Origin of the sequence: Paraliobacillus sp. X-1268, from assembly GCF_003426095.1 — a bacterium.
GTDB classification, from domain to species: domain Bacteria; phylum Bacillota; class Bacilli; order Bacillales; family Amphibacillaceae; genus Paraliobacillus_A; species Paraliobacillus_A zengyii.
On record NZ_QJSK01000003.1, the window covers coordinates 1 to 230,686 of the forward strand.

207 protein-coding genes, 1 tRNA gene, 1 rRNA gene, 3 pseudogenes and 4 riboswitches (1 of these 216 cut by a window edge) are annotated in these 230,686 nt (G+C 34.7%); of the genes and pseudogenes, 54 read left to right on the forward strand and 158 right to left on the reverse strand.

Features of this window, described 5'->3' with window-relative positions; genetic code table 11:
* The 7 genes from D2K62_RS06230 to D2K62_RS06260 form a co-directional block, all read right to left on the reverse strand.
* Positions 1-383 (reverse strand): 16S ribosomal RNA (locus D2K62_RS06230); the annotation flags it as partial.
* A gap of 361 nt (positions 384-744) precedes the next feature.
* Positions 745-1,617, reverse strand: a complete 873-nt coding sequence (locus D2K62_RS06235) for a nucleotidyltransferase-like protein (RefSeq protein ID WP_112179972.1) — start codon at positions 1,615-1,617, stop codon at positions 745-747.
* A gap of 156 nt (positions 1,618-1,773) precedes the next feature.
* Positions 1,774-2,205 (reverse strand): peroxide-responsive transcriptional repressor PerR, encoded by a 432-nt coding sequence (perR, locus tag D2K62_RS06240; RefSeq protein WP_369974634.1) that lies wholly within the window; start codon positions 2,203-2,205, stop codon positions 1,774-1,776.
* Between the two features lie 142 nt (positions 2,206-2,347).
* Positions 2,348-2,911 carry a cob(I)yrinic acid a,c-diamide adenosyltransferase gene (locus D2K62_RS06245; protein ID WP_112179970.1) on the reverse strand — a complete coding sequence of 188 codons (564 nt, stop codon included), beginning with the start codon at positions 2,909-2,911 and terminating at the stop codon, positions 2,348-2,350.
* A gap of 2 nt (positions 2,912-2,913) precedes the next feature.
* Positions 2,914-3,864 carry a D-2-hydroxyacid dehydrogenase gene (locus tag D2K62_RS06250; RefSeq protein ID WP_112179969.1) on the reverse strand — a complete coding sequence of 317 codons (951 nt, stop codon included), beginning with the start codon at positions 3,862-3,864 and terminating at the stop codon, positions 2,914-2,916.
* 240 nt (positions 3,865-4,104) lie between these two features.
* Positions 4,105-4,575, reverse strand: a complete 471-nt coding sequence (gene bcp / locus D2K62_RS06255; RefSeq protein ID WP_112179968.1) for a thioredoxin-dependent thiol peroxidase — start codon at positions 4,573-4,575, stop codon at positions 4,105-4,107.
* A gap of 53 nt (positions 4,576-4,628) precedes the next feature.
* Positions 4,629-5,078: a potassium channel family protein gene (locus tag D2K62_RS06260; protein ID WP_112179967.1), complete on the reverse strand. Its 450-nt coding sequence runs from the start codon at positions 5,076-5,078 to the stop codon at positions 4,629-4,631.
* Between the two features lie 154 nt (positions 5,079-5,232).
* Between D2K62_RS06260 and D2K62_RS06265 the strand changes: the two genes are divergently transcribed.
* Together D2K62_RS06265 and D2K62_RS06270 are read left to right on the forward strand one after the other, a co-directional pair.
* On the forward strand, positions 5,233-6,528 hold the full coding sequence (locus D2K62_RS06265; protein ID WP_117149081.1) for a glutamate-1-semialdehyde 2,1-aminomutase: 1,296 nt from the start codon (positions 5,233-5,235) through the stop codon (positions 6,526-6,528).
* Between the two features lie 319 nt (positions 6,529-6,847).
* Complete coding sequence (locus tag D2K62_RS06270) at positions 6,848-7,927, forward strand: FUSC family protein (protein ID WP_112179965.1); 1,080 nt, start codon at positions 6,848-6,850, stop codon at positions 7,925-7,927.
* Between the two features lie 42 nt (positions 7,928-7,969).
* Here the strand turns inward: D2K62_RS06270 and D2K62_RS06275 are convergent, their stop codons facing one another.
* The 4 genes from D2K62_RS06275 to mutY form a co-directional block, all read right to left on the reverse strand.
* Positions 7,970-9,739: an ABC transporter ATP-binding protein gene (locus tag D2K62_RS06275; protein WP_117149079.1), complete on the reverse strand. Its 1,770-nt coding sequence runs from the start codon at positions 9,737-9,739 to the stop codon at positions 7,970-7,972.
* A gap of 125 nt (positions 9,740-9,864) precedes the next feature.
* Positions 9,865-10,395 carry a nucleoside tri-diphosphate phosphatase gene (ntdP, locus tag D2K62_RS06280; protein ID WP_117161112.1) on the reverse strand — a complete coding sequence of 177 codons (531 nt, stop codon included), beginning with the start codon at positions 10,393-10,395 and terminating at the stop codon, positions 9,865-9,867.
* 334 nt (positions 10,396-10,729) lie between these two features.
* Positions 10,730-10,912, reverse strand: coding sequence for a gamma-type small acid-soluble spore protein (locus D2K62_RS06285; protein ID WP_112179962.1), 183 nt, complete (start codon positions 10,910-10,912; stop codon positions 10,730-10,732).
* 94 nt (positions 10,913-11,006) lie between these two features.
* Positions 11,007-12,098 (reverse strand): A/G-specific adenine glycosylase, encoded by a 1,092-nt coding sequence (mutY, locus tag D2K62_RS06290; protein WP_112179961.1) that lies wholly within the window; start codon positions 12,096-12,098, stop codon positions 11,007-11,009.
* Between the two features lie 181 nt (positions 12,099-12,279).
* On the opposite strand from mutY, the gene D2K62_RS06295 reads away from it, so the two are divergent.
* The 4 genes from D2K62_RS06295 (at position 12,280) to D2K62_RS06310 (ending at position 14,566) form a co-directional block, all read left to right on the forward strand.
* The gene (locus D2K62_RS06295) at positions 12,280-13,272 is read left to right on the forward strand and encodes a metal-dependent hydrolase (RefSeq protein ID WP_112179960.1); all 993 of its coding nucleotides are present in this window, start codon (positions 12,280-12,282) and stop codon (positions 13,270-13,272) included.
* Positions 13,273-13,384: 112 nt separating this feature from the next.
* The gene (gene sspK / locus D2K62_RS06300) at positions 13,385-13,537 is read left to right on the forward strand and encodes a small acid-soluble spore protein K (protein ID WP_112179959.1); all 153 of its coding nucleotides are present in this window, start codon (positions 13,385-13,387) and stop codon (positions 13,535-13,537) included.
* Positions 13,530-13,673 carry a YpzG family protein gene (locus D2K62_RS06305; protein ID WP_112179958.1) on the forward strand — a complete coding sequence of 48 codons (144 nt, stop codon included), beginning with the start codon at positions 13,530-13,532 and terminating at the stop codon, positions 13,671-13,673. The genes sspK and D2K62_RS06305 overlap by 8 nt, the downstream gene beginning before the upstream one ends.
* Before the next feature lie 101 nt (positions 13,674-13,774).
* Positions 13,775-14,566 carry an HAD family hydrolase gene (locus D2K62_RS06310; RefSeq protein WP_117161113.1) on the forward strand — a complete coding sequence of 264 codons (792 nt, stop codon included), beginning with the start codon at positions 13,775-13,777 and terminating at the stop codon, positions 14,564-14,566.
* A gap of 33 nt (positions 14,567-14,599) precedes the next feature.
* Here the strand turns inward: D2K62_RS06310 and recX are convergent, their stop codons facing one another.
* A complete protein-coding gene (recX, locus tag D2K62_RS06315) occupies positions 14,600-15,421 on the reverse strand; it encodes a recombination regulator RecX (RefSeq protein ID WP_117149075.1) in 822 nt (273 codons plus the stop codon).
* 58 nt (positions 15,422-15,479) lie between these two features.
* Between recX and D2K62_RS06320 the strand changes: the two genes are divergently transcribed.
* Positions 15,480-16,388, forward strand: coding sequence for a TIGR01777 family oxidoreductase (locus D2K62_RS06320; protein ID WP_112179955.1), 909 nt, complete (start codon positions 15,480-15,482; stop codon positions 16,386-16,388).
* Between the two features lie 219 nt (positions 16,389-16,607).
* Positions 16,608-17,144, forward strand: a complete 537-nt coding sequence (locus D2K62_RS06325; RefSeq protein WP_369974637.1) for a GNAT family N-acetyltransferase — start codon at positions 16,608-16,610, stop codon at positions 17,142-17,144.
* A gap of 87 nt (positions 17,145-17,231) precedes the next feature.
* On the opposite strand, the gene D2K62_RS06330 is transcribed toward D2K62_RS06325, so the two are convergent.
* A complete protein-coding gene (locus D2K62_RS06330; RefSeq protein WP_117161115.1) occupies positions 17,232-17,879 on the reverse strand; it encodes a helix-turn-helix transcriptional regulator in 648 nt (215 codons plus the stop codon).
* A 171-nt stretch (positions 17,880-18,050) separates the two neighbouring features.
* Here D2K62_RS06330 and D2K62_RS06335 point away from each other — a divergent pair, with 171 nt between their 5' ends.
* The 4 genes from D2K62_RS06335 to D2K62_RS06350 all read left to right on the forward strand — a co-directional run bounded on the left by D2K62_RS06335 (position 18,051) and on the right by D2K62_RS06350 (position 22,577).
* The gene (locus tag D2K62_RS06335) at positions 18,051-18,323 is read left to right on the forward strand and encodes a YuzB family protein (RefSeq protein ID WP_232824165.1); all 273 of its coding nucleotides are present in this window, start codon (positions 18,051-18,053) and stop codon (positions 18,321-18,323) included.
* Between the two features lie 366 nt (positions 18,324-18,689).
* Positions 18,690-20,978 (forward strand): ribonucleoside-diphosphate reductase subunit alpha, encoded by a 2,289-nt coding sequence (locus D2K62_RS06340; protein WP_117161116.1) that lies wholly within the window; start codon positions 18,690-18,692, stop codon positions 20,976-20,978.
* A gap of 93 nt (positions 20,979-21,071) precedes the next feature.
* Positions 21,072-22,121: a ribonucleotide-diphosphate reductase subunit beta gene (locus D2K62_RS06345; RefSeq protein WP_112179951.1), complete on the forward strand. Its 1,050-nt coding sequence runs from the start codon at positions 21,072-21,074 to the stop codon at positions 22,119-22,121.
* 15 nt (positions 22,122-22,136) lie between these two features.
* A complete protein-coding gene (locus D2K62_RS06350; protein ID WP_112179950.1) occupies positions 22,137-22,577 on the forward strand; it encodes a flavodoxin domain-containing protein in 441 nt (146 codons plus the stop codon).
* 83 nt (positions 22,578-22,660) lie between these two features.
* Here D2K62_RS06350 and D2K62_RS18695 read toward each other — a convergent pair whose 3' ends face one another.
* A complete protein-coding gene (locus D2K62_RS18695; RefSeq protein WP_157967845.1) occupies positions 22,661-22,831 on the reverse strand; it encodes an aspartyl-phosphate phosphatase Spo0E family protein in 171 nt (56 codons plus the stop codon).
* A 339-nt stretch (positions 22,832-23,170) separates the two neighbouring features.
* Here D2K62_RS18695 and D2K62_RS06360 point away from each other — a divergent pair, with 339 nt between their 5' ends.
* Both D2K62_RS06360 and D2K62_RS06365 read left to right on the forward strand, forming a co-directional pair.
* Entirely contained in the window at positions 23,171-23,932 is a 762-nt protein-coding gene (locus D2K62_RS06360; protein ID WP_112179948.1) for a helix-turn-helix domain-containing protein, read from the forward strand.
* 96 nt (positions 23,933-24,028) lie between these two features.
* Positions 24,029-26,380 carry a cell wall-binding repeat-containing protein gene (locus tag D2K62_RS06365; RefSeq protein ID WP_112179947.1) on the forward strand — a complete coding sequence of 784 codons (2,352 nt, stop codon included), beginning with the start codon at positions 24,029-24,031 and terminating at the stop codon, positions 26,378-26,380.
* Positions 26,381-26,446: 66 nt separating this feature from the next.
* On the opposite strand, the gene D2K62_RS06370 is transcribed toward D2K62_RS06365, so the two are convergent.
* Entirely contained in the window at positions 26,447-26,686 is a 240-nt protein-coding gene (locus D2K62_RS06370) for a hypothetical protein (protein ID WP_112179946.1), read from the reverse strand.
* Between the two features lie 199 nt (positions 26,687-26,885).
* Between D2K62_RS06370 and D2K62_RS06375 the strand changes: the two genes are divergently transcribed.
* Both D2K62_RS06375 and D2K62_RS06380 read left to right on the forward strand, forming a co-directional pair.
* Positions 26,886-27,500, forward strand: a complete 615-nt coding sequence (locus D2K62_RS06375) for a DUF421 domain-containing protein (protein ID WP_112179945.1) — start codon at positions 26,886-26,888, stop codon at positions 27,498-27,500.
* 13 nt (positions 27,501-27,513) lie between these two features.
* A complete protein-coding gene (locus tag D2K62_RS06380; RefSeq protein WP_232827973.1) occupies positions 27,514-28,839 on the forward strand; it encodes a chloride channel protein in 1,326 nt (441 codons plus the stop codon).
* Between the two features lie 38 nt (positions 28,840-28,877).
* Here the strand turns inward: D2K62_RS06380 and D2K62_RS06385 are convergent.
* Positions 28,878-28,950: transfer RNA gene (locus tag D2K62_RS06385), tRNA-Ala, on the reverse strand.
* A 117-nt stretch (positions 28,951-29,067) separates the two neighbouring features.
* Between D2K62_RS06385 and D2K62_RS06390 the strand changes: the two genes are divergently transcribed.
* Genes D2K62_RS06390 through D2K62_RS06400 form a run of 3 tightly spaced genes read left to right on the forward strand, consistent with a single transcriptional unit; the run spans position 29,068 to position 30,936 of the window.
* Positions 29,068-29,256 (forward strand): PLDc N-terminal domain-containing protein, encoded by a 189-nt coding sequence (locus D2K62_RS06390; protein WP_112179944.1) that lies wholly within the window; start codon positions 29,068-29,070, stop codon positions 29,254-29,256.
* A 4-nt stretch (positions 29,257-29,260) separates the two neighbouring features.
* Positions 29,261-30,163 (forward strand): ABC transporter ATP-binding protein, encoded by a 903-nt coding sequence (locus tag D2K62_RS06395; protein ID WP_112179943.1) that lies wholly within the window; start codon positions 29,261-29,263, stop codon positions 30,161-30,163.
* On the forward strand, positions 30,163-30,936 hold the full coding sequence (locus tag D2K62_RS06400; RefSeq protein ID WP_112179942.1) for an ABC transporter permease: 774 nt from the start codon (positions 30,163-30,165) through the stop codon (positions 30,934-30,936). The genes D2K62_RS06395 and D2K62_RS06400 overlap by 1 nt, the downstream gene beginning before the upstream one ends.
* Positions 30,937-30,983: 47 nt before the next feature.
* On the opposite strand, the gene D2K62_RS06405 is transcribed toward D2K62_RS06400, so the two are convergent.
* The 8 genes from D2K62_RS06405 to mbcS form a co-directional block, all read right to left on the reverse strand.
* Complete coding sequence (locus D2K62_RS06405; protein WP_112179941.1) at positions 30,984-31,697, reverse strand: hypothetical protein; 714 nt, start codon at positions 31,695-31,697, stop codon at positions 30,984-30,986.
* Positions 31,694-32,560, reverse strand: coding sequence for an ABC transporter ATP-binding protein (locus D2K62_RS06410; RefSeq protein WP_112179940.1), 867 nt, complete (start codon positions 32,558-32,560; stop codon positions 31,694-31,696). The genes D2K62_RS06405 and D2K62_RS06410 overlap by 4 nt, the downstream gene beginning before the upstream one ends.
* Positions 32,550-32,927 carry a GntR family transcriptional regulator gene (locus D2K62_RS06415; RefSeq protein ID WP_112179939.1) on the reverse strand — a complete coding sequence of 126 codons (378 nt, stop codon included), beginning with the start codon at positions 32,925-32,927 and terminating at the stop codon, positions 32,550-32,552. The genes D2K62_RS06410 and D2K62_RS06415 overlap by 11 nt, the downstream gene beginning before the upstream one ends.
* Positions 32,928-33,060: 133 nt before the next feature.
* Complete coding sequence (locus D2K62_RS06420) at positions 33,061-33,642, reverse strand: DUF421 domain-containing protein (RefSeq protein WP_112179938.1); 582 nt, start codon at positions 33,640-33,642, stop codon at positions 33,061-33,063.
* An 88-nt stretch (positions 33,643-33,730) separates the two neighbouring features.
* The gene (locus D2K62_RS06425; protein ID WP_112182643.1) at positions 33,731-34,573 is read right to left on the reverse strand and encodes a dimethylarginine dimethylaminohydrolase family protein; all 843 of its coding nucleotides are present in this window, start codon (positions 34,571-34,573) and stop codon (positions 33,731-33,733) included.
* A 54-nt stretch (positions 34,574-34,627) separates the two neighbouring features.
* Entirely contained in the window at positions 34,628-35,455 is an 828-nt protein-coding gene (locus D2K62_RS06430; protein ID WP_112179937.1) for a ComEC/Rec2 family competence protein, read from the reverse strand.
* Between the two features lie 149 nt (positions 35,456-35,604).
* Entirely contained in the window at positions 35,605-37,725 is a 2,121-nt protein-coding gene (locus tag D2K62_RS06435) for an ATP-dependent Clp protease ATP-binding subunit (protein WP_112179936.1), read from the reverse strand.
* A 186-nt stretch (positions 37,726-37,911) separates the two neighbouring features.
* Positions 37,912-39,489 (reverse strand): acyl-CoA synthetase MbcS, encoded by a 1,578-nt coding sequence (gene mbcS / locus D2K62_RS06440; RefSeq protein ID WP_117149068.1) that lies wholly within the window; start codon positions 39,487-39,489, stop codon positions 37,912-37,914.
* A 375-nt stretch (positions 39,490-39,864) separates the two neighbouring features.
* Here mbcS and D2K62_RS18890 point away from each other — a divergent pair, with 375 nt between their 5' ends.
* The 4 genes from D2K62_RS18890 to D2K62_RS06455 all read left to right on the forward strand — a co-directional run bounded on the left by D2K62_RS18890 (position 39,865) and on the right by D2K62_RS06455 (position 45,543).
* Positions 39,865-40,050: a hypothetical protein gene (locus D2K62_RS18890; protein WP_198671276.1), complete on the forward strand. Its 186-nt coding sequence runs from the start codon at positions 39,865-39,867 to the stop codon at positions 40,048-40,050.
* Between the two features lie 185 nt (positions 40,051-40,235).
* Positions 40,236-41,612 carry a hypothetical protein gene (locus D2K62_RS06445; protein WP_157967344.1) on the forward strand — a complete coding sequence of 459 codons (1,377 nt, stop codon included), beginning with the start codon at positions 40,236-40,238 and terminating at the stop codon, positions 41,610-41,612.
* A 162-nt stretch (positions 41,613-41,774) separates the two neighbouring features.
* Positions 41,775-43,301: a Ppx/GppA family phosphatase gene (locus D2K62_RS06450; protein WP_112179934.1), complete on the forward strand. Its 1,527-nt coding sequence runs from the start codon at positions 41,775-41,777 to the stop codon at positions 43,299-43,301.
* 130 nt (positions 43,302-43,431) lie between these two features.
* Entirely contained in the window at positions 43,432-45,543 is a 2,112-nt protein-coding gene (locus D2K62_RS06455; protein ID WP_112179933.1) for an RNA degradosome polyphosphate kinase, read from the forward strand.
* A gap of 83 nt (positions 45,544-45,626) precedes the next feature.
* On the opposite strand, the gene pdaA is transcribed toward D2K62_RS06455, so the two are convergent.
* The 3 genes from pdaA to D2K62_RS18895 all read right to left on the reverse strand — a co-directional run bounded on the left by pdaA (position 45,627) and on the right by D2K62_RS18895 (position 48,024).
* Positions 45,627-46,418 carry a delta-lactam-biosynthetic de-N-acetylase gene (gene pdaA / locus D2K62_RS06460; protein ID WP_117161117.1) on the reverse strand — a complete coding sequence of 264 codons (792 nt, stop codon included), beginning with the start codon at positions 46,416-46,418 and terminating at the stop codon, positions 45,627-45,629.
* A 58-nt stretch (positions 46,419-46,476) separates the two neighbouring features.
* A complete protein-coding gene (locus D2K62_RS06465; protein WP_117161118.1) occupies positions 46,477-47,778 on the reverse strand; it encodes a Na+/H+ antiporter family protein in 1,302 nt (433 codons plus the stop codon).
* 96 nt (positions 47,779-47,874) lie between these two features.
* The gene (locus D2K62_RS18895) at positions 47,875-48,024 is read right to left on the reverse strand and encodes an SE1561 family protein (RefSeq protein WP_198663142.1); all 150 of its coding nucleotides are present in this window, start codon (positions 48,022-48,024) and stop codon (positions 47,875-47,877) included.
* A gap of 109 nt (positions 48,025-48,133) precedes the next feature.
* Here D2K62_RS18895 and D2K62_RS06470 point away from each other — a divergent pair, with 109 nt between their 5' ends.
* Positions 48,134-48,988: a mechanosensitive ion channel family protein gene (locus tag D2K62_RS06470; protein WP_232824162.1), complete on the forward strand. Its 855-nt coding sequence runs from the start codon at positions 48,134-48,136 to the stop codon at positions 48,986-48,988.
* A 41-nt stretch (positions 48,989-49,029) separates the two neighbouring features.
* Here D2K62_RS06470 and D2K62_RS06475 read toward each other — a convergent pair whose 3' ends face one another.
* The 3 genes from D2K62_RS06475 to D2K62_RS06485 form a co-directional block, all read right to left on the reverse strand.
* Positions 49,030-49,824, reverse strand: a complete 795-nt coding sequence (locus D2K62_RS06475) for a YfkD famly protein (RefSeq protein WP_117149067.1) — start codon at positions 49,822-49,824, stop codon at positions 49,030-49,032.
* 62 nt (positions 49,825-49,886) lie between these two features.
* Positions 49,887-50,513, reverse strand: a complete 627-nt coding sequence (locus D2K62_RS06480) for a YczE/YyaS/YitT family protein (RefSeq protein ID WP_112179929.1) — start codon at positions 50,511-50,513, stop codon at positions 49,887-49,889.
* Positions 50,514-50,605: 92 nt separating this feature from the next.
* Positions 50,606-50,998: an OsmC family protein gene (locus D2K62_RS06485; protein WP_112179928.1), complete on the reverse strand. Its 393-nt coding sequence runs from the start codon at positions 50,996-50,998 to the stop codon at positions 50,606-50,608.
* A 170-nt stretch (positions 50,999-51,168) separates the two neighbouring features.
* Here D2K62_RS06485 and D2K62_RS06490 point away from each other — a divergent pair, with 170 nt between their 5' ends.
* Positions 51,169-52,344 carry an MFS transporter gene (locus D2K62_RS06490; RefSeq protein WP_117161119.1) on the forward strand — a complete coding sequence of 392 codons (1,176 nt, stop codon included), beginning with the start codon at positions 51,169-51,171 and terminating at the stop codon, positions 52,342-52,344.
* A gap of 19 nt (positions 52,345-52,363) precedes the next feature.
* Here D2K62_RS06490 and D2K62_RS06495 read toward each other — a convergent pair whose 3' ends face one another.
* The 6 genes from D2K62_RS06495 to D2K62_RS06520 all read right to left on the reverse strand — a co-directional run bounded on the left by D2K62_RS06495 (position 52,364) and on the right by D2K62_RS06520 (position 56,640).
* On the reverse strand, positions 52,364-53,278 hold the full coding sequence (locus D2K62_RS06495) for a ribokinase (RefSeq protein ID WP_117149066.1): 915 nt from the start codon (positions 53,276-53,278) through the stop codon (positions 52,364-52,366).
* Between the two features lie 29 nt (positions 53,279-53,307).
* The gene (locus D2K62_RS06500; protein ID WP_112179925.1) at positions 53,308-53,982 is read right to left on the reverse strand and encodes an amino acid ABC transporter permease; all 675 of its coding nucleotides are present in this window, start codon (positions 53,980-53,982) and stop codon (positions 53,308-53,310) included.
* A 12-nt stretch (positions 53,983-53,994) separates the two neighbouring features.
* Entirely contained in the window at positions 53,995-54,870 is an 876-nt protein-coding gene (locus tag D2K62_RS06505; RefSeq protein ID WP_112179924.1) for a transporter substrate-binding domain-containing protein, read from the reverse strand.
* Between the two features lie 163 nt (positions 54,871-55,033).
* Positions 55,034-55,858 (reverse strand): YihY/virulence factor BrkB family protein, encoded by an 825-nt coding sequence (locus D2K62_RS06510; protein WP_112179923.1) that lies wholly within the window; start codon positions 55,856-55,858, stop codon positions 55,034-55,036.
* Between the two features lie 14 nt (positions 55,859-55,872).
* Complete coding sequence (locus D2K62_RS06515; protein ID WP_112179922.1) at positions 55,873-56,157, reverse strand: hypothetical protein; 285 nt, start codon at positions 56,155-56,157, stop codon at positions 55,873-55,875.
* Positions 56,158-56,640: a low molecular weight protein-tyrosine-phosphatase gene (locus D2K62_RS06520; protein WP_112179921.1), complete on the reverse strand. Its 483-nt coding sequence runs from the start codon at positions 56,638-56,640 to the stop codon at positions 56,158-56,160.
* Positions 56,641-56,808: 168 nt separating this feature from the next.
* Here D2K62_RS06520 and D2K62_RS06525 point away from each other — a divergent pair, with 168 nt between their 5' ends.
* A complete protein-coding gene (locus tag D2K62_RS06525; protein ID WP_112179920.1) occupies positions 56,809-58,164 on the forward strand; it encodes an alanine/glycine:cation symporter family protein in 1,356 nt (451 codons plus the stop codon).
* A 90-nt stretch (positions 58,165-58,254) separates the two neighbouring features.
* Here the strand turns inward: D2K62_RS06525 and D2K62_RS06530 are convergent, their stop codons facing one another.
* Positions 58,255-60,426, reverse strand: a complete 2,172-nt coding sequence (locus tag D2K62_RS06530) for a sensor domain-containing protein (RefSeq protein WP_112179919.1) — start codon at positions 60,424-60,426, stop codon at positions 58,255-58,257.
* Positions 60,427-60,579: 153 nt separating this feature from the next.
* Positions 60,580-61,227 (reverse strand): MOSC domain-containing protein, encoded by a 648-nt coding sequence (locus D2K62_RS06535; protein WP_232827974.1) that lies wholly within the window; start codon positions 61,225-61,227, stop codon positions 60,580-60,582.
* 204 nt (positions 61,228-61,431) lie between these two features.
* On the opposite strand from D2K62_RS06535, the gene mreBH reads away from it, so the two are divergent.
* Entirely contained in the window at positions 61,432-62,439 is a 1,008-nt protein-coding gene (gene mreBH / locus D2K62_RS06540) for a rod-share determining protein MreBH (RefSeq protein WP_117161120.1), read from the forward strand.
* Between the two features lie 353 nt (positions 62,440-62,792).
* Here mreBH and D2K62_RS06545 read toward each other — a convergent pair whose 3' ends face one another.
* Positions 62,793-63,008: a YdbC family protein gene (locus D2K62_RS06545; protein ID WP_112179916.1), complete on the reverse strand. Its 216-nt coding sequence runs from the start codon at positions 63,006-63,008 to the stop codon at positions 62,793-62,795.
* A 33-nt stretch (positions 63,009-63,041) separates the two neighbouring features.
* A complete protein-coding gene (locus tag D2K62_RS06550) occupies positions 63,042-63,809 on the reverse strand; it encodes a TIGR01457 family HAD-type hydrolase (RefSeq protein ID WP_117161121.1) in 768 nt (255 codons plus the stop codon).
* Positions 63,810-64,081: 272 nt separating this feature from the next.
* Between D2K62_RS06550 and zwf the strand changes: the two genes are divergently transcribed.
* On the forward strand, positions 64,082-65,557 hold the full coding sequence (zwf, locus tag D2K62_RS06555) for a glucose-6-phosphate dehydrogenase (RefSeq protein WP_112179914.1): 1,476 nt from the start codon (positions 64,082-64,084) through the stop codon (positions 65,555-65,557).
* 64 nt (positions 65,558-65,621) lie between these two features.
* On the opposite strand, the gene gndA is transcribed toward zwf, so the two are convergent.
* Positions 65,622-67,040, reverse strand: coding sequence for an NADP-dependent phosphogluconate dehydrogenase (gndA, locus tag D2K62_RS06560; protein WP_112179913.1), 1,419 nt, complete (start codon positions 67,038-67,040; stop codon positions 65,622-65,624).
* A gap of 677 nt (positions 67,041-67,717) precedes the next feature.
* Positions 67,718-67,795, forward strand: a riboswitch (glycine riboswitch).
* Positions 67,796-67,902: 107 nt separating this feature from the next.
* On the opposite strand from gndA, the gene D2K62_RS06565 reads away from it, so the two are divergent.
* Entirely contained in the window at positions 67,903-68,175 is a 273-nt protein-coding gene (locus tag D2K62_RS06565) for an ACT domain-containing protein (RefSeq protein WP_112182640.1), read from the forward strand.
* A gap of 17 nt (positions 68,176-68,192) precedes the next feature.
* On the forward strand, positions 68,193-69,554 hold the full coding sequence (locus D2K62_RS06570; RefSeq protein WP_112179912.1) for a PFL family protein: 1,362 nt from the start codon (positions 68,193-68,195) through the stop codon (positions 69,552-69,554).
* A gap of 114 nt (positions 69,555-69,668) precedes the next feature.
* Here the strand turns inward: D2K62_RS06570 and D2K62_RS06575 are convergent, their stop codons facing one another.
* Entirely contained in the window at positions 69,669-70,481 is an 813-nt protein-coding gene (locus D2K62_RS06575; RefSeq protein WP_112179911.1) for an RDD family protein, read from the reverse strand.
* 106 nt (positions 70,482-70,587) lie between these two features.
* On the opposite strand from D2K62_RS06575, the gene D2K62_RS06580 reads away from it, so the two are divergent.
* Positions 70,588-71,550: a stage II sporulation protein M gene (locus D2K62_RS06580; RefSeq protein WP_117161122.1), complete on the forward strand. Its 963-nt coding sequence runs from the start codon at positions 70,588-70,590 to the stop codon at positions 71,548-71,550.
* Here D2K62_RS06580 and D2K62_RS06585 read toward each other — a convergent pair.
* Genes D2K62_RS06585 through D2K62_RS06605 form a run of 5 tightly spaced genes read right to left on the reverse strand, consistent with a single transcriptional unit; the run spans position 71,547 to position 76,547 of the window.
* Positions 71,547-72,899, reverse strand: a complete 1,353-nt coding sequence (locus D2K62_RS06585; RefSeq protein WP_112179909.1) for a DUF58 domain-containing protein — start codon at positions 72,897-72,899, stop codon at positions 71,547-71,549. The two genes, D2K62_RS06580 and D2K62_RS06585, sit on opposite strands and share 4 nt — an antisense overlap.
* Positions 72,853-73,782 carry an AAA family ATPase gene (locus tag D2K62_RS06590; protein ID WP_112179908.1) on the reverse strand — a complete coding sequence of 310 codons (930 nt, stop codon included), beginning with the start codon at positions 73,780-73,782 and terminating at the stop codon, positions 72,853-72,855. Before D2K62_RS06590 ends, D2K62_RS06585 begins: the two co-directional genes overlap by 47 nt.
* Positions 73,779-74,915: a DUF4350 domain-containing protein gene (locus tag D2K62_RS06595; RefSeq protein WP_112179907.1), complete on the reverse strand. Its 1,137-nt coding sequence runs from the start codon at positions 74,913-74,915 to the stop codon at positions 73,779-73,781. The genes D2K62_RS06590 and D2K62_RS06595 overlap by 4 nt, the downstream gene beginning before the upstream one ends.
* Before the next feature lie 7 nt (positions 74,916-74,922).
* The gene (locus tag D2K62_RS06600) at positions 74,923-75,582 is read right to left on the reverse strand and encodes a DUF4129 domain-containing protein (RefSeq protein WP_117161123.1); all 660 of its coding nucleotides are present in this window, start codon (positions 75,580-75,582) and stop codon (positions 74,923-74,925) included.
* Positions 75,583-75,611: 29 nt separating this feature from the next.
* The gene (locus tag D2K62_RS06605) at positions 75,612-76,547 is read right to left on the reverse strand and encodes a DUF7847 domain-containing protein (RefSeq protein WP_112179905.1); all 936 of its coding nucleotides are present in this window, start codon (positions 76,545-76,547) and stop codon (positions 75,612-75,614) included.
* Positions 76,548-76,749: 202 nt separating this feature from the next.
* Between D2K62_RS06605 and D2K62_RS06610 the strand changes: the two genes are divergently transcribed.
* The gene (locus D2K62_RS06610) at positions 76,750-77,427 is read left to right on the forward strand and encodes a CPBP family intramembrane glutamic endopeptidase (protein WP_112179904.1); all 678 of its coding nucleotides are present in this window, start codon (positions 76,750-76,752) and stop codon (positions 77,425-77,427) included.
* A 36-nt stretch (positions 77,428-77,463) separates the two neighbouring features.
* Here the strand turns inward: D2K62_RS06610 and D2K62_RS06615 are convergent, their stop codons facing one another.
* Positions 77,464-79,467, reverse strand: coding sequence for a carbohydrate-binding domain-containing protein (locus tag D2K62_RS06615; protein WP_112179903.1), 2,004 nt, complete (start codon positions 79,465-79,467; stop codon positions 77,464-77,466).
* A 232-nt stretch (positions 79,468-79,699) separates the two neighbouring features.
* Between D2K62_RS06615 and D2K62_RS06620 the strand changes: the two genes are divergently transcribed.
* On the forward strand, positions 79,700-80,611 hold the full coding sequence (locus D2K62_RS06620) for a DMT family transporter (RefSeq protein ID WP_112179902.1): 912 nt from the start codon (positions 79,700-79,702) through the stop codon (positions 80,609-80,611).
* Between the two features lie 146 nt (positions 80,612-80,757).
* On the opposite strand, the gene D2K62_RS06625 is transcribed toward D2K62_RS06620, so the two are convergent.
* From D2K62_RS06625 to D2K62_RS06675, 11 genes and pseudogenes are all read right to left on the reverse strand, one after another.
* Positions 80,758-81,729 (reverse strand): glycosyltransferase, encoded by a 972-nt coding sequence (locus tag D2K62_RS06625; RefSeq protein WP_112179901.1) that lies wholly within the window; start codon positions 81,727-81,729, stop codon positions 80,758-80,760.
* A gap of 120 nt (positions 81,730-81,849) precedes the next feature.
* Positions 81,850-82,044 carry a YwbE family protein gene (locus D2K62_RS06630; protein WP_112179900.1) on the reverse strand — a complete coding sequence of 65 codons (195 nt, stop codon included), beginning with the start codon at positions 82,042-82,044 and terminating at the stop codon, positions 81,850-81,852.
* Between the two features lie 193 nt (positions 82,045-82,237).
* Positions 82,238-83,362 (reverse strand): alanine dehydrogenase, encoded by a 1,125-nt coding sequence (ald, locus tag D2K62_RS06635; RefSeq protein WP_112179899.1) that lies wholly within the window; start codon positions 83,360-83,362, stop codon positions 82,238-82,240.
* A 29-nt stretch (positions 83,363-83,391) separates the two neighbouring features.
* A pseudogene (locus D2K62_RS06640) lies at positions 83,392-84,736 on the reverse strand (aminotransferase).
* A gap of 18 nt (positions 84,737-84,754) precedes the next feature.
* Positions 84,755-86,218 (reverse strand): CoA-acylating methylmalonate-semialdehyde dehydrogenase, encoded by a 1,464-nt coding sequence (locus D2K62_RS06645; protein ID WP_117161124.1) that lies wholly within the window; start codon positions 86,216-86,218, stop codon positions 84,755-84,757.
* A 169-nt stretch (positions 86,219-86,387) separates the two neighbouring features.
* Complete coding sequence (locus D2K62_RS06650) at positions 86,388-88,043, reverse strand: PucR family transcriptional regulator (protein WP_157967846.1); 1,656 nt, start codon at positions 88,041-88,043, stop codon at positions 86,388-86,390.
* Between the two features lie 191 nt (positions 88,044-88,234).
* Complete coding sequence (locus D2K62_RS06655; RefSeq protein WP_112179895.1) at positions 88,235-88,453, reverse strand: hypothetical protein; 219 nt, start codon at positions 88,451-88,453, stop codon at positions 88,235-88,237.
* A gap of 30 nt (positions 88,454-88,483) precedes the next feature.
* Positions 88,484-89,902 (reverse strand): dihydropyrimidinase, encoded by a 1,419-nt coding sequence (hydA, locus tag D2K62_RS06660; RefSeq protein ID WP_112179894.1) that lies wholly within the window; start codon positions 89,900-89,902, stop codon positions 88,484-88,486.
* A gap of 388 nt (positions 89,903-90,290) precedes the next feature.
* Positions 90,291-91,574, reverse strand: coding sequence for an NAD-dependent dihydropyrimidine dehydrogenase subunit PreA (preA, locus tag D2K62_RS06665; protein ID WP_112179893.1), 1,284 nt, complete (start codon positions 91,572-91,574; stop codon positions 90,291-90,293).
* 32 nt (positions 91,575-91,606) lie between these two features.
* Positions 91,607-92,965 (reverse strand): NAD(P)-dependent oxidoreductase, encoded by a 1,359-nt coding sequence (locus D2K62_RS06670; protein WP_117161126.1) that lies wholly within the window; start codon positions 92,963-92,965, stop codon positions 91,607-91,609.
* An 83-nt stretch (positions 92,966-93,048) separates the two neighbouring features.
* Complete coding sequence (locus D2K62_RS06675) at positions 93,049-93,939, reverse strand: nitrilase-related carbon-nitrogen hydrolase (protein ID WP_112179891.1); 891 nt, start codon at positions 93,937-93,939, stop codon at positions 93,049-93,051.
* Positions 93,940-94,429: 490 nt separating this feature from the next.
* Between D2K62_RS06675 and D2K62_RS06680 the strand changes: the two genes are divergently transcribed.
* From D2K62_RS06680 to D2K62_RS06710, 7 genes are all read left to right on the forward strand, one after another.
* Entirely contained in the window at positions 94,430-95,209 is a 780-nt protein-coding gene (locus tag D2K62_RS06680; protein WP_112179890.1) for an ABC transporter ATP-binding protein, read from the forward strand.
* A gap of 4 nt (positions 95,210-95,213) precedes the next feature.
* Positions 95,214-96,020, forward strand: coding sequence for an ABC transporter permease (locus D2K62_RS06685; RefSeq protein WP_332871740.1), 807 nt, complete (start codon positions 95,214-95,216; stop codon positions 96,018-96,020).
* Entirely contained in the window at positions 96,021-96,881 is an 861-nt protein-coding gene (locus tag D2K62_RS06690; RefSeq protein WP_232827975.1) for an ABC transporter permease, read from the forward strand.
* A gap of 109 nt (positions 96,882-96,990) precedes the next feature.
* The gene (locus D2K62_RS06695) at positions 96,991-98,034 is read left to right on the forward strand and encodes an ABC transporter substrate-binding protein (protein WP_112179889.1); all 1,044 of its coding nucleotides are present in this window, start codon (positions 96,991-96,993) and stop codon (positions 98,032-98,034) included.
* A gap of 165 nt (positions 98,035-98,199) precedes the next feature.
* Entirely contained in the window at positions 98,200-98,820 is a 621-nt protein-coding gene (locus D2K62_RS06700) for a hypothetical protein (RefSeq protein ID WP_112179888.1), read from the forward strand.
* Positions 98,821-99,531: 711 nt separating this feature from the next.
* Positions 99,532-100,203, forward strand: coding sequence for a DsbA family protein (locus tag D2K62_RS06705; RefSeq protein ID WP_117161127.1), 672 nt, complete (start codon positions 99,532-99,534; stop codon positions 100,201-100,203).
* Between the two features lie 3 nt (positions 100,204-100,206).
* Entirely contained in the window at positions 100,207-100,629 is a 423-nt protein-coding gene (locus D2K62_RS06710) for a disulfide oxidoreductase (RefSeq protein ID WP_112179886.1), read from the forward strand.
* Positions 100,630-100,740: 111 nt separating this feature from the next.
* Here D2K62_RS06710 and D2K62_RS18700 read toward each other — a convergent pair whose 3' ends face one another.
* From D2K62_RS18700 to D2K62_RS06780, 15 genes are all read right to left on the reverse strand, one after another.
* Positions 100,741-100,902 (reverse strand): hypothetical protein, encoded by a 162-nt coding sequence (locus D2K62_RS18700; RefSeq protein WP_157967342.1) that lies wholly within the window; start codon positions 100,900-100,902, stop codon positions 100,741-100,743.
* Between the two features lie 169 nt (positions 100,903-101,071).
* Positions 101,072-101,221 (reverse strand): aspartyl-phosphate phosphatase Spo0E family protein, encoded by a 150-nt coding sequence (locus tag D2K62_RS06715; protein WP_232824158.1) that lies wholly within the window; start codon positions 101,219-101,221, stop codon positions 101,072-101,074.
* Positions 101,222-101,344: 123 nt separating this feature from the next.
* On the reverse strand, positions 101,345-101,842 hold the full coding sequence (locus tag D2K62_RS06720; RefSeq protein WP_112179885.1) for a GNAT family N-acetyltransferase: 498 nt from the start codon (positions 101,840-101,842) through the stop codon (positions 101,345-101,347).
* 49 nt (positions 101,843-101,891) lie between these two features.
* Positions 101,892-102,290, reverse strand: a complete 399-nt coding sequence (locus D2K62_RS06725) for an HIT family protein (RefSeq protein WP_112179884.1) — start codon at positions 102,288-102,290, stop codon at positions 101,892-101,894.
* A gap of 263 nt (positions 102,291-102,553) precedes the next feature.
* Positions 102,554-102,952 (reverse strand): VOC family protein, encoded by a 399-nt coding sequence (locus D2K62_RS06730; protein WP_112179883.1) that lies wholly within the window; start codon positions 102,950-102,952, stop codon positions 102,554-102,556.
* Positions 102,953-102,989: 37 nt separating this feature from the next.
* Positions 102,990-103,754 carry a phosphosulfolactate synthase gene (locus D2K62_RS06735; protein ID WP_117161128.1) on the reverse strand — a complete coding sequence of 255 codons (765 nt, stop codon included), beginning with the start codon at positions 103,752-103,754 and terminating at the stop codon, positions 102,990-102,992.
* Positions 103,751-104,443 (reverse strand): 2-phosphosulfolactate phosphatase, encoded by a 693-nt coding sequence (locus D2K62_RS06740; RefSeq protein WP_117161129.1) that lies wholly within the window; start codon positions 104,441-104,443, stop codon positions 103,751-103,753. The genes D2K62_RS06735 and D2K62_RS06740 overlap by 4 nt, the downstream gene beginning before the upstream one ends.
* Positions 104,444-104,672: 229 nt before the next feature.
* Positions 104,673-105,047, reverse strand: a complete 375-nt coding sequence (locus tag D2K62_RS06745; protein ID WP_117149056.1) for a YbaN family protein — start codon at positions 105,045-105,047, stop codon at positions 104,673-104,675.
* Between the two features lie 237 nt (positions 105,048-105,284).
* On the reverse strand, positions 105,285-106,883 hold the full coding sequence (locus D2K62_RS06750; RefSeq protein ID WP_117161130.1) for a xylulokinase: 1,599 nt from the start codon (positions 106,881-106,883) through the stop codon (positions 105,285-105,287).
* Positions 106,884-107,105: 222 nt separating this feature from the next.
* The gene (locus D2K62_RS06755; RefSeq protein WP_112179878.1) at positions 107,106-109,550 is read right to left on the reverse strand and encodes a glycoside hydrolase family 3 C-terminal domain-containing protein; all 2,445 of its coding nucleotides are present in this window, start codon (positions 109,548-109,550) and stop codon (positions 107,106-107,108) included.
* A 297-nt stretch (positions 109,551-109,847) separates the two neighbouring features.
* Positions 109,848-110,864: a glycosyltransferase family 2 protein gene (locus D2K62_RS06760; protein ID WP_112179877.1), complete on the reverse strand. Its 1,017-nt coding sequence runs from the start codon at positions 110,862-110,864 to the stop codon at positions 109,848-109,850.
* Positions 110,865-110,877: 13 nt separating this feature from the next.
* Positions 110,878-111,513, reverse strand: coding sequence for a hypothetical protein (locus D2K62_RS06765; protein ID WP_112179876.1), 636 nt, complete (start codon positions 111,511-111,513; stop codon positions 110,878-110,880).
* A gap of 35 nt (positions 111,514-111,548) precedes the next feature.
* Positions 111,549-113,999 carry a beta-glucosidase family protein gene (locus D2K62_RS06770; RefSeq protein WP_117161131.1) on the reverse strand — a complete coding sequence of 817 codons (2,451 nt, stop codon included), beginning with the start codon at positions 113,997-113,999 and terminating at the stop codon, positions 111,549-111,551.
* A 106-nt stretch (positions 114,000-114,105) separates the two neighbouring features.
* Positions 114,106-116,988, reverse strand: coding sequence for a beta-glucosidase (locus D2K62_RS06775; RefSeq protein WP_117161132.1), 2,883 nt, complete (start codon positions 116,986-116,988; stop codon positions 114,106-114,108).
* A gap of 218 nt (positions 116,989-117,206) precedes the next feature.
* Positions 117,207-118,088, reverse strand: coding sequence for a LysR family transcriptional regulator (locus tag D2K62_RS06780; RefSeq protein WP_112179873.1), 882 nt, complete (start codon positions 118,086-118,088; stop codon positions 117,207-117,209).
* Between the two features lie 217 nt (positions 118,089-118,305).
* On the opposite strand from D2K62_RS06780, the gene glf reads away from it, so the two are divergent.
* The gene (glf, locus tag D2K62_RS06785) at positions 118,306-119,406 is read left to right on the forward strand and encodes a UDP-galactopyranose mutase (protein WP_112179872.1); all 1,101 of its coding nucleotides are present in this window, start codon (positions 118,306-118,308) and stop codon (positions 119,404-119,406) included.
* A gap of 187 nt (positions 119,407-119,593) precedes the next feature.
* Here the strand turns inward: glf and D2K62_RS06790 are convergent, their stop codons facing one another.
* The 7 genes and pseudogenes from D2K62_RS06790 to D2K62_RS06825 all read right to left on the reverse strand — a co-directional run bounded on the left by D2K62_RS06790 (position 119,594) and on the right by D2K62_RS06825 (position 130,223).
* Entirely contained in the window at positions 119,594-121,048 is a 1,455-nt protein-coding gene (locus tag D2K62_RS06790) for a family 43 glycosylhydrolase (RefSeq protein ID WP_117161133.1), read from the reverse strand.
* A 243-nt stretch (positions 121,049-121,291) separates the two neighbouring features.
* The gene (locus D2K62_RS06795) at positions 121,292-122,524 is read right to left on the reverse strand and encodes a helix-turn-helix transcriptional regulator (protein WP_112179870.1); all 1,233 of its coding nucleotides are present in this window, start codon (positions 122,522-122,524) and stop codon (positions 121,292-121,294) included.
* A gap of 311 nt (positions 122,525-122,835) precedes the next feature.
* Positions 122,836-123,030, reverse strand: coding sequence for an SUMF1/EgtB/PvdO family nonheme iron enzyme (locus D2K62_RS19410; RefSeq protein WP_369974638.1), 195 nt, complete (start codon positions 123,028-123,030; stop codon positions 122,836-122,838).
* Between the two features lie 361 nt (positions 123,031-123,391).
* The gene (locus D2K62_RS06805; protein WP_112179868.1) at positions 123,392-124,933 is read right to left on the reverse strand and encodes a sulfatase family protein; all 1,542 of its coding nucleotides are present in this window, start codon (positions 124,931-124,933) and stop codon (positions 123,392-123,394) included.
* Positions 124,934-125,236: 303 nt separating this feature from the next.
* A complete protein-coding gene (locus tag D2K62_RS06810; RefSeq protein WP_117149054.1) occupies positions 125,237-126,580 on the reverse strand; it encodes a glycoside-pentoside-hexuronide (GPH):cation symporter in 1,344 nt (447 codons plus the stop codon).
* Between the two features lie 314 nt (positions 126,581-126,894).
* Positions 126,895-127,316, reverse strand: a pseudogene (locus tag D2K62_RS18900) (group II intron reverse transcriptase/maturase); the annotation flags it as partial.
* 609 nt (positions 127,317-127,925) lie between these two features.
* A complete protein-coding gene (locus D2K62_RS06825; RefSeq protein ID WP_117161134.1) occupies positions 127,926-130,223 on the reverse strand; it encodes a beta-glucosidase in 2,298 nt (765 codons plus the stop codon).
* 305 nt (positions 130,224-130,528) lie between these two features.
* On the opposite strand from D2K62_RS06825, the gene D2K62_RS06830 reads away from it, so the two are divergent.
* The gene (locus D2K62_RS06830; protein ID WP_232827976.1) at positions 130,529-131,785 is read left to right on the forward strand and encodes an anaerobic sulfatase maturase; all 1,257 of its coding nucleotides are present in this window, start codon (positions 130,529-130,531) and stop codon (positions 131,783-131,785) included.
* A gap of 349 nt (positions 131,786-132,134) precedes the next feature.
* Here the strand turns inward: D2K62_RS06830 and D2K62_RS18705 are convergent, their stop codons facing one another.
* The 9 genes and pseudogenes from D2K62_RS18705 to D2K62_RS06870 form a co-directional block, all read right to left on the reverse strand.
* On the reverse strand, positions 132,135-132,281 hold the full coding sequence (locus tag D2K62_RS18705; RefSeq protein WP_157967847.1) for a hypothetical protein: 147 nt from the start codon (positions 132,279-132,281) through the stop codon (positions 132,135-132,137).
* A 46-nt stretch (positions 132,282-132,327) separates the two neighbouring features.
* Positions 132,328-132,573 carry a hypothetical protein gene (locus D2K62_RS19415; protein ID WP_369974635.1) on the reverse strand — a complete coding sequence of 82 codons (246 nt, stop codon included), beginning with the start codon at positions 132,571-132,573 and terminating at the stop codon, positions 132,328-132,330.
* Positions 132,574-132,592: 19 nt separating this feature from the next.
* Positions 132,593-132,729: pseudogene (locus tag D2K62_RS19420) on the reverse strand (family 43 glycosylhydrolase); the annotation flags it as partial.
* Positions 132,730-132,986: 257 nt separating this feature from the next.
* Positions 132,987-133,895, reverse strand: a complete 909-nt coding sequence (locus D2K62_RS06845; RefSeq protein WP_112179864.1) for a S66 peptidase family protein — start codon at positions 133,893-133,895, stop codon at positions 132,987-132,989.
* 34 nt (positions 133,896-133,929) lie between these two features.
* A complete protein-coding gene (locus D2K62_RS06850; protein WP_117149052.1) occupies positions 133,930-134,448 on the reverse strand; it encodes a GNAT family N-acetyltransferase in 519 nt (172 codons plus the stop codon).
* A gap of 30 nt (positions 134,449-134,478) precedes the next feature.
* Positions 134,479-135,051, reverse strand: coding sequence for an alpha-ribazole phosphatase (gene cobC / locus D2K62_RS06855; protein ID WP_112179862.1), 573 nt, complete (start codon positions 135,049-135,051; stop codon positions 134,479-134,481).
* Between the two features lie 54 nt (positions 135,052-135,105).
* Positions 135,106-135,609: a 5' nucleotidase, NT5C type gene (locus tag D2K62_RS06860; protein ID WP_162632687.1), complete on the reverse strand. Its 504-nt coding sequence runs from the start codon at positions 135,607-135,609 to the stop codon at positions 135,106-135,108.
* A gap of 127 nt (positions 135,610-135,736) precedes the next feature.
* A complete protein-coding gene (locus D2K62_RS06865) occupies positions 135,737-136,204 on the reverse strand; it encodes an NUDIX hydrolase (protein WP_112179860.1) in 468 nt (155 codons plus the stop codon).
* Positions 136,205-136,321: 117 nt separating this feature from the next.
* Positions 136,322-136,891, reverse strand: a complete 570-nt coding sequence (locus D2K62_RS06870; RefSeq protein WP_198663140.1) for a GNAT family N-acetyltransferase — start codon at positions 136,889-136,891, stop codon at positions 136,322-136,324.
* Positions 136,892-137,199: 308 nt separating this feature from the next.
* Here D2K62_RS06870 and D2K62_RS06875 point away from each other — a divergent pair, with 308 nt between their 5' ends.
* Both D2K62_RS06875 and D2K62_RS06880 read left to right on the forward strand, forming a co-directional pair.
* Positions 137,200-137,652: an HIT family protein gene (locus tag D2K62_RS06875; RefSeq protein WP_112179859.1), complete on the forward strand. Its 453-nt coding sequence runs from the start codon at positions 137,200-137,202 to the stop codon at positions 137,650-137,652.
* A 72-nt stretch (positions 137,653-137,724) separates the two neighbouring features.
* Positions 137,725-138,513 carry a sugar nucleotide-binding protein gene (locus D2K62_RS06880; RefSeq protein WP_157967848.1) on the forward strand — a complete coding sequence of 263 codons (789 nt, stop codon included), beginning with the start codon at positions 137,725-137,727 and terminating at the stop codon, positions 138,511-138,513.
* Between the two features lie 99 nt (positions 138,514-138,612).
* Here the strand turns inward: D2K62_RS06880 and D2K62_RS06885 are convergent, their stop codons facing one another.
* The 3 genes from D2K62_RS06885 to D2K62_RS06895 form a co-directional block, all read right to left on the reverse strand.
* Positions 138,613-138,852: a hypothetical protein gene (locus tag D2K62_RS06885; protein WP_117161136.1), complete on the reverse strand. Its 240-nt coding sequence runs from the start codon at positions 138,850-138,852 to the stop codon at positions 138,613-138,615.
* A 120-nt stretch (positions 138,853-138,972) separates the two neighbouring features.
* Positions 138,973-139,200: a hypothetical protein gene (locus tag D2K62_RS06890; protein ID WP_117161137.1), complete on the reverse strand. Its 228-nt coding sequence runs from the start codon at positions 139,198-139,200 to the stop codon at positions 138,973-138,975.
* A gap of 153 nt (positions 139,201-139,353) precedes the next feature.
* Complete coding sequence (locus D2K62_RS06895; RefSeq protein ID WP_117161138.1) at positions 139,354-139,731, reverse strand: hypothetical protein; 378 nt, start codon at positions 139,729-139,731, stop codon at positions 139,354-139,356.
* Between the two features lie 943 nt (positions 139,732-140,674).
* On the opposite strand from D2K62_RS06895, the gene D2K62_RS06900 reads away from it, so the two are divergent.
* On the forward strand, positions 140,675-141,010 hold the full coding sequence (locus D2K62_RS06900) for a hypothetical protein (RefSeq protein ID WP_117161139.1): 336 nt from the start codon (positions 140,675-140,677) through the stop codon (positions 141,008-141,010).
* 387 nt (positions 141,011-141,397) lie between these two features.
* Here the strand turns inward: D2K62_RS06900 and D2K62_RS18710 are convergent, their stop codons facing one another.
* From D2K62_RS18710 to modA, 22 genes are all read right to left on the reverse strand, one after another.
* Positions 141,398-141,568 carry a hypothetical protein gene (locus D2K62_RS18710; RefSeq protein WP_157967849.1) on the reverse strand — a complete coding sequence of 57 codons (171 nt, stop codon included), beginning with the start codon at positions 141,566-141,568 and terminating at the stop codon, positions 141,398-141,400.
* 209 nt (positions 141,569-141,777) lie between these two features.
* Positions 141,778-142,047 (reverse strand): hypothetical protein, encoded by a 270-nt coding sequence (locus tag D2K62_RS06905; RefSeq protein ID WP_117161140.1) that lies wholly within the window; start codon positions 142,045-142,047, stop codon positions 141,778-141,780.
* 56 nt (positions 142,048-142,103) lie between these two features.
* Entirely contained in the window at positions 142,104-142,223 is a 120-nt protein-coding gene (locus D2K62_RS19425) for a lipoprotein (RefSeq protein WP_369974639.1), read from the reverse strand.
* 93 nt (positions 142,224-142,316) lie between these two features.
* A complete protein-coding gene (locus D2K62_RS06910; RefSeq protein WP_117161141.1) occupies positions 142,317-142,580 on the reverse strand; it encodes a hypothetical protein in 264 nt (87 codons plus the stop codon).
* 1,684 nt (positions 142,581-144,264) lie between these two features.
* Entirely contained in the window at positions 144,265-144,954 is a 690-nt protein-coding gene (locus D2K62_RS06915) for a hypothetical protein (RefSeq protein WP_117161142.1), read from the reverse strand.
* 136 nt (positions 144,955-145,090) lie between these two features.
* Positions 145,091-146,518, reverse strand: a complete 1,428-nt coding sequence (locus tag D2K62_RS06920; protein ID WP_117161143.1) for an ATP-binding protein — start codon at positions 146,516-146,518, stop codon at positions 145,091-145,093.
* 140 nt (positions 146,519-146,658) lie between these two features.
* Complete coding sequence (locus tag D2K62_RS06925) at positions 146,659-147,306, reverse strand: hypothetical protein (protein WP_117161144.1); 648 nt, start codon at positions 147,304-147,306, stop codon at positions 146,659-146,661.
* A gap of 440 nt (positions 147,307-147,746) precedes the next feature.
* Complete coding sequence (locus tag D2K62_RS06930) at positions 147,747-150,011, reverse strand: ATP-binding protein (protein WP_117161145.1); 2,265 nt, start codon at positions 150,009-150,011, stop codon at positions 147,747-147,749.
* Between the two features lie 611 nt (positions 150,012-150,622).
* Entirely contained in the window at positions 150,623-152,026 is a 1,404-nt protein-coding gene (gene rlmD / locus D2K62_RS06935) for a 23S rRNA (uracil(1939)-C(5))-methyltransferase RlmD (protein ID WP_117161146.1), read from the reverse strand.
* Between the two features lie 184 nt (positions 152,027-152,210).
* Positions 152,211-153,116, reverse strand: coding sequence for a diacylglycerol kinase (locus D2K62_RS06940; RefSeq protein ID WP_112179853.1), 906 nt, complete (start codon positions 153,114-153,116; stop codon positions 152,211-152,213).
* A gap of 133 nt (positions 153,117-153,249) precedes the next feature.
* On the reverse strand, positions 153,250-154,680 hold the full coding sequence (gatB, locus tag D2K62_RS06945; RefSeq protein ID WP_112179852.1) for an Asp-tRNA(Asn)/Glu-tRNA(Gln) amidotransferase subunit GatB: 1,431 nt from the start codon (positions 154,678-154,680) through the stop codon (positions 153,250-153,252).
* Positions 154,680-156,149 carry an Asp-tRNA(Asn)/Glu-tRNA(Gln) amidotransferase subunit GatA gene (gatA, locus tag D2K62_RS06950; protein ID WP_112179851.1) on the reverse strand — a complete coding sequence of 490 codons (1,470 nt, stop codon included), beginning with the start codon at positions 156,147-156,149 and terminating at the stop codon, positions 154,680-154,682. Before gatA ends, gatB begins: the two co-directional genes overlap by 1 nt.
* 15 nt (positions 156,150-156,164) lie before the next feature.
* Entirely contained in the window at positions 156,165-156,455 is a 291-nt protein-coding gene (gene gatC, locus D2K62_RS06955; protein ID WP_112179850.1) for an Asp-tRNA(Asn)/Glu-tRNA(Gln) amidotransferase subunit GatC, read from the reverse strand.
* A gap of 124 nt (positions 156,456-156,579) precedes the next feature.
* On the reverse strand, positions 156,580-157,770 hold the full coding sequence (locus D2K62_RS06960; RefSeq protein ID WP_112179849.1) for a CamS family sex pheromone protein: 1,191 nt from the start codon (positions 157,768-157,770) through the stop codon (positions 156,580-156,582).
* Positions 157,771-157,801: 31 nt separating this feature from the next.
* Positions 157,802-159,808: an NAD-dependent DNA ligase LigA gene (ligA, locus tag D2K62_RS06965; protein WP_112179848.1), complete on the reverse strand. Its 2,007-nt coding sequence runs from the start codon at positions 159,806-159,808 to the stop codon at positions 157,802-157,804.
* A 17-nt stretch (positions 159,809-159,825) separates the two neighbouring features.
* Complete coding sequence (gene pcrA / locus D2K62_RS06970) at positions 159,826-162,063, reverse strand: DNA helicase PcrA (protein WP_117161147.1); 2,238 nt, start codon at positions 162,061-162,063, stop codon at positions 159,826-159,828.
* A gap of 13 nt (positions 162,064-162,076) precedes the next feature.
* Complete coding sequence (gene pcrB / locus D2K62_RS06975) at positions 162,077-162,763, reverse strand: heptaprenylglyceryl phosphate synthase (protein WP_117161148.1); 687 nt, start codon at positions 162,761-162,763, stop codon at positions 162,077-162,079.
* Between the two features lie 209 nt (positions 162,764-162,972).
* Complete coding sequence (locus D2K62_RS06980) at positions 162,973-163,959, reverse strand: Gfo/Idh/MocA family protein (protein ID WP_112179845.1); 987 nt, start codon at positions 163,957-163,959, stop codon at positions 162,973-162,975.
* Between the two features lie 28 nt (positions 163,960-163,987).
* Complete coding sequence (locus tag D2K62_RS06985) at positions 163,988-164,290, reverse strand: YerC/YecD family TrpR-related protein (RefSeq protein ID WP_112179844.1); 303 nt, start codon at positions 164,288-164,290, stop codon at positions 163,988-163,990.
* Positions 164,291-164,313: 23 nt separating this feature from the next.
* The gene (locus D2K62_RS06990; RefSeq protein WP_112179843.1) at positions 164,314-165,345 is read right to left on the reverse strand and encodes a DUF3048 domain-containing protein; all 1,032 of its coding nucleotides are present in this window, start codon (positions 165,343-165,345) and stop codon (positions 164,314-164,316) included.
* A 123-nt stretch (positions 165,346-165,468) separates the two neighbouring features.
* Positions 165,469-166,119: a molybdate ABC transporter permease subunit gene (modB, locus tag D2K62_RS06995; RefSeq protein ID WP_369974640.1), complete on the reverse strand. Its 651-nt coding sequence runs from the start codon at positions 166,117-166,119 to the stop codon at positions 165,469-165,471.
* Positions 166,120-166,121: 2 nt separating this feature from the next.
* The gene (gene modA, locus D2K62_RS07000) at positions 166,122-166,928 is read right to left on the reverse strand and encodes a molybdate ABC transporter substrate-binding protein (protein WP_117161150.1); all 807 of its coding nucleotides are present in this window, start codon (positions 166,926-166,928) and stop codon (positions 166,122-166,124) included.
* A 76-nt stretch (positions 166,929-167,004) separates the two neighbouring features.
* Between modA and moaC the strand changes: the two genes are divergently transcribed.
* Positions 167,005-167,487 carry a cyclic pyranopterin monophosphate synthase MoaC gene (moaC, locus tag D2K62_RS07005; RefSeq protein ID WP_112179840.1) on the forward strand — a complete coding sequence of 161 codons (483 nt, stop codon included), beginning with the start codon at positions 167,005-167,007 and terminating at the stop codon, positions 167,485-167,487.
* A gap of 6 nt (positions 167,488-167,493) precedes the next feature.
* Here moaC and D2K62_RS07010 read toward each other — a convergent pair whose 3' ends face one another.
* Positions 167,494-167,994, reverse strand: coding sequence for a MogA/MoaB family molybdenum cofactor biosynthesis protein (locus D2K62_RS07010; protein ID WP_112179839.1), 501 nt, complete (start codon positions 167,992-167,994; stop codon positions 167,494-167,496).
* Positions 167,995-168,891: 897 nt separating this feature from the next.
* On the opposite strand from D2K62_RS07010, the gene D2K62_RS07015 reads away from it, so the two are divergent.
* Positions 168,892-170,220 carry a 6-phospho-beta-glucosidase gene (locus tag D2K62_RS07015; RefSeq protein WP_117161151.1) on the forward strand — a complete coding sequence of 443 codons (1,329 nt, stop codon included), beginning with the start codon at positions 168,892-168,894 and terminating at the stop codon, positions 170,218-170,220.
* A gap of 165 nt (positions 170,221-170,385) precedes the next feature.
* The gene (locus tag D2K62_RS07020; RefSeq protein WP_112179837.1) at positions 170,386-171,636 is read left to right on the forward strand and encodes a methyl-accepting chemotaxis protein; all 1,251 of its coding nucleotides are present in this window, start codon (positions 170,386-170,388) and stop codon (positions 171,634-171,636) included.
* A 73-nt stretch (positions 171,637-171,709) separates the two neighbouring features.
* On the opposite strand, the gene D2K62_RS07025 is transcribed toward D2K62_RS07020, so the two are convergent.
* The 17 genes from D2K62_RS07025 to D2K62_RS07105 all read right to left on the reverse strand — a co-directional run bounded on the left by D2K62_RS07025 (position 171,710) and on the right by D2K62_RS07105 (position 189,397).
* A complete protein-coding gene (locus tag D2K62_RS07025; RefSeq protein ID WP_112179836.1) occupies positions 171,710-171,982 on the reverse strand; it encodes a hypothetical protein in 273 nt (90 codons plus the stop codon).
* Positions 171,983-172,624: 642 nt separating this feature from the next.
* Entirely contained in the window at positions 172,625-174,229 is a 1,605-nt protein-coding gene (locus tag D2K62_RS07030; RefSeq protein WP_117161152.1) for a hypothetical protein, read from the reverse strand.
* The gene (locus D2K62_RS07035) at positions 174,222-174,977 is read right to left on the reverse strand and encodes an ABC transporter ATP-binding protein (protein WP_112179834.1); all 756 of its coding nucleotides are present in this window, start codon (positions 174,975-174,977) and stop codon (positions 174,222-174,224) included. Before D2K62_RS07035 ends, D2K62_RS07030 begins: the two co-directional genes overlap by 8 nt.
* Positions 174,978-175,350: 373 nt before the next feature.
* Positions 175,351-176,604, reverse strand: coding sequence for a phosphoribosylamine--glycine ligase (purD, locus tag D2K62_RS07040; RefSeq protein ID WP_117161153.1), 1,254 nt, complete (start codon positions 176,602-176,604; stop codon positions 175,351-175,353).
* 26 nt (positions 176,605-176,630) lie between these two features.
* Positions 176,631-178,166: a bifunctional phosphoribosylaminoimidazolecarboxamide formyltransferase/IMP cyclohydrolase gene (gene purH, locus D2K62_RS07045; RefSeq protein ID WP_117149050.1), complete on the reverse strand. Its 1,536-nt coding sequence runs from the start codon at positions 178,164-178,166 to the stop codon at positions 176,631-176,633.
* A gap of 20 nt (positions 178,167-178,186) precedes the next feature.
* A complete protein-coding gene (gene purN, locus D2K62_RS07050; protein WP_117161154.1) occupies positions 178,187-178,765 on the reverse strand; it encodes a phosphoribosylglycinamide formyltransferase in 579 nt (192 codons plus the stop codon).
* Positions 178,758-179,786 carry a phosphoribosylformylglycinamidine cyclo-ligase gene (purM, locus tag D2K62_RS07055; protein WP_117149048.1) on the reverse strand — a complete coding sequence of 343 codons (1,029 nt, stop codon included), beginning with the start codon at positions 179,784-179,786 and terminating at the stop codon, positions 178,758-178,760. The genes purN and purM overlap by 8 nt, the downstream gene beginning before the upstream one ends.
* Positions 179,787-179,979: 193 nt before the next feature.
* Entirely contained in the window at positions 179,980-181,389 is a 1,410-nt protein-coding gene (gene purF, locus D2K62_RS07060) for an amidophosphoribosyltransferase (RefSeq protein WP_112179829.1), read from the reverse strand.
* Positions 181,365-183,593: a phosphoribosylformylglycinamidine synthase subunit PurL gene (gene purL, locus D2K62_RS07065; RefSeq protein WP_117149047.1), complete on the reverse strand. Its 2,229-nt coding sequence runs from the start codon at positions 183,591-183,593 to the stop codon at positions 181,365-181,367. Before purL ends, purF begins: the two co-directional genes overlap by 25 nt.
* Positions 183,577-184,260 (reverse strand): phosphoribosylformylglycinamidine synthase subunit PurQ, encoded by a 684-nt coding sequence (purQ, locus tag D2K62_RS07070; protein WP_117161155.1) that lies wholly within the window; start codon positions 184,258-184,260, stop codon positions 183,577-183,579. The genes purL and purQ overlap by 17 nt, the downstream gene beginning before the upstream one ends.
* Entirely contained in the window at positions 184,257-184,508 is a 252-nt protein-coding gene (gene purS / locus D2K62_RS07075; protein WP_117149045.1) for a phosphoribosylformylglycinamidine synthase subunit PurS, read from the reverse strand. Before purS ends, purQ begins: the two co-directional genes overlap by 4 nt.
* Positions 184,505-185,218, reverse strand: coding sequence for a phosphoribosylaminoimidazolesuccinocarboxamide synthase (gene purC / locus D2K62_RS07080; RefSeq protein ID WP_112179825.1), 714 nt, complete (start codon positions 185,216-185,218; stop codon positions 184,505-184,507). Before purC ends, purS begins: the two co-directional genes overlap by 4 nt.
* A 24-nt stretch (positions 185,219-185,242) precedes the next feature.
* Positions 185,243-186,538, reverse strand: coding sequence for an adenylosuccinate lyase (purB, locus tag D2K62_RS07085; protein ID WP_112179824.1), 1,296 nt, complete (start codon positions 186,536-186,538; stop codon positions 185,243-185,245).
* Positions 186,531-187,682, reverse strand: a complete 1,152-nt coding sequence (purK, locus tag D2K62_RS07090; protein ID WP_112179823.1) for a 5-(carboxyamino)imidazole ribonucleotide synthase — start codon at positions 187,680-187,682, stop codon at positions 186,531-186,533. Before purK ends, purB begins: the two co-directional genes overlap by 8 nt.
* On the reverse strand, positions 187,669-188,160 hold the full coding sequence (gene purE, locus D2K62_RS07095; RefSeq protein WP_112179822.1) for a 5-(carboxyamino)imidazole ribonucleotide mutase: 492 nt from the start codon (positions 188,158-188,160) through the stop codon (positions 187,669-187,671). Before purE ends, purK begins: the two co-directional genes overlap by 14 nt.
* Before the next feature lie 273 nt (positions 188,161-188,433).
* A riboswitch (purine riboswitch) is annotated at positions 188,434-188,533 on the reverse strand.
* Positions 188,534-188,613: 80 nt separating this feature from the next.
* The gene (locus tag D2K62_RS07100) at positions 188,614-188,856 is read right to left on the reverse strand and encodes an NETI motif-containing protein (protein ID WP_112179821.1); all 243 of its coding nucleotides are present in this window, start codon (positions 188,854-188,856) and stop codon (positions 188,614-188,616) included.
* On the reverse strand, positions 188,810-189,397 hold the full coding sequence (locus D2K62_RS07105; protein WP_112179820.1) for a DUF2179 domain-containing protein: 588 nt from the start codon (positions 189,395-189,397) through the stop codon (positions 188,810-188,812). The genes D2K62_RS07100 and D2K62_RS07105 overlap by 47 nt, the downstream gene beginning before the upstream one ends.
* Before the next feature lie 212 nt (positions 189,398-189,609).
* Here D2K62_RS07105 and D2K62_RS07110 point away from each other — a divergent pair, with 212 nt between their 5' ends.
* Positions 189,610-190,044 (forward strand): Hsp20/alpha crystallin family protein, encoded by a 435-nt coding sequence (locus D2K62_RS07110; protein ID WP_112179819.1) that lies wholly within the window; start codon positions 189,610-189,612, stop codon positions 190,042-190,044.
* A gap of 52 nt (positions 190,045-190,096) precedes the next feature.
* Here the strand turns inward: D2K62_RS07110 and D2K62_RS07115 are convergent, their stop codons facing one another.
* From D2K62_RS07115 to D2K62_RS07145, 7 genes are all read right to left on the reverse strand, one after another.
* Complete coding sequence (locus D2K62_RS07115; protein WP_112179818.1) at positions 190,097-191,401, reverse strand: NCS2 family permease; 1,305 nt, start codon at positions 191,399-191,401, stop codon at positions 190,097-190,099.
* A 93-nt stretch (positions 191,402-191,494) separates the two neighbouring features.
* A riboswitch (purine riboswitch) is annotated at positions 191,495-191,594 on the reverse strand.
* A gap of 115 nt (positions 191,595-191,709) precedes the next feature.
* Entirely contained in the window at positions 191,710-193,257 is a 1,548-nt protein-coding gene (guaA, locus tag D2K62_RS07120; RefSeq protein ID WP_112182634.1) for a glutamine-hydrolyzing GMP synthase, read from the reverse strand.
* An 86-nt stretch (positions 193,258-193,343) separates the two neighbouring features.
* Positions 193,344-193,445, reverse strand: a riboswitch (purine riboswitch).
* A 27-nt stretch (positions 193,446-193,472) separates the two neighbouring features.
* Positions 193,473-195,680, reverse strand: a complete 2,208-nt coding sequence (locus tag D2K62_RS07125; protein WP_112179817.1) for a DUF4129 domain-containing transglutaminase family protein — start codon at positions 195,678-195,680, stop codon at positions 193,473-193,475.
* Entirely contained in the window at positions 195,680-196,939 is a 1,260-nt protein-coding gene (locus tag D2K62_RS07130; RefSeq protein ID WP_112179816.1) for a DUF58 domain-containing protein, read from the reverse strand. The genes D2K62_RS07125 and D2K62_RS07130 overlap by 1 nt, the downstream gene beginning before the upstream one ends.
* Positions 196,939-197,901: an AAA family ATPase gene (locus D2K62_RS07135; protein WP_112179815.1), complete on the reverse strand. Its 963-nt coding sequence runs from the start codon at positions 197,899-197,901 to the stop codon at positions 196,939-196,941. The genes D2K62_RS07130 and D2K62_RS07135 overlap by 1 nt, the downstream gene beginning before the upstream one ends.
* A 181-nt stretch (positions 197,902-198,082) precedes the next feature.
* Complete coding sequence (locus D2K62_RS07140; RefSeq protein ID WP_112179814.1) at positions 198,083-199,450, reverse strand: TrkH family potassium uptake protein; 1,368 nt, start codon at positions 199,448-199,450, stop codon at positions 198,083-198,085.
* 189 nt (positions 199,451-199,639) lie between these two features.
* The gene (locus tag D2K62_RS07145; RefSeq protein ID WP_112179813.1) at positions 199,640-200,728 is read right to left on the reverse strand and encodes a hypothetical protein; all 1,089 of its coding nucleotides are present in this window, start codon (positions 200,726-200,728) and stop codon (positions 199,640-199,642) included.
* A gap of 134 nt (positions 200,729-200,862) precedes the next feature.
* Here D2K62_RS07145 and ytvA point away from each other — a divergent pair, with 134 nt between their 5' ends.
* Positions 200,863-201,645, forward strand: coding sequence for a YtvA family blue-light photoreceptor (gene ytvA, locus D2K62_RS07150; protein WP_369974641.1), 783 nt, complete (start codon positions 200,863-200,865; stop codon positions 201,643-201,645).
* Between the two features lie 43 nt (positions 201,646-201,688).
* Here ytvA and D2K62_RS07155 read toward each other — a convergent pair whose 3' ends face one another.
* Positions 201,689-202,366, reverse strand: a complete 678-nt coding sequence (locus D2K62_RS07155) for a uracil-DNA glycosylase (protein ID WP_112179811.1) — start codon at positions 202,364-202,366, stop codon at positions 201,689-201,691.
* Between the two features lie 147 nt (positions 202,367-202,513).
* Positions 202,514-203,158, reverse strand: a complete 645-nt coding sequence (locus D2K62_RS07160) for a bifunctional 4-hydroxy-2-oxoglutarate aldolase/2-dehydro-3-deoxy-phosphogluconate aldolase (protein ID WP_112182633.1) — start codon at positions 203,156-203,158, stop codon at positions 202,514-202,516.
* A gap of 233 nt (positions 203,159-203,391) precedes the next feature.
* On the opposite strand from D2K62_RS07160, the gene D2K62_RS07165 reads away from it, so the two are divergent.
* Positions 203,392-204,144 carry an IclR family transcriptional regulator gene (locus D2K62_RS07165; protein ID WP_112179810.1) on the forward strand — a complete coding sequence of 251 codons (753 nt, stop codon included), beginning with the start codon at positions 203,392-203,394 and terminating at the stop codon, positions 204,142-204,144.
* A gap of 93 nt (positions 204,145-204,237) precedes the next feature.
* Here the strand turns inward: D2K62_RS07165 and kdgT are convergent, their stop codons facing one another.
* Positions 204,238-205,230, reverse strand: a complete 993-nt coding sequence (gene kdgT, locus D2K62_RS07170) for a 2-keto-3-deoxygluconate transporter (RefSeq protein ID WP_112179809.1) — start codon at positions 205,228-205,230, stop codon at positions 204,238-204,240.
* Positions 205,231-205,798: 568 nt separating this feature from the next.
* Positions 205,799-206,926 (reverse strand): NADH-dependent flavin oxidoreductase, encoded by a 1,128-nt coding sequence (locus D2K62_RS07175; protein WP_112179808.1) that lies wholly within the window; start codon positions 206,924-206,926, stop codon positions 205,799-205,801.
* Positions 206,927-207,249: 323 nt separating this feature from the next.
* Here D2K62_RS07175 and D2K62_RS07180 point away from each other — a divergent pair, with 323 nt between their 5' ends.
* On the forward strand, positions 207,250-207,885 hold the full coding sequence (locus D2K62_RS07180; protein ID WP_117161156.1) for a pentapeptide repeat-containing protein: 636 nt from the start codon (positions 207,250-207,252) through the stop codon (positions 207,883-207,885).
* Positions 207,886-208,054: 169 nt separating this feature from the next.
* On the opposite strand, the gene D2K62_RS07185 is transcribed toward D2K62_RS07180, so the two are convergent.
* Positions 208,055-208,888 carry a CPBP family intramembrane glutamic endopeptidase gene (locus D2K62_RS07185; RefSeq protein WP_112179806.1) on the reverse strand — a complete coding sequence of 278 codons (834 nt, stop codon included), beginning with the start codon at positions 208,886-208,888 and terminating at the stop codon, positions 208,055-208,057.
* Positions 208,889-208,966: 78 nt separating this feature from the next.
* Between D2K62_RS07185 and D2K62_RS07190 the strand changes: the two genes are divergently transcribed.
* Positions 208,967-209,467, forward strand: coding sequence for a lactoylglutathione lyase family protein (locus D2K62_RS07190; protein WP_112179805.1), 501 nt, complete (start codon positions 208,967-208,969; stop codon positions 209,465-209,467).
* Positions 209,468-209,743: 276 nt separating this feature from the next.
* Positions 209,744-210,382, forward strand: coding sequence for an O-methyltransferase (locus D2K62_RS07195; protein ID WP_112179804.1), 639 nt, complete (start codon positions 209,744-209,746; stop codon positions 210,380-210,382).
* 193 nt (positions 210,383-210,575) lie between these two features.
* On the opposite strand, the gene D2K62_RS07200 is transcribed toward D2K62_RS07195, so the two are convergent.
* The 13 genes from D2K62_RS07200 to D2K62_RS07260 form a co-directional block, all read right to left on the reverse strand.
* Positions 210,576-211,751 carry a GGDEF domain-containing protein gene (locus D2K62_RS07200; protein ID WP_112179803.1) on the reverse strand — a complete coding sequence of 392 codons (1,176 nt, stop codon included), beginning with the start codon at positions 211,749-211,751 and terminating at the stop codon, positions 210,576-210,578.
* A 286-nt stretch (positions 211,752-212,037) separates the two neighbouring features.
* On the reverse strand, positions 212,038-213,735 hold the full coding sequence (locus D2K62_RS07205; protein WP_112179802.1) for a methyl-accepting chemotaxis protein: 1,698 nt from the start codon (positions 213,733-213,735) through the stop codon (positions 212,038-212,040).
* A gap of 363 nt (positions 213,736-214,098) precedes the next feature.
* Positions 214,099-214,929, reverse strand: coding sequence for a hypothetical protein (locus tag D2K62_RS07210; protein ID WP_112179801.1), 831 nt, complete (start codon positions 214,927-214,929; stop codon positions 214,099-214,101).
* Positions 214,930-215,128: 199 nt separating this feature from the next.
* On the reverse strand, positions 215,129-216,175 hold the full coding sequence (locus D2K62_RS07215; RefSeq protein WP_157967851.1) for a carboxylesterase family protein: 1,047 nt from the start codon (positions 216,173-216,175) through the stop codon (positions 215,129-215,131).
* A gap of 591 nt (positions 216,176-216,766) precedes the next feature.
* The gene (locus tag D2K62_RS07220; protein WP_112179799.1) at positions 216,767-217,780 is read right to left on the reverse strand and encodes a glycosyltransferase family 2 protein; all 1,014 of its coding nucleotides are present in this window, start codon (positions 217,778-217,780) and stop codon (positions 216,767-216,769) included.
* Between the two features lie 132 nt (positions 217,781-217,912).
* Complete coding sequence (locus D2K62_RS07225; RefSeq protein ID WP_117161157.1) at positions 217,913-220,858, reverse strand: beta-glucosidase; 2,946 nt, start codon at positions 220,856-220,858, stop codon at positions 217,913-217,915.
* Between the two features lie 62 nt (positions 220,859-220,920).
* Complete coding sequence (locus D2K62_RS07230; protein WP_198663139.1) at positions 220,921-221,382, reverse strand: hypothetical protein; 462 nt, start codon at positions 221,380-221,382, stop codon at positions 220,921-220,923.
* Positions 221,383-221,441: 59 nt separating this feature from the next.
* Positions 221,442-223,823, reverse strand: a complete 2,382-nt coding sequence (locus D2K62_RS07235; RefSeq protein WP_117161158.1) for a glycoside hydrolase family 3 C-terminal domain-containing protein — start codon at positions 223,821-223,823, stop codon at positions 221,442-221,444.
* Positions 223,824-223,889: 66 nt separating this feature from the next.
* Entirely contained in the window at positions 223,890-225,209 is a 1,320-nt protein-coding gene (locus D2K62_RS07240; RefSeq protein WP_112179796.1) for an ATP-binding protein, read from the reverse strand.
* Positions 225,206-225,919: a LytR/AlgR family response regulator transcription factor gene (locus tag D2K62_RS07245; protein WP_112179795.1), complete on the reverse strand. Its 714-nt coding sequence runs from the start codon at positions 225,917-225,919 to the stop codon at positions 225,206-225,208. The genes D2K62_RS07240 and D2K62_RS07245 overlap by 4 nt, the downstream gene beginning before the upstream one ends.
* Before the next feature lie 515 nt (positions 225,920-226,434).
* Positions 226,435-228,942 carry a glycoside hydrolase family 3 protein gene (locus D2K62_RS07250; protein WP_112179794.1) on the reverse strand — a complete coding sequence of 836 codons (2,508 nt, stop codon included), beginning with the start codon at positions 228,940-228,942 and terminating at the stop codon, positions 226,435-226,437.
* A gap of 448 nt (positions 228,943-229,390) precedes the next feature.
* Positions 229,391-229,966, reverse strand: a complete 576-nt coding sequence (locus D2K62_RS07255) for a hypothetical protein (protein WP_112179793.1) — start codon at positions 229,964-229,966, stop codon at positions 229,391-229,393.
* A 66-nt stretch (positions 229,967-230,032) separates the two neighbouring features.
* On the reverse strand, positions 230,033-230,686 hold the end of the coding sequence (locus D2K62_RS07260) for a primary-amine oxidase (RefSeq protein WP_112179792.1). Its footprint extends 1,296 nt past the window's final position; 654 of the gene's 1,950 nt are visible here — the last part of the coding sequence; its start codon lies off the right edge, out of view; it ends in the stop codon at positions 230,033-230,035.

The following is a 230,686-nucleotide window of genomic DNA, read 5'->3' on the forward strand; positions in this document are numbered from 1 at the left end:
AGTCTGGGCCGTGTCTCAGTCCCAGTGTGGCCGATCACCCTCTCAGGTCGGCTACGCATCGTCGCCTTGGTAGGCCATTACCCTACCAACTAGCTAATGCGCCGCGGGCCCATCTGTAAGTGACAGCCAGGGGTGAAAGTAAACTTTCACCCTAGCCGCCTTTCAACTTCCCTTTAGGTAAAGAAAAGTGTTATCCGGTATTAGCCCCGGTTTCCCGGAGTTATCCCAGTCTTACAGGCAGGTTGCCCACGTGTTACTCACCCGTCCGCCGCTCAATCCATAAGTTTCACCCCGAAGGGATTCACTTATTTCATGCGCTCGACTTGCATGTATTAGGCACGCCGCCAGCGTTCGTCCTGAGCCAAGATCAAACTCTCCATAAAATGCGAGCTTGCTGCTCAAATACTTAACTAGCTTGTTGTTTCTACTTACTTAACATACTGTGTGTTTCGTTCAGTTTTCAAAGATCAATTTGTTTCGCCGTTTATTTGCGACAGCTTTTGTATTATATAACTTCTAAGTTAATTAGTCAATAACTTTCTTAACGAAATTCTTTTTGTAAAAGTTTAACCGCTTAAAGCGACCTAATTAATATAGCATGCTTGCTGATGTAATGTCAATAACTAATTTTCGAATCACTCAAAGCGACGCATATTAATATATCATGTATTTATAACATACGTCAATACACTTCTTGCTTTTCTTTTTATAACCAAATACTGATACAAAAGACTACTTATATATTCAGTCTTCCCTGACCCTATAATTACGATGAAAGACCTTTTCACCTTTTGTTTGTACGAGTTCAACAGATAAAAGCCCTAATTTTAATAAGTAATCAATCATCGTACTTAAATCTAAAGCATAAGCACGAATAGCTGGATGGGTCTTCAAATCACCAAAACTCCACGCCTCTTTAGAGGTATGCATAATCTTAAATAGATGTGCAGCAGATATTTTAGCACGTGACCTCAATGAAAAATCAATTGCAATTATCATTAACTCAACTCGTTTAGTAACATTCTCATGACTATTAATTAACTCTTCATATAGCTTATATATTTGCGGATCAATTCGCTTAATCTGATTCCATACAACCACTTCTGGATGATAACCTTTCTCTATAATTGAAAGCCTACCGAGGCTATGTAACGAACTCAAAACTTTACTATACGCATCAAGATCGTTCTCAGAACTAAGTAAATCTTTCGCTTCAATGTAATTACGCGTAAGTTTCGCAAATTCGATAGTTAATTTCAGCTGTCTTTTTTCAATAGGAAAATTGTCTAACTCTGCTTTTAAATTCGAGATGTACTCATTTCGATCAAATAATATTTTTCCAGTTACGATCCATTCTACTGCTCGTCGATATGAACTTGTATCTATCCAACGATGTAATTGGTCTTCTTCAACAATATGCATTGCTGCTGTTTGCTCTTCAAACTGATAATGTTTAACATACCAAGATTGATCTGCTTGGGAGACAATTACTAATAATATCACATCAAAATTATCAGTTACTGGACTCACCCGTTTTTTCTTCTCTACCATTAATATACCCAATGTGTGCGGTTGGCTTGCTCTTTCTTGGTAAATTGGACGTAATAAATCTTCCATTGCTCCACCCTCCAAACAATTACTTCTTATTTATATAAATACTATTTCGACAAAAAAGACTAAAATCCTTTTTAAAATTATAAATTGCGTTTTTATTCTATAGACAATAAAAAATACCCCTTCTAACCTTATAAGGCATTTGAAAGGGTACATAACTTAGTGTTTTGTTTTACAAGATGAACATATTCCGTAAATCTCCATCCGATGATGACTTACATCAAAACCTGTTACTTGTTCAGCTAGAGACTCAACCTCATCCAAACTAGGATAGTGAAAGTCAACTATTTTCCCACAAGAGTCACAGATAATATGGTAATGCTTCGTTGTATTATAATCAAAACGACTGGAAGAATCGCCATAGGTTAATTCTCTAACGATACCTATTTCTCTAAAAACACGTAAATTATTATATACGGTGGCTACACTCATATTAGGAAATTTCCCTTCCAACGCCTTATAAATATCATCAGCGGTTGGATGGATCTCTGCACTTATTAAAAACTCTAGCACCGCATGACGTTGTGGTGTAATTCGCACGCCAGATTCCTTCAATCGATCAACAGCTTCTTGAATTCTAACCTCAGTCACCGTCATGCACCTCACTTTCAATAGAGATTAATTGTATGAATATTTCCTTCTACTACAATTATTATCTTATAATTCTTATAATTAGTGTAACCGCTAAAGAAACATTCTGTCAATATAAGTATGGTAATTGACTTGAAAATCTTTATTTTTGTATCTTTAAAATAGTTTCTTCATATGAACTGAATTTATTTACATAACGCGCTCCCACAAATAAATAATCTGATAACCTATTTAGATATGTGAGAACAGTTGGTGAGGTTTCCCCGTTTAAGCTAACTACTATACGTTCTGCACGTCTAACAATTGTTCTTGCATTATGCAAAGCTGCAGCAGTTGGATGTCCAGAGGGAAGAATGAATTGTTTAAGTGGCTCTAATTGGTTATCCCACTCATCAATTTTTGCCTCTAGATCTTTTATATGCTTTTCACTTATCTGCCATGCCACATTTTTTCCTTTTGGTGTTGCAAGTTCTGAACCAACATGGAACAACAAGTTTTGCACTATTTCAACACTCTCTTGAAATTCTTTACGTTCTTTAATTGACCATTTTAAATTATCATTTAGATGACTTAAAGCAAATCCAACCATTGCATTTGCTTCATCACATGTCCCGTAAGCCTCCACTCGAATGTCATTTTTAGCAACTCGTTCTCCGTATATAAGTGAAGTTGTACCATCATCACCTGATCGTGTATAGATTCGCAGTTTTAATACCCCCGATCTAGATCAATTAAATTTACCACTAGGCTTTGATCCTTTAAATAAGCTTTTAAGTTTTCCTCAAATATAGTAATAGATCTTGGGATATAATCTGGTGACTTTCCGGATACATGTGGAGTCATCGTTACTTTAGGATGATCCCATAGTGGATGTGTGTTCGGTAAAGGTTCTTGTTCATATACATCCAAAACTGCATGCGCAATTTGTTTTTGATCAAGTGCCATAATTAATGTTTCACTTTGTACTGCATTACCCCGACCCATATTTAGAAAAATCGCACTATCTTTCATTGATTTAAAATGGGCTTGTCTATAAAAGTAATACGTTTCCTCTGTACTTGGTAAGATTGATATGACAAAGTCTGCCTCTTTTAAAGCTTCATGAATATTATTTGTTTGAAACATTTCATCTATATATGGCTTATCTGTTCCACTATTTGATACCCCTATAGTTCTCATCCGGAATGCTTTAGCAAGTCTAGCCAACTCTTCACCAATTGCACCCGCGCCTACAATTGTCATTGTCTTAGATGAAATTTCTTGTATACCCACACCTCGATACCAATGGTGTGCAAATTGATTACGCCTAAATGTATCCGCTTGTCGATAAACATGTAATAACATGGAAATAGCGTATTCTGCCATTGGTATTTGATGAATACCCCGAGCATTTGTTACTTGAATACCCTTTTCTTTAATAACTTCTAACGGCATCTCATCCATCCCAGCTGAAATAACCATAATCCATTTTAATTGTTCCGCTTTTTCTATATGTGCTGCAGTTAGATCTTCTCCATAAGTCAATAAGATATCTGTTTTTGATAAAGCGGTCTCTGCTTGATCAATAGACTCAACAAATTCAAATTCAACAGATGGATAATTTTTAATTAATTGTTCTCTGATTTCTTTTGTTAACTTTGTAGTAGATAAAGCGTACATCTTAAAACCTCCTAAGATTCGTCTCATATTACCTATGATATCGCTTTTTTCCTCTATTGAAAATAAAAACGTTTAAGAATATACAAAAGTCCAAGAATATATTCTTGGACTTTTGTTTGAGATGGAAAGAGAAGGTTATTTGCTTTCTATTTACTTTATGCTGCGTGACTGATCTTGTATAGCAACATCACCTAGTTGACTAGAAGTAATTTAGTTTTTCAAAAGTTAACGGTTCACGTATTAGTTTAAATTTTCACGAATAAAGGCTAACGCTTCATTTGTATGTCCTTCTACTTGCACTTCACGAAATTCTTTTTGTACGACACCATTTTTATCAATGATAAAAGTCGAGCGTTCATTTCCAAAATACTCACGATCTGGTTTCTTCTTCAATTTCCACACACCAAAACTCTCTGCAAGCTTATGTTCATCGTCAACCAGTAGCGTGAACGGAAGCTCATGTTTTTCCTTAAACGCTTGATGACTTTCTTCTGAATCTGGACTAACACCCAGAATAACAGCATTTAAATCGGCAAAGCTTTCTTGATTATCTCTAAAAGAACATGCTTCTGACGTACAACCAGGTGTACTATCTTTTGGATAAAAATATAAAACAATATTTTTTCCAGCGTAATCTGTTAATTTCACCTTGTTTCCTTCACTTGTCTTTAGAACAAGATCAGGTACCTTTTCGCCAATTTTCATCGCCATATGTTCCGCCTCCTAATAACTATTTATCTTAGCGTAACCAAAATGAACCCAACTTACAAATTATTAAGCTTTTTTTGCTTTGCTTGTTTTTTGTTCGTACGTTCAAAATTCGCTTGTTGCCATACTTTTAGAAAAAAGGCTGCTGGAAGAATATAGCCAACCATAGCCTCTACCAAGGCAAGTAGTCTCGCCCAACCAATTGGAGTAATATCTCCATATCCAACCGTCATTAGTGTAACGCCACTAAAATAGAGGGAGTGCGCTAACGATTCAAGTATATCCACATTTTCCAATTTTCCGTGTTCCAATAACAAGGCGCCTTGAAAGGATAACAAAAAATAAATCATTCCAAAGCTAACCAATACTGTTAAGTAGACAGCTATTAAAGCATAAAAAATTTCATAAGAAAAATAACTACGTTTATATGTTTTTTCGAAGACAAAGGAGTATAAACTCGCTCCCATCAATATTAAAATAATAGTAATAGAAACAACCGCAAGCAAACTAATCCCCCCCCACCTAACTTGTCTTACTATTAGTTTACGAAACAAGAATAATCTAATGCCAAAAACAGCTAACTTTTAATAAAACTACAACGTTTTTAACTTCTTCAACAAGTGCTATAATAAGGCATATTACATTAATGGAGGGAAATACATGCAGTTCTCTAAATCAGAAGCATTACATAACGAAGCACAAAAACATATTCTCGGAGGCGTTAACTCACCATCTCGTGCCTATAAAGGGGTAGGTGGTGGAACGCCAGTTTATATGAAAAAAGGGGATGGCGCATACTTTTGGGATGTTGATGGAAACAAATATATTGATTACCTTGCTGCATACGGTCCTATCATCACTGGCCATGCACATCCACATATAACCGAGGCAATTACAAATGCGGCACAAGATGGTGTGCTATTTGGTACACCTACAGCTTTAGAAAACCAATTTGCCCAAATGTTACAGGAGGCAATCCCATCATTAGACAAGGTGCGTTTTGTGAATTCCGGAACCGAGGCAGTGATGACCACAATAAGAGTCGCTCGTGCATATACCAATAGAGAAAAAATCATCAAGTTTGCCGGTTGCTATCACGGACATTCTGATATTGTCTTGGTTCAAGCAGGATCTGGACCCTCCACATTAGGAAATCCTGATTCAGCCGGTGTGACAAAAGCGACCGCACAAGAAGTAATTACTGTTCCATTTAATGATATACAAGCATATAAAGATGCTCTAGAACTTTGGGGTGATCAAATTGCTGCTGTTTTAGTTGAACCTATTGTTGGTAATTTCGGTATTGTAGAACCAAAGCCCGGTTTCTTGCAACAAATAAATGATCTTACGCACGATGCAGGTGCATTAGTTATTTATGATGAAGTTATTACTGCTTTTCGTTTTACTTACGGAAGTGCACAACAACTTGTTGGTGTCGAACCTGATATGACGGCGCTAGGGAAAATTATTGGTGGAGGTTTGCCAATCGGTGCTTATGGTGGTAAACAAGAAATCATGGAACAAGTTGCACCACTTGGTCCAGCATATCAAGCTGGTACAATGGCTGGAAATCCAGCTTCCATGTCAGCTGGCATCGCATGTTTGGAAATATTAAAGCAACCTGGTACATATGAAAAACTTGATATGCTTGGGGGGAAATTAGAATCAGGCATCTTAGAACTAGCTGAAAAACATGGTATTACACTAACAATAAATCGATTAAAAGGTGCGTTAACTGTCTATTTCACAAATGAAAAGATAGAAAATTTTGCACAAGCTAACGCTACGGATGGAGAAATGTTCGGTAAGTTCTTTCATTTAATGTTACGTCAAGGCATTAACTTAGCTCCATCAAAATTCGAGGCATGGTTTTTAACTATTGCTCACACAGAAGAGGATATCGACCATACATTAGTGGCTGTTGATTCAACATTTAATACATTAGCAGGAAATTAAATAATTATGCAAAATTGTGAATAATTATTTAATTTTAAATTGATTCCACCCTAGTAATATGGTATGATTATTCTGAAAATTTATTTATTTTCAATTCATGCTTTTTATTGTCAATTTTGTATGACTTCCCTTCAAAGCATGAACACTTAGCCTCATGCATGTTAACTCATGCTGGGGTTCTTTTTTATACAAAAAACTACTATATTAATAATGTTCCATCTAAAGATAAATAGTTTGTTATAATTACTATAAGTAATACATGTTTCTCATATAACAGCATAGTTATAGGTTAACTAGGTAAACTAAAAGGATGTAGATTATGAAACTAGGAGCACGCATGTTAAAAACGGGACTAGCTATTGCAATAGCACTTTATGCTGCATCATTACTCGGGTTTCCTTCCGGGGTATTCGCAGGTATTGCCGCATTATTTGCTATTCAACCCTCAATCTATCAATCATTTCAAACGATTATTGAGCAGTTACAAGCAAACATTATTGGTGTAATTCTTGCAACAATAATGGTTTACGCTTTCGGAAATGATCCATTTGTTGTCGGTTTTACTGCATTAATTGTAATTGGTGCCTGTCGCTACTTTAAAATGGGGGAAAGTACTGTTTCTATCGCATTGATTGCGGTTATCGCAGTCATGGAGACAACTGATATGGAAGTATATCAATTTGCCTTAATGCGTTTCTCATCATTGATGTTAGGTATCTTTTCAGCATTTTTAGTGAATTTGTTTTTCCTCCCTCCAAAATACGAAACAAATTTATTTTTTCAAGTTGATCGAATCACTACTGATATATTGCAGTGGTTACGAATTACAACTAGACATTTATCAGATAACCCATCACTTAAAGGGGAGATTGGACGAATTCAAGAAGATATCCGTCGCATGGATCATACCTATTTATTATTTTCCGAAGAACGTACTTATTTAAAGAAGAATCGTTTTTCTAAAGCAAGGAAGATTATTGTATTTCGACAATTAATTGCAACTACACGGAAAAGCTTTGACGTATTAAAAGCATTTCATCATTTAGATGAAAGTATTAAATCCATACCATCTAATTTCCAAACAGCTTTAGTCAAAGAATTAGATATCGTCATTCATTCACATGAAAGATTATTACTGAGCTTTATGGGACGTATTAAACAGAAGAACAGAGAATCATTACAAGATATTTCAGAACCAGATATTCCGCATTTAGTTGAAACACTGATTGAACTTTATCAAGATACCGAGGAAGATCGCTTATTATTTTTACCATTAGCATCACAATTAATGGAGTATCATTATCACTTAACACATTTACAAACACTCTTACACAGTTATCAAAAGTATCATCAAGATGAAAAGTTGGAGTTTTTAACGAAGTCTTCCTATAGTAAATAAAGAAAGCAGACTTACCGTATTATTGAGTAAGTCTGCTTTTCTTTACTTTAAAGATCCGGTATTATCATCGTTTAGTTGTTGTACTTGGTACAAATTATAATAACCAGTTTGTTTTTTCATTAATTGTTCATGTGTTCCTTGTTCTGTAACTTGACCATTTTCTATTAAGACGATACGGTCTGCATGTGTAATCGTTGTTAATCGATGTGCCACAATAAACGTTGTACGATCCGATGCTAATTTCTCTAACGCTTCTTGAATAAGGTGTTCACTCTCTAAATCGAGCGCTGAAGTTGCTTCATCTAAAATTAGGATAGGTGGGTTTTTCAAGAATATACGTGCAATTGCTATACGTTGTTTCTGGCCACCAGATAATTTTACACCACGTTCTCCAACCAATGTTTCATAACCATTAGTTAAATTCGAAATAAATCCATGTGCATTTGCTTCTTTTGCGGCTTTGATTACTTGTTCATCTGTTGCATCTGGCTTTCCCATTCGAATGTTCATTGCAATTGATTCACTAAATAGAATATTATCTTGTAATACCATACCTATATTATCTCTTAGTGATCTTGCTTGAACATCTCTTATATCGACCCCATCAATTTTAATCGCACCTTTTGTAACATCATAAAAACGTGGAATTAAACTGATAATGGTTGATTTTCCACCACCACTCATACCAACTAGAGCAATAGTTTCTCCTTGTTTGACATCGAGTGAAATGTCTTTCAGAACTAACTCTTCTTCTTCTTCATATTGAAAAGTAACATGTTCAAAATTAATATCACCTCTAATATCAGTGATATCTTTTGCATGTGGTTTATCTTTCACATCATATTTCTCATCAATAAGTTCATATACACGATCGATAGAAGCAATTGATTGCACGAGAACCGTAGATGAACTTATTAAACGACGAAGTGGACTATACACACGATCCATATAACCAACAAAAGCAGCAATTGTACCAACAGTTAAACCACTCGTTATTGCAAAGTAACCTGCGAAACCAATAACGAGTAATGGTGCGAGGTCTGTAATGGTATTCATCACTGCAAATGTCTTCGCATTCCATGTCGTATGATCAATAGCTTTAACTAAAAAGTTCTTATTCCGATAACCGAATTGTTCTTTTTCATAATCTTCTAAGGCAAAACTTCTTGTAACAGGTATACCTTGCACTCTTTCATGTAGATGTCCTTGCACTTCTGCCAGTGCCTGTGAACGATCTTTTGTTAAGTTTCTCAATCTGCCATAAAAGAATCGCACAGCCAAACCATATAAAGGAAATAATGCAATGGATATTACAGTAAGCCACACATCCATCGTCAACATAATAACAATTGCAATTATAATTGTGACTAGGTCAAGCCAAATATTCATTAAACCGGTTAATACAAAATTTTTCGTTTGTTCAACATCATGAATAACACGAGAAATAATTTCACCAGTTTTGTTTTGGGAATAAAATTTTAAACTGAGCTTTTGGATATGATCAAATAAATTTTCACGAATATCAAATAAAATATTATTTCCTGTCCATTGCGCTAAATATTGTCTGTAATATTCTATAGGTGGACGTAACACAGCAAAAATTATAAAAGCACCACCAACAACTACAAGTAACTCATTTATTTTTTCTGTTTGGGTTAATTGCTCAGCTCCAATAATATCATCAATTACATATTTAACTATTAATGGCATTAATAGTGGTATGCCAAATTTAAAAACTCCTATAATTACGGTCAATATGATCCGCCATTTATATGGCTTAACGAACTCCATATAGCGTTTAATACTTCCCAAATCTTTCACCTCTTTGCTATCTTACTTTTATAACGGACATACAAAAACCCTGTCTTATAAGACAAGGGTATCTGTAAACACGATTATATAAACATTCTATTTACCATTTAAACTATACTAGTCTTTCATGAACGATAAGTCAAAAACAATTCATACCATTGTTCAATAGCTTCATGTGAAAATGGACCCTTTCTTTGTCTTATCCAATACAATAGAAAGTCTACATTACTTTTTAATATCCTATCTAATACACCAGGATAATTCATTTGTTGATAATGCAACTCATATTCATCTTCATCTAATAATGTATAGGTCATATCTGGAAATACTTTCACATCTAAATCGTAGTCAATATATTTTACCGCGTTGTCTTCAAATACATATGGAGAACTTATATTGCAATAATAATGAATACCATCATTACGTAGCATAGCAATAATATTAAACCAATACTTCGTATAAAAAAAGCATATTGCAGGCTCACGTGTAACCCACGAACGCCCATCGCTTTCTGTAACAAGTGTTTTGTCATTTGCTCCTATTATCATCGTACTAGTTGATTTTAGTATACTGGTTTGTTTCCATATGCGATGGAGCTGACCATTATGTTTATAACTATGTATTTGCATGGATGTACCTGGTTCTAGGCCAGCCATTGTATCTTCCTTTCTAGCTTTTCTTTTATTTTTATGTATCGTTATATGTATTATAACTTTTCTGTTACGTAAAAGAAAATAAAAAATCTGTCGTTTATTAATTACGCTATTTTCTCATCAAAAATAAGTGTTACTCGTTGGCCTTTTTTAAGTTAAAATATATCTGCTAGTTCTAACCCCTCAAAGTATTCTTTCAATACATTTACCAAATGTGTGTATTCACTCCAGTTACAGACGATCGCTTCCACGGACACGGCTTCAGCTAAATAAATTAAAAGGACGCTCACATTTAACAGTGAGCGCCCTTTTGTCTTGCTTCAATCGTTAGGTAATGTTATTTCTTTTGTTGAGACTTTTGATTTTGTTTTTTTACTTGTTGTGCATCAGTTTCAGAAGCAAATTCTGTTCCGTATTGACCTTGACCTTGTTTCGCTTGTTGATTTTGTTGCTTAACTTTTTGAACATTTGTTCCAGTAACAGTTTCGTTTGGCTGTTGATTGTTTTGTTTTTTAGCCATCTCATATCACCTCCGCAACTTTTAATTTAACCAATTTCAACTTTGTTATCCAAACAAATTTGAAAAATATAAAATTCATTGCAGAAGGTTGTTTTTACTTTCCATCAATAAGTTGCTCTATTAATTTTTGATGTGGTACAGGAATGGGATACTGTTCTATTTTATTTATATTTACAAATCGTGCATCTTTTAATTCAGCTTTATTTTCATTTACATGTAGATGTATAACATCTATTTCCCAAATCACATGGGAAAATACGTGTTTAATTGGTTTTAGTACTTCATCCAATGTTACAGACACGCCATATTTTTGTTCTAACCACGTCATGATATGCTCTTCATCAACCTCTTCTTTTAACACCATCGGAAATTGCCACATACTTGCTAATAAACCAGCTTCTGGCCGTTGCTCAATTATATATTCGCCATCTTCATTACTTATTGCAAACGTATAGTATGCTAATTTTTTTTGTTTTTTTGCCTTTGACTTGATAGGTAATTGCGTTTCCACTCCGTCACGAAACGCTTTACAATGAGGTTGAACAGGACAAAGCATACAAGATGGTGATTTAGGTGTACAAACTAAAGCACCTAATTCCATTAAACCTTGGTTAAAACTTGATGGATTATCTTGTGAAATAATCTCTACAACAATATTCTCAAAAATACGGCGACTTTTGGGTTTGGCAATGTCTTCTTCAATTCGTAGGATACGAGATAATACACGCATTACATTGCCGTCGACTGCAGGTTCTGGTATATCGTAAGCAATACTTAAAATTGCTCCTTTTGTATATGGACCTATTCCTTTTAAATCAGCAAGTTGTTTCGGGTTACTTGGAACTTTTCCATTATAAGTAGTTGCAACTTCCCGAACTGCTTGTTGTAAGTTCCGCGCCCTTGAGTAATATCCTAATCCTTCCCATGCTTTTAACACCTCTTGTTCTTGTGCTTCTGCTAAATATGAGATGGTGGGGAATTTATCCATAAAGTTCAAGAAATATGGGATAACCGTATCTACTTTTGTTTGCTGTAGCATAATCTCAGATACCCAAATCCTATAAGGGTCTTGATTCTCTCGCCATGGAAGCATTCTTTGTTCGTTTTGAAACCAATTAATTAAATCATTTTGAAACGCATTTATGTTAATTTCTTTTAATAATTCATCTAAATCGATATCTTTCACTTCTACTCATCCTTCATGTTACAATATTAATATAAGTTCACATAACGTCCCACAAAGTGAAACTTCAATCTCGGTTGCACTGGAATAAATCGTTAACTATCACATAAAAATTATGAAATTGGCTTAAAATATATAAATATAACGACGATTCGGAATAACACACCAAAGGAGGGTGCCAAAGATGGATACTGGAACCCACATTACTATGGGGATTGCGCTCGGAGGACTTGCAACGCTTGATCCCGCTGTCCAACAAGACCCAATGCTCTTTCAAGCAATCATGATCGGAACAATAGTAGGCTCCCATGCACCTGATTTTGATACGGTACTTAAATTAAGAAATAATGCTGTTTACTTACGGCATCACCGTGGCATCACACATTCCATTCCCGCCATGTTAGGATGGGGAATTTTAATTTCAGGTATTATATATGCATTTACACCATCAGTCGATTTCTTACACTTATGGTTATGGACATTTTTAGCAGTATTTCTACACGTGTTTGTTGATATATTTAATGCTTATGGTACACAGGCTTATAGACCATTCACAGATAGGTGGGTCGCCTATGGATTCATCAATACTTTCGATCCAATTATTTTCGGATTACATATTATAGGTATTTCTGCATGGTTATTCGGGGCAAATCCTGGTATCACATGGGTAATCATATACTTTGTTGTAATCTTATACTATATCAAACGTTACTTGCATAAAAAAGCATTGATTAAGAAAATTCATCGCTTTTATGGAAATGTAGAGAAAGTTGCTACTTCTCCAACGATTAAACAAAATATTTGGCGCTTAGCAATTACCACAGAAGATAGCTTTTATGTAGCTCGGGCTATTTCTGGTAATATTCAAATTGTTGATAAGTTTCAACGTATACCATTACCAAATAATAAGCTAATTGCTGCCGCAAAACAAGATAAAAACATTTCAGCATTTTTATCATTTTCTCCCGTTTATCGCTGGGAAATTAATGCATATGACGATTACACAGAGGTTCGCTTTGTCGATCTTCGTTACCGTTCAAAAGGGCATTACCCATTTGTAGCTGTTGTTCAAATGGACGATAATTTAAAAATTATCAGTTCGTATACGGGTTGGGTGTTTTCAGAGAAAAAATTACAAGATAAATTATGGACAGAAGATGGCCCAACACTATCTTAAAAAAGAAAAGCAAAGGCTTTTCTTTTTTTCTACATATTTTTAACCGTCACATCCCATACTAATAACGCACAGAAAATTGTGTACCTATTCAAAAATGGGAGGTTGTTTAATAATGCGTAATAAACAAAAAGACTTTCCTAATATCACGAATAAAAATCTCCATCCAAAAGCAAAAGCAGAAAACCATTCGCTAAGACCAAATGGAACAATTAATACACAGCCACAAGAACGTATGCGTCAATCTGAGGGGGATTATCATGAGTAATCATAGTAGAAATGACAAAAATCCATTTCAATCTCCACGTGCAAACCCGAAGCATGCCTCCCATCAAGTAAATGGAGAGACTCGAAAAAGTCAGGCTGAAATTATCACTGCAGTACAAATGAAGAAACGCACCTAATAAGTAAAGTAGCATCTAGTCAATGACTAGATGCTACTTTTTTGTCAATCATCAAGAAACATGTGTATAATTTAAATAAGAGAACAGAGGAGGGATTTCCAATGCTTAAATTATTTGCATCTGATTTAGATGGGACCTTATTACAAGAAAACAATCATATCTTAGCAGAAGATAAAAGGGCATTAAACGAATTAGCAGAACATCAAGTAGAACTTGCCATTGCAACAGGACGTGCAGATAATGAGATAAAAGAAATATATAAGCTAGTAAAACAAATAGGACACCGCATTAGCCAGAACGGAAGTTTTGTTTATAATAAACAAAATGAAATCATACATACTAGTGTATTCCCAAATGAAGTAAGTAAAATACTATATGAACTCATCGAAGAAGAACAAGTAGACTACTTAGTATCCACAGCTGATGATATCTTCATTAAAGAATTAACACCCTTTATGAAGAAATTTGAACATCTTTTCTTTATTCCATTAAAAATAGAGAATAATTTTTCTTTTGAGATTGGTCAAAGTATCCTTCCATCCAAATTTATGATCGTAGGCGAAACAGAAAAGATTGTTTTCGTACAAACCGCAATACATAAACGTTTAGATGTAGCTATTGATAGTTACTTATCCGATAAGCGCTGTGTTGATGTTGTGCCAAAAGGTATTAATAAAGGTATGGGCTTAACTAAATTAATCAAGACATTAGCTATTCAACCAGAGAAAATAGCTGTTATCGGAGACTCTTTTAACGATATCTCTATGTTACAAATGACACCACATAGTTACGCCATTTCTTCTGCCCATCCAGATGTCAAAAAACATGCGTCGAAAGTTGTTGACTATGTCCATGAAGCAATATCTGATTTAAAACGGCAAGAACTATATTAAGACAACCAAAAAGGAATCCAATATTCGGATTCCTTATTCCTCTGCTTGTTCAATATAACTTTCAATGAATTTTTCTATTTCATTCAGTGAGAAACCTTTTTGATAAAGCGCACCTTTCACTTTTTGTTTTAATTCTCTTTTCTCTAATTTACTTGCATGTCTTCGTAATAATTTTTCACCTTGAAATACTACTGCATCCCACTCCTGTTCCTGATCTTTCTCTTGTGTGGCTTGATTGAAAGCTTCTTGGATAATTGCTTGCGGAAATCCTTTTTGCATTAAGTTCTGTTTCAGTTTATTTTGTTGTTGAAAAAAGGATTGCTTTGCGCTCTTTCTAGCACTTTTCTCAATGAATTTTATTACTTTTTCTAATTGTGCTTCTGCAGGATAATGAACAAGTGCAGCTTCCGCCTTATCTACAGCCACTCGTTTTTCAAGTAACTCTTTTTTTATTATTAAAGGACCTTTACTCGTCGTTAAGACTTTCGTTCGAACATATGCTTCAGCAAATACAGCGTCATCTAACCATTTTTCATTGCTTAAACGTTTAATAATAATTGAAATATGTTCTTCATCTATTTCTTTCTTTTTTAAATACTGTTCCATTTCATTAACAGATCTCATTCGGTAGCTTAAAAAGTTCAATCCAAGGGAATACCCTTTATGTATAGTATCCTTTGCTAATAGGGAATCAATTGTTGTATCCTCTAATTCCATACCTTTTTGGAGCCGTTCAGCAATAAGTGTATCTTCTTGGACACTAAATCCATAGACTTCATTTTTATCTTTTTCTAAGAAGATATTATACCGATTTTTATTCTTTTTTTGTACGGTAATACGCGAAATTTTTTGCAAGTTGTCTCACCTCATTTATTATTTTAACACGAATATAAAAACAAATTGGAGGATTATTATGAAAATAGCTATTGCAGGCGGAACAGGATTTGTAGGAAAGCACGTAACAGATTTACTTGTCTCGAAAGGACACCAAGTATATATTTTAACACGTTCACCCGAAAAATATCTGGGAACAGAGAATATCCGATATGTCGGATGGTTAAGCGAAAGATATACTCCAGAGCAATCACTAACAGATTGTAACGCAATCATTAACCTTGCTGGTGAATCTTTATTTGGTTATTGGACTTCAGATAAAAAAGAGCGAATTGTATCAAGTAGGGTTAAAGCAACAGATAGTGTGATTAAATTAATTGATGGGATGGAGAAAAAGCCCGAAGTTCTTATTAATGCTTCTGCAGTTGGTTTTTATGGCACATCAACTACGGAAATGTTCTCTGAAGAAACAACAAAGAGTGGAGATGACTTTCTAGCTGAAGTAACTCAAAAATGGGAATCTGTGGCTTATCAAGCTACAGAAAGAGATGTCCGTGTTGTATGCGCGCGACTGGGGATTGTTCTTGGTAAGAAAGGTACACTTGAATTGATGGCATTACCTTATAAGTTCTTTGTTGGGGGTAAAATAGGATCAGGAGAACAATGGATTTCCTGGATACATGTTAAAGACGTTGCTGCATTATTTCTTCATGCTATTGAAGATAATTCGATTAATGGCCCATTAAATGCATCGGCTCCTCACCCTATTCAGCAAAAAGTGTTTAGTAAGCAATTAGCAAACAAACTTCATCGTCCAGATTGGATACCTATTCCAGCTTTCTTTTTACGTACGCTTTTAGGTGAAATGAGCATGTTAGTTGTCGATGGGCAAGCAGTCTTTCCAAAGAAAGCACAAGCACACCATTATTCATTTGAATATCCAGAAATTGAGCAAGCACTAGACGAAATTTATCACCAAATTAACTAAACAAAAACTTTACAAAAAAAAGATTTTATTTTGATTAAAAATAAGCTAAACTAATCTCATAATAATATATTAGGAAGGCAATTGGTGCGCCACCAGTGATCTAAGCACTGGTTCTAGTGGGTTCGATTCCCACCCAAGCTCGAGGGTGATGCACAAGAAATGGCTTCCTAATTCTTAGAGCAATCACCTTCCATGAATGGAGGGTTTTTTGTGTTAAAAATGAGAGAAATGCAAGATGTTCCACAGCTTTTTGACTTAGTAAAGGACCCAGCTGTCTTTCCTTATGTAAGAGAGAAAGCTGAAACACTCGATCAATATTACTTTTTAACAAAGCAGTCGATTGAAGCAGAACAAAATGGTGAAATCATATCACGAACAATTTTAAGTGATAACCATCAGCCAATAGGTATCATAAGTCTTTTTGATATACAAGCTAATGCTGGTTTTCTATCAACGTGGATTGGTGCGAAATATTTCGGGAAAGGATACAATCAACTTGCAAAAACATCCTTCTTTCAAGAATTATTTTTCACTACTTCAATTGATAAAGTATTTATGAAAATACGGCAGACAAATATCCGTTCACAAAAAGCGAACACAAAGTTACCTTATGTGGAAAGTGCTATGGCGTTGTACCCTCACATTTATACGGCTATAAATATGGACAGAACGAAAGAAGATAGTTATGACCTGTTTTTCATTACTAAAGACAGCTACTTTAGACACACTACATCTAGTCAAGAAATAATAAGTTAACACAATAACCCTTGAGGAATAGTTTATCTCTCAAGGGTTACTTTAGATATAAGTTTAAAAGTGCTCTTGATTGTTTTAGCTTCAGCATTATTCCGATTCAACGTTGCTTGTGTGTTTTACAATATACTGACAACTCTTCTCACCTTTAGCGATACACGTAACTCTTTTAATTTGGTCTGTTCCTAATACTTGCTTAAATAACTCTAGTTCACATTCACAAGGTTTATCGTAACGAGCTGCTATTGCAGCAATCGGGCAATTGTACTGCGAGAAACTTATTTCATCTTCACCAGCTTCAGTATATTCTGCCATATAGCCACTTTCGTTTTGCACATTAACTAACGCACTTACTCTTTCTTCTAGGGAATCGTCATCAAAAATTTGGCGAATGTATTTTTTACGCATTCGTTTTTCCCGATTTTCAAATAGCGTATCAATCGCATCTGTTCCCATACTTTCCTGTATATCTTGTAGAAGTTCAACAGCAATTGCATCATAGTTTGTTGGAAATATCTTATTTCCTTCTTCAGTTAATTTATAAAAAATTACAGGTCTTCCCATTGGTTGTCGAACCGTGCGCGAGGTAATCAAATACTCGCCCTCTAACTTAACCAAATGCTTTCTCACTGCCATTTCGGTAATATCTAAAAACTGTTTTAAGCCACTCACTGATAATTCTCGCTGCTTCTTAAGAAGTTCTAATATTGCTTGCCGAGTGGACATTTCTTTTACCATCTACACCACCTACCCTTATTTATATTTTACTTAAATAAGTTTGTGAAGTAAATAACAAACTTTGTTTTTTTAATTAAAAGTTGACAAAGTTGTGAATAAACGTTACTTTTATCACGCAGTTTATCATAGATACTGTTATACACTTTCACAAATTAGGTAATACACTATAGAATGAAAGCAATAAAAGAGGTGATTCTGATCGGAATCGTGATTGTAGAAATATGTGAGAGTAATTTGCTTCAAACAATAAATACAGAAAATTTATTTGAATCGGAATATCCAGAGGTAGCAGTGTTAGAAAGTGATTGCCTCAGCTTTTGTGGGTTATGCCGACTAAAACCATACGCGCTTGTTAATGGAAGAAGAATCCGAGGTAAAGATATTGACGATTGTATTGCTAAAATAAGAGTAGCTATTGAAGAAGAATTAGCTGTCTATCAATAATATAAATGTAAAAACGTGTGTGTCTTTCTCCTATAAAGGCACACACGTTTTTAAGCTGATTATGTCGAAATTACAACCATCTGCTCTTCCTAATCATTCTAATTTATTAGATATATAGTATCATTTACCTATACCGTTTTATCATAAACATTGCGATAATGATTATATACTTCTTGAACGAAAAACATAAAAAACTATCTTGCAAATTGATTGCTAAATTTATAGTTATAGGATATCATACAATATATAGTTATTTTATTAATAAAATAACTATATATTGTATTTTTTGTCTTTTAAATTACATACTTGTAAAACTAAATCGCTCAGTATTCGAGCGTTTTTTGTATCTATATAGGAGGTTTATTTATGACTACTAAAGCAAAAAGCATGACACAAACCGTGTTAGATGGACTAACCGAGGCTAACGCGAAATATGGGATGGATATTAACGATATTAAGCAACGAATTATTGATATTGCTAATTCCGAAAAAGACCCAAATCAAGAAGCGCTATTTTACGCCTTAAATCGAATATCTATGGATCAACCAAATTGGACATTCGTTGCTTCTCATTTTTATTTGGAACAAATTTATCAAGATGCAGCTGAGAATCGTTCATATGATGCAACAAAACAATATGGAAATTTTTATAATTTAATTACTACATTAACTGATGAAGGTATTTATTCATCAAGTCTATTAGAGGCTTATACCAAAGATGAAATTGACCAATTACAGGTAGAAATTCAGCCCGATCGTGATAAAATCTTCAATTATATTGGTTTATTTCTACTAGTTGATCGCTATTTAGCTCGTGATCATGAACGTAATCTTTATGAATTACCACAAGAACGATTTATGATAATCGCGATGACATTAATGCAAAATGAAGCACCCGAAAAACGTGTAGAATTGATTAAAGAGGCCTACTGGGCGCTTAGTAATCTATATATGACTGTTGCAACACCGACACTTTCTAATTCCGGAAAAAGTTACGGCCAACTTTCTTCTTGTTTCATCGATACAGTTGATGATTCACTAGATGGTATCTATTTAAACAACTGGGATATTGCTCGCTTAAGTAAAGATGGTGGCGGTATTGGAATCTATTATGGAAAAGTTCGAGCCCTTGGATCTGATATTAAGAAGTTTAAAGGGAATTCATCTGGTGTGGTACCTTGGATTCGCTTATTAAATGACACTGCCGTTAGTGTTGATCAACTTGGTCAACGACAAGGTGCCGTAGCAATCTACTTGGATGTCTTCCATAAAGATATTATGAATGGCTTTTTAGATTTGAAAACAAACAATGGTGATGAGCGTCGTAAAGCACATGATATCTTCACTGGTGTCTCTATTCCAGACTTATTTATGCAACAATTAAAAATCGTTGATGAATCTGGTAAAGGAATTGGACAATGGCATACCTTCTGTCCGCATCAAGTAAAACAAGTAATGGGTTGGAAAGATGCTGAAGGAAATCCGCTTGGCTTAGAAGATTTTTATGATGAGACTGATGATAAATACTTCACGGAAAAATACAATGAAGCAGTTAATCATCCATTATTACCAAGAAAAACATATCGCGCCATGGACATAATGGCACGCATCATGGTTGCACAATTAGAAACTGGAACACCATATATGTTTTACCGTGATGAAGTAAATCGTTCAAATCCAAATAAACATGGCCGTGGAATTGGTAGAACATCTATTTATTGTAGTAACTTATGCACAGAAATTGCTCAAAATATGTCACCTACTACCATTGTTCGTGAGTACCAAGATGAAGATGGGAATATTGTAATTGTTCGTAAACCAGGGGACTTTGTTGTTTGTAATCTGTCTTCTGTTAATTTACCAAATGCCGTACGTGGAGATGTTTTAGAACGATTGATTCGCGTTCAGGTTCGGATGTTAGATAACGTAATTGATTTAAACACAATCAGTGTTGGACAAGCGGAAGTTACAAATAAAAAATTCCGCGCAGTTGGTCTTGGAACTTTTGGCTGGCATCATCTACTCGCATTAGAAAATATCCACTGGGAGTCAGAAGAAGCTGTAGCATATGCTGATAAAGTTTATGAAGACATTGCATACTATACAATTAAAGCTTCAATGGAATTGGCAAAAGAGAAAGGCACCTATAGCCAATTTGCCGGTTCTGAGTGGGAAACGGGTCGCTATTTTGAACGTCGTAACTATGATAGCGAACGTTGGCAAGACCTAAAAGAAGATGTAGCAACAACAGGGATTAGAAACGGTTGGTTAATGGCTGTTGCACCAAACTCTTCTACAGCTAAAATTGGTGGTTCAACAGATGGAATTGACCCAATATATGCAGTTGAGTTTGCTGAAGAAAAGAAAAACTTTAAATTCAAAGTAACAGCACCAGACTTAGATCATAAAACATACAATTACTACCGTCGAGCTCGCCATGAATTAGACCAAACATGGAGCATTAAACAAAATGCTGCTAGACAGCGTCATGTTGATCAAGGTATCAGTTTTAATCTTTACGTACGCCATGATGTTAAAGCAAAGGAATTACTCAATATGCACTTAACTGCATGGGAAAGTGGCTTGAAAACAACGTATTATGTTAGAAGCACATCTCAAACACAGATTGAGGAATGTGAAGCTTGTCATAGCTAGAAACATCTTACTCTTAAGCTTAACTCATAGTCCCCTATCTCTCTAGCAAGAAATAGGGGACATACTACATATATTCATAAGGAGGGTAATCTGTTGACTCAAATCGATCAACCTTTATCAAAAATAAAACTTTTAAATCCAACATATCCAAATAAATCAACCGGATTAATTAATGGCCAATCATCTGGTCTATTAAACTGGAACGATATTGCCTATCCAAAAATGTATGATTTATATCAAACACTATTATCGAATTTTTGGAAAGCACAAGAAATTAATATGCAAGATGATATTAAACAATGGGATCACCTAACAGATACAGAACGAGATATATTTCTAAGAATCAACACGCAATTGGCGTCACTCGATAGCTTGCAAACACCTACGATGACAAACGTTATGGACTACGTAACAGATTCTAGTTTCAAAGCAATTTTTGCTGTAATCTCACAACAAGAAGCAGTTCACAATGAGTCCTATTCTTATATTTTAAGTTCAATTGTGCCACTAAGCGAACAGAACGATCGTTTCAATCAAGCCAAAGAGGATCCAGTTGTACAAAAAAGGAATCAACTTATATTAGACAGTTATGATGCTTTTAACGAGAACCCAACTCCACAACGTCTATTTGAATTAGCAATTAACTCGATTAACTTAGAAGGTATTTATTTTTACGCTGGTTTTGCCTTTTTCTATCATTTGGCTCGTCAACAAAAAATGTTAAAAACGAGTACGATGATCAGTTATATCCAACGCGATGAAATGCAACACGCCTATTTCGTCTCTCAATTTGTTCGAATTTTACTAACGGAAAATCCAGATTTAAATACAGATAAAAATATTCAATACGTCTATCAAACAATCGATAAAGCTGTTCAGTTAGAAAAAGAATGGGCAGATTATATTCTAAAAGATATTGATGGCATTGATCTAGATGAATTTCATGATTACGTTGAATATTTGGCTAACAAAAGGTTGCGTCAAATAGGCTTGGATAACTATTACCCAGACCGGGAAAACCCAATGGCGTGGATACATGTATTTAGTGATGAAATGTTAAACGAAACGAAATCAGATTTCTTTGAGCAAAAGTCCAGAACTTATACGAAAGTTTCTTCTTCAAACGAATTTGACGAATTATAAAGGGGATCATTTATTATGAAAGCAGCAATTATCTATACGTCTATCACTGGAAATACGGATGTGCTAGCAGAGCAAGTCTATAAAGAAATGTATGCATCTGGTATTTCAGCAGAACTGATAGCAATTGATGATTTTCATTATGATACGTTAACTAATTATGATATCGTCGCAGTTGGAACCTATACATGGGACAATGGAGAGATTCCGCTTGAGATGGAAGAACTATTTACAGCATTTGAAACACAGCAAGTTAAACATATTAGTACAGGAATATTTGGTACTGGTGACAGTTTCTATCCCTATTATTGTGGTGCCGTAGAGTTATTCCGGGATATGCTCTATGTTCACACAGATCTCGCAGTTACCTTAAAAGTAGAATTAATGCCACAAAGGGAAGACTACATTCGCGTAAAACAATTTTGTGATCGGCTTGTTAGACAACTGGTTACTATTTAAAACGTATAGATCAAAAAAATCGCGACTACGTATATAGTCGCGATCTTTTTATATATTGTAATTATGTCCAAAGCTAAGCTTCTTTATTTATCGGCAAGTTCCATTTTTTGCAATTCATATATATACATATCCAATTCTGTACTTATCAGAATTGTATCTTCGTGACTAACTCCTTTTGATAAACCAACTTTGGTTAATTCCTCTTGTTTCAACTGAATCTGTTTAATTAATTGCTCTTTTTTGCTATGAGCCAATTCTATCCGCTCCTTTTCTGTAGTTGAATATAAAATGTCGTCCATGAGTTGAAATGAAGTGGATAGGAAAATCAAGATATATAAGTACTTCAAGACAATTATACTCCATACTAATACTTGCTCAATAAAAATCAATGGATATATCTAAAGTGGTATATAAATGTGGCAACAAGCCACACTTCATAGATTCAATATTTGATAGAATTTATGCAGTATACCTAAACCAAACTATTAAAGATTTTGATGCATATATATTATTTTAATGCTCAGTTTAAGAATTAGATTCAATCTTAAACTGAGCATTCTATACATGGTAACTGGTTAGACTGGAGGAGATATATGAAAAGAGAATGGTTGATCAACTCTCGTAAATCGCAAGGCTTGAAACAAGCACAAGTTGCTTCAAGAGCTTTTATCGATAGAGCATATTATTCACAAATAGAAACAGGCAAACGCAACCCTAGTTTCAATGTAGCAATCAATATTGCTGCGGCACTGAATTTTGATCCAATAATTTTCTTTCGAAATAATCTCAGTAAGAATACACTTCAAAACGAGTTTATGCGGTATGAAATAGTAGAACATTTTAAACGTCTTGATAACGGAAAAATTTTGTATTTATATAATAGTTTGGACGATTATTATCATCATGTTATTACTTTCCTTATATCTGGTATAGAAAAAAATAGTTATTGCTTAATCATTGATAATTATCAGAACTATAATAAAATTCAACAAAATCTAGAAACCATCTTATCAAAAAGCGAATTAATAAATTCCGTTTGTTTTATTAATAAAGCAGATCTTGATCAGCATGGTCCAAAAGAAATTATTGATAAACTAAGTGTTATACAATCAGAGTTTGAAAATGCCAAAACTGTACGAATCTGGTTATCTGAAAAAAAATATTGCCAAGATGATTGGCTACATCTAGTAGAAAATCCACTTAAAAAGAATGGAACCAATAATATGCTACTTATACGTGCATACAAAGCGTCAATGATTTCAGCGGATTTACATATAGAGATGATGAAAACTTATCCTTACCTTATGACAGATTCTGAAATAGTAGGATCACCTTTTTATCATGCGAGTATTTAAATCATCAAACTAATTTCGTTCTATAATAATGCAAATACTTTTTCTCACTTAGGGAATCCTATGCCTAAAGATAGAAGCGGAAAGGATCATATTTGTATGTTCGAATTACAAAATCTTAGCTTTAATGAAAAGACAAACACATTAACAATAAGATTAGACCCTTTATTAAGTGAATTCTCACTTGAATTAAAAGGAGATAAATTAAGTAAAAAGCAAGCCGTGTCCCTTCATCAATTTATTAGAAGAACGATACAAGAAAAAATGAAAGGTGCTCATATTCGAACAGTTAAGGTAATGGTTGGGACAGTTGTTATTACAACATTATATCTTTATCCCACTGACGTAGAAGCTGCAACTGACTTTAATATGGGCTACTTGTACTATGGATCTCCTAACACACAAATTTCTTTTGTCGATCAAACTGAAAGTGTAATTAACCAAACTTCCCCAAGTTATTTTGATATATACGAAGACGGTAGCTTAGACACTTCAAATTTAAGTGAAATTTTCATCAGTGATATGAATCGTCGTGGTATTAAAGTTGTTCCATTCTTAAGTAATCATTGGGATAGAGAACTTGGTAGGGCTGCATTGGAGAACCGGGAAGTATTGGCTCAGCAAATTGCAGATTCAATTGCCAAATATAACCTTGATGGAGTCAATGTGGATATTGAAAATGTCACAGAAATAGATAGAGATAATTATACCGATTTAGTACGTTTATTAAGAGAAAAGCTACCAGAAGATAAAGAAGTTTCTGTAGCTGTGGCAGCAAATCCAAGTAATTGGACAAAAGGTTGGCATGGATCTTATGATTATAAAAAGTTAGCTGAATATGCAGATTACCTAATGATTATGGCTTATGACGAAAGTTGGTATGGCAGTGCCCCAGGTCCTGTTGCTAGTATTTCTTTTGTCGATAGATCTATTCAATACGCATTCGCAAACGGCGTACCCAATGAAAAGATCGTCTTAGGACTCCCACACTATGGTAGGTATTGGCTAGAAGGTCAAAGTATTGGTGGAACAGGTATTACCAATCAAAGAATTCAAGAAATGCTAACCAAATATCAAAGCTCGATAACTTTTGACGAAAAGAGTCAATCACCAAAAGCTACTGTAACAATTAAACAAGAAGATCCTGTTATGTATATCAATAATAAAGCTTTGGTACCTGGAACCTACACCATCTGGTATGAAAACGAACAATCAATAAAGGCAAAAGTTAATTTAATAAATAATTATGGTTTAAAAGGTACTGGGAACTGGGCTTTAGGACAAGAAAACCAATTGCTATGGCCAGCCTTTAAAACCTGGCTTCCACAAGAAGAACAGGTTACAGATAGTAAGATCGCTTTAACAACAACAACCGCTAACATGAGGACAAACTCTTCACTAAGTGGCCCTATATTAAAGACGATTTACAGTAGTAATATTATACAAATAATTGGTGAGATAATCAATCAAAATTGGTATCCAGTAAAACTTACCGATGGAACACGAGGTTATATGGAATCTGACTTATTGAAGCCCCTTCAAGTACGAGAAATCCAAGGGGAAACTAGATATGGTACGAGTGTGGCTGTATCTAATAGTGGTTGGGAAGAAACCAGCGATTATGTGGTATTAGGAAGAGGAGACAACCCGATTGATTCTCTTACAGGAAGTGTTCTAGCAAAAAAATATAATTCACCATTGTTATTAACAAAAACGGACTTTCTACCAAGTGAGATTAGTACTGAAATTAGCCGTCTCAATCCTAAGCATGTAATCGTTCTAGGTGGTGAGAGCGCAATTTCATCTGCTGTGGTCAAGGATTTAGAAAGTAGAGGGATAAATGTTAAAAGAATTAGTGGAGAAAATCGCTATGCCACGGCAACAAATATAGCAACTGAAGTCGGTACAACAAATGAAATATTCTTAACCACAGGAGATAACTCACCAGACCCATTATCCATAGCTCCATATGCCAGTATGAAGCAAATTCCAATATTATTAACAAAGACGGATAGCCTTACATCAGAAGTAAAAAAAATGATTCAAAATGGCAACATAGCAAAGGTTACCATTATTGGTGGAGAAAATGTTGTTTCTGCCAATATACAAGATCAGTTAAAAAGTATTGGTGTTTCACAAGTCAATCGAATCTCTGGTCCAGATCGCTATGCCACAAGTGTTGAGATTGCTAACAATTTTAAAGCGGAGTTCGACATATCTAATGTTTATTTTACGAGTGGGCAGAGCTATGTAGATGCACTATCCGGTTCTCCTTTAGCAGCAATACAAAAAGCACCTGTTATCTTGGTTGATAAAGATAAGCTTCCTTCTACAGTCTCTAATTGGATAGCAAATAACATGAGTTCAGACATAACGAAAGTGAACTTTTTAGGTGGTAGTGATGTAATTGGAGAAAATAATCGTTTAAATGTTTACAAACAAATGAAATAATTAAAGCAAAAAGCAACCGCATATGCGGTTGCTTTTTGCTTTGTAATCCAAGGAATTATTTATGTCTTAATCATTCGGGTTAAAAGACGTGATTAGCATCGTATCCTGCATAATTGTTACTCTTGATATTTGCACCATAGCTAATTTTCTTGAAGTGATGAATGATTGCACTTGGCTTTTCAGACTCTTATATACTATTGGCTCAGTTCCTAATTCACTTGAAAACTCGGTATTAGTATCTATATAAAGGATTAATTCGCATCCGGTATCTGTCAGAACAACCCTATATTGCGAAAAATTAGTCATCGAATTTTCACTCCTCGTTTTAATTTCCCTTTTAGTCTTGATAGAACGAACTACTTTTAAACTTCTTTGCAGCTGGTAAGAATTAGCTATACCGTCATCTTATTTTAAATTCAATTAATCTACCTCCTACATTACGCATATTTTAAATTATTCTTAAGCATGATAAGGATATGGGTTCTTTGAACAAGGGGGGATATTTTTGGATTTACATTTTATTTGGAAATCTATTGTTATTGTCATCGGTGGCGTTCTTATACTTCGGTTAGCTGGGAGAAAGTCAATCTCACAACTTACAGTAGCCCAAACGGTAATGATGGTAGCTGTTGGTTCACTAATTATCCAACCAGTAAGTGAAAGAAACATATGGATTACGTTAGTGATTACATTCCTAATGGTTATGACACTTATATTCATTGAATATGTCGTTTTAAAATCCGATAAACTTGAAACTTTTATTTCCGGTAAATCACTTCTGGTCGTCGAAAATGGAGAAATCAACGAGAATCACCTTAAAAAATTACGCTTAACCGTAGATATGCTTGAATTAAGATTAAGGCAACAAAATATTCAAAAGATTAGTGATGTAAAATGGGCAACTATAGAAACAAATGGGCAATTAGGATATATGCTACAACCCAATAAACAACCGGCTACTAAAGAAGATATTCAAAAACTTATGGCGATGATTCAGTTAAACCAAACGAATCCACCTATCAACGTAACAGTTCCACAACAAAAAAAATCAGGAGATGACATTTTTAAAGAAGTTAAAAATAACAAACATCTGAAAGAACCACCAGAACATTTGAAGTGAGGTATTGACTGTTTTGTATACAAAAATTAATTATAAAACGTTATTTTCACTACTTGGTCAATGGATATTGTGGGGTAGTATTATTGGAATCTTTATAGGCTCTACAACTGCACTACTATTAGAAACAAATGACTTTTTAGGTGAATTACGTGAAGAGAAACATAATTGGCTTATTTTCTTTCTACCTTTAGCAGGGATCCTAGTGGGCTACATATACATGAAATTGGGGAAAGTATCAATAAATGATACCATACATGATTCTGCAGCATTAAATAATCTAGTAATCGACAGCGTTAATGGTGAAAAAAAGATGCTGCGAAGGACAGGACCAATTGTATATGTTGCAACCTTCATAACAGTACTATTTGGAGGTTCGACTGGAAGAGAAGGTGCAGCGGTTCAAATGGGGGCCAGTGTAGCTCAGACAGTAAATAATTACTTCAAAATAAATATACTAGACAATAAAATTTTGCTTATGAGTAGGATAAGTGCTGGTTTTGGAGCAGCTTTCGGAACTCCAATAACAGGAACGATTTTCGGAATGGAAATGGCGGCGTTAGGAAAGATAAGATTCGAAGCAGTCGTACCATGTCTTGTTGCTAGCTTTGTTGGGCATTATATGACAACAGCAGCATGGGGAGTGAAACACGAAACTCTTCTTATTCAAACCGTACCTGAAGCCTCTCTTCTCTTGTTTGCAAAAGTTATCTTCGTTGCAGTCATTTTTAGTCTACTAACTATTACCTACTGCCAATTAAGACATGGCATACAAAGCTTGACAGAGAAGCTATTTAACAAAAATCATATGAAAAGAGCGTTTGTTGGTGGACTTATCATTGTCGGATTGACATTACTAGTAGGTTCACAAGATTATAATGGACGTGGATTACATGTACTTGAACAATCTTTTATCGAAGAGGTCCATCCTTTTGCTTTCCTTGCTAAACTGGTTTTTACAGCAGTCACCCTCGGAACAGGCTTTGTCGGTGGTGAAGCTATTCCCCTATTTTTTATGGGTGCTACATTAGGTAACGCTTTACATACATATATTGGTTTACCTCTTTCTTTTCTAGCTGCATTAGGTTTAATTGCAGCCTTTAGCGGTGGAACTAACACACCAATTGCAGCTTTTTTATTATCAATGGAAATGTTTAATGGAGAAGCTTTACAGTACTTTTTTATTGTATGTATCGTTAGTTACATATTTGCAGGACACCATGGATTATGGCCTTCTCAAAAAATACACGAACCAAAGAGTCACCTCTATAATACACTTAGTGGCGAAACAATTGAAAATATAGAAAAAAGAAAGAAAATCAAGCACAAAAAAGGCCTGTAACAATCATAGTATGATGGTTACAGGCTTTTTCTTTCATATGGAGCATAGCGGGATCGAACCGCTGACCTCTTCGCTGCCAGCGAAGCGCTCTCCCAGCTGAGCTAATGCCCCTTATTAAATTGGGTACTTAGATAGTATAACGAATTTTAATCAATCAAACAATGCTAATTGAAACTTTTTAATGAAATGAATCGTATACTTATTATAATTGTATTGGAGGTGAAGTATATGGCAGATTTACTCCCTATATTATTTCCCATTATATTGTTGGAAGGTATTTTAGCAATTGTAGGTATAGTTGCTTGGTTTAAAACAGATAAAACAAATGGATCAAAATGGCTCTGGTTATTTGTTATAATTGTTATTGGTATTATTGGACCTATTTTATTTTTCATCTTTGGAAGGAGACAGGATTAATCCGATGTTTAATACGCAAAATCTCACGAAAAAATTTGACGGAAATGCTGTAGTTAAAGACGTGTCTTTTTCTTTGAGTCCTGGAAATTGTGTAGCATTGCTTGGAGCAAACGGTGCCGGGAAAACAACTACATTACGGTTACTTTCCGGTTTACTAAAACCTACCAGTGGAACGATTGAATTCGAAGGAATGAAACCCGGTGCTGACATTCGTGAGCATATTGGTTATCTACCACAATACCCTGTTTTTCATAATTGGATGACTGGAAAAGAGTTTCTCGTGTATGTTGGACAGTTAGCAAATTTGGCTAAAGAAAATGTAAACGAGCTTGCTGATTATTACCTGGAGAGGGTTGGTATTTCAGAAGCTAAAAACCAGCGAATCGGAAAGTATTCTGGCGGAATGAAGCAACGTCTTGGTATTGCCCAGGCAATGATTCACCGACCACGAATGATCATGCTAGATGAACCAGTATCTTCTTTAGACCCAATTGGTCGTCGAGAAGTGCTTACCTTGATGGAAGAATTAAAAGAACTAACAACTATTCTCTTTTCAACACATATTTTAAGTGATGCAGAGGAAATTAGCGATGCACTATTACTCATGCATCAAGGTGAAATTGTCGAATCTGGATCCTTAAATGATCTTCGTAAAAAGCACCAAACCGCTAAAATTAATATAGCTTTTAAAGAATCTAACGAAAACTTCATACAAGCATTAAAGGAAATCTCATCTATTTCAGATGTGATCGTTGATCGTAATGAATTAGTTTGTATTGTCCAGGATACTGATCTAGCTAGAGAAACGATTTTGAATAAAGCTACAACAGAGAATTGGCCATTGACTAAATTTGAAGTTAGCCGAACATCGCTAGAGGATTTATTTATGAAAGTGGTGAAAAAATAATGCAATGGACAATAATTTTCAAAAAAGAAATGCTTGAATACTGGCGTAATTTCAGTTGGATATGGGTTCCCGTTGTTTTTATTCTACTCGCAATTATGGATCCACTAACTACTTATTATATGCCTATTATTCTTGATACTGTTGGGGGTCTTCCAGAAGGAACATCAATTGAGATGCCAGATATTGCAGCTGCAGATGCACTAATGATGAGTTTACAAGAGTTTAGTATGTTTGGCGTATTAATTATTGTACTACTTACTATGGGAACTATTTCTGGAGAAAGAAAAAGTGGTGTTGTCGAACTTGTTTTAGTGAAGCCTGTACGTTATTCCCACTATATTTCAAGTAAGTGGGCCGCAAAAATAACGCTCATCCTGACAGCTTATCTAATCGGTCTTTTAGCAAGTTGGTATTATGTCAATTTATTATTTGGGGACATTACAATTTTAGCATTTATTCAAACCTTTTTATTTTATGGATTATGGTTAATTCTTGTTGTGACCATTACCATTTTCTATAACACTTTGCTCAAAACACCTGGATTAATAGGGGCACTTTCGATTGGGACCATACTCAGTATGTCTGCGATTAACAGTATTTTCTCACATAAGTTAACTTGGTTTCCAAATAGCTTAAGTAGCCATATCCGCCAACTATTGCATACAGGAGAAATTCCTACAGCATTATGGGGAACTTCATTTGTTACTGTAACATTCATAATTGCTTTACTATTTTTATCCTTTTTCACCTTTAATAAAAAAGAATTAGCATAAAAGAAGCCTTCAATTTATCTTACAAAGAAAAATTGAAGGCTTCTTTTTTAACTCAAACGTGCTGACTTAACAGTAATGTTATATAGCAGTGGCCATGAAAGCAAGTAGATGATTAAACTAATACCTAATGTGACTAAAAAGTAAGAGAAACTTGGTTCTAGTACTAACTTTTCAATTAAGTCTAATAGTGTTCCCCTAGCTGCTGCTCCAACTATTGTTAAGATAATTAAACCAATCAAAGATAAACCTACAACTAAATTATATTTATAAAAAATTAATCCTATTAAGAAAAACAGTGTTACACATAAAAAGATTATAATCGCATCAATTGCGAATCGATAAATAAACGACCCGTCTTCACCTAACAAGGCAGCTGGATGAATTAAATTAAATTCTGAAATTGAAAATAATTTAGTACTGGTTACAGTCACTAGATGTAATGTACTCTCAATAAAAGCAGTCACAATAGAAAAACCGATAAAGTATAACCCAATACTAGCAAAATAATTCTTCCTGGTACCTCCCATTTTTATTGAAAATGAAAGACTTTCTTTCACCGTTATAAAACCAAGAATTGCCGCATAGACATAAACTGCGATCGATATCGCCAGATACATTACTGTCTCCTCAAAATTATTAAGCAAGTAAGTGACCACTAATGATAGCAGGATAATGGATCCAAGCACTGACCAAAAAATAGAATAGGAATATCGCATATCTGTGATAAAAAAATACAACATTGCTTTTAGTTGACGTTTCATTTCTGGGTTAGCCCCTTTCGACTCGTTAAATAAATGATCGCTTGTTGAATCGGTACACTTTCTATCACAAAATTTTCTGCTACAGCTGCTTGTTTATCATCTTCCAAAAGTACTGCAGTCATCTCACCCATAAACATTTTTTGATGGATTACTTGTTTCTCCGCTATGAATTTTTCTACTTTCTCTTTTGACCCTGTAATAGAATAACACCTTTCTCTTAGCCTATCTGTTTCCTCTTGCAAGATTACCTTACCTTCATCCATGATTAATACTTCCTCAAACAGGGCACTCACTTCATCAATTAAATGTGTTGAAAAAATAATCATCCGTTTCTGTTCTTGATACTGTTCAATTAATAATTCATAAAACCTGGTTCTTGATGAGGCATCTAAACCTATATAAGGCTCATCGAAAATAGTTATTGGTGCTTTACTTGAAAGTCCTACAATAATACCCAAAGCTGATTCCATGCCTTTTGATAAAGTTTTAACCTTAGCACTTGGATCAAGTGAAAACTCAGCTAGTAATTGTTCCGCTAGTTTTTGATCCCATGTTGGATAAAATAATGAACTTATCATTAAGACATTTTTAACTTTTAGATCTTTTTTAAAATTATCTCCTTCACTAATTAGACAAACAGCTTCCATAATCTTTTGATTATCAAATGGATTTTGTCCATCAACTGTTACCTCTCCTTTTGTAGGGAGCATAAAGCCAGCAAGTAGTTGCATAATTGTTGTTTTACCCGCACCATTTCGTCCGAGAAGGCCATATATTTTTGGTTTATCTAATGAAAAATCCAACTGAGCTAATGCATGTTTTTTTTGATAGACTTTTGACACATTATTCACTTTAATTTCCATCGGAAAGTCCTCCCTTTATTACCATCTCTTGTAGTTCTTCAACAGAAATATTTAACTTACTTGCTTCCATCTGCAGTGGAATAACATAAGATTTAAAAAAAGCATCCTTCCTTTTTTGAAAGACAATTTCCTTCGCTTCTTTGGTAACAAACATACCCACACCTCTTCTTTTGTAAATTATGCCTTCATCCACTAATTGATTAATACCTTTAGCAGCTGTAGCAGGATTAATCTTATAATGATTCGCAAATTCATTTGTTGAAGGTACACGTCCATCTTCTGATAGCGTATCATTGATGATCATGTCTTCAATTTGCTCTTTAATTTGTTGGAATATTGGTTTGCTGTCATCTATTGTATGCTTCATCTTATCACCTTACTTCTTTTGTTAGTTACTTATGTAATTAACTATATAACCATAAATACGTAAAGTCAATCCTTTTCACATAAAAAAAGAAACTCCTGATGTTAGGAGTTCCTGGCGTCTTGCCCGTACAGCATTATTTCAAATCATCACGATGAGGCATAACATGTTCTTTGTTGATCACTTCATAGAATAAATTCCCGTCACTATCAGGTGATTGATTTTGCTGTTGTATGAGTAAGCCCATCAGTTTCTTAAATTCACCGACAGTAAGTGGCTTAGAGTCTGCCTTTAATTCATAACCTAATTGCCCATTTGGTTCAATTGTTGCGTTATTTATGTCCGAAATATTTGAAATCCCTTGTTGTCGCATCTGCATTTCCAGTTTATCAACAGTGAACCGAAGCTTTTTGAGATTCTTTAGATTAATTTGACCATTTTCAATAACTGACACTGCCTTACCAGTCATTAATTTCTCCAACGCATTGGACTTCACTTGAAGATATTCAATTAAAATTAGTACACTTATAAAAATAATAATCGTTATAATTGTCCTCATTACACTGTCTTCTATAATTGGTTGCACAATAATAGACCCTATCGAGATCATTACCACTGTTGTAGTAACCGTCATTTGTGCGAGTGATTTACGGCCAGATAGCCGCAAAAGAAGGAATCCAGAAATAACCATTAAAAATGCTTCCCAAATATAATCCATACATTTTCTCCTTTAAATGATGATATATATGTAATATCTTCATTTAGGAACTAATTATGTATGACTTGATTTTCATTGATAAAAAACTTTACTTTCTAACTAATGGCAAGCTACAACAGCGGAATGAACCACCAGACTTGATAATCTCATTAAATTCTACTTCTATCACTTCGTAACCTAAATCTCGGAGCTGTTGATTAACTAATTTATTCTCTGGTAAGCTAATAACTTTTTTGTTACCAATAGATAATACATTTGTTCCCAGAGTGAATTCTTCCTCATCGCTCACTTCAATTAGTTCATAGTGTTCTTTTATCTTTTGTAAATCTATTTCGGTGAATGCTTTCGGATAAATAATGCCTAAATTGGGCGCTAAGCAATTAAATGCACAATCTAAATGTAATATTCTATCTGCAATTGGTAATTTAATGATTTGATGATTTGGTAATAGGGACTGGAGAGCATCAGCAGCTTCAAACGTGGTGCGCTCACTGATACCAACCCAAACTTTGTCACCATCAACTATCACATCCCCACCCTCAATTGATTCTTGCGCAAATGACTTGTATACAATATTCTGTTCTCGTAGAACATCCTCTAAATGCGACACCTCAGGCATGCGCACTTTATCACCCATTTTAGCCGTAATTAGGGTATCACCTATACAAAAACCTATATCTCGTGTAAAGACCTGTTCATGTAGCTCGATTTGCGGTGTAATATCAATAACTTCAATATCATGGGCTTTTAATACATTTACAAATCCATCATGCTGTTCGGTTGCAATTTTGGTATCAATATTTTCTGTTTGATAATGCTTTTGCGTTTCATTAATAATTTTACCGATTTTCATGTGGGCTGGTGAGCATACAATCACTTTTTCTAAAATACCATATTCTGTATCACACATTACATTTCCTCGCGAACTCATTTCCACAAGAACGACCTCCCTTTTTTATATCTATACTATTAATTATACCAGAATTTAACGAATTGGTTTATTGATTAGTCTTCCAACTCCCGATACATCAATACGATAAGTCTCGCCATCTGTCGCTATCACAATATCACCAGCTTTTGCAGTAGAATATAATGTCGCACCTACGTCGAGTAATTTATTAACTGTTGTACCTACGGGATGTCCATATGTGTTATCTTCCCCATATGAAAGAATTGCAATCTCAGGGTCAACTGCTTGCAAAAAGGCAAATGAACTTGATGTATCAGAACCATGATGGGCAACTTTTAATACTTCTGATTCCACATCTGTTCGTTGCATCAACTTAATTTCTTGTTTCTTTTCAACATCACTCATTAACAAGAAATCGACTGATCCATAGGTTAAGGACAGTGCTAGTGAGGATTGATTGTTTGTTTTCAAAATAGAATTTGCATTTAATACTATCAGCGAAATATTGTCTCCTAATGTTTTCATTGTATTTACCTTAGCAATTTCTATCGGGATATTCCCATTTTTTATTTTTCGAAAATAGCGATGATAAGTTCTTGTATAATAAAATTTACCACTATCCCAAATCTCTTTAATTTTAAATTGATCAATAACTTTAAGTAGACCACCTATATGATCGATATCTGGATGTGTTGCTATTAATAGATCAATCTCTTTTATATTTTGTTCTTTTAAATAAGCAATAACTTTTTCACTTGCATCTGGTGGACCGCCATCAATTAAGATATTCTCTTGATTTGGTGTTTCAATCAAAATACTATCCCCCTGGCCAACATTAATAAAATGAACAAGCATTTCTTGCTCTGTTGCTTCTAACTCATTTGTATATCCAATAAAAGTCATGCAAAAAATAAGAAGATAAATGACATATTTTTTGATTTTTCTTACCTCCTTACAAAGTCATTAAAGTATCTTACCTTCTATTTTGCTATTTAAATTAAAAATTATGATAAAAAATACGACATCCCTAATGGATGCCGCATGTAGCTATATTAATTTATTTTCTTAACTTGCACTTCATCATTGACAATTTCAACTTGAATATTGATCATATCATTGTTCTCGTCATCTAGCATTAAGTCTGTAATGCCATCTTCCACTGTATCCTGAATCACACGACGTAACGGTCGAGCACCAAATCTTGAATCATATCCTTTGTTAGCTAAGAATTTTTTCGTGTCTTCTGAAACAGTAATTGTATATCCTTGATCTTCAACGTTTTCTTCTAATTCATTTAACATGATATCAACAATTTGGATTAGATCCTGTTGTTTTAATTCGTTAAACGGAATAATCGCATCAAAACGATTTAGAAATTCAGGCTTGAAATAGTCACTTAGTGTTTCCAATGTGGAAACTGCTTCATTATTCGTACTATTAAATCCTACACTGATATTGTTAACACCTGTTCCTGCATTACTTGTCATAATAATCACCGTCTCTTTAAAACTCACTGTTCGACCATGACTATCTGTTAGATGTCCATCCTCCATGATTTGTAGGAACATATGCTGTACATCCGGATGTGCTTTTTCAATTTCATCCAATAATATAAGGCTATATGGGTTACGACGAACACGCTCTGTTAACTGTCCCGCTTCTTCATGTCCAACATATCCTGGTGGAGAACCAATTATTTTTGAGACAGCGTGTTTTTCCATGTATTCACTCATATCTACACGAATTAGGGATTCTTTTGTACCAAATAGCTCTTCAGCTAATGCTTTCGTTAGCTCAGTTTTACCAACACCTGTAGGACCAACAAATAGGAAAGAACCAATTGGACGATATTTTGATTTCATTCCTGCACGACTACGACGCACAGCCTTAGCTACCTTTTGGACTGCATTTTCTTGTCCGATTACTTTTGAACTTAAATTCTCAGCTAAATGTTGCATTTTTGATTGCTCGTCTGCTTGAATTTTTCGAACTGGTATACCAGTCTTTTCTTCAATAATTAACTGAATGTCTTCAATTGTTACCGAAGCTTTCGTTTGTTCTGTTGTATCATTGATTTTTTTCTCTAACATTAATTCTTTATGTCTTAAATTAGCTGCCGTTTCATAGTCTTCTTTTTCAGCAGCTTCTTGTTTCTCTTTGGCTATTTCATCAATTCGTTTTTGCAATGACTCTTTATCAGAATCTTCATTTGCTAAATTCAAGCGAGACCCTGCTTCATCCATTAAATCAATTGCTTTATCTGGTAAGAATCGATCTTGCAAGTAACGTTGAGATAACGTTACAGTACTTTCTATTGCTTCAGGTGTGTATGTTACATTGTGAAACACTTCATAACGATCTTGTAAACCTTGCAAAATAAGTACCGCTTCTTCTACTGACGGCTCTTTTACAATAATCGGTTGAAAACGACGTTCTAAAGCAGCGTCTTTCTCAATTTGACGATACTCTTTTAGTGTAGTAGCACCGATTAACTGTAACTCACCTCTTGCTAATGCAGGTTTTAAAATATTTCCCGCATCCATTTGTGAACCTTCTGATGAACCTGCACCAACTAGTAGGTGGATCTCATCAACAAATAAAATTACATTCTTACGATTTTGAAGTTCAGCAACTAATTTCTTTATACGTTCTTCGAATTGACCACGCACACCAGTATTAGCTACAAGTGATGCTACATCTAGTAAGTAAACTTCTTTATTCACTAATTTAGATGGTACATTACCTTCTGCAATTCTTAGAGCTAAACCTTCTGCAATAGCTGTTTTACCAACACCTGGTTCACCAATTAATACTGGATTATTTTTATTTCTTCTATTTAATGTCTCCATAACACGTTTTACTTCTTTTTCACGACCAATTACTGGGTCAATAATTCCAGCTTTAGCAGCATGGGATAAATTACTTCCTAATTCATCTAATAAGCCCTCTTTCTTGCCACTAGCTTGTTGTTCACTATTTTGACTAGCACCAGAGAAGAAGTCTTCAAAACCTTGTGCCCCTCCTTGACCTCCAAAATTATTTAGAGAATTCTTGGCATTTTGTTGAAGTTCTTTAAAGCACGTTTCACATACATGCAATTGTTGCATTTGTTCATTATATTTAAGGGCTACATTAATATTAGCTGGACGATTTCCACAGTTTTGACAATTCATTAATATCTTCCTCCTTCAGAAGAGTAAGTAAAGTTTTTAGTAGATCAAGATTGTTTTGACTATCTTTGACCTTTGATACCATTATAATTTGACTATCTTTGACTTTCAAGTATTTTGCTTCATTATTTTAAAAAATATAATAATAAAAAAGAAGAGGATCTCGATCCTCTTCTTACAACACACACACTATAATGATTTTTCCTCACGTTTACGTAATTCAATACGTCTGATTTTTCCTGATGATGTCTTTGGTAACTCATCTATAAATTCAATCTTTCTTGGATATTTATATGGTGCAGTCATTTTTTTCACATGATCCTGCAACGTTTTTACTAATTTATCATCATTCTTATCAATATTATCTTGAAGTACAATATAAGCTTTTACAACATTACCACGAATTTCATCCGGGCTAGCAACTACCGCGCATTCTTTTACTGCATTATGTTTTACTAATGCGTCTTCAACTTCAAAGGGTCCAATTGTATATCCGGAGCTAACAATAATGTCATCACTACGGCCTTCGAACCAAAAATAACCTTCCTCGTCCATTGTTGCTTGATCACCTGTAACAAAATAATTACCTCGATGCGCTTTTTTCGTACGTTCTTCATCTTTATAATAACCTTTAAATAAAGCAGGTGTATCCAATGGTATTGCGATATCACCAACTTCACCAACCGGTACTTGGTTACATTCTTCATCGATTAATACCACTTCATTACCTGGTGTAGGTTTACCCATTGAACCAGCTTTTACCTTCATTCCTTTTAGAAAACCTAATAGTAAAGTACTTTCTGTTTGACCGTAACCATCTCGAACAGTTATATCAAAATGACGTTCGAATGTATCAATTACTTCGCGATTCAGCGGTTCACCTGCCGAAACTGCACTGTGCAGCTTCGGTAACTTATAATCAGACAGGTTATCTACTTTTGCCATTAACCGATATTCTGTTGGGGTACAACATAGTGCATTTATCTCTTGATCTTGCAGTAATTGTAAATACTTTTTCGGATCGAATTTTCCGTCGTATATAAAACCCGTTGCTCCTGAACCTAGTACAGACAGCAATGGACTCCATACCCATTTCTGCCAGCCAGGGGCAGCCGTAGCCCAAACTTTATCCCCTTCCTTAATGCTGAGCCAATTAGCTGGAGCAGTACGTAAGTGTGCATATCCCCATGCGTGCGTATGCATAACACCTTTTGGATTTCCGGTTGTACCAGACGTATATGGTAAAAAGGCAATGTCATCACTTTTACTATCTACTATTTCTAATTGATTGGAAGCCAACTCTTTTTCTTTCTCAATAAATGTCCATTCGGATACCTCTGCACCAACAGTGAATTTTTTCAAAGTAGTCAATTGTTCGATTTCTTTAAATTGTTCAGCAAATGGATAATAACTTACTATACCTTTTGCTTCTCCGTGTGTGATACGGTATTGTAAATCTTTTGTTCGCAACATTTCTGAACTAGGAATCAGAATAATACCTGTTTTTAAAGCAGCTAAATAGACTTCATATGTATCAACTAAACGGGGCATCATCACTAGAATTTTATCCCCTTTTTGCAAACCATTTTCTAAAAATATGTTTCCAATTTTATTAGCATTTTCTAATAGTTTTTTATAGGTGATTTTCTTTTCCTGACCTTGATCATCCTGCCAAATTAGTGCAATACGCTCGGGATCTTGTGCGTATTTCTCCATTTCCATTGCAATATTATAATATTCTGGGGCTATTAATTCTTGTTTATTCATATGTCACCCTTCTTTTTTAGTAGTAGGTACTAATTACATGTCATTATATCAGTAATTAACAATTGAGCAAAGGAATTTACTTAAACTTCCTTATCTGCTACGTCAGCAAACGATCTTGCTGGGGGCGAGTAATTGTAATGCACCCCAAATGGATTCCCTTTCCGTGAGCACAGTCTCAAGCTTTCTTCTAATAAGCAAAGGTCTCTTTCCGAGTGGATCCTCAACTTGTGGGATTGCGATTACTCATCCCATCGAAAACATTTGCTATTCCCACAGGAGTGTCATCCATTTGCTTCCTTCGCTGGTCTCTAATTTTACAAATGATATCAGTTACATGCTAATTTCATAAAACAAGATTTAAAACAGTTCATTTTTATGTGCAGACTTATACTCTCTGTTAGTGATGGAAAGATGAATATTAGCGTATCAAGTGAAATTGGCGACACTCCTGCAGGAACAGCGCGGGCTGAAGATCCACTCGGAACGTTCTTTGTTTCCGAGTTAGCTGAAGCCGTGCCTGCGGAAAGGGAGTCAATTTTACTTGAGAAGCGGTTCAGGTAATTCTGTTGTGTCGCAGTTGATGGTAAATTCAAAGCAAGGAACGGTATTTCGAATTTCATGAAAAATTATTCATGATCAAGAATCTTTTAGAAAATAGTCTAAATCAAAAGTTTCTATAACTTTTACACAGCTATCTGATCAGGGAATATGTTATGATGGAATTAGAATTAAAGGAGGGCGTTCACATGTATATTGAATTACAGTCCAATAAAAAAACAATAAATGTTACAGTTAAACAATTATACCTTTATAAGCAAAGTAAAGTCATGGAAGCATTTGATGAACATAATAATTACTATTACCTCGTTTTTTATAAAGATACTTACATGAATGGCATGAAAACAGATCATATAAAATTAAACTCTCATATACATCAAGCATTTACGTCAGGAATAAGAATAGATGCTGAACACCCTATCATCCACCATCTCACAAAAAATGAAAAACTCCCACTCATACGTTTTAATCAATTATATAAAAAAGTTCAACAAGACTATTCACCAATTGAAACAGCCTTAATCTTTACATTTTTTGATTCTTTCACTGCTGAAGGATCAGCTACACAGTTGCTAAAGAAAACATTCTATGATTTTCGCCGAAACGGTAAAATGCTTAAGGCTTTTCAAGTATTAAAACTATTGGCAGCACATGACCAAAAGAACCAATTTGCCAAAGATATGCTTGAAAATATGCAATTCCAACGTTATGCAACCCAATACCAAGACTATGAACAATTAGTAAAGATTGACCCCCTATATTTAGAGTCTTCTTGTTTTACCAACTTGGAAAATAAGATAGCATTGCATTATTTATTGATGCTTCTCCACACAGAAAATCGGTGGATTGATACCCTGATTATTCGCACACACTTATTAAAAAATAAGTTTGAAGAAATGCAATGGAACGCTCTTGAGCAATCATTGAAAACATTCACTATCAATGAACAAATTACGCTTCTATTTGATATATATCAATCAAGTCAACATGCAGATATTGAAAAAGCATTAACAAATAAATTAATTGGATCTTCTCACCACAATGATCTTGTTGTCTTTATCATGGAACACAATTATCAACCACAAGAGAATCAATTAGATCAAATTGTTGATCATTTAACACAAGCAGATCCTAAAGTAATATCTAGCTATTTTAATCATTCCAATCAGCAACTCGTTCAATTAAGTAAACATCTTACAGCAAAACAAATCGAGACACTTATTACGCCTTTTATAAAAACCTTTTTGGAGGATTATAGTATTTCAGAAGTTCGCAAATGGTTTACTCCATTTCATGAAGTTGAGCATCACTTCTCAATTGAACAAACTTTAACTAAAATGAACAATTTACAAGATGATCCTGATAACCAATTTCTTCTTGGAGAATTATACATAAAATTTAATCAATTTGAGAAGGCAATCGACTGTTTTAAGTGGGAAATTGAGTTAAGCCCGAATAGTACACAGGCTATTCAAGCCTTAGCTAATTTATATAAGCAATTAGGCAATCATACAGAGGCAAAGACTTATCAAAACCTACTTATTCAAACGCAAAAATATGGTTAAAGCCAATTTCATATCCAAAAAAGAAGGTGGCCAACTAGATAATATGTTGGCTACCTTTAATAATTTGTTCCACTTACACCTGCCTCTACTTTAAGTCTTCAAATGATTCTCATATGATATACTACTAATAATTATACAATTCAAATTTAGGTAGGTGCTAACATGAAAAAAAACTATTATGCCATTATAGATATTGGTTCTAACACGATGCGTTTAGTTATTTATGTACAAGAAAAAGCAGGAAGGCTTCGTGAAGTTGAAAATGTTAAAGCCGTCGCCCGTCTTCGTAACCATCTAGATCAAGATGAGAACTTAGCTCCTGAGGGCTCAGATATTCTTATCCATACCCTACAAAACTTTCGAGATGTATTAAAAACATATGATTTAACCAATTTCGTTTGTGTGGCTACAGCAACCATCCGTCAAGCCAAAAACCAATATACATTAAAGAAGTTAGTTAAAGACCACCTTAATTGGGAAATGCGTATTTTATCTGAACAAGAAGAAGCATTCTACGGTTATCTAGCGGTAGTTAATTCAACATCTATCAAAGAAGGTATTACGATAGATATTGGTGGTGGAAGTACGGAGGTTACGTATTTTAAAGATCGTCAGCTCATCCATGCTCATAGTTTTCCTTTTGGGGCATTAACCCTTCGAACTTTTTTTGAGAAAGAAGGCTCTCCTGAATCAAATCTTAAGGATTTAAGGGAATACTTATTCCATCAATTTAAATCATTGGACTGGCTTACTCGAAAAGCCATCCCATTAATTGGAATAGGCGGTAGTGCACGAAACTTAGTACAAATTGATCAGAATCAAAAAGCCTATCCATTAGCTGGTTTACATCAATATAAAATGGATTATAGTGATATCGTTGGCATTAGTAACTATTTATCATCTCTTTCGTTAAAGAAATTACAAAAAGTTGAAGGGTTATCAAAGGATCGCTCAGACATTATTTTGCCAGCAATCGAGGCCTTCCATTGTTTATATATTACCATGGAAGCTGAATGTTTTGTATTGAGTAGAAAAGGATTACGTGATGGCATTTTTTATGAACTATTAGCTCCTAAAAACGATGATATTTTATTTCCTAATGTATTAGAAGACAGTATTCAGGAATTAATGAATGATTATAACCTAAACCCTGAGAATATCTCGCATGTACAATATTTAACTAAGTCATTATTCGATAAAATTAAAGAAACAGGTATAGTTTCCCTTTCCAACCAAGATTGGAAACTAATAAAAAGAGCCAGCCAAGTATTTAATTTAGGTGATTACATTGATTCTGAATCAAGTGCCGAGCATACTTTTTATCTTTTAGCAAATCGTACTATTGATGGATTAATGCATGTTGATCGTCTGAAAATTGCTCTGATTGCTTCTTTTAAAAACAAAACTGTCTTTAAACAATTCATACGACCTTATAAGAATTGGTTCTTAAAACAAGAACGGAAAAAGATGAAATTATTAGGTTCGTTATTAAAATTCACTTCTTCCCTTGATGCAACAAAAAGACAAGTTATAACAGATCTAGATTTAGTTATTAAAGAAGATGTTATCCACCTAACCTTTTATTGCGATAAAAACTGGATGCCTGAAGCATATCAAAGTGAGAAGCAAAAAAAACATTTGGAAAAATCTCTGCACAAATTAATTGAAATTCACTTCATCTCTAACTAAAAATGAATAAGCATCTTTTTTCATCATATGCTTAGTAGTAAACTTTACAAAAACTTTACGTCGATATCTCTCTTAATTCTTTCTTTTTTGTTAAGATAAAAGGGAGATGATCTACAAAGGATGATGAAGAATGATACTAACCGACTATCAACAAAAACTGGATAATCCAGCTTACTATAATAATCGGGAATTAAGCTGGTTATCCTTTAATGAAAGAGTTCTTCAAGAAGCTTCCGACAGTACCAATCCGTTGCTAGAACGATTTCGCTTTCTTGCTATATTTGCTTCCAATCTAGATGAATTTTTCATGGTTAGGGTTGCCGGGTTAAAAGACCAGGTTAAAGCTGGTTTCAATAAAAAAGACAATAAATCTGGATTATCACCCAAGAGACAGTTGGATCAAATTGCCGAAAAAAACCATGTGCTTGTATCTGAACAATATAATATATATCAATCTTTACAGTTGCAATTAAATAAGGAAGACATTGCAATAGTATCTGTTGATTCACTCTCCTATCAACAAGAAGAGACATTAGAACGCTATTTTGAAGAGAATATATTTCCAGTCTTAACGCCAATGGCTATAGACGCTTATCATCCATTTCCAATGCTACTTAATAAGTCAATTAATATTGCAGTAGTTTTAGAAGCAGAAGATAACACCGATTCAATTGACGATGACGTGACAACTACTAAATCAGCAATTGTACAAGTACCTGCATTATTAGATCGATTCATTCAAGTAGATGATAACGATCATTACGTTTTATTAGAAGAAGTTATTTCTTACTTTATTTATAAATTTTTCAAAGGGTATCATGTTCGATCAAAAACCATCTTTCGTATCACAAGAAATGCTGATATGACTATCCATGAAGAAGGTGCGCGTGATTTATTAAAAGAGATTGAGAAAGAACTAAAAAAAAGAAAATGGGGAGCTGCTGTTCGTTTAGAAGTAAAAGAAGGTGCCTATGATCAACAGGTTGTGAATTTTTTATTAGATGTGCTGGAAATACACAAAAAAGACTTATATGTTATATCTGGTCCTTTAGATCTAAGCTTTCTCTTTCAATTTTATAATAAATTGGCAACAGAATATGAACCCCTTGTTTACCAGAAATTGATACCACAACCATCACAGGATATTGATAGCGATGAAAGTATCTTTGATGCAGCTAAACGGAAGGATATTTTTCTACACCATCCATACGAATCTTTTGAGGCTGTTGTGGAGTTACTTCGTGATGCGTCAATTGATTCTGATGTACTCGCTATTAAACAAACCTTATATCGTGTTAGCGGTGACTCACCGATTATTAAAGCATTAAAACAAGCTGCGGAAAACGGGAAGCAAGTAACCGTCTTAGTTGAACTAAAAGCGCGATTTGATGAAGAGAAAAACGTACAGTGGGCAAAAGAACTTGAAAAAGCTGGCTGTCATGTTATTTATGGGATGAGCTCTCTAAAAACACATAGTAAAATCACACTGATTGTACGGAAATATGAGGGTAGAATAGAAAGATTTGTTCATTTAGGAACTGGTAATTATAATGATCAAACTGCTGCATTTTATACAGATATGTCGTTAATTACAACCAAACGTAAATTTGGAATTGATGCTACTAATTTTTTCAATTACCTTAGTGGCTTTACCCATAAACCACATTTTCATCATTTGTCAATGGCACCATACACAATTAGAGAAGACTTTATTCGTTATATTAATCAAGAAATTAGTTTTCATCGTAAAAGAGAAAATGGCCACATCATGCTTAAAATGAATTCATTAACTGATAAACCCTTAATCACGAAATTATATGAGGCTTCTCAAGCAGGGGTTAAAATTGATTTAATCATTCGTGGAATTTGTTGTTTAAAGCCTGGTATCCAAGGTGTTAGTGAAAACATTCGAGTACGTAGCATTGTTGGTCGCTTTTTAGAGCATAGTCGCATATATTATTTCCACAGTGATGGAGATGAAAGAATACTACTATCATCTGCCGATATGATGACAAGGAATATGATTAAACGCGTAGAATTAATGTTTCCAATTTATGATACATCGATTAAAGAACGGATAAAGAACATTCTTGATATTTCCTTACAAGACAATCTTAAATCACGTGAACAAGCTTCTGATGGTAACTACTATTATGTGAAAGCAAATATTGATGAAGCTGACTGTAACAGTCAAATGCTTCTTTATGATATGGCCTATCAAGTAATGGACGATGAAGAATAAGTAAAAAGACTAACCAAGTATGTATTGCTTCCAATAAATTGGACTGCAGTACTAAACGGTTAGTCTTTTTACGTCACACATTTTTACATGCTAATTAATTCTTTTGGTATGGTGTTTTTTAATACTAAATCATCTAAACTTTTAAACGTGTATCCCTGCTTGTGAAGATCTTCGATAAAGTATTGTAATGCTTCAGCATTATCTTCTGACACAGTGTGCAATAAAATAATTGCCCCTGGGTGAATCTGATCCATTACTTGTTGATACGATTTTTCCCAGCCCTTTTGTTGATCTGTTTGCCAATCAACAAAAGCTAACGACCAAAATACATTTATATAACCAAATTCATTTGTCCATTTAATTGTTTCTGGATTAAAGATACCTTTAGGTGGACGAACATATTGTAAATCCTTTTGATCTGTAATTAGACCTACTGCCTCATCTAAAGTCGCTAATTCTTGTTTCATTTTTTCCTTTGATATCGTCGTGAAGTCGGAATGATGATTGGAGTGATTACCAATAATATGACCATCAGTATCCATTCGCTTCACTAAATCAGGTTGACTTCTAACATAATGACCAGTCACAAAAAAAGTTGCTGGAACATCTTCTTTTTTTAGTACATCTAATATGGACTCTGTATATCCAGCTTCATAACCATTATCAAATGTCAGGTAGACAACTTTATCACCAGACTTATCTAGATAGTAGCCACCATTATTCTCTAATATTTGCCCATAACTACCAACTTCTGGAGGGTTATGATTGGTTCCTTTTTTATAGCCCCAGCCATAACTTGAACCCTCTGCGATAGTTGGCATTAAAGTAACCATTAAAACTAACGAAAAACTAAGTAACATAATTATTTTTTTCATAGCAATCACCCTGTTTTTTCTTTTAGTTTGTCAAGAAACCAAGTGATTTATACAAATTCTATAAAACCATTGCAGCTATCCATCCAAAAATAAATAACGGAATATTAAAGTGAATAAAAGTTGGAACGCATGTATCCCAAATATGATGGTGTTTTCCGTCCGCATTAAGTCCAGAAGTAGGACCTAGTGTACTGTCGCTTGCAGGAGAACCAGCATCACCCAAAGCACCCGCTGTTCCAATTAATGCTGCAGTTGCCATCGGCGAAAAACCTGTCGCAATACATATTGGTACATATAATGCAGCAAGAATTGGTATTGTTCCAAATGATGAACCTATCCCCATTGTAATCAGTAGACCAACTAATAATAAAACCACTGCAATAAGCGCTTTATTATCACCTAAAAGATCTGAAGATACTTCAACCAAAGCAATTACAGCTCCAGTCTCACTCAAAACATGACCAAATCCTGAAGCGATTAACATAACAAAAGCAATTGTACCCATCATCGTAATACCCTCTGTCATGATAAAATCGCCTTTTTTAAACGGCACGACTAAGAAAGCAAACATTAGAATCAAACCAGTTAGAGCACCAATAATTAAATTGTCTGTTACAAGTTGCATAACTAATGCACCAATAATTGCAATAATTGTTAGCCAATGTTTACCGTTAAATGTTACTACTGGATCCAATTCATCTTCTTTACTATTTAATGATTGATTATCAGCTTTTTTAGGTTTGCGATATGTAATAAAGACAGCAATCAATAAACCAACAATCATTCCAGAACCAGGAATTAATAAAGCTAACGCAATCTCATTTGTTGAAATATCTACTCCGTTATTTGCCATTCCCTTTAATATAGTTTCATGGAATAGTAAACCAAATCCTGCTGGAATCATTACATATGGAGCCTTTAATCCGAATGTTAAAGCCGTTGCTACTGCTCGTCGATCCAAATCCATTTGATCAAATAATTTTAATAATGGCGGAATTAAAATTGGAATAAAAGCGATATGAACAGGTACAAGATTTTGCGATAAAGAAGCAATTCCAGCAATTACAAGGACAAGCATTGTTCTCTTTCCTGTTAAAACGCGAATTAAATACCGAACTAATAAATGCGTTATACCTGTGTAACTAATTGCTGCAGCAAAAGCCCCCAACAGAATATAACTTAAGGCCGCACTAGATTGACCACCCATTCCCTCAACAAGTAAAGTTATCGACTCAACTAAATTCAGTCCAGCCATTAAACCAGCAATTAAACCTGCTGTAAGAATTGCAATAATAACATGTACACGTGCTAAACTTAATATAATCATAACTAACACAGAAATAACTACTACCCAAGTCATGTTTATCCTCTCCCTAAGTTTTATCGATATAGCAATTTACTATGATAAAGGATCGATCAAAAAAAAGCAATCCTTCATTAAAAGGATTGCTGCCTGTTAGGTTAACTCTTTTTCCATCTCTTCAATCATATTAATTAAGCGATCAATATCTTCAATTGATGTCTTACTTGGATCTAGATTATCTAATTGATCTGAAAATGTTTGTAACTGTAATTTTAATTGTGTAATCTTGTCTTGTTGATTCATAATATAACTCCTCATATATTCATTTACTCTTTTCATACTACGAAAAAAAGAAACACATGTCCAATTCATGCTATAATAGTATCGAATTCTGTAATTGGAGGTAACGACATTGGATCTAGATAACATCTTAGTATTTCTAAATAATGTTTTAGAAAGTGATATAGCCCAAGTCATAATTGGTGGCTTCTTATTATTAGTTATTGTTTTTGTTTTACGTAAAATAATACGTTCCTTTTTCCAACGCACGCGATTTGTTGATGATAAAAAGGAAAAAACCATTGAATCGATGTTAAATTCGATTATAAAATATATCGCTACAATTGGATACATTTTCTACGTCCTGACTATTTTTGGATTTAATCCAGCAAGCATGCTTGCTGGTGCTGGGGTACTTGGTATTGTGATTGGTTTTGGCGCACAAAGTTTAGTCAAGGATTTATTAGCTGGTATCTTCATGCTCTATGAAAAGCAACTACAGCAAGGGGATTGGATTAAGGTTAACAATACTTATGAAGGTCTTGTTGAAGAAATTGGATTTCGGGTAGTCAAAGTACGCCAATGGTCGGGTATATTGGTGACAATTAGTAATGGACAAGTAGAAACTATTGAAAACTTTAATGTAAATAAAATGCGTGTAATAGAAAGTGTAACGATCAGTTTTTATGAAGATCCAAAGAAGATTTTTACAATCCTAGAAGATATATGTATAAGGTTAAATGTTGAACTAGCCGATTATCTAAAAAAGGATCTCACAGGGAGTCCTGTAGAGCCTTTTACTCTCTTTGGGCTTGGTTCTTTAAATGACCAGAATCATGGCTACCAATATACTATCACTGGATTATGTCACGATCTAGCTTATTTTGCCGCTGCAAAAGAAACACGAAAAATCATTGCACAAACAATGTATGATAATCAAATTCAAATGGCTGAACAACATGTTCATGTAAATTCGAATAAAAACTAGTTTATAACAAAAAAGGTTTCTGCATATGCAGAAACCTTTTTTTATTTCAATTCAAAAGAAAATGAAACATGATCTTGAATCGGAATCCAAGCACCAATTCCTTGTTTTGTCACGTTTTTTACAACTATTTTCTTCTTTGAACCTTTTAGTTCTATATATACCTCACCAAAAGTAACTTCCCCTTTTTCACTGAGCGCTGGTGCAAATGCATTTAAATAACCAATCTTTTTAACCGGAACTGCATACGTATTTGCCTTTTTTGTATCTTTTCCAAATATAGTGTGAAAGGAGAGTGGTAATGCAATATTTTTTTTAGCTTCAAGTAGCATCATTTTTTTAATTTGATCAGGTCTATCTATTTTTGCAGTTAGTGCGCCTTTTACATCTGATTTTCCCAGTTGATTGTAACTCATTGTTTTTTGTGCATCACCGGAAATGTTATTCATTTCGTTTGTATTGATTTTTTGGTATTCCCAATTCACATTTGTTTCATCTGACTTATAATTTAAAGGCCAATGTCCTAAAAATATACTGCCACGATAACCAAGTGCAAATGGTGAGGTTTTTATCGTTGTTTCGTTTAGCATCTTAATCAGATCTGGATTATCTATCGGTATATCTGACTCGTTTATCATTTCTTCAACAAATTCACTCGGTTCCAAAGTTACTTCATCTTCAGTTGAATTCGGGTACGTATTCTCCTTTGATATTGTTAAAACATAATTTGGAATTTCTAATTTGTTCTCCTCATTAGATTTAGAGTCTTTCGCATCGCTACTAAAAGGAAAACTAAAAACAATTAATAGTGTCATGTAAATTACCAACTTATTTCTCATACTTTCAATTCCTTCCCTAAACATTTAGGGATAGTATTTTTCTTAATTAACTAAAATATACACTAGATGGTTTTTTGACCATTATCTAAATAGGTAGCCATACGATTTGCTGTTGGCTCAAATAACTGAATAGCAGGACCAACACCAAATAATATAATAAATGTTCCAACACCGATAGGACCACCAATTAAAAATGCGATAACAAGAGCAGTAGCCTCTGTCAACGTTTTAGCAACCATTGTACTTAAATGAAACCTCTTCTTCAACGCGACCATGAAACCATCAACTGGATTCAGAGAAAATTTTGGTTGTAAATAGATAGACACTCCAAATCCTAATACAGATATACCTATAAGTAGCAGAAATAATTGTTCTATTAGACCAGAGAAATTCCATGACTCCATTACAATCAATAACCAGAAGTCAATCATCAATCCTATCACTAATATTGTAATAATCGCAAAGTAATCAGGTCGTTCTCTCACAATCCAAGCGTTTACTAGCATTAAAAGCAAACCAATAATAATTACCCAACTTCCTACCGTTAAACCAATTACACTAGATAATCCTACATTTAACGCATCCCAAGCCCCAGCTCCTAGATCTGCCTTTATCGTCATCGAGATACCAAAAGATAGAATAACTATACCAACTAAAAAAAAGATTGAACGAACTTTAAAGCTCTTCATTACTTCCTCGTCTCCCCATCAATTACTTTTTTTATAATACTTCTTATGTAAAAAAGAGCCTATCCAAAATGAAATGAATAGGCTCTTTCAGTTTATATGCTTAATTCGATCGATTCAATACTTTCTTCAATTTCAATGCTTGATTCAACTGAACGAATCATGGAACATTTCTTTCTAGCTACAGCTAAATGCTTATATAACTTATCATCACTCAGATTTTTCCCTTTAATAACATAATGTATGTTTATTTTTTCAATACGATCTGTTTCCTCTGGATTACTAGTGATTTCAGTACGAATAAATATATCATCTACTTTTACCCTTTGTTCTTCTAAAACTTTCATAAATACAGATGCACTATTACCAGCAATTGACGCTACCATCAATTCGGAAGGTTGAAATCCAAAATCTTCATCGCTTGAAATATTTAACATACCATAAGGGAGATTGACCCTCATTCCAGCTTCCTTATATTGAAATTCCATCTATACCACTCCTTTATTACTATGGTATTAGTCTGTTCCCTTTTTAAATTACTATTACACAGTATTTTAGCAATTAACTTCAAATTGACCTTTGACATAAAAAGCTTTAAATTATAATTATCGTGTTTTTTTTACATAATTTATTCAGATGAGATCGGAGGTACGAAGAATTGGTGTCATCTAAGGTACGTTTTGGGATTTTAATTAGTTTTGTTACAATTTCCGGATTCTCACAAGGTATGTTATTACCCTTACTTGCGATTATTTTAGAACAAAACGGGGTATCATCTTTGGTAAATGGTTTACATGCTACAGGCCTTTATATTGGTGTTTTACTTGCATCACCATTCATGGAGAAACCTTTACAAAAACTAGGGTATAAACCAATTATATTAATTGGTGGATTTTTAGTAGTAGCATCACTGGCTTTCTTTCCAATTTGGCAAGCACTATGGTTCTGGTTCATTCTACGTTTATTAGTTGGAATTGGTGATCACATGTTACACTTTGCAACACAAACGTGGATTACCTCGACTGCACCACCTGAGCGTCGTGGTAGAATAATTGCCTATTATGGGTTGTTTTTTAGTCTAGGCTTCTCACTAGGTCCGACCATGACAAGATTGCTCACCATTCACGAGAGCCTTCCTTTTATTGTTGCAGCAACACTTTGTTTTATCGTCTGGTCATTAATGTTTTTCGTTCGAAATGAATTTGTAAATACAAATGATGGGATTGAAACAGTTGAAATGAAGTCCTCCATTGGACGTTTTATCAAGACTGGTAAAATTGCTTGGGTTGCTTTATTAGCTCCCTTTGCCTATGGAATTTTAGAGGCAAGCTTACACGGTATTTTCCCTATCTATGGATTACGAATTGGACATGATGTCAATCTAATTTCTCTCGTTATCCCCTTCTTTTCATTAGCTAGTTTAATTACTCAAATTCCTTTAGGAATAGCTAGTGATAAAATAGGTAGAAAACGAATGCTACTTTTAGTAATCACTTGTGGCATCCTCATTTTCTTTATTGGTGCACTATTAGAAGACTCGGTTGTATGGATATTTGTCACGTTTGCAGGTGCTGGCATGTTCCTTGGTTCACTCTATTCACTTGGAGTCTCCTATATGGCTGATTTACTACCTAAAGCCTTATTACCCGCAGGGAATATTATGTGTGGTATTGCTTTTAGTTTAGGAAGTATTACCGGTCCGTTTCTCGGTGGAAAGTTTATTGAATTATTTCCTAATACATCGTTTTTTTATGTTATTATAGCTTTATTATTAATTGTAATGCTAGCCATTGCATCAAAAAAAGAGACAGTTGACGTTATGCGCGCATCATAACAGTAACTGTCTCTTTTTCTTACAATTTATTAATCCAAAATCTATTTACATCTTGTTTGGTTGGCATACCTGCTTGTGCACCAAATTTGGTTACAGCTAATCCAGAAACCGTGTTTGCTAAAAGAACGGACTGTCTGATTGTCCATCTTTTCGAAATACCATAAGCTAATCCTGCATTAAAGGCATCACCTGCACCTGTAGTGTCACGGACTTCACCTAGTTGCTTTGCAGCAATTTTTATTACATTTTCACCATCCCAATAAGCGCAACCCTTTTCACCTAATGTAACAATTAGCTCCGTGGTATGTTTTCGATTCCATTGTTTAAATATTGTTTCAAGGTCTTCATTTGCGTTATCTAATAAAACAGCTAGTTCACTTTGATTTGGTGTAATATAGTCAATATACCTCAACAAATCTTCGGTCAATTCTTGTGCAGGTGCAGGATTAACGATCGTAGTAACATTATTCTTTTTGGCTAATTGCAGTGCATATTTCACTGTTTCTAATGGTATCTCAAACTGCATAAGTAAAACATCCGCGCTTGCAATGACAGCCTCTACCTCATCTACATAAGCTGTTGTACAAGCAGTATTTGCACCTGGAACAACAATAATACTGTTATCTTTAGGTGTATGTATAATAGTCGCAATTCCTGTAGCAGTACCATTTACTTGCTTAATATGTTGACGATCGATCGTCAACTGATGTAACTGTTGCATTATTTTCTCACCAAAAATATCATCACCAATTACACCAAGCATTTTTATATCTGCATCTAACTGTTTTAATCCTATAGCTTGGTTTGCACCTTTTCCTCCAGGTACATAACGAACACTTTCACCGAGAACTGTTTCTCCAACTTCTGGTTTCCGTGCTGCTGATACCACAATATCCATATTTAAACTACCTAAAACAACCACACGTTCTCCCATTATTTACACCGCTTTCTTTTAAGCTAACTCTAGTTTACAAAACGGCTGTACTTTTTTTCAAGCTTTTCCTGGAAAATTGAAATTAGAATGCATAAAGGCCAATAGATTAAAGCCACTACAATATACATGGTTAGCGTATCAAATGTTCTCCCACCAGCGATTTGCGCTTTTTGAAATAACTCTGGTACGGTAATAACGGCTGCTAGTGATGTTGCTTTCACTAAATCTAAGAAAATATTTGTTAACGGAGGAATAGCAATTCGGGCTGCTTGTGGTAAGATAATACCTCTTAGTGTCTTTCCATAAGATAAACCGAGCGTTAAAGCCGCTTCCCATTGACCGTCATCTACGCTATTTAGGGCAGAGCGATTTATTTCAGCGATATATGCTGCGCTATTTAAACCAAATCCAAGCACCGCTGCTTGATATGCTGTGAATTCCAATCCAATTTCTGGTAGACCAAAATACAAGATAAATAAAAACACAAGGATGGGTGTACCACGCATAAATGAAATATAGACTCTAGATGGATATCGTAAAAACTTTCGCTTTGAACTCCTACCTAATGCAAGAAACAACCCTAAGACTAAACCAAGTGCCATCCCTAAGAAAGAGACAGCAATTGTCATTGGTAGACCACTTAAAATGAACAGAAAATTGGCGATCGCTGATTCAACATCAAAAATCTTCGTTATGAAATTCATTTAGCTACTCCTTTACAAATCAAGACCTTCAATTTCTTCAATTTCACCTTCTGGTTTTTGAGAGGCATCTTCTCCATAGAACTCAGTTGCTAATTCGGTTAACGTTCCATCTTCACGCATTTCTGCTAAAACTTCATTAATCTTTTCTTGCAATGTTGTTGCTTCTAATGACATTATAACAGCCTGTTCAGTCGGATGGAATTTTAAATTTGGATGTAGCATGATATCAAATTCAGGAAAGGCACCTACACCAAACTTTGATAAATAATAATCATTAACAATTACATCTGTTCTTCCATTATTAACATCTCTTAAGTACGCTTCATTTGGAGCATTTCCATATGTGACAACTTCAGCACCAAAGTGCTCTGCAATTTGGCTGTAGATTGTTGTTGCTCCACCACCTGCTTTTTTACCTTCTAAATCTTCTAAGCTGTTAATTCCAGAATAATCATCTTTTCTTACAACCATTGTTGAATAAGAATATTTGTATGGCTCTGAAAAGTTAAATTGTTCTTTGCGCGTATCTGTAGCTTCGATATCATTTACTGCAACATCAATACGACCACTATTAACAGCAGGTAACATGCTATCTATTCCCATAATTTCAAAAGTTACGTCCAAATCAAGTCGGTTCCCGATTTCTCTCATAACCTCAACATCATAGCCTGTTAATACATCCTCTGACTCTTCGGGGTAATAAGATGCAGCAATTAAAGTACCAGATGTTCCAGCGACAATTTCACCTTTTTCTTGAATTTCATCCCAAATAGCCGTTGATTCAGATGGAACACTTTCTGATGTATCTTCATCACCATTTGAAAGTCCACATGCGGTAAGGGTCATTAAACCCATTATCATTATTAACAAAAACCACTTTTTAAACATAAACATACCTCACTTTTTATTGTTATAATTATTTCCTGATTAAAAATATAACAGTTTATTCCCACTATTACAATAATTATTCTTTCTGTTATAAAAAAATATTCCGTCTGTACTATACGTAATTAGTTTTTAGATTCCGTTTAAATAAAGAAGAGCTGACTAATCAGCTCTTCTCTCCTCTTCTTCGTTTTAATATTGCATTAATCTCTCCACCAGTAATAATAATAACCCCTGAAATAAAGAACCAAATCATTAAAACAATAACACCACCAAGACTACCGTATGCAGCTGAATAATTTCCTATTGTACTTACATAGTACGAGAACCCTAAAGAAACCATTTGCCAACCTATAGTTGCGAATAACGCTCCAATTACAGCATCTTTTATATGAATACGTTTATTAGGTGCTAACATATATAAAGCTAAAAACACAATAAAGAAAACCATTGAAGAGATAATCCATCTCAAGGCATCCCAAACTTCTAGGAATCCACCTGATATCCCAACAAACGAAAATACATATACTCCTATCGCCTTACCAAATATCGGTAATAGAAAAGCAACAATAATAACTAACAACATTGCCAACAATAAAACAATCGCTATCAGACGCGAGACAATAAATGAACGGTTTTCTTCCACATCATAAGCTTTATTAAAAGCATTCATTATAGCATTGGTTCCATTTGAAGCAGACCATAACGTACCAATAATACCAATAGACAACAAACCACCATTTCTTTGATTAACGATCTGTTCGATATTATCTTCAATAAGTTCAAAAGTTCCAGCAGGTAGATACGTTGCCATAAAGTTTAGTATATCCTGGTAATCTAATGGTAAATAACCTATTAAGGTAACTAAAAATATCAAAAACGGAAATAAAGATAATAAAAAGAAATATGCTAACTGTGCGGATAGGCCAATAACATCATCATCATTAAATCGTTTGAATAATTGTTTTGCGAATGTGATTATATTTTGCACATTATCCCCACCATCTATTTTACTGATTTATTTTCTGTTTCCTCCAGCGTTTCTTGAACTTTGTTAATTAGTTTGATTGTCGTATTCATACCATCTAAAAGTGTATTTGTAGCAGATTCACATTGCATTCGCAAATTACCCATATAAACTGATGGATGATTTAGATAATAAAATGTTTTATTTTTTGTTTTCTTTAGTCCAGTTATCACTTCTTTTCGTGTAGTACGGTCTAATAAAGTTATTGATCCTCCTACAATCGCACCTAACAACATACCTTTATACATTAATCCTTTTGCCATTTATAACGCCCCTTTTATTTGTTTTTCTTGTTTAATTGCTTTTAACAAAGCCTCACAACCACTTTCTACTAACTGATATGTGTAATCAAATTTCTTCGTGAAATATGGATCTGGTACATTTCTTTCCTTTGCCGCATCAACATAGTCCATTAACTTGGCAACTTTAACTCCCTCAGCATTCTTCTTTATTTCTTCCAAGTCATGAATATTCTGCTCATCCATCGCAATAATATAATCAAATTCTTGCCAATCAGCTTCAGAAACCTGTCTAGCTTTCATTCCATGATAAGAAATTTGCTTTTCATCCAACATTTTTCTTGTCCCCTCATGTGGTGGTAGCCCAACATGCCATGCACCGATTCCTGCTGAATCTATTATAAATTGGTTGGCCAGTCCTTCTTTTTCAACTAAATCACGAAAAAAAGCTTCCGCCATTGGCGACCTGCAAATGTTTCCTAAACAAACAAATAAAACCTTTATCATTTTTATATACCACCAATCGATTAGATTTACTCCTATTATACGCAACTATATCGTTTTTTTAAAATTTTACCTAATTATAGAAGAAAGTTTAATTCGACAAAAATACCTATTGACTTTCGTTCTAAAATTTCAGAAAATTTAAACAGTAAAGAAAAGGAGGAAAATAATTTGCTATTAGATACAATCAATCAAATCAGCGGTTGGGTTTGGGGGCCACCCTTACTTATCCTATTAGTCGGAACAGGTATTTATTTAACGTTTCGCTTAGGATTTTTGCAAATAAGGGCATTACCTTATGCATTAAAGTTAGCTTTCTCTCCTTCAAAGAATAAAGATGAGAAGGGTGACATTAGTCACTATCAGGCGTTGTCAACTGCAATGGCCGCTACGATCGGAACTGGTAATATTGTTGGTGTAGCAACTGCAATTGTACTCGGTGGACCAGGAGCAGTATTTTGGATGTGGATCACTGCTGTATTTGGTATGACAACCAAGTATGCCGAAGCACTCTTGGCAGTAAAATATCGGACCACCAACAGTAAAGGCGAAATGTCAGGCGGACCAATGTATTACCTTGAACACGGATTGAAAATGAAATGGCTAGGTGTTTTATTTGCTATTTTTGGATCAATTGCCGCTTTTGGAATTGGCAACATGGTGCAGGCTCAATCTGTTGCTAGCGCTGTAGAAACAACATTCAATATGCCAACTTGGGTAACTGGAATCATTCTTGTAGCTCTTACTAGTTTAGTTATATTAGGTGGCATTAAAAGTATTGGTCGAGTTACCGCATTTTTTGTACCTATTATGGCACTTTTCTATGTAATTGGTGGACTAATTATTATGATCTTAAATTTCGAACTAATTCCCAGTGCTTTTCAAGTTATCTTTAATGATGCATTCACAGGAAGTGCGCTAGGTGGTGGTATTTTAGGTTCAGTTATACGTTATGGTGTTGCACGTGGTGTATTCTCAAACGAAGCAGGTCTTGGATCAGCACCCATTGCGGCTGCGGCAGCAAAAACAGACTATCCTGGACGCCAAGCACTTGTATCGATGACACAGGTGTTCATAGATACTATTATTGTTTGTACTATTACAGGTGTAACAATTGTGATGGGAGACCTCTATATGACTGGCTTAGAAGGTGGTGACTTAACTTCTGCATCTTTTGAAGCATTTCTAGGTTCTGCAGGTGGCTATATTGTTACAATTGGTATAATATTTTTTGCTTTTTCTACTCTTGTAGGATGGTCCTACTATGGCGAAAAATGTTTTAGCTATTTGTTTAACGATAATGCTATTACTTATTATCGGATAGCATTTATCGTCTTTGTATTTGTCGGATCAATTGCTAGCTTAGATGTGGTTTTTGGTATTGCAGATATAATGAATGGATTAATGGCATTCCCTAACTTGATTGGATTGCTTGGATTATCTGGAGTTGTTATAGCAGAAACAAAACATTTCTTAAAAATTATCAAGGAAGAGAAAAGAACCAAAAAACAAACAGTAAATATGTAATTAAACAAATCCCTCATCCTACTAGTAGGATGAGGGATTTGTTTAATCTAAGATATTTTAAAATGTTTTTTTGGTTGAATATGTATATGACTAAGAAGTTTTTTTATATAACAATCTTTCAAGTGCATCAGCTGGTACTGGTTTACTAAAGAAGTAACCTTGATAATAATCACATTCTTGATTCTGTAATAGATCTAGCACTTTTTGTTCTTCTACACCTTCTGCAACAACTTTTAAACCAAAAGTGTGTGCAATTTGAATCATTGCTTTAATAATTTCCGCACTGCTAGATTCAGTCAATGCATTTTTGACAAATGATTGGTCTATTTTCAAATAGTTGATTGGGAATTTCCGCAGATAACCAAATGATGAATAACCTGTTCCAAAGTCATCAATTGATAACGAAATCCCCATAGCACGTAATGTATTCATTGTTTTAATACAATCTTCCGTATTCTGCATCACACTATTTTCCGTTATTTCAATTTCTAAGTAATTTGGATCCATATTCGTTTGCTGAATTATCATGGCTACTTGATCAGCAAAATCAAATCGTTGCAATTCAATTGCAGATACATTTACTGCAATTCGAACGGGCTTATAACCTTTTTCAACCCATTTAACATGTTGCATGCATGCTTGTCGAACTACCCATTCCCCTAGTTGTATTATTACACCAATTTCTTCAGCAAGAGGAATAAATTCACTAGGTGGTATAAACCCCTTTTCTTTATGAGACCACCGAATTAATGCCTCTAAAGCTATTACTTCCCCTGTTTCCACATTAATTTGCGGTTGATAGTATAACTGAAAATCATCATGATATAATGCTTTGCGAATTTCACCCTCCATGAGAAGAATATCATTATACATTTCATCCATACTCGGCGTATACACTAAACGACTGTTTCTACCATTGACTTTGCAATAATGAACAGCAATACTTGCATGATTCATTAACTCATCTGCAGTTGTTGCATCGTCGCCAAAGAAACTTATACCGATAGAGCAAGTTACAAAAAACTCATTACCATGAAGTGTTAGTGGCTGTTTTATTTGGTTCAATAATGCTTTACTCATTAAATTGATCTCAGTTTTTGAGCCTTCTATTAAAGCAACAAACTCATCTCCACCAAAACGATATAGTTTACCTTTATCATCTATTGTATTTTCCAACCGCTTGGCAATCGTTTGGATTACTTGATCTCCAATAAATTCACCTAACGTATCATTTATGTACTTGAGTCGATCGATATCACAATACAAGACTGCAAAAGAACTTGACTGTTCTGCCTTCTTTACTAATGATTTCATGTCTTCTCTTAATTTACTTCGATTTGGTAAATCTGTTAGTGGATCGTGAAAGGCTAAATGTCTTATTTGCTGTTCTGCTTCTTCTAATGAGGTAATATCAACTGAAGATCCTACTACCTCAATAACTTCACCATTTTCCATGATTGGGGAAAGCATAGAATAAAGATAAAGCGATCCATGTTGATGTTTAAAAGTAACTTCTTCTCCAGCATAAACACGATCAAATTTTTCTATAATACATTCATGATCAGTAGTTCCAAAAACAGCATCTAATGGTTGATCGTATGTATAGTCATTATAAATAGCTAATTTTTTTGTTAATTTTCCTTCAATTAATGAAAAACGATATTCTCCAGATTGTTTGTTTTTTTGAACACGAAAAACTAAGTTCATCAATTGTTGAAAAACCTTATGATAATCATCATTTAAAGCTTCAACCAGCTGTGTTTCATCTTTTTTTATATCATCAATATATGTACGAAATACAGCAAACGTTTTTGTGTGGTTTGTCGGATCAACTAGTGGTACTAATTTCGTCCGGTACCAAACCATCGCACCCTTCTTTGTTTCTGTACAGATATCCCCTTGCCATACCTTGCCTGATTCAACTGTAATCCACATACTCTCATAAAAAGATGCATCATGGACACCAGCATGAAGCGTCCGATAATGATGGTATAACAATTCTTCCTTCTCATAGCCAAGCTGTTCACAAAAATCATCATCAATGTATGTAATGTAACCTTTCTGATCAATGATCATCAGTCGGAATGCTTCACTAACAGCTCCATTTAACGCTTGTGTTTTTTGTATACCTGTTTTTAAATACGTTTCTATTTTTAGTGCGATTTCTTTTATATCTTCCTTATTTGATGTAGCTTGAAGCTGTTCAATTAAGGTCTCTAACTTTTGATAAATGGAAACATTGTCTACAGGGTATATTGTCATATTTTCACCTTTTATCTCAATTTATGTAATTCCTATTGTTTAAGTATACATAAAGTCTGTCAGAAAAAAAAGCTTCTATAATTTTATTAATAGGATTAGTTATCAGATAATTCATATTATTCATATTATTCATGGGTTAAGACCATTTTCAACTTATTTTATACGTTTACTCAATGTACGCTTAACACTGTTTGCTAGTGAATCAACCTGCAACAACTCTTTCATAGCATGTTGGTTTTCACGATCGTGGAATAAAAGATTATGTACGCTCTTAATTGAGAATTCCCTTTTATATTTCTTTTTGAATTTTAAAGTATCTTTAGAAGAAACATAACCTTCCTTGATCACCCGACAATAATAACCTCCATAACCTGTTTCAGTAACCAAAGCTGTTATATCCTTTAATTGATGTACACCAGCTATTTTAAAACAAGGTTGTCGTGGTTGAGAAACTTGAATAATTGCTTCACCTAACTCAAATTCATCACCAATGTAAACTGTTTCTTCCGTTAATCCCTCGATTGTTAGATTTTCACCAAAGGCAGGGATATTAAATTTACGATTATATTTTCCCTCCCAAAAAGCATAATGATCATAAGGATATAGCAGGATTGCTTTATCTAGCCCACCGTGATTTTTCAGATCAGCCTGACCATCTCCATTAAAACCTGTTTTCGATAACCAGATAGATTCCGTAACACGTTCCTTAATAAATCCAGTTTCAACCATTTTCCCTTGTAATTCACGAACTTTGGGTTGTCCAATATTTAGAGAAACAATTTGATATTTCAATTTATTCACATCCTTTATTCTTATTATATATTATTTTTTATATAAGAGAACATCCTAGTTTGTATGTAATTTCTTAGATGTTACAATAGCTAAATTGAGGTTAGATGACACTTTAGTAAAATTCATATAAAAACATGTGATTTAGCCCCCATAAAAAATGCAATTAAAGAGAATAACTATGAATAGTAATATAAACATCATTGGAGGAACATCATGTTTTCAAATGCAGAAATTGGAATTGACTTAGGTACTGCGAATATATTGGTTTATACGAAATCAAAAGGAATTGTTTTAAATGAACCCTCCGTGGTAGCTATTGATACTAGAAATAATCAAGTAATAGCTGTTGGCAAAGAAGCAAAGGAAATGGTCGGTAAAACACCAAGAAATATTGTACCCATTCGGCCTTTGAAGGATGGCGTAATAGCAGATTATGATATTACGGCACAATTATTAAAAGAAATTTTAAAGAAAGTAAGCAAAGTGGCTGGTGTATCCATGCGTAAACCTACTATTGTGGTTTGCACTCCTTCAGGTAGTACCTCAGTTGAACGTCGTGCCATTCATAATGCCGTCAAGAGCTATGGGGCTAAAGAAGTTCATATAATTGAAGAGCCTATCGCAGCTGCAATTGGTGCTGACCTGCCAGTTGAGGAACCAATTGCAAGTGTTATTGTCGATATCGGTGGAGGAACGAGTGAAGTTGCTATAATCTCTTTTGGCGGCGTGGTTTCATGTCGATCTGTCCGAACAGGTGGGGATAGAATGGATGAGGAAATCATTCAATACATCCGTCGGAAATTCAATATATTAATTGGTGTACGAACTGCTGAAAATGTAAAAATAGAAATTGGACATGCTTTAATTGACCATAAAGAGGAATCAATGGAAGTTAGAGGCCGTGACCTTGTGACAGGATTGCCTAGAGTTATCACTGTAACCTCCACACAAGTACAAGAAGCAATACGTGAATCATTAGAATCTATTTTAGCGACAATACATGCTACCTTAGAAAGTTGTCCTCCAGAATTAAGTGGAGACATTGTTGATCGCGGTATTACAATCACTGGTGGTGGTGCATTATTACATGGTATGCAAGAATGGCTTGAAAAAGAAGTCCACGTACCTGTACATCTTGCACCAAATCCTTTGGAATCAGTAGCAATTGGAACAGGACGCTCATTAAAAATGATAAACAAGTTGCAAAAGGCCGTAAAGTAATCTAATGAAAGAAAAAGCTTGGACTAAAAAATAGTCCAAGCTTTTCTTCCGTTTAACCAAATCCTCAACTTTCTCACAAAACATAAGTGCTACTCGTTGACTGTTTTAAGCTTAGCGAATAGCTGTCATATTGCTTGACAATCCTAAGAAGAGGCTGCTTTCTAAAAGATTGTAGTATATTACGAAACAACTATAGACTCCGACGTAACGTTCTGGTCTTACTCGCTACGTCAGCAAATAGTTTCACTTTCCGTGGGAACAGCAGTATATTTCAAACGCGCTAAGTTACATTGCTTTTATCATCAAGTTCGTAAGATGAAACGCAATGATGCTTACCAAAGCTTAATAAATATTTAATCCTTATTAAGTAAATCTCGAAGACTTTCCATCTCTTCTTTCGTCAAAGTAATTCCTTTACCCATCTTTACGTGATCAGGAGACCAATCACGTAAATCATATTTGGGTTCTCTTTTATTCCAGGAAACAAGGTTCAGCTCTTTATTCCACCCTTTAGCCGATTCAGATATTACACCAATCGTTTCAATAATTTCATAATTTAAATCTGCCATCTACCTCACCTCTCCTAGAAAAATCCGAACTATTTATTCTAATGTCCATTCAGATAAACTACTAATTGTATATGTAGGCTTAACTGGAATTTTAACTAAATCTTCTTTTGTTGTCACGCCAGTATGAACCAATAACGAATCGATGCCGGCATTAATTCCAGCTAAAATATCAGTAGCATAATTATCACCAATCATAATGGTTTCTTCTTTAGTTGTTCCTAAAACTTCTAACGCCTGTTCCACAATAATCCCCTCAGGTTTACCTATAAATTTTGGTTCTACACCTGTTGTTACTGATAAAACGGAAATTAGCGAACCTGCCCCTGGTAAAAAACCTCGTTCAGATGGTAAAGCAACATCTCCATTTGTCGCAATAAAAGCAGCACCATTTCTTATTTCTAAAGCACCAATTGCTAATTTTTCATATGTAATGGCTCGATCTAAGCCCATTACAACGAAGTCGACAGCTTCATTCGCAATTATTAAACCCTGCTCTTCTAAAGCAAGATGCAAACCCTCTTCACCTATTGGGTATACACGTGCCCCTGGTTTTAATTCAGCGACATATGTCGCTGTTGCCATACTCGTTGTAAAAACATGTTCAGTTGTTGCTGGAACATCCATATCCTGTAGTTTTTGTGCAACATCTCTTGGATGTTTTGTAGAATTATTAGTCAAAAATAAGTATGGTAAATTACGTTTTTCTAATTCTTTAACAAATTGAATTGCTTCGTCAATTTTTTCAGTTCCTTTATAAACAGTTCCATCTAAATCGATTAAAAAACCTTTGTATTTTTTCATTAGTAACCTCCGATTAAACTATTTGTTATTTTCAGAATACATGATAATATAGTACATACACACTAAAAGTAAATTATAAACTTTAGCGTTACATAATGTAAAATAGTTTATCAATAACAGCTTACATGATATTGTATAAGAAGCTATTAACACAAATACTTTATACATCCAGAGGTCCTACGTTTTAACGAAGCTTTACTTTCAATTAATATACATGGGATCTTTTCGTATATTAAACAAAATATTAGATTAAAGAGAGGTAGTAAAAGTCCATGACACTTAATACGCCAAAAGCAGTAATCATTATTTTCGGGGCTACAGGAGACTTGGCCAACCGAAAGCTATATCCTTCTTTATACCGTCTATATCGGAATGGTAAATTATCCGAAAACTTCGCTGTTATCGGTGTCGCACGTAGACCATTAACAAATGAAGATTTCCGAAAGAATATTAAAAAGTCAATAGCAGAGTTTAAAGATGACAATATTGATCCAGATCAGTTTGCATCTCATTTTCATTATAACCCATTTGATGTGGAAGATCTGACTCACTATCAGAAATTAGACAACTTTATAAACGAGTTAGATGAGAAACATGAAACAGAAGGAAACCGCCTATTTTATCTAGCAATGGCTCCTAATTTCTTTGGAACAATAGCTGCCAACTTAAATGCAGAAGGTCTTACAGAAACTGTTGGTTGGTCTAGACTCGTAATTGAAAAACCTTTTGGACACAATTATGAAACTGCTCAAAAGCTAAACAATCAAATACGACAAGCGTTCTCTGAAGATCAAATTTACCGCATTGATCATTATCTTGGTAAGGAAATGGTTAAAAATATTGAAATCATTCGCTTTGCTAACTCTTTATTTGAGCCTTTATGGAACAATCAATATATCGCGAATATCCAAGTTACATCCAGTGAAATATTAGGTGTTGAAGAGCGCGGACGCTATTATGATGGTTCTGGCGCGCTTAGAGATATGGTTCAAAATCATATGTTACAGATTGTTTCCTTATTGGCAATGGAGCCACCAGCAAAATTAAATCCTGATGACATTCGTTATGAAAAAATTAAAGTATTGCGTAGTCTAAAACCATTAGCAGTAGAAGAAGTGGATGATCACTTTATTCGAGGACAATATGATAAAGGTGAAATAAATGGCGAAGAACAAATTGGATATAGAGAGAGTAACGGCGTTGATCCAGTTTCTAATACAGAAACATATGTAGCTGGTAAATTTGTAATTAATAATTTCCGTTGGGCCGGTGTTCCATTTTATATTCGGACTGGCAAACGCATGAAGAAAAAGTCAACTGAAATCGTGGTACAATTTAAAGACTTACCAATGAACCTTTATGCCGATAAAGGAGACACAATTGATCCAAACTTATTGGTAATTAGTGTTCAGCCTGATGAAGGCATCACACTTCATTTAAACGCTAAAAAAGGTGATTATGATACAACAAGTACACCTATAGTTATGCAATATGAGAAAAATGGATTAGAGAAATCAAATAGTCCTGAAGCTTATGAAGTATTAATCAATGATTGCTTACACGGGGATTCTACTAATTTTGTTCATTGGGATGAAGTGGCATTATCTTGGCAATATGTTGATATAATCTCCAAAGCTTGGAGTGAAAAGTCTTCCGATGAGTTTCCGAACTATACTTCTGGAACAAACGGACCAAAAGCAGCCGACGAACTATTAGAAAATGATGGTTTTCATTGGTGGACAATTTAACTTAAATTAAATGTAAGAAAAGAAGCTATTCATCATGATGATGAATAGCTTCTTTTCACTTTTATTAGCTTAACCATTCTGTATGGAAAGTACCTTCTTTATCAATTCGTTGATACGTATGTGCACCAAAGTAATCACGTTGAGCCTGCAATAAATTGGCTGGTAACGTTTCTGTACGGTAACTATCATAATAAGCTAATGCACTAGCGAAGCCTGGTACAGGAATACCCCGTTCCATCGCAATAGAAAGAACTTTACGTAACGATGTTTGATAGTCCTCAACGATACCCTTGAAGTATGAATCTAATAATAGATTTGCTAAAGCAGGTTCACGATCATAAGCTTCTTTAATTTTTTGTAAGAACTGCGCTCTAATAATACAGCCACCACGGAAGATCATCGCTATATCACCATAACGTAAGTTCCAATCATTCTCATCTGATGCTGCACGCATTTGTGCGAAACCTTGCGCATATGAAACAATTTTACTCATATAAAGTGCTTTACGAATTGCTTCTACTAACTCATCCTTATCACCTTCATAAGGTGCATCCTGAGCTGAAGGGCCACTTAATATTTTGCTTGCTTTCACACGTTCATCTTTCATAGCAGAGATGAACCGAGCAAATACAGATTCTGTTATAACTGGTAATGGAACACCTAAGTCTAACGAACTCTGACTAGTCCATTTACCTGTACCTTTTTGACCTGCAGTATCAAGAATCATATCAACCATTGGCTTACCTGTTTCATCGTCTTTTTTCGTGAAAATATCTGCCGTTATTTCAATTAAATAACTGTCTAATTCCCCTTTATTCCATTCAGCGAACACCTTGTGTAATTGATCAGCATCATAACCAAGAATATTCTTCAGCATGAAGTACGCCTCACCGATTAATTGCATATCTCCATATTCAATACCATTATGTACCATTTTAACATAATGACCTGCTCCGTTTGGCCCAATATAAGTGACACAAGGTTCGCCGTCTACTTTAGCTGAAATAGCCTCTAAGATAGGAGAAACAAGATCATACGCTTCTTTTTGACCACCTGGCATAATAGAAGGTCCTTTAAGTGCACCCTCTTCTCCACCAGATACACCTGTACCAATAAAGTGAATACCTGATTGATCTAATTCTTTATTTCTTCTAATTGTATCTTTGAAGAAGGTATTTCCACCATCAATTAAGATATCACCTTTATCAAGAAGAGGTTTCAATGTTTCTATTGTTGCATCAGTAGCAGCACCTGCTTGAACCATAAGTAAGATCTTACGAGGCTTTTCTAATGAATCAACAAATTCTTCAATTGATTTTGCACCAAAGAAGTTTTTTCCTTCTGCTTCATTTTTCAAAAAGTCTTCTGTTTTTTGGAATGTTCTGTTATATACAGATAAAGAATATCCTCTACTCTCCACATTCATGGCAACATTTTTCCCCATTACAGCTAAACCGATTACTCCGAATTGTTGTTTTACCATAGTATTTTCGCTCCTTTTTTAATTAAAAATCCTCTTTCTATCATACGTTGAAATTCTTTACCTTGCAACTCTGCCGTACTAGTTATCTAAAGGATTATTTCACTCCCTCTATAAACTTATAACAAGCTAGCTTATCTTGCAATTGAATTTTTTGAAAAATTCTATTAATACATCAATTTAATTACAAAATAACTATGTGCATAACTTACTAATGGAATCAAAACCTTATTTAAAAAGCTACCAACTTGACAAATCAACGCTTTTGTAATAAAATATTTTCTAGAGCTTAGCCAAGCAATTTAAAATGAAGCAAGTTAAAATTATGGCATCTGCCAATGTTTTTTGAAAGTGTATGAAGGAACCATATACAATTAGCAAGACTTATTCACACTGGATCGACTTTGGAGTCGTAAGGATGTAGGAGAGGTAGGGCTTACATCGTTTAGGTTAGTAAAAACTTCCAGGTGGAGATACCGCGGCAATTTAATGAGATAAATAGAAATTAAATAAAATTTTTACTTGTGAAAATGGCAAGTTATTCTAGGGGTACCTTTCAACTGAAAGGTACCCCTTTCCAATTTCTTTAGATTATATTGACGACCACGTTCTAAACTGGTACGATCTGTTTATCTATTTATTTTATAATCGCAGTGATTATTATGGGTAACACTATAATAGGAGCAGCTTCTGGAGAGATCGTTTTTAAACGACGCCGAAGGATTCACAATCTCAGGCAACAGGACAGAAGAAACTAGACATAACCTTTATGTTTACTGTTATTATCACTGAGATTGGAGAAAGATTCCAATCTTTTTTAATTGGTTATAGAAATAACTCTAAATTATATAGTGAGGTGATTTGCATGAAAAAGCGTGCAGTAGTAAGTGTAATCGGGAAAGATCAAGTAGGAATCATTGCAAAAGTGACAAATGTATTAGCAGAAAACAAAATGAATGTACTAGATATAAGCCAAACAATCTTACAGGATTTTTTCACCATGATGATGCTAGTAGAAATTGAAAGTGGAGAAGATTTAGATGCACTACTTCAACAATTTAAAGAAATTGAAAAAGAATTAGGATTAACTATTAGCATACAGCTTGAAGACGTGTTTCAAGCAATGCATCGGATCTAAAGGAGTGTGACAATATAATGGCAATAGCTTTTACGGAAATCCAAGAAACAATTCGGATGGTACAAATGGAAAGTCTTGATATTAGAACCGTTACAATGGGGATTAGCCTGAGAGATTGTGCTGATTCAGACTTTGAAAAAGTAAAACAAAATGTATATGATAAGATCACTTCATATGCGGATCAACTAAAACCGATTGCAGAGCAAGTAGAAAAAGAATATGGTATTCCAATTATTAATAAGCGAATAGCTATTACACCTGTAGCTGAAATTTTAGGAAAAGCAACTGTTGATCAAGCAGTTGAATTAGCGCAAACGCTCGATAAAGCAGCCAAAAAATTGGGTGTCGATTTCATTGGTGGGTATTCTGCTTTAGTACATAAAGGCATTAGTAAAGGCGATCAGACACTGCTTGATGCACTTCCTAGAGCACTTAGTGTGACAGAACGTGTTTGTGCCTCCATATCCATCGCAACAACTCGAACAGGTATTAATATGGATGCTGTTAAACAAATGGGTACAATCATTAAAGAAACTGCTGAATTAACAAAAGACAATAGTAGTATCGGTTGTGCGAAGCTCGTTGTTTTCTGTAATCCAGTTGAAGATAATCCATTCATGGCTGGAGCATTTCATGGCGCCGGTGAAGGTGAAGCGGTATTAAGTGTAGGGGTAAGTGGTCCTGGCGTTGTTTTAAATGCATTGAAACGGTTTCCAAATGCTGATCTTGGTGAAGTTGCCGACATCATCAAAAAGACAGCATTTAAAATTACAAGAGCTGGTGAATTGTTAGGACGTGTTGTTGCCGAGCGACTAAATGTACCATTTGGTATTATGGATCTTTCATTAGCACCTACAAATGCTACAAACGATAGTGTAGCTGAAATTTTAGAAGAAATTGGTTTAGAAAGTGTTGGTACACATGGAACAATAGCGGCTTTAGCATTAATGAATGATGCAGTTAAAAAAGGTGGAGCAATGGCAAGTTCTTATGTCGGTGGATTAAGCGGTGCATTTATTCCTGTTAGTGAGGATAACGGTATGATTCGTGGAATTGAGAATAATTCCCTTAGTCTTTCTAAATTAGAGGCGATGACATGTGTCTGTTCCGTAGGCCTTGATATGATTGCACTTACTGGAGATGTAACACCAGAAACATTGTCAGCAATCATAGCAGATGAAGCAGCAATTGGCATGATCAATAAAAAAACGACAGCAGTTCGTGTCATTCCTGTAATTGGAAAAACAGAAGGAGACGTTGTTGAATTTGGTGGTCTACTAGGTCGTGCACCTGTTATGGGTGTCAATCCTTTCAGTTCCGCAAAAATGATTCAACGTGGTGGTAGAATTCCTGCTCCACTCCAAGCATTAATCAATTAAAGGATTGCATAACATATTTATGGTCGTAATACATTTGTCGATTCTTTCTATTTAACTAAAAACCTATCTCTCAATTTCTTGAGAGATAGGTTTTTCTTGTTTACAGATTAACATTTACAATTCAAATTCCCATTCGTCTTTCATATATAGATATAAAACAAATAAAGTATTTTCTATATAAACAGTATCCTTGTTATCAACTGTTCGATCTATTTTAGGGAAAATAATAGTTGCCACTTGGTTGGTAAGTTGATACTTTTCATGCATAGGCAAACCTTCATAACGTTCACAGAAGGTCTTTATTAAATGCCAATCTTTTTGATCAAGTGCTTTTTGTTGCCAACTTTCTAATACAAGATTTTCTTTAGATAGACCACGTGCAGATATTATCTTTTCAATCGATTTTTTTCTCTTCTTTTTACGTTTTGTTATATTTTCATGAACTACAATTGTACCCGCAGCTAAATCACCTAACCGTTTATGTTTCGGATGTAAAAAGACGAGTAACATGCCAACAAAATAAGCCGCTGGAAGCGAATCAATTATGCGCAGGAAATTTCGGATAAAACTTGAAAGCAATGTGATACTGTGTCCATTGTCTTGAATAACTCGAAGGCCGATTATTTTTTTCCCTATCGTACGACCGCCCCAAAAATATTCTAGAAATAAATAGTAACCCGTGTTTAAAACAAAAATAATAACGATTATAACAGCAATGAATGTTTCATAACCATTAAATAAAAGTATAAGATCTTGATCCAGATCAGATTCCAGCAAAAAAAATAAACCTAGAAAGATTAAACCATTCAATAGAAATAAAAATAACTGATCTATTATAAAAGCTGCTGATCTACTTCCTAATCCCGCGATTGAAAATTGTAGTGAAACATATTCTGGTGTTTTTATACTTACTTGTTCTTGTTCCATAATTCTCGCTCCTTCCAAGTAAAATTATTCCAAAAGGCTATTCATTTTACTATATAGCTTATATAATAGAAATAATACAATCTCTATAAAAGTAGGTGTGGTTTACATGCAATTAAAACAATTTATTCAGCAGCATCGTAAAGATTGGCAAGAACTTGAGCAATTAACTAGTGATTTACAAAAAAGAAACCAAATTACAAGTACTACTATTGATAAATTTGATCATCTTTATCAAAAAGCTGCACAAAATCTATCGTATTGTCAAACTTATTATCCAAATGAAGAAGTAACAGGTTATCTAAATGGAATGGTTTCTAAAGCACACAACGTTCTGTATCAGAAGCAACAATCTTCTTGGAAGCAGTTACACTATTTCTTCAGTACAAAGTTTGTCGGTTTGCTACTTGATCAATGGAAACCCATTGTTATCGCAATGTTGTTATTCTTTTTTGGAGGATTAGCTAGCTTTTTATCTGTTTTGGATAATCCCTTACATATAAACGGTATTCTACCTAATGATATGGCACAAAGTATTGCTGATCCGAGTGAGTTAGAAGAAAATGTAGGTTCAGTAAATGCTTCATTAATGTCAGCAGAGATTATGACAAATAATATTCGCGTCGCTATTCTCGCCTTTGCTGGTGGTATCACTTTTGGTCTTTTAACCATTTATCTCTTAATATATAATGGCGTTATTATTGGTGCACTTGCTGCCTTGTTTTGGAATTCAGGTAATTCATATATATTTTGGGCATATATTGTTCCACATGGCATCATTGAATTACTAGCGATTTTTATCGCCGGTGGAGCAGGCTTATTAATGGGCTATAAATTATTTGTGCCCGGTAATTTATCAAGACTCTATCAATTGAAGATTCAAACAATTCGCTCTGTACAACTTTTACTCGGTACAATCCCAATTTTTATTCTTGCTGGTATTATTGAAGGATTTATAACACCTGCTGATTTATCACTTGAGATAAAATATGTAGTTGCACTTTTAACACTAATTGGTTTTATTCTATATATGGTGGTTGGGCACTTCTTTTTACAGAAGCGCCCAACCTAAAGCATACCACGATTTAATTGCTCAATATAATGTGAAACAGCTGTAACTGCTAACCTGTCTTCTGGGGCTTCTAGCATTATCATACCTTGATTTTCCCACTTAATCATTTGTTGTTTTTTGAATTGTACATTCTTCTGTGCTACCGTTTTTTGCATTGCGATTACAGCTGTTTCCGGATGAGCTTTTACCTTTCTATTTAAAAGCTCATCTTCAATACCAATCATCATAAATAAATGCCTTTTTCGCACTTGCTTAACAAACAATAAAGTATGGTCTTCATGGATGAACGTGCGAACATCACTAAATAATAGAAACAAGCTTCTTTTCTTTTGAACCGTTTGCAAATATTGTAAAACATTTACGTAATTAGATTCACTAGCATCTACTTGAACGTGATAAATTGCTTTTAAGATAACATCTAGATGTGCCAAACCTTTGTCTGCTGGCACAAAAGCTTTAATGTCTTTTGAAAAAGCAACAACTGCTACATAATCCCCATTCTTCAATGCTGCTGCAGCTACAGTAATCGCTGCTTCGATTGACTTCTCTAAGCGATTACCATGCTGTAACTCAATACCCATCATTCTTCCACAATCAATAAGAATTGTTACATACTTTCCGTGTTCTGGCTCATAATCATTTGTCATAACTTCTTGTAATTTAGCAGATTGCCTCCAATTAATCTTTCTTGGATCGTCACCTACTACGTAATTTCTAACTTTAGCAAATTCACCGACACCGGTTTTTTGTTTACGCACTTTCAACCCTTCATGCAACAGATAGCGTTGGGAACTCGCTAGATATCGCTTTGTTTCTGATAAATTCGGTATGACTTTGATTGTTTCCTCAAGTTTAAATGTCTTTTGTTTTTCCCACAATCCAAATAAGCTTTTATAGCGCAGATAAAGTTTATCAATTTTATAACTTCCTCTTACAAGTGGAAAAACGTTATAATCTATAACATTCTGACCAGAAACAACTGATTGATCGACCGGGAAAATTGTTTGAAAAGATGTTGGAATACCATCAACAAAACGTACATTACAAGAAAACTTGCTTTGATTATCAATCTTAATCGTTATTTTTTGATTTTCATAGCGTTCCATTTCCTGTGCAATGACACGTGTCGCTTCTAATTGGTTTCGATTAGGTGAGAAAAATAAATCAATCAACGTTGTTAACAGAAATAGTCCGTTAGCAATACCAATAAAAATCCAAGATACCTGCCAAATAGCTGAAAATGTAATAACTGTTGCCACAATAAGTGTAATGAAAAGCAGTTTAAACGTTGGAAGAATGCCTCTATCTTGGAACAGGAATCGAGCCCACCAATTCTTGAATAATCTCATCAAGGTTCGTTCCCTCCAATTCTGCATAAGGAGATAATTGTACACGATGACGTAAACTTGGGCGCGCCAAAATCTTAACATCATCCGGTGTTACATAATCCCTTCCAGCTAAATAAGCCCAAGCTTGTGCTGTTTTACCAATTGCAATAGCAGCACGTGTACTTGCCCCAAATTGAATTGCTTCCACTTCTCTTGTTTTTCGGACAACTCGCATAATATAATCAGCAATGCTGTCTTGTATAACAATTTTTCTCACTTCTTGTTTTACCTTTTGTAAAGATTCAGGGGTAAATATAGACGATTCCACTTCAGGTTCTATTTGGGCTTCAATCACCTGTTTTAATACATTTGTTTCATCTTCTAAGCTTGGAAAATCAATTAATAACTTAAATAAAAATCGGTCTTGTTGTGCTTCTGGAAGAGGGTATGTCCCTTCAAACTCAATTGGATTTTGGGTAGCTGCAACAAAAAACATGTCTGACAAAGGATAGGTTTCGCCCTGGATAGTAACTTGTTGTTCTTCCATTGCTTCTAAAAGAGCAGCTTGCGTTTTTGCTGGTGTCCGGTTTATCTCATCAGCCAACAATACATTTGTAAATATAGGACCCTTTAACGTTTGAAATGTACTTTCTTTCATATTATAAATAGTACTCCCAGTTATATCACTTGGAAGAAGGTCTGGCGTAAACTGAATTCGGTTAAAGTCTCCCCCAACAAGCTTAGCTAACGTTTTTACCATTTGTGTTTTTCCTGTTCCAGGAACACCCTCGATTAATACATGACCACCAGCTAGTAATGCTGTTAGTAATAGTCGAAGATTTGTTTTTTGCCCAATAATTCGAGCTTCATATTGTTCTAATAAGGATGTTAATTGTTCTCTCATCCTTCCTCCACCTCTTTCCGTATGCGATCGTTTTTTTGAGACCAAGCTACAAACTCTTGTTTCGTTATTTTCTCTTTTACCAAGATTTCATTTAATCCGTTAATATACGTTTCTATTTCTTTTCTAGACATATCTGTTAAGGCTCGATGAATCGCATCTATACTATCTTCCCAACTTTTTCGATAAGGGATTCCATATCTCTCTTGTAGCAATTGTTTATTGTAACTTGCTTGAACGCTTAATGCATCTTGATACCTTTTTCCTTTGATGTACCAAATCGCTAACGCTTTTAGACGCTCATCACTAAAACGCACAGTCGCTTCACGTGGCTCGATGACTGGACCAAAGCGTTTACCTTTTAACCATAACCATAAAAGGGTCAATATGATTAATTCAACTGTAAAAGTTAAAAGCCAACGAGGATATAATGTGAAGATAGAAATTCGTTCTCCTGCTCCATGAACATACTCATCAAATTTAATTGATGAATAAGTAGAAACATCAACAAGATTTAACACGATATCAACATGTTCGTTCTCTGTTATTGTTTCATTCGTTAACCAATTAGGTTCTGTAATAACAATTAATTTACCTTTACCATAATCGCGTTCAATAGCGATTGCTTCGCCTTCCTCATCCATTAGTAACACATTATCATCGTCTTTTGTTTTCACTCTAAAAGGAGACTGCAGAAGCGCTTCGTATGTTCCAATACCATTAAGTGTTGTAGATTCCTCAGTTAATTCACCTTCTATGTAAGATGTATCAAGATCAAACATACCATCTGGATTTTGTCTTAACAAAACAATCGTATTACCAGCCTCCATATATGTCTGATAGCTTTCCTGTTCTACTTCATCAGCAAACAAAGGGGGGGCTATCATAAATAAAAGCTCGTTTTCTTCAGTTTGCGCAAGCGATTCTGGTGAATTTATCCAACGTTCTGCATCGAACCCCTCTTGGTTCAAGTACGTATAAAATGCTTTTGTTCCCATTGGAGCTGGCGACTCAGAAATATAAGCCGGATATTCTTCTGGACCTTCTTTAAATAAAAAGAAACTTAATAGAATAAAAAGAACGAGCAGACTAACAAGCCAAATCCAAATATTCCGTTGTGTATACCCTTGTGGCATGCTATCTTCACCCCTCTTCTCTTTCTATTGATGAATTAATAGACTTTAGTTCGGCTAACCATTTTTCAATTTGTTCACGATAGATCTGATAATCCTTTTCTTCAATATTATATTCTCCATATGTTACCTCTTCAAAGAACAGAGCTAACTGATAGAAATCATCTGCAAGATCACTTTTGATCAGTCTTAATTCATCGTGATATTCCCAATTCGTCTTCCACATCCGGGCTTGCAACCATTCTTTCTCATGTAATACCAAGAGAAAGGTTAAAAAAAGATGACGTGTCGCTTCACTATATACTTTTTTCTGCTCTAATCGATTCGCTTCCTTTAAATGATCATGACTTAACCAATTTTTCTCATTTAACTGATGTAGTGGTTGACGGTAGTTTAAACGTTTCTTTCTAACCCAATTTCGACTTAATAAGAAGATAACTAACAACACAAGAATTACAACAACAAGTAATGCTAATATTATGAGTGCATCACCAATACTGCTTGTAGGCTGAAGGGTTGAAAACCAATTTGATAATAACTCTTCAATCCAATCTTTAATTTCATCCCACAAAACTTGAATAAAATTCCTATTGTCCTCATAATAAACTTGATATTCTTGTTGGCTCAAAATCTCTTCTATCGAATCTTTAGCTTGTTTCACATTTGTCATTTTTCTCACCCTAACTGATTACAATTGCCTTATTGATCAACATCATCTTGATACTCATCGATCATATCTTTCAAATCACCAGCTGTATTGCGTGTTTCGGCATCAAAATACATAACAGCATAACCTACTGTAAAGATAATTGATGTAATTAATGTTGCTAAATTTATGATAATACTATATAGCACACTCATCCCCAAAAAACTTGCAGGAATTTCAATTGCAATAGAAATACCAGCTATAATTAAGCTCAGTACAACATATAAACCAAATAGTTTCCATGTTCTATTTTTTGTTAACATCCAACTTTTCGATAAACCTGGTGCAACTCTATCGAAGACTACAGCTGGCAAGTAAAAGCTCCATTTAGTAAATAATAAACCAAGTCCGATACCCATACCTATTAGTACAATAATAAATAATATTAACGCAACAATAAATGGCGCTATACCAGTAGTTGGATCAAAAAATGCAACACCAGCTAAAATTGAAATAACTATCACGAGTGGAATAAATACAATTGCGAAAACAATTAATCCAATCAATAAGGTACTCCATAAAAGTGGCCAAAAACGTGTGAATGCAGATCTTATTACTGAACCAACTGTATAAGCTTCATCGTTTTTAATTCGCTTAACTAAAATAATAATAGCTGCATAGGCAACTGGATAGAATAAAATAGCAAGTAATCCTATAAATATAGTACCCATACTCTCTACTATTGGTACTTCTTGAGCAGTTTGCGTGTACGAATTAAGAATCTGGTCAAATACATTTCCACCAGTCTCTAACTCTCTAAAAAAATTTCTCCCACCAATTAATTGACTAATCGCCTGAAGAAGAAATACTGGACCCATGAATATAATCATAATGAGAAATAGACTTGAAAAGTGGTTCTTGATAATTCGGAATGTTAGATCAAGAATTTCTCCAAATCCTTTTGGTTTGTTATTAAATGTTGTCTTCATGTTACATTACCTCCTTTTAAAAATGCATATATTAACCATATTATCATTAATCTGTCTGTAATATCATTAAAATTGAAAATTATTTATTATAAAAAAGATTGTGATACTATATTTTCACAAGCTATTATGAAGGATATTGGTAACATGATAAAATTGAATTTATATTCTTTATAAAATCCGTAGATTAAAGAAGGTTTTTCTCATGGAAAGAAATAAAAGCATAATTTCCATATTCATTCTTGTTATTCTAGGCTGTTTAATAATGGCTTGGATAGATAGTGTTCTATCACCTATTTACGCAATAAAATCTGCTATTAAACTTATTCTATTTTTTCTTATCCCTGCCAGTTATGCGTTAATTGATAAAAATACATCTTTTTGCAAGCTGTTTCAGTTAAAGAAGGGACAGACACTATTCCCGATACTATTAGCAATAGGAGTTTATTGTTTTATTTTCGGAAGCTATTTACTCATCGGTCCTTATTTTGATTTTTCAAATATAACTGCAACCTTAGAGAACAACATTGGCGTATCAAAATCGAATTTTATTTTTGTTGCCCTTTACATATCTATTATTAATTCACTTTTAGAAGAATTTTTCTTTCGAGGGTTTGCTTTTTTATCACTTAAAGGTGTTACTAGTAGAAAGGTTGCTTACGTATTTAGTGCTGGAGCATTCTCTCTATATCACGTTTCCATAATGACAAGCTGGTTCTCCCCTTTGTTATTTATCTTGATAATTATTAGTTTATTTATTGCAGGATTACTATTCAATTGGGTAAATGAAAAAAGCAAGACTATCTATCCTTCATGGATGATTCACTTAAGTGCTAACTTAGCCATTAATACAATTGGTTTTATCTTGTTTGGGATTATTTAAACGAAAAAAGCCGCTATCAGCGGCTTTTTCTGTTTTTTAACTTTCTGTATTCTCTTCCGTTTCACTGGTGTCATTTGGATTAAATCCACCTTCTGGCATTTCTCCTCTTTCCATTCCATCTTCAGGGGGCACACCAAAATCTCCTTCTGGTCTCTCTCCGGCGGCTCCTCCCCTACCGCCCATATTACCCATACCACCAGTGCTTCCAGCAGTTGTCGTACCCGATTCATCAATCCATTGAACCGTCTCTGTTGGGGTGAAAGTTACAACCTCTTCACCATCTTGATAGTTATCACCATCAGTTATCAAACCGCCAATATTAGTACCCGTCGAGGAGCCACCAGTATATAAAGTATAACTTGTGTCTGTCTCTAGATCTTTACTGCTAATGAGTACAGTTTGGTAATCCTTACTTGGTGTGTACGTTACGATTATATTTCCAGATTCATCCTCTAAATGTACTGTTGTACCAGCAACTTGTGTTTCCGTATAAGTCATCATTATCGCATTCTGCGTGGATGAGTCAGAAGTTGCTAACGCCATAGCCGAGCTACCACTTGCAACGAGAGTTCCACCAGTTATTTCAAATTCTCCATCATAATCAAGCGAACCATTCCCACCATTAGTTGAACCGTTAACGATCACCGTTCCAGCAGACATATAAATGGATCCATTGGCATCTAAACCATCACCTTCAGCATCTACTGTTATAAATCCACCATTGATATTTAAACCATTAGCCTCTGATTCAGAGTAACCTTCTACTGTTGCTGCAGCGTCACCGCCAGCAATGTTAATTCCATCATCACTTGCTACCACGTTAATTTCGCCATCTTCTATGGTTATAATATTGCTCTCAATGCCTTCATAACTTTTTGTAATATTTATCGTTCCATTTAATATGTCAATTGTTGAGTCAGCATGCACCCCGTCATCGCCAGTTGCAATAGTAAACGAACCGTCCGCGATCGTAACACTTCCATTACTATGCACAGCATCATCTAGTGTATCCATTGTAAATGTTCCGCCAATTATTGTAATATCAACCGTTGCTTTAATACCTTTTGTACTTGGTTCTTCTGTTTCTGTTGTTGTAGTTGCTGCCTCTTCACCCCAAGCTTGTTCCATACCGCCACCTGTTTCAATTGTATCTGGGCTACCTTCACCAGAAACAAAATTATAGGTACCATCAACAATATAGAGGGAATTGATTGCTTGAATACCGTCACTACCAGATATAACATCAAACGTTCCATTTTCGATTACAATATTACCCTTTTCTTCATCTTCATCCTGTGTTGATTTTAGACCATCACCGGCAGCATCAATCGTAAAACTACCATCCTTGATTGCTAATAGATCTCTTCCCATTAATCCATCATCTGCTGCTACAATATCAATAGTACCTTCAACAATTTTTAATTCATCCTTACTCGTAATACCATTATTGAAATTAGCTTGTACCGACAATGTCCCAGTACCATTAATTGTTAAATCATCGTTACTAAATATTGCAGCATTTGGTTCTTCTGCTTCTTCATCATCATAAACATATTCTGTACCATCAGTCACCACATTTTCTGTACCTTCTTGAATGGTTAGAATCGTTTTTTGTGCCTGCTTCACATAAATAGGTGCGCTATTGGAATCCGTAATATTTACACCGTTTAGCACTAAGTGAACTGTACCCTCATCTTCTGCATCAACAATGATCTGTCCATCAGTTAGCTCACCACTGACTACATAAGTTCCAGATGTTTTTATCGTTATCGATCCATCTGAAATGATAACATCGCCTTCTGCTTGGATTTCACTACCATCTAATTCGATATATGTTGCGTCATCCTCATCCCATTCAGTTAAGTAATCATCGTCATCATAGCTAACCAAATCACTCACGTTTTCCGTCACAACAGCACTTGCAACTTCTGTTTCTGTGCTACTTTCCGTTTCAGATGTATTATCATTACTACACGCAAACAAAACCATTGCACATATTGAAATAATAAATAATTTAATGTATCTAGATATTTTGCTCATTTATAAAACTCCCTCATTACATATTATTTCTTTTGACCTGTTATCTTAAGCTGATAATACATATAAAAGCTTAAAGAAAACTTAACAAATGTAATTTTTTCTACAACATGGGAATTTATATTTTTAAACAATCTTATTCTTATTACACTCTTTAAAGCAACAACTGATATAATAAAATACAGCGGTTACATTTTAAAATTGCTATATTATCGACGAATAGGTGGTATTTACAGTGCAATCAAAACTAATTTATTACATAGGACTTATTTTAGTAGCTATTATTTGGGGAGTTAATTTCGGTATCTCACGCTGGGCAATGGATATTTTTCCTGCAGAGATTTTTGTACTGTTACGTTTTGGATTAGCACTGCCTTTTTTATTTATAATTCTAAAACTTACTGAAGGCAGTGTAGGTGTAATGAAGAAAGATCTTATAAAAATCGCGATTATTGGGTTTATTGGCGTAACTACTCTCGAATTACTTCTAATGTATTCGATTAAATATACGACCCTTGCTAATGCTTCCTTATTAAATGTGGCACCTTGGCCTATTTTCGCAGCTCTGTTTGCACCCTTATTTACTCGAGAAAAAATGACAGTGCGTTTAGCAATTGGTGGCTTTGTTGCTCTAATAGGTGTCTCACTTATTATTTTGGGTGGAAAGGCTGGTTTTGACTTAAGTTCAGAATATATGTTTGGGAATCTACTTGCTCTATTTATTAGTTTGATAGGTGCGTTATTTAATTTAGCTTGTATGCCTCTAATGATTAAGTACTCCCCAATGCGTGTAACAACTTGGTATATATTGTTTGGCTCGTTATTTTTAATCCCATTTACAATTGGTCGATGGGATAGCATCCCGTGGGGTGAACTCTCACCTATAACTTTTGGTGCAATAATTTATAATGTCCTTTTTTGTACGGTTTTTGCCTTTGTAATTTGGAATCTTTCCATGAAAAACGTTGGCGCTACAAAATCGAATTTCTTTCGGTATTTTGTCCCTGCATCCGCTACTACTACAGGTGTTTTATTCTTTAATGAAATTATATCAACTACACAGATCGTTGGTGGTTTTGTTATTGTATTAGGCTTAGTATGGATAGCAACAGAACCGAAAATAGGCAGTATTCCTCCAATAAAATAAAAAGTCAGAAAAAACATTACACTTTTTATAATATTTTAATACCCTTTACTTAAGTAAAGGGTATTAAAATATTATAATCTTACAACCTTAAGGCACTGCTACCTTGAAGATAGACATGACCATAAATGTGAGAATCATTTTCCGAATTATTTGCCTTCCTCAATAAATTCTTCCATAAAATTAATAAACTGCTTCGCTCGAACTGCATTTGTGTGGTATTGATGAATAAAGTTGTAACCATTATCCGTTATTTTGTTTCTTTCTATTTCATTCTCACTATAATAGAGTGCTTTTTCATATAAGTCATTAGAATCACAAGCGATAAAGTTTTCCTTATCGGTAAATCCTAGTTCTAAAATATCGGGGTTTGGTTCTGCTAGAAGTAGTGTTCTACACCCAGGTACTTCAAAGAACTTCATAACAGGATATTGCCTAGCACCTCCGCAGGTAAAGAAAATTTCAGCTCTATTTAGTTCTTTAGCAAACCCTTCATTCACCATGTGATTTTTTCGTGTGCGATGACCAGGATGTCGAATGAATTTAAAACCTTCCACTTTCTCCATTTGCCTCTGTACTTCTTCTCTAAATTTGTATTGACCTTTAGCAGGACTTCTACGTGTTCCATCATATACTAATCCCATAAGTAGAAATTTAATTGTCTTTTCCTGCTCCCAATCTTTAAATACATCAGGTGAAATAGAGAAGGGAGTCCATCTAAACTTTGACTCAAAAGTAGGAAAGTGCTTTAGAAAGGAGTCCTTCGTAACCGAGAAGATTAAGTCAATTTTATTACTAGTAAAATAGTCTACTCTTTTTTTCTTATACCAATGCGTATCAATAACATAACAACCTTTTGGAATATCAATTTTATCTAGATTCGTTATTTTTGGTGAAAAGAAATTCTCCCATCCTATATCATAATGTAGAATGAAATCTGGTCTAACTCCGATCTGTTTAATAATATCCAAGATATCTCCATCACGTTTCCAGTAATACACATCTGCGAATTGTTCTAAGGCCCGAATCATTTCATACTTCATTTTATGTTTAAGATATATTTTATCAAAATCCTTAATTAGGATTAATAACTTTAATTTAGACTTATCTTGATTGACCATATGATTCACTCCATTATTTCTTTTTCTATATCCTATGAAAAAATAAATAGAGTGTTACATAGGATATAGAAAAAGTCTCTACATCTATAGATGCAGAGACTTTGTATAAACTATAGTCTATTAATACACTATTTCCTTTACTCTACCAACGATCCCATTCTCTAATTTTACTTTGATACCATGTGGATGTGTTTGCGAATTAGTCAGCAATCTTGAAACAACGCCCTCAGTAAGTTTCCCCGAAGACTGGTCCTGTTTTTGAACAACTCTAACCTTTGCGCCTATTTTTATATTATTTCGAATCGTGCCTGGCATAATAATGAATCTCCTTTTTCTTTTACAATAGTTTTTGATTTAACCCTTATTCTCACCCTTTTTCTCTTTAAAAACAACTGTTTATGAAATTTTCACTCATTTTTATCAATATGACCAAAAATAAACAAAACTAAAAGTAGAAGCAATTGTTAAATTGATTTCTACTTTTAGTTTTGTGAAAAAGCTTTGACTACTACGTTAACTCCATCATTAATGCTGCCACTTCATAATATTTTAAACCATGGACTTCAGCTATTGCGCGATTCGTAACAAATCCGTCCATTGTATTAATGCCGTTCAATAAAACTCGATTTGCTGAAACTAGTTTTTCTATACCATGATTCGCAATCATTATTGCATATGGGGTCGTTACATTTGTTAGTCCTAACGTAGCCGTTCTAGGAACAGCTCCAGGCATATTCGCAACAGCATAATGCACAACACCATGTTTAATATATGTCGGGGAATCGTGATTTGTTATGCGATCAATTGTTTCAACAATTCCTCCTTGATCGATTGCCACATCAACAATAACAGTTCCTTCTTTCATAGACTTAACCATGTCTTCTGTTATAATAATTGGTGCTCTATAACCTGGTATCAGTACTGCACCAATAACTAGGTCTGCTTGCTTAACTGATTCGGCAATCGTCATCGGATTAGAAATCATAGTCTGAACCGAGTTACCAAATAAATCATCTAATTCTCTTAATCTTTCTGGATTAACGTCTAGTATAGTTACACCTGCACCAAGCCCGATTGCTATTTTAGCTGCATTGGTACCTACAACTCCCCCACCAATAATGGTAACTTTCCCTCTACTAACACCTGGAATACCCGATAACAAGATTCCTTTACCACCATTTATCTTTTCTAATAATTGTGCACCAATCTGTGTTGCCATTCTACCTGCAACTTCACTCATTGGTGTAAGTAATGGTAAAGAGCCATTTAGCAGTTGAATTGATTCATAGGCGATACTAGTTACTTTTCGTTTTAGTAATGCGGTTGTTAATTCTGGTTCATTTGCAAGGTGTAAATAAGTAAACAAGATCATGTTTTCTTTAAAGAATGGATACTCTTCAGGCAATGGCTCCTTAACTTTCATAACCATTTCCTGATCCCATGCTTCTTTAGCAGTCCATACTATGTTTGCCCCATTTTTTTGATAGTCTTCATCCGTAAATCCAGAACCTATACCTGCTCCAGATTGAACAAAAACATCGTGGCCTGACTCTGTAAAATGACTCACACCTGATGGAACTATAGCAACTCTATTTTCATTGTTCTTTATTTCTTTTGGGATACCAATGTCCACGAGTGCCGCCTCCTTATTATCCTATTTGATTAAATAAGCCAAATACAGGCTTTTACTGTTACGACCATAAACTCAAAATCTTCGTCAGTCATACTGAGTGGGGGACTAAGTGTAATAACGTTATTAAAACCAGCAACTGTATCCCCATTTTTCCCGATAATTAACCCTCTTTCTTTACAGTTCTTAATTACCCTTTGAAGAACTTCAGGTTGAACTGGCACTTTCGTCTGTTTATCTTCTACTAGCTCAATTCCTATTAATAATCCTTTAATTCGAACATCACCTACGTTTGGATGATTATTTAATTCATCCATTTCTAACTTTAATCTTTCACCTAGTTTTTTAGACCTTTCTACTAACTGCTCCCTTTCGATAATTTCTAAATTTTTTAAAGCAACAGCACATGCCGCTGGATTCCCTCCGAATGTATTGATATGACGAAAATGATCATATTCTTCTGATCCTTTAAATGCCTCATAGATATCTCGTCGAACTGCCGTTGCAGCCAAAGGTAAATATGCGCTTGTTAAACCCTTCGCCATTGTGATAATGTCTGGTTTAATCCCATAGTTCATAAATCCAAATGGAGCCCCAGTTCTGCCGAATCCATTGATTACTTCATCTATAATTAATAATGCACCATGATCATCACAAATCTTTCGAACTTCTTTTAAATAATTGTCATGAGGAATCAATACCCCCTCCACCGGTTATAATCGGTTCCATAATAACACCAGCAATAGTCTTATCAAACTCCCAAGTCATAACACGATCAATCTCTTTTGCACTTTCTGCACAACATGTACCATCTGGAGCATGAGAACTACGGTAACAGTCTGGTGGCGCAACATGTAAAAAACCTTGTGCAAGTGGTTCATAGCGGAATTTTCGAGCAGCTTGACCAGTAGCTGCTAGCGCGCCCATTGTATTACCGTGATAAGCGCGGTAACGTGAAATAAATTTATAACGTTCTGTCTGGTTGTTTTGATGATGATACTGCCTGACTATCTTAAAGGCAGCTTCATTTGCTTCCGAACCACTATTGGAGAAGAAAAAAACATAGTCATCATCAAGCCATTCATTTAATTTTTCAGCCAGCTTAATAGCTGGTAAATGACTTTGTGTCAGTGGATAATAAGGAAGATCGACCATTTGTTCATACGCTGCTTTTGCCAATTCTTCTCTTCCATAACCAACATTTACACACCACAATCCACTCATTGCATCCATGTAACGTTTACCGTCAACATCTGTTATCCAAGATCCCTTTGCTTCTTTAATGATCATGGTAGACTCTGGTGCATACTTTTTCATGGAGTGCCAAACATTTTTGGTATCTTTCTGCAAGAGATCTTCTTCTTGACTTATGACCATTTTCTTCACTCCATTCTATTAGAATCTAGAAGTAATCATTTTTTTTCGTGTGTAAAATGAAACGCCGTCTTTACCGTTAACATGTAAGTCCCCAAAGAATGAATTCTTCCAACCTGAAAACGGAAAGAAGGCCATTGGTGCAGGAACACCAATATTCACACCCAACATACCTGGCTCTGCATCCTCTCTAAATTGTCTTACAGCCTTAGCGCTATCCGTATAAATAGTAGCGGAATTTCCAAATCGCGAGTTATTTACGATTTCTAAAGCTTCATCCAAATCAGCCGCTCTCATTACACTTACAATGGGTGCGAAAATTTCATCTTTTGCTATGGCCATCTCTGGCTTTACGTAATCAAAGATAGTTGGACCTAAGAAATTCCCTTCAGAGAATAATTCCATTTCTTTTCTTCCATCACGTAGTAAAACAGCATCTTCATCAATTCCTTTATCAATGTAGCTAAGCGCATTTTTTACGCTCTCTTTACTTATAATCGGTGTTAACGTAACTTCTTCATCCATGCCATTACCCATTTTCACTTGGTCAACTTCAGCTTTAAATGCTTCCATAAATGCATCAGCATTTTCACCAACAGCAACTACGGCACTACATGCCATACAACGTTGTCCTGCGCTTCCATATGCAGAGCTTATTATATGTTGAATTGCAATTTTCCTATCTGCATCAGGCATAACGATATGATGATTTTTAGCACCAGCTAGAGCCTGAACACGTTTGCCGTTAGCTGCTGCCTTTTTATAGACGTATTTCGCTACTGGCTCAGATCCTACAAATGATATAGCTTTTATTTGCTCATGCTCAATTAACCCATTTACAACATCATGTGCACCATGAACAATATTAAATACCCCATCAGGCAAGCCAGCTTCTTGTAACAACTCTGCTAATTTATTTGCGAGTAGCGGCGTTCTTTCCGATGGTTTCAAAATAAATGTGTTCCCACACGCAATTGCTAATGGAAACATCCAGCACGGTACCATCATGGGAAAATTAAAGGGCGAGATACCACCCACTACACCTATCGGATAACGAAAAAATTGAGAATCTATATCCGTTGCAATTGTAGATAAATTCTCTCCCATCATTAATGAAGGAGCTCCAGTTGCAAATTCAACACATTCAATGCCACGCAACACTTCTCCGTATGCCTCTTTATAACTCTTTCCATTTTCTTTTGAGACTAGTTCAGCCAATTGTTGATGATTTTTTGTTAGCAGTTCATGATATTTAAATAGAATCCGCGCTCTTTTAGGTACAGAAACCTTTCTCCATTTATTGAAAGCTTTATGAGCTATCTCTACCGCGTTATTAATATCTGTTTCTGTTGAAATAGGAACCTTTGCGATGCCATTTCCATTAGAGGGGTCAATTACCTCCTGGTAATCACTCGTAGTCGAATCTATCCAACTACCGCCTACAAAGTTTTTTATTGTTGCTAGGTTTTGTTGAAGCAATGACATATGTGCATCCTCCTTAGATATTATCTGATTACATCTATTATAGATTTTTTCAAATACCTATATCATTAGACAAAGCGTTAAAGGTTTTAAGAATCTATTTCACAATTATAATGTGCTGTTGAACGCAAAAAAAAGACCGTGTCTTTAAACACAATCTCAGTTAATGTTTTTAATTTTCAATAGCATTAATCGATGTAGTTTCAACAATTTTTTTAGGTGGATTCATATAGCGATGTGCATGAAGAGAAAATTCGATTGTTGATCGCTTAGAAGCATCCATGAAATCCTCACCTAATAACTCTTTCAATTTATCTAGGCGATGGTATAACGTTTGTCTCACTACAAATAAGCGTTTTGCTGCATCATTTTTTGACCCATTAGATTCCAAAAATACTCGTAAAGTATAGAGTAACTCACTATTATGCATCTGATCATATTCTATAACAGTCCCGATATATTCATTAATATAATCATGTAAGTTAATTGTTTTACTTAAACTTGAAACTAGCCGATAAATATGTAAATCCTCATAAAAAATCTCATCACTGAGTTTTGCTTGATTTTGAATTAGGAGCGCTTCTTTTGCTGTGTCATAACTTTCTTGAATTTTTTCAAGGTCTACGATCATCTTACCAACGCCAAATAGCGCATGGTTAGATGCCTCTATCTCATATAAATTCATTTGATTAACATGATTCAAAGCTTTTTTCAATCTCTCCTTCCAATCCGTTAAGGAACGTTGATTAATAAAAATAAGTGTAAACTGCTTATGGTCATATAGTGATATCAGGAAATAGCCGTGACTTTGTAATACATTTCTAAGGATGGCTAAAAAATAGGAGTGTTTGGAGTCATCAAGTACTTGATTTAATCGACAAATACATACTGTAGCACCGTTAGGTTTTAAAGTAGAATCTAGAGAAGATATATATTGTTGTATTTCTTCGGCGTGATATTCGCCATTCAGCCATTCATAAACCCATTGCTGTTCCTTTTGTTTTCTTTGTTCTTCCATGTAAAATATCCGAACCAAATCTTGAGAAATAGCATTTGCACATCGATCTAAAACAAGTAATTCATACTCAGTAGCATTCTTATATTTCGGAAAAATAACTAAGTCAGCAAACTTATGATCGAGCGCTTGCACAGGTTGACCAACATAGGAGCCATTAGCTGCAATAAATTGTTTATTTCGATTGACGAGTCTTTTTTCCTTGAAATTTTTCACTGTTTCTATTAATTTTATTTGTTCCATTTCATGTTGCAAAGGAACAAAAATAGTTTCTTCTGTGTTTTTCGCTAGATAAATCACCTGTACATTTAAGTATTGATTTATCAGTTTCAACACACGTTTGAAAGCATTAGGTAACAACATGGTATAGTTAAGTTTTCTCGAAAACTCTTCTAAATCAGATAAAATCTTATATTGATTATTCATTAGCTCTGTATTAATATCTTGCGTTATATCAATAAACCGTACTTCTTGATAAAAAACGATAATTGGCATATTATGCTTATTAGCAAGTTCAATCATTTTCTCTGGTATTTCGTTTGCATACTTTACAAGTTCAATACAAAGACCTGAAACATTAGCTCTAATTAATCGTTCCAAGTAATCAACACTTGTTTTTTTAAAATCCTTCCATCCTATACCTGTAGAAAGAATGAGTTCAGAACCATTTAATAATTCTTCAAAATTTGTTACCTCCATAATATGAACCCAACGAATAACATTATCAAGTCCATCTTCACCAGCTATTACCTTCGCATTCTTAAAACACTTATGCTGCAAGACATCTCTAACAGTTAATTGAAATGAGCCCAATAATAATCCCCCCACACCGAATCGTTGATTTTGATTAACTGCAGAACGTATATCCCTGCCTAAATCGCAGTTATTAGCTTTGTACTACTGTAACATTTATTCCAGATGACTACGATTGATTTGTAAGGTAATCTGCCTATATAAAAAAAGTTTCAGAGAATAACTACTATTCTCCGAAACTTTTTTACAAGTCATATTTTAGGCATCTGCTGATACCCAAAAATCAAGTTAGAAACATATTTTCGAGTATCAGCCATAAATACATGTAGTTTTTCAGGCGTTTCTTTCTCTTTTTCAAAAACAACCATTGCTCCATCTAAATTATCTTTTAAACCCAGTATGACATATCCTTTTTTTAACAAATCGTCAATTGTCTCTCTTTCTTTAGCAAATTCTTCATACTCTGACAAAAAGGAACACCCCCTTCATTAGCAATACATTTACACGGTTAATTTATCACTATTATTCGTCAACATATCACCGTAGCGTGCCCGTTTTAAATAGTTTCCTGCCCCTAGCTTTCCGACAAACTGTTTGTCTCGAATAACGAATTCACCACGCGAGAATACGGTAACAGGTTCTCCTGTTATTTCCATCCCTTCAAATGCATTATAATCTACAGCCATATGATGCGTATCAACAGAGATAGTTCTTTCTACATTTGGATCAAAAATAACAATATCAGCATCACTGCCAACAGCGATTGTTCCTTTTTTAGGATATAAACCAAATAGTTTTGCACTTCGAGTCGAGGTAATATCAACAAATTGATTTAATGTAATCCGGCCTTTTTTCACTCCTTCTGAAAACAAAATACTAAATCGATCCTCAATCATCGGACCTCCATTTGGTATTTTCGTGAAATCATCGATACCTAAATCCTTTTGCCCTTTAAAGTCAAATGAGCATTGATCTGAACCTATCGTTTGTAAATATCCATTCTTTAAAGCCATCCATAATTTCTCTTGATTCCACTTTTCCCTAAGCGGCGGTGACCACACATATTTAGCACCTTCAAAATTAGGTTTCTCCATATAAGATTGATCAAGAACTAAATATTGTGGACAAGTTTCTCCCCAGACATCATAACCTTTTTCACGGGCTGCTTTAATTTTCTGTGCGCTCTCATCGCAAGATACGTGAACCACATATAACTGTGAATTAGCTAAACCCGTTAACTCAGTTGCTCTACTGGTTGCTTCACCTTCCGCTTCAGGCGGACGTGTTAAAGCGTGATAGATGGGATCTGTGTTACCAGCTTCTAATGCTTCATTGACCAAATAATCAATCACATCACCATTTTCAGCGTGAACCATAACAAGTGCTCCAAGTTCTTTTGCCGTTTTCAATGTTTGGAATAATGTACCGTCATCTGCTTGAAACACATTTTTATAGGCCATAAATACTTTAAATGAAGTAATCCCCTCATCTTCTAGAATAGATGGTAACTCATTTAGTACATTCTCATTAATCTCGCTAATCATTAAATGAAACCCATAATCAATAACAGCCTTGTCTTTTGATTTAGCATGCCATTCTTTAATAGGATTTTTTAACGTTTCCCCTTTTCTCGTAATACAGAAGTCAATCAGTGACGTAGTTCCACCGAAAGCTGCTGCAATCGTACCCGTTTCAAAATCATCTTTACTCACTGTTCCACCAAATGGCATTTCTAAATGCGTATGCGGATCAATTCCACCAGGAAAAACATAACAACCTGAAGCGTCAACTATTTCAGCACCTTCTATAGCCAACCCTTGACCAATTAAAGCAATTTGTTCATCCTCAATTAATAAATCAGCTTGATACGTATCTGATGCCGTAACAATTGTTCCATTTTTGATTATTTTTTGAGTCATTATTATCCTCCTTATTTTTAAGCAACATTGCGATTGATTTTACGAACGTGATAGATAATGATAACGCGACATACCGCTTTGGAAATATACTTCGCTTTCCGTGGGCACGACTTCAGCTAACTTCGTAAAGTAAAGATCACTTTACAAAGTGGATCTTCAGCCCGTGCTGTTCCCACAGGAGTCTACGTACATTTCCGACGCTAGTATTAAGCGGCATTCTTTTGTATAATCATTTTTTCGTAATAGTTGGTAGCTATTGTAAGCCTGCGATTTGTTGTTCCCACGGAAAGCGGACTTTTTTAGAGACTGTTAAGTAATATAAGAGATGTTATTCAAACACTTAAAGCTGTCGTTTCGCACTTGTTTTTTGGCGAGAAAGTTGAATACATTATTTAATTAAGTTAGCGTTACTACCTATTGTTCCAGTGACAGCCTCTCTTTGATTCCATGTCATTGGTGGGAATTCGGTATCAACTTCAACCATACTAATCACTCCATCAACCGGACAAACAATTTGACAAAGATTACAGCCTACACAATCTTCTTCACGCACTTGAAGTATGTCTCTTCCACCCCCATCCTTTAACATATCTATACATTGATGTGACGTATCTTCACAAGCAATATAACACTTATTGCAATTAATACATGTGTCATTATCAATCTGTGCTACCACTTTATAGTTAAGATCTAAATCTCCCCAATTAGAGTATTTCGGTACCGTTTGACCGACAATATCCATCACAGAGTCTATACCTTTATTATCTAAATAATTGTCTAATCCATCAATCATGTCTTCTACAATTCTAAAACCATGATGCATTGCTGCCGTACAAATTTGGACACTTGTAGAGCCCATCAGCATAAATTCCACCGTATCCTGCCAATTAGAAATACCACCTATTCCAGAAATCGGAATGCCTATTTTTTCATTCCTGGCACACTCGCCCACCATATTCAAGGCGATTGGTTTAACTGCTGGACCACAATATCCACCATGTGCTCCTTTGTTACCGACATGAGGAATCGTATTCCACGTATCAATATCAACACCAGCTAAACTATTGATCGTATTAATCATACTGATAGAATCTGCCCCACCACGAACAGCCGCTTCTGCAGTTACTGTAATATCTGTTATATTTGGAGTTAGCTTAACAATTACTGGTTTTGTTGTAGCTTCTTTTGCCCAATATGTTTGTTTTTCTACTAATTCTGGTACTTGACCAGATGCGGCTCCCATTCCACGTTCCGCCATACCATGCGGACAGCCAAAATTCAATTCATAGCCATCAACACCAACATCCTCTAAACGTTTCATTATTTCATGCCATTTTTCTCTTTGTGGTTCAACCATCACAGAAGCTATAATTGCATGATCCGGATATTTTTTCTTTGTTTCATAAATTTCTTTTAAATTTATTTCCAACGGACGATCAGTGATTAATTCAATATTATTAAATCCTGCAACGCGTTGACCATTAAAACCAATAGCCGCAAAACGAGATGACGTATTAATTACTGGATCACCTAACGTCTTCCAAACAGCACCACCCCATCCAGCTTCAAATGCTCGTTGAACTTGGTAACCAGTATTTGTTGGCGGACCAGATGCCAACCAAAATGGGTTCGGTGATTTAATACCAGCCATATTGATACTTAAGTCTGCCATATATTGGCCTCCTATTTTTGTAGTATTTGCTTTTACGAAGCTGTTCCTTCAGCAAAACCAAACAGCTCTCGATGCAGTGCATAGGCCACTTGCTTACCTTGCTCTGCTGCCGAAACTACCATCGCTTCTCCTTGACCTTTACCAAAAATAACATCTCCACAAGCAAAAACTTTTGTGTTTGAAGTTTGATACGTTTCTTCATTTATTGTTACGACACCATCATCATGCTGTAAGCCAAATCCTTCTATTAAATTTGTGTACCTTGACTGTCCAATTGCTTTAATCACATAATCTACTTCTAATGTAAATATTGAATCTTCTACCGCTACTGGTCTACGTCTTCCATCCTTATCAGGATTTCCTAGTTCCATCTTTATGCACTCTATGGCTTTTACTTTTCCATTTTCATCACTAATGACTTTGGTTGGTTGCGTTAACCAATTAAATTCAATTCCATCCTGTTTTGCAAACTCGTATTCAAAGTCATAGGCCGTCATCTCATCAGCTGTTCTACGATACAATATCTTCACATTTTCTGCACCGAGACGCACAGAACAAGTAGCCCCGTCAATTGCTGTATTACCAGCCCCAATTACTACCACCTTTTTACCAATCATTTCATCCGTAATGGGCGGTGTTTTCGTACTTTTAACAAACTCAATTGCATCCAGAACACCGTCAAGATCTTCCCCCTCCATACCTAAATCAGGTACGCTTGACATTCCGATAGCAAGTACTACTTTGTCGTAACGATCTAATAGTTCACTTGTTGGAATATCTTTTCCTATCGTCGTGTTCGTCCTTATCTCTACACCCAGACTTTCTATTTGTTCCACTTCCCATAAAGCCACGTCCTGTGGTAAACGGAAAGATACAATACCATAACTATTTAAACCTCCCGCACGTTCCTCTGCTTCAAAAATAGTAACCTTATATCCTAGCAATGCTAATTCTCTAGCAGCTGATAATCCACCTGGACCACCACCTACAATTGCCACTGTTTTTCCATTAGACTTACCTGCTTTAAATAAGACTTGTTCATTTTTAATTGCCCAATCTGTCGCATAACGTTGGAGATCACCAATCATGATTGGTGTTGTTTCTTCATTTAAAACGCACGCACCTTCACAAAGCTCTTCTGTAGGACAAACTCTTGCACAACTAGCACCTACTGGGTTTGAAGTCATAATCTTAATAGCTGAACCCTTCATATTACCACTAGCAATCTTTTTAATGAAAGAAGGGATATCAATACTTGTTGGACACGCTTTTATACAAGGTGCATCATAACAATATAAACAGCGATTAGATTCATCCATTGCCTTCTGACTTGTTAAACCGGCATTTGCTTCTTTAAAGTTACCTATTAAATCTTCAGGTGTCGTATGCATCAAATTCGATCTACCCCTTTCTAATATTATGTTAATCACTCGTAATAAAGTAAAACTTCAATTAGTAGGAATCTTTATTTTTCTTATGGAAGCAACGCAGTCATTTCATCGTATGTTTCTGGTCTACGGTCACGATAGAATTGCCATGTATCTCTCACTTCACGTATCAACTTTTTATCCACATCGCCGATTATTACTTCATCTTGATCACGGCTACCTGTAGCAACGAAACTACCTCTTGGATCAACTAAATAACTTTGACCATAAAATTCACCCATATTCCAAGGTCCTTCAAAACCAACCCTATTAATCGCAGCTAAGTAATAGCCATTAGCAACGGCGTGTGCTGGTTGCTCAAGCTTCCATAAATACTCTGATAAACCTGCAGTTGTCGCAGACGGATTAAATACAATCTCAGCGCCATTTAGTCCTAGCAATCTAGCACCTTCTGGGAAGTGACGATCATAACAAATATACACACCGACTTTTCCAAAAGCAGTATCAAAAACAGGATAGCCTAAGTTACCTGGTTTAAAATAAAACTTCTCCCAGAAGCCACACCCTTCTTTTTCTACTCCTACATGAGGGATATGCTGTTTACGATATTTACCTAAGTAACTACCATCTGCATCAATCACAGCAGCAGTATTATAATAAGTAGCAATTCCTTCTCTTTCGTAAATAGGTAATACAATAACAATACCAAGTTCTTTAGCTATATCTTGAAATAACTTTGTTGTTGGTCCATTTGGAATTTCTTCAGCAGCGTCATACCATTTTGTATTTTGTTCAGTACAAAAGTATGGACCATAAAAGATTTCTTGAAGGCATACGATTTGAGCACCTTTTTCCTTTGCCTCTCGCACAAGTTTAATATGTTTTTCGATTGCAGCTTCTTTATGAACCGCAACAGGTTCATTTCCATCCACATCATTTTTCGCTTGAATTAAACCAATCGTAATTTTATCAGTCATTTAAACCCCTCCTTATACAATTAGAAAGCTACTTAAATCTGAATTTTTAGATAATTAATACTAGGATTACTTCCTGAATGGTACTTTTAGGAAGAGCCCTCCTTTTACTATATTAACTATAATTACAATTATACAATTAAAAGCGAAGTATTCATTTATACAACATGTAAAACAAAACGCTAGTCAATTACGCACTATGTAAAAAGACTTTGTTAGGTTCTCTTACATCAAACACGCCTTATCTAATTATTTAATTTAAAAGAAATATATATAGAAGAAATGAAATCTAAATACATTCAATTAAAGACATTTGATAAAGTGAAACAATTTTAGACTACTCTTTTAACACTTTGTCTAATGTTATAGAAGGAAGAAACCTTTAACATGTAAAGAAACATAACATGCGTTTTAATTTGACACCTTTTTTGCTAAATAATCTTACAATTAAGTATTATTAAGGGCATGATATTTTCAGGAAGGGGAGATTTCAATGGTAATAGCTGCAAACACTCCAGAAATTCAGTTAGATCACGTTAGCATGCTTTACAAAACGGATACCTCGGAAATTTTGGCATTGCAAGATGTTACTGTGGATATAAAACAAGGAGAATTTGTATCTTTGCTCGGTCCTTCAGGTTGTGGAAAAACGACTTTACTCCGAATTATGGCAGATCTAATTCAACCAACCAAAGGAGAAATAAAAATAGCAGGAGAATCAGCACGTGCAGCAAGATTAGCACAAAAGTATGGGATCGTATTCCAAAGTCCGGTCCTTTACGATTGGAGAAAGGTTAAACAAAATATTAATCTACCATTAGAAATGATGGGGATAAAAAGAGCAGAGCGCGAAGCTAGAGTCCATGCATTACTCGAATTAGTTGGATTAGAAGATTTCAAAGACAAGTATCCTTGGCAATTAAGTGGTGGCATGCAGCAGCGTGTAGCCATTGCTCGAGCTTTAGCAATTGAACCTGAAATATTACTTATGGATGAACCATTTTCAGCGCTAGATGAATTTACACGTGAACATCTAAATGAAGAACTTTTATCAATCTGGAGCAAAGTTAAAAGTACAGTCGTTTTTGTTACCCATAGCATACCTGAATCCATTTTCTTATCAGATAGAGTATTTGTATTGTCCCCACATCCAGGTAGGTTATCTTCCATTGTAGATATTCCTTTGCCTAGACCGCGCACACAAGAAATGAGGAATAGTCCAGAATTTTTCCAACTCATATCAGATATTCGTAATAGCTTTGAAGGAGTGTAATCCAATGAACATGCACACTATCTTAAAAAGCCGGTGGTTCCCTACTTTTATATGGCTAATTGGATTCCTTGTGATATGGGAATTCGGTTCTTGGCTTTTGTTGCATATGACAGAAACAACTATGGCTCAGTCTAAAATCCCATATCTTCATGAAATTGTCTACACGTTCACACAATACGGAAGCACGCTTTACACTGAAGGAACTGCTACTTTTTCCAACGCAGCAATAGGATTTATATTAGGGGCAATTTTAGGTATTCTTTTAGCAGTGCTTATGAGTGTTTCAAAATGGATTGAACAATTAACATTTCCTTATGCAATCGCATCGCAAATGATTCCAATTTTAGGTCTAGCACCAATCGTATACGGTATTATTCGAGATGAACAAATGGCGCGTATTCTAATTGCTGGTTATATTACTTTTTTTCCTGTAGCACTAAACATGTTGAGAGGCCTTAGAAGTGTAGATCCATCCGCTCTTGAACTCATGCACTCTCTTGCAGCTAAACCTTGGATGGTTTATTGGAAGTTACGCTTTCCAGCTTCGATACCTGGGTTATTCAGTGGATTAAAAATAGCAGCACCACTTGCAGTAACAGGTGCAATTTTAGTTGAATTAATGGGTGCACAAAACGGTCTTGGTGTCATTATGCTACGTAATCTTTATTACGGTCCGACACATAATTATATGTTTTGGTCAACTGTTATTGTCGGTGCGTTACTAGGACTCATTAGTTATTTACTAATTAGTTTAATTGAACGTATTATAGCACCATGGCAACCAGATTTCCGATCTGGAGGTGATGCTTAGATGGAGAATAAAGCAATGGCTAATACAGAAAACAGACAGCCCAAAGTAACAGTCCATTCAAAAACGAAAACTTCAAGACTGAAAAAACCTAAAAAAAACATAGAATTAAAAAAACTGTTTCTACCTTTAATAGCCGGCATTGTTATGGCATTGTTATGGGAGTTCCAAGTTTTTCATCGAATTTTAAGTTTAGAAACATACCAACTACCTATACCTTCAACAATAATGGAAGCATTAATCGAAAATTACTCCCTTCTTTTTTCCTATGCAGGTTATACCATGACAGAGGCTGTATTAGGCATGATAGTAGGATCTTCATTAGGGTTTATTATAGCTCTAGTTGCAACCGCATGGCCTAGATGGGGAAAAGGTGGCCTCATGCTGATTGCATCCTTAAACGCCGTACCTATAGTTGCTTTGGCACCTATTATGAATCTATGGTTTGGTTCAGGTATGGGGTCAATAATTGCGATTGTTACTATCATGACAATGGCCGCAATGGCGATAAATGCACATAAAGGAATGTGGATGGTTAACCCTTTAGCGCTTGATTTAATGCATTCTTATGCAGCGAATAAAAACCAGGTATTTCGATATTTACGTATAACAAATAGTTTACCTTTTGTTTTCACAGCTCTAAAAATAAATACAACCGCAAGTATGATAGGTGCTATTGTTGGAGAATTTTTCTTTTCCTCACAGGGGCTTGGTTATCTATTGTCCAACTCTATAAAAGTGGCAAAAATGCCTTTAGGATGGGCTTGTATTATTGTAGCAGCTATTGCTGGTGTTATTTTCTATTTAATTGTCGAAAGAATGGAAAAGACCTTTCTAAAATGGCACACTTCTCAACGCGCATAGTTAGCCAGGCTATTTTATTCCATTCAACCGTCCGAATTATACCTATTCGGCTGATCACATATAGTAACACCTAATTTATACGGAACAAAATTGAATGAGGGGGAAAATTATGATTAGAAAAGCGAAAATAAACCGCAGCTTTGTCGTGTTTTTTGTTTCTGTCATGTTACTGTTTGTCTTAGCAGCTTGTGGAGAAGATAATTCTGCTTCTAGTGATTCCGATGATGGGTTGGTTCCTGTGAAACTACAATTAAAATGGGTACCACAAGCACAATTCGCTGGTTACTTTATGGCGCTTGAAGAGGGCTACTTTGAGGATGAAGGTTTAGCTGTTGAAATAGTAGCAGGTGGACCAGATATTGTACCAGAACAACAAGTAGCAAATGGTGCTGCAGATATCGGCATCGGTTGGGTAGCAAGTTTACTACCTCACCAAGAAGAAGGATTACCACTTGTTCAAATTTCTCAAGTATACCAAAAAAGTGGTTTATTATTAGTTTCAAAAACTGAAGCTGGCATTTCATCACCCGAGGACTTGGCCGGTAAGAATGTAGGTAACTGGATGGGAGGAAATGAATTTGAAGTACTAGCTTTATTTGATAAATATGGTTTAGATCCTAATGCAGATTTATCATTTGTCAAACAAGGTTTTACGATGGACCAGTTCTTATCTGGAGAAATTGATGCTGCGTCAGTAATGACATATAACGAATATCAAGTAGTACTTGCAGAAGGCATACCTGAGAGTGATTTAAACGTGATCGATATGAACGATGAAGGAGTTGCAATGTTAGAAGATAACTTATTTGCTAACACTGAGTGGTTAGAAGAAAATAAAGAAACTGCAGCTAAATTTGTTAGAGCATCCTTAAAAGGTTGGGAAGCTGCCATTGAAGACCCTGAAGCAGCTGTAGATAGCGTGATGGCAGAGGCTGAAGAAGGAAGCACATCAAGAGACCACCAATTAAAAATGATGGAGGAAGTTGCAAAATTAATTCTACCTGAAGGTTTTGATCCAGCAAACATAGGTCAAATTGATGATGCCATGTTTAAGCAAACAGCAGACATCGCACTTGAATATGGTGTTATTGAAGAACCCGCAGACTTAGATACAGCTTATACCCATGAGATTATGGAAATGGTTAATGAATAATCAATACGTTCTATTAGTAAAAGCCTTAATCCGATTGATAGTGGATTAAGGCTTTTTTCTTTTCATTTAAAACTTAACAAAGCTTTAACACTAACTTAACCAAAGTTACTCCATTTTGCGTTACAGTAAATGTAGAAACAACATTCTAATAAAGGAGGAGAATCAATGATTAGTTTAAAAGAAGAGTATTTAACTGATAACAACACTAGTACAAAGGATTTAAAAAGTATGGAAATACTAAAATACACTGGTGCTTTTCAACCGTTTTTAACAATTGATGTGTTAAACAGGTTAGGTGCACCTAAAAATCTAATAACTATCGCTCTATCACTATTAGAGGAAAACATGACATTTGGATTTATTTCAAAAAAAAGTAATGAGATAGCCAATTTATTAGAGTCCAAGTCAAAGGCTAAATACGTAGAGTTATATAACGCAGACACTATTTTTGTTTCTGATGGATTAAATGCGATTGAGATAAACGAAATTATTACCTCTGCATTTCCTGAAGAACGCTCTATGTTAACTAAACAGACTACTTTTGTGATAGCTGTTAAGCGTTTAGGTAAGGATCTTTGTAGTAGTGGGTTACGATTATTCATTGATCACCAAGATAAACAGGACTTTACTATCTGTGATGTCGAAGGATTGCCGTTCGGATGGATTGCAGAACGTCAATTAATTAATAATCAATTTCCAAATGAGATGTCTTTAATTTTAATCGATCAATTTAACAAATATATCTATATTCCAAGTCATGCATTAATTGAAGTTGAATGTTTTTAAATATAAGTATTTCAATAAGATTTAAAATAAATAAGCCTCACCCTTTTTCACTCCTCTATCTTATACCCCATAATTAAATTAAAGGACATTTTTTGCAAAGATTGTTGATTTTCAATACACACATACTTGAAAGAAACAGCGACTTAGTGAGACTTCCTTATCCGCTACGTCAGTAAATGGACTCCCTTTCCGTGGGCACAGTCTCAGCTAACTCGGATAAGCAAAAGTCGCTTTCCGAGTGGATCTTCAACTTGTGGGATTGCGATTACTCATCCCATCGAAAACATTTGCTGTTCCCACAGGAGTGTCATCCATTTGCTTCCTTCGCTAGAAAGAACTTAAATTCCGAAAAAGTCTGTAATTGTTGATATTGTAACTTCATCAATAAACACATTATTACCGACCAGTGATGAAAATCCACTACGACTCCTGCGGGAAGCGTAGTGGATTTTCAGAGCGTGGTAATTGTATAAGTTATGTCGCAGTTGATGGTAATACCGACGGAAGGAACGCTATGTCGGAGTTTATAAAATTCATTCATAAACAACAACCTTTTAGAAAAATATTAAATAAAATAAAAAAACAGAAAAAATCCGCTCAATTATTCATGTGACGGATCTTTGTTTTATTATTTTTAACATACTTAACTTAATAGTTTATATAATTCTATGATACAATAATTTTAGAACATGAAGATGGAGAGGTGTTAAAATGAAAAGTAAAAAGTCACCAATAAAAATTGTAATGATTATCTCTTTAATTATTGTTGCACTAATTGTAGCCTTAGTGGTTCTAATTAACAATAACAACTCTGAATCAAATACAGAAACCTCTGATGGACAACCTTCTATTGAGGGACAACCTACAATGGGTGAATCAGATGCACCTGTTACAGTTGTAGAGTTTGGAGATTTTAAATGCCCTGCTTGTAAAGTATGGGGAGAAAATATACTTCCACAACTAGTAAGTGATTATGTTGATACGGGTGATGTTGAATTTTCTTTTATTAACGTTTTGTTTCACGGTGAAGAGTCTCAATTAGCTTCCTTGGCAGCAGAGTCCGTTTATAATCAAAATCCTGATGCTTACTGGGATTATCATGAAGCAATTTTCGAAGCGCAACCTAGTGATAGTCAAGAATGGGTTACCAAGAGTAAAATGCTTGAACTAGCTTCTAGTGTATCAAACATCGATACAGAACAATTAGAAACCGCTATTGATGATAACACACAAATTGACGAAGTAAATAAGGATACAGATATAGTAAATGCATTTGCTATCCAACAGACTCCTACCATTATGATTAATGGAATAGTTATTGAAGACCCCTTTAATTATGAATCAATCCAAAATGCGATAGATAGCGCATTGGAGGCTAGCTAAAATATGACCAAGTTTGAGTGGAAACAATTTTATCTCTACTTTGCATGGATCGTTTCTGTAATCGCAACGCTTGGAAGTCTTTATTTTAGTGAAATACGTGGTTTTACTCCTTGTGAGTTATGCTGGTACCAACGGATACTTATGTACCCATTGACAATTATTCTTGGTATCAGTGCATTTAACAATGATTTGATCATAAAAAAATACGTTCTTCCATTAGCTAGCATTGGCTGGTTAATTTCTCTTTATCACTACCTTAAGCAGAAAGTACCTGGTTTTGCTGACATAAAACCATGTGTAAATGGCGTTTCATGTAATAATTCTTATATTGACTGGTATGGATTTATCACTATCCCATTACTAGCATTTACAGCGTTTACGCTAATAATAATTATTATGCTTCTTATAAAGATTCCAAAAAAATAAATAAGTTGTAATAGAAAAGGTGCAATTCTCATGGGATTTGCACCTTCTTTATTACAACTTATTTAAAAAGTCGGAGTCCTTAATTAAGGTTTGATTAGTAAACTATATTCCCTAGACTCTGTTACTATCATTAGCTTCTTCCACTTTTTCCTTTAATTTTATTCTTATTCTCTCTACTGTTTTAATCTTTCTTAACGTAATAAGAGAAAGAATAGATACGACTACATATTGAGAAAATGTCATTTCTGAATTTTGGTTTATAATTTTATCCAAGATTACGCCTCCTATAAACGAACATGCTCATATCTAATTTACTCCATTTCAAATACTTTATTATTAGTATACATTATAGTTCTCCTTCCACTTAATACAGTAATTTTACAGCTAGTTACATTTTGTATTATATGTTAAAGTAAATCAATTATTTTTGTAAAGAATTGAGTTAGGGGTTCTTTAGTGCTATGTTTATTAATTCATCCAATTGTTTAGATATTCTTAATACCTCAGCCCCATCTGGGTCTTTTGAATAAGCTTCATACATCGCTAACCTTAATTCTTCAATATGTGTATCAATTGTTAAATGCTTGCTCACATTTACACTACCCTTGTAATATAGTTATTATTACTTAAACCTTAATAAGGGTAATTTAACAACATTATCTTAAATTGACCTTAAAATACAAAAATAAACTTACTAGATTAGCCTAAAGAATGGTTATACTACTTCTTTTACTTGTAAGCACATTCTTAACATTTTCGTATGATGGCCATAAAGATTATCATCAAATTCATGCAAGACATTAAATCCTTTTGCTTTATAAAAGTTTATTCCTGGAAGGTTTTCTTTTTCTACATCTAAAAAGATTTTCTCTGTAGTTTTCGATTTATTAATACCTTTATTTAATAGAGCAGTTCCCAACCCTCTAGCTTGAAGATCCGGATGAATATAAATAGCTCCAAGTTCAACTTCTCCTTTTTCTTTTAAAGAATAAAAATTAGCAAATCCTAAAATTAAATCACCGCTTGTCGCTATATATAAATCTGATTGTTTTAATCTCTTAATCATCGATTCATCACTATATGCTGCACCCAAAAATTTATCTTGAATAACAAATGGGATTATCCCTTCATATGTAGCATGCCAAGTTAGTTTTGCGATATTTTGAACTTGTTTTATATCCTTTTCTTCCATAATCCTAATTATAAAATCCATTTATCAAAACCTCCTATAAAAAGCGCGATTTATACTATTTAAAATTTAACTATTTTCTACTATTCTTTTCACTTTTAAGTGCATATCTAATTCCTTTACCAGCAAGAGGTTCATCTTTATATCTTGGTAAAACATGAAAGTGAGAATGAAAAATATGTTGCCCTCCAACTTCTCCACAGTTCCAACCCAAATTATAGCCTTCGGGATGATGTTTTTTATCTATGTATTTTTTCACTTCCTGAAGTAGATTATATGTCGCCTCCCACTCATTGGGTGTTAAATCAAATGCTGTTTCTCTATGTTCTTTTGGTATAATTATTCCAGCACCTTCAAGCAAACTACCTTTTAATTGCACTTGCTCTAACTGCAAAAACACACAGTATTCATTACTGAGAACAACTTTTTGATTTGAATCTAAATCCGGATTACAAAACACACAATTTTTCATAACAAAGCTCCTTCTTTCTACTTTTCTAAAAATATTTTTATAGAAAAGCAAGACAATTAAGATACTATTACTAGGTTACACGATTCCGACACTTTAATCATCCTTACCGTAATATAACATAGTAATATATTGAAAATGAACGTGTAAGTTCCAATAGTAAGCCAACAATGCTATGAACGCTTTAATAAACACCTATTCAAATGAGAGACTGCATCAAGTAAAACACAGCCTCTCATTCCTCTTAACTATACAATTAGTAATATTTAGTAAGCCATACTCTTATCATGATAGTACTTGAATTCTAATAAGTTATTAGCAGGATCAATCAAAAAGAACGTCATATGTTCTTCTTGTTTACCTTTAAATCTAACCATTTCTGCTTTGAAAAAAGGAAGCTTTTCTTCCTTTGCAAATTCTAATGCTTCATCATATTCATCCTTATCCAAGAAAGTAATTCCAAAATGACGAGGATACATTTTAGGCTTTTCATCAACATCATTTGGACTTAAGTGACATACGATCTGATCCCCAAAAAAGTCAAAGGTTACGCGATCATCATACCTTCTGGCAAGCTTACAACCCAATTTTTCATAGAAAACTACTGTTTCATCTAATTCCTTACATGGAATTGCTAAATGAAACACTTTATTTGTACTTCGCATCATATCCACCTCACTGCATGTGATTTTTCCACCTTATTTAACATTCAAGGTTAAATGTATCAGACCGCAAACCCAATCTTAACGTTTCTAAGGAGACAACATCTGATAAAGCAATATTGGCAAGATTAACATTCGTACCTGCCTGTTGAATAAAAAAAGCCTGCATTTTTTTATTTGGTGCTTCAAAAATTAATTTCTCGAGAGGGATACCAGAATCAATTATTTGATCAAAAATATCAACTCGAATATCTCCATCTTCCTTACATATTCCACTAGTGCCACTTTCTCTTGCTTCTGTAATAACCTTTGTTGCACCAGCCTCTATTTCTTCTTGAATATATTCTAGCCATTCAGAAGAATCCTGCTCATTAGATGCCAAAGCGCCTTTATTACCAACCTCACCAAAGACTGTAAATTCATTTGAGAATTCTTTAATAAACGTAGCTTTTAATTTATTGGATATATCGATGGTTCCATTAGATATCTCCACATAGTTGCAAGCAAATTTTCGACAATAGTTATAATACTCCTCAACTTTACCCTGGCTAAGAAACTTTTCGAATAATGTACCACCGAAGAAAAACTCCATGCCATATTCTTTTAAATAATCAATTTTCTCTTCTATAAAACTTGTTACTAGAGATGTACCCCAACCAAATTTGATAAAATCGATATAAGTTTTTGAACTATTGATCGTATCCATAAATAGGTTTAAAGGTGTTCCATTGTCAATTAAGATTGTTAAGCCATCTACTCTTGGTTTTATAGCCCTTGATGGTAGAATTAATTTCATTTCTGTCATACATTAACCCTCTCAATCACTGGTATTTCACTAGACTTATTTATTTTCATGACAAAGTTCGTATTTAACTCTTTTATACAATAAAGAATATCTTCAAAATTAAATGCTACGTTGCCTTCATCAAGAAACCTTTCTGCTACATGAGAATGTATAATTCTCTCCTTGACCTCTTTATTCGACATAGAATTAGACCCATCTAATATACTTTTTATATATGTAGCACAAGCAAGATCATCATCCCCATTTGGATGGGAAGCAATGATATTTATAACCTTTATTTTGTTAGTTATTAATTTATTTTTTATAAATTCTGCTGTTTTTTTCGCATTAGTAAATCCAGTTACAAATATATGCTCGGAAGACAAACAATTTAACGTAGCTTTTACACCGTTCGTTGTCTTTTGAATAAGCGTCTTTCTTACAAGGTTCTTTTGTTTTATATTATATGGCGAGTTATCTAAATCAAATCCTTTAATAGCTAGACCATCAATTTCTCCCGCCAACAGATAATCTGTATGCTCATTCTTTATCTGAAATGCTTGTTCTACTTTCTCAGCAAGATATATACGATTTGCCCCTTGAAGAAAAGCATAATGAGCTACTGTAAATGCTCGAATTACATCAATCACAATCGTAATACTTGCGACAGTTGGTGGTGCTGTTGCCCCTTGATAAATGTATATCTGCATCATCTTTCTCCTAACTTGTAAGGAGTCTCTTCATACTTGGAAGAAGTTAGTACCCCTCTCCTTAATTACCCATCTGACATATCCAAAGTATATTCGCCTATTTCATATACGTTACAATTTTATCAGCCTTAAAGAAATTTAGTGGGATAGGTAAACTTCAATTTGTTGAGGATTTTTGCTCTTGATAGTGAATCAATCGGGGGTATTAGCGTTCATGTTTGTCTATATCTTATTTTACTGTCTTAATATGATAAATGAAATAATAATGCTTATAAAATGCGATTAGTACTAGCAAAATTTTAAGCCATAGAAATTCAACAATAAATATGGAAATTAAGATCATCGAATCAGCTAGTATATTAATCCAAATCTTTTGTTTTATTGTAAGTGATCGATCTCTCAGGAATGGTTCCACTTGTTTTTTATACAGTCGTGTTCCTTTAAACCAAGTATCTAATCTTTCTGAACCTCTAAAAAAACAGATAGATGCTAAGATTAAGAACGGAATACTAGGTAATAACGGTAAAATAACACCGAGGAAACCAATAGTCATAAATATAAATCCAAAGCAAATGTATATAACCTTTTTTATAACAATAAACATTTTATTACTCCCTGTTTTACCGTATTCTTTAACTTACCGTTTATTATAAACAATTTAATCATTAGTTTCCACAATTGATCAACTACACTTGCTTATATAAGTGTAGCTAAAAACTATCCAATAAATAAAAAAAGCCCTAACATCACAAATACTATTTTTGCGAGATCGGACATAAAATCTAATAAAAAACGCGAAACGATAAATTAATATCTTATCTCGCGTTTTTAAAATTATAAACTATTTAAGATTATCTACTGCTGCTCTTTCAATTGCAAGACCATTCGTATAACGTTCCATAAATTTATCAAAGCCTTCTACATCTGTTGGATCTGGAGATACCGTACTCACTGCTTGATTCGCAAAGACTTTCTCATTTAAAAATTCGTCTAACGTTTCATTAGCATCTTTGTTTACCATATATGATGCAAGCAGGGCGATCCCCCATGCTCCACCTTCACCTGCCGTTTCCATAATAGAAACAGGAACATTAAATGCGGCCGCTAAGAAATTTTGACCTACACCTTCTGTTTTAAATATTCCACCGTGACCTAAAATTTCGTCCAGGTTTACTTTTTCTTCTTCAAGTAGAATATCCATCCCTACTTTCATTGCACCAAACGCTGTGAATAGCTGAACACGCATGAAATTAGCCAGATTAAAATTGCTATCGGATGAACGAACAAACAGCGGACGACCTTCTTCAAAATGCGTTATATGTTCGCCGGAGAGATACCCATATGATAATAATCCACCACCATCTGGATCTCCTTTTAACGCTTGCGTAAATAACGTTTCATATAACTTATTCGTATCAACTTCGATGCCCATTGCTTTTGAAAACTCTTCAAAGATTCCTACCCATGCGTTCAAGTCTGAAGAGCAATTGTTAGAATGAGCCATTGCTACCAAGTTACCGGTAGGCGTTGTTACCAGATCAATTTCAGGATGTACTTTAGACAAATCTTTTTCCAGAACCACCATTGCAAATGCAGAAGTACCAGCAGAAACATTACCAGTACGTTTTGCTACACTGTTTGTTGCAACCATACCAGTTCCTGCATCACCTTCTGGTGGACAAAGAGGAATACCAGCCTTCAACTCTCCAGTAGGATCAAGAAGTTTTACGCCTTCCTCTGTAAGAATTCCAGCATTCTCGCCCGCTAGCAATACTTCAGGAACAATTTCTTCAAATTTCCACGGTAAATTCTTCGGTGCAATCAATTCATTAAATTGATCAATCATTGTTTGATTATATTTCTTCGTATTCAAGTCAATTGGAAATAAACCAGAGGCTTCTCCAACTCCCAGAACTTTATTTCCAGTTAGTTTCCAATGAATGTAACCAGCAAGTGTTGTTTGGAAGCTAATATCGGCAACATGCTCTTCTTGATTTAAGATAGCTTGATACAGATGAGCAATACTCCATCTCTGTGGAATTTGATAATTAAACAGTTCTGTCAATTCACTCGAAGCTTGTTCAGTGAAGTTATTACGCCAAGTACGGAAAGGTACAAGAAGATCCCCTTCCTTATCGAAAGCCATATAACCATGCATCATAGCACTAAATCCGATTGCTCCCACAGTTTGTAAAGTAACACCATATTCTTGTTTTACATCTTCAGCCAATTTTTTATAGCTGTCTTGTAAACCCTTCCAAATATCTTCAATACTATAGGTCCACGTATTATTTACATAACTATTTTCCCAGTCATGGCTTCCAGATGCAATTGGAGTGTTATCTTCTCCAATTAGAACTGCTTTAATACGAGTTGAACCAAATTCAATACCAAGTACTGTTTTTCCCTTTTCAATCACATTTTTCAGATCACGTGTCATATTATTTTCCCCCAATTATAGATAAATAAATCGATAAGTCTATTATAAAAGAAATCAGTAACTATTACAATCCTAAATGTACGGACAACTTATTTTTGAATGCGTTATCTTTTAATTGATAAACGTACAATTAATCTCAACTTATAAAATATGTAAAGTAAACGGATTACAAAAAAGTCCCAACTAATTGATAGGTTAGCGGGACTGGAATGACATATATTTTTATTTACTTATTTCTTTTCCTACGATATTACCTCTAGAGATCTTCAATTTCTTTCTTCTCTCTTTTATGAAATGTATTAATCCTTTAAAGAAATGCCCATTCACCATCATTAAGATACCATCTAACATCGGCATATTAACAACACCACCTGTTAATCTAGCAATTCCCCTAAACGGCATATAATAGATAGACATCATAATTAAATTAGCTGTATTTCTTTTCCCAGTTTTTCTTAAAAACCAATGTATAAACACAATCAAGTGATAGGTAATACGCCCAAACAACCCTTTTGCATACTGACATTGTTCAATAGTGTCCGTGTATCCTAGAGGCTTACTTCTGTCCCAAGTTGAAACAGGTACGTTACGTCCAAGTAGGTTTTCAAACTCATCTTTACTAACATTGTTTGCTTGACCTGAATAATAGGATGGTAATTTTTCTTTATCGTATGGTAAAGGTGCTTCTGTACCCTCTACAAAGATAGTATCCTTTAGCCGAATATCAGTGCTCGATGCACCAATCATTATTTCATAATCGGCTTCTTCGATTTCCCACTGATTCGTTTTAACATTAAAATAACGGAAAGTCTTATCATCAAAGGGAATTGCTACTGTCTTTGTTTCACCAGCATTAATAAATATTTTATCAAACCCTTTTAATTCCTTTTTAGCACGAAAAATAACTTGAGATTTACACCCAACATATAATTGGGCAATTTCCATTCCTGCTATGTCGCCCGTATTAGTTAATTTAAACGTTACTCCATCTTTATCGATACGAATATCAGAATAATCAAAGGTGGTATAGCTAAGACCAAAACCAAATGGGAAGAGAACATCCACATCTGCTGAATCATAATAACGATAGCCAATGTACATGGCTTCTCTATATTCGACACTCGCTTCGTTATCTAGAAAATTATGATAGGACGGCGTATCCTCATACTTAAGTGGATAAGACTCGGCCAGTTTACCTGATGGATTCACATCTCCTGATAGAACTCTAAGAATAGCCCTTGCTCCTGCTTGTCCGCCTAAATATCCATGTAAAACACACTTCACCTTATCAATCCAAGGCATTTCAACAGCTGATCCACAAGAAAGAATTGCAACAATATTTGGATTAACTTCATATAGTGCATGTAATAAATCGACCTGATTATCTGGCAAATTCATATTAGGCCTGTCTAAACCTTCAGCTTCGCTAGCTTCATCAAGGCCTACATATAAAAACACTACATCTGCTTCTTTAGCCAATGTACAAGCCTTATTTATTTTATCTATACTTTTTTTTCCATAACGTTCAAAACCCTGTTCAAAGCCTATACTAACGATTCCAGATTCCTCAAAACAATCCATCGTATGATCAAGTATCGTTGGATTTACAATCGATGACCCAGCACCTTGATATCGCGCATCTTTAGCAAAATCACCAATAACAGCAACCTTTTTCCCGAATTTAAGCGGTAACATGTTATCTTCATTTTTTAGAAGGACAATCGACTCCTCCGCCACCTTCTGAGCGACTCTATGATGTTTTTCTACATCAAATTCCTGCTTATAAGACTTCTCAAAAACTTCATTAGTAGAAAAGATAAGTTCTAGTAACCTATCTACACACACATCTAATACTTTTTCTTCGATCTTGCCTGTTTTAATCGCATCAATAATCTCTTTATCGGTTTCTCCTGCTGTTGTTGGCATTTCTAGTTCATTTCCAGCCAAAAGTCCGGCTATACGATCGTTGCTTCCACCCCAGTCCGTGACCACAACACCATTGAAACCCCATTCTCCCCTTAGAATATTGTTCATCAAATGTTGGTTTTCATTTGTATAATCACCGTTAACCTTATTATAAGAAGACATAATCGTCTTCGTTTTACCTTCCTTTACTGCTATTTCAAAAGCAGTTAGGTAAATTTCTCTTAGCGTTCTTTCATCTACTATCGTATCAATTGACATACGTCTTTCTTCCTGATTATTAACTGCAAAATGCTTTACGCACGCAGAAACACCATGAGACTGAATGCCCCTAATGTAGCTGGCAGCCATTTTACCTGCATGATAAGGGTCCTCACCAAAATACTCGAAATTTCGTCCGCATAAGGGGTTTCTTTTCATATTAATTCCTGGTCCAAGTAAGACATTTACTTTTTGCGTTATGGCTTCTTCCCCAAGATAATCTCCAACCTTTTCTCCCAGTTCAGCATTCCAACTGTTAGCAACAGTTGCAGCAGTTGGATAGCAAGTCGCAGGTATACCAGTATTTAAACCTAATTGGTCTGCAGCTATCTCTTGTCTTCTAATACCATGTGGTCCGTCAGCAAGAAACATGCTATGAATATCAAAACGTTCTATATCTTGTGTTTGCCAGAAGTCCTTTCCCGACATCATAGACGCTTTTTCTTCTAGTGTCATTTGATCAATTATGTCTTTATACTTCATCTTAATTCCTCATTTAAATTTTCAGTGGCACTCCTTCAAGAGATACTGCCGAAACATTATTTGTATTATGATTCAATATTTAACTTAATACTATAAAAGTATTTTACTATAGAATCCATATATTTTCTAATACTTCTTACTCAAGAAAAATTATGATATTACTAGTAATCTAGAACAAGGAATTGTAAAATATTCCAGTAAAAAATAATGAGGACATCAAAATGATGTCCTCATTATTCATATCTTTAATTTTCAAGATGTGATGTATATATTGTAGATCTTCCTACAATTCTTTAGTTAATTAAAACCTACTAACCTTTGTGATATCTTATATGCCCCTACAGAAATACGACGTCCTGCACGACCTGGTAAATTAATCAACCCGCCCATAATCCCGTATTTAAGACTATGGTACAAATGAATATCTTTATCTTTAATATACTTCCATAGTTCTTTTTTCTTTTTCAAGTTTTCTGCTGATCCTGAACGAATTAATAAAATTGCAGATACTATTGTAACAATTTCCAAATGTCTAAGCATATAATGCTGGAGCATTGGATTTCTAATATTCTTTAACTCTACTTGATCTATCATGAGTTTATTGACTTTAATCTGTTGATCAATTCTTTTTATCATAATATTTTCTTGAATCGACTGGTCTTCCCTGCCGATAAAATATCTATAAAAATCGACATTGACATAGAAGATTTTTTTAACGTGCTCAAGCGGTCGATAAACATACAAGTTATCAACATAAAAAGTATGTTTCGGTAGCTCTAATCCGCACTCTCTAAGTAAATTCGTTCTATATATAACAGAATGCATCAAAATATACTGCCCTTTACGAAATGGCTTTATATCACTCCAGGTAAAAACTATTCCTTCTGGAAGGACGTTATCATATTTCATGATCTTTTTATACCTTGCACCTTCTTTTTCATAGACGAAATTACTAATCATCATATCAACGTATGTTTCTTCTACAAAAAGATCATTTAAAGATTCTAATATTTTAAGATATGCCCTTATGTCTACCCAATCATCACTATCTACTACTTTAAAATATAATCCCGTAGCATTTCGGATGCCTGCATTAACAGCTTCTCCGTGCCCACCATTTTCTTGATGAATTGTTTTTATGATAGTCGGGTACTTATTTGCGTACTCATCTGCTATTTCTCCAGTTCGATCAACGGAGCCATCATTAACTATCAGTAACTCTACGTTTTCCCCTCCAGGTAGGAGGGATTCTATGCAATATCTCATATAATCTTGTGAATTATAGCAGGGTATAACTACTGATAATATTTTCATACTCACACTACCTTTACTTCGCCTTTGTTTCTGGCTCTTGTTTGAAAATAATTTTAAATATCGGGAAGAATACCCAGAAGGCAATTGCACTGTTTATGATCATTGTAATAACATCTGCTGTTGTTTCACCTGCAGCACCAAAACCCCACGTGTTCATTAATAAATTATAAATAGGAGCTTTATAAATTCCCTGAGCTGCAGCTGCACCAATTGTTATAATAATGTAGGCAATTAAATACCAAGAGAATGCCTTCCAAATATTAGAGTTTGATTTAAACGTGATGCTTCTTTGGGCAAAGAAATTAATAATCTGCGCAATAGCAATTGTTATTTGGACTGCAAGAAAGTAAGCAAGACCCCCACCACCACCTGCTGAGAGAGCTCCAGCAGCATAATCAAATACATAATAATCACTACCATCAAAGGTTTGCCCAACCTGTAATACTTGAAAACTAGTACTTACTAATGATGTTTGGGCAAAGATACTCTTAAAGACAGGCATTAAAATAAGTTGTAGCGCGGTCACTCCATTACTTAGCAGAAAGAACACTAAAAATTGTGCAATGTTAGGATGATTTTCCTTGTATCTCTTCCAAAACCCAATTAGTCCTTTTTTATTCTTTTTATCTTCCACTCTTTCACTCTTCATTTTACCTCTCCTTTGCCGCCAGCGCCAACATTTTTTTAACTTAAGCGACTTTTTAACATTATCTTTCTTTCATTTAACAAATGTTTCAATCCCTTAAAGAATTGACCGTTTACTATCATTAAAATGCCATCCAACATCTGCATGTTGATAATGCCACCTGTCATTCTAGCGATTCCTCTAAAGGGCATATGATAGATTGACATCATGATAAGATTTGCAGTACTTCTTTTTCCTATTTTTCTAAGGAACCAATGGGAAAATGTTATGGAGTGAAATACAAACCTAGCGAATAAACCTTTTGCATATTGACACTGTGCAATCGAATCATTATATCCAAGTGGTTTTGTTCGATCCCATGTAGAGACAGGTACTTTTCGTCCAAGAAGCGTCTCAAACTCATCAATATTTACGTTGTTTACTTTTCCAGAGTAATAGGAAGAAAGCTTTTCTTTATCGTATGGACTTGGTGCACTTGTGCCTTCAACAAAAAGACTTGCCTCTAATTTAATATCCGCACTTGATGCACCAACCTTGATTACATAATCCGCTGTTTCTATTTCCCACTGATTCGTTTTTGCATTGAAATAACGAAAAGTCTTGTCATCAAAAGGGATCGTTACAAACTTTGATTCTCCAGCTTCTATAAATACCTTAACAAAGCCCTTTAGTTCCTTTTCTGGTCTGAAAATTTCATCTGATTTACATCCTACATATAGTTGTGCGCTTTCCATTCCCGCACTATTTCCTGTATTTGTTATTTTAAATGTAACACCTTGTTTATCTACTTGAATATCTGTGTAGTCAAATGTCGTATAACTAAGTCCATAACCAAAAGGAAAAAGAACATTTACTTTTGCTGTATCATAATAACGATAACCTATAAACATTCCTTCTCTATATTCAACACTAACTTCCTTACCAGGGAAATGGTGATAAGCAGGTGTATCCTCATAACGAATTGGGTATGTTTCTGCTAATTTTCCTGAAGGATTAACATCACCTGTTAAAACCCTAAGAATTGCCCTTGGCCCTGCTTGACCACTTAAATAACCATGTAATAAGCCTTTCACTTTATCTATCCACGGCATTTCTACTGCAGCACCGCTAGAAATAATCGCCACAATATTCGGGTTAACTTCGTGCAAAGCATTTAATAGCTCTATTTGGTTTTCAGGAATTTTCATGTTTTGTCTATCTAATCCTTCAGCTTCGGTAGCCTCATCCAAACCAATATATAAAAGAACAACATCTGCGTTTTTTGCAAGCGCACATGCTTTATCTATTTTTTTCTTACTTTTCTTTCCATAGCGTTCAAATCCAGGTTCATAACCAATATTAATAATTCCTGATTCCTCTAAACAATCTAACGTATTATCTAAAATTGTTGGATTAACAACCGATGATCCGGCACCTTGATAACGAGCTTCTTTTGCAAAGTCACCAATAGTAGCAACTTTAACACTGTTCTTAAGCGGTAAGATATTATTTTCATTTTTAAGAAGGACGATTGACTCTTCTGCAACTTCCTGCGCTACTTTATGATGTTCTTTAACATCAAACTCTTTTTTATAAGGCTTCTCATATACTTCCTCTGTTGTAAAAATCAGTTCAAGTATTCTGTCTACACATTCATCTAAAACTTCCTCTTTAATTTCCCCACTTTTAATTGCTTCAATAATTTCTTGATTCGTCTCACCAGCAGTCGTAGGCATTTCCAACTCATTTCCAGCTATAAGTCCTGCCACCCGGTCATTACTTCCGCCCCAATCAGTCACAACAACACCATCAAAGTTCCACTCATTACGTAAGATTTCTCTCATTAAATGAATGTTCTCATTGGTATAGGCACCATTTAACATGTTATAAGAAGACATAACCGTTTTTGTTTTACCTTCTTTAATAGCTATTTCAAATGCAGTTAAATAGATTTCCCTCAGTGTTCTTTCATCCACTATTGTATCAATAGACATCCGTCTTTCTTCCTGGTTATTCACGGCAAAGTGTTTCACACATGCAGAAATGCCATTTGATTGAATTCCTTTTATATAACTTGCAGCCATTTGGCCAGCATGATAAGGATCTTCACTAAAATATTCAAAGTTTCTTCCGCACAATGGATCTCTCTTCATATTAATACCAGGGCCCAGTAATACATTTACCTTTTGTGCTACTGCCTCTTTTCCAAGATACTGTCCAATTTTTTCTCCTAGTTCAGTATTCCAACTATTAGCTACTGTTGCTGCTGGCGGAAAACAAGTTGCCGGTATACTTTCATTCAGTCCAAGATGATCAGCTGCTTCCGCTTGTTTTCTTATACCATGCGGGCCATCAGCTAGAAAGATATTATTTATTCCAAGTCTTTCTATATCTTGCGTTTGCCAAAAATCTTTCCCTGACATTAATGAAGCTTTCTCTTCTAACGTCAATTTTTCAATTATCTCTCTATATTTAAACGTCTTTTTTTTAATTACATCCACATTTTTCATATGTCAGTCCTCTTTTATGTTTTCAGCGGTAGTCCCTATGGAATACCGCTGATTTTTATTTTTTCAAAATTAGATGTTTGTTCCCCTTAAATGCTTTAAATTTTATCTATGCTAATTTATTGCTTTCTGTGCTCACATCTCTCTTTTTGGAGTTACGGAAAGTGAAGAAGAAACCAAGAATGATTCCTAGACCTACAAGACTATCAACAACAATTGTGATGACAACCCATTGCGGTGTATCCGAACTCATGCCGTCTTCAATCGCACTACTGTTAGCAACAGTGTAAAGTACATTTTTCGCAGCATCTCTCAACGCCCATAATGTATCATTACTGTCCGTATTAAACTCAGGTATACCAAATGGCGCTACACCAGTAAGCATGATATCATTACCTGCACGTACAGCAAGCTCAGCGTTCATGTACGGATATGACTCCAAGATATAGAAGTCTGTATTAACTGTACCGTTAAATCCCCACTCGTTGCGTAGAACTTCTTTAAGCAAACTTTCGTCTGCACCAGCCCAAACACTACCGATACTGTTAAAAGATGACATCACACCTAATGCGCCACCTTCTTTAACTGCAACTTCAAACGGTTTCAAGTAAATTTCACGAATCGATTGTTCATTACCCCAAGTTAGTACACCTAACGTACGGTTGTCTTCCTGGTCATTTAAGGCGAAGTGTTTCATGTATACAAATCCACCTTTGCTTTGGTAACCTGCTGTAGTAGCAGCTGCAAATTCCCCAGAAAGGAATGGATCTTCTGAGTAATACTCAAAGTTTCTTCCTGCAAAGGCTGTACGGTGAATGTTCATTGCCGGAGCATACCAACCTGTAACTCCATATGCTTGTGCTTCATCGCCAATTGCTTCACCCATTGCTGTAGCAAGCTCGACATTCCATGTAGATGCAAGCATTACTTCTGCAGGGAATGGAATACCTGATACAGGTGTTGCCGCTAAGAATGAACTGATACCTGCAGGTCCGTCATAATCTGTTGTAGCTGGTTTACCAACTGATTCAAGCTCAACCGTTTTATAGCCACCATGTGTAACAACATTAACCAAGTCATCAACAGACAATTGATCTAGTAATGGCTCCCAGCTTTCATCATCAAAAGCTACATCTTCATATTCATCTAGCGTTAATCCATTATCTGCACCTGTTGTAGGTGCTGAATCTTGTGTATCAGCTGGCACATCGTACCGCTTACTATTTACCATGTCAACAAAGGTAGAATCTACTAATGTACCCTCAACTTCTCTAGTAGTTCCATCCTCATTCGTTACAGTAAACGTTTCATTTTGATCAATCTCATCTAAATTCGCAAAGCCATCCGCTCGAGAAAGATAGGTCTCAATACTTCCTTCACCAGTAACTTCTTCATCGAACTGGTTTACTGCTACTTGTTCGTCTGTAGAACGTCCAGAATCATATACAATCTCTGAAAGTGTTTCTGAACCCACATCAGCAATTTTTTCGTGTGAGTCTTTCATCAACATAAGGTTATATTCGCCTGCTTCAAGTACATAAGAACCATCCGCACTGAATAATTTATTAGAGTCATATGCAGCCATATCTTCTACTTCGAAAGAAACTGTTACAACCTCTGATTCTCCAGGTTCAATGACGTTTGTTTTTGCAAATGCTGCAAGCTCAATTGATGACTTTTCAATTTGTCCAGTATACGGTGCAGAGTAATAAAGTTGAACTACCTCTTTACCTGCTACTGAACCTGTATTCGTTACTTCTACATCAACGGAAATATCCGTTTCATCCCAAGTTAAACTGTCCGTTACGACCTCTTGCTCATAATCTGTATAGCTTAAACCATGCCCAAATGGATATAATACTTCTTCATCATAGTCGATTGTTCCCAAGTCGGCAGCGGTTTCATAATAACGATAACCTACATAAATCCCTTCAGCCAAATCAACATATTTCAATGGAACACCTTCAGAATCACTAGCTGTAGAATATGTTTCATCCGCATTCTCAACAACATAATCAAAATCACCAAAATTACTAACTGCTGGTGCGTCAAGAACATCAGAAGCATAAATATCTACTGTTTTACCTGATGGATTTAAATCACCGGCAAGAACCTTACCTAATGAACCAAATCCACTTTGTCCTGGTCCCGCAATATTTACAACACTTTTAATTTCATCGTAATCATTAACCCAATCAAGTTCGAAAGTGTTTGCACTGTTTACAACGACAATGACGTTACTAAAATTAGCTGCTGTTACAGCTTCAAGCATTCCTAGTTCTCTATTCGTAAGTTCTAGATAATGTTTGTTTGGGTCTTGGTCATCTTCAAAACCAAATGTTTGTCCAGTAGGACCCTGTGGACCGCCTTCTGGATCATACGTATCTGGTCCAGATAAACTTTTCGGAAGATCTGCACCTTCCCCACCCGAACGGGCGATAAAGATAACAGCTGTATCCGAGTATTCTTTCGCATGAGCCATTAAATCTTCTGTATAGAAACCTTCTGGTTGAGGCTCTGGAATAGTAAAATCTTGACCTTCTATACCAATTATCGGTCTTTCCAGGTCAGTGGCAGTATAAGCATTATATAATTCCTCATTAATCTCAATTCCTGCAGCCTCAAACCCTGCTTTAGGCGTAATGGCTGTCGATGCATCAGTACCACCTGAGCCCGCTCCTCCATAAATTGGATTTGTGAAGCTCCAACCAAAAACATTTACTTTTGTTCCTTCAGCAAACGGTAAAGCGTTTTCTTCATTTTGCAAAAGGACAATACCTTCATCTGTAATTTGTTCAACAACTTCTACTGAATGATCACGAGCTGTAACCGCCTCATCACTAGTTATATCAATTTCTGAAAAATACGATGTAATAACATCTGAATAATAGCCTAAAGCTACGTTTGCTCCAATAGCTAGTACCAGTAGCACACTTAAAATAGAACTCATAATAATGCGAAATTTTTTCTTACCCATTTTCTTCTTTGCCATGTCTGTATTAACCCCCTAATTTATAAATCTAAGTAACTACTTACCCTCCTCTATTATATAGAGCGCTATCAATTTATTTGAAAGCGTTTTACTAACATATTCTAAGTTTAACGGAAATTTTACGATTGGACTATAAACCAAAAGTTAGGGGGGAGTAACTTTTGGTTTGTTATAACGAAAAAAGTCGATTTTACGGGCTATTCAGCACATAAAATCGACTAACTTTTTTCTTTTAGGTCTTTAATATAACTCTTAAACAGCATAATTGCCTTAGATTGGATACCTCTTTTTCTTGAAACTAAATATATATTCTGTGGGATTTTTTCTTTTAACTTTATAACTTTTAAATTTTGTTTCTCAATTGAATTTTCAACATAATCTACTGAAACAACTACATATCCATTCAACTCACACAATCTATGTGCCGTTAGAATATTACCAAATTCATGGACAACATTTGGTGTGAAGCCTTTTTCCAAACACTTATCAACAAAATTGTGCTCTTTCCCTTTTCGGACAGACTTTATTACCAATGGCTCTTCTTTTAGATCCTCGACCATTACTTCATCCTTATTTGCTAACCAGTGGTCTTTAGAAACAACAACAACTGCTTCTCCTTCAGATACTAATTCATGTTCACAGTTTTCAATATCTTCATAGTCAGTAACTAGTCCGACATCAACTTCTTCTTGAAACAACAGATCTAGATTAGATTCATCGGGCAGCTCACTAATTTTAATTTGGATATCTGGATAGTTTGTTGAAAATCCATATAAAAATTCAACAGGTATAACTGCTGTTGAAGAGTATGTTACCACCACATTTAATGTCCCTTTTCGTCCACTAATAATGCTAATCTCTTTTTTTAAATCTTCCATAAGATACACAATATGTTGAGATCTAGCATATAATAATTCACCAGCTTCCGTTGGTTCCATTCCGCGAGGCTTTCTGTCAAATAAATCCGTCTCAAATTCTAACTCTAATTGTTTGATCGTCTTACTTAATCCCTGTGGTGTAATAAATAGTTCCTTTGCTGCGGAATTTATACTATTCATTTGATAAACTTTATTGAAATGTTGTAATGATTCTATATTCATATTTTCACCTTTTAATCAGTCTCTCCACACTTTAAACCTAGTATAGCACTCAGATTATAATTTTTGCAATCTACAATACTATCAGAATCTCCCTTTATACTAGCGTAATTGATGTTCTTTATTAATTGATAGTACTTTGATATAATTCAATCCATACTCTATCTTTGACGAATTAAAAGGTAATAGTTCACTATATGTAACTTTAAGGAGATTTAACATGTATGATTATTTAATTGTTGGTGCCGGTTTATTTGGCTCAGTATTTGCTTATGAAGCAAAAAAAAGAGGTAAGAAGTGTCTAGTTATTGATAAACGAAATCATATTGGTGGTAATGTCTATACAGAACAACTAGAAGGGATCAATGTTCACAAGTATGGTGCGCACATTTTTCACACAAATAACAAAAAAATATGGGAATATGTAAATGAGTTTGCTGCGTTTAATCGCTATACTAATTCACCACTTGCAAACTATCGGGGAGAACTATATAACCTGCCTTTTAATATGAACACATTTAATAAGTTATGGGGAGTTGTTAACCCAGAGGAAGCCAAAGAAAAAATTGAACAGCAAAAAGTCAATACTAGTGCAACCGAACCAAAAAATTTAGAAGAGCAGGCTATTTCATTAGTAGGTACAGATATTTATGAAAAGCTAATAAAAGGCTACACGGAGAAGCAATGGGGAAGGTCAGCAAAAGAGTTACCAGCCTTTATTATCAAACGCTTACCAGTTCGTTTTACATATGACAATAATTATTTTAATGATCGCTATCAGGGAATTCCGATTGGTGGTTATACTGGTATTATTGAAAAAATGTTAGAAGGAATTGATGTAAGATTAAAGATTGACTTTTTTAAAGAACGAGAAGAATTAGAAAGTTTAGCTGACAAAATAGTCTATACAGGTATGATCGATCAATATTATGATTATAAATATGGTGTGTTAGAATATCGAAGTTTACAATTTGAAACGAGTATTTTGGAAGACACAGATAATTATCAAGGTAACGCTGTTGTCAACTATACAGATAAAGAGACACCTTATACACGGATTATTGAGCATAAACACTTTGAATTTGGTACACAGGATAAAACAGTAATCACAAAAGAATATCCTAAGGAATGGAAGGTCGGGGATGAACCATATTACCCAATTAATGATGATAAAAATAATGAAATTTATAAAAAGTACAAGCAGTTAACTGTTAATGAAAAAAACGTAATATTCGGAGGTAGATTAGCAACATATAAATATTACGATATGCATCAAGTTATCGGTTCAGCTTTAGCAACAGTTGACAAGGTATTTGGTTGATAAAATATTATTTAGGTATACTACTTTTATTCTTATAATTATGATTCATTTCGAGTACCCTTAGCTATCAATTAGCGTCCATTTTCACTCAATGCACTGGACACCTTGTGATACACTAAGGGTTTCTTTTGGCTAAATCCTCAACGGAACTCCTTTGTGATATCCGTTTTAGTTCCCTCATTCTTAATTAATTTAAACGAAAAGATTTAAAATCCAACTTTCCCGAGCCTTTATAAGTGAAATACAATGCTTGTTTGCCATTAGCTATAGTCACATTCGTTTGAAAATAGCTGTAATTTGTACTTTTCTTGATTGGAATACTAGCAATAGGTTCTTTATCTAATGAAGTAGATACTAGAATTTCTCCATTACCTGTTGCACGGATCTGTACAGCAATTTCATTCAAATCATTGATCAAGAAATATTTAAATCCAGCAACTGCACCGTCTCTCATATTAGCTATATACTGCGTAGGGTTGTTTTCCCTATTTCTTCCAGTTTGTGTGAAATAAGGATGTTTTCTAAATGTAATATTGCCAAAATACGTACCATACCTACCAGCACCCTCTTTTGACATAAGCTGACAGGCAATACATGCTTCGTATTCGCCTTTACCACTTAAAGGACCATTGTTTAAGCCAGAACATGTCATCTCGACTTGTGGTATAGAGCCATCCTCCTTTATTTCTATAGGTTCCGCAAGTCCTTGTCTAGAATAATGATGCCTGTTTGTTTGCCTATGATGAAAAATATACCATTGTCCTTTTATAGAAACTATACTGCCGTGATTATTCCCAATGTAATTAGTAGCATGTTTATCTTTCAAGAAACCATTTATATACAAGTCGCCGTTACTTATAATCGTTCCACCAAATTCAAACCCAGTCATTGGGCTTTTACTAGTCGCATAACATAACTCATGGCCGTTAATGGAAGAATAAATAAAGTAATACGTGTCGTTTATTTTACGCATGGAACTCGCCTCAAAGAACTCATGACCTTCAAAACTTGTCCCTTCCGCTTCCCCTACTTTAGGAAAGATTAATGTAGATTTACTTAATGCAGTCTTCATATCAGCGGCTAACTCAGTAACATAACCACCTCCAAATGTACGTTTTTTTCCACCTGTTATTATGGCTGGTAAGCCCTTTTCTGGAGCAAAACCAGAATATAAGTAAACTTTTCCATCATCATCAACAAATACACCTGGATCAAATAGAAATGGCTCTGCCTTTTCGCTCGACAAAAGTGTACCATCTGGGTTACTGATATAGCCATAAAACTCAAAGTTACCAGCAGGGGAATCACAGACTGCCACAGCCACTTCACTACTAAATAGAAGCGCATAATATAAGTAATATCGATCATCGTGCCCCTTTGCGACATCAGGAGCATACATGTGTTTCAAACCTAGTTTATTCTTTGGATCTTGTTTCTTCTTATAAATAACTCCTTCATATCTCCAATCACTTAAGTCATCAACTGGAGCCGACCAACAAACATAATCGTTCATACAAAAAAACTTGCCGTTGAAACGGTCATGGGAGCCATATACATATATTCTGTCACCAAATACATAAGGCTCGCCATCAGGAATATATTCATAACTCGGTAAATAAGGATTAACAGCCATTTTCCCCATTTCTTTCAGCCTTCTTTCTGTATGCAAAATCTATTTTTTTAAAGTTTGGTTTCTAATCAAAGCTTAACTAATATTTCACCAAAATGATAGCAACCAAAGAGAAGGGGGGATAAACATAAAGTTGTTAATCAATCCATTGCTATTAAATATTAAAGTCCAATCGATAAAGTGATTTCTTGTTTTTTTACTTCCTAAATATCTACAGAAAAATACATACTTATACCCATATTTCCTTGTTTCCGTTTATTTAAGATTATTTTTATACTGATATGGTGTTACTCCTACAAATCTTTTAAATATCTTTGTAAAGTAACTTTGGTCATAAAAATTTAACAACGTTGAAATTTTCAATAAGGAGTATTCAGTAAACTGTATAAGCGTCTTGGCCTCTTCAATCTTAGTATTAAGAATATAATTTTTCATCGTAGTTCCAACTTCTTTTCTGAAAATTGCAGATAAATAATTAGGATGAACTCCTGAAACATTTGCAAGGATATCTAGGCTGATCTCGTCATAGAGATGATTGAAAATATAGTTCAGACAAAAGTTTACTGGTCTAGAATATTTTTGTTGTTTATTTTTCCTTACTCGCTCTGCAAAATCGCCTAAGGTATGCTCTATGAATAGCTCAACATTTTTGCTTGTATCTATATCTTCTATGTTTTGAATATACAGATCACTCAATGTGTAAGCAACCTCATGATTAATCCCACCTTTCATGGCAGCTCTAGTAGCTAGAGTGATAGCAGATATTCCAAGGTTTTTTAAATGTCTAAGATGACTTTTCTTTGATAGTACCCCTAAATCTCCTTCTTCATCATTTGATCTCCAATACTTAATCACTCCAACTTTATTTCCTTCCACAACACATTGGAGAACTTTCTGCTCATACAATAAGTCATGGTGTAAACGAACATCCTGCCTTCTTTTTGAGACACTATAGTTTGGATCCTCTATTTCTACTATTTTTTTGTTTATTGATCTATTTTTCTCAATTACATCCACAGGATCCAGTCTTCTTTTGTATAACATATAATACAAGTGCAAACTTAGATAGGCTATTTTCATTTTACTCATGTTAGGCAATTCTCTATAATATTTGAAAACGCTTTCTTTTTTATAACTAGGAACCTTTAAGTCCGATACTAGTCCTTCTATCATCTCCTCTATTAATCGAGAGTCAATAATTGGACCTATTAAAATTGCTCCATAATAGCCATGACTGTCTTTTAATGCTACCGATATAAAGTTTTCTAAATAAATAGTTATCCGAAAAATAGGAAATTCACAACTATCATTTTGATCTGTCAATTGATGGAATAGTTCTGTTTTTGATTGAATCAATGGATGTTTGACAAAGTTTGATCCAGATTCAAACTGAATAACTCCTTCTTTATTTAATATAAAAGCAGGCAGATCATAAGATAGACTAAGAATTTCACAGATATATTCTAAATGCTCCTGATTCGGTAACATAGTAGCAGGCTCCTTTATTCATTCTATTCTGACATCTTACATGATAAGTCAATTTCGCTATATAAATCGAGCTTATAAATGTCAGAAAAAATTTTTTATTTAAAACCTAGAACTCTATTTATTCAACATCTTCTGCTCATCGAAAACCTATATTACCTTTGGAACTATCAAGTGTATTTGAACTATGAGCACCTAAATGACATCGGTTACAATAAGATTTATGGCATAGATAAGATCCGTCACCCATAACCTTTTGAGTCTGACTATTAATCTGTTTTACGATCAAGTCTATTCGTAAAACAATCTTCACACTAATCCCATATTTTTTCTACCATATTATAAAAGCCATTCTCATTTAGCGAAAATGATTTAACAGGTGCTGTATTAAGAAAACCCTCTTCTTCTGTGTTCTGACGCGGAAAATCTCCTTGCCAAATATTACAATAATATATCTGCATCCCATTAGGTCTTATTATATCGCCCAGCGGATACTTTTTTTGCTTAATTAAAAATAGTCGTTTATTTTAGTCAGCAGGGAACTGATCCATTTTTAGGAAGTATAACACCTTGTTTTTCTTAGGAAATTGTCTATTTACATCAATAATACTTCACAAAATGAACTTGCCTCATCCTTATTATTATTCAAGAATTGTACATTTTTTATTATTCCAAACCGTAGTCCTCTTCTGCTTGTAAAATAATAATTACTATATTGTACAGAAGCAAATTTCAGCCATCTCTATTAAGATATAAAACCTAATTCGTAACTCACTCATATTCTAACATATTTTTACAAGAAAAAAACACCTGTCCTTTGACTTTTAAGACAGATGTTTTTTTGGCGAGCGGTCTAGGACTTCACTAATTTTAGAATAGGCCTTTTAACATTTCCCCTTTAAACTTTTCACTTAACAGATCCTTTTCCTCAGGAAATTCTTGAGGGTGCTTTTTCTTTAATTCATTAAATTGAGCTTCTCTTCCAGTTTCAATCAAACGTTTACCATAATTTTTTAAGAACCCTTTTGCATGAAATGGTCCACCTTCTTTAATAACTGTCCATAACGGATCTACATCATCGCCTGTTCTAAACATCATTTCATCATGCCATTCCTGCAAATAGTACGCACCTTCCATACATTTGTCTCTGTGCAGTTTTGCAACATTGTTTTCTTCTCGTGGATCTTCTACAAGATTGAATAACATTTCCTTATCAAACAAATGATAACCATCGTGATAAGTCCTCATATATAACCAATCACCAAACCGAACACTACGTTGTGCTACATGAGCACATTGGGATACAACCAAATAATCACGTCCAGATTCTTCACCATTAGTTAAAACAGGCGCAAAACTTCTTCCATCCCATCCTGGTGAAGCAGGAATATCCAATAATTCAGCTAAAGTAACTGGTAAATCAAGATGATAATGTAGACCTTCGTCTACTGTACCTTGCTTCATACCTGGCCACTGAATAACCATAGGAATACGACATGTGCCATCGTCAGCAGTACCATGTTCACCATAGATTCCTAGTTGTCCCATGTTTTCACCATGATCAGCTGAAATTATGATTACAGTATCTTCCATTATACCTTGTTTTTCCATTACTTCAAATAGCTTACCAAGATTCTCATCAATATATTTAATTCCAGTATCATAACCATCGATCATCTTTCTTAAATCATCCATATTTTTTATTTCACCAGGACTACGAGGGAACTTTTCAGATATCTCATTCGTATATGTCATGCCAAAATGATCAATTTCCAATTCATGAACTGAGTGAGGACCAACTCCTTGCTTATGTTTTTCTAATGTCTCTTCGTTTGCCCATTTTGGTAATGGTTCTTCTACAAAAGGATTACCATAACTTTCAGGAGCACGATAAGGTGTATGAGCATCCCAATAGTTAATATATAAGAACCAATCATCCTTTTTACCGTTTTTCTCCAACCATTCTTTAGCAACTGGAGTAACCTGCTCGGCTGACTCCATACCAAATCCACCGGTATTAAAAATCTCATTAAATCCTGCATAGAAATTATATGTTGAATGACGTTCCACGAACGGACTTATCAGAGCCGTATTTAGTCCCGCTCCTAATTTTAAAAATGACGGTAAAGAACTACCTAGTGAAAGTTTCCCAAAAAGTTCTCGTTCAGTTCCTTCTGCTTTCATATCACCTGCAGTACCTCCGTGTCCTACAAGACCATTACGAATACCAAATTGGCCAGACATTAATGCTGTTCTTGAAGGTGCACATGGTGCATCAGATGTATAGTAATTATCAAATCGAACACCTTTATCTGCTATCTTATCGATATTTGGTGAAGTATTACGATTATAACCATAACATCCTAGGTGTTGCGGGCTTACTGAATCCAAGTCTAAAAATAATACTCTCATTTAAAACCTCTCCTTTTTCTATAATAGTATAATTTTGTATCATGCAAATTTTATTGTAACTTAATTCACTATACTTCTGAAAGGATCTTTAGTGAATAAGGAAATAGTAATGTAATAAAGGGAAACTTCAAATATTGAGAAGTTCTTCTTCCCAACTGATTATTAGTTGAACCAATAAAGGTGTTAGCGTCCGATTACTCCCACTTAAATATTTCGTCTTAACTCATATTTTGAAATGGAAGTCCTACGGACCGTTACACTGGGATCAATTAGTTTGTTACTTTATTCAGTATTTATATTTCTTTAGTTATTCTTATTTCTTTCTTCTATCTCTCTTACAATTTGCGGATGAATTTTATCTAATTTATAGAACTGCAATAAAATTAATACCAAACTAAAGCTGATAACTGGGAACCATATAAAGGCGAATTCAATTGCATTCAAAGCAGAAGCTGATTGTTGTGCTAGACTTGGATCATAATTTCCTAAAGCTAACATCCATGCACCCGCAGCTCCACCAATTCCCATTCCGAATTTTGCTGCAAACGTTGAACCTGAGTATAATAGTCCGTTCGCACGTACACCAGATTTCCATTCGCCGTAATCAATGGTATCTGCAATCATCGAGAATAATAAACTTGGAACTAATCCTAAACCTAATCCACCAATTCCAACTCCTATTAATAATAAAGGAACAGATGTGGCAAAAATACTTAAGAAAATAACTAAGGATCCTACAATGGAGAATATAATACCAGTCTGCATCGTCTTTTTACCACCAAGTCTTTTGGTGAACCATGGAATAAGAAGTAATGATACAACAGTTAAATAATTAAGCCCCATCACAATTGGAATAATACTTTCATTACCAAAGTTATACTTTACAAAGTAAATTGTTGATTGGTTACGAATGATAAAAACGAAAAAGAATGCCATTTTTGTAATGAAAATGATTAGCCAAGGAATATTAAAAGCTTTAATTCCTTCTTTGAATGGAACATCCTTTTGAGCTTTATAATATTCACGTTCTCTTGTATTTTTAAATGCATTAATAAACATTGGTATAGCAATCACACCAAACAAAGCCATTGTTAATGCGAAGCCCTTTGATTCATCACCACCGCCAAGTAGAGCAACTAACGGTAACGTAGCAACTGAGACGATAAATCCACCCGCTTGTCCGAAAATCATACGGATAGAAGTTACTTCATGTCTTTCTAATGGATTGTTCGTCATACTTGGTAACATCGCAGATAAAGGGATGTTAATAAATGTATAAATAAGTCCTAATATAATGTATGTTGCATAAGCATACACAATTTTACCACTTCCACTTAAATCTGGAGCAAGAAAAGTTACCACACCCATAACCGCAAACGGCACTGCCAACCATAAAAAATAAGGTCTAAACTTCCCCCATTTAGTATTTGTACGGTCAATGGTATATCCAGCAATTAAGTCGGTACCCGCATCCAGAAATCTTACGATTAAGAATAAAGTACCAACAATTCCAGCACCAACACCAACCACATCCGTGTAGAAATATAATAAATAAGTGGACACCATTACAAAAATTAAATTTGATGCTGTATCAGCCAGCCCATAACTAATTCTTTCTTTCCAAGAAACCTGATCTACTTTATACATTAAGAATACCTCCTCTTAAATTCTCTCTACATTTCAATCAATTTAGCATGCCATAATTATATCCGTTACATATTGAGAAAAATAATTAATCAGAAAGCGCTTACTATTCATTAAAGTTATTATAGTATTTATAACCTGTTGATTTTGGTTATATATTAATATTTTTAGTATTTAATTAAAACTATTTGTTAATTATACGACTTTATTACTCTTCTATATTATATAAACTTCGTAGGGACGAATAATCTTACTAACGAAACTACCATGAGTTAATTTCTTAAAAGCAATCGCTTTTCTTATTTCAAGTCCTAGAATTCTAAATCCATATCATTCACCCAGCGGTAGCCTTGTTTCATATAACTTTTAGCTTGTCTTACCGCGTCATGTCTTCGTTTGTTAGGTCGAAAGCCATAACTCTATTTCGAAAACGTGGGATCATATATGTCGGTGAGAACTTGTGCAATTGCTTGTTGAATGAATCAATCGATCTGTCACCGTAGGAATACCTAATTTCCTCTTCCCACCGTTTGGTTTCGGGATTTCGACACGACGGACTAGTTGCGGATAATAGGAACCTTCTTCAATTTGTTTACGCAGGGTAGACCAGTTTTCCATGATATACGCTCGTAGGTTTTTGTACAGGAATTTCATCTATACCATGACTCCCCTTATTACGTTCTACATGTTCTAAGGCTCATAATAGGTTTTCTCGTGACAAGATTTTCTCCAACATGATATCCAACTCCTACGTGAATTGTCGCTTCTTTTTGTGTGGTAACAGCTTTCAGCCCTTTTAATGTCGTCCCCTACGGGATTCACCGTTTCCTCCATTAGGAATGGTTACTTGTTTCTGCTTCATCAAGTGTTACGTACGCCAAGTGACAATTCTTCCTAAATGATTCAGCCCTTCCTAGATATTCTAGAATTATCTAGTACTATGGCTTCTGCTGACTTCTGATAGTTCAGCGAACAGTGATCTGTTCGGTTACGCAATGCGTTGCGCTATCTATCAGAACCTCCCTAGGTAAGAACGTAATCTTTCCCTCCACCTATCTGCTTCATTTACTCTGTACAACCTTTGCTAGAAAGGACTTTGTTTTGTTTAGCAAACTCATCCAATTGCACCTAGCCTTCTATGAAATTCGTGTTCCTCAGACCGGAGGTTTGCCGCTGCTTCCTTCAGATTCCACGTCACCGTGGACACCCTTGCGTTAAGTTAACTGTTACTTCTACCTTCACAGTTCAGGACTTGCACCCTATAGATTACGCCATGCTGGGCACACTAAAAAAGCAAACAACAATCACTTAATGTGTTTGTGTTTGCTTTTAATATATCTCAATTTGTCTATTCTATCGGTGTCTTTTGTACTTCGTTTAATTTATTAATCATATCCGTTAGGTTATCTTCTGTGAAATTACCACCACTAAAGTTTGCTAAAGCACGTAATGGCAAATACTTCATCATCGCTTCCATCATTGCAGCGATTTCATCTGATTCATCAGGCATATTAAATAATGGATTGTTCTTATTCGCTTCTTTTAGCAATTCTGTCGCAAGTGGAGCTAAATTAGGATCAGCCATTAAATCACCTACTAATGTATTTCTATGCAATTTTTGTACAAGCGATTCCGAGGATGTAACGTTAATCGTATCCGTTAGAACAATCTCTCTAGACGACTTACCTACTAAGATTTCAAATTCACCTGATTCTACATGCCAATCTTGAAGTTCAACATTATAATAGGCGAACGCACGCTTATCTAATGTTATTGTCACTGTCTTTTCTTCACCTGGTTTTAAATCTACTTTTTCAAATCCTTTTAGTTCCTTTTCAGGTCTAACCACTGTGCTTTGTTTATCTTTTACATATAGTTGAACAACTTCTTTACCTGCCATTTGACCTGAGTTTTTAACAGTTACACTAACTGTCATCGTATCTGTATCTTGAATCTCTTTATTATTAATTTTTAGATTATTATATTCAAAGGAAGTATAGCTTAAGCCGTATCCAAATGGAAATAAAGGTTCTATTTTTTTCGTATCATAGTAACGATAACCAATAAAGATACCTTCTTTATATTCCACTTTATCACCTTCACCTGGGAAGTTTAAGTAAGATGGGTTATCACTTACCTTCATTGGGAATGTCTCAGCTAACTTACCACTAGGATTTGCAGTACCATAAATCAGATCCGCAATTGCTCCACCTAAAGCTTGACCTCCTAGATATCCTTCAAGTACTGCTTTCACCTTATTTAACCAAGGCATCTCAACTGGTGCACCATTACTTAGAACAACGATCACATTTGGTTGCACTTTCGATACCTCATCAATCAATTGACGTTGATTTTCTGGAATAAGCAGGTGAGAACGATCATACCCCTCCGACTCATATCGATCTGGTAATCCGATAAATAGTACAGCTGCATCTGATTTAGCTGCTATTTTTTTTGCTTTTGCTATTAATTGATCATCAACATCATCACTATTCAAGTGGTATCCTTGTGAATAAGTAACACTGTTTTGGCTATAAGCAGCCTTTTGCATTTCTTCATATATATTATCAAGTTTTGTAGGGTTAATATGTGAACTGCCTCCACCTTGATATCTTGGTTTTTCAGCTAGCGCACCAATAATTGCTATATTATTATCCTTAGAGAGTGGTAGTACTTGATCTTCATTCTTTAAAAGTACCATTCCTTCACTAGCTATTTGCTTAGCAAGTTGATGGTGTTCTTCTTTATCATAACTTGCATTTTCTTTATGATTATCAGCCGCCATAAAGATAATTCTAAGTAATCTTTCTACGGCGCGATCAAGCTTAACTTCTGAAAGTTTTCCGTTTTTAACAGCTTCTAGTATCTTTTTATCACCCATACCATAACTTGCTGGCATTTCTAGTTCTAAACCTGCTTCAAGACCATCAACACGTTCATTAACTGCACCCCAGTCAGAAACGACAAATCCTTCAAAAGCCCACTCATCTCTTAAAATATCTGTTAATAATGTTTTACTTTCGGCAGCAAACTCACCATTTACTTTATTATAAGAACACATCACCGTCCATGGTTGTGCTTTCTTTACTGCATTTTCAAAACTTGCAAGATATATTTCTCTAAATGTTCGTTCATCAATCACTGCATCTATGGACATACGACGGTGTTCTTGGTTGTTAGCTACAAAGTGTTTCAGAGAAGTACCCACACCCTGGCTTTGAACACCTCTAATATGACTGGCAGCCATTTCAGACGATATATATGGATCCTCTGAAAAATATTCAAAGTTTCGACCACATAATGGAGAACGTTTTATATTAGCTCCTGGCCCTAATAATACACCTACATTTTCTGTTTGTGCTTCCTCCCCTAATGCAATTCCTACTTTCTCAACAAGCTTACGGTCCCATGAACTTGCTAAACCTACTGCAGATGGAAAACAAGTTGCTGGAACACTACTACTTAAGCCTAAATGATCTGCATCTTCGGCTTGTTTACGTAATCCGTGTGGGCCATCCGTTACCATAATTGATGGAACACCAAGTCTTTCAATTCCTTTTAGGTACCAAAAGTCTAAACCAGAACACATACCTACTTTTTCTTCTAAAGTCATTTGATCTATTATTTTATTTACATCTCTTATCATTTCAATTCCTCCAAATATCAGAAAATTTTAAACTCTATAATCTATATTATAGTTTGTTGTATAACTTTTTCGGTAATTTAATATTAATATTAGTATTTTTTTAATATTATCCTATGAAATCACTAAAAGTATTTAAGAACATATTTATCAGGTTACTTTGGAAAATGCTTCTTAAATACTAAACATATATTTAGACCATTTTCATAATATTTTTCAAAACATTATGTGATAAATATCATATACAATCCACTTATCATCTAATAACATAGCTATTATCCTTACCAACTTATTGAAGGAGATGAGAGATGATGGTTTATGGAGAAACATCCATAGTAGAAAATGGATTGACATCTGTAATGTGGAAAACGGTATCAGAGGCTTGTAATCTGGCTTGTGATTATTGTTACTATAGTCAATGTAACGGCATGCCAAAACAAATAAGTAAAATAGATGATAAGGTATTAGAGAAATTTATTATAGAATATATGAATATATCAAACGGTTTTGTAACTTTTATCTGGCAAGGTGGGGAACCATTATTAGCAGGATTAGATTTTTTTAAAAAAGTTGTTCATTTGCAAGCAAAACATGCACCCAATAACACCGTTATTAGTAATTCCATTCAGACAAATGGTACTTTAATAAATAAAGAGTGTGCAGAATTTTTCAAAAGATATAACTTCCTAGTTGGTGTTAGCATAGACGGTCCAGAAGATATAAATGATGCCCGACGTGTTATGGGTTCTGGCAAAGGAAGTTACAAAAGAATCATGCGAGGAATCGAGCACCTAAAAGAAGCAAAAGTAGATTTTAATATTTTGACCGTTCTGCACGAAAATAATATTTCAAGAGCAACGGATCTCATGAATTTTTACCAGGAACATAATTTTCCCTTCGTTCAATTCATTCCTTGTATGGATTTTAAAGCACAAGATATAAATCAACCTGGTATATTTCTAATTACTCATAAGGAATACGGAGATTTTCTCTGTGAAGCCTTTGATGTTTGGTATAATGAGGGTAACCCTGACATATCTATACGCTTCTTTGATAATATGCTATCTGCTTACCTCAATCAACAAGCAGGATTATGTACTCATCGAGAATCATGCCCTAAACATCTTGTATTAGAACAAAATGGCGACGCTTATCCATGTGATTTCTTTATCCACGAGGATTACCGCTTAGGTAACGTTGGGATAGATTCTCTTGATAGTCTTTTAAATAACAAATTGATGGACAAATTCTTGTCACTAAAACCCAATTTACCTAAGCAATGTACATCTTGTGAATTTCTCCACCTATGTCACGGGGGGTGTCCTAGAAACCGAATACGAGATAATAATGAGGTGGATGTTGAATACTTTTGTGAAAGTCATAAGCAAGTATATAAATATGCACATAATAGATTGTTAGAAGTTGCATCCAAGATAAAAAAACAAAGATTAATTGAACTTGTTCAAGCTGGTTATCAATTACCTAAGAGAAACGATTATTGTATTTGCGGAAGTAAAAAAAAATACAAAAAATGTTGTAAACCTTTATTGATACAAAATGTCTAATAAATAATAAATATGCTTCAATAAATAACTTTGTTCCAAATCAGAGTACCATTAGTACACAACTTTAATTTTATACATCTTAGATCTGTTTAGAAATTTCAAAACAGCCTTTTTTATAGCCATAATAAAGTTTCGGAGGTTTTCCTTCTATCAACTTCTATATTTCATTCGTTACATATAGCATTATTGAAACCTCTTATATTTTCGTACGATTTATAATAAAGCTCTATAGCTTCTTGTCGTTCTTCTGTTGATTCAATGATTTCTTATGCTTCTTTTTGATAAGCCATTGTTTCGTTTGTCCATACTTGAATTGGCTCGTGATTATCTGTGTATTGCTGCATTTCTTCTAATCTACCTTATTATCGATATCACTAATAAAACCCATGAAAAGTGCTATATACTGACCTTCTGTTGGCTTTGGCTTTTCGTCATTGGCTTCATAAGTTCTAGCCACCATTTTTTGTTTTTCGATTAAATTGATATCCATTTTCATAATAAACAAGGTTACCTTCTGTTTTTATTATCCCTTTTTCGCGCAACTAATATTTTTTTATAAGTGTTGCTATTTCACGTTCTTGGCTTAATAATTCTATATTGTATTTTTCTTTTTCTTTTTCTTTTTCGTATGCTTCCACATCTAATGCTTCGGGTGATTTTTCACCTCTTTCAATCTCTTCTAACTTTTCGTCATTTCGCACAATTATCTCATCAATTTTGCTCGTTTCGTTCGTGTCATTTGGGGTTACGCTTTCCTTAGTTGACACCACATCTGTATTTACACTCACAATAAATACCAAAGCACTGATCGCTGAAACAAAAAAAATTTCCATTAAAACGATCATGGGAGCCATATACATATATTCTGTCACCAAATACATAAGGCTCTCCATCCGGAATATATTCATACTGGGTAAATATGGATTAAAAGACATTTTACCCATCCTTTTCAACCTTCCTTGCATAACATCTACGTCCTTCAATTAGCGAAGTTTCTAATCTAATCTCACCTAATAATTCATCAAAACAATAGCAACCAAAGTTAGAGGGGGATAAACATATAGTTGGTTCACCTTGCCATAACTTGAATGGATAATAAAGATATATATAAGTAGACTAAGGTGGCGATAACCTACTATTTTTAAAACCGCAAGATAGTATCAAAGTTTTCACGCTTGTAACTCAACACCGATTTAAGAAATCACTTTACACCTGAATCGATTGCCAATCGAGGAGGTGACGTTGTGAGTTTCGCATTTACTCCTAACGGCACACCATAATTAGGTTCACAATGACCGATGTAAAAATTCTCAACTACCGGGAAAGGAGCATCAGCGAAAAAGTCTTCAAGCACTTTCTTAATCTTCACATATTCTTCTGGATCCTCTTGGAAGTTACCAAGAACAACACCTTTTACAGCATCAAAAACAGCTGCCTGTTTAAGGTGTGTAAGCATGACATCAATTCGAAACGCAGGTTCTTGGACCTCCTCAATAAGTAGGATCGCCTCATTTGCATTCACTTGAAAAGGCGTTCCCAATCCATTAGTTATTAGCGTGAGATTCCCTCCAACTAAACGCCCTTCTCCTTTACCATGAGCTAGTGTAATGAGGGGCGATTTGTGAGAATCATAGATTAGAGTTTCTCTAGTGAATAAAGGCAAAAACGAAGATTCTGTCTCAGCTGTTCTTTCTTCGTCATTCAAATCGGATGCCACCATTGGTCCGTGGAATGTAACCAAGTCACTGCATTTTTGAATTGCATTATGTAGATAGGTAATATCACTGTATCCCCAGAATATCTTAGGGTTTTTCTGTATCATTTCATAATCAATCATAGGAGCAATTCTTGCTGATCCAACTCCCCCATTCGCACAAAAAACCCCGTTGATAGCAGGATCACTAAATGCATCATGCAAGTCAGTAAATCTCCTTTTATCTGTAACTGCAAGGTCTTCCTCTACATCAAACACATGTCGTCCAATAACTACATCAAGTTCCATTTTCTCTAAAACACGTATTCCTTGTTCTAGCTTTTCTCTGTCCGGTGCTCCAGCCGGTGCAATAATTGCTACCCGATCACCCTTTTGTAATGCAAATGGTTTAATCATAAACTTTCCTCCCTTTACTTAATACCTCTTGAAATTATGTCAGTAGTCTAATCCAATACCTTTTTAGCGTATTATTTTTTTCATCAATAAAATCTTCATCACTTATTCCACCGTTATTTACTATCACTTTATTCGATGCGATATTAGCAGAATTACAAACTAAAAGGACCTTCTCTAAATTCATATCTTTAGCTTTTTCTAATGCTAACGAAAGGATTTGAGTAGCATAGCCATTTTTTCTTTTTGAGGGTCTAATACCATATCCTATATGACCGCCAGCATTTAATAACGGCTCTGTTAGACGATGGCGAATATTTACGACACCAATCAACTCGTGATGATCTACTAACCAATAAGTAGAACTTTCCGGTATCCAAATTTCGGATGGTTCTATTCCTTTTTCACAGTCAGATAAATAGTTAAGCATCGATTGAAAATCCGCCGGTTCTTTTCTTATTACGAAAGGTATCATTTCTTCTTCGCTTTTCTTCCACTCTTGATAAAAATCATTATATTGCATTTTCAAGTCTATTGTTGGTTGTACTAAAAGCATTTATGAATTAATTCCCCTTTTTTTAAATCATCATCTCACTTCTATTAAACTGCTATCTATTTCTGTAATTGACATATTATCTGTTTTGAATTTTGTCATTTCTTCAAATGGCGTATTTGTTAGATAACATTGCAAACACATAATAACTGCACTATGTGTTACAATCAAAATATTTTCTTCATTACTATCAACTATTTTTCTTAACGTTTTTAAAACACGCATCAACATTTCTTGGTATGACTCTCCTCCTGGTGGTTTGGTGTTTCTTCGATTTTTATACCATTCACTAAATTCTGAAGGATACACTTTTTGTATCTCAGCCCAAGATAAGCCTTCCCATTCTCCGAGATTAATTTCTTCTAAGCCTTTAATCTCAATACATTCAGTCTTAGTAGTGTCACTTAGTATTTTTGCCGTTTTAGTAGCCCTTTTTTGATGACTTGAATAAACCTTTGAAAATGAATAGTCAGTCTCAACTATTTTTTTACTTAATTCTTCTGCTTGTGAAATCCCAGTTGAATTAAGTTCAACATCTTTACTTCCCTGAATCGTACCAACTATATTCCAATCTGTTTGTCCATGTCTAATCAAGTATAGCTTCATTATAGTGCTCCTTTAACATTTCTTTATAAATACACTACCTTATTTAATAAGACTTTAATTTAAAAAATAGCTTCTTACTTCTTTCCAGTTATTCACTCTGTAGTAGCCTGTTTCGTATATATTATAAGGTGAATTAAATAAAATACCTTGACCCTTAAAACGTTTAAAGTGCTTTGGATTATCGTCAATCAGATAATCTGCATCAACAATACTTTTATCACCACAAAACACAAAATGATTCGGATTCAAAAAACTAAAATGTTGTTTTAACCATTCATATTTTGCCGAAAAAGATGTAGGTAATTCCATAGCAGCTGTTACAATAAAAACTTCATAGTATTGGGTTAATTCCTTTAACACTTCTTGACTGTCTTCTATTACACCTAAATCACGAAAAAAATTAGGTTCATTTAATATACTAATAATTTCTTCTTCTAACTGAGGCCGTATTTCAGTTAAGTATTTTCCTCGTAAGTCTTGCATTGAAATTCTCTCATCGTATCTTTTATTAAAAATTTCTAAATGCTTAGACAGAGGATCAGCTAGTACATCATCCATGTCTACTGCTATTCTGTTCACAATAGGAAGCCCCCATAGATTATTTCTCAATTAATTATTAAATCTGAAACACTATTTATATCTTACACAAAAGGAATATATCCCTTTAATATGCAGTCTATAATTATCACCCAATAATCGGTATTTGTTTCTTTGATAATAAATCATCTATTAGCATTTTATGTTCTGTAAATATACATTCTGGTAGTTCATCAAGTGAATAAAATTTATTCTGTAAAGATTCCTCGTTACTTTCAACTAACTCTCCACTATATTTTTTACAAATAAATGATATAAGGACCAGTGATACTTGATCACCATTAGAAAAAGTCTTATCATATTGAGGACCAGAATAAATCCCAAATAACTCAAGTTCTTCTAATAAAAGTCCTGTTTCTTCGTACACTTCCCTTTTGGCTGTACCTTGTACACTCTCTCCTAAATCCATAAATCCACCAGGCAAACCCCATTGTCCATTATCAGAGCGTTTTTGCATTAGCACTCGATTTTCTCTATCAAAAACAAATGCTCCTGAAACAACCATAATCACCTTCTCATTTCCAACCATTGACCTTAAATGTTGTATGTAATCCATTAAATCACTCCCCATATTATATAGTTTGAATTAATACACCTAAAGTTAAAGAATTATACTCAATAGTGAAAAAGCGACTGTTCTATAGTGAACAATCGCCTTATTAGTTGTAAAGATTTACTCAATAGAATTTTTATAATAAATTAAATTATCTGTCCATCTTCCAAATTCAAAAATAAATCCTTTTCTTGTACATTCATATTCCATCCCCACACTCTCTGCTAGATTGAATGAAGCAAAATTGTCTAAATTGATGTGGGCCTCTATCCGATGGAATTTTAAATGGTCAAAAGCAATATTAAGCGCTTCTTTTACTGCTTCTTTACCGTACCCTTTTCTCCAATATTGATTATGGTTTGAGTATCCTATCCTTCCCCATTGGAAATCATCTCTTGCTAAGGTTGAAAAATCTATCATACCTATGTGTGTAGCGTCTTCTTTTCTAAATACACCAAATACGTGAGCAGTATCCGTAAGTGCTAATTCTTGATGTTTATCTACGAGATTATCGAACCATTCCTCTGTACATGCGCTCATATCTATTTTTCCTTTATCATGGCGATATTGCGTCGGATAACGGTTTTCAAATTCATTTAACCAATTTTTATAATCAGATTTCTCTAAAGGTCTTATTACTAATCTCTCTGTTTCTGAGCTTACTTCAAATATTTCTTCTTTCAATTTCAATTTGACATCTCCTCTGCATATACTTTTTCCAAAAACCAAAACCTACTTGTTTATCATGATTTAGTTTATATGCCATAAGACATCACACCTTTCTATATGTAATATAAATACCATACCATTATTCATTAAACATTTAAACTAAACTGTAACTTTTTAGGTGATTATTTTTCGTGAAATTTGGTATTTTATGTTAATATATAGAAGAAAGTGTTTACGATTAACAGTTAGATTTGTTTGTTCGAGAAGGTAAGAAAATAATATTAAATAGTTATATGATTATTTATTCAACAAGATTGGAGGAACACTTAATGGAAGATTGTTTAATTTGCACTAGGATTAAGATGATTAAAAAAGGCACAAATAAATATTTTGTTAAAGAGCTTGAGACAGGATATGTTGTTATTGGTGATCATCAATATTTCAAGGGTTATACACTGTTCCTTTGTAAAGAGCATCGAAGTGAACTACATGAATTAAATAACGACTTTAAAGAAAAGTTTCTTTTAGAAATGAGCAGAGTATCAGAAGCAGTACATAGAGCTTTTAAACCACTAAAATTAAATTATGAGCTTTTAGGTAATAGTGATCCTCATATGCATTGGCACATTTTCACTAGAAGCGAAACAGAGTCAAATCCAACTCACCCCGTTTGGTGGACACCTAGAGATCAAATGTATGCTGAAAATATAAAACCCAATGACAAAGAACTAGAAAGATTAAAATCCGTTTTATTGAGTGAGCTGGATAACCTTGTACTGTGAATGAGATATATTTTACTTAAACTATCTCAATAAACAGTAATTGACCAAAATAGTATAATGGGGGAATTAGATTTGAGAATTTTAATATTAGGTGCAACTGGATTTCTAGGATCAACTTTATTTGGTTTAGCAGAAAGTTTAAATCATACCGTACTAGGCACTTCAAGACATATGAATGAAAAAGCGAATATAACTCAATTGGACATAACAGATGAAGATGCTGTAGAACAAATTATCCAAGAATTTCTTCCAGATGTAGTTGTATGGTCATTATTAAGTATGAACGAAGAAGATGTGCTAATAAAATTTGGCCTATCAAACCTTATTTTGGCAATAAGTTCACAAACAAAACTTATTTTCATTTCTACTGATGGTGTTTTTGCAGGAGGAACAGGGGGATATAAAGAATCTGATAATCCAATTCCAATAGCTGAAGAGGCGCCTTTAGCTACTTACATCAATTCAAAAATATTAGGTGAAAAGAAGGGTCAAAATAACCATCCAAAGTACATGATTATTCGTACAGGTCCTCTTTATGGAAAGGATTTAAATCAAAATATTGAAGAGCGAACCCAAAAAGTAATCAAGGAAGTCGAGGAAAAAGGGTTCTTTCATGCAGCCACAAATATGTATCGAACATTTGTAAACATTGAGGACCTTTCAAAAGTCATATTAGAACTTTCTAATATAGATTTTAACGGAATTTTACATGTAGGACCATTGCAAAAAGAAAGTTACTTTACGTTTTATAAAAGGCGTCTAAGAAGGCTCGGTTATGATGAAGCTGTTATATTCATTTCTATATGCCTCTCCCATCCCAATATCTATGAAATACTACCTCTATTTACAAGACATCTGTAAATCAAAGTCCTTACTTTAAACGTGAAAGGCTCTTTAAAACATTTGTTTTTGTTCAACTAACGCACCCGTTACTTTAAGTGTATCTTTTCACAAACTACTTTAATTCGCTTTCTTATAGTTATAAAATCCATTTATTATAATGAAAAGTGGAATAGTTAGTAAAATTAAACCTGCTATAAAGTTAATAAAAATCGCCAGAAACAAACCTCCTAAAAGGTTAATACCCGATAATGAGAGAAAACTCCAAAAATATTTTTTATTCTTCGCCACCTTAAAAACATAAATGCTAATTATAATTGAACAAATAGCAATTATAATTGGTGCTAAATTCCACCACACTATGCTCCACCTCCCAATTCACTTCTCTAATGTACAACTACTATGCTCACATCTCTTGTTTAACTATTGCATCCGTTACTTTAAGTGTAGTTGTTCACATTTTTTTGTTTATCCCTCTAATTAAGTTTTCTCTTTCATTTTAGAAATCAATTTAAGAGAACCTAATAAATAGAAAAACATAATTAAGAAAGGAAATATTGATGGAAAAATTTCTGCCCCATTCTCTTTGACATTAACAACGTACAAAAATGATATATTGTACTTATCTGCAAGTGCATTCAAAATAATAAAACCTAAATAGAACCCAACAAAAACAATTAAATATATAGAAGAAATTTTAAATTTCAAATTTGAAACTCCTTTCTATTTACTGTTTATGTACACTTGTACATAAACTAGCTTCTTAGCAGAATAGTTAAAGCATATGTAAAATTCCCTCTTGTGCTAAAGCACCCGTTAGTCCAAAATAAAATCTTAGAGTTTGTCCTATAATTACATAATTCAATCGATATAGATGCTTTCCAATTCAAATTTATTTCGATTATTATAAGCCTTTAATAGTACAAAATATGACTCATTTTCTGATAACTCATTCCAAATTTCATTAATGTTGCCAACCCTTGATTCTTCATTTTCAATTATGTTAAAGGTATTGTATTCGGTAAAGTTGGACTTTTTAACTCCAAAGCCTCCTTCTAAAACAACTACATATTGATTATTATCTTCATTTAATTCCCTAATTTCTATTGTTTCGTAATATGTAGTTGAGGCATTATAATTGAAAAAATAAACAAATAGAAAAATCGACAATAGTAATAAAGCCGAAATAACCCTAATTTTACTTTTACTAATTGCTCTGCTTTTTATGTTACCTATCATTCGCTCTCTCCTTACCACCGTCTTCTTCAACTAACCTGCCACGTTAGTTTAAGAACAATCCTTCACAAACTCTATATTTATTTTAACATAAAATAACAATTATCTGCTTAGTTTATAAAAGTTAACAATAGTTTTTATTCTATTGTCCATGTGAATCCTCTTTTCTGTGAAATTCCTTTTGTTTTCACAAAAAACATCTAACGCTTTTATCTTTTGTAACAGTATTTGCAATCAAACGGGTGCCCTTCAAAATCCTTTTATTGTATCTTACACTTCAAGGAATCATTTTTATTTATACATGTATAGGGTTATGATTCGGTCATCCTGTTTTTCCTCATATCTTTGTCAATTATCAACTTGTTATAACTAGATTGATTGACTAAGCACGGGTTAGTACATCAAAAAAGAATTAGTTCCTTTTTATAATCTATGATATATGGATGCTATTCTTCCCCCTACTCCCAGTAATCGTTTTCTGCCATTTTCCCAAACTATCTTTTCAACTTTACCTTATTTGGTTTCAATTTATTTATGCCAGCTCTAAACCCTTGGTCTTCCATTACATAAATAAATAGCTACTACTAAGCTAATTTTCGAATATGCCATTATTTAACGATAAACCTTTTCAAAGTCAGCAAATGTTTTATACACACCATGGTAGAGCAGCAAAGGAAATTATCACCTATTGATTTTTCTGCCCCCTAGGAAGTGAAAATAACGTCTTACAGCGTTGTTTTCAGAATGCTTACCCTATTTAGTCTATTTAAAGCCCTTTGCCCCTTGAAACGATATAGAGTGCCTTGGATGAAGACCATGTTTTGCAATCGTCCGCTAATAACGTAATTATTATTACTAGAACTATATAGAACTTAATATAGTTTTGAATGGTAACTATCTACGATATGATAACAATATACAAAAAAACGAAAAGGATGATGTGACAATGACATACCAAATTAATGTATTCGAAGACGAATACCATTCAGAAGTAGTTGCTAGAGTTAAATACAATGAGGCTCTTGATTATTGGGATGGTCGAAATTGGACAAATGGTGGATTAGGGAGGCATTTAGGAATCACTAAGCTTAAAGACGGCAGGTATGTACTTATATACGGTACACATTGGCAAGGAGAAAAAGACTACGGAATGATTGTCACTTCAGAAGAAGCCTTGAATGAGATTTTAAAATCTAACAATGCTGAACTTTTGGATCAGAAAAAATTTGAGGATTTGAGAACTTTGGCAGAAGCAATGAATAGTGAATACGAAATAGAGTAGATAAACACGAAGGAGAGACTGATCTCCTTTTATTACTAAAATTATAGTTACTTTTTCAAGAGCATTATAGATTTAAGACAAGAACCAGAAGAAAAGACCAGAAATCTTACAGCATTATGATTTGTCTATTGGTAGTAATCACCTATACCACAATATAGAGCAAATCCACAAATGCCTCTTGATTTAGCTTGATACACACTTAAATAATGAGTTTTACGGTCTCACTCGTTCCATAAACAAATATCCAATCACCGCTAGTAGCCGAATCTAGTTATCTTTTGCAGACCTTCTTCTTTTAAAGCTAGAAATGTTGTAAAACCTACAAACATTAGGAGTAATCCATATAATGACGGCCTCCACCCTTTAGTGTAAATTAATTTCCGACATTTACTTTTTACTATTGCTATAATAATTCCCTATTGTTGCTCCCAAACCCCCAACAAAAAAAATAAGTATTGCTTCAACAAAGGAATTAGAAGGTTTAATTATAGCAAAAATTATTACTGCTACAATTCCTACAAAAACGGCAATTAGTAAATCCTTAATTTTAAGTTTCAAATTAAACTGCTCCTTTATTTTCAAATTATTGCTCCGTTATTCCACAAACCTGCTTCGTTAGCATAAGAAGCGACTATTCTTATTGAACAATCGCACACCTTTTGTTTAAGTGAAGTTTTTCACAATGAATTTGTAAAGACTAATTATTTGTTCTCAAAGTGGAAAGTGTGTTCCATTCAACAACTTTTGCGTATTCCTCTCCATTTGATTCATAAATGATTTTTCAAGTTTTTCGCACTATTTTCCTCTGCACTAACCAATCTTGTTTCCATTATCAAAGTCTGTTCTTCATTAAGGTTGTAATCCTCCACTTTTTCTTTCTCGCCTATTTCATCTCTACTATAAACACCTGTTTTCTTATATCTATCCCCAATATAAAAACTGGCATTTATCCCTTTTTCAGCAGATATATTCTCTCCTTGACTGTTTACTATTTGAATGGACTTTAACGTAGTTCCATCTTCACCTTCCCAATTCAAAGGAGTTATTATAAAATACTTCGTATTATTTTCAAATGCACTAACAGATATATTCCCTAATTTGAATTCTGCATTATTGCATTATCTCTCACTTCATTTTGACACCCTGCTAATAACGATACAATTAGTAAAATAAATAAATACTTCTTAATTATAAGTCCTCCTGACTTTAGTATCTCTCTTGTGCTATCCTACTCCTACTTCGTTAGCACAACAATGGTAGTAACAGCTTGTTATGCTAAAGAACCTGTTAATGCAAGAAAGAAATGTTAGTTATTAGATTGAACGTATATAAATGTTTTTCTAACTAGAAATACAGTTAATATCGGAATAAAGATATAAATCCCTATTTTAACAACGTCTGCATATGCCATTGTAAAACCTATTATAGTGATAATTAGTGATACTAAAAATAAAACCTTAATAGTCGGGCTAGACACATTCTTGAACCCTTTATTTTTCTTTTCCAATTGCAATACTACCAACCCTAGAACTAATCCTACTAAAAAGAGCAATAAATAAGTTAAATACACCTAATCCCTCCAAGGGTAATAAATTATGTTACTTATAGACTAACATACAATACATATTGCTAAAACGTTCGTTGTTCAACACTAGTCACCCGTTTGTTTCATAAACATTTAGCTTTCTCTAACGACTTTTTTATTTCTTGACCCTTTTCTTTTCATTAATCTTTTGCTTTACCCCAAGCATATACAGTACCAGTTCAAAAATAACGTAAATGACAGTTACTGTTACGAAGAGGTAAACGTTTCGTTGAATGATTAAAAAATACAATGAAATAAATGAAAAGGTAGATACGATTAATTGATACAGTTTTGGGTTCATAATTTCACCACTTCTATTAAACGGATTCAAATGGGCATCATTAGTTATATATCTTGTTTTTACTAGTTTCCTTCTTACACTAAGCTGCTATATACTTGAATTATAAAGAGCTACATATAACATCAACCCTAATAATATTGTTCTTATAATTTTCGTTCTCAATCATCACACTAATTATCCTCTATAATCCCATCCCTTTTATCTGTTTTGTTATTATTTTTTTTATTATAAATTGAAAAGCTTATTTCAAATATAGCTAAGATTATAGCTCAAAAAAGAAGATAATAAAGATTATCTTGAAATATGCCAAGAGCCATAGAGACAACAGTGATTATTGACCTAACAAAATTTTGAGTAATTGAAAATTTCTTTTTATTCATAATGTTAGTCACCTCCAAATTAATGATTTATAATCCATCCGTTCTTTATTTGTTACGGTTCAAATACTATGAAGTCTGTTCTCACTAATACTACTTCAGTAGGTACAGCTTGTTTCACAATCCTTCACAAACCCCATTTATTTTAACATAAAATAACAATTATCTGCTTAGTCTATAAAGATTATCATGGCAAATAGCCAATTAATTAACATAGGAATTTCACGTTGACAATTGCCATAATGCTAATTGAAAACTGTCTGAAGCTGTTATTATTAAAGGGAATATGGATTTGTAGCAAATGTAGGATGAAATTGACCAGATGAAAAAGGTGGGGAAATCCCACGGATTAAATCACGTGAAACCTCTCTGTTGAACCTTTTTTTGATTAATGACAGGATAACTTATGGATGTCTCCAGTTGCACAATATAGCAAACTATAACAAGTATAGGATAGCGTTTTATTTCATACTTTTGGTTTAATCTCTATTAAATTTCCCAACACTGGAAAGTGAATATACGCATGGTTGAGCTATTTCTCATTCATACAGTATTTCTAAAAAACACAATTCGTGGTGCATAATTGAGCTAAATATAACAATTTTAGGATGAAATAGAGATTAGAAACGAAAGAAAGTGTAGCAATTGTAGGATGGTGTTACAGTTAGGAAGCAAACTGTATAGGGATTGAAAACCCTATCGATTTAGTATTGGAAGATTAGTATAAGCCCTTATAGGACGGGGATTCGAGGGGTATTGGTCAACAGAAAAGGACTGAATCACTATTGGATCCAGACCAAATGTTATTATTTTTTGTTTGCTAATACAATTGAAGAACCTCCTCAGAGTATATAGCGTTTCATCCCATTTTCTTCAACAGGGAGATTACACGTTCCATAATGGAAAAACAAAATGGCTGGGAGAAAGAATAAGAAGTAATATTCTTAGACATAAATCAAGTGTTGACACCTGATTTAATTAACTAAAATATTTATTTTTGTCTTTCCTTATAGAGTTCCCACGTTTTATCCATAAATATTTTCACTTTACCAGTAAACGCTACACCATATGGTTCAACCAAATAACTGTATTTCATCATATTTTCTTTCTCAAGCAACTCAACTATGTACCAATATCTAAGTTCTTGATTTTTACAGAATCTAAATTCAGGATCCTTGAAAATAATCTCCCTCAAGTTGCTTTCGTCAACTTGTTTTTGATTCTTCTTGGTTTCACTAATTTCTTTAACTTCACTATAGAACTCATTTTCAATTAATTCCATAGCTTCTTCTGATCTGGAAATTTCTTGGCTTTCTATCCATGGATTATCTAGTATCACTCCCACTAAAGTACCGTTTTGAAGAATAAATAACGTCAGGCTCTTTGGAGTTTTAAAATCTAATGTTTCTATATGTTGATTATGTTGGCAACCTACTTTATTAAATTTTGTCGAGTAATCACTGTACCAGTCTATGGGAATTATATATTCTTCCGAATTATAGTAAGTATAATGGTAATATACATATTGAGACCCTGAACCAATTGCATATTTTAAGAAATCTTCAAATTCATCTATTTCTAAATAAATTTGATTAGATATTTTAAGAATACTTACTTCTAATGGAATTACATTGTATTCATTGATTTTGTTTTTAAGATCCTCACTCGTAATTATCGCCATACTACACCTCCAACAATAATATTCTGTAATACTTGTTTATATCATTTGCCAGGTTTATATACTTCTTATTGTATTGAGATTCCAGTAGCATAAACCCATCGAGCTTCCTAGGTGAAATTCTGTTAAATCCACACTTCTATTTTTTCCATAACCTTCTAAACATACTTTTAGGTTTTGAACTTTCTAGGATAAGAGTGGACAACTTACCTAGCATTCTAGTTAATTCACTTTCAAATTCTATGGTCTTATCATCAGTTTTTGTATAGGCGTGAACTAACTCGTGTACAAGTGTCCCAGCAAATGATTGTAAGTTTTTAAGTTGGCTTCTACGAATTATAATATAATTCGTAGAAGGTTCCCATAGTCCCAGTGCATCAGAACCAGTATAGTTGTCCGGTCGCATAGTATTAGAAATCAAAATATCCTTTACTGGATCATTCTTTTTTGGAAACCACTTCACTATAGTATCCTTATAATTAAAAATTTCTCTTTCTTTGGGCGTTAATTGGTTTACACTTACAATGTCAAAGTCGAATTGCTCATTCCATTCTATAGCATACGTTTCCAAATTCCTGAAAGTTTCCCCGTTCAAATCTTTGCTAGTTTCAAGTTTATTTGATAATGAATCAGGAACAGTTATGATACATATCGCTTCTTCTTTAGCATAGCTTAGATATTTACCACCATCCATTAAATCATAAGCAGTTAAAAACAGCACCCTTTCCTGGCTACTTAATATTTTACAAGCGTGGAGCTGAACATCAATCCATTGCAATTCATCATGAGCATTTCCTGCTTGAATTTTTTGCAAGTCATTTACCAGTTTCTCAGCAAACTCTGGACTAGTACTTTCTATGAGAATTGACTTTACTCTATCGGAATAAGCACTTCTTCCTACATTAGTACGTTCTCTATTTAAAGATTGGCGAAGTTTTTTAGTTGTGGAAGTGATGTTATAAGAAAAAAGTAAATTGTCTTCTTCAGCTACGCAAATTCCATTCACATAAATCCTTGAACGATTATTTTTGTTCTCAATTAGTTCCCCGTACTTTGTTACTTCAATCGAGTTTTCTCCAGAATATAATAAGAAGAAATCTTTGGCTTTTTCGATATCAACATCTTTCAGACCAATAAAAGTAAATTCTGTTCCTTTCATATCGGTGTGAGTTGGTTCATTTACGATAGCATGTAATGTTATCACATCGTCAAAATCCTCTTTAGATACCTTTTTAATTGTAATATCACTATATTTTGATTGGATTAGAATTTGAACGTTTCTTCGATCGAATGTTGCCATTGCATCTTTTAAACCTACTCCAAATTTACCAATGACTTTATCTGGATCTTCTGTCTTTTCTTTATTCTCATTTTGGGTTAGATGCTCATATTTAAGACCTCTCCCAAAATCTTTGATATGCCATTTGTCTTTATCTTTATAAATAAGTGGTTTCTTAGTATTTGTTAGAGTTGATTCATCCATTGCATTTGCTATAACTTCTCTTAATGCGTGAGGGATGGTCCAGTGTTCCAAAACTTTCTCGATATTCAAATCAAACCTTTTCACTTTTACACCTCTCCTTAGCTCTTTTTATAATAGAATTACAACTTATATATTTTGAATGTGATAAAATCTTTTGACATTAAGCATAAAAGTTCCTTTAAGTAGCGTTATGTTCCATTTATTGATCTAATACAAAAACATTCCTATCCATGCCAAAAACCTGTCTTCTTAAATAAAGTAATGAAAGGATAATTGTCTTCTTCACCTGTATAAGGTAAAGTATCTGTAAAAATCCAGACCGCATCACCTTTATCAATCATAGTCTCTATTTCGTTACTATCCGAGTAAGGACTATTATTCCAATTCCCTAAAAACATTTCTTTCCAATTATCTTTTATTGGTGCATCTATAGTAAGATAACTAGCTTGTTCAAACAGCGTTCCTTCTTCACCGTTATTCAATTGCTTATACTCCTCAATAACATTCCAAATTTCTTCAGCGGTTAGGTTATCATAGAAATTCTCAGTCCAATTGACTCCCTTTGCGTAACCATAATCAGAGCTACCCATATATTGATCAAATATGTATGTTCTCAACGTTTCCTTTAATGATTCCTTTTCTTCTTGGCGATTATCTGGTTGAGATGTTGATTCGAAAATATCACCAATACTTTCGTTTTTGTTAACTTCAGAGGCAGCTTCAGCATTTTCTTTTTTGGAAAATGCAACATAACCTTGTTCGCCTTTTTGCTCATTAACTTCGTTGGAGTCAACAGCAGGGGAATTAGAGGAACACCCAAATAGTAGTAAAAAAGAGAAAAATAAACTTCCAAATAGATATAAACGACTCACTTTTTCACACCCTTACTTTTATATTTATAAATAATCATTTATTTCCATGATCTTAGCTAAATCCATTATAACGTCTATTCCATACCAAAAGTAACCATACGGATTTTATAGCTAGATTACAATTGGATTAAATATTGAAACAATGATAAAAATAAGCATCCCTTATGAAACAAAAGGTTGATAGTTATTGAACAAAGAAAGGACTGAGTCATAATATTGGGTTCTTAACAAATTTTACCAACAATGAATATATTCCTCACCATTTAACTCAAAATATTTAAGAAAGATAATACTGTAGCAATTGTAGGATGGTGTTACTGTTAGGAAACAAACTAAATGGAGATTAAAAACCTTACGGATGTAGCGAATGTAAAATAAATCCCATCTACTAATACAGGTGGGATTCATGTGACGCTTACGTATAAAGTCTAACAACCTTTCTATTCTTTACTAGCTGCAACTTGATCCAAAGCCTCTATTATTTCCTCTTTAGTCTCGTCGCTAGTAGCGTTCTCCTCTACTTCACTTTCAATGTTCCCCATCATCATGTTGAAATGAGACTCATGATTAGAATTTATAAAAATCTTTTTAAACACTACAAAATAGATTTTATTTTGTTCTTGGTTACTATCCACATACAAATCATCATTTACATGATGTGATCCATCATTAGCCCAAGAAAGTAAAGTTTTGCATGCTACCTTATCTTTATCCGGGAACCCTTCAATAATCTCATCAACATCAATGTTACCAAAAAATTTAAAATAATTTTCTAATATTCTTCTCATAATATTAGGTGTTGCTATTGAATTTGGATTTTCCTTTAATTCTTTCCAAAGTAACTCATATGAATTTTTAATAGGATTTTCATCGTATTCATAAATTTGAGTTATATTATCTACCTTTCTAATAATCCCAAAGGTTTCGTCATTTAATTTTTTACTACCATGCCCTTTATTAAAGGAAATCTCCTTATGAAAATAAACGTTATGAGTTAAAATAAGCAGTTGTTTAAAGTTGGACTCAATACTCCTCACCTTTTTCTTTAAATTATTTATCAGGTTACTCACCATAAATAGTATATTGCTATCCAAGCTAGAAATTGGGTCATCAACAACAACTACTCTTGCTGTATTTACTTTGTCCTGTTCATTACTTCCATTAATAAGTTGATAGAAATACAGGAAGGTAATAAAGGTTTTCTCTCCCTCGCTTAATGTTTCATTTACATCTTCACCGTTCTCCCTTACAATTTTGTAATTACCCTGTTCATCAGATTCTGCTAACCGAAAATTTGTAAATCCAAATGATTTAAGAAGTATATTAATTTCATGAATAGAAGGTAATACACTGGTAAGTTGATTCTGTAACTCAATCGCCTCTTTTTCTAGTCTTTCTTTGTAGACCTCTTGTTCTTTCTTCCCTTTTTTCATTCCTTCTACAGCTTTATTCTCTTTTTTAAAATCACTCATGTAATTTGTATAATTACCCTTATTCTCTTCCACAATAAATCGCCATATATCTTTTATTAACTTCTCTTTTTCAACTTTAATATTGTCAATTACCCTGTTTAATTCTGTTATTTGTAAATTTGCTTGTTCTATCTCTGAGTTTATCTGCTCAATGTAACTTGTTATTGAACTTAACTCAATGCTTCTACTTGGTTCCTTTCTTTTTCTATCAAGCAACTGAATGTTTTCCTTATATATTGAATGTATTATCTCAAATAGGGATGTTACTTTTTCTTTATTAATATAAGGTACATCTTCATTTTTAAGAAAGTTGTATGTTTCAAAAAAGCCATTTGTATCTCTTTCATATTTTTCTATAGATGAATTAAGATTTTGTTTTTGATCAGTGTATGTTTCATCAAAATACTCATTCAACTTTTCCTCAAAATTCCCCGGTAACTCTTGTTGGCAAAATGGGCATATACCATTAGTATCTTCAATATGTATATGCCCTTGTTGTACCCAGTCACTTAAATTTAGTTCAGCTATTAATCTAGCAATATCTATATCCTTTTTACCTATTATTTTTGTTTGAAATATTGATTGTTTCTCTAGTGAGCTATCGTAGTGTATTTCTGAAATCTTACTATTTTTTTTCTGGGAATTTTTAAAGACGGAATCCACTCTCTTCTTTAAGTCTTCATATGTATATAGGTCTTTGTTGTTATTTGTGGCCTCATCTAAACACCTTTCCATAAATTTACTTTTATTATTACGAAGACCCATAAATGCCCCTTCAAAAACTTCATCATAGTTCTGTTTTAAGGACCAGCACTGATTTGTGAAATTTGTTTTTAAGACTTCCAATTGCTCTGACTTTAGCTTTATATTACTTTCTGCATTACCAATTCGTACCTGATGTTTTTCAGCATCCTTCATTTTTTCATCAATTAGTGCTAATATGTCAGAAGATTCTTTACCTAAAGTAAAAATCCCCGTTATTTCATTACTGATATTGAAATTTTCTTGGACAAAATTTCTATTATAAACAAACAGATCAAAGTCAGAACTTCTTTGTTTCCATTCTATATTACAATAGGTAAACTTTTGCTCATCGCTATTCCTTAGCAATTCAGAAATAGTAGTTTTACCTGTACCATTACTTCCATAAATGTAATTGACCTTACTTAAATTAACCTCAATTCCCGCAGAATCATAGCTTGCAACTTCCTTTATCCTAATCCTTTCTATCATTCTATCCCTCCTAACCTTGTCTTATTTCTATTATATTTTGCCTGTAGTCAATTTGTATTTTACAGGAAAGGTTTCACAAATGTAACTAGAACACTAAATATTCAAACAATTATTTTTTTACGTCATTTAATTACAAACAAAAAAGTATCTCAAGTTCCCAAATTTAAGGAATGGACTTTTGAGTCCTTTTTCATTTGCGTTTATCATAGATACATATCTTCACTCAATCACTAACTTTACTCTTATCTCATTTTCATAATCTGAATGAAATATTACAAACCCAACTAAATTCTTTTTTCTAACTATGTACCAAAATATTAAACATTTCCGAAACCCCACCCCTCAAACCCGCATTCCACCGTTACAGTTAAAATAAAGTTTTCCGACAGAACCCCTATTTCCATCCTTTTTCGTTTCAAAAATGACCGTTTTTCGCCGCTTTTTCACCCGTTTTTTCACCTTTTTTTCTGTTTTAAAATAAAGTTCTCCGAGAAAAGAAGGAAGAGATAATCGGGAAAAGCCTGGCAGGACAAGAGATAATAGAAAAAAGACCCTGAATTCGGAAAAGTTTATTTTCACGAAATCGGGGTCTTAATCGGAAATGTTTATTTTTACTGGGTAATTACTATTTTAACTTCACATTTTAATTCGAGCAACGCAACTGCCTCTACATGCATTGTCTGTGGGAACATATCAACGGGCTGTATTTGTTTTGTTTGATATCCACCATCTTCTAGAATACGGAGGTCACGTGCCAATGTTGATGGATTACAGGATACGTAGACAATACGCTTTGGTTGCATTGTAGTCATTGCTTCTAATAATGCTTCTTCGCACCCTTTTCTTGGGGGATCGACCACAATAACATCCGGTTTTAACCCTTGTGCTGTCCACCAGGGCATAATCTTTTCAGCTTGTCCAACAACAAACTCTACGTTGTCCATTTGGTTTAGCTTCGCATTGTTTTTTGCATCTTCAATTGCTTCTGGTACAATTTCAACGCCATAAACTTTTTTTGCTTTTTGTGCAAGGAATAACGAAATAGTACCTATACCACAATAGGCATCTATTACTGTTTCGCCACCAGTTAAATTAGCATATTCTAATGCTTTGTCATACAACTTTTTAGTTTGTGTAGGGTTTACCTGGTAAAATGACTTACCGGAAATAGCAAATTTAATATCACCAATTTTGTCATAAATATATGCTTCGCCCCACAATAATTTTGATTCTTTTCCTAGAATGACATTTGTTCGTTCTTTGTTAATATTGTGGATGATAGATTTAACATGTGGATATGTCTCATGTAACTCCTTAATTAATTCCTTTTTATGCGGTAGCTCTGCCGTTCTTGTCACGATTACAATCATTGTTTCGTTCGTTGCTTCACCTGTACGAACCATAATATGACGTAAAATTCCACGATGCGATTTCTCGTCATAAGCAGAAATACCATGTCGATCAGCAATGCTTCGTACTGCTTCTACCATGCGGTCATTTACTTCTGAGGTAATAATGCAGCGATCCATCTCGTCAATAATTTCGTGGCTTTTTTTACGATAAAAACCAGTAATCAATCCGCCATTTTTCTCTGCAACTGGGATTTGAACCTTATTACGATAGCGCCATGGGTCAACCATACCAATTGTTGGATGCACAATAACATCTTGGATATGTCCGACTTTTTTCAAGGAGTTATTTACTTGATTTCGTTTCATATCGACTTGCATCGTGTAACTCATATGTTGGAGCTGACAGCCTCCACATTGAAAGTAAACATTACAAGGAGGTTCAACTCGTTCACTGCTTGTTTTTTCTAATTCAATTAACTTACCTATTGCGAAGTTTTTTTTAACTTTAATTACTTTAACTTTTGCTGTTTCATCTGGTAATGCATATGGAACAAACAATGGATAACCATTGATCTTACCTACACCATTTCCTTCATGCGTGATGTCTTCGAAGTGAAGAGTAATTTCTTCATTTTTTTTCACTGGGACTTGTTGCTTTTCCAATTTATATCATCGTCCTTTATTTATCTACTGTGGTCAAAGTTTATCATAAGTTAGTCATTTTAAGAAATGGAGTTGTACTTCAAGAGGTCATTATCGACGGCGTTTTGCAATATTTCCTGGGAAATAAGCTATTATGACGAATAATAGTATAGTCTGCAAAAAAAAGAAAGAAGATCTGCTACTACTAGCTATCTTCTTTAATGAATGACTCGGGTACAAAATATTCAATATGTCGATATAAGTTGGTGAATTCTCCTGGTAGTAAACCACCGAATTCTCCATCAATATTTAACTGCATTTGTTCTTCGGTATTTATCTTAATCTTACTTGCACGTGTGTAAAAAATTCGGTCATCTTCTAGATGAGCACCACGTAATGCTAAAGAAGCAATTCGTACAAATTCTGCTAAATTTGTTTTGCGTAATATTAGTAGATCAAACAAGCCATCATTCATTTTGGCAGATGGAGCTAGTTTTTCAAATCCACCAACAGAATTTGTATTAGCCACCAAAAAGAGCATGATTTCATCTTCAAATAGCTTTCCATCATGTTCTATTTGTACTTTAATAGGCCTTAGCGATGGCAGCATTTCAATACCTTTTAGATAGTAAGCTAATTGACCGAGCATCGTCTTTAATTTACTTGGTACATCATAAGACAATTCAGTTAATTTCCCACCACCAGCAATATTCATGAAATATTGATCATTTACACGTCCAATGTCTAATGGAATGGAGTGATTCTCTAGAATAACATCCACCGCTTTATGAATATTTCTTGGAATAGAAAGTGCTCGACAGAAATCATTTGTTGTTCCAACTGGAATAATACCTAGTTTTGGTCGATTTGGTTGCTCTGCCATTCCATTAATCACTTCATTAATCGTCCCATCTCCACCAGCTGCCACAATCACATCGTAAGCCCTGTCAACAGCTATTCGTGCTGCTTTTGTCGCATCTCCTACACCTGTGGTTGCATGAACAGAGGTTTCATAACCTGATTCTTCAAATCTTCTTAACACATCAGGTAACTCTTTTTTAAAACCCTCTCGTCCTGAAGTTGGGTTATAAATAATTCGGGCACGTTGCATAATGAACCCCCTTTTTATGTTACTCTATCTATCTTTAGAATAATGTCTTTTTTCAATTTAAGAGAACTAGAGCAGCTATTACAATTAAACATACAGAAGGCTACAGACAATTGTGCAAGTAGCCTTCCCATTTTTATCGTTTTTTAATTTCTGCTAAAATTATTTTGTTTACCATTGGCGGATTTGCTTGTCCTTTTGTTTCTTTCATTACCTGTCCAACCAAGAATCCAATTGCTTTATCTTTACCATTTTTATAATCGATAATCGATTGTTCATTCTTGTCGAGCAATGCAGATATAATCTCTGTTAATTGCCCTTCATCTGAGATTTGAACAAGTCCCTTATCTTTGACGATTTTTTCTGGTTCTCCACCATTTTCAACAAGTTCAGCAAATACTTTTTTCGCGATTTTAGAAGAAATTGTGCCATCTTCAATTAACTTAATCATCTTCGCTAAACTCTCTGGTGTTAAAGCTAAATCATGTAACGCTTTTTGTTGTTTGTTCATATAAGCGGAAAGTTCGCCCATAATCCAATTGGAAGCTTGTTTAACATCAGCATCTGCAGCAATTGTTGACTCAAAGAAATCAGACATTTCCTTTGTGCTAGTAAGTACCATTGCATCATATGCAGGTAATTCTAATGTTTCAATATAACGTAATCTTCTAGCATCTGGTAACTCTGGAATTTCGGCACGAATTCGCTCTTTCCAAGCATCATCAATATAAAGTGGTACAAGGTCTGGTTCAGGGAAATAACGGTAATCATCTGATCCTTCCTTCACACGCATTAAGATTGTTTCTTTTGTTTGTTCATCATAACGACGCGTTTCTTGCAGGATTTCTCCACCAGCAAGCAATACTTCCTGTTGACGTTTTTCCTCAAATTCTAATCCTTTTTGAACAAAAGAAAAAGAGTTTAAGTTTTTCAATTCTGTTTTTACACCAAATTCTTCTTGTCCAATTGGTCGAATTGATATATTCGCATCACAACGAAGTGATCCTTCTTCCATTTTACAATCTGAAACGCCAGTATATTGAATAATATTTTTTATTTTCTCAAGGTAAGCATATGCTTCTGCTGGAGAACGAAGATCCGGTTCTGAAACAATCTCTACTAATGGCGTTCCTTGTCTGTTGTAATCAACAAGTGAATAACCGTCATTATTATGTGTTAATTTTCCAGCATCTTCTTCTAAATGAAGACGCGTTATGCCAATACGTTTTTTCTTACCTTCCACTTCAATTTCTATCCAACCATTTTCTCCAATTGGCTGGTCGAATTGAGAGATTTGGTAGGCTTTCGGATTATCCGGGTAAAAATAATTTTTACGGTCAAATTTTGTATTGGTCGCAACATCACAATTGATTGCCATAGAAGCTTTCATTGCATAATTTACCGCTTGCTCATTTAATACAGGTAATACACCTGGATATCCCAAATCAATTGGATTAATGTTTTCATTTGCTTCTGCACCAAAATGATTAAAACTAGGGCTAAAAATCTTTGAATCTGTTTTTAATTCGACATGGACTTCAAGGCCAATTACTGTTTCGAAATTCATTATTTAGCACCTCCCAATTCCGGGCGTTTTTTATGATGATCAGTTGCTTGTTCAAACGCGTAAGCTGTACGATAAATGGTAGACTCGTCAAAGTGTTTACCAATTATTTGTAAGCCGATTGGTAATCCTTCACTGGAGAAACCACACGGAAGTGACATTCCGGGAACACCTGCTAAGTTAACAGGAATTGTTAAAATATCATTCGCATACATTGTTAACGGATCATCAATTTTTTCGCCTACTTTAAATGCTGGTGTTGGCGTTGTTGGTCCAACGATGATGTCATAATCTTCAAATACTTTTTCGAAATCATTTTTAATTAATGTACGTACTTTTTGCGCCTTTTTATAGTATGCATCATAGTAACCAGAGCTAAGTGCAAACGTACCGAGCATAATACGACGTTTCACTTCATCTCCAAATCCTTCACTACGAGACAGCTTGTACATATCAATCATATTTGTTGCTTTCTCTGAACGAACACCGTAACGTACGCCATCAAATCGCGCCAAGTTTGCCGAAGCTTCAGATGATGAAAGTAAATAATAAGCTGCAACTGCATATTGAGAGTGTGGTAACGAAACTTCTTCCCAAGTCGCACCAAGATCTTCATAAACTTTTAATGCTTGTAGGACAGCTTCTTTCACTTCTGGTGCTACACCCTCTTGTAGGTATTCTTTTGGTACAGCAATTTTCAATCCTTTTACATCTTGTTTGATTGCATCACTATAATTTGGAATCTCGACATTTGCTGATGTTGAATCCATAGGATCTTGTCCAACAATTGCTTGTAATAAATGTGCATTATCTTCAACAGTTCTTGTAATTGGTCCAATTTGATCTAAAGAGGATGCAAATGCAACTAATCCAAAACGTGACACAAGTCCATAAGTTGGTTTTAACCCGACAACACCACAAAATGCTGCAGGCTGACGAATCGAACCACCTGTATCTGAACCTAGTGAGAAAAACACTTCACGGGCCGCCACTGCTGCAGCTGAACCACCACTAGAGCCACCTGGGACATAATCTGTGTTCCATGGATTACGAGTCGGTGCATAGCTAGAGTTCTCATTTGATGAACCCATCGCAAATTCGTCCATATTTAACTTACCAATTACAACTGTATTTTCAGCTTCTAGCTTATCAACCACAGTTGCATTATATAATGGATCATCAAAGTTATCTAAAATTTGACTAGCACATGTTGTACGAAGTCCTTTCGTCACCATATTGTCTTTTACACCTAGTGGCATACCAAACAATGGATTTGAAGCTTCGTCCACTTGTCCATCTAATTCTTTTGCTTTTGCACGTGCCGCTTCTTCATTCAATGTTAAAAATGCTTTTACCTTGTCGTCCACAGCGTTAATACGCTCATAAGACGCGGAAACGAGATCACTGACTGTAATCTCCTTACTATGTAGCTTATCTTGTAATTCTTTTAATGTATAATCAAACAGGGACATAATCTGTAAACCTCCTTATTCTAATATGGAAGGGACGCGAAATTGACCTTCTTGTTGGTCAGGTGCATTTTTTAGTGCATCTTCTTTTTCGATCCATTTTCTTGGCTCATCTTTGCGCATCACATTTTTCAAATCTAATACGTGTGTTGTCGGTTCAACATTCTCTGTATCTAAATCGTTTAATAGTTCGGCATAGCTAATAATATCTCCGAGCTGTTTCGTCATTTTCTCTACTTCTTCTTCTGATATTGCTAAACGTGCTAAGTTTGCCACGTGTCTTACTTCTTCTTTAGATATTTCTGCCATTCTTTTCACCTCCACATTTATTTCCGTGATTATATTCGTAGACTAACAATACTTATGATAATAGCAAAAAAAGGACTGTATTAGCAACTATTGGTTTACTAACTTACTATTTCCTTATCGGATTTTAATCATAAATATGAACAGTCGGTTCCTCTTCGCCAGCCTTACGGAAAATCAAGCTCTCCTGATTGTCACTTGCCGTTATATTAATCTCTAAATCGTAGTGGTTTTGAAAACCATCCATTACAAGCCCATAAGCATATTGGGTAAATCCAATTACCTCCGCTTTACCTTTAAATTGAATTGGGACTTCTAACGTGAGTTTTTGCAATTGTTCATCAATATAGAATCCTTCCCCGATTACACCAACATAGTTCGGAAAATATTCAGCAATGTCTTTTTCAAAGTCGTCTAAGTTTGCTGTTGTATCTGGATCTTTTTCAGTGGCTTCAGTGGAAGGAAATAAAATATATTCCTCATCAATAGATTCCCAATCCCCAACAGAATTGCTACCATTATCTACAGTTGCTGTTGCGACAAAATTCCCAGGTACTAATGCATCACGTGATTCTTCTCGATATACAGCTAACATAATCGGCACTTCTTCTAACCCTTCTATTTCTCGTACTCTTGTAACCACTTCTTTTGCTATCCGATTTGCTTCAGATAACATTTTATCCATACTAATATCTTCGTAATAATAAAGGCCATCCTCTGTTTCAAATCGGTAATTTGATTTCATCGCTATTCCAATTGAAATCCCAGCGAGTTGAACAGCATTATCTTCTGTTTTGACTAAATAGTCTTGTTCTAGAATATGGGATAAATATTTTGGGTTTTCTCGTTCCTCTTTTAATATTTGTTCTGGATCTCGGTCTTCTTCATTTACGGGAAGATCAATTTCAGGATTTAGACCGAGTGGATTCCCATTACTGTCATCTTCTTCAGAATAACGTTCTAACCAATTATAGACAACATCTGACGTGATCTTTTGCCCTTCTTGAAAAAAGTAATCATCAGGATCGTAAACATTCGTTGAGTGTCTTCGTAATCCTTCCTCAAACGAATCAATGTCTAAACGATTGGCAATTTGATTGACAATTACTCCTCGAGATTGACTTAGTTTATAAGGTAACAACACTTGATAATCTTGATCTGATACACTGTAGCTTGGAATAATCGCTGTTTCCTGACCTGTATCATCTAAGGTATTATCATCAACAACTTCATCTTCTTGATTATCAAATGAAGGAGCACAACTTGTTAAAAACAATAGGAGTAATAACAAGAGTACGCTAAAACCTTTTTTATTCATTAAGCATGTCATCCTCTCTCAGTTGTTTGGGTTATATATCAAGCGCATCAATTAACTGTTGCTCTTCCCAAACTTCTATATCTAACTTTCTAGCTTTATCCAATTTAGATCCAGCTTCTGATCCTGCAATGAGTAGGTCCGTCTTTTTACTAACACTTCCTGTCACATTGCCACCTAAAGCTTCAATTTTTTCTTTTGCTTCTGGACGTGTCAGTTGCTCCATTTTTCCTGTCAGAACAATTGTCTTTCCACTAAAAATCGAATCCTCAGCTTGCTGTGTCTTTTTCGGTCCTAGGTAATTCATATTCAATCCTAATAGCTTTAACTGTTCGACCAATTCTTTTACATGATCTTCTGAAAAATATCGAACAATCGAATCAGCCATTTTTTCACCAATTTCGTTCACTGCAACTAAATCATCATACGTAGCCGCTACTAAATTATCGATCGTCTCAAATTCAATTGCTAATGTTTTCGCAGCTTTTGCCCCAACAAAACGTATTCCTAAACCAAACAACAGTTTCTCAAGTGAATTACCTTTTGATACTTCGATTGCACGTAACAAATTATCAACTGACTTCTCACCCATTCGTTCTAATTCTAGTAAGGAATCACGCTCTAGTCGATAGATATCAGAAATTTTATCAACTAAATCCGCATCAAAAAGTTGCTCAATAACTTTTTCTCCTAAACCATCAATATTCATGGCGTTACGCGAAACAAAGTGCGTCAATCCTTCTTTTACTTGTGCCGGACAACTAGGATTTATACACCTTAGTGCAACTTCTTCCTCAAGCCTAACTAACTCACTTTCACATGCAGGACAATGTGTAGGCATCTCATAAGGAATTTCTTCCCCATTTCGTTTGTCAGTTAAGACACGCACAACCTCTGGGATAATATCTCCGGCTTTTTTAATTACAACTGTATCATCAATTCGAATGTCTTTATCACGAATAAAATCTGCATTGTGTAAGGAAGCACGCTGTACAGTTGTACCTGCAACTTTAACTGCATCAAGAATAGCAGTAGGCGTAATAACCCCAGTTCTTCCAACACTTAATTCGATATCTGTAAGCTTAGTGACAACTTCTTCCGCTGGAAACTTATAAGCAATTGCCCAACGTGGCCCTTTAGCTGTATTACCAAGTATATCTTGATATGCAAGATTATCCACTTTCACTACAATGCCATCTATGTCATAAGATAAGTTCTCACGATTTTGAACCCAACCTTCTACATAAGCAATCACTTCATCAATATTTTGGCATTTCCGCCATTCTGGGTTTGTTTGTAAACCTAATGAAGCTAAATAATTTAACCGTTCACTATGTGTCGTAAGTGTACCAGACTCCCATTGTCCAACCGCATAAAGGAAAACATCAAGGCTACGTTTAGAAGCAATTTTAGAATCTAATTGTCTTAAAGAACCCGCTGCCGCATTACGTGGATTCGCAAACGGTTCCTCTCCATTTTCTTCTTTTTGCGCATTTAAGGCAAGAAAAGATTTCTGTGGCATAAATGCTTCTCCACGAACTTCAATTGTACTTTTCTCTGCAATTTTTAATGGAATGTTTCGAATCGTTTTTAGATTATGTGTAATATCCTCGCCCGTTTCACCATCTCCTCGAGTAGCTCCCAGAGTGAAAATACCTTCTTCATAGCGAAGAGATACGGCTAACCCATCAATTTTCAACTCACAAACATACGTGACCGCCTCTATATCTAAGCCTTCACGGATACGTCGATCAAAATCTTTTAGATCTGTATCACTAAACGCATTAGCTAAACTAAGCATTGGTACATTATGTTGCACCTTTTTAAAACCCTCTAGAGGTTTTCCACCAACTCGGTGTGTGGGTGAATCTGGTGTAACAAGTGCGGGAAATTCTTCCTCTAATCGATGCAACTGTTGCATTTTTTTATCATATTCCGCATCTGGAACAGTCGGATTATCTAAGACATGATAGTCATAATTATACTTTTCTAATGTCTGACGTAATGCTTTTATCTCTTGATCAGCTTTTGCTTGATCCATCTGACATCCACCTCAATTTAATCTTTTGTAATCGGAGCAAACTTCGCTAATAATCGCTTAATACCAGTTGGTGATGGAAATGCGATATCTAATTCCATTGATTCACCTTCACCGGTAACTTTCACAACGGTTCCTTGACCCCATTTTTTGTGGTTAGCTTTGTCACCAACTTGCCATCCAACCTTTTCTCCACCCGTCGTTGTTTTTTGTGCTGCTTTTTTAACAGCCAACTTCGATGGTGCAGCAAATGGATTTGGCTTTTGGAGATTGGAATTGATTGAAGGCGATTTGGACATTTGCTCTTTCACTTCTTCCATACCTTCTAACAATACTTCTGGAATCTCTCTAATGAATCGGCTAATTGGATTCATATTGGTTCTGCCATATAAGGTTCGCATCTGAGCATGTGAAATGTGTAGTATCTTTTCCGCTCTTGTAATTCCTACATAGGCTAAACGACGCTCTTCTTCCATCTCGTCTTCATCAAGAATAGAACGACTATGCGGGAAGACATTCTCTTCCATACCAACTAAGAATACAATCGGGAACTCTAGTCCCTTGGCAGCGTGCAAAGTCATTAGTGTTACTTTATTATCTGCAAATGGATCATCATCTACTCGGTCAATATCAGCAACTAAGGCTAAATCAGTTAAGAAAGCAAGTAATGTCTTATCTTCACTATTTTCCTCAAAATGTTTGGTAACCGTTTTGAACTCTTCTAAGTTCTCAAGACGACTTTGCGCTTCAATGCTACGCTCATTCTGAAGCATTGTCTCATACCCTGTCTTTGTTATCACTTCTTCCACCATATCCGTTGCAGTTAAAAACTCTTGCTGTTGTGTCCAATTTCTTATTAACGCTCCAAAGTTTGCTAATTCTTTTGCAGCTTTACCACTAACACCAGCAAAGTCAACTTCTTGTACTGCTGTGTATAAAGAAATGTCATGTTCAGCTGCATAGGCTTGAAGCTTATCTAAAGATGTTTTACCAACACCACGCTTCGGCTCATTTGCCACTCTTGCAAAACTAAGGTCATCATCAGGATTAGATATTAAACGTAAGTATGCAAGCATGTCTTTAATTTCTTTTCGATCATAGAACTTAGTTCCGCCAACAATTTGATAAGGAATATTTGCTTTAACAAACGTTTCCTCGACGGATCTTGACTGGGCATTTGTTCGATAAAGAATGGCTATATCACGATAGTTATATTCATTAGATTTAACATACTCTTCCGCCTTGCCAGCCACATATAACCCTTCATATTGTTCTGTTGCCGCTTTATAATAATTTATTTTCGAGCCCTCGGTATTGTCTGTCCATAGTTTCTTCGCCTTACGACCAGGATTATTTTCAATCACACGATTAGCCGCTTCTAAAATTGATTGTGTCGAACGGTAATTTTGCTCAAGTATAACGACTCTAGCACTTGGATAATCCTTTTCAAAAGAAAGGATATTCGCAATATCTGCTCCACGCCAGCCATAGATAGATTGATCAGAATCACCTACTACGCATAAGTTTTGATAGCGTGATGCTAACTGTTTTACTAAAGAATATTGTGCATGGTTTGTATCTTGATACTCATCCACATGAACATATTGAAACCGTCGCTGGTAATATTCCAACACTTCTGGCAATCGTTTAAACAATACAATTGTCTGCATGATTAAATCATCAAAATCAAGTGATTGGTTTTTCATCAGTCGTCTTTGATACGATTCGTAAACCGTTGCTATTTGTTGTTGATAGAAATCTCCTGCTTCTGCTTTATACCCTTCAGGTGTAATTAAACTATTCTTTGCTGAACTAATTGCATTCAACATAGCTCGCGGTTCGAATTTTTTTGGATCGATATTCTTTTCTTTTAAGATGTTCTTTATTACAGTTAATTGATCCCCACTGTCTAAGATTGAAAAGCTTCGACTGTAACCAATTCGATCAATATCTCTGCGCAATATCCGTACACACATTGAGTGAAAAGTAGATACCCATATTTGATCTGCTTCAGGTCCAACTAGTCGGGAGATCCGCTCTTTCATTTCTCTTGCTGCTTTATTTGTAAAGGTAATCGCCAAAACGCTTCTAGGAGAAATTTCTTTTTCATCTAACAAATAAGCGATTCGATGTGTTAGGACTCTCGTTTTACCACTTCCCGCACCTGCCATTATGAGTAATGGACCATCTGTATGACGAACAGCATCCTGTTGTGGTTTATTTAATCCATTAAGTAATTTTTCCATTGCTTTGCTCATTAGTCCACCGCCTTTATCCTTCTTTTACTGCCTCAACTGTTTGTAACGCTTCTTCAAAATTTTCATATATACTATTTCCTACAACAATGACATCCGCGTAAGTCGCCATTTCTTTTGCCTGCTGTTTATTCTTTATCCCGCCACCGTAGAATAATTGTGTAGCGTTCAATTGTTGTTTCACTTGCCTCACTAATTCTGGATCACCGTATGTACCGCTATATTCTAAATAAAAAATTGGCAAATGAAGCATGTGTTCAACCATTTGTGCATAAGCTATTACATCTCCTGCATCTGGGAACTTACAATTAGCAAGATTGTATGCTTTTGCTTCCGGATTTAAAATACAATATCCTTCCGCCACAATTTCGTTCCAGTTCAACATATTTCCAAAATCTTTAATTGCTTGATGCTGAATGTCCATCATCCATTTTTTATCCTGACTATTTAACACCATTGGAATATAATAAAAGTCAAAACCAGGTGTAATTGCATCCATTGAAGAGACTTCTAAAATGCAAGGTACTGAAAACCTGCGAATCTGACTTAATAGTTGTAATACACCATCTAAAGTAACCCCATCTGTTCCACCAACGATTATTGCATCTGTTCCTGATTGACAAATTTTCGTTACTTCTTCGTTAGTAATTTCTTTATTAGGGTCTAATTTGAAAATATGTTTCCATTCTTTCCTATTATACAAAGTATTAGCCTCCATCCACTACTAATCCATTATTTCATTATACCAAAAATCCTACAAAATTCAGTAAGATATCTGAATCATTTTAAAAAAGGTCGTTTTTCATGAGAATCTATCTATCCCGACATTTAAATGGCAACATAGTGGCGAATAGTGACTTAAAAAGAAAATAGAATATAATAGAAAAAGCTAGCCACTTAGGCTAGCTTTTTCTATTTATTATCGGCTGGAAATACGAGTCCAAACTGTCCTCTTGCTTCTTCTAAAATAGTCGCCGTTATTAGTGTATTTTCATACGTATTAATTGAGGATTCTAATTCATTGTTTTTTATTGCATCAATAAAAGCCTTTGCTTCATAATACATGGCATTGTCTTTTTGTGGTCGCGAGATATCTTCGACAGTTCCATCATTCCATTTTATTTCTACTTTGGTAGGGTGATTAATATTGTCAATTATGATTGCGCCTTGTTCACCTTGAATTTCAGATGGCAGATAAGAATTTGTAACCTTAGAATACATTACTGAACCATTTAGTTCATCATAATCAAACAGGGCACTTCCTTGTCCATCAACACCTGATTCAAGCATATAAGCATTAGCATGAACTTTTTTTGGCTTACCAAAGAGGGTTACCATAGGATAAATACAATAGATTCCTATATCCATTAGAGAACCATTAGAGAATTCAGGCTTAAACGCATTCATGACGTTTCCTTCTTTATATGCATCATAACGTGATGAATACTGACAGTAGCTCGCAAAATAGCGACGAACTGGCCCTATCTTGTCCAAGTTTTCTTTAACTGCTTGAAAGTTGGGCAAAAAGATTGATTTAATTGCTTCCATTAGCAATACACCGTTTCGCTTTGCTGTATCAATTAATTCTTTAACTTCAGTTGCATTTGATGCTATTGCTTTTTCCACAATCACATGTTTACCTGCATTCATCGCTTCAATCGCTTGTCCTGCATGCATAACATTTGGGCTTGCTATGTACACTGCATCCATTTGATCATTTTGCAGAAAACGATCCATATCTGTAAATATTGTTTCTACAGAGAACTTGTCTGCGAATTGCTTTGCCTTATCCTCTGTGCGAGAATAAACTGCAACTAGCTCAAAATCCTCCACATCTAACGCAGCATTAATAAAACTTTCTGTTATCCAATTTGTCCCGATAATTCCGAATCTAACCATATATTTTTACCTCCTATAAAATTAATATCTATGACTCCTCTTGTTCTTCTAGACGTCCAAGTACCATTTGATAACCGTCATTACCATAATTAAGGCAACGCTTCACACGCGAAATCGTGGTTGTTGATGCGCTCGACTCTTCAACAATAGCATGATACGTATGGCCTTCTTTTAACATTTTTGCTACTTGTAACCTTTGGGAAAAGGATTGAATCTCGCTCATTGTCGCAATATCATCAAAAAATTGATAGCATTCTTCTCGGTTTTTTAATGTTAGCATTGCATCAAATAGCTGATCCAATTGTTCACCTCTTAGTTTATCGATCTGCATCGAACTATTCTCCTCCCTTTGTCTTATTCTATCTCTTCTACTGCTGATAATCCTGGATCCGTGGGAATCACATTAATCCAAGTCTGACCAGAAACTAACCCAACTTCTTCTCCATCACGAACCGGTATAATTCGTCCATCCTGGTTCTTCCATTGGATTTTTTGAAGTTTTCCTTTTTGTAAAAGATATGCATTTCCACCTGAATCTAAATCTATCTCGCGGCGTCCAGCATCATCAACCACTTCATGATTTGTCTCGATAATAAAGACATTGTCTAGCTCTACAGGTTCATCTGTATTTAACTCAAGTGTTTGTTCTTCCCCATTATAACGTAAATAGGCTTCTGATTCCGAATTATACACATAACGAACTGGTGTTGATGTGTAATTGAAAGATACCTCTGTAACCTCAGTTCCTCCAATTTCAGTAGTTTCTTCTTCTTCTAAAAATCTTAGAGACTCATACTCCATACTTGTTTGGTACCCTTTTTCTTCTGCAACATCATAAACAGCTCCAAATTGCAAATAAGAGTTGTGCGGTGCAACACGGAAAGACTCCCGTTTAAATAAATTACCATCATCATCATAATAAGCACCATTCAAATACTCAGCGGCACCATCTGCTAGCATATCTTCTATAAAGTTTGCTGCACCATGATAAACATAGAGCGCACCATAGTCATCTGCCGTATTAAAATAATAAGGACGCGCACTTCTTACTGGTCCGACAACCTCTGGCTGTTGACTTTGAAAGAGAGCCATTAGTCTTGTAATGTCACCCTCAGCCAAAATTTCAAACACAACATCTGCTTGGGATAAACCAGTCTGCGGTCGGGCTGATGGATGATTATTGATCATGACAGCGACAATTCGATTATCAACTGCTTCTTCTGTCCTTTCTCCAGTAAGCGGATATACATTTGGTAACGCTGGTTCTGATTCTCCTACTGGTTCTTCAACTTCCGGATCTGAATCAGTCTGCTCTGTTTCATTTGAACAAGCGACCAATAATAACGGAATTAAAAATATTAATAATAGCATTAACTTCTTTTTCATTTGTCACACACCTTTTCTATTTGAGGATTGATTTTTATCTGCAGTTCTTCTCCATAATTATAGCAAAAGTATGTCCAACTATCATCGCTCTTTTAATTTATCATTAAACAACATTGACATACATTACTGATTTACTTTACGCAAAAGGAGTAACATGACAAACGAAATAGCTACAATGGAAATAACCCACGCCCATGCAAGTTGCATTTGATTTGATTCAAACGCCACATAAATAGCCAGTGGAATGGTCTGGGTCTTTCCAGGAATATTACCAGCAAACATTACAGTCGCACCGAATTCTCCCAATGCACGTGCAAAACTTAAAATAAAGCCTGCAATAATCGGTTTATAGCATAGTGGTAAAGAAACAAAACGAAAAATGTGCCATTCGTTTCCACCGTCGACTCGAGCAGCATCTTCTATATCTCGATCAATCGATTGAAACCCTAGCTTAACAGTTTGATACATTAAAGGAAACGCGACAACTATAGCGGCAATAATAGCGGCAGTTATCGTAAATATAATGGACTGCCCACTAAAAAAGTGAATAATTTCCCCAATCCAACCATTACGTCCGAAAAGTATAATTAATAAAAAACCTATTACAGTCGGTGGTAATACAATTGGTAACAATAGCATTGTTTCTATTAGTAATTTAGCTGGCAAACGCTTTTTCGTCATTAACCAAGCCATTGTTATTCCAGTAATAACGACAAATAACGTGGCAACAAATGCTACAATTATAGAGAGTTGTATTGGTTGCCAAAATGTCATATTCAATCGTTCTCGCTCCCTACTGAACGAAATCCATATTCTTTAAATATAGTCGTTGCCTGTTCTGATGTTAAAAAATCATAAAATAAGATTGCTTCCGGTTCATGATTTGTATCTTTCACAACCCCAGCAGGATAAGCAATTCTGTCATGATCAGCTTGATCTGCTACCGCTACAATCTCTACTAAATCCGACTGTATTGCATCTGTCTGATAAACAATCCCTGCATCGACATTATTTGTCTCGACATACTGTAAAACTTGACGAACATCTTTAGCAGGTATTAGTTTATCTTTTTCAGATAACGTCTGATACAATCCTAACTGCTCTAACGTTTGTTTCGCGTATGCGCCAGCCGGGACACTTTCAGGTGTGCCAATTGCGATCTTTTTCACATCTGTTTCTAATAAATCTTCAAAGGAGGTAATAGTAGAATTAGCTTCTTTATTCGCAATCAATACCAAGCTATTCTCAACAATAGTCTGGTAATATCTATCATCTATTAAATTCTTCTCTAGTAAATAAATTAATTTATCTTCTGCCGCTGAAATAAATAGATCAGTCGGTGCACCTTGTTCAATTTGTTGTTGTAAAGCACCAGATGAACCCAAATTCAGTTGGATTTGAATGTTTGTATGGTCTTCTTCAAAAACTGTTACTAGTTCATCCATTACATCTGTCAAACTAGCAGCCGCTGAAATAGTTAACTCTACTTTTTCCTCATTGCTACCTTTTGAATTTTGCACACATGCTGTTGTTAATATAAGTAGGCTACCAATTAGCAAACACAATATTTGTTTTTTTTGCATTTTTCTCTTCCTTCCCTTCATTCTAGCACAGACGTCCATTCTATATTTTGTTATAATAACATAAGAGGTGATCAACATGACTGAATTTTCTCATTTTAATTCAGAAGGTAGAGCAAAAATGGTCGATATAACGGATAAACAGGAAACGACTCGTACTGCTGTTAGTCAGTCACGCGTAATTGTTAATCAAGAAATTTATCAAAAAATAACACAGCACGCATTTGCTAAGGGTGATGTACTTGCCGTTGCTCAAGTTGCTGGTATTATGGCAGCAAAGCAAACTTCAACGATCATTCCAATGTGTCATCCCTTACCTTTAAGTGGTGTAAATATAAGCTTTAGTTGGGAAAGCCAAGATAACGATAAACAGTCCCTTATTATCGAGGTAGAAGTCAAAACAAAAGGAAGCACAGGCGTGGAAATGGAGGCACTCACCGCCGCCTCTGTGACAGGTTTAACTGTGTATGACATGTGTAAAGCAGTAGATAAAGGAATGATACTAGGTCCAACATTCTTGTTAACAAAAACTGGCGGAAAAAGCGGCGATTATCAACGATAAATAGCCTTATTTTTTTATCTCTGTTATGACATGGATCAACTCAGGTAAAACTAATCGCTCCATAGCAAGTTTAACCGCTCCAGTTGATCCTGGCATTGCAAATATGGCTGTATCTCGTGCTACTCCTGCTGTTGCACGAGATAATATCGCAGCAGATCCAATATCATATTGATAGCTTAAATAACGGAATAATTCACCAAACCCTGGCAATTCCTTCTCTAAAACGCTTTGTACAACTTCTATTGTGACATCACGCTTCGCAATACCTGTCCCTCCATTTAATAAAATAGCTTCAACTTGTACATCTGCTAACCCCTGTTGGATCGCTTTATTAATCTCTTCTTTTTCATCTTTTACAATCACGTAATCTTGTAGCAGGTGATCATTTTCTTCGAGAAATCCCTTAATAGCTTGTCCACTTTTATCCGTTTCTTTATCTCGCGTATCACTCACTGTTATAACCATACAGCGAACATTTTTAATTTTATCATTATCAAGATGTGTCATAATCAGGTCCTTTCTTATTAACTCAACTTTCGTACTGTAAAACAGGCAGTTAAGCCTTAGTATATCAACGTAGTCTCATAATCCAAAATAGAAATTGACTTCACCTTCTTTGGTTATCATCCGTATGTTTGACCTGACGCACTTGAGAGAAATTCCGCCGCAAGAGGCATAAAGTTCTTACCCGCTCCTCAAATGAAATTGACTTCCTTTCCGTAGGCACGGCTTCAGCTAATTCGGTAAAGAAAAACGCTTTACCGAATGGATCTTCAGCCCGTGGGACTGCGATTACTCATCCCATCGAAAACATGTGCTGTTCCTACTGGAGTCTCGTCAATTTCATTTGATGCGCTGGATAGAGGTTAAAATAGCTTCTTGTCATAAATTTTTATTTATACTTATAACAACAGGTGCTTACAATATGCTGAGCTGATTGAAGCGTAAGGCAGTCGAATCCTGCGGGAAAAGCAAGATCTGAAGATCCACTTCGGAAAGTGCTTTTTGCTTTTCGAAGTTAGCTGAAGACTTGCCCGCGGAAAGCGACTGCCTGCAGCGGAAATCAACATTGCAGTTACGACAGATTTTATGGGTTTTCATTACTAAACATTTTTTAATCGTGTCAAGTTTTATAAGGAACACAAACCAAACTTATAACAGCCAACGTTTAGCGCTTATTTTTTAAGTGAGAAAGTTGAGTTATTAATAGAATAGTTATCTTTTATTGTAGTTGAAACACCCTGTTACGTCTATGTGACATATTCCTTTAACTGTAATTTAAAACTAGATGTTCGTTTTATCTATACGGAAACTTCTTTACAAGCTAAAATTGAAACATAAACATTGTAAGCCTTTACTCTATGTTGAAAGAAGGGTACTTACAATCAATTTGGAGGGATTCTTATGACGAAGGGATTAAAAATTGCGACAATTGGTGGCGGCTCAAGTTACACCCCAGAATTAATGGAAGGTTTTATTAATCATTATCATGAATTACCCATTCGTGAGCTTTGGTTAGTTGATATCGAAGCTGGTAAAGATAAACTAGAAATAGTTGGCGCTTTAGCAAGACGTATGGTAAAAAAGGCAGGTCTTCCAATTGAGATTCATTTAACATTAGACAGGGAAGAAGCATTAAAAGGTGCTGATTTTGTTACGACACAATTTCGCGTTGGTTTACTAGAAGCACGTGCAAAAGACGAACGCATTCCAATGAAATACGGTGTACTTGGTCAAGAAACCAACGGCCCCGGCGGCTTATTTAAAGGATTACGCACCATCCCGGTGATTCTTGAAATTTGTAAGGACATCGAACGACTATGTCCGAATGCATGGTTGATTAACTTTACTAACCCAGCGGGAATGGTGACAGAAGCCGTTCTTCGTTATTCTAACATTACCAAAATTGTTGGCCTGTGCAATGTACCTATTGGTATGGAGATGGGTATTGCTAAATTATTAGATGTAGATCATTCTCGTATTCATATCGATTTCGCTGGACTTAATCATATGGTTTACGGATTAGATGTCTATGTAGATGGAAAAAGTGTTAAAAAAGAAGTAATTGACTTATTATCAAATCCAGAGAATAGTAGCTTTGTGAAAAACATTGAGGGCTTAGGCTGGGAACCAGAATTCATTAAAAGTCTTGATGCCTTAACTTGTCCTTACCATAATTATTACTACAAATCGAAACAAATGCTAGAGAAAAATGTTAAGAATGCTGAAAAAGAAGGTACTCGTGCAGAAGTCGTTCAAAAATTAGAAAAAGAACTTTTTGAATTGTATAAAGATCCTGAATTAGATAGTAAACCACCACAATTACAAGAACGTGGCGGCGCCTATTATTCTGATGCAGCTGTTCGTTTAATTACTTCTATTTATAATGACAAACGAGACATCCAACCAGTAAACACTAGAAACAATGGCGCAATCGCAAGTATTCCCAATGATTCAGCTGTTGAAGTTAGCTGTGTCATTACCAAAGATGGTCCGAAACCTATTACAATGGGTGATTTGCCAGTGGCTGTCCGCGGATTAGTACAACAAATTAAATCATTTGAACGTATTTCAGCTGAAGCTGCAGTAACCGGGGATTACGATAAAGTCGTCTTAGCCCTAACTATTAATCCATTAACTCCATCAGATACAATAGCAAAGGAAATTATTGATGAAATGATGGAAGCACATAAAGAACATCTACCACAATTTTTCACAAAGGTGAATGCATAGCATTAGAAACACGCGCTAATCGATATGATTAGCGCGTTATTTTTCCTTTATGAACCAGTTATATATGCCTAGGATAAAATAATTATAAATAAAGGTTTATCTTTAAATAATCGGGGTATATATCAGAGCATATAAAAAATACTAGTTTCGAGAGGAATTATAAAAATGGAAACAAAAAAACTACCAATCTGGCAGCATATCCAATTTCGAATTATCATCGCACTAATCATTGTCTTACTGTTAAATACAACTATTTCAAATTTTATTTTAAGTTTAATTGAAATGACAAACATTAATTTAGGGATAATTGGTATTTGGATCAATAATCTAATGAACATTGTTGTCACCACAATTTTGATTGGAGGCTTTTTACGCTATTACATATTGAAGCCTATTAAAGATATGGAACAGAAAATTCAACAATTTGAAAATGGCGAACTCGATACTCGTATTCAATCGAAAGAAAATAATGAAATTGGTTTATTGGGAGGACAATTGAATAAATTATTTGCAAGTATAGAAGACTTTCAATTAAAGCAACAAGATCAAATTCATTTAGTCGAAGAAAGATCAACTAACATTTCGGAACGTGTTAATAATTTAACGGATGAGATAAAATCAATTAGTGAACATTTTGAGGATATATCAGCAACTTCCCAAGAACAATTAGGTTCTTTTGAAGAAACGACAGCAGTTGCGGATAATATGAATAATCAATTCCAAACAATTACAGACGACTTATCAAACTTAACTGATGCATTCCATCACATGAAGATGAAGACAGAGGACGGCGTAAAGCAAATTAATGATTCGTCCGAAACGATGGAGAAAATCGCTAGTAACTCTGAAAACGCGAAAAATAAAATCGTTCAACTTGCAGATGAAATTCTAAGAATAAACGAAGTTGTTACATTAATTAACGATATTTCAGAACAGACTAATTTACTTGCCTTAAATGCATCCATTGAAGCAGCACGTGCTGGAGAAAATGGAAAAGGTTTTTCAGTTGTAGCAGAGGAAGTTCGTAAGCTAGCAGAAAGATCTGTTGATGCAACAGAACAAATCACAAAAACGGTAGACCGAATTTTAGAAGATGTCCAGAACATTGCAAGTCAGTCGGAAGAACGTGCCAATAATATTAATCACGAATCAGAAAAAATATTAGAAATCAACACTAGTTTTGAGGATATTGCTTCAACAATTATGACAAACATTAAATCTATCGAAAAAGTTAATACAAACAGTCAAGATGTTTCGAAAGCAAGCCTTGAAATAACAACCACAATGGAGTACGTTACAAATAAAACAGAGGATACAACCGAAAAAATTATGCACTTAAACACAACATTGACAGACCAATTGACAAAAACAGAAGAAGTACAGCAAGAATTAGAAGCACTAAAAGCATCATTTTAATAAGGGAATCACAAAAATACTTAAGCAACATGCACAATAAAATGTGCCGCATGTTGCTTTTTTATAAAGTGAATTATACTTCAGATTTTAATTTATCAATATATTGTTTTCCTTCTAACAAAGAAAGACCTAATGTTTCTCTTGCTTTTTTAACTGCTTTTATATCTTTACCTTCTTTTATTAGTTCACGTAAATCATCATTTATCGGGTGTTCAGGTATTCCCGATTGTTTAACTAATTGATCTAATTTATATTGCATTCCTTTTATATGACCTTCCAATTTATCCACCTTACTTGATAAAGAAATTATGATAAGAATAGATATGGTTATAAGTAGATATTCCATTTATTCACTCCTCATTCAAAATAATTTCAATACCCAACAAGAAAGTCTCACAATCCAAAATTGGAGTTGACTTCACGCTTCTTTGGCAATCATCCGTGCATTTGTTCTGACGCACTTGAGAGAAACTATGCGGTAAGAGGCATAAAGTTCTTACCTGCTCCTCAAATAAAATTGACTCCCTTTCCGTAGGCACGGCTTCAGCTAAATCTTTAAAGAAAACCGTTTTACAGAATGGATCTTCAGCCCGCGCTGTTCCTACAGGAGTGTCGCCAATTTCATTTGATACGCTGGATAAAGGTTAAAATTAATATATTATCTGCTGGTCAATAAGTTTTATTGTGCTTATGACAACAGCTTCTCACATTATGCTGATTGAATGTAGCGTAAGGCAGTCGACTCCTGCGGGAAAAGCAAGATCTGAAGATCCACTTCGGAAAGCGCTTTTTGGGCCTAAGATTTGTAATGTACCCCCGAAAAAATTTTCCCGCGAAAAGCGACTGCCTGTAGCGGAAATCAACATGGCAGTTATCGCATAGTCTATGTTTATTCAGTAATAAACATCTTTTTTAAATCATGTTACATGTCAAAACTCATAACAGCCAACGTTTAGTGCTTATTTTTCAAGTGAGAAAGTTGAGTAACTTACTTATCAAATACCTTTTTCCATGCAATCCAATTGATTATAGCCAATATAATATTATAGAAATAAACGCCAAATGGGAGTAAGCTAACTAAATAGTGCATGAGCGTGAATATACCGATTAATGAGATGAGTAGAATCATGCTTCCTGTATTAATATTTTGGGCAAATGAAAAGGATTCAGAAAACGGATACTGTTGATTGTTCATTAATTTATAGCATATTAATGCATAAAGCCAGCCAGTTAAAATGATTGCTATAACATCTGGTAACAAATGAAATGAAAAAAAACCCATAAAGATACAACTAATGACCAAGATTACTGGCATATACAATTGAAATAAGAAGGCTTTTAAAGTAGCACGATAAATCGCTTTTGGTTTTAAAAACGGAAGCGTACGATAGATCCATGCTCCTTTATAACTACCTGAAAACTTTAACATATGAACAATATTCGGAATCATTAGGTTACAAAAATAAATAGTTAAATATGCATTAGGCGAATCAAGGCCGGTGCGTAGGACATTAAAGAGAATGATAAACGGCATAACAATAGAGAACCCTATTGAAGGATAGACTTTTAGTTTAAATTCTCGTTCCTGTCGAAGCATCTTACTAGCGAAACGAAACACTGTTCGTTCTTCCTGACTACCACAGCTGAGCTTCGCTAAAAACCTTTCCCATTTTAGTCCTTTCGATCTCTTCGTTCCACTTGTTTCTAATAATTTCTGTAGATTACGTTCAAATGACGGAACTAGATATAAGTAAAGTACAATCGATAGAATTGGTATAACAAGTGCCATAATAGAAAATAAAATAGTGTACATAGATTGATTACCTGAAAGAAACCATTCAAATGGTGCCGCAAACCAAACAGGTGGTAAAAGTAAATGCCACCACTGCCAGTCAAATTGCACATTTAAATCAACGAATTCAAATGATCGAGCGACAATCTGATAACCTATCAATATTGTAACCGATAGAAAGATTTGGACATAGTTAATGAAGTCTTTTAGTTTCTCTCCATCAAAGAATCGTAAAATAAAGATGTAAAACAAGGCCGTTACTACGATAATAAATAGTGCATTCAAAATAATTTCAGCTAAAAATAGCAAAGCAAATCCAATACCTTGAACAGCACCCGCTACAATCAATGGTATCATAACAAATGATCCAGTTATTTGACTCATGTAAATGATGACATGAATTAGTTTAGCTGCACTAATTGTCTTACTGTTAATTGGCTTCGTATGTAAGATCGTTTTATCACGAACATCAAGTAATACGGTGGAAAAATCGGATATCATTGATGTCATCAAGATAAACATAAAAATGCCAAACACAATACTCATTTGAAATAAAAAATTATCATCCATCAGAATAAACGGAATTAGAATTAATCCATAAAATCCATATAAAAGTAATGACTTTACTAATGGATTTCCGTTTTCTTTTTGTTTCATATCTTGAAAAATAGTCGGTACACGTCGTTGATCCATTGTTAACTTAATCGCTAAAATTCTACGCATTACTGGATAGTTAACACCAAACAGTGGAAAGAGGCGCTTAAAACGATCTAATACTTTTAATGTAAAAAAATCACTCATATGAACGATCTCCATGTACGATTGTGATTACCTCTTTAGCGATCTCTTGATGGTTATCAAATCCCGTTAACTGATTAAAGATTTGCTCAAGTGTACCTTCCTCATTTTTCTCCTTCAATTGACCAAATGTACCGTCTGCTACAATTTTACCATCCTTTAATAAGACAATACGGTTACTTATTTTCTCAACGACATCCATAATATGAGACGAGTAAAAGATTGTTTTTCCTTCTGCAGCCAAGAGCGTCATCATCTCTTTGATAATCATCACACTATTTGCATCCAAACCATTTAATGGCTCATCAAAAAACAGTAGCTCTGGGTCATGAATGACACTTGAGATAATAAGCAGTTTCTGTTTCATACCTTTTGAAAAAGAAGAAATTCTTTGATGTAGGGAATCACGCATACCGAATTTATCTAATAACTGGATTGTTTTCACTTCTACTTCTTCCTCAGACATGCCATATAGTTGTCCGATAAACGTAACATATTCTAAAGCTGTCAAATTATCGTAAACTTCACCGCTTTCGGGAACATAGCCGATTTTCCTTTTATATGACACATCACCTTTTGCAATATCTTGACCAAAAATTTCAACCTTACCTTGGTATCCTTCTAAGAGCCCAAGGATAATTTTTACCGTTGTACTTTTACCAGCACCATTTGGACCGATATAACCAATAATTTGACCACGAAATACTTCCAAGTCAATCCCAACCAACACTTTTTTTCCGCTAAAACTCATCGTCAAATCTTCAATCTTTAGCACACTCTCATGACTGAATTCGATACGCCTCACCTTCCTATACGTTAGTATCTTTAGCTTAACATAATTTACCTTTTAATTATTATATAATACAAAATAAACGGCTGAAAAGTTTCACCTTTTAGCCGTTCTTTATTTATTACTAAATTATCATTCTTTTCGCTCGTTTAGTTGCATTTTCGCTCGATTATCATTCTTTTCGCCCGATTATAACTCTTTTCGCCTGATTAATTGCATTTTTATTAAAAATAGCCTTTGCTTCCGTAGCGGGTATAGCACGTTATGTCTAAGTTTATAGCTTTTTCAAAAAAACGCCTACAAAGTATAGACTTTGCAGACGTTTCTATATAAACTATTTCGTTGATCCGATATCTTTTCGATAGAAAAAATCATCTGTTTGATCAAACGCTTTTACATATTGATATACTTTTTCTCGGGCATCTTCTGGATTCTTTTCAACTGCTCCAACAAGCAAGACGCGTCCACCCGTGGAATGGAAAGAACCAGAAGTAGAAAGCTTTGTACCTGCATGTATAATGAAACAATCTGATTCAATTGGTAAGTCCGGTAACTGGACTTCCTTTAGATAGTTACCAGGATAACCTTTTGAAGCAACAACTGTTCCAATTGCATAGCCTTTTTTCCACGTTAATTGCGGATCATCGCCGTTTTTCACGTCGACTATCACTTGCATTAATTCGTTTTCTAATAAAGGTAATACAACCTGTGTTTCTGGATCACCTAACCGTGCATTAAATTCAATCACTTTAGGTCCTGCTGGTGTTTCAATTAATCCACCGTAAAGAATACCAGTAAAAGAACGTCCTTCTTCCATCATTCCTTTTGCTGTTGGTTTTAAAATATGCTCTACAGCAAAGTCCACTTTGGCTTGATCAAGATCAGGTACTGGAGAAAAAGCGCCCATACCACCAGTATTTGGCCCTTGATCATGATCATAGGCACGTTTATGATCTCTTGCTGGAAGCATTGGATAAACCTTTTCACCATGGACAAAAGCCATTAAAGAGAATTCTTTACCAGCAAGAAATTCTTCAATAACAACGCGACTCCCAGCATCACCAAAACAGTTATCTACTAACATAGATTCGACAGCTTCAATTGCTTGCTCAAGCGTTGTTGCTACGACAACGCCTTTACCAGCTGCTAAACCATCTGCTTTTACAACAATAGGAGCACCTTTTTCCTCCAGATAAGCCTTGGCAGCTTCAACTTCCGTAAATGTTTGATAATCAGCTGTAGGAATATTGTGTTTTTTCATAAACGCTTTGGCAAAGTCCTTGCTACCCTCAATTAGTGCGGCTTCTTTAGTAGGTCCGAATATTTGTAATCCTTCCGCTTCAAAAGCATTCACGACACCTTCTGTTAATGCGATCTCTGGACCAACAATTGTATAATCAATTGCGTTTTCCTTAGCAAACTTTAACAGTCCTTCGATATCATCGTCTTTAATAGGGACACAAGTTGCTTGACTCGCAATACCACCGTTTCCAGGTGCAACAAAGATATCAAGACCTTGTTTACTCTGCTTTAATTTTTGAACGATAGCATGTTCTCTTCCACCACTTCCAATAACTAAAACCTTCATTTACATCACCTCAACTAGGCTTATTTTTAATGTTTGAAATGGCGCATTTTCGTCATTACCATAACAATACCATGCTTATTACATGCATCAATTGAATCTTGATCACGTTTAGATCCACCCGGTTGAATGATTGCTTTAATACCAGCTTTTGCCGCAGCCTCAACTGTATCTGGCATTGGGAAGAATGCATCTGATGCCATTACAGCTCCTACTGCCTTCTCACCTGCTTGTTCAAAAGCAATTGATGCTGCACCTACACGATTCATTTGACCTGCGCCTACACCAATGGTTTGGTCAGCTTTTGCTACCACAATTGCATTAGACTTTACATGTTTGACAACTTTCCAAGCAAACAATAGTTCCGCTAATTCAGCAGGATCTGGCTTACGTTCAGTCGCAATAGTAATATCATCAGCTGTTACAGATCCAGTATCACGATCTTGGACAAGTAAACCACCCATAACACTTACTACTTTTTCTCCATCTGCTTCATCTTTTTTCATCGAAGTTTCTAATAAACGGATATTTGGTTTGACCGTTAGAATTTCTAAGGCCTTTTCTGAGAAACTTGGTGCAATAACGATTTCTAAGAAAATTTCTTTTAGCTGATTAGCTGTTTCCGCATCAACTTCACGATTGAGCGCAACAATTCCACCAAAAATGGAAACTGGATCCCCTTGATAAGCCTTTTCGTAAGCCGAAGCAATTGTTTCACCAATTCCAACACCACATGGATTCATATGTTTAACCGCTACTGCAGCAGGCTGTTCATCAAATTCTAAAACAATTTCTAATGCTGCATTTGCATCTTGAATGTTATTGTAAGAAAGTTCTTTTCCATGTAATTGTTTCGCACCAGCAATCGAGGCACCTTTTACATTACCTTCTTTATAGAAAGAAGCTTGTTGATGTGGGTTTTCACCATAACGTAAAGATTGTACTTTTTCGTATGTAACGGTATATGTTTCTGGATCTTGCTCCCCAGTAATATCTATAAAATATTTTGCAATCATTGCATCGTAATTTGCCGTATGTCTAAATACTTTCGCCGCTAACTGTTTACGGAATTCTACTGTTGGATCTTCTGTTTTCAGTATTTCAATTACAGCGTCATAATCTGACGGATCAACAACAACCGTAACATCACGGAAATTCTTTGCAGCTGAACGTAGCATCGTTGGGCCACCAATATCAATGTTTTCAATAGCATCTTCTTCTGTGACACTTTCTTTGGCAATCGTAGCTTTAAAAGGATATAAATTGACTACTACTACATCAATAGGATGGATATCTCTTTCTTCTAATTGTTTTTGATGGGATGGATCATCTCGTTGTGCAAGCACTCCTGCATGGATAAAGGGATGTAATGTTTTAACTCGTCCATCTAATATCTCATCAAAATTAGTTACGGCTGAGACTGGCAATGCAGGTAACCCCGCTTCTTTTAGAGTCTTTAATGTGCCACCAGTAGAAATTAGCTCGTAGCCAAGTTCATCTAATCCTTTTGCAAATTCTACTAGATTGCTTTTGTCGGAAACACTTAATAATGCACGTTTTTTCATCGTTGATCTCCTTTCGATTTTCACTTCTTTTGCTTTATAATCTGTTGAATGGTTTGTGGATAAAGCTTATGCTCGATACTTTGAATCTTCGTTTGCAATTCTGATTCCGTCATTTCTGGATTTACTGTAACTGCTTCTTGCGCAAGGATTTTCCCGGTGTCCATTCCTTCATCGACAATATGAATGGTCACACCAGTAATTCTAACCCCTGCTTTAAAGGCTTGTCCAATTGCATCCAGTCCAGGAAAAGCTGGCAATAAGGATGGGTGGATATTTAGAATCTTTCCTTCATAAGGTTGCAGTAGCGTGGAGCCAATTAAACGCATATATCCAGCTAATACAATCCATTCTGCTTCCATCTGACTTAACTGCTCGACAATTTCTGCTTCAAAATCTGCCTTTTGATCATACTGTTTAGGATCAAACACAAAACAAGGTGTACTATTTTGTTTCGCCTTATCTACTACTTTTGCTGTAGGTTTGTCTGATACAAGTAGAACGATCTCACATGATAAAGCACCTGATTGAATTGCTGCTACTAAAGCATCATAGTTACTACCTGTTCCAGAAGCAAAAACAGCGATCTTTGTTTTATTCATCAATCAGTTTCACCCCAGATTCTGCTGTCACTTCCCCAATCTCTGCAGCATCTTCTCCACTATCTGCTAATAATTGCAAGGCAATATCGACTTCATGGGGCGCTACAACAATTGCCATTCCGACACCCATATTAAAGACGCCTAGCATTTCTTCAAAAGTGAAATCAGCTTGTTTTTGTAAATAAGGGAAAATTGCAGGTACTTTCCAACTATCCTGTTTAATCGTAACACCAAGACCAATTGGCAATGCGCGTGGAATATTCTCGTAAAAACCGCCACCAGTTACATGACTAACTCCTTTAATAGAGATGTCACCTTTTAATTGTTTAATCGCTTTTGCATATATTTTTGTAGGTGTTAGCAACACATTGCCCAATGTGTCACCTAATTCTTCAATATAATCGGTATATGCTAAACCTTTGTCTGCAATTATTTTCCGAACAAGCGAAAAGCCATTAGAGTGTACACCACTAGAAGCAATTCCGATCACTTTATCGCCAACTTCTATCTCAGCTCCAGTGATAACGGCTTGTTTCTCTGCAATTCCGACAACAAATCCAGCAAGATCATATTCACCATCCTGGTACATACCAGGCATTTCGGCTGTTTCTCCACCAATTAATGCACTACCACTCTCAACACAACCCGCGCTGATACCTTTAACAATTTGTTCGATTTGCGTTGGCTTGTTTTTTCCGCAAGCAATGTAATCAAGGAAGAATAATGGATCAGCACCTTGTGCGACAACATCATTCACACACATAGCAACTAGATCTATTCCAACCGTGTCATGTTGATCAAGCGCAAATGCCAGTTTCAGCTTGGTTCCAACACCGTCTGTCCCTGAAATTAAAACAGGTTCTTTATAAGAAAAACCACTTAAATCAAAAAGGCCAGCAAACGCACCAACACCACCAATTACTTCTTTGCGATTCGTTGTTTGAATATGCTTCTTCATTAAGTCTACCGCTTTGTAACCTGCGTGTACATCAACACCGGCGTCTTTATAAATATCGCTCATCTATTTAACTCCTTTTAGAGGTTGTTCAAAAAATCATCAAATGCTAAGCGGCGCATCTCTTCGTTGGCTTGTTCTTCCGGTCCTTATGTAGGGGAGATCTACACTCTGGTCATCAGAAACTTCGCCACCTCGACCTGCTTGCTTCTAATTTACCGACTTTTTGAACACACTCTTTTAATGGTTTTCTAAAAAATCAAGCTTTGTAAGCAGGAATGATCGTATCTGGATATATCTCCGTTGGGTAATTCCCAGTAAAACACGCTTTACATATGCCATGATTCATTGATTCTTCGGTAACAATTGATTGTTCCAAACCCTCTGTAGTTAGAAAAGCTAGACTATCAGCACCTATTTCTTTACGCATCTCCTCAATACTGTAATTAGAAGCGATCAATTCACCTTTGTTCGATGTATCAATCCCGTAATAGCAAGGGTTTTTAATTGGTGGAGAAGCAATTCGAACGTGTACTTCAGTCGCACCCGCTTCCTTCAACAATCCAACAATACGTCGGCATGTCGTTCCACGAACAATCGAATCATCAACCATCACAACTCTTTTTCCCTTAACAATTCCACGAACAGGTGAGAGCTTCATCTTTACTCCTTGTTCACGTAACTCTTGAGAAGGTTGAATAAATGTACGACCTACATATCTATTTTTAATTAATCCAAGTTCATATGGAATACCACTCGCTTCAGAGAAACCAATTGCAGCCGAAATACTAGAATCTGGTACACCAGTAACAACATCCGCTTCAATAGGCGCTTCACTTGCGAGTTGTTTGCCCATCGTTTTCCGACTTGCATGGACATTTAAACCATCTAAATCACTATCTGGACGAGAGAAATAGACATATTCCATCGAGCAAAGTGTACGTTGCATTGGTGACGAAAACATAGTCGTTCTAAGTCCATCATCATCAATCGTTATCAATTCTCCTGGCTTTACTTCACGTAAATACGTCGCACCAATTAAATCAAACGCACAAGTCTCTGAAGCAACAACATAAGCATCGCCTAGTTTACCAATCGAGAGAGGTCTTAATCCACGCGGATCTAATGCAACAAACAGTTTATCTTCCGTTAAGATAGAAAATGCATAAGCACCTTTGATCATACCAAGTGCTTGTTTCAACGCCTCTTCCATTTCTAAGTGACCACTTCGTTTAATGAGATGCGCAATAACCTCTGTATCGGAGGTTGTCTGCATGATACTACCTTGTGCTTCCAATTGATTCTTTAACGCTGTCGCATTTACTAAATTTCCGTTATGTGCAAGTGCCATACTCTTCTTCTGTGAACGAAATACAAGTGGTTGGACATTATCATAACCGCCACCACCCTGCGTCGCGTAACGAACATGACCTAAAGCGGCATTTCCGTTTAATCTACTAATCTCACCTTTTTCAAAAACCTCATTAATTAGTCCGTTCCCTTTATGCAAATGGAGCTCTTCCCTGTCACTTGTTACGATACCAGCACCTTCTTGACCACGATGCTGCATGGCATGTAACCCGTAATATGTCATTTCGGCTGCTTTTTCATGACCCCATATAGCAAAAACGCCACATTCTTCGTTTAAGCCTTTGATTTCAGCAAGCATGGAATAGCTCCTTTCCACAACGCGTGGATATTTTCTATCTCTTCTTTTATCACATCTTGATGATTAGCTGTAATAACTAACTGGTTAGTAGCTGTTACATTACCTATTAAATTAGCACCCTGTATGATTTTTTCGAATTTTATTTGATTTTCTTTTTTAACAGAAACGAGAAAGCGAGATTGTGTTTCACTAAATAATGCAGTCGTTGTATCACCAGCTAGCTCTACTTCACAACCGAGCCCCGCTTGACTAAATAGACTTTCAGCTAAAGCAACAGCCAATCCACCCTCTGCCAGATCATGTGCAGATACGACAAGTCCTGCTTGAATTGCTTGCAATACTTCTTGTTGACGTGTTGCCTCCACATCCAAATCGATTGTTGGCGCTTTGCCAAAGTATTTTCCTTCTAGTACGTTTTGTAACTCACTTCCACCGAACTCTGGTCTTGTTTCACCAATCACATAAATCAGATCGCCATCATTTTTAAAGAAAGAAGTGGTAATGTGAGCAAGTGACGCATGTACACCAACCATTCCAACAACTGGTGTTGGAAAAATCGCCTGACCATTGGACTCATTGTATAAGGACACGTTTCCACTAATAACTGGCGTATTTAAACGTAAGCTAGCAGCACTCATACCATCTACACTTTTCTCCATCTGCCAGAAGATTTCGGGTTTATCCGGATTACCAAAGTTCAAACCATCTGTTAACGCTAGTGGTTTAGCACCTGAACAAATAATATTTCGCGCTGCTTCTGCCACAGCGATCTTTCCTCCAGTTTCTGGATCCAAGTAAATATAGCGTGAATTACAATCAGTTGTCATCGCCAATGCTTTATCATAACCACGTACTCGAATAACCGCTGCATCCGATCCAGGTGCGAGTACAGTGTTCGTTTGTACCATTGAATCATATTGATCGTATACGTACTCTTTACTTGCAATAGTTGGCTGTTGGATTAACTTTTTCAATAACTCAGCATGATCTGTCACATTGGGAAGATATACTGGCATTTGTTGAAATTCTTCGAAATAAGCCGGTACTTTTGATAGTTTATGGTAAACAGGCGCATCTTCAGCTAAAGAGTCAACAGGAATATCTGTTACTACTTCACCCTTATGCACTAAACGGAACTGTTTGTCATCTGTTACCTGACCAACTGCTACAGCTTCAAGCCCGTATTTCTCAAAAACAGCTACAATTTCCTGTTCGCGCCCTTTCTTAACAACAAGTAGCATCCGTTCCTGTGATTCAGACAACATCATCTCATAAGGCGTCATATCTTGTTCGCGTTGTGGGATGAGATCTAAATTCATTTCCATTCCCATACCAGCCTTACTCGCCATCTCACTTGCCGATGAAGTTAGACCAGCCGCTCCCATATCTTGCATACCTACAAGTGCATCCGAGTGAATTACCTCTAAGCACGCTTCAATTAAAAGCTTCTCCATAAATGGATCACCAACTTGCACATTCGAACGTTTACTTTCTGAGTCTTCTGTTAAATCTTCCGAAGCAAAGGTCGCACCATGAATCCCGTCGCGTCCTGTCTTGGAACCAACATAAAGAACCGTGTTACCAAGTCCTGCTGCGATACCTTTTTGTATATCCTTTTGATCGATGATGCCAACACACATTGCATTAACAAGCGGATTACCTTCATAACAATCATCGAACTGTATTTCACCACCAACTGTTGGAACACCCACACAATTCCCGTATCCTGCAATTCCATGTACAATTTCTTCTAATAAGTATTTAACACGTCCGCTTGTCAGATTACCGAAACGTAATGAGTTTAATACAGCAATTGGTCTTGCACCCATTGAGAAGATATCTCGAATAATTCCACCAACACCTGTAGCTGCACCTTGATATGGTTCAACTGCTGATGGATGATTGTGACTCTCTACTTTAAACACAACTGCTTGTCCGTCACCGATGTCAACGACACCTGCACCTTCACCAGGTCCTTGAATAACATGCGGTGCTTCGGTTGGAAACTTTCTTAATAACGGTTTAGATGTTTTATAACTACAATGCTCAGACCACATCACGGAGTATATACCAGCTTCTGTGTGATTTGGTAGTCTTCCTAGAATATTTTTAACGGATTGATATTCTTGATCGGTTAAACCCATTTTTCGATAGAGTTGGTCTTGTTCAATTACTTCGGGAGTTATCTCAGGCGCCTGCAACATATGCTTCCCTCCAATTTTCTAACATTGATTTAAATAGCTTTAACCCATCATCACAGCCTAAGAGTGCTTCCACAGCACGCTCTGGATGTGGCATCATTCCTAAAACATTACCTCGTTCATTAACAATCCCGGCAATATCAGCAACAGATCCGTTTGGATTATTTACATAGCTAAACACAATCTGGTTATTCGCTTTTAATGAAGCAAGTGTTGTTGGATCACAATAGTAGTTGCCTTCTCCATGTGCAATTGGAAGCGAAATAACTTCTTTCTCACCATAGGCAGTCGTAAAGATTGTATGATTATTTTCCACCATCAGTTGTTCAAAACGACACATGAATTTTAAATTTTTATTTTTCAACATGGCTCCTGGTAGAAGTCCTGATTCTAATAAAATTTGAAATCCATTACATACACCTAAAATAAGTACGCCTTTGTCTGCTTGTATTTTCAACTGACTAACGATAGTTGAAGTAGATGCAATCGCACCAGTACGCAAGTAATCACCATAAGAGAAACCTCCTGGTAAAAGGATAGCATCATAGCTTGCTAGATTTGCATCAGCATACCAAACAAGATCAGCCTCTTCACCTAAAGCATCCTTAGATGCATGATACATATCTCGGTCACAATTAGATCCTGGGAAAACAATCACTGCAAATTTCACTGTGTGACTCCCTCCTCCACGGTATAGTGATAATCTTCAATTACTGGATTGGCAAGTAACTTCGCACACATATCTTCAATCTGTTGTTCGATGTTTGCACTGTCTTCAACATATAACTCCATGTATTTACCGACACGCACTTTTTGAACAGCCTCGTACCCTAGTGTGTTTAAAGACCCTTGTACTGCTTTTCCTTGAGGATCAAGTACACCTTCTTTTAATGTGATGTGTATTTTTACCTTTTTCATTTTACTGCCTCCAGTCGTGTTAAAATTTGATCATATACGTGGACCAAATCGCCTAAATCCTCACGAAATACATCTTTATCCATCTTCTCTCCTGTTTCAAGATCCCACAAACGACATGTATCTGGAGATATTTCATCAGAGAGAACAATTTTTCCTGCTGCGTTTTTACCAAACTCTAATTTGAAATCTACTAATTGTAAATTCACTTCTTTAAAAAGTACTTGAAGCTCTTTATTTACTTTACGTGCGATATCTTTGATTTCTGTTAAATCAGCTTCTGTTGCATCTGTTAAAAAAAGCGCATGAGCATCATTAATGATTGGATCTCCAAGCTCATCCTTTTTATAAAAGAATTCAACGAGTGGCGGGTTAAATGCTTTTTTCTCTGTTATACCTAAGCGACGTGTAATACTTCCTGCCGCAACATTACGGACAACCACCTCAATTGGAATAATTGTTGTTTTCTCCACCAATTGCTCGGTATCATTCAATGTTTGTTTAAAATGACTAGATATTCCATGTTTGTCTAGATACTCAAATACCTTTGCTGCAATCAAGTTATTGTATCGACCTTTACCAGAGATTGTTGCTTTCTTCTCACCATTAAATGCTGTCGCTTCATTTTTATAAGATAAAATGAGTGAATCCGGATCATTTACGACGGTATACACTTGTTTTGCTTTGCCTTCGTATAACAGATTTTCTTTCAAAGCACATCACCTCTTTCGTATAATTTAAGCTAAACCAATTTTGGTAAAAATACGATCGACATTTTTTAAATGATAGTTGTAATCAAAACATGCAGCAATTTGTTCACTGGAAAGCCTACTTGTAATTTCTTCTTCGACTTCAATTAATTCACGGAATGGGATAGCATTCTCCCATGCTTTCATCGCATTTGGTTGGACAATATCATATGCCTTTTCACGACTCATACCCGCATCAATCAAGGAAAGCAACACACGTTGTGAGAAGATAACGCCGTACGTTCGATCAATATTACGCTTCATATTTTCAGGGAAGACAGTTAGATTCTTAATGATATTACTAAAGCGTGTAAGCATATAGTCAAGCGCAATCGTTGCATCCGGTAAAATTACACGTTCAGCAGAAGAGTGTGAAATATCACGTTCGTGCCATAACGATACATTTTCATACGCCGTCATCATGTATCCTCTGATTACACGTGCCATTCCTGTCATATTCTCTGAACCAATTGGATTACGTTTGTGCGGCATTGCTGAAGAACCTTTTTGACCTTTCGCAAAAAATTCTTCCACTTCGCGCGTTTCTGTTTTTTGCAAGCCACGAACTTCTGTAGCAAATTTCTCAATTGAGGTTGCGACCAAAGCTAGTGCAGCAACATACTGCGCATGACGATCGCGTTGCAATGTCTGTGTTGAAACAGGTGCTGCTGCTAATCCAAGTTCTTTACAAACATACTCTTCTACAAATGGATCAATATTTGCATATGTTCCAACTGCTCCAGATAGCTTACCTGTCTCAATTACTTCTGCTGCTGCATTAAAACGTTCTAAGTTCCGTTTCATTTCTTCGTACCAAAGTGCCATTTTTAAACCGAATGTAGTTGGCTCAGCATGGACACCATGTGTTCTACCCATCATGACAGTATGCTTGTGTTCAATTGCTTTCTCTTTTAATATTTCAATGAAGTTCTCAATATCTTTACGAATAATTGTGTTTGCTTGCTTGATTATATAAGATAGCGCGGTATCGACAACATCTGTTGAAGTTAAACCGTAATGTACCCATTTTCTTTCTTCTCCTAATGTTTCCGACACAGCTCTCGTAAATGCTACAACGTCATGACGCGTTTCTTGTTCAATTTCCAAAATACGAGAAACATCAAATGATGCATTTTTCCGTAATGTGGTGACATCTTCTTTAGGGATAGCGCCTAATTCACTCCATGCCTCACACGCTAATATTTCTACCTCTAACCACGCTTTATATTTATTTTCATCTGTCCAGATAGCTCCTATTTCTTCTCGTGTATAGCGTTCAATCATTTGAAATAACCTCCTGATTTTTATGTATAATTCGTTTATTTACTAAGTTTTGTTCAAGTTTAGCTAGTTCATTTCCTATATAGGTGACATGGCCCATTTTTCGTTTCGGTTTATTTTCTTTTTTACCGTACATATGAATATGTGCGTCCCCTATTTCATCGATTCTTTCCATAAATCGGGCAACATCTTCACCCAATAAATTAATCATAATGGCTGCGCCGTGGAAATGTATGTCTATTAATGGCAGCCCACAAATTGCTCGAATATGTTGTTCAAACTGTGATACATTACAAGCCTCTATCGTATAATGACCAGAATTATGTGGACGAGGAGCCATTTCATTTATCAAAATAGCTTCTCCGTCAACGAACATTTCAATCGCAAACGTTCCAATTACACCTATTGTTTCAGCAATAGATTTCGCAGCTTCTCTTGCTTTGTCTGCAACCTTTTCTGAAATCTCAGCTGGAACACTAGTCGTTTGTAACACATGATCTTTATGTGTATTCTCAGCAATTGGAAAGAACGTAACATCACCGTCATGTCCTCTTGTGAAAATAATCGAAATTTCTTTATCAAATGCCACCCATTTTTCGACAATAGAACGACCATTTACGTCAACAAATTCAATTGCCTTCTCCATATCTTCTAATGCCTCTAGTTTTTGTTGTCCCTTCCCATCATATCCACCACGACAGGTTTTAATTACAGCTGGAAAACCAATAGATTCAATCGCTTGTTGTACTTCTAATTTTGTTTCGACAATTTTAAAACTAGCTACTGGTTGACTACTTTGGACAATTGCATTTTTTTCTTGTTCACGATCTTGGGTGATTTTCAGTGAAGTTGACCCTTGTGGAAGCAAACCTCTTTCTTCTATATATCTTGCAGCTTCAAGATCAACATTCTCAAACTCGTACGTAATAACATCACAGATATCCGTGAGTTGCACAATCGCATCTCGATCATTATATGCTGCGACCAGTTGTTGATCTGCTACTTGGGCTGCTGGACAATCTGGTGTTGGATCGAGAACAACAATCGAATATCCCATATGTTTAGCAGTTGTTGCCATCATTCGACCGAGCTGACCACCACCAATAATTCCTATTGTAGATCCGAATAGTAATTTATTGCTTTGCAAGGTCATCCCTCATTTCTAACACTTTTTCTTTCATTTGTTTTTGATAGTTTCCTAATCGATTCGCAAAATCTGATTCAAATGCACCAATAATTTGTGTTGCTAGAATCGCTGCATTCTTCGCTCCTGCTTGACCTATCGCTACTGTCGCGACTGGGACACCACCTGGCATCTGTACAATAGATAAAAGCGAGTCTAATCCATTTAAACTTTTTGTTTGAATAGGGACACCAATAACAGGTAGTGTCGTTTTAGCAGCAACCATACCAGGTAAATGTGCTGCACCACCAGCTCCAGCAATAATTACTTTTATCCCTTTATTTCGAGCTGTTTCTGCGTAAGTAAACATATCTTCTGGAGTACGATGTGCAGAGATCACTTCTTTTTCATATGCAATACCTAATTCTTCTAAAACATCACATGTATGCTTCATTGTGTCCCAATCAGAAATACTCCCCATGATTACACCAACTATGGCCATTGTTTCCCCTCATTTCCTACTTGTTCTTTATTTTATCTGATATATCCCGAATACGTTATAAAAAAATAGATAGAAAAGGCCTATTCATCTCTCTATTTATGAGAGAAGATGAATAGGCCTTGTTGTTGACATTATTGCACAAGTAAAAACAGCACTACAGCATTCATCTATCGTCTCTTGAAAGGAATCGTTCACTAACGTTATACAATTAAGAATATAACTGAACGTTCTACCACGAACCCTCTCCAAAGCGTGACTATAGAATAAATGTAGCAATGAATCATCTTCCCTCATAGTCCATCATTTACGGTAACGGGTAGAGACTATTGGGCCATATTCCCAAAATTATATGAGGTACTTATTATTTAGTTTATTAGATTTGTTGTGTTGCATATTTATGATAACAAGGAAATGATAATACGTCAATTAATATCGAACGATTAAATATCCTTATTAATTAACGTTCGTGTTTAGTCGTACAGTATCAAAGGTAATCTCTCTTGCAACAGGTTCTAGACTATTTTGATCACCTTGGATTTTTTCTTGGAATATTGGTTTCTCCGATCGTCTGATTGGTTGATAGCCAGCTTCTCTAATCCGATCTAAACAAGCATCAATTGTTTCTCCTTCTTCCAGTACAAACCTCTTTTTATTCGGCTGGTTGTCTTTCCGCCTCTTCTTGTTGTTGTTCGACACTTTTTGAAATTCGTCCTCTCTTTACTTGTTTCACCCAGAAACCACCAATAATTTGTTTTGGTTCGTAAGCGATAATAAATGCTTTTGGATCAATTTCTTTAATTGTTTTATATAAATTTAATTCATACTTTCTTGGAGTCAGAATTTGCATCGATAGTCGATCACCATCCATACCGTATGCATACCAACTGGTTACACCATAGCCTTTATCACGTAGTTGCTTCGTAAATTGAATATCAGGATTAGATGAAATTACATTGACTGTTATATAGCCAAGTGCTAATTTTTCTTCAATTTTCGAACCAACAATAACACCAATTCCATAACCTACCGCATAGGCAATTAAGTTCTCAATACGATCAAGATTATCTAGGACTAAACCTAAGCCCAAAGTATAAAACGTAATCTCAAACATACCCATACCTGCTGCGACATATCTTTTCCCTTTCAACGTTAAGATAACTCTTAACGTTGAAAGGGAAACATATACAATATTAATAGCTAAAATGATACCTAGCATGACTAATGCATTCTCTAACAAACTAAAGTCCTCCCATATTTATATTATATTACCTATAATTCCACAATCCTTGTTCAATTAACCATTTTACGTCTATTCGTTCTTTATTATGTTAATCACCCAGACTAGGAAAGCTGCATAAACTGCAACTAAGATTCACTTCTATTGTAGCTGATTTTAATAAAAATGAAAGGAATAACACAAGTAGAATGTCTTATAAGGAGGATGCTGCTATGAAACCATTTGAACACATGCAGGATTGGAAGCAAAATATGGATCATTTTTTTGGAGATAAGTTTTGGAACGAATTTGACGATGTACTTAAACCACCGATTCCACACATAAATATGTATCAAACAGAGAAAGAAATCATTTGTTATGTAAGCCTTCCTGGATTAAAAGATAGTAAAAAAATTGATATTTTTGTTAACCAAACTGAACTAGAATTAAACGGTACAATTACGATTGAACATCATCGTGGTCAGATTATTAAGGAAGAAATTTTACACGGAACATTTAACCGAAAACTAGACTTACCTTATCCTGTCCGTGAAGATAAAATTGAGGCGACATATCAGTATGGATTATTAATCATTCGATTACATCGGCTAATGCAAGAAAAAAGCAAGAAAAAACGACTAGAAATTAACCAATTAGATGAAGAATAATGAAAAAGAAGCTTTAACTGATTGTACGCAGTTAAAACTTCTTTTATAACAATTAGCTTAAAAATGCAAGATAGAGAACAAAGACAATAAATAAGAACCACATAATAGGATTAATATCTTTACCTTTCCCTTTTGCAAGCATCGTAATTGGATAGAAAATAAAACCAAATGCAATTCCTGTTGCAATACTATATGCAAGTGGCATCATAATAACAGTTAAAAAGGCGGGAACCGCAATTTCAAATTGGTCCCATTCAATATCTTTTAATGCTGTTACCATCATGACACCAACAATAATTAAAGCTGGTGCCGTTACTGCTGATGTGACAACACTTAATAATGGTGAGAATAACAAAGCCAATAAAAAGAAAAAGGCTGTTACAACTGCTGTGAAACCTGATCGTCCACCAGCACTTACCCCAGTCGCCGATTCCACATAGGCAGTAGTAGTTGATGTACCTAATGTTGCTCCCACAACTGTTGCAGTAGAGTCAGAGAACAACGCTTTACCAGCTTTAGGTAATTTGTTATCTTTCATCAAACCTGCTTTAGTCGCAACAGCAACCAATGTACCAGCTGTATCAAAAAAGTCAACAAACAAGAAAGTTAAAATAATTCCGACCATTTGCAATGTAAATACATCACCTAAATGTAAAAATGCTTGACCGAATGTTGGCGCTAAGCTAGGAGGTGCACTAACAATAGCGCTAGGTGCATCAACTAAACCAAAAATCATACCGGCAATTGCGGTAACGACCATTCCATAAAAAATACCACCCTTGATACCTAGTGTAATTAAAATGACCGTGATAACTACACCAAAGACAGCTAAGAGTGTGTTCCCACTTGTAATATCACCAAGTGCCACCATTGTAGCTTCATCACCAACAATAATTCCAGAGTTTTGAAACCCAATAAAAGCAATAAAGAGACCAATACCTGCACCTACAGCCATTTTTAAACTAGATGGTATCGCATTAATAATTTTTTCTCGCAGCCCAGAAAGTGTTAATAGAACAAAGATAAGTCCCGAAACGAGTACACCACTAAGTGCAGTTTCCCATGGGATGCCATAACCTAATACAACCGTATAAGCAAAGAATGCATTTAAACCCATTCCTGGTGCTAATGCGATCGGATATTTCGCAAGTAATCCCATAACGAGTGTACCAACAGCTGCCGCTAACGCCGTAGCTGTAAACACTGCACCTGGATCCATACCAGTAGTACCATCAACAGTTAATGTACTTGGATTAACAAATAAAATATAAGCCATAGATAAGAACGTTGTAAGACCTGCAATAATTTCTGTACGATAATTTGTTCCAAGTTGTTCAAATTCAAAAAAATTCTTCACTTTTATTTCCCCCTCTTTCGTCGAATTAAAAAACACCCTTACCAGCGGCAAAAGTGTTTCTAACTATTCAGAAGATTCAAATAAACATAGTGTACTCATTTATCCTTCTGTGTAGTTAGACCATTTACGGTGGTCAGTAGAAACTCTAGAGCCTTATTCTCAAGATTATACGACGGTTCTCTTTTTATTAAATTACATTTCTTATGATACTAAGGAATTGAAAATCAGTCAAGCTAATAACGAATATTAATTTAAAAAGACACAACCATCGTTCGGTTATGCCCTTTCGTCATTCAACTTCATTCAAATTATTCCCATTCAATCGTTGAAGGTGGCTTACTCGTTATGTCATAGACAATGCGATTGACATGATCTACTTCATTAACAATTCTAGTTGATACTTTCTCTAGTACTTCCCACGGGATTCTCGCCCAGTCAGATGTCATCCCATCAATGGAAGTGACAGCTCTGATACCAATTGTATGGTCATATGTTCGAGCATCACCCATCACACCAACACTTCTGATGTTTGGAAGGACAGTAAAGTACTGCCATATATCACGGTCAAGTCCAGCTAACTGAATCTCTTCACGCAAGATTGCATCAGATTCACGAACGATTTCAATCTTTTTGTCGGTAACTTCTCCTAATACACGGATCCCAAGACCTGGTCCAGGAAACGGCTGTCTCCAAACAACTGCTTCTGGAAGACCTAACTCTAAACCTAATACACGAACTTCATCTTTGAACAATGTATTAAGTGGTTCAAGTAATTCAAATTGCATATCTTTTGGTAATCCACCAACATTGTGGTGGGATTTTATTGTTTGAGCTGTTTCCGTTCCACTCTCAACAATATCTGTATAGAGCGTTCCTTGTGCAAGGAAATCCATATCTTTCAAACGCTCTGCTTCATCATCAAAAACATAAATAAATTCATTTCCAATAATTTTACGTTTTTCCTCTGGATCTATTACACCTCTTAATTTACTTAAAAAGCGCTCTTGTGCATCTACTTTTATGATATTCATATTAAAGCCATCTTGGAATGTTTCCATCACCATTTCGCCTTCATTTTTACGTAAAAGTCCATGATCAACAAAAATACATGTTAATTGATCGCCTATAGCTTTATGAATAAGAGCCGCTACAACAGAAGAATCTACTCCACCACTTAAGGCGCACAGCACCTTGCGATCGCCTACTTTTTCTTGTAATTTCTCTACTTCTTGTTCAACGAAGTTTGCCATTGTCCAGTCACCCGTGCAGTCACATGCGCCAAAAACAAACTGCTTTAACAAATCATTGCCATAGACAGTATTTCGTACTTCAGGATGGAATTGCACACCATATAAATCTTTTTCATTATTGCTCATTGCTGCAATTGGTGTAGATGAACTAGTAGCTTCTATTACAAAGTTAGCTGGAGCTTCAATAATTTTATCACTATGACTCATCCAAACCGTTTGTTCATTTGGCGTTCCTGTAAACAATCTCGCTTGATCTGTTACCTGAATATCCGCTTTACCATATTCGCGTTGATTGGCTCGCTCCACCTTGCCTCCAAAATGATGCGTCATTAGTTGCATACCGTAACAGATACCAAACACCGGAATATCTAAGTCAAAAATCCCCTCATCACAACGGAAACTATTCTCGTCATATACGCTATGTGGTCCACCAGAAAGAATAATGCCTTTTGGTGCCATCGCTTTTATTTCTTCAGCTGTTAGCCGATGAGAATGCAGCTCACTATATACACCAAATTCTCTTATACGCCTTGTTATTAATTGGTTATATTGACTCCCGAAGTCTAAAACAAGAATCAATTCGTTATTTACTTGCACGTTAGTCATCTCCTCCATCCATCCCTATCTTTCCTACCTTCTATATACATAGAATCTGCCTCCTATATAATATAAGAAGGCAGATTCTGCACACACATCAATCAATCCGCCTCCATAGTCAAGATATTTAAGGTATCTCGCTAGAAACTCTCGAACCATATTTTCGAGTATATACAGAGGTATTAATAATATTTATATCATTCTATCAGTGCCTTATCTACTGGTCAAGACCATAAACGCTTTAATACGTTTTCCCATAATTCTTGCATTTTTACATTGTTTTTAAGGTCTTGTTCATTTCTATATAAAGCACGCTCGTAAAAGTTCGTTAATTCACTCATTTGCTTTGTTTCAAAATAAGCATCCACATCTCTAGCATATTCTCGAAGCGTTTGTTGTTTTGTTTTATTTATTCCTTTATGCTGTAATACACGTAACAGAAAATGATACGCCTTATCTAGCGATTGTTGATCCTTAAATGTGTTATATCGTCTTACATAAATAAAACTTAACCAACGATATCGTGTAAAAATCGCTAGACTAACCAAAATCATAAGAACGATGACTACGATAACAGGGAAGTACCATCTATCATTTTGCGTTGCGCTAGAACCTACTGTTTCTTCTTTCTCGTCTATCTCTTGTGCTTGTTCTTCCTCTACTTGTTCTTCTTCCTCATCTTCGGTTGCAGTTTCTTCTGTTTCTGTATCATTATCTTGATCTGTATTTGTTTCTTGATAAAAGTCAACAGTATTAGAAAAGCCGATAGTCGGTTCAAAAGGTACCCAACCTACGTCAGGAAAATAAACTTCTACCCATGAATGTGCATTTCCGTTTGTTACTTGATACGTATTTTCTGTATTTGAAGTGATCACTTGGTCATTAGCAATTTGACCACCCGTAAAACCTTTGACCCAACGCGTTGGTATGTCTAAAGAACGTAACAGTACAACCATTGATGTTGAAAAGTTATCACAATAACCAATTTGTGTTTCAAATAAAAATTGATCAACATAATCATCATTGCGACCGGGTATAGCGACATCTTCTGTTTGATAGTCAAAACCATTTTGACTAAAGTAGCGTTCGACGGACTTTGCTTTGTCATAACGTGTCTCATCATCCATTGTAATGCTTTCTGCTAAATCAACTACACGGTTCGGAAGTTCATTTGGAAGTTGCAAATATAAATCTGTTATATGATTCGGATCATTATCCCCTGCATTTTCTAATAGATTTAACGAGAAAGAAGGATACTGATATACGATATCATGGGTAGCTAAAACTCCCTGTTGCTCGGGGCCTTCCGCTTCAATTATACCAGTCTGTTGATCTAGTAAATAACTCACCTGATCAGCCCCACTGACTTTTTCAATCCCATATGGATAGACAACTTTTGAAAAATTCACTTCATCGGTATATTGAATGGTTCCATTTAATTCACGTGTTTCTACTTCATCAGAAAATAACGCTAAATCGATATTCCCATTCGTCTGTGCTTGATAATCTAAATCTGTAGACCGCTCCCATCCTTTTCCTGTATACCTATCTTTCGATTCAATACGCCAATAGTGACTTCGTTCTACTCTCGCCTCAAAGACCAGTGTATCATCTTGTATAAAAGAGCCACCTAATTGCGAATCATCTTCCCCATAACCAACTTTCTGTAATGAGCTATTACCACCTTCCCCAAAACCTGCATTTTCAGCAGTACTGGTTAAAAACGGTACTGGATCAGGCCATTTAGGATCAAATTTAGGTGCACTATAACCAAGTAACGTTACTAATGGTAAGAGGATAAGAACAGGAATAAGGATAGATCCAAACCACTTGCCATAGTGTGGTCTTACAGATTCTTTCTCCATCTGATTTGAGAATCCTGATATCGCTAATGCAAACATCGAAATGATAAATGTCCTCACAATAGAAGCGTCAGCTTGATAGACCGTAAACGTATCTAAAACTGTCAGATAGATGAATGTGAGTATGATAAATAAGGAGACTCGTTTTACTACAACAAACCAATAATAGAGCAAGTAACTCATCAACCAGAGTAAAATAAGAAACAATAAGCTTCTAAAAAATGGCGTCAACTGGTACCATTGATGATCTCCAATCATTTCCGCATTATACTGTATTTGAAAGACAAAGTCTTTAAACCATTGTTGTGTTCCTATCGTTTGTTGAAGAAACAAGCCATCTATTATAAACAACATCCCTATTATTTTTAAGGGACTTGAAATCCACCACTTAACTTTTAAAGTGGAAAGAAAAAAACAAAAAACCGCATATACGATGAACATCGTAATATTACCTGTATCCGAAATGAATTCTAATGGTCGAAGCCATTCCCAAAACAAGATAAATCCACAAAGATACAGTAGGATTGAAAAGACAAGCGAGGGATTCCAAAATCTTTTATGGTACTTCATTACATACTCACCTCAATTACATCTTGGCGTAGAACATCTTCTGTTATTACATCTACGATCATCCCGCCTAATCGCATTTGTTGGATCAATCGGTTGTCTTCCTCTGACAGCAAATAAGATGGTTTAGATATATATATAATTATTTGTTTACTTTTCTGTTGTACTTGTTTCAAAGCTTGTACCAACGCATGGTCTACTTCTGTTGTTAATATAAGAATAAATAGATTACTAGGCATCTGGTTTATATGCTCTGTTAACTTCATTGCAAATCGACCATTTTTATGTGGTTTTAAAGTGGCCAGCTGATAATGAAGCATCTCTTTCATACTAGCTTGTTGCGGAGGAAAATAAGCTACTTCACTACCTAAAGACAATAAACCTATATTAGTAGATTTCCTATCAAAATAATGGACGATTGAACGCGCCAACACAACACTTGCCTCAACACCCATCCCATTAAAACTCTCTGAATAACTTGTATCTAAAACAAGGAAGCCATCTGTGCTTTTTTCTTGTTCAAATTCTTTTGTCATTAAACTTTGCTTTCTTGCTGTTGTTTTCCAATCTATCCAAGAGAATCTATCCCCTGGCATATATTCTCTTACACCTGTTACAACATGTGTGTTTCTGGATTGCAAAGAATAAGAGGCTTTAGCACCTTCCTCAAAGTTATTCCGTTGCTTTTTGATTGCTATTTCTTTTTTCTCTGGGTACACAACGATACTATTTTCCACTGAAAAGGTTGCTGTTTTCTCCATAAAACCAAAAATATCACTTGTCTTTATCATTACTTTATCGAAATGATGCGCACCGCGTGGTAAATCTGTAAATCGATAAGACAAACGAATTTTTCTTTTAAACAGTGGAAACACGGCTTGTTTATTTTCCGTTTTTCTTGGCTGGGCTTTATCATTAACTTTTTTCCAAACCATGTTTGATTGATAAATTGGTTCTAATGAAGCAGAAAAACAGTCTTCGATTATAAGGTATGGTAAAAACATTCCAATTTTTCTTTCTAAATCTATCGTCACTTCCACACTATTACCAGCCTGGGTGACATTTCTTGAAAGCGTACGTTTCACTTTCCAAGTCGACAATGGATAAAGTAAGAAAATAAGGAAATAACAAAAAACGGGTAAAAAAGCATAAAAAAGAAATCCACTAACAAATCCACCTTGAAACATCGTGTATGAAAATAAAATTCCGAAAAGAAGACTTAACTGGATCAGCTTTCCACTTAGCTTTAAACCACCCTTCATTAAGAAAATTCCTTCCGCATTGGTATAGATACAGTTACTATCAGTTGAGTTATAAGATTGTGAGCATCTAGACCTTCAAATTTCGCTTCAGATGTTAAAATAATCCGGTGTGATAATACAAATGGTGCTAAATATTTCACATCATCCGGTAACACATAATCACGGTTATGAATAAAAGCAAAGGCCTTGGCCGCTTTCATTAAAGCAATAGACGCCCTTGGACTAGCACCTAAATAAATGGCATTATCTACTCGCGTTCTTTTAACTAATTGAATAATATAGTTCTGAACAATTTTATCAATATATACTTCTTTAACTTGCTGTTGTAATTGCAATAATTCAGTTTTATCTAATACAGCGTCTATTCTTTCAATTGGGTGCTGTTTAGCCGTAGCCTCTAACATTTGCAATTCTTGTTCTTCAGTTGGATAACCCATTTTTAATTTTAATAGGAAACGATCTAGTTGTGCTTCTGGTAGGGGATAGGTTCCTTCATATTCAATTGGATTTTGGGTCGCCATAACAAAGAATGGTCTTTGTAAGTTAATTGTTTGACCATCAACTGTTACACTTCTTTCTTCCATTGCTTCCAATAAGGATGACTGTGTCTTTGGAGATGTTCTATTCACTTCATCTGCGAGAACAATATCTCCCATTATGGGTCCATTACGAAATTCAAAGTTTAATTCTTTTGGATTATATATGGATACACCTGTAACATCAGATGGTAATAAATCTGGGGTGAATTGGATTCGTTTAAACTCACAATCTAGAGATTTAGCTATTGTTCGCACTAACATTGTTTTACCTACTCCGGGTACATCTTCTAATAACACATGTCCTTCAGCTAATAACGCTACAATACTTAGAGTACTAACTTCTTCCTTACCAACAATAACTTTATTAATATTATCTAGTACCTTTTTAATTTGTGGATGATAGTCAATTGTCTGGTGCGTCATGAAAGCTGTTCTCCTTCCAACTTACTTATTTTAATAAAAAGTTACTTTCTATCTACTAACTATATTACAAGAGGGTTTCGATATTGCAAGTAGAGTGAATAGGAAATTCAAGGAATGACATGCATTGTTTTTTGAAAGAGGTAGACACTTCATCAAAAAAGTAGCCTACCTTTACTTATTACTAACCAATAATCATCTTTTCCGTTGGATAACGGAATACGTCTTTTTGTACTTTCCCTCTAATTATAAATAAGAAGGAGAAAATACCGATTCGTCCAACAAACATTAAAAACATAATTACAGATTTACCAAACGACGATAATTCTGGTGTAATGCCCAGCGATAATCCTGTTGTTCCAAAAGCAGATGTTACTTCAAACAACACAGCGATCATTGGTAGATTTTCCGTTGCCGCTAACACAATAGTCGAAACGACACACAACATACTTGCTGTGGTAATAACGATAAAGGAACGCATAATATCTTCTTGATCAATTTGCCTACCAAATACTTTAATTGTTGTATTTCCCTTCGCATAGTTATAGATACTTAGTAACATAATTGCGAATGTTGTCGTCCGAATTCCACCACCAACACTACTCGGAGAGGCACCAATAAACATTAACCCACTAATTGTCAATAACGTCGGAATAGAAAATTCATTCATGTCCATCGTTGCTAGACCACCATTTCTCGTAGTAACGGACTGGAACAAACTATAAAATAATGATTCATGCCATGTTTTATCCATAAAGAAATTCGTTCGTTCAAACACGAAAATAAGAACAGCACCAATAATAACTAATGAAAAGAATGTAATTGATGTCAATTTCGTAAATAAAGAAAATACATTTCTTTCATTAACACCTTCATGTTTACCACGTATTAACTCTTGTACTTCAATTAATACTGGGAATCCAATTGCGCCTAATATAAGTAGTACCATATTAATAAATTGCACAAAATAATCGTTAGCGAAAGGGATTAAAGAATTACCTGTTATATCAAATCCAGCATTTGTTGTTGCACTAACAGCACCAAAAAATCCTTGTATAAGGGCTTCTTGCCACGTATCAAAGTAAGTCAAAAAGTAAGTACTTAATATTACAGTACCGATCAACTCAATAATTATAATAATTTGTAATATTTTAAGCATTAATTTAACAAGTCCAGATAAAGTTGTCCTGTTTTGATCAATTCGGATTAACTGTCTTTCTCGAAGACCAATTTTCTTGCCGAAAAGAATATAAATAAATGTTCCTAAAGTCATAATACCAATGCCACCAAATTGCAAAATAAAAGCCAATGCAATATGTCCTGCAGTATTAAACGTTTCAGCTGTTGAAACAACTGTTAATCCTGTTACACTAATCGCACTGATCGCCGTAAATAATGTATCAATAAACGATAATGTGATGCCGTCCTCTTTAAAAAAAGAGAAGCTTAGTAACAGGGTGGAAAATGCCACTGCCGATACATAAAACAACACAATTAGTTGTACGGTGGAGAGTTGCTTCGTAATTTTGAATGGCTTGGAAAATAGTTGCATAATGAAGCTCCTTAAATGATAGTAGCAAAACTAGTTGTAAGTGTACCATATTATGAATTGATTGAAACTACTTTTGGATAAATAGACTACACGCTTTTGATTCTTAATTATAAGTTTACCTAATCCTAACAAAAAACACCTTAAACTTATATCTACTTTATATAGATACAAAATAAGATGTTTTCATTCCTAACTATCTTTCTTATACAATTCATTATAACGACGGTTTTGACGATAACCATACGCTACATTTCGGACTAGCTCTTCATTTTCCACACCTGCACCAATTGATCCAGCTAATGTTGCTACAGAAGTCGCTAACCAAGCAAGATCGATAAAGTTTTTTAAATCTACCGGCCCATCTAAACTTGCTTTTTCACTAAACAGTTCTGGTGGTACGAAAAAACTAACTGCCATTAAAAAGATGATGAATAAAACAACATAATAAAATAATACAGCTAGTAAAAGTGTGCTAATTGTTACTTCATTATAAAGGCGCCTCAATTTCTTTTTACTTTTCGATGCTTTACCTTCCCACAAATGATGCGAGGTGATCATCCAAATTACCATACTTAATACGGCAACAAACATTAAACTAATCAATCTTGTATAAGTAAAAGCCGCACTAAGCTCCCAAAGCGTGGGGAAAACAAGAACATAGGCACCAGTAGCAAACGCTATCGCAATGATTGGTTTAAATGAAGAGATTATTGACCAAGGTCGATTTGCCCTCGTCATTCCAAAAACCAGTCTTAGCAAACCATTAATTCTTGGGGTAAGTACGTATCTTATGTCCGTTTCATTCATTCCAACAGGTGCGGTGATTCTGCGAATAGGTGAAAAACGAAAGGGTCGTTTCCACTCATCCTTTTCTTCGTTCAAGGTCTGCTCATACATTTCCCTTACAATTTTAACAAACGTCTTTTTAACACGACTTCGCATTGGAGTAAAACCGAATGCTGGAAGGGAAATACGAGCAATATTTTGATGAAAATTAATATCTGATAACACAATATCTTTTTCAGCAAAAAGCGGTAAATCTGTTAAACATATAGCGTAATCCCAATTATTTTCTTGTTTTATGTCAATAGCTTCATCAATAACTTCCTTAGCCGTTTCTGCAGCTCCTGTTAAAGGATCAACGACTATCTCAACTTCCCATTCAACATTTCCATCAATCCCCTTAGAGATTATATCAGGTAATTGATTGATAATGTCATTTGAAATTTCCTGTGGTAACTCAGGTGCAGCGATTAATCCAATTCTAATTTGACTCATTAACTCACCTACTTACTAGTATTTCCATTATATAAATTACTACCCAATTGTAGCCATAGCTAATCATATAATAATGATTTCATTGATTTTCAGTAGAATTAATGAGATAATTCCTTTAAAAAATGAATAGGGGCATTTCTGTGATCAATAGCAAAACAACCAAAAGTTATTTATTCGAAAAAGCTTTGGATCATACTAAAGTTGGATTGATTATTACCGATCCATCCTTACCAGATAACCCAGTAATTTTTGCTAATCAAGGATTTACGAAGATGACTGGTTACAAGGAAGCCGAAATAACAGGGAATAATTGTCGGTTCTTACAAGGGGAAGAAACAGACCAAGCTGCGATTACTAGTATACGCGAGGCTGTATTAAAAGAAAAAACAGTCACCGTTCAACTATATAATTATAAAAAAGACGGAACGGGATTTTGGAATGAACTAACAGTTGATCCCATGTGGATAGAAGAGGAACAAAAACTTTATTTTGTTGGCGTACAAAAAGATATAACCATCACGAAAGATAAAGAACGGATTTTAACCGAGACATTGAGTGAAATGGAGAAGATTTCTACACCAATAGTTCCAATAAGTGATGGTGTTTCTATTTTACCGTTAATTGGTTCCATTGACCATAATCGGCTAGATAAACTTTCAGAAACTATATCGAATTATTTAACGAAATCAAAGGATAACTATTTAATCTTAGATCTATCCGGTTTATATAAAGTAGATACATATGTAGCATCTTCTATCCTTAAGATGCACGATTTAACCTCATTAATTGGTACACAGCTTGTCCTTACTGGTATTCGGCCAGAGTTGGCAATCAAGACAATAGTTATCGGTGAAAAATTAAAACATCTGCGAACGTATCGGACAGTAAAAGATGCATTGGTTGCTTTAGTTAACTAAAAATAATAAGGTTGTTCATCCTTAAATGGGTAAACAACCTTATTTATTTAGGTAATTCCCAATCAATTTTTTTCTTACCAAACATTTTCAAATACTGATTGGTAGTTGAAAACGGCTTACTACCATAAAAACCTTTATATGCAGACAATGGACTTGGATGTGGTGCTTTAACAAGATAATGAAGTGTCTTATCAATGAGTGATTGTTTTTTCTGAGCAGCAGCTCCCCATAAAATATATACAATAGGAGTCGTTTTTTTATTTAATAACTCAATTACATTGTCAGTGAAAATTTCCCATCCCATATTTTGATGTGAATGTGCTTTTCCTCCTCTTACTGTTAACACATTATTTAATAGTAAAACACCTTGTTCTGCCCATTTACCTAAATGGCCATGATTTGGTATTGGACAACCAATATCATTATGTAATTCTTTAAAAATATTTCGAAGTGAAGGTGGAATATTCACTTCTGATTTAACAGAAAAACTGAGTCCATGTGCCTGATCTGGTCCATGATAAGGATCTTGTCCAAGAATAACTACCTTCACATCTTCAAAAGACGTATAATGAAAAGCATTAAAAATACTATCCATCTCCGGATAGATAGTATTTTGTTTATATTCCTTATCTAGATAGCTAGTTAATTTCTGAAAATAAGGCTTCTCCCATTCTGCTGCTAAAAGTTCTGCCCAATCGTTTTTTACTATTTGTTTATTCAACTTAATGACAACTCCTTTTACACTTTACTTACTTTCCTCCGTATTCAACCTAACTAATAGTCTATAAAAAAGGGCTTCCCAACCATACTCTGATTGAAGAGCCCTTAATATTCTTTACGAATGTTGATAATAATTGTAGTTAAATTATCATTTTCTTGCTTCTCTAACTATGTTAACATATTGGTTTGCATATTCGGTAATCTTTTGATAATCTCCTGTTTTAGCTGGTGCAACCAAATTACCACCTACTCCAACTGCTACAGATCCGTTCTTAATCCATTGATCAACATTCTCTAAATTCACTCCACCGGTTGGCATTATATTTATTTGGGGAAGTGGTGCTTTAACCGTTTTGACAAACTCAGGGCCATATACTGTACCAGGGAATAACTTAACAATATCAACCCCCGCTTCTAAGGCTCTTGTCATTTCAGTCATTGTCATACATCCTGGCATATAAGGGATTTGATATAGATTACATAGTTTCACTGTATCTGCAGCAAAAGCAGGACTAACAACGAACTGAGCTCCTGCCAGAATTGCCATTCGTGCTGTTGCTGTATCAAGTACCGTCCCCGCACCAATCACCACTTCATTATTATCTTGATATAACGCACGTAGTTCTTTTATTACCTTTTCCGCACCTTGGATAGTAAAAGTAATCTCAATACCTTTAATGCCTCCTTCAACACACGCTTTTGAAATAGCAATAGCTTCTTTCTCTGAATCTGCTCTTACAACTGCCACAACGCCACATTCAGTAATCTTTTTTAACACATTTATTTTATTCATCATTTTATTCAATTCCCCTATCTATTTAGAGTAACTAGTTAATTGGTATTTATATAGAACCTAATCTATAATTAATTTACAAACGAATTAATATAACGTATCATGGTAATGGTTTTTACAAGTATTAATAACGCTCTCATTAGTTTGAAATCTTAGATGCTTTTTAAATTAAAAGTATCTAATACAAATACATCAAATACTTCTTTTAAATAATTTAAAAAGGTAGGTTACTTATGTCGAATGTCCAATCGCTAGAAAGAGCTTTAAATATATTAAATAAACTTTCTGAATATCCAAATGGGATACAAATTGTTCGATTATCTGAACAAGTAAATCTAACGAAAAGTACAACACATCGATTGTTAGCTACTTTACTTGATATGAATTACGTCGTAAAAGATCCAGAAACTGATAAATATAAACTTGGTTTACAACCTCTTTTTCTTGCTAGAAATCTTTTGAATAACTTAGATGTCGTCAGTATAGCTAAACCACATTTAGAGAATCTGGCTAAAGAAGTCAATGAAACGATTCACTTATGCATTGAAGATAAAAAAGAAATTGTCTACATAGATAAAATCGAATCAAATCAAACAATTCGAATGTATTCCCGTATAGGGAGTAGAGCACCTATGTATTGTACAGCGGTCGGAAAAGTATTACTTTCAGGTATGGATCAGGACCAATTAGAAGAAACAGTCTCAAAAATGGAGTTTATCCCCAAAACACAAACGACAATAACTTCTAAGGAAGAACTCTACAAAGAAATCAATTTAATTAAAGATCAGGGTTATGCATTAGATAATTCTGAAAATGAAGAAGGTTTAACCTGTATCGCTTCCCCAATTCTTAATCATCAAGGGGAAATCGTGGCTAGCTTCAGTATTTCAGGTCCGAGTAATCGCGTAACAATGGACTTTATAAATAGTACTTTGATCGAAAAAGTAAAAGAGTATAGCTTGATAATCTCTCGAAATCTAGGATGAAAGAAGAATAGCGTTCCCTAAATCTACAATAGGGAATGCATATTTACATTTAAATAAGATACATCCACTTTCACAAAATTATATTAAATTTTTTTAACTTATTGTTTTATGCTCTTCTGATACTACCTGTACCATTTCCTTCTTCTTCATATATTGGGACCACAATGCGGTTATTATGGGTACTAATATAGATGTCACAATTACGGAAGTTGCGACTAAAGCAGTTGCTGATTGGGCAACATTAAAAAATTCAGGCTTCATTTCAGCAATTATCATTGGATTTGCCACTGCAGCACCAGCTGTACTAGAAGCAGCAATTCCAGCTGTACCATTTCCCCCACCAATAAATTTATCAGCTAATATTAATGGTATACCTGTAATTAATATTACAATAATACCTAGTAATATGCCGGCAAAACCGGCTTTTGCAATCACTTTTAAATCAATAGAACTCCCTAAAGCAAATCCAAAAAACGGAATCATTGTATACGTAGCTTTACTAAAAAAGTCACGTGAATCAGGGTCTAGATTACCAAGAGCAAAACCAATTAAGAAAGGTAATAAAGCTCCTACAAATATTTGTGGTTCAAATACAGCCAATCCAGTACTTCCTAAAATCAACATAGTTACCAATGGACCAGATTCAATTGACATTAAAACAAATGCACCTGCTTCTTCTTTTGTTCCATACTGTTGCATAATAGAAGCATAAAGACCACCATTTGTCATGTCCATTGCAGCAATTAACGCAAGTACGGAAAAGCCAGCAAATACACCTGTTTGTATGCCGCTCTCTGGAATGAATAACGTGGCTATATAGGCAACAATCCACGCAACCAATATCTTTGTTAATACAAGCGTTCCTGATTTTCTCAAAACAGTACCGGTAGATTTCAGTTTGATACCTGCACCCATGCAAAAAAACCATACTGCTAGAATCGGCACTGTTCCGGTCATCAATCCATTTGTAAATGATCCAAAATACTCACCTGCATTTGGTGTGAATGTATGAATTACTGCTCCTGAAAATAGTGGAATTAACATTAAACCTCCTGGTACTTTTTCAATCGTTTTCATAATTCGCATTATAATTTTCCCTTCTTCCAATTTACGCGTATTTTAATAACTACAATTTGTTTCGTTATTGTTGTTTTTATCTGATTCAGTTTAAAAGATAACCCTTACATTTCTCTTTATTCCTCCACAATGATAGTAACGAATTGATAACCATAACCGTTACTATTGGAAAAAATATAGATTTGCTTTGATACAACAAATTCTTAAAATCCTTATCGTTCTAAATAACACTCGATTAACCTTCTAGGCATCTACTAATTATCACACTCCTATAATAAAATTTTTACCTTAGTTCCGTATTGCGGAACTTCGTTTCATTTAATAATTATATCATTATTCTGTTTATATTAACAACTAAAATTTGACAATACTATGAACATTATAACGTGTTATAATGTGCAAACTTACCTAAGAATTTAAACTAACCTGAAACAAAGCTCTCAGGAATTTAATCGTACAATTATATGTTCCAAAATAGAAAGACAATGGGATAGTTGCCTTTTTAGGATTTATTTCATCAAACAAAAAAAGTCATCCTATTATATAGAATGACTTTCTCATTTATGTCTACTACTAATTATTTAACTCCAGGAAACCATCCAGGGACAGAAGTAATCACATTCCAAAAACTATCTGGTATATCCAATGAATCCTTCGCATTTAAATCTAATGTTGTTTGAATTGTAGCTTCTTTTCCATTTTGAATCTTTTGGATCCAATCGGGATCAATAACTATTTCTCTTCCCAAAGCTAAAAATTCAATGCCAGTTTTCATAGCTTCTGCTGCATCATCTGCACTATAAATAGATCCAACTCCAATTAACGGCAATCGTTTATTAATTGTTTGAAGCAAAAGCTCTATGCGTGTTTTCGTTTGATCCGCTTCTCTTCTTGCTTTAGACCAAAAGTCTTGCAAGGAAACATGCAGATAATCAAGCCCTTTATCTGCCAGTACATCAACCAACTGGAGCGTTTCACCCATAGAGATTCCAGGTGTTTCTGGTTCTTCTGGTGAAAAGCGATAACCAACGATAAACGGTTCTTTCGCCTGTTCTTTAACAACTTGCTGCACTCGTTCAATAACTGTTAGCGGGAATGTCATCCGCTTTGCTAGATTTCCTCCGTATTGATCATCTCTACGATTGGAATGTGGAGAAAAGAATTGTTGAATAAGGTAGCCATTCGCTCCATGGATTTCTACTCCATCAAAGCCAGCCTCTATCGCACGACGTGTCGCTTGACCAAATGCTTCAATAATAGCCTCAATCTCTGTCGTCGTTAGTTCTCTCGGTACTATCGGAGTTCCACCACGCTCGGCAGGAATATTACTAGGAGCTACAACATCTCCTTCTGGTACAAGATCTCGTGGTGCTAATCTACCAGCATGAAAGATCTGTAAAATAGCCTTTGCACCTTCGTTTTTAATTCCATCTGCTAGCTTTTTTAAACTAGGAATTAATTCATCACGGTCACAACCAATTTCTCCGGGAAATCCTTTTCCACCAGGTGAGATATTTGCAACTGCTGAAATTACTGCACCAACACCCATAGAGCGACGGGCATAATAAGACACTTCATCCAATTTAACAGAACCATCTACGTTAGAAGAATAATTTGTCATCGGCGCCATCATTATTCTATTTCTAATTTCAATACCACTTGGTAATTTATAAGGCTCAAATAGAGCTGCATATTTATTATTCATTATTTTCCTCCATTGCTAATTTACAAATTTGCATCCTTTTATTTACTATGAAATTTACTATAGCATTATAAAAAAAAGATGAAAAGGAAATAGACTTGTGGATTTCGCGTTCGAACTATATACATTTAACGATTTTTTTGTATTTGTACTAACTCACTGTATATTTTGGAACGCGCTTAATTTGTATTATCTAATTCGTTTACATTTATCTCGTTGCACATAAGTCTCCTAAAAAAAACAGTCTTTTTTTATAATTATTTATCCTATATCTTATACACTAAGAAGATTTTTTAATTCATATCTTGATAGAAAGGTTGTTTTTCATGAAAATTGATTTACCGAATTTACCAAATGAGTTACCCTTTAAAAATTTTAGTGATATTTTATATGAGGAAGAACCAGAATTAGAACTATGTGAAATTAATGATTCTATTTTTGAAAATGAAATCTTAACTAGAAGTCGCTTATATAAAATGATCATTAAAAATTGCAGGTTTAATAATACAGATTTTTCTAATATTGATATAACCGATGTTTCTTTTGAAAACTGTGATTTTTCTAATACTACTATGAGGAAGTCTTCTATACACAGATCAGTTTTTAATAATTGTAAACTAATTGGTGCTGATTTCACAGAATCTAAACTTGGAAATGTTGCGTTTACTAATTCATTACTAAACTTGGCATCATTCGGGAGTTCAAAACTTGAAAAGGTTAAATTTCATGATAATTCATTAGAGAGTTCCGATTTTTATGATTGTAACCTAAAAAAAATAGACTTTAAATCATGCAACATTAATGATGTTAGCTTTGAAAAGACATCACTAAAAGGACTAGACCTTAGCACTTCTACTTTTGAATCACTTACTCTATCATTATCAGATTTAAAAGGTTGCAAAGTTTCCACTCACCAAGCAATTCAATTTGCTGCTTTGTTGGGCGTAATAATTGTTGAATAGTTATTGTTTGATAGGCTTTTTCGTTTTTAATTTCAAATTGAACAAATTTTTCTGTAAATATGATAATCATTCGCAAGAAAAAGAAAAAGCACAATTTAGCTATCAAAGCTAGTTGTGCCTTTTTTGATAACCTCTATCCCTCTGATAAAGTCCTTCTCAATACACTACATTAGTTCATTATTAGCAAAAGTCCTGTTACTGCGTATGAATTCCATAAAATATGAAAAAGGATCGGTACAACTAATGACTTTGTTAACTTATACAAAAGAACAAAAGCAAGACCCATTATGGTAGCAGATAACACGTGACCAGTATGAAGCAAACCAAATACTAACGAGGACACGATAACACCCACTATGAAGTGAAATTTTTTATCTAGAAATCCATGGAGGAAACCTCTATATATTATCTCCTCTTTGATTGGAGTAATAACAGTAAAAGCTAAATATAAGAGTACCGTATTCCACCACTGAAATGATATGTTATTAAGTCCAAAAGTATCTATCTGATCAGTTGCGTCTTCTAAATGTAGCACATCTATGAAGAGATATTGGCTTCCATAAACTACAATGAGTGCCGCAACCAAGTATAAGTAGGTTTTTCCCTGCTTCAAAGGACTGAATGAAAATTTACCTTTCAGAAAAATTCGTGCACTTTTAAATATTAGAAGGGCAATGACAAACGACGCAGCGTCTAAGTATAATAACCAATGACCTGATAGTACTTGATCGAGCAGATTACTGTTATTTACTGTATCAATAATTACAATTGGAATAGCTATAACTATTCCTAGAACAAAACTAGCTCCTAAATAAGTTAAAAAGAAAAGAACAATTTCCTTCCAACCAAATTGATAATTATTTTGTGGATTTGCATTCTCAAGATCATTTCTCTCACCCTCTAACTCTTTCTTATCTAATTCAAATTCATTTTCTTCCAAATTGATCACCACTTTCTCTTTAATAAATAATAATTTCACTATAACTAAGAAGTAAAAATTCATATAAGTTGGTGCCTTCTTAACTTAATGGTATCCTTGAATTATACTTTATACAAGTTCAATTTTTGAGGAGGTAATAAAATGAATCAGAAAACTTATCCACGTGCATTTTCTCATATTGGCATTTCTGTTCCAGATGTTAACAAAGCAGTTGAATTTTACAAAGAGGTGATGGGGTGGTATGTAATCATGGAACCTTCTGATGTAGTTGAAGACAACAGTCCAGTTGGTATCATGTGTAAAGATGTCTTTGGTCCTGGCTGGGGGAAGTTTCGTATTGCACATCTCTCAACCTCTGATGGTGTAGGAATTGAGTTATTTGAATTCAAAAATAACGAAAAGCCAGAGAATAACTTTGAATATTGGAAAACAGGTCTTTTTCATTATTGTGTTCAAGATCCTGATCTAGAAGGCCTTGTAGAAAAAATTAAAGAATATGGTGGCAAACAGCGTATGCCAGTCAGAGAATATTATCCAGGAGAGAAGCCTTATCGAATGGTGTACTGCGAAGATCCATTTGGAAACCTCGTTGAAATTTATAGCCATAGCTATGAATTAACTTATTCTTTAGGAGCTTATTAACGTAAAATTAATAGTAAAAATGAACACAAGCTTCCACTTTACAATAAAAGTGGAAGCTTGTTCGTTTATCTAGCCACACATTCTCAATAGCTAAAGAAATTATAATTTTTGAATTCTACATTAAATTCGCTTTAGTGGATATAGTGAACTCTCTTTCCAAGAAATATCCTTGCTATAAACAGGGTAACAATATATGGTTAACTTGTGGTTTTTTATGTATAATGAGAATGAATATCATGTACTATTTAAATACACTATACGAGGAGATAATAATTTATGAAACAAATGAATAATTATATTGATTCCTTATTCACCAATCAAGACGATCTTTTAGAAGATGTTATTTCATCCATAAAGGAAAATGGTATGCCTTCTATATCGGTTTCTCCATCATCTGGAAAACTCCTCACCATGCTAATATCCATTTCCGGGTCAAAAAACGTCTTAGAAATAGGGGCACTTGGAGGATTTAGTGGAATTTGTCTTGCAAGGGGTTTTGGTAAAGAGGGAAAATTAACTTCGCTAGAATTAGAGGAAAAGTTTGCACAACTTGCACATAGTAACCTATTTAAAGCTGGCTTTGGAAATCAGGTTTCTTATTTAACTGGACTAGCTATAGATAGCCTCGAAAAATTAGTTACAGATCAAAAGAAATTTGATTTTTTCTTTATCGATGCTGACAAACTAAATTATGAGAATTACCTTAATTACTCTATTAAATTGGCAGAACCCGGTGCTCTAATTGTAGCCGATAATGTGCTTGCTGGAGGTAGTGTGATGGACCCGGAAACAAAATCTAAACGTTATACTGAATTCATGAGAGAATTTAATAATACGGTAGCTAATCACCCTCTATTAGAATCTATACTTATACCAATTGGTGATGGGATGACCGTCTCCAGAGTAAAAAAATAAAAAGTGTTACGTTTTTATTAAAGTGGAAGAAGTCTGAAAGTCTAAAAACAATTTAAATTAATTTGTAAAAAGAAAAACTTGTTACCATACACGTTTTTCTTTTTACATATAATTTATTATAGTAAAGTTTTTTAAGGTTATATAATCTTTCACAAAAAAACTACCAAACACCAGTAAAGTGTGTGGTAGTCCATTAATTATTTTTTTCTGAACTATCTGCATAACAAATCTGATTTCGACCACTTTGTTTGGCTTTATAGAGAGACTTATCAGCCAGATCATACATTTGTTCAGGGCTATTAATATCATTTTCTAAATAAGCAACGCCAATTGATACAGTTATATGAAGAGGGTCAATTTTCTGATCCATGAAGAATTTGCGTTCTTGGATATTTAAATGAAAAGTCTCAATTAACTCTTTAACAGATAATCGATCTTTATTAGTAATCAGAACTGTAAATTCTTCTCCACCATTACGCGATACTACTTCATTTTGAAATGATTTCTTAAGTTCCTCTGCCAATCCCACTAACATTTGGTCGCCAACAAGATGTCCATGCGTATCATTAATCTCTTTAAAATGATCAATATCTATTATAGCAAGAGTTAAATTTCTGGTTGATGTGTTTTGGAACTTTTGAAATAGCTTTAAAATGATCATCTTAAAATAACGAACATTATACAATCCCGTTAAACCATCATTATAAGCTTTACGTTCAAGTTCTCTTTTATTATGATAGGAATTATACATATAGGAGATAAAATAAAAGATTAGTGCGCCTCCAGCAATTTCTATAGTTGCCCGTATTAATGTGAAATACAGATCGGTTTTTTGTGAAATCATTAAATATATTTGGAATATTACATTTAGAAGTAACCATATCTTCCACGGTTTCCAAGATAAAAATCGAAAAGTACCTGCGACAAGAATGGTGAAAAACAACATTTCTATCACATATGGTTCTATAAAAAAGAATGTATCTGGAGCAAGATCGAATTCGTTATGCGTCGGACCCATAAAATTGATACCATTACTATCAGACGATAAATTTAACATGGGATTAAAAGGATTATCTATAACCCTTTCGATAAGGTTTTTAATACTCAATGCTATAAATGTTGCTAGACTACCACCATAGACTCCTGCAATTAAAAATGTTGAACCACCTAAAAATATTGGACCCTGTTCAACAGATATAGCAATTGGAAATTGATAAAATAAAGATTGAATAAGTCCAAATCCTATCCCTAATACAATGTATTTGATGATTTTAGACTTTAAATGTGCGACAAATCTAAAATATAATTGAAAGAAGATAAACAGTGCTAGAAAATTCATCGATATGATTAATATTATTGATTCATACATTTTGTCTATCCTCACAGTTTTATAGTTACTTTTTATAACATGAACAGTATATCACGTTTAGATATTTTTCGACACATTTTTCAATACTGACTACTTTAATAAGTTTATAGCTAGAATTCATTAATTAACAGAACAAATACAGATACCAAGCCTACTTTTCCTATATTTGTTAAAAAGAGAAAGCCTCTATCCTAAGATAATTGCTTTCTCTTATTTACTAATTAACTACTACTGCAAATTTTCAGTAACATTTTATAGTTATTACGTACATCTTTTATTTTACATTTTATAACTTAAATTTTTCAATTAATTGTCTTAAATCATTAGATAGACTATTTAGTTGACTTGCACTAGATGAAACTTGCTCAATGGAATGATTTGTTTGTTGTACTGTTGCAGATGATTGTTCTATACCTGCCGCTGATTCCTCAGATACTGCTGCTATTTCTTCTATAGAGTTATTAATATTATCGCTATTATCTGATATATTATTTAAATTATCGGAAATCTGCTTAATTTCTTTTGTCATTCCTAAAAGCGAATCATTGATTTCTTCAAATGTATTCCCGGTGGTTAAAATTTTACTTCTACCATTCTCTACTTCCTTATATCCATTTTGTAATGATTCAGTTACCACTCCTGTTTCTTGTTGAATATTCGTAACAATTCGTGTAATATCTGCAACAGAAATGGAAACTCGTTCTGCTAATTTTCGCACTTCATCAGCTACAACTGCAAATCCTTTTCCTTGTTCACCTGCACGAGCAGCTTCAATCGCGGCATTCAATGCCAATAAGTTTGTCTGTTCAGCAATATCCTTAATCACACTAACTAGTTGAGATATTTCTTGTGATTGATTATCTAAACCGCTAACTTTTTCCACAGCTTCTTTTACGATGGAATCAATGACACCCATTTGATTTATAGAAGATTCCATTAAATTACTTCCTCGATTGGTTAAATCTATTAGTTGTTGTGAAGATTTATAAGCATTTCCACCACTATTATTTGCTTCTTTTATCTTGTTACTAAAATTAGCCATTGAATGCGATAGATCACTCGTTGTGTTTGCTTGGCTTTCAGCTCCAGAAGCCAATTCATCCATTGTAATAACTATTTGGCTACTTCCATCCTTAACGTTCGTTGAGCTATTCATTAAATCATTACTTTGAGCTGAAAGTGTCTCGGAAACATCATTAATTTGATTTAACATTCCTTTTATACTTTCATTTACTAGATTTGATGCCTTAATTAAGTCACCGATTTCATCCCTAGCATCTGTTTTCAATGGATCACCACTCAAATCACCATTTGACATTAAGTTCATGCGTTCTTTTAACTTAATAATTGGCTTCGAAATAGTATTAGGGATAATAACTGATAGCGCTATAACAATAACCAATATTGCCAAACCTAATACTATAAAACTATTTTTAGTTTCTTCTACGCTATTTAAAGCTATTTGACTACTTACTTCTACTTCTTGTTCTTTGGCTAATGCTAGTTGTCTATAAAATTCAAGAAACTCTTCAAGAAGTGGCTCAATTTCCTCACTTAATATTTGTTGAGCAACTACAGTATCTCCAGTTCTAATAGAAGGAAGGTATTCTTCATCAATTATTTGAAAGCTCTCTTCAAGATTACCAGCTATTTCAAGAGTTTCTGGGTCATCTGTAAGTGATACAACTACGTCTTTTGTTTGTAATGCAGATTGTCTCATACCTGCTAGCTTTTCTGGAATAGTTTCTTCCCCATCAATTAAATAACCTCTTAGCTCATTTTGGACACCGCGAACAATCATCGATACTTTCCACTCCGAAAGCGCCAGTGGAATTTCTTCATTCGCCATCTCCTCTGTTTGTTCTGACATTTCACTAATAGGTTTTACCAAATAAAGACCAAACCCAAAGACTAAAAGAGCAATCAGGAAAAATGAAGCAATTAATTTCGTTTTAATACTTTTAAATTTATACAGTTTTTTCATTTTATTATCTCCATTCACAGAAAATAGTTTTCTTTATCTTTAAAAAAATTGTCCATTTTAATTAATATAATGGAAGAAAAAAACTTAAAGAGATACCTAACTATATTTCTGTTATTTTTATTTACTATCCATAAGATATATATCGACAATATTCGACTTAAATTAAATGCATTATTTACAATCATAAATATTATTTTTTAGATGCATATATTAGAAAGAATATTACATAAGGTTATGGACAAATTACAGACAACCTTTTTAAAAACACGAACAATACCGTAATTTCAAGTGAATACATACTCATTCAAAATTACGGTATTATAAAGTTTAATATTTATTTTTATAGTAGATACCCTTTTAAAATCATGTTGAGATTTTGCGAATAAATGAGTAAGCATAATGTGTCCACCAAAGCAAAAGAATTGCTAGCACTAGATAAATGATTGTATATAGCCAAAAAGGAATTTCAACTACAAGTACTCCAAAGTAGTACAATGGCAAATCAATTCCATAAACCATAATAGGTGCAAGTAAACGCCAATATAGTTTCTTAAAACACAAAATTGCTACAACAAAAATCAGACCTTTCATCAAGCCCATGATCGATAAAATAAAAATGTCATCTCGATATACATTTTCAAAAACTCCTATTTCATAATGCCGAATTGTAGCTACAGACATGATGTACATCACAGTGCCTGCACAAGCCCATCCTTGCATCCACATTGACAAGAAAATTAACCATTTACCTCGCTGAAGAATGCGTAACCAGAGCTTCGTTAATGAACAAAAAGTTAATACGGAAATTAAAGTATATTCATATCTCCACCAATTTGTATGATAAATATTTAGCCATTCAAATAGCCATTCAACACCTACCAATGTTAAAGCAAAAAGAACACACCAGCGTACTCGAAGTTGATAAACGGCAGCCACTAAACCTAAACTGGGTATAATAAAAAAATTCGAAACAATTGCGCCTAGTGCATGATCGTAGTATTCTACAGACAGCACTTCAGGATTATAGACGTAACTATTTCCGATAATCATAACAAAGATCTCCGCTACATATACCATTCCAGAAAAACTCAAGAACAGTACAATAAATCCAAATTGTTTTTTATGAATGATTACTACGCTTAATAATATGAGGCTAATAATGATAAGGATAAAATAAGGAACGTAATTAGGCATTATATGGCTCCCTTTTTTTCCATTATCATTCCCCAGTGATCATTCCCATATTCAATAAAGAGTCGATGGTTCTAGAAGCTATATAAAATGTTGGGTCCTTCCACGTATTCGTTCTAATTCAAATTATTAAAAGGCACATTTCTTTAAATGAAATGTGCCTTTTATGTTATAAATATTGAATTATTATTACCTTATCTTTTTACTCTTTAACTTGTTCAAATAACCAGTCACGTACGGCTTCTAGGTTATAAGCATAATCAAAAGAATACATATGCTCGCTTGTACCAACTTCTACCCCTTCTGGTAGGACTGTTCCTAATTCAAAAGTTGCGAAGTTAATATCATTTCCTTCTGATAGAATACTCTCAATAGCAGCTGTAGATTCTTCAGCTGACCACGTAGCATCCAAAGTTGCTGTACTTATTGATGCTCCAGCGTTTTCTAAAGTAGTCAGAAGCTCTTCCTGTCCAGCAGATGCTTTTTCATCTCCTTCTGCAGCAATATAGAAGAAGTTTTGACTTGCTAACGGTTCAAGTGTGGTTACATCCCATTGACCAGATATAAAGAGTTCTCCAGCAAATAAATCGGGATATTCTGCACTTAAATACATTAATGTCATACAGCCCATGGATTGACCTGTCGCATATAGACGATCTTCATCAATACTATAACTTGATATTACAGAGTCTAACAATCTTTTTGTCATTTCAACATAGTCCGTCGTAGTATAACTACCATGGTCATCTATAATAGTTTCAGGATAGCTAGGCACCAGTACAAAGCTTTCATGTTTAGCCTGTTCTTCTTCAGTTGCCCAAATTAATCCACCATATCCTTGCGTTAATGACGCAGTTGCATCATCTCCAACGACACTAGAATCCGCAATAAACGTTACTAATGGATATGATTGGGATGCATCATAATTTTCAGGTGTATATAAATTATAGGTTAATGTTTCACCTGTTTCAGGATCAGTAAACTCAAGTTGCTCAAATTCTCCTTCTACTTCGGAAATCATGTCTTGAAGTAACGTATCACTACTTTTATCTACAGCTCCTCCTGCCATCATACCTTCTGGTGCTCCTTCAGGCATCTCACCCTCAGGCGGTGTGGTTTCCGTTGTTTCTTCCGTTGTTTCTTCCGTTGTACTAGTACTTGTTTCCTCTTCTTCAGTGCTAGAGCAAGCACTTAATATAATACATAGTGTTCCAGTTAGCATAAGACTTTTTAAAAATTTGTTTTTCATTTTTATTCCTCCATTTTTTTTAGAAAACATATATAGTCGAACATTACTTTAAACGCTCGTGTCAATTAGTTTTCAATTAATGTAATTAACTATATTTAGAATATAATTTAAATACCTTAAATTAACCTTAAAGGTGATAAAAGATTATAAGGGTTATCAAATAAAGAACGATTAGCCATTATAATTATGTATTTGCAAGAGAAAAACACAGAAGATTGCTATGAAATACCATGATTTTACTGCACATAATTTGATGAACATAAACGATTACATGATAAAGCTTGCATGTGCAAAAAAAAAACTTAATTTTATTTTTCTAAATGATATTAGGAAGTGAAGGAGCGTATGTTAAAAAGACTAAAGTAGCTAACTACTAACATTGGGAAACTATTACGGAGTAGAAGAGATTTTGAAAAGGTTTGGGATCAGAATCACACATCCACGGAGCAAAAGTACAGATAATTTTATCAAATGGTGGGGAACGAATTCGTTCAATGCTAGTGATACAATATATGTAAAATCTGAATTATAAAATTAGTAATCTATAAAGCAATGATAACTTCATAATCAAGTTATCATTGCTTATAATCATTAATTAAACCCTACAAGTTTCTGTGATAGTTTATATGCTTCCACCGAAATCTTACGTCCAGCAGGTCCTGGCAAATTAATTAAGCTTCCCATTATTCCGAATTTCAAGCTATGGTATAACTCGTTATCATTCTTTTTAATATATCTCCATAATTCTCTTTTTTTCTTGATATTTTCAACAGTCCCTGAACGAATTAGTAAAATTGCAGATACTACTGTAACGATTTCTAAATGCCTAAGCATATATTGGTACAGATTTTGATTCTTGATCAACTCCAGGTTAGCTTGTTCGATCATAAGTTTGTTAACTTTTATCTGTTGATCAATTCGTTTGATCATTATTTTTTCATGAACAGATTGGTCTTCTCGTCCAATAAAATACCGATAAAAATCTACATTAACATAATAGATATTGTTAACAAATTTTAATGGAGTAAAAACATATAAATTATCCACATAAAATGTGTGTTTAGGAAGCTTTAACTCACAATCTAGTAACAATTGTGTCCGATAGATAACAGAATGCATTAAAATATACTGACCTTTTCGAAAATGTTTAATATCATCCCAAGAGAAGACCATATTCTGGGGAAGTACGTTGTCATATTTCATAATCTTCTTATATTTAGCACCCTCTTTCTCATATACAAAGTTACTAATAATCAGGTCTACTAAATTATCATCAATTAAACATTTTAACACTTTCAATATTTTCATGTACGCTCTGATATCAACCCAGTCGTCACTATCTACTATCTTAAAATATCTGCCTGATGCATTTCGAATCCCTGTATTTACAGCTTCACCGTGACCGCCATTTTCCTGATGTATGGATTTAATGATAGTAGGATACTTTTTTGCATATTCATCGGCAATTTCAGCTGATCTATCAACAGATCCATCATTCACTATTAGTAACTCAACGTCTTCCCCTCCTGGTAATAGGGACTCTATGCAATATCTCATATAATCTTGTGAATTATAACAAGGTATAACTACTGATAATAATTTCATATTCACACTACCTTTTTATAACTTTTTTTCAGTCAATACTCTTAGCTTATCTCGAATTCATTCTTAAACACTAAAATTCGACTACAATTAAATTGTGCCGAATTTTAGTGTTTACTTATCTATAAACTCAACTTAAATAGCTTCATTACTTTCAATCACTCGTTTTTGTTTTTTCCTACGATTAATTACAAAGCCTGTTATTAAACCCAAAATAATAACAATATCAACAATGATTTGTACTTTTTTCCATGTTGCCATTTCATAGGAAATTGTAGTTCCAGGAATAATACCATTCATTGTATTACTATTAGCAACAGCATATAATATTCTGTGCGCTGATTTCCTTAAATCATTAACTGCTGTTACACTTTCCGTATCCTCAATCGTTTTGTTTGATGCAAATGTAATGTTGTAATCTGTTCCAGCAGCAATTCCTTGATTTACATACATATAATCATATAAATTAAAGTCACTAACAGCAACACCCTCAAATCCCCACTCATCACGTAGAACAGTCTGCATTAGTGCATGACTTCCACCAGCCCATGTAGAACCAACTCGGTTAAATGAGCTCATAATAGCTGTTGCAGCATTCATTTCTTTCTCATCTAAAACACCGTCATCATCAGCATGATACTCTAATGTCGTTTTTGAATTTTTAACTACCATCTCAAATGGTTTTAAATAGATTTCACGTATTGCTTGTTCGTTCGCCCATGTACTTACGCCATTATTTACTCGATTCGTTTCTTGATCATTTAATGCATAGTGTTTAATAAATGTAGTCAGACCTTTACTAGAAGTACCTTCAACAACAGCTTGCGCTATTTTCCCTGATAGTAATGGGTCCTCTGAATAATACTCAAAGTTTCTTCCAGCAAACTGATTACGGTGTAAGTTCAACCCTGGTGCATACCACCCGTTAACTCCAAGAGAAATTGCTTCATTACCGATCATTTGTCCCATTTGATAAAGTAAATCAGTATTAAATGTCGATGCCATAACCACTTCAGAAGTATATGCTGTACCATGTATATCACCCATGAATGCTGAGATACCTGCTGGACCATCAAGATCTACAGTAGCTGGCTTCCCGATGCTTTCAATAGGTTTTGTGTTATATGCACCATCCATTATTACAGATACAATATCTTCTGTCTTTACTTGGTCTAGAAGTAAGTCCCAAGCTGGATCGTCAAACGGTACACCACGTAAATTAATCAGTTGTAATCCATTTTCAGTATCCGCTGTTGGCATTTCTTCATCTAGATCTACATGCTCTGCAGCAACATATGGTTGGAAACCTTCAATTATTTGTTCGTCCGCCTTCATATCTTCTTCTGTAGGTGCTGTAGGGAAGGTTGTTGCTAAATCATTACGTGACATATTGAGAATTTTACCTTCTTCAGCGGTGTCAGTAAAAAGTCTATTTACATCATCAAATTGATTCGTAACTGCTACCACATCTGACGTACGTGTATTACTTTCATCATAAATATGTGTGTTATCTACTGTATAGACAATCGGTTCAATACCTTCTTTTAATTCATGCGAGTTGTTTTGAATAAGAATTTCATACTCACCTTCATCTAAAACATAGGATTTATTATCTTCATAATCATATGAAGCCATATCTTCTACTGCAATTATTACTGAAACAATTTCAGATTCTCCTGGAGCAAGTAATGATGTTTTTGCAAAGTCTCCTAATACCACTTCTGATTTTTCTATCCCACCTTCATAATATGGTGCTGAATAGTAAAGTTGAACAACTTCCTTACCAGAATAAGTATCACCTGTATTTGTAACTTCGACATCTACTGTTATCTCTCCATCTACATCCCCTAATTGTTGATCAACAACTTCCCAATCAAAAGTTGTGTAACTTAAACCATGACCGAAAGGATAGACAACAGCTTCATCATAGTCGATAAATCCTTCTTCTGCAGCTGTCTCATAGTAACGATACCCAATATAGACACCTTCTTCGTATTGGACAAAGAATGCATCTCCACTTGCATTTCTATCACTAATATTTGAATATTGATATGAACCAAAGTTCACAAATGTTGGATCTTTAGTGAAATCAGCAGGATAAATATCTGCCGTTTTACCGGACGGATTAACTGATCCATTTAAAATATTACCTAAAGCATTGAAACCAGTTTGCCCAGGTGAACCTACCCAAACAATAGCATCCACACCTTCATCTTCTTCTAAATCACCCATTTCCAGTGCAGCACTTGAATTAACTACCACAATAACATTTTCAAAGTTTTCCTTTGCTAATTCAATTGTCTCTCTTTCATCATAATTGAGCTCTAGCTGGTGTTGTCCTTCTTCATAATTTTTATCCCAACCCGCCATATCTGTGGTTAAGTCCCCTCCTTCGCCTCCACCACGACCGATAGATACAATTGCAGCATCAGAATAATTAGTAAAACTATCAATAGCTTCCTGTGTATAATTATCTACTGGCATTTCACCAATATAATAGGAAGAATCCTCTGGCCTATCCATGATAATATCAGCCTTTGGATTGTTGTACACACGCTTTTCGCTACCAGTACTGGTTAGCTCTGTTTCAAAACCTGCATATTCTTCTAAGACAGAATACACTTCTTCATTAATTTCAAATCCTGTATTCAATAAGCCTGTTTTCATGTCAACTACTGTGTCTAAAGATACTGATCCTGATCCAGAACCACCATATACAGGATCAGCTGAATTTCGCCCCAACAAAGTAACTTTTGATTGTTCTGCCATCGGTAAGACACCGTTATTCTTCATTAGGACAAAGCCTTCATTCGAAATCTCTTCTATCATTTCTTCAGAAGCACTAATTACCTCCTCTTCATTCTCATAATCTAAAGGATAATATTGGCTTTCCCATCCATCTGTTCCTTCAGCTTCATTGATTATAACGTCACCTCGACCTAAGTATAGGTTAGCGTGTGCCTCAAACACTTGAAGCAATAAATTTGCAGCAATTACTATTATAATAAAAACAGATAATAAAACCTTTCTAATTATTTTCCTTTTTTTCTTTATTGTCGGTTGTTGATTTTTTGAATTCATAAAAAAACCTTCCTTCTTTTATAATACTTTAGATATATTCATAAAAAAGAATAGCTATTTGTTTATGAAATTTGAGCATCTTCTTCGGGAACTTTCTTCATCACAATAAATTTTAGTACTGGATATATAATAATCACCTGTACCATGATGTTGATAGCGTTAGTAATATTAGTACCCCAGAAAGAGCCTACAACGCTTGATATTGGTCCTAAGACAAGTGTTGGTATATACAGACAAATGATATAAACAACAATAACTGTAAATAAATAGATAGGTATTGCTGCACCCAATTTATTATTAGAATTAAAAACCAGTTTACGTTGAACGACAAAATTCACACCTTGTGCAACAAAAAAACTAATTAAGAAAGAATAGAATGCTCCTAATCCACCATTTTCTGAGGTATAATTAAAAATCCAAAAGTTAAAATCTGTAGATGTCATAGATTTAAAGATTAAAGTCATACTAATGTTGAGAACTACGAAATTTGTAATTGTAGCAATATTACTTAATAGATTAAACATAATAAATTCATATAATTGTGCATGTTTTTCTCTAAAGTTACTTATCTGAGTAATAATAATTAACCTCTCCTTCCTAACCAAATCCAGGATTTTATCAGCCTGCTTGTTCCTTTGAAAAAATGGCCATTTACAATAGTTACAATATTTCCGACCATTTCCATAGAAACAGTACCTCCACTCATTTTAGCAATTGCCCTGAATGGCATATTTGTTAAGAAAAGGATATTTAAATTAGGTTTACCTTTCTTAAAAGAGCGCTTTCTTAGTGTAAGAAGAATTTTGATTGCCAGTCTTGCTAACCTGCTTTTAGCGTATGTCATCTGAGTAAGAGAGTCATTTAATCCTAGCGGTTTTGTTCGATCCCAATCGGCATCGGGAAGTTTATGTCCTAATAGGCCTTCAAACTCTTCGTTAGTAATCTGCTGAACATCACCACTGAAATATCTTTTAGATATATTTGTGTCTCTAATAACCTCCACACCTTTTACATATAATGTTCCCGATAACCTTATATCTCGTGAAGATGCTCCAATCATAATTTCATAATCTCCATCTTCTACTTGGAATTTCATTGTATTAATATCAAAGTACCTAAACGATTTGTCATCAAATTCAATAACTACTTCTTTAGATTCACCAGGTTCTAAATAAACTTTTTTAAAACCTTTTAATTCCTTAAGTGGGCGATAGATTGCTTTTGACTTCTTTCCTACATATAACTGTGAAATCTCACTGCCTTGCATATCACCTGTGTTCAAAATAGTAAATCTAACACTATTAGAATCAATCTTTATATCTGAATATTCGAATGAAGTATAGCTAAGTCCATAACCAAATGGATAGCGTACATCAACAGCATTTGTATCAAAATATCTGTATCCTACATATAGCCCTTCTCTATATTCACTTGTTTTTTCTAGACCTGGATAATAGTTGTAATTACTCAAATCCTTATATTCATATGGGTAAGATTCACTTAATTTACCACTTGGGTTAACTTTACCTACCATGACATTAAGTATTGCTTTTGCACCTGCCTGGCCGGGTAAATACCCATGAACAATAGCATCACAACGATCATTCCATAGCATATCTATTGGTGCGCCACAGCTAAGTACAATTACAATTGGTTGCGGCAACTTAGCTAACGCTTCAATTAGTTGAACTTGATTTTCAGGAATTTTCATATGCTCCCTGTCATAACCTTCTACTTCATTAACATCATCTAAACCGATATAAAGTAAAATCACATCAGATTTTTCAGCCAAATTTACTGCATCATTAATTTTATTAGAATCTGCTCTACCAATACGATCATAACCTTGGACATAACCAATATAGTCTAATTCATAATCAGAGATTACTTCGATAGTGCTTTCTAATTTATATGAATTCACTAAACTAGAACCAGCTCCTTGATATCGAGGAGTTTCTGCAAAATCTCCAATAACTGAAATTTTTGTATGCGGTTTCAAAGGAAGCGTGTCATTATTTTTTAGTAGAACAATAGATTCCTCTGCAGCTTTCCTTGCAAGTTCGTGATGTTCTTCATAATTCACTTGATGTTCCCCTTGAATTTGAACACTGAATAATACATCAAGATACTCTTCAACACGTTTATCTACAAGTGATTCAGTAATTACACCTTTTTTTATAGCTTCAAGTAACTGATAATCACTGTCACCTCCGGTTGTTGGCATTTCTAAGTGATTTCCATTTTTAACTCCTTCAACATGATCATTGCTTCCACCCCAATCAGAGACTACTATTCCATTAAATCCCCAATCATCAATTAGAGTGTCTCTAAGGAGTTTTTCACTTTCATTAGCATATTCACCATTAACTTTGTTATAGGATGACATAATTGTCTTAGGGTTACTTTCTTTTACTGCAATTTCAAATCCAGTCATGTAAATTTCTCTTAAAGTCCTTTCATCTACTACTGAATCATTGGTCATACGTAAATACTCTTGATTATTAGCCGCAAAGTGCTTTGGACACGCTGAAACACCTTTACTTTGAATTCCTCTAACATATGCTGCAGCTAATTTACCAGATAGATAAGGGTCCTCACTAAAGTATTCAAAATTTCTTCCACATAAAGGATTCCTTTTAATATTCATACCTGGGCCAAGTAAAACATTGACATTGCTAGCTACGGCCTCTTGACCTAGACCTTGACCAATTCTTTCACAGATCTCAACATTCCAACTATTAGCCATTGTTGCTGACGTTGGGAAACACGTTGCTTTCACACCTTCTACTAAACCTAAATGATCGCCATTTTCAGCTTGTTTTCTCACACCATGAGGGCCATCAGCCATTGCCATTGAAGGTATATTTAACCTTTCAATAGAATGAGTCGTCCAAAAGTCTTTTCCTGCCAGCAAAGAAACTTTTTCTTCTATTGTCATTTTCGTAATCAAATCTCTATATTTCATATCATTCAAATGATTATATTGATCAAATATACTTACATTAGATTATAATCATTTTCCCTCCTCACATTACTTATTGTTACTACTTTCTTCTATTGGGATTAATATACATAACCTAAACCAATTGTCTTCTGTATGAATTGTCATTGAACCATCATAGCTTTTAGCAGTGTACTTTAAACTCTTAATTCCATAACCATGGTAGTCTTTATTTTTCTTTGTAGTAGTTAACGTACCTTTTTCAAAATTAAGTTTACTTTCATAGTAATTTTCAAAACGAATTATAAGGAAATTATTCTGGTTAAATACGGCTACTTTAATCAAACGTTTATCTACTTCTTCTATTTGCTTAACACTCTCGATTGCATTATCTAATGCGTTTCCAAAAATAGTACATATGTCCATAATATCTATAAAGTCAATTAAATGTCCGTCAGCAATACACGTCATATTAATTTCATATTCCTTACATAATAATGATTTACTATTTAAAATTGTATCTAATACATGATTGCCTGTTTTATTATAAGTTTCATAGAACATAATCCCTTTTTCTAACTCATCTAGATACTCTGATTTTTTACTTATATCTGTTTCAGCTCTAATTACGGCTATTTGATGCTTTAAATCATGGTACTTTCTATTTACTATCTCAATACTTCCCTTTGACATTTTATACTGCTCATACTGCCTATTTAATATATCTTGGATGGATTTTAACTCATACTTTATCTGTGATTGAAAATGCTGTTCTTTAAGAACAAACAAACCGACTAAAGCAGAAAAATCAACCAAGGTTCTAATATAAAATATTTCCTGAGGTAATCGCCCACTAAAAGGCGTGTTTGTATAAACAAAACTAATGTTACTAACAAGAAATGCACCAGTTGCAATGATAATGGTAGCCCACATTAGTTTACTACTAACATAGAAATGAATATTAGGATGCAAGCTCCTGGATATATAGTGCCAAATTATTATCAATACACCAGCGTATATAGACATTGCAAATAGAATACTTAATAAAAATTCACCACTTTGATTTTCAGCAAATATAAATGTATGAATCTGCCACTCCAAAGACTGAATAAACTCTGCAGTAATAAATGCAAACGCAGCATAATAGGCTGCTGACCTACGATCCCTATTTAATGTAAGGTTGATAAATATATACATGATGAAAGCTGCTCCGAACATACCCACTAACCAAAATTGAACAGGCAAATGATCTGCTATCAAATGGTAAACAATCAAAGTTAATAGTGACAACAACAATATCATTATCCAATACCAGTTCCTTGATGCTTTCCTATTCGGTATAATAAAAACCAGACAAGCACCCCACTCTACTATTGCAGTAAAGATTCTAGGAATATCAGAGATAGTCATTTCGATAATCCCCCTACATAATCTGTAAGTGAGTTAAGGAAATCTTTTTTTCTAGCACGACTAATAGGGATATAGTCATCACCTACAATTGCTTCATTATCTTTTACACCAGTCACATGAAATAAATTAACTAAATAGCCATTATTGCATCTAAAAAATTTGTACATTTTCATTCTGTTCTCCATCTCTTTCATAGTACCAACAAATGAATATTTTTCATTCATCGTGTTAACTATGATACGATGCTTGTAACTTTCTATAAAAAGAATACTTTTCACATCAACCTTAACCATTCCATTGCTGTTAGGAAGCAGAATACTATTATTATTCTTATTCTGCTTTAACCTCTCGATCGAACGATTCATTTCTTGTGAAAATGCAAAATAAGGCACTGGCTTTAAAAGGTAACTCATCGCATCCACCTGATAGCCCTTAATTGCATATTGGGCCATATTAGTTATGAAGATCAATATGACCTCTTGATCCGAATTCCTTATATGTCTAGCTGTTGTCATACCATCCATGAACTTCATCTCTATGTCCAGAAAAATAATTCCATACTTAGGTGTGTAGTCCTTAGTAATTCCATCACCATCCGAAAATATATCAACCTTAAATTCCTCTCCACTTTCAACTGAATACCGCATAATATATCCTTCTAATGTATCCGCATACATCTTTTCATCTTCTACAATAGCAACATGAATCATAAAATCACCTCTAATAGTGAATGTTATGTTATGTTATGCAATGGACAACATATTGTCATGAAACAGCTTCAAGATGAGTTAGTATCTATACTATATAACATCGAAAAGCATCATATATACAAATTACACAACCTGTTGTTTTCATGCATAAACTGTAAAATTATATCTTCTGAAGAAGCTAAGAAATAACTAATTATTATATTTCAAGAAATAAAACCACTCTAATATCGGATATATGCTTACCGTATGCTTTGAATGCCTGGTAGGGGATAAATTTAATTTGTGATTATTATGATTTGTCTTTGGAACTCAAATTAAATTCTATGGGGGGCTCTTGTTTTCTAGTATGTGAATCAATTGTTAACCATCACAAGAAACTTCCATTAAATTAACTACCTACATCTTATATTCTCATTCTAAGAAAGAATCCCAAGAGATTTCTCCCTTGGGATTCTATTTACTTTTTTAAAAACTTTCTTCAACTTACGTTCAACTATTTATAACGAGCATTGATATTAATTTCCTGTATTATCAGGGGTAACTAAAGCTGGGATACCATACTGTTCTGTACGCTCATCTTGAATTACACCAGAATAATTTAGTCCGAATGCAAAGTCATAGTTGTTTCCTTCACTATCAACATAAGTTTCCATATCACGTGGTACATCCTCAAATTGTGCTTCTATCGTTTCCATGCTTTCAGGCATTTGTATAGGCAATAAACCAGATGGCTCATAGTTTCCTGAAGCTACTTCCATTAATGCACTATCACTGATACCAAAGCCCATGATTATTGCATCCACTTCATTTTCAAACTCTGAGAGTACCATCGGATTTTCTGCTCTAATAGCTGCAATAACAGGTACATCTTCTGCAACATTAGTTCCTGCAGCTAATATAGAATCTAGATCTGTTGAATTAATAATCATAGCTTCTTTTCCAAAGTATGAGCGATTCTCTTTTTCTTCTACGGTTTGTGCACCATAGGTATCTTCTACTACTTCTTCAACCATATCACCAGATATAGATTCTTTTCGTACAGATTCAGAGTCTGCTGTATATGTTCCATATTGTACTGATAGTGGAATAAATTCACCAGTCTCTTCATTAGTTCCACCTCTAGCATTTACGTTAGATGGACTATCGACAATAGCAAGAGCATAATCAACATCTGCTATCTCTGTGGAGCTTGCTCTAATAATATCGTCAACCGTTACAGTAGGATTTCCTTCTTCATCTTCAGGTCCCGTAAGTTCCTCGCTAACCGTGTCAGTTACTACATTATAGAATTGTTCTGCTTCCTTAATTTCTACTGGTAGTGTCCATGAAGCAGGCGTAACACCACTACGAGATTCAGATGCGGGCCTAAATATCATCGGAATATAGACAGTTGGTTTTTCTGAACCTTCTGCTGCTTGGATAGTATTATTACTGTTTTTTAGCATAACAACAGATTTCAGTTGTGCTTCATATCCCGCTTGAACATATTCGTCATTCGCCACCACTTCTGAAGCTTGCGCAACATCTACATAAGGATTCTCAAATAATCCTGTTCTAAAATAACCTTTTAATAATCTAACTGCAGATTCTTCAAATTGCGCACGCATAACCTCTTCCCCGTGCTCTTCAACACCCATTTGATATGCTTCTAATAAAGGCACTGGATCATTTACTCCACCAAACTGATCCACTCCTAGCATAAGAGCGACATAATGTCTTTCTGCTATAGTTAAATCTTCAACACCGTGTGGTTGACCTTCACCTTCAGGCGGCGGATCTAATACTACACGCCAGTCAGTAGTGATTACACCATCAAAACCATATTTTTCTCTAAGCAGATCCATCTTATAGTCACTAAAAGAAGTACCTTGGAACTCTCCAAGTGAGCCATCCTCACTCCACGCAATTGAATACGATGTCATAATACTACTTGCTGAGCCAGTTTCACCTTCTAAATCAAAACCGCCATCAACGAACGGAATTAAGTGTGTCTCGAATTGTCCACCAGGATAAACTGTATATTCACCAGTTTCTGAATGTGATTCACGTCCACTGTCACCCGCGCCGTCACCAGGCCAGTGTTTTATCATTGCATTTAAACTATTTTCTCCCCATCCTAAATCAGAATCACTTTCATCATAGGTCGATTGGACAGCGTTTACATAAGCTTGAGTTAAATCTCTAGACAATGCAGGATCTTCGCCAAACGTTCCTACAATACGCGACCATCTTGGTTCAGATGATAAATCGATTTGAGGTCCAAGCAGCGTAGTTATACCTAAATGTCGGTATTCTTCTGATACAGTAGCTGCAGACTCGCTAGCAATCGCAGTATCAAAAGTTGCTGCTAAACCAAGGTTAGAGGGCCATACAGATATACCTTCATCTCTTGGATCTGTACTCGTATTAACTGGAACACCAAGACCAATTCCTTCAACATAAGCTTGCATAGCATTATTCCACTTAGCAGTGTCTTCTGCCGATACTGATGGCGCTGCATTTAGAACTGCTCGAAGACCACCATCTAAAAATGTAATTTGTTCTTCTGTTAAGTTCTCACTAAGATCACGTTGGTGTCCACTGTAAAGCATCATCCCTGCTATATCCTCTTCAGGCAACAATGTTGCTAAGTTTTGTGCTCTTACATCTGTTTCTAATCTCCAATCTTCATATGCATCCAACAAGTTGTTTTTGTTCAAATCTTTGAAAGCAAACCCATCAACTTGGATTAGCTCAACACTAGACTCATTAGAACTACCTAGTGTTTCTCCATCTTCATTGGTAACTAATGAATACCCATAAGCTGTTTCTATTTCCTCCCATTTAACATCTCCAGATCCTAATTCTTCAGGTTCTATAGGCTCTATAGGTCCATCAGAATCAGTTTCACCGCCAGTCTCTTCTTGTTCAGATTCAACTTCTTCATTTTCATTGGTAGCGCTATCATTAGTGCATGCAATAAGAACAGTTAATAAAGTAAACATTACTAATAAATAAATTAATCTTTTCATCTTATCTTTCATCTAATAATCTCCCCTTTCCATTTGACTAAATTTAGTATAGCACTGAAGGTAAACACAAAAATTCAAATTACATAAACTGTTGTATAAGTTACATAATTTGAAAGCGCTTTATTTTTAGCTATAGTTTTCTTATAGAAGTCTAAGCTATTTGTTTAGTTGCACTTTAACATTTATCTGTGAAAGGTAATATATATCATTTTATGTTTCTTCTATTCTCTTTATCACATTAAAAGATGAGCGTTACTATTTTTTTATGAAGCTGGTTTATTTCTAAACATGATTTTCAATATCGTTTATAAAACATAAGGATTAATTGAAATTATTTAAAAACATTATAAGACCCCTTTAGAAAAGTTTATATAACTTAGACTTTTCTAAAGAGGTCTTGTGCTAGCATACCCTATTTTTTATAACACTTACGTACTTAATGCTACTACTTCTTTCTAATTTAATGAGAATGTTCAAGCATTTCTTCCTCCATATTCTCTTGATCTGTACTTCCTTCCTTCGATATTTCATGAACCCCTAATGCGCCAATCACACTTACTGTTAATACTAGTAATACATAAAACTCTATTCTTTTAGTAAAAAGCACTACTTTTTGACCCGACTTTTTATTTAATAACGCAATCATGATACCAACACTAACGATGAAAAACAGGATCGATGCTACTAACATAAGGACAACTTCCGTAGTAGATGTAAGCATGACTCCTAACATAGCTCCCATCATTGCTCCCATAAAACTGGCTGCTTGTGCTTCCATAATTCCGTTGATACCAAATCTTTTTACAAATAAAAAGGAGACAAGTGATGAAACAGTAATAGCAGCAATTGTCGCAATAGCAAGGAAATCAGGTATCCAAACTCCTATAATTAAACCGATGGTAACACTACTCGTCATTCCTAAAACCATCGGAACACATTTTCCTAATGATTTGATCGATTCACTACTTGCTGATTTGATTGATAAATAAAAGAAAAAACTAAACAAGATAACCGTAATAAGACTAGTAATCAGCATGTCAAGACCTCCTCCAATTGTGAAGAAGAAGTAAGAAGTGTTTACTTCTTACTTCTTCTCTCTTTTTTAATGACAACTACCACTATCTTTAGTCTTACAATGTCCTGATTTTGATACTGGTCTTGGTAAATCTAGTGCAGGATTTCGATCAAAGAATCCGACAGGCTTTAACTGAAAACTAATATAAGCAGTTGGCATTACTGGCCAATCCTCTGGTCTTGTAATATGATGATGGCCCATTGTGTACCACATGACTACATCTTCATTCTCAATATTACGGTTTGCTTCTGCATATTTGGTTATACCTTCTCCACCAGGATGTTGGTTCGGATAATCTCCTGAAGCATACTTTTCTTTCGGATCATATTTTGTAACGAATAAATGCTTATTAAGGAAACCTGCACGTTTTAAAACACTAGATTTTTGACCAGCAAATGGTAAGCAGTTTTCCCCTGGAACAATTTTATAACCAACTGGAGTACCTACTGCATTTAAGGAGTTAGCATTAATGACCTTCCAAGTACGTTGAGACGGAATGTCTATCACACGCTGTGCTTCTTGCTCATTCTTAAATGTTTTTGATACCGTGTAAAAGCCATTATCATAAGGATTGTGTTTCCCTTCGGCTTCAGCTTCCGTATGGTATTCCACGACAGAGTTTTGCATACCATCTACCATCGTATCCAAACGGAAGTTGAAAAAGTGTTGATGATGAGATGC

What these genes read in the sequence shown, in the direction of transcription:
- D2K62_RS06235 (WP_112179972.1), bottom strand. Translation starts at nt 1,617, where the DNA reads ATGGAAGATTTATTACGTCCAATTTACCAAGAAAGAGCAAGCCAACCG.
- D2K62_RS06250 (WP_112179969.1), bottom strand. Translation starts at nt 3,864, where the DNA reads ATGTACGCTTTATCTACTACAAAGTTAACAAAAGAAATCAGAGAACAA.
- bcp (WP_112179968.1), bottom strand. Translation starts at nt 4,575, where the DNA reads ATGGCGATGAAAATTGGCGAAAAGGTACCTGATCTTGTTCTAAAGACA.
- D2K62_RS06265 (WP_117149081.1), top strand. Translation starts at nt 5,233, where the DNA reads ATGCAGTTCTCTAAATCAGAAGCATTACATAACGAAGCACAAAAACAT.
- D2K62_RS06270 (WP_112179965.1), top strand. Translation starts at nt 6,848, where the DNA reads ATGAAACTAGGAGCACGCATGTTAAAAACGGGACTAGCTATTGCAATA.
- ntdP (WP_117161112.1), bottom strand. Translation starts at nt 10,395, where the DNA reads ATGGCTGGCCTAGAACCAGGTACATCCATGCAAATACATAGTTATAAA.
- D2K62_RS06285 (WP_112179962.1), bottom strand. Translation starts at nt 10,912, where the DNA reads ATGGCTAAAAAACAAAACAATCAACAGCCAAACGAAACTGTTACTGGA.
- D2K62_RS06295 (WP_112179960.1), top strand. Translation starts at nt 12,280, where the DNA reads ATGGATACTGGAACCCACATTACTATGGGGATTGCGCTCGGAGGACTT.
- sspK (WP_112179959.1), top strand. Translation starts at nt 13,385, where the DNA reads ATGCGTAATAAACAAAAAGACTTTCCTAATATCACGAATAAAAATCTC.
- D2K62_RS06305 (WP_112179958.1), top strand. Translation starts at nt 13,530, where the DNA reads ATGAGTAATCATAGTAGAAATGACAAAAATCCATTTCAATCTCCACGT.
- D2K62_RS06310 (WP_117161113.1), top strand. Translation starts at nt 13,775, where the DNA reads ATGCTTAAATTATTTGCATCTGATTTAGATGGGACCTTATTACAAGAA.
- D2K62_RS06320 (WP_112179955.1), top strand. Translation starts at nt 15,480, where the DNA reads ATGAAAATAGCTATTGCAGGCGGAACAGGATTTGTAGGAAAGCACGTA.
- D2K62_RS06325 (WP_369974637.1), top strand. Translation starts at nt 16,608, where the DNA reads ATGAGAGAAATGCAAGATGTTCCACAGCTTTTTGACTTAGTAAAGGAC.
- D2K62_RS06330 (WP_117161115.1), bottom strand. Translation starts at nt 17,879, where the DNA reads ATGGTAAAAGAAATGTCCACTCGGCAAGCAATATTAGAACTTCTTAAG.
- D2K62_RS06335 (WP_232824165.1), top strand. Translation starts at nt 18,051, where the DNA reads ATGAAAGCAATAAAAGAGGTGATTCTGATCGGAATCGTGATTGTAGAA.
- D2K62_RS06340 (WP_117161116.1), top strand. Translation starts at nt 18,690, where the DNA reads ATGACTACTAAAGCAAAAAGCATGACACAAACCGTGTTAGATGGACTA.
- D2K62_RS06350 (WP_112179950.1), top strand. Translation starts at nt 22,137, where the DNA reads ATGAAAGCAGCAATTATCTATACGTCTATCACTGGAAATACGGATGTG.
- D2K62_RS06360 (WP_112179948.1), top strand. Translation starts at nt 23,171, where the DNA reads ATGAAAAGAGAATGGTTGATCAACTCTCGTAAATCGCAAGGCTTGAAA.
- D2K62_RS06365 (WP_112179947.1), top strand. Translation starts at nt 24,029, where the DNA reads ATGTTCGAATTACAAAATCTTAGCTTTAATGAAAAGACAAACACATTA.
- D2K62_RS06370 (WP_112179946.1), bottom strand. Translation starts at nt 26,686, where the DNA reads ATGACTAATTTTTCGCAATATAGGGTTGTTCTGACAGATACCGGATGC.
- D2K62_RS06390 (WP_112179944.1), top strand. Translation starts at nt 29,068, where the DNA reads ATGGCAGATTTACTCCCTATATTATTTCCCATTATATTGTTGGAAGGT.
- D2K62_RS06395 (WP_112179943.1), top strand. Translation starts at nt 29,261, where the DNA reads ATGTTTAATACGCAAAATCTCACGAAAAAATTTGACGGAAATGCTGTA.
- D2K62_RS06400 (WP_112179942.1), top strand. Translation starts at nt 30,163, where the DNA reads ATGCAATGGACAATAATTTTCAAAAAAGAAATGCTTGAATACTGGCGT.
- D2K62_RS06405 (WP_112179941.1), bottom strand. Translation starts at nt 31,697, where the DNA reads ATGAAACGTCAACTAAAAGCAATGTTGTATTTTTTTATCACAGATATG.
- D2K62_RS06410 (WP_112179940.1), bottom strand. Translation starts at nt 32,560, where the DNA reads ATGGAAATTAAAGTGAATAATGTGTCAAAAGTCTATCAAAAAAAACAT.
- D2K62_RS06415 (WP_112179939.1), bottom strand. Translation starts at nt 32,927, where the DNA reads ATGAAGCATACAATAGATGACAGCAAACCAATATTCCAACAAATTAAA.
- D2K62_RS06420 (WP_112179938.1), bottom strand. Translation starts at nt 33,642, where the DNA reads ATGGATTATATTTGGGAAGCATTTTTAATGGTTATTTCTGGATTCCTT.
- D2K62_RS06425 (WP_112182643.1), bottom strand. Translation starts at nt 34,573, where the DNA reads ATGAGTTCGCGAGGAAATGTAATGTGTGATACAGAATATGGTATTTTA.
- D2K62_RS06430 (WP_112179937.1), bottom strand. Translation starts at nt 35,455, where the DNA reads ATGACTTTTATTGGATATACAAATGAGTTAGAAGCAACAGAGCAAGAA.
- D2K62_RS06435 (WP_112179936.1), bottom strand. Translation starts at nt 37,725, where the DNA reads ATGAATTGTCAAAACTGTGGAAATCGTCCAGCTAATATTAATGTAGCC.
- mbcS (WP_117149068.1), bottom strand. Translation starts at nt 39,489, where the DNA reads ATGAATAAACAAGAATTAATAGCCCCAGAATATTATAATATTGCAATG.
- D2K62_RS18890 (WP_198671276.1), top strand. Translation starts at nt 39,865, where the DNA reads ATGTGCAGACTTATACTCTCTGTTAGTGATGGAAAGATGAATATTAGC.
- D2K62_RS06445 (WP_157967344.1), top strand. Translation starts at nt 40,236, where the DNA reads ATGTATATTGAATTACAGTCCAATAAAAAAACAATAAATGTTACAGTT.
- D2K62_RS06450 (WP_112179934.1), top strand. Translation starts at nt 41,775, where the DNA reads ATGAAAAAAAACTATTATGCCATTATAGATATTGGTTCTAACACGATG.
- D2K62_RS06455 (WP_112179933.1), top strand. Translation starts at nt 43,432, where the DNA reads ATGATACTAACCGACTATCAACAAAAACTGGATAATCCAGCTTACTAT.
- pdaA (WP_117161117.1), bottom strand. Translation starts at nt 46,418, where the DNA reads ATGAAAAAAATAATTATGTTACTTAGTTTTTCGTTAGTTTTAATGGTT.
- D2K62_RS06465 (WP_117161118.1), bottom strand. Translation starts at nt 47,778, where the DNA reads ATGACTTGGGTAGTAGTTATTTCTGTGTTAGTTATGATTATATTAAGT.
- D2K62_RS18895 (WP_198663142.1), bottom strand. Translation starts at nt 48,024, where the DNA reads ATGAATCAACAAGACAAGATTACACAATTAAAATTACAGTTACAAACA.
- D2K62_RS06475 (WP_117149067.1), bottom strand. Translation starts at nt 49,824, where the DNA reads ATGAGAAATAAGTTGGTAATTTACATGACACTATTAATTGTTTTTAGT.
- D2K62_RS06480 (WP_112179929.1), bottom strand. Translation starts at nt 50,513, where the DNA reads ATGAAGAGCTTTAAAGTTCGTTCAATCTTTTTTTTAGTTGGTATAGTT.
- D2K62_RS06485 (WP_112179928.1), bottom strand. Translation starts at nt 50,998, where the DNA reads ATGGAATTTCAATATAAGGAAGCTGGAATGAGGGTCAATCTCCCTTAT.
- D2K62_RS06495 (WP_117149066.1), bottom strand. Translation starts at nt 53,278, where the DNA reads ATGGGAGAACGTGTGGTTGTTTTAGGTAGTTTAAATATGGATATTGTG.
- D2K62_RS06500 (WP_112179925.1), bottom strand. Translation starts at nt 53,982, where the DNA reads ATGAATTTCATAACGAAGATTTTTGATGTTGAATCAGCGATCGCCAAT.
- D2K62_RS06505 (WP_112179924.1), bottom strand. Translation starts at nt 54,870, where the DNA reads ATGTTTAAAAAGTGGTTTTTGTTAATAATGATAATGGGTTTAATGACC.
- D2K62_RS06515 (WP_112179922.1), bottom strand. Translation starts at nt 56,157, where the DNA reads ATGGCAAAAGGATTAATGTATAAAGGTATGTTGTTAGGTGCGATTGTA.
- D2K62_RS06520 (WP_112179921.1), bottom strand. Translation starts at nt 56,640, where the DNA reads ATGATAAAGGTTTTATTTGTTTGTTTAGGAAACATTTGCAGGTCGCCA.
- D2K62_RS06530 (WP_112179919.1), bottom strand. Translation starts at nt 60,426, where the DNA reads ATGACAATATACCCTGTAGACAATGTTTCCATTTATCAAAAGTTAGAG.
- mreBH (WP_117161120.1), top strand. Translation starts at nt 61,432, where the DNA reads ATGTTTTCAAATGCAGAAATTGGAATTGACTTAGGTACTGCGAATATA.
- D2K62_RS06545 (WP_112179916.1), bottom strand. Translation starts at nt 63,008, where the DNA reads ATGGCAGATTTAAATTATGAAATTATTGAAACGATTGGTGTAATATCT.
- D2K62_RS06550 (WP_117161121.1), bottom strand. Translation starts at nt 63,809, where the DNA reads ATGAAAAAATACAAAGGTTTTTTAATCGATTTAGATGGAACTGTTTAT.
- zwf (WP_112179914.1), top strand. Translation starts at nt 64,082, where the DNA reads ATGACACTTAATACGCCAAAAGCAGTAATCATTATTTTCGGGGCTACA.
- gndA (WP_112179913.1), bottom strand. Translation starts at nt 67,040, where the DNA reads ATGGTAAAACAACAATTCGGAGTAATCGGTTTAGCTGTAATGGGGAAA.
- D2K62_RS06565 (WP_112182640.1), top strand. Translation starts at nt 67,903, where the DNA reads ATGAAAAAGCGTGCAGTAGTAAGTGTAATCGGGAAAGATCAAGTAGGA.
- D2K62_RS06570 (WP_112179912.1), top strand. Translation starts at nt 68,193, where the DNA reads ATGGCAATAGCTTTTACGGAAATCCAAGAAACAATTCGGATGGTACAA.
- D2K62_RS06575 (WP_112179911.1), bottom strand. Translation starts at nt 70,481, where the DNA reads ATGGAACAAGAACAAGTAAGTATAAAAACACCAGAATATGTTTCACTA.
- D2K62_RS06580 (WP_117161122.1), top strand. Translation starts at nt 70,588, where the DNA reads ATGCAATTAAAACAATTTATTCAGCAGCATCGTAAAGATTGGCAAGAA.
- D2K62_RS06585 (WP_112179909.1), bottom strand. Translation starts at nt 72,899, where the DNA reads ATGAGATTATTCAAGAATTGGTGGGCTCGATTCCTGTTCCAAGATAGA.
- D2K62_RS06590 (WP_112179908.1), bottom strand. Translation starts at nt 73,782, where the DNA reads ATGAGAGAACAATTAACATCCTTATTAGAACAATATGAAGCTCGAATT.
- D2K62_RS06595 (WP_112179907.1), bottom strand. Translation starts at nt 74,915, where the DNA reads ATGCCACAAGGGTATACACAACGGAATATTTGGATTTGGCTTGTTAGT.
- D2K62_RS06600 (WP_117161123.1), bottom strand. Translation starts at nt 75,582, where the DNA reads ATGACAAATGTGAAACAAGCTAAAGATTCGATAGAAGAGATTTTGAGC.
- D2K62_RS06605 (WP_112179905.1), bottom strand. Translation starts at nt 76,547, where the DNA reads ATGAAGACAACATTTAATAACAAACCAAAAGGATTTGGAGAAATTCTT.
- D2K62_RS06610 (WP_112179904.1), top strand. Translation starts at nt 76,750, where the DNA reads ATGGAAAGAAATAAAAGCATAATTTCCATATTCATTCTTGTTATTCTA.
- D2K62_RS06615 (WP_112179903.1), bottom strand. Translation starts at nt 79,467, where the DNA reads ATGAGCAAAATATCTAGATACATTAAATTATTTATTATTTCAATATGT.
- D2K62_RS06625 (WP_112179901.1), bottom strand. Translation starts at nt 81,729, where the DNA reads ATGGTCAATCAAGATAAGTCTAAATTAAAGTTATTAATCCTAATTAAG.
- D2K62_RS06630 (WP_112179900.1), bottom strand. Translation starts at nt 82,044, where the DNA reads ATGCCAGGCACGATTCGAAATAATATAAAAATAGGCGCAAAGGTTAGA.
- D2K62_RS06645 (WP_117161124.1), bottom strand. Translation starts at nt 86,218, where the DNA reads ATGTCATTGCTTCAACAAAACCTAGCAACAATAAAAAACTTTGTAGGC.
- hydA (WP_112179894.1), bottom strand. Translation starts at nt 89,902, where the DNA reads ATGACTCAAAAAATAATCAAAAATGGAACAATTGTTACGGCATCAGAT.
- preA (WP_112179893.1), bottom strand. Translation starts at nt 91,574, where the DNA reads ATGGCAGACTTAAGTATCAATATGGCTGGTATTAAATCACCGAACCCA.
- D2K62_RS06670 (WP_117161126.1), bottom strand. Translation starts at nt 92,965, where the DNA reads ATGCATACGACACCTGAAGATTTAATAGGTAACTTTAAAGAAGCAAAT.
- D2K62_RS06675 (WP_112179891.1), bottom strand. Translation starts at nt 93,939, where the DNA reads ATGACTGATAAAATTACGATTGGTTTAATTCAAGCGAAAAATGATGTG.
- D2K62_RS06680 (WP_112179890.1), top strand. Translation starts at nt 94,430, where the DNA reads ATGGTAATAGCTGCAAACACTCCAGAAATTCAGTTAGATCACGTTAGC.
- D2K62_RS06685 (WP_332871740.1), top strand. Translation starts at nt 95,214, where the DNA reads ATGAACATGCACACTATCTTAAAAAGCCGGTGGTTCCCTACTTTTATA.
- D2K62_RS06690 (WP_232827975.1), top strand. Translation starts at nt 96,021, where the DNA reads ATGGAGAATAAAGCAATGGCTAATACAGAAAACAGACAGCCCAAAGTA.
- D2K62_RS06695 (WP_112179889.1), top strand. Translation starts at nt 96,991, where the DNA reads ATGATTAGAAAAGCGAAAATAAACCGCAGCTTTGTCGTGTTTTTTGTT.
- D2K62_RS06700 (WP_112179888.1), top strand. Translation starts at nt 98,200, where the DNA reads ATGATTAGTTTAAAAGAAGAGTATTTAACTGATAACAACACTAGTACA.
- D2K62_RS06705 (WP_117161127.1), top strand. Translation starts at nt 99,532, where the DNA reads ATGAAAAGTAAAAAGTCACCAATAAAAATTGTAATGATTATCTCTTTA.
- D2K62_RS06710 (WP_112179886.1), top strand. Translation starts at nt 100,207, where the DNA reads ATGACCAAGTTTGAGTGGAAACAATTTTATCTCTACTTTGCATGGATC.
- D2K62_RS06720 (WP_112179885.1), bottom strand. Translation starts at nt 101,842, where the DNA reads ATGGATTTTATAATTAGGATTATGGAAGAAAAGGATATAAAACAAGTT.
- D2K62_RS06725 (WP_112179884.1), bottom strand. Translation starts at nt 102,290, where the DNA reads ATGAAAAATTGTGTGTTTTGTAATCCGGATTTAGATTCAAATCAAAAA.
- D2K62_RS06730 (WP_112179883.1), bottom strand. Translation starts at nt 102,952, where the DNA reads ATGCGAAGTACAAATAAAGTGTTTCATTTAGCAATTCCATGTAAGGAA.
- D2K62_RS06735 (WP_117161128.1), bottom strand. Translation starts at nt 103,754, where the DNA reads ATGACAGAAATGAAATTAATTCTACCATCAAGGGCTATAAAACCAAGA.
- D2K62_RS06740 (WP_117161129.1), bottom strand. Translation starts at nt 104,443, where the DNA reads ATGCAGATATACATTTATCAAGGGGCAACAGCACCACCAACTGTCGCA.
- D2K62_RS06745 (WP_117149056.1), bottom strand. Translation starts at nt 105,047, where the DNA reads ATGTTTATTGTTATAAAAAAGGTTATATACATTTGCTTTGGATTTATA.
- D2K62_RS06750 (WP_117161130.1), bottom strand. Translation starts at nt 106,883, where the DNA reads ATGACACGTGATCTGAAAAATGTGATTGAAAAGGGAAAAACAGTACTT.
- D2K62_RS06755 (WP_112179878.1), bottom strand. Translation starts at nt 109,550, where the DNA reads ATGAAGTATAAAGACATAATTGATCAAATGACACTAGAAGAAAAAGCG.
- D2K62_RS06760 (WP_112179877.1), bottom strand. Translation starts at nt 110,864, where the DNA reads ATGAAAATATTATCAGTAGTTATACCCTGCTATAATTCACAAGATTAT.
- D2K62_RS06765 (WP_112179876.1), bottom strand. Translation starts at nt 111,513, where the DNA reads ATGAAGAGTGAAAGAGTGGAAGATAAAAAGAATAAAAAAGGACTAATT.
- D2K62_RS06770 (WP_117161131.1), bottom strand. Translation starts at nt 113,999, where the DNA reads ATGAAAAATGTGGATGTAATTAAAAAAAAGACGTTTAAATATAGAGAG.
- D2K62_RS06775 (WP_117161132.1), bottom strand. Translation starts at nt 116,988, where the DNA reads ATGGCAAAGAAGAAAATGGGTAAGAAAAAATTTCGCATTATTATGAGT.
- D2K62_RS06780 (WP_112179873.1), bottom strand. Translation starts at nt 118,088, where the DNA reads ATGAATATAGAATCATTACAACATTTCAATAAAGTTTATCAAATGAAT.
- glf (WP_112179872.1), top strand. Translation starts at nt 118,306, where the DNA reads ATGTATGATTATTTAATTGTTGGTGCCGGTTTATTTGGCTCAGTATTT.
- D2K62_RS06790 (WP_117161133.1), bottom strand. Translation starts at nt 121,048, where the DNA reads ATGGGGAAAATGGCTGTTAATCCTTATTTACCGAGTTATGAATATATT.
- D2K62_RS06795 (WP_112179870.1), bottom strand. Translation starts at nt 122,524, where the DNA reads ATGTTACCGAATCAGGAGCATTTAGAATATATCTGTGAAATTCTTAGT.
- D2K62_RS06805 (WP_112179868.1), bottom strand. Translation starts at nt 124,933, where the DNA reads ATGAGAGTATTATTTTTAGACTTGGATTCAGTAAGCCCGCAACACCTA.
- D2K62_RS06810 (WP_117149054.1), bottom strand. Translation starts at nt 126,580, where the DNA reads ATGTATAAAGTAGATCAGGTTTCTTGGAAAGAAAGAATTAGTTATGGG.
- D2K62_RS06825 (WP_117161134.1), bottom strand. Translation starts at nt 130,223, where the DNA reads ATGATAAGAGATGTAAATAAAATAATAGATCAAATGACTTTAGAAGAA.
- D2K62_RS06830 (WP_232827976.1), top strand. Translation starts at nt 130,529, where the DNA reads ATGATGGTTTATGGAGAAACATCCATAGTAGAAAATGGATTGACATCT.
- D2K62_RS18705 (WP_157967847.1), bottom strand. Translation starts at nt 132,281, where the DNA reads ATGAAAATGGATATCAATTTAATCGAAAAACAAAAAATGGTGGCTAGA.
- D2K62_RS06845 (WP_112179864.1), bottom strand. Translation starts at nt 133,895, where the DNA reads ATGATTAAACCATTTGCATTACAAAAGGGTGATCGGGTAGCAATTATT.
- D2K62_RS06850 (WP_117149052.1), bottom strand. Translation starts at nt 134,448, where the DNA reads ATGCTTTTAGTACAACCAACAATAGACTTGAAAATGCAATATAATGAT.
- cobC (WP_112179862.1), bottom strand. Translation starts at nt 135,051, where the DNA reads ATGAAGCTATACTTGATTAGACATGGACAAACAGATTGGAATATAGTT.
- D2K62_RS06860 (WP_162632687.1), bottom strand. Translation starts at nt 135,609, where the DNA reads ATGGATGATGTACTAGCTGATCCTCTGTCTAAGCATTTAGAAATTTTT.
- D2K62_RS06865 (WP_112179860.1), bottom strand. Translation starts at nt 136,204, where the DNA reads ATGGATTACATACAACATTTAAGGTCAATGGTTGGAAATGAGAAGGTG.
- D2K62_RS06875 (WP_112179859.1), top strand. Translation starts at nt 137,200, where the DNA reads ATGGAAGATTGTTTAATTTGCACTAGGATTAAGATGATTAAAAAAGGC.
- D2K62_RS06895 (WP_117161138.1), bottom strand. Translation starts at nt 139,731, where the DNA reads ATGATAGGTAACATAAAAAGCAGAGCAATTAGTAAAAGTAAAATTAGG.
- D2K62_RS06900 (WP_117161139.1), top strand. Translation starts at nt 140,675, where the DNA reads ATGACATACCAAATTAATGTATTCGAAGACGAATACCATTCAGAAGTA.
- D2K62_RS06915 (WP_117161142.1), bottom strand. Translation starts at nt 144,954, where the DNA reads ATGGCGATAATTACGAGTGAGGATCTTAAAAACAAAATCAATGAATAC.
- D2K62_RS06930 (WP_117161145.1), bottom strand. Translation starts at nt 150,011, where the DNA reads ATGATAGAAAGGATTAGGATAAAGGAAGTTGCAAGCTATGATTCTGCG.
- D2K62_RS06940 (WP_112179853.1), bottom strand. Translation starts at nt 153,116, where the DNA reads ATGCAACGTGCCCGAATTATTTATAACCCAACTTCAGGACGAGAGGGT.
- gatB (WP_112179852.1), bottom strand. Translation starts at nt 154,680, where the DNA reads ATGAATTTCGAAACAGTAATTGGCCTTGAAGTCCATGTCGAATTAAAA.
- gatA (WP_112179851.1), bottom strand. Translation starts at nt 156,149, where the DNA reads ATGTCCCTGTTTGATTATACATTAAAAGAATTACAAGATAAGCTACAT.
- gatC (WP_112179850.1), bottom strand. Translation starts at nt 156,455, where the DNA reads ATGGCAGAAATATCTAAAGAAGAAGTAAGACACGTGGCAAACTTAGCA.
- D2K62_RS06960 (WP_112179849.1), bottom strand. Translation starts at nt 157,770, where the DNA reads ATGAATAAAAAAGGTTTTAGCGTACTCTTGTTATTACTCCTATTGTTT.
- ligA (WP_112179848.1), bottom strand. Translation starts at nt 159,808, where the DNA reads ATGGATCAAGCAAAAGCTGATCAAGAGATAAAAGCATTACGTCAGACA.
- pcrA (WP_117161147.1), bottom strand. Translation starts at nt 162,063, where the DNA reads ATGAGCAAAGCAATGGAAAAATTACTTAATGGATTAAATAAACCACAA.
- D2K62_RS06980 (WP_112179845.1), bottom strand. Translation starts at nt 163,959, where the DNA reads ATGGTTAGATTCGGAATTATCGGGACAAATTGGATAACAGAAAGTTTT.
- D2K62_RS06985 (WP_112179844.1), bottom strand. Translation starts at nt 164,290, where the DNA reads ATGCAGATCGATAAACTAAGAGGTGAACAATTGGATCAGCTATTTGAT.
- D2K62_RS06990 (WP_112179843.1), bottom strand. Translation starts at nt 165,345, where the DNA reads ATGAAAAAGAAGTTAATGCTATTATTAATATTTTTAATTCCGTTATTA.
- modB (WP_369974640.1), bottom strand. Translation starts at nt 166,119, where the DNA reads ATGACATTTTGGCAACCAATACAACTCTCTATAATTGTAGCATTTGTT.
- modA (WP_117161150.1), bottom strand. Translation starts at nt 166,928, where the DNA reads ATGCAAAAAAAACAAATATTGTGTTTGCTAATTGGTAGCCTACTTATA.
- moaC (WP_112179840.1), top strand. Translation starts at nt 167,005, where the DNA reads ATGACTGAATTTTCTCATTTTAATTCAGAAGGTAGAGCAAAAATGGTC.
- D2K62_RS07010 (WP_112179839.1), bottom strand. Translation starts at nt 167,994, where the DNA reads ATGACACATCTTGATAATGATAAAATTAAAAATGTTCGCTGTATGGTT.
- D2K62_RS07015 (WP_117161151.1), top strand. Translation starts at nt 168,892, where the DNA reads ATGACGAAGGGATTAAAAATTGCGACAATTGGTGGCGGCTCAAGTTAC.
- D2K62_RS07020 (WP_112179837.1), top strand. Translation starts at nt 170,386, where the DNA reads ATGGAAACAAAAAAACTACCAATCTGGCAGCATATCCAATTTCGAATT.
- D2K62_RS07025 (WP_112179836.1), bottom strand. Translation starts at nt 171,982, where the DNA reads ATGGAATATCTACTTATAACCATATCTATTCTTATCATAATTTCTTTA.
- D2K62_RS07030 (WP_117161152.1), bottom strand. Translation starts at nt 174,229, where the DNA reads ATGAGTGATTTTTTTACATTAAAAGTATTAGATCGTTTTAAGCGCCTC.
- D2K62_RS07035 (WP_112179834.1), bottom strand. Translation starts at nt 174,977, where the DNA reads ATGAGTTTTAGCGGAAAAAAAGTGTTGGTTGGGATTGACTTGGAAGTA.
- purD (WP_117161153.1), bottom strand. Translation starts at nt 176,604, where the DNA reads ATGAAGGTTTTAGTTATTGGAAGTGGTGGAAGAGAACATGCTATCGTT.
- purH (WP_117149050.1), bottom strand. Translation starts at nt 178,166, where the DNA reads ATGAAAAAACGTGCATTATTAAGTGTTTCCGACAAAAGCAATCTAGTA.
- purN (WP_117161154.1), bottom strand. Translation starts at nt 178,765, where the DNA reads ATGAATAAAACAAAGATCGCTGTTTTTGCTTCTGGAACAGGTAGTAAC.
- purM (WP_117149048.1), bottom strand. Translation starts at nt 179,786, where the DNA reads ATGAGCGATATTTATAAAGACGCCGGTGTTGATGTACACGCAGGTTAC.
- purF (WP_112179829.1), bottom strand. Translation starts at nt 181,389, where the DNA reads ATGCTTGCTGAAATCAAAGGCTTAAACGAAGAATGTGGCGTTTTTGCT.
- purL (WP_117149047.1), bottom strand. Translation starts at nt 183,593, where the DNA reads ATGTTGCAGGCGCCTGAGATAACTCCCGAAGTAATTGAACAAGACCAA.
- purS (WP_117149045.1), bottom strand. Translation starts at nt 184,508, where the DNA reads ATGAAAAAGGTAAAAATACACATCACATTAAAAGAAGGTGTACTTGAT.
- purB (WP_112179824.1), bottom strand. Translation starts at nt 186,538, where the DNA reads ATGATTGAACGCTATACACGAGAAGAAATAGGAGCTATCTGGACAGAT.
- purE (WP_112179822.1), bottom strand. Translation starts at nt 188,160, where the DNA reads ATGGCCATAGTTGGTGTAATCATGGGGAGTATTTCTGATTGGGACACA.
- D2K62_RS07110 (WP_112179819.1), top strand. Translation starts at nt 189,610, where the DNA reads ATGAAACCATTTGAACACATGCAGGATTGGAAGCAAAATATGGATCAT.
- guaA (WP_112182634.1), bottom strand. Translation starts at nt 193,257, where the DNA reads ATGACTAACGTGCAAGTAAATAACGAATTGATTCTTGTTTTAGACTTC.
- D2K62_RS07125 (WP_112179817.1), bottom strand. Translation starts at nt 195,680, where the DNA reads ATGAAGTACCATAAAAGATTTTGGAATCCCTCGCTTGTCTTTTCAATC.
- D2K62_RS07130 (WP_112179816.1), bottom strand. Translation starts at nt 196,939, where the DNA reads ATGAAGGGTGGTTTAAAGCTAAGTGGAAAGCTGATCCAGTTAAGTCTT.
- D2K62_RS07135 (WP_112179815.1), bottom strand. Translation starts at nt 197,901, where the DNA reads ATGACGCACCAGACAATTGACTATCATCCACAAATTAAAAAGGTACTA.
- D2K62_RS07140 (WP_112179814.1), bottom strand. Translation starts at nt 199,450, where the DNA reads ATGCAACTATTTTCCAAGCCATTCAAAATTACGAAGCAACTCTCCACC.
- D2K62_RS07145 (WP_112179813.1), bottom strand. Translation starts at nt 200,728, where the DNA reads ATGAGTCAAATTAGAATTGGATTAATCGCTGCACCTGAGTTACCACAG.
- D2K62_RS07160 (WP_112182633.1), bottom strand. Translation starts at nt 203,158, where the DNA reads ATGAATAAAATAAATGTGTTAAAAAAGATTACTGAATGTGGCGTTGTG.
- D2K62_RS07165 (WP_112179810.1), top strand. Translation starts at nt 203,392, where the DNA reads ATGTCGAATGTCCAATCGCTAGAAAGAGCTTTAAATATATTAAATAAA.
- kdgT (WP_112179809.1), bottom strand. Translation starts at nt 205,230, where the DNA reads ATGCGAATTATGAAAACGATTGAAAAAGTACCAGGAGGTTTAATGTTA.
- D2K62_RS07175 (WP_112179808.1), bottom strand. Translation starts at nt 206,926, where the DNA reads ATGAATAATAAATATGCAGCTCTATTTGAGCCTTATAAATTACCAAGT.
- D2K62_RS07180 (WP_117161156.1), top strand. Translation starts at nt 207,250, where the DNA reads ATGAAAATTGATTTACCGAATTTACCAAATGAGTTACCCTTTAAAAAT.
- D2K62_RS07185 (WP_112179806.1), bottom strand. Translation starts at nt 208,888, where the DNA reads ATGAATTTTTACTTCTTAGTTATAGTGAAATTATTATTTATTAAAGAG.
- D2K62_RS07190 (WP_112179805.1), top strand. Translation starts at nt 208,967, where the DNA reads ATGAATCAGAAAACTTATCCACGTGCATTTTCTCATATTGGCATTTCT.
- D2K62_RS07195 (WP_112179804.1), top strand. Translation starts at nt 209,744, where the DNA reads ATGAAACAAATGAATAATTATATTGATTCCTTATTCACCAATCAAGAC.
- D2K62_RS07200 (WP_112179803.1), bottom strand. Translation starts at nt 211,751, where the DNA reads ATGTATGAATCAATAATATTAATCATATCGATGAATTTTCTAGCACTG.
- D2K62_RS07205 (WP_112179802.1), bottom strand. Translation starts at nt 213,735, where the DNA reads ATGAAAAAACTGTATAAATTTAAAAGTATTAAAACGAAATTAATTGCT.
- D2K62_RS07210 (WP_112179801.1), bottom strand. Translation starts at nt 214,929, where the DNA reads ATGCCTAATTACGTTCCTTATTTTATCCTTATCATTATTAGCCTCATA.
- D2K62_RS07215 (WP_157967851.1), bottom strand. Translation starts at nt 216,175, where the DNA reads ATGAAAAACAAATTTTTAAAAAGTCTTATGCTAACTGGAACACTATGT.
- D2K62_RS07220 (WP_112179799.1), bottom strand. Translation starts at nt 217,780, where the DNA reads ATGAAATTATTATCAGTAGTTATACCTTGTTATAATTCACAAGATTAT.
- D2K62_RS07225 (WP_117161157.1), bottom strand. Translation starts at nt 220,858, where the DNA reads ATGAATTCAAAAAATCAACAACCGACAATAAAGAAAAAAAGGAAAATA.
- D2K62_RS07230 (WP_198663139.1), bottom strand. Translation starts at nt 221,382, where the DNA reads ATGTTTAATCTATTAAGTAATATTGCTACAATTACAAATTTCGTAGTT.
- D2K62_RS07235 (WP_117161158.1), bottom strand. Translation starts at nt 223,823, where the DNA reads ATGAAATATAGAGATTTGATTACGAAAATGACAATAGAAGAAAAAGTT.
- D2K62_RS07240 (WP_112179796.1), bottom strand. Translation starts at nt 225,209, where the DNA reads ATGACTATCTCTGATATTCCTAGAATCTTTACTGCAATAGTAGAGTGG.
- D2K62_RS07245 (WP_112179795.1), bottom strand. Translation starts at nt 225,919, where the DNA reads ATGATTCATGTTGCTATTGTAGAAGATGAAAAGATGTATGCGGATACA.
- D2K62_RS07250 (WP_112179794.1), bottom strand. Translation starts at nt 228,942, where the DNA reads ATGAAAGATAAGATGAAAAGATTAATTTATTTATTAGTAATGTTTACT.
- D2K62_RS07255 (WP_112179793.1), bottom strand. Translation starts at nt 229,966, where the DNA reads ATGCTGATTACTAGTCTTATTACGGTTATCTTGTTTAGTTTTTTCTTT.